135 protein-coding genes are annotated in these 163,784 nt (G+C 38.8%); 72 read left to right on the top strand and 63 right to left on the bottom strand.

What is annotated here, in order from left to right; translation table 11 throughout:
• From JHD79_RS01555 to JHD79_RS01530, 6 genes are all read right to left on the bottom strand, one after another.
• On the bottom strand, positions 1-1,969 hold a 1,969-nt coding region (locus JHD79_RS01555), incomplete at its 3' end, for a hypothetical protein (protein WP_199117324.1).
• Positions 1,970-1,987: 18 nt separating this feature from the next.
• Positions 1,988-6,928 (bottom strand): hypothetical protein, encoded by a 4,941-nt coding sequence (locus JHD79_RS01550; RefSeq protein ID WP_199117323.1) that lies wholly within the window; start codon positions 6,926-6,928, stop codon positions 1,988-1,990.
• An 11-nt stretch (positions 6,929-6,939) separates the two neighbouring features.
• Positions 6,940-13,317 carry a hypothetical protein gene (locus JHD79_RS01545; protein WP_199117322.1) on the bottom strand — a complete coding sequence of 2,126 codons (6,378 nt, stop codon included), beginning with the start codon at positions 13,315-13,317 and terminating at the stop codon, positions 6,940-6,942.
• A 30-nt stretch (positions 13,318-13,347) separates the two neighbouring features.
• A complete protein-coding gene (locus tag JHD79_RS01540; protein WP_199117321.1) occupies positions 13,348-14,079 on the bottom strand; it encodes a hypothetical protein in 732 nt (243 codons plus the stop codon).
• A complete protein-coding gene (locus JHD79_RS01535; protein WP_199117320.1) occupies positions 14,076-17,510 on the bottom strand; it encodes a hypothetical protein in 3,435 nt (1,144 codons plus the stop codon). The genes JHD79_RS01540 and JHD79_RS01535 overlap by 4 nt, the downstream gene beginning before the upstream one ends.
• A gap of 190 nt (positions 17,511-17,700) precedes the next feature.
• A complete protein-coding gene (locus tag JHD79_RS01530; protein ID WP_199117319.1) occupies positions 17,701-19,326 on the bottom strand; it encodes a hypothetical protein in 1,626 nt (541 codons plus the stop codon).
• 340 nt (positions 19,327-19,666) lie between these two features.
• Here JHD79_RS01530 and JHD79_RS01525 point away from each other — a divergent pair, with 340 nt between their 5' ends.
• Together JHD79_RS01525 and JHD79_RS01520 are read left to right on the top strand one after the other, a co-directional pair.
• On the top strand, positions 19,667-22,360 hold the full coding sequence (locus tag JHD79_RS01525; RefSeq protein ID WP_199117318.1) for a M14 family zinc carboxypeptidase: 2,694 nt from the start codon (positions 19,667-19,669) through the stop codon (positions 22,358-22,360).
• Positions 22,361-22,474: 114 nt separating this feature from the next.
• Complete coding sequence (locus JHD79_RS01520; protein WP_199117317.1) at positions 22,475-23,191, top strand: DsbA family oxidoreductase; 717 nt, start codon at positions 22,475-22,477, stop codon at positions 23,189-23,191.
• 159 nt (positions 23,192-23,350) lie between these two features.
• Here the strand turns inward: JHD79_RS01520 and JHD79_RS01515 are convergent, their stop codons facing one another.
• The 3 genes from JHD79_RS01515 to JHD79_RS01505 form a co-directional block, all read right to left on the bottom strand.
• Positions 23,351-25,549: a carboxy terminal-processing peptidase gene (locus tag JHD79_RS01515; RefSeq protein ID WP_233164517.1), complete on the bottom strand. Its 2,199-nt coding sequence runs from the start codon at positions 25,547-25,549 to the stop codon at positions 23,351-23,353.
• A gap of 129 nt (positions 25,550-25,678) precedes the next feature.
• On the bottom strand, positions 25,679-25,897 hold the full coding sequence (locus tag JHD79_RS01510; protein ID WP_199117315.1) for a response regulator transcription factor: 219 nt from the start codon (positions 25,895-25,897) through the stop codon (positions 25,679-25,681).
• 121 nt (positions 25,898-26,018) lie between these two features.
• Positions 26,019-26,717: a hypothetical protein gene (locus JHD79_RS01505; RefSeq protein WP_233164516.1), complete on the bottom strand. Its 699-nt coding sequence runs from the start codon at positions 26,715-26,717 to the stop codon at positions 26,019-26,021.
• Positions 26,718-26,914: 197 nt separating this feature from the next.
• On the opposite strand from JHD79_RS01505, the gene JHD79_RS01500 reads away from it, so the two are divergent.
• Positions 26,915-27,250 carry a heavy metal-binding domain-containing protein gene (locus tag JHD79_RS01500; protein ID WP_199117314.1) on the top strand — a complete coding sequence of 112 codons (336 nt, stop codon included), beginning with the start codon at positions 26,915-26,917 and terminating at the stop codon, positions 27,248-27,250.
• Between the two features lie 187 nt (positions 27,251-27,437).
• Here the strand turns inward: JHD79_RS01500 and ffh are convergent, their stop codons facing one another.
• The 8 genes from ffh to ruvX all read right to left on the bottom strand — a co-directional run bounded on the left by ffh (position 27,438) and on the right by ruvX (position 33,824).
• Positions 27,438-28,772 (bottom strand): signal recognition particle protein, encoded by a 1,335-nt coding sequence (gene ffh / locus JHD79_RS01495; RefSeq protein WP_199117313.1) that lies wholly within the window; start codon positions 28,770-28,772, stop codon positions 27,438-27,440.
• Positions 28,773-28,971: 199 nt separating this feature from the next.
• Positions 28,972-29,964, bottom strand: a complete 993-nt coding sequence (locus tag JHD79_RS01490) for a DUF3078 domain-containing protein (protein ID WP_199117312.1) — start codon at positions 29,962-29,964, stop codon at positions 28,972-28,974.
• Between the two features lie 70 nt (positions 29,965-30,034).
• A complete protein-coding gene (locus JHD79_RS01485; protein ID WP_233164515.1) occupies positions 30,035-30,361 on the bottom strand; it encodes a hypothetical protein in 327 nt (108 codons plus the stop codon).
• Positions 30,361-31,113: a hypothetical protein gene (locus tag JHD79_RS01480; protein ID WP_199117311.1), complete on the bottom strand. Its 753-nt coding sequence runs from the start codon at positions 31,111-31,113 to the stop codon at positions 30,361-30,363. Before JHD79_RS01480 ends, JHD79_RS01485 begins: the two co-directional genes overlap by 1 nt.
• A gap of 50 nt (positions 31,114-31,163) precedes the next feature.
• Positions 31,164-32,009, bottom strand: coding sequence for a glucosaminidase domain-containing protein (locus tag JHD79_RS01475; protein WP_199117310.1), 846 nt, complete (start codon positions 32,007-32,009; stop codon positions 31,164-31,166).
• A gap of 17 nt (positions 32,010-32,026) precedes the next feature.
• Positions 32,027-32,701, bottom strand: coding sequence for a glucosaminidase domain-containing protein (locus tag JHD79_RS01470; protein ID WP_199117309.1), 675 nt, complete (start codon positions 32,699-32,701; stop codon positions 32,027-32,029).
• 71 nt (positions 32,702-32,772) lie between these two features.
• Positions 32,773-33,402: an O-methyltransferase gene (locus tag JHD79_RS01465; protein WP_199117308.1), complete on the bottom strand. Its 630-nt coding sequence runs from the start codon at positions 33,400-33,402 to the stop codon at positions 32,773-32,775.
• 5 nt (positions 33,403-33,407) lie between these two features.
• A complete protein-coding gene (gene ruvX, locus JHD79_RS01460) occupies positions 33,408-33,824 on the bottom strand; it encodes a Holliday junction resolvase RuvX (RefSeq protein ID WP_199117307.1) in 417 nt (138 codons plus the stop codon).
• A gap of 296 nt (positions 33,825-34,120) precedes the next feature.
• Between ruvX and JHD79_RS01455 the strand changes: the two genes are divergently transcribed.
• From JHD79_RS01455 to JHD79_RS01430, 6 genes are all read left to right on the top strand, one after another.
• Positions 34,121-34,672, top strand: coding sequence for an RNA polymerase sigma factor (locus JHD79_RS01455; RefSeq protein ID WP_199117306.1), 552 nt, complete (start codon positions 34,121-34,123; stop codon positions 34,670-34,672).
• On the top strand, positions 34,669-35,196 hold the full coding sequence (locus JHD79_RS01450; protein ID WP_199117305.1) for a hypothetical protein: 528 nt from the start codon (positions 34,669-34,671) through the stop codon (positions 35,194-35,196). The genes JHD79_RS01455 and JHD79_RS01450 overlap by 4 nt, the downstream gene beginning before the upstream one ends.
• 141 nt (positions 35,197-35,337) lie before the next feature.
• Positions 35,338-36,708, top strand: coding sequence for a hypothetical protein (locus JHD79_RS01445; RefSeq protein WP_199117304.1), 1,371 nt, complete (start codon positions 35,338-35,340; stop codon positions 36,706-36,708).
• A 132-nt stretch (positions 36,709-36,840) separates the two neighbouring features.
• Positions 36,841-37,245 (top strand): hypothetical protein, encoded by a 405-nt coding sequence (locus JHD79_RS01440; protein WP_199117303.1) that lies wholly within the window; start codon positions 36,841-36,843, stop codon positions 37,243-37,245.
• 102 nt (positions 37,246-37,347) lie between these two features.
• Entirely contained in the window at positions 37,348-38,136 is a 789-nt protein-coding gene (locus JHD79_RS01435; protein WP_199117302.1) for a TerC family protein, read from the top strand.
• A 231-nt stretch (positions 38,137-38,367) separates the two neighbouring features.
• On the top strand, positions 38,368-39,423 hold the full coding sequence (locus tag JHD79_RS01430; RefSeq protein ID WP_199117301.1) for a nucleoid-associated protein: 1,056 nt from the start codon (positions 38,368-38,370) through the stop codon (positions 39,421-39,423).
• A gap of 67 nt (positions 39,424-39,490) precedes the next feature.
• Here the strand turns inward: JHD79_RS01430 and JHD79_RS01425 are convergent, their stop codons facing one another.
• Positions 39,491-40,651, bottom strand: a complete 1,161-nt coding sequence (locus tag JHD79_RS01425; protein WP_199117300.1) for a hypothetical protein — start codon at positions 40,649-40,651, stop codon at positions 39,491-39,493.
• 382 nt (positions 40,652-41,033) lie between these two features.
• Between JHD79_RS01425 and dctA the strand changes: the two genes are divergently transcribed.
• The 10 genes from dctA to JHD79_RS01375 all read left to right on the top strand — a co-directional run bounded on the left by dctA (position 41,034) and on the right by JHD79_RS01375 (position 51,716).
• Positions 41,034-42,272, top strand: a complete 1,239-nt coding sequence (gene dctA / locus JHD79_RS01420) for a C4-dicarboxylate transporter DctA (protein ID WP_199117299.1) — start codon at positions 41,034-41,036, stop codon at positions 42,270-42,272.
• 116 nt (positions 42,273-42,388) lie between these two features.
• Positions 42,389-43,273: a S9 family peptidase gene (locus tag JHD79_RS01415; protein WP_199117298.1), complete on the top strand. Its 885-nt coding sequence runs from the start codon at positions 42,389-42,391 to the stop codon at positions 43,271-43,273.
• A gap of 58 nt (positions 43,274-43,331) precedes the next feature.
• Positions 43,332-44,645, top strand: a complete 1,314-nt coding sequence (locus JHD79_RS01410) for a hypothetical protein (RefSeq protein ID WP_199117297.1) — start codon at positions 43,332-43,334, stop codon at positions 44,643-44,645.
• A 226-nt stretch (positions 44,646-44,871) separates the two neighbouring features.
• Positions 44,872-46,143: a hypothetical protein gene (locus JHD79_RS01405; RefSeq protein WP_199117296.1), complete on the top strand. Its 1,272-nt coding sequence runs from the start codon at positions 44,872-44,874 to the stop codon at positions 46,141-46,143.
• A 52-nt stretch (positions 46,144-46,195) separates the two neighbouring features.
• Positions 46,196-46,966 carry a lamin tail domain-containing protein gene (locus JHD79_RS01400; protein WP_199117295.1) on the top strand — a complete coding sequence of 257 codons (771 nt, stop codon included), beginning with the start codon at positions 46,196-46,198 and terminating at the stop codon, positions 46,964-46,966.
• 69 nt (positions 46,967-47,035) lie between these two features.
• Positions 47,036-48,463, top strand: a complete 1,428-nt coding sequence (locus JHD79_RS01395; RefSeq protein ID WP_199117294.1) for a T9SS type A sorting domain-containing protein — start codon at positions 47,036-47,038, stop codon at positions 48,461-48,463.
• A 161-nt stretch (positions 48,464-48,624) separates the two neighbouring features.
• Positions 48,625-48,999, top strand: coding sequence for an AraC family transcriptional regulator (locus JHD79_RS01390; RefSeq protein ID WP_199117293.1), 375 nt, complete (start codon positions 48,625-48,627; stop codon positions 48,997-48,999).
• 91 nt (positions 49,000-49,090) lie between these two features.
• Positions 49,091-49,852 carry an SDR family oxidoreductase gene (locus JHD79_RS01385; protein WP_199117292.1) on the top strand — a complete coding sequence of 254 codons (762 nt, stop codon included), beginning with the start codon at positions 49,091-49,093 and terminating at the stop codon, positions 49,850-49,852.
• A gap of 78 nt (positions 49,853-49,930) precedes the next feature.
• A complete protein-coding gene (locus tag JHD79_RS01380) occupies positions 49,931-51,460 on the top strand; it encodes an MFS transporter (protein ID WP_199117291.1) in 1,530 nt (509 codons plus the stop codon).
• Between the two features lie 4 nt (positions 51,461-51,464).
• A complete protein-coding gene (locus JHD79_RS01375; RefSeq protein ID WP_199117290.1) occupies positions 51,465-51,716 on the top strand; it encodes a DUF6814 family protein in 252 nt (83 codons plus the stop codon).
• A 117-nt stretch (positions 51,717-51,833) separates the two neighbouring features.
• On the opposite strand, the gene JHD79_RS01370 is transcribed toward JHD79_RS01375, so the two are convergent.
• Together JHD79_RS01370 and JHD79_RS01365 are read right to left on the bottom strand one after the other, a co-directional pair.
• Entirely contained in the window at positions 51,834-52,733 is a 900-nt protein-coding gene (locus JHD79_RS01370) for a bestrophin family protein (protein ID WP_199117289.1), read from the bottom strand.
• Positions 52,734-52,811: 78 nt separating this feature from the next.
• Positions 52,812-53,999: a class I SAM-dependent rRNA methyltransferase gene (locus tag JHD79_RS01365; RefSeq protein ID WP_199117288.1), complete on the bottom strand. Its 1,188-nt coding sequence runs from the start codon at positions 53,997-53,999 to the stop codon at positions 52,812-52,814.
• Between the two features lie 114 nt (positions 54,000-54,113).
• On the opposite strand from JHD79_RS01365, the gene JHD79_RS01360 reads away from it, so the two are divergent.
• The 5 genes from JHD79_RS01360 (at position 54,114) to JHD79_RS01340 (ending at position 56,801) form a co-directional block, all read left to right on the top strand.
• Positions 54,114-54,449, top strand: coding sequence for a tRNA-binding protein (locus JHD79_RS01360; RefSeq protein ID WP_199117287.1), 336 nt, complete (start codon positions 54,114-54,116; stop codon positions 54,447-54,449).
• A 90-nt stretch (positions 54,450-54,539) separates the two neighbouring features.
• Positions 54,540-55,013, top strand: coding sequence for a nucleoside deaminase (locus JHD79_RS01355; protein WP_199117286.1), 474 nt, complete (start codon positions 54,540-54,542; stop codon positions 55,011-55,013).
• A gap of 109 nt (positions 55,014-55,122) precedes the next feature.
• Positions 55,123-55,731, top strand: a complete 609-nt coding sequence (locus JHD79_RS01350; RefSeq protein WP_233164514.1) for a superoxide dismutase — start codon at positions 55,123-55,125, stop codon at positions 55,729-55,731.
• 258 nt (positions 55,732-55,989) lie between these two features.
• A complete protein-coding gene (locus JHD79_RS01345) occupies positions 55,990-56,430 on the top strand; it encodes a hypothetical protein (RefSeq protein WP_199117285.1) in 441 nt (146 codons plus the stop codon).
• Positions 56,427-56,801 (top strand): DUF2784 domain-containing protein, encoded by a 375-nt coding sequence (locus JHD79_RS01340; protein WP_199117284.1) that lies wholly within the window; start codon positions 56,427-56,429, stop codon positions 56,799-56,801. The genes JHD79_RS01345 and JHD79_RS01340 overlap by 4 nt, the downstream gene beginning before the upstream one ends.
• 38 nt (positions 56,802-56,839) lie before the next feature.
• On the opposite strand, the gene JHD79_RS01335 is transcribed toward JHD79_RS01340, so the two are convergent.
• From JHD79_RS01335 to JHD79_RS01325, 3 genes are all read right to left on the bottom strand, one after another.
• Complete coding sequence (locus JHD79_RS01335) at positions 56,840-57,772, bottom strand: hydrogen peroxide-inducible genes activator (RefSeq protein ID WP_199117283.1); 933 nt, start codon at positions 57,770-57,772, stop codon at positions 56,840-56,842.
• 76 nt (positions 57,773-57,848) lie between these two features.
• On the bottom strand, positions 57,849-58,655 hold the full coding sequence (locus JHD79_RS01330) for a DUF4249 domain-containing protein (protein WP_199117282.1): 807 nt from the start codon (positions 58,653-58,655) through the stop codon (positions 57,849-57,851).
• A 13-nt stretch (positions 58,656-58,668) separates the two neighbouring features.
• On the bottom strand, positions 58,669-60,990 hold the full coding sequence (locus JHD79_RS01325; protein ID WP_199117281.1) for a TonB-dependent receptor: 2,322 nt from the start codon (positions 60,988-60,990) through the stop codon (positions 58,669-58,671).
• 270 nt (positions 60,991-61,260) lie between these two features.
• Between JHD79_RS01325 and trmB the strand changes: the two genes are divergently transcribed.
• The 3 genes from trmB to JHD79_RS01310 all read left to right on the top strand — a co-directional run bounded on the left by trmB (position 61,261) and on the right by JHD79_RS01310 (position 62,767).
• Positions 61,261-61,911 (top strand): tRNA (guanosine(46)-N7)-methyltransferase TrmB, encoded by a 651-nt coding sequence (trmB, locus tag JHD79_RS01320; RefSeq protein ID WP_199117280.1) that lies wholly within the window; start codon positions 61,261-61,263, stop codon positions 61,909-61,911.
• Between the two features lie 71 nt (positions 61,912-61,982).
• Entirely contained in the window at positions 61,983-62,330 is a 348-nt protein-coding gene (locus tag JHD79_RS01315) for an MGMT family protein (RefSeq protein WP_370583298.1), read from the top strand.
• Positions 62,331-62,425: 95 nt separating this feature from the next.
• Positions 62,426-62,767, top strand: coding sequence for a carboxymuconolactone decarboxylase family protein (locus tag JHD79_RS01310; RefSeq protein WP_199117279.1), 342 nt, complete (start codon positions 62,426-62,428; stop codon positions 62,765-62,767).
• Positions 62,768-63,042: 275 nt separating this feature from the next.
• Here the strand turns inward: JHD79_RS01310 and JHD79_RS01305 are convergent, their stop codons facing one another.
• Positions 63,043-63,720 (bottom strand): hypothetical protein, encoded by a 678-nt coding sequence (locus JHD79_RS01305; protein ID WP_199117278.1) that lies wholly within the window; start codon positions 63,718-63,720, stop codon positions 63,043-63,045.
• 49 nt (positions 63,721-63,769) lie between these two features.
• Positions 63,770-64,537, bottom strand: coding sequence for a hypothetical protein (locus JHD79_RS01300; RefSeq protein ID WP_199117277.1), 768 nt, complete (start codon positions 64,535-64,537; stop codon positions 63,770-63,772).
• Positions 64,538-64,697: 160 nt separating this feature from the next.
• Between JHD79_RS01300 and polA the strand changes: the two genes are divergently transcribed.
• The 3 genes from polA (at position 64,698) to JHD79_RS01285 (ending at position 68,823) form a co-directional block, all read left to right on the top strand.
• Positions 64,698-67,502 (top strand): DNA polymerase I, encoded by a 2,805-nt coding sequence (gene polA, locus JHD79_RS01295; RefSeq protein ID WP_199117276.1) that lies wholly within the window; start codon positions 64,698-64,700, stop codon positions 67,500-67,502.
• A gap of 4 nt (positions 67,503-67,506) precedes the next feature.
• Positions 67,507-68,370 (top strand): energy transducer TonB, encoded by an 864-nt coding sequence (locus JHD79_RS01290; RefSeq protein WP_199117275.1) that lies wholly within the window; start codon positions 67,507-67,509, stop codon positions 68,368-68,370.
• A gap of 84 nt (positions 68,371-68,454) precedes the next feature.
• On the top strand, positions 68,455-68,823 hold the full coding sequence (locus JHD79_RS01285) for a hypothetical protein (RefSeq protein WP_199117274.1): 369 nt from the start codon (positions 68,455-68,457) through the stop codon (positions 68,821-68,823).
• Between the two features lie 75 nt (positions 68,824-68,898).
• On the opposite strand, the gene JHD79_RS01280 is transcribed toward JHD79_RS01285, so the two are convergent.
• The 4 genes from JHD79_RS01280 to namA form a co-directional block, all read right to left on the bottom strand.
• Positions 68,899-69,579, bottom strand: coding sequence for a metal-dependent hydrolase (locus tag JHD79_RS01280; protein ID WP_370583297.1), 681 nt, complete (start codon positions 69,577-69,579; stop codon positions 68,899-68,901).
• Between the two features lie 42 nt (positions 69,580-69,621).
• The gene (locus JHD79_RS01275) at positions 69,622-69,927 is read right to left on the bottom strand and encodes a YbaB/EbfC family nucleoid-associated protein (protein WP_199117273.1); all 306 of its coding nucleotides are present in this window, start codon (positions 69,925-69,927) and stop codon (positions 69,622-69,624) included.
• 173 nt (positions 69,928-70,100) lie between these two features.
• Entirely contained in the window at positions 70,101-70,925 is an 825-nt protein-coding gene (locus JHD79_RS01270) for an OmpA family protein (RefSeq protein WP_199117272.1), read from the bottom strand.
• Positions 70,926-71,019: 94 nt separating this feature from the next.
• Positions 71,020-72,087 carry an NADPH dehydrogenase NamA gene (namA, locus tag JHD79_RS01265; RefSeq protein WP_199117271.1) on the bottom strand — a complete coding sequence of 356 codons (1,068 nt, stop codon included), beginning with the start codon at positions 72,085-72,087 and terminating at the stop codon, positions 71,020-71,022.
• Between the two features lie 201 nt (positions 72,088-72,288).
• Between namA and JHD79_RS01260 the strand changes: the two genes are divergently transcribed.
• Entirely contained in the window at positions 72,289-73,857 is a 1,569-nt protein-coding gene (locus tag JHD79_RS01260; protein WP_199117270.1) for a carbohydrate-binding domain-containing protein, read from the top strand.
• A gap of 151 nt (positions 73,858-74,008) precedes the next feature.
• On the opposite strand, the gene JHD79_RS01255 is transcribed toward JHD79_RS01260, so the two are convergent.
• Positions 74,009-74,557: a DUF1543 domain-containing protein gene (locus JHD79_RS01255; RefSeq protein WP_199117269.1), complete on the bottom strand. Its 549-nt coding sequence runs from the start codon at positions 74,555-74,557 to the stop codon at positions 74,009-74,011.
• Between the two features lie 91 nt (positions 74,558-74,648).
• On the opposite strand from JHD79_RS01255, the gene JHD79_RS01250 reads away from it, so the two are divergent.
• Complete coding sequence (locus tag JHD79_RS01250) at positions 74,649-75,326, top strand: hypothetical protein (protein ID WP_233164513.1); 678 nt, start codon at positions 74,649-74,651, stop codon at positions 75,324-75,326.
• Positions 75,327-75,366: 40 nt separating this feature from the next.
• A complete protein-coding gene (locus JHD79_RS01245) occupies positions 75,367-76,371 on the top strand; it encodes a 2-hydroxyacid dehydrogenase (RefSeq protein ID WP_199117267.1) in 1,005 nt (334 codons plus the stop codon).
• 12 nt (positions 76,372-76,383) lie between these two features.
• Here JHD79_RS01245 and JHD79_RS01240 read toward each other — a convergent pair whose 3' ends face one another.
• The 4 genes from JHD79_RS01240 to fumC all read right to left on the bottom strand — a co-directional run bounded on the left by JHD79_RS01240 (position 76,384) and on the right by fumC (position 79,684).
• Entirely contained in the window at positions 76,384-76,824 is a 441-nt protein-coding gene (locus JHD79_RS01240; RefSeq protein ID WP_199117266.1) for a low molecular weight protein-tyrosine-phosphatase, read from the bottom strand.
• Between the two features lie 115 nt (positions 76,825-76,939).
• Positions 76,940-77,728, bottom strand: coding sequence for a S1/P1 nuclease (locus tag JHD79_RS01235; protein ID WP_199117265.1), 789 nt, complete (start codon positions 77,726-77,728; stop codon positions 76,940-76,942).
• Between the two features lie 10 nt (positions 77,729-77,738).
• Positions 77,739-78,248 carry a fumarate hydratase gene (locus JHD79_RS01230; protein WP_233164512.1) on the bottom strand — a complete coding sequence of 170 codons (510 nt, stop codon included), beginning with the start codon at positions 78,246-78,248 and terminating at the stop codon, positions 77,739-77,741.
• Positions 78,249-78,286: 38 nt separating this feature from the next.
• Positions 78,287-79,684, bottom strand: coding sequence for a class II fumarate hydratase (gene fumC, locus JHD79_RS01225; RefSeq protein ID WP_199117264.1), 1,398 nt, complete (start codon positions 79,682-79,684; stop codon positions 78,287-78,289).
• Between the two features lie 177 nt (positions 79,685-79,861).
• Here fumC and JHD79_RS01220 point away from each other — a divergent pair, with 177 nt between their 5' ends.
• Entirely contained in the window at positions 79,862-81,097 is a 1,236-nt protein-coding gene (locus JHD79_RS01220) for a serine hydrolase (protein ID WP_199117263.1), read from the top strand.
• A 60-nt stretch (positions 81,098-81,157) separates the two neighbouring features.
• Here the strand turns inward: JHD79_RS01220 and JHD79_RS01215 are convergent, their stop codons facing one another.
• Positions 81,158-83,578: a TonB-dependent receptor domain-containing protein gene (locus JHD79_RS01215; protein WP_199117262.1), complete on the bottom strand. Its 2,421-nt coding sequence runs from the start codon at positions 83,576-83,578 to the stop codon at positions 81,158-81,160.
• Positions 83,579-83,587: 9 nt separating this feature from the next.
• A complete protein-coding gene (locus JHD79_RS01210) occupies positions 83,588-85,981 on the bottom strand; it encodes a TonB-dependent receptor domain-containing protein (RefSeq protein ID WP_199117261.1) in 2,394 nt (797 codons plus the stop codon).
• Between the two features lie 106 nt (positions 85,982-86,087).
• Between JHD79_RS01210 and JHD79_RS01205 the strand changes: the two genes are divergently transcribed.
• The 6 genes from JHD79_RS01205 to JHD79_RS01180 all read left to right on the top strand — a co-directional run bounded on the left by JHD79_RS01205 (position 86,088) and on the right by JHD79_RS01180 (position 92,580).
• Positions 86,088-86,504 carry an EamA family transporter gene (locus JHD79_RS01205; RefSeq protein ID WP_199117260.1) on the top strand — a complete coding sequence of 139 codons (417 nt, stop codon included), beginning with the start codon at positions 86,088-86,090 and terminating at the stop codon, positions 86,502-86,504.
• Positions 86,505-86,562: 58 nt separating this feature from the next.
• A complete protein-coding gene (locus tag JHD79_RS01200; protein WP_199117259.1) occupies positions 86,563-87,240 on the top strand; it encodes a response regulator transcription factor in 678 nt (225 codons plus the stop codon).
• Positions 87,237-88,490 carry a HAMP domain-containing sensor histidine kinase gene (locus tag JHD79_RS01195; RefSeq protein WP_199117258.1) on the top strand — a complete coding sequence of 418 codons (1,254 nt, stop codon included), beginning with the start codon at positions 87,237-87,239 and terminating at the stop codon, positions 88,488-88,490. The genes JHD79_RS01200 and JHD79_RS01195 overlap by 4 nt, the downstream gene beginning before the upstream one ends.
• Before the next feature lie 50 nt (positions 88,491-88,540).
• Positions 88,541-89,299, top strand: coding sequence for a phosphatase PAP2 family protein (locus JHD79_RS01190; protein WP_199117257.1), 759 nt, complete (start codon positions 88,541-88,543; stop codon positions 89,297-89,299).
• Positions 89,300-89,391: 92 nt separating this feature from the next.
• Positions 89,392-91,329, top strand: a complete 1,938-nt coding sequence (locus tag JHD79_RS01185; RefSeq protein WP_199117256.1) for an LTA synthase family protein — start codon at positions 89,392-89,394, stop codon at positions 91,327-91,329.
• A gap of 48 nt (positions 91,330-91,377) precedes the next feature.
• Positions 91,378-92,580 carry a DUF763 domain-containing protein gene (locus JHD79_RS01180; RefSeq protein WP_199117255.1) on the top strand — a complete coding sequence of 401 codons (1,203 nt, stop codon included), beginning with the start codon at positions 91,378-91,380 and terminating at the stop codon, positions 92,578-92,580.
• Positions 92,581-92,776: 196 nt separating this feature from the next.
• Here JHD79_RS01180 and recG read toward each other — a convergent pair whose 3' ends face one another.
• The 5 genes from recG to meaB form a co-directional block, all read right to left on the bottom strand.
• Positions 92,777-94,885 carry an ATP-dependent DNA helicase RecG gene (recG, locus tag JHD79_RS01175; protein ID WP_199117254.1) on the bottom strand — a complete coding sequence of 703 codons (2,109 nt, stop codon included), beginning with the start codon at positions 94,883-94,885 and terminating at the stop codon, positions 92,777-92,779.
• Between the two features lie 6 nt (positions 94,886-94,891).
• A complete protein-coding gene (locus JHD79_RS01170; protein ID WP_199117253.1) occupies positions 94,892-95,797 on the bottom strand; it encodes an EamA family transporter in 906 nt (301 codons plus the stop codon).
• Between the two features lie 2 nt (positions 95,798-95,799).
• A complete protein-coding gene (locus JHD79_RS01165) occupies positions 95,800-96,180 on the bottom strand; it encodes a RidA family protein (RefSeq protein ID WP_199117252.1) in 381 nt (126 codons plus the stop codon).
• 200 nt (positions 96,181-96,380) lie between these two features.
• The gene (locus JHD79_RS01160) at positions 96,381-97,724 is read right to left on the bottom strand and encodes an OmpA family protein (protein ID WP_199117251.1); all 1,344 of its coding nucleotides are present in this window, start codon (positions 97,722-97,724) and stop codon (positions 96,381-96,383) included.
• A 283-nt stretch (positions 97,725-98,007) separates the two neighbouring features.
• The gene (gene meaB, locus JHD79_RS01155; protein WP_199117250.1) at positions 98,008-98,898 is read right to left on the bottom strand and encodes a methylmalonyl Co-A mutase-associated GTPase MeaB; all 891 of its coding nucleotides are present in this window, start codon (positions 98,896-98,898) and stop codon (positions 98,008-98,010) included.
• Positions 98,899-99,014: 116 nt separating this feature from the next.
• Here meaB and JHD79_RS01150 point away from each other — a divergent pair, with 116 nt between their 5' ends.
• Positions 99,015-100,835, top strand: coding sequence for an ABC transporter ATP-binding protein (locus JHD79_RS01150; RefSeq protein WP_199117249.1), 1,821 nt, complete (start codon positions 99,015-99,017; stop codon positions 100,833-100,835).
• Between the two features lie 5 nt (positions 100,836-100,840).
• Here JHD79_RS01150 and JHD79_RS01145 read toward each other — a convergent pair whose 3' ends face one another.
• Positions 100,841-101,977, bottom strand: coding sequence for a glycosyltransferase family 4 protein (locus tag JHD79_RS01145; RefSeq protein ID WP_199117248.1), 1,137 nt, complete (start codon positions 101,975-101,977; stop codon positions 100,841-100,843).
• 138 nt (positions 101,978-102,115) lie between these two features.
• On the opposite strand from JHD79_RS01145, the gene JHD79_RS01140 reads away from it, so the two are divergent.
• The 6 genes from JHD79_RS01140 (at position 102,116) to JHD79_RS01115 (ending at position 107,832) form a co-directional block, all read left to right on the top strand.
• On the top strand, positions 102,116-103,114 hold the full coding sequence (locus tag JHD79_RS01140) for a glycosyltransferase family A protein (protein WP_199117247.1): 999 nt from the start codon (positions 102,116-102,118) through the stop codon (positions 103,112-103,114).
• A 2-nt stretch (positions 103,115-103,116) separates the two neighbouring features.
• Positions 103,117-104,010 (top strand): glycosyltransferase, encoded by an 894-nt coding sequence (locus tag JHD79_RS01135; protein WP_199117246.1) that lies wholly within the window; start codon positions 103,117-103,119, stop codon positions 104,008-104,010.
• Positions 104,011-104,113: 103 nt separating this feature from the next.
• Complete coding sequence (gene glf, locus JHD79_RS01130) at positions 104,114-105,226, top strand: UDP-galactopyranose mutase (protein WP_199117245.1); 1,113 nt, start codon at positions 104,114-104,116, stop codon at positions 105,224-105,226.
• Entirely contained in the window at positions 105,216-106,064 is an 849-nt protein-coding gene (locus JHD79_RS01125; RefSeq protein ID WP_199117244.1) for a glycosyl transferase family 90, read from the top strand. The genes glf and JHD79_RS01125 overlap by 11 nt, the downstream gene beginning before the upstream one ends.
• 2 nt (positions 106,065-106,066) lie before the next feature.
• Positions 106,067-106,966, top strand: a complete 900-nt coding sequence (locus JHD79_RS01120; RefSeq protein WP_199117243.1) for a glycosyltransferase family 2 protein — start codon at positions 106,067-106,069, stop codon at positions 106,964-106,966.
• Entirely contained in the window at positions 106,966-107,832 is an 867-nt protein-coding gene (locus JHD79_RS01115; RefSeq protein ID WP_199117242.1) for a glycosyltransferase family 2 protein, read from the top strand. Before JHD79_RS01120 ends, JHD79_RS01115 begins: the two co-directional genes overlap by 1 nt.
• 2 nt (positions 107,833-107,834) lie before the next feature.
• Here JHD79_RS01115 and JHD79_RS01110 read toward each other — a convergent pair whose 3' ends face one another.
• From JHD79_RS01110 to JHD79_RS01075, 8 genes are all read right to left on the bottom strand, one after another.
• Complete coding sequence (locus tag JHD79_RS01110; protein ID WP_199117241.1) at positions 107,835-108,920, bottom strand: acyltransferase; 1,086 nt, start codon at positions 108,918-108,920, stop codon at positions 107,835-107,837.
• 75 nt (positions 108,921-108,995) lie between these two features.
• Positions 108,996-111,959, bottom strand: a complete 2,964-nt coding sequence (infB, locus tag JHD79_RS01105) for a translation initiation factor IF-2 (RefSeq protein ID WP_199117240.1) — start codon at positions 111,957-111,959, stop codon at positions 108,996-108,998.
• Positions 111,960-112,023: 64 nt separating this feature from the next.
• Positions 112,024-113,259, bottom strand: a complete 1,236-nt coding sequence (gene nusA, locus JHD79_RS01100; protein WP_199117239.1) for a transcription termination factor NusA — start codon at positions 113,257-113,259, stop codon at positions 112,024-112,026.
• A gap of 2 nt (positions 113,260-113,261) precedes the next feature.
• Positions 113,262-113,726, bottom strand: coding sequence for a ribosome assembly cofactor RimP (rimP, locus tag JHD79_RS01095; RefSeq protein ID WP_199117238.1), 465 nt, complete (start codon positions 113,724-113,726; stop codon positions 113,262-113,264).
• Between the two features lie 1,329 nt (positions 113,727-115,055).
• The gene (locus tag JHD79_RS01090; protein ID WP_199117237.1) at positions 115,056-115,895 is read right to left on the bottom strand and encodes an outer membrane beta-barrel protein; all 840 of its coding nucleotides are present in this window, start codon (positions 115,893-115,895) and stop codon (positions 115,056-115,058) included.
• A 43-nt stretch (positions 115,896-115,938) separates the two neighbouring features.
• Positions 115,939-116,655 (bottom strand): hypothetical protein, encoded by a 717-nt coding sequence (locus tag JHD79_RS01085; protein WP_199117236.1) that lies wholly within the window; start codon positions 116,653-116,655, stop codon positions 115,939-115,941.
• Between the two features lie 238 nt (positions 116,656-116,893).
• Positions 116,894-118,159 carry an MFS transporter gene (locus tag JHD79_RS01080; protein ID WP_199117235.1) on the bottom strand — a complete coding sequence of 422 codons (1,266 nt, stop codon included), beginning with the start codon at positions 118,157-118,159 and terminating at the stop codon, positions 116,894-116,896.
• Between the two features lie 59 nt (positions 118,160-118,218).
• Entirely contained in the window at positions 118,219-118,647 is a 429-nt protein-coding gene (locus tag JHD79_RS01075) for a hypothetical protein (protein ID WP_199117234.1), read from the bottom strand.
• Positions 118,648-118,664: 17 nt separating this feature from the next.
• On the opposite strand from JHD79_RS01075, the gene JHD79_RS01070 reads away from it, so the two are divergent.
• On the top strand, positions 118,665-119,015 hold the full coding sequence (locus JHD79_RS01070) for a phage holin family protein (RefSeq protein ID WP_199117329.1): 351 nt from the start codon (positions 118,665-118,667) through the stop codon (positions 119,013-119,015).
• Between the two features lie 129 nt (positions 119,016-119,144).
• Here the strand turns inward: JHD79_RS01070 and JHD79_RS01065 are convergent, their stop codons facing one another.
• Entirely contained in the window at positions 119,145-120,284 is a 1,140-nt protein-coding gene (locus tag JHD79_RS01065) for an acyl-CoA dehydrogenase (RefSeq protein WP_199117233.1), read from the bottom strand.
• A 194-nt stretch (positions 120,285-120,478) separates the two neighbouring features.
• On the opposite strand from JHD79_RS01065, the gene JHD79_RS01060 reads away from it, so the two are divergent.
• Both JHD79_RS01060 and JHD79_RS01055 read left to right on the top strand, forming a co-directional pair.
• Positions 120,479-121,561 carry an AraC family transcriptional regulator gene (locus JHD79_RS01060; RefSeq protein ID WP_199117232.1) on the top strand — a complete coding sequence of 361 codons (1,083 nt, stop codon included), beginning with the start codon at positions 120,479-120,481 and terminating at the stop codon, positions 121,559-121,561.
• Between the two features lie 102 nt (positions 121,562-121,663).
• A complete protein-coding gene (locus JHD79_RS01055) occupies positions 121,664-124,042 on the top strand; it encodes an outer membrane beta-barrel protein (protein WP_199117231.1) in 2,379 nt (792 codons plus the stop codon).
• Positions 124,043-124,044: 2 nt separating this feature from the next.
• On the opposite strand, the gene panD is transcribed toward JHD79_RS01055, so the two are convergent.
• Both panD and panC read right to left on the bottom strand, forming a co-directional pair.
• Entirely contained in the window at positions 124,045-124,395 is a 351-nt protein-coding gene (panD, locus tag JHD79_RS01050; RefSeq protein WP_199117230.1) for an aspartate 1-decarboxylase, read from the bottom strand.
• A gap of 90 nt (positions 124,396-124,485) precedes the next feature.
• Positions 124,486-125,370 carry a pantoate--beta-alanine ligase gene (gene panC, locus JHD79_RS01045; RefSeq protein ID WP_233164510.1) on the bottom strand — a complete coding sequence of 295 codons (885 nt, stop codon included), beginning with the start codon at positions 125,368-125,370 and terminating at the stop codon, positions 124,486-124,488.
• A gap of 113 nt (positions 125,371-125,483) precedes the next feature.
• Here panC and JHD79_RS01040 point away from each other — a divergent pair, with 113 nt between their 5' ends.
• From JHD79_RS01040 to glmS, 3 genes are all read left to right on the top strand, one after another.
• On the top strand, positions 125,484-126,308 hold the full coding sequence (locus JHD79_RS01040; protein WP_199117229.1) for a glycogen/starch synthase: 825 nt from the start codon (positions 125,484-125,486) through the stop codon (positions 126,306-126,308).
• Between the two features lie 26 nt (positions 126,309-126,334).
• Positions 126,335-127,750: a DUF4270 family protein gene (locus JHD79_RS01035; protein WP_199117228.1), complete on the top strand. Its 1,416-nt coding sequence runs from the start codon at positions 126,335-126,337 to the stop codon at positions 127,748-127,750.
• A gap of 79 nt (positions 127,751-127,829) precedes the next feature.
• The gene (gene glmS / locus JHD79_RS01030; protein WP_199117227.1) at positions 127,830-129,668 is read left to right on the top strand and encodes a glutamine--fructose-6-phosphate transaminase (isomerizing); all 1,839 of its coding nucleotides are present in this window, start codon (positions 127,830-127,832) and stop codon (positions 129,666-129,668) included.
• 63 nt (positions 129,669-129,731) lie between these two features.
• On the opposite strand, the gene JHD79_RS01025 is transcribed toward glmS, so the two are convergent.
• Both JHD79_RS01025 and mutY read right to left on the bottom strand, forming a co-directional pair.
• Positions 129,732-130,151, bottom strand: coding sequence for a single-stranded DNA-binding protein (locus JHD79_RS01025; protein ID WP_199117226.1), 420 nt, complete (start codon positions 130,149-130,151; stop codon positions 129,732-129,734).
• A 12-nt stretch (positions 130,152-130,163) separates the two neighbouring features.
• The gene (gene mutY, locus JHD79_RS01020) at positions 130,164-131,210 is read right to left on the bottom strand and encodes an A/G-specific adenine glycosylase (protein WP_199117225.1); all 1,047 of its coding nucleotides are present in this window, start codon (positions 131,208-131,210) and stop codon (positions 130,164-130,166) included.
• Between the two features lie 173 nt (positions 131,211-131,383).
• Here mutY and JHD79_RS01015 point away from each other — a divergent pair, with 173 nt between their 5' ends.
• The 8 genes from JHD79_RS01015 (at position 131,384) to JHD79_RS00980 (ending at position 140,540) form a co-directional block, all read left to right on the top strand.
• Complete coding sequence (locus JHD79_RS01015) at positions 131,384-131,686, top strand: HU family DNA-binding protein (protein WP_199117224.1); 303 nt, start codon at positions 131,384-131,386, stop codon at positions 131,684-131,686.
• Positions 131,687-131,695: 9 nt separating this feature from the next.
• Entirely contained in the window at positions 131,696-132,541 is an 846-nt protein-coding gene (locus JHD79_RS01010) for a M48 family metallopeptidase (protein WP_199117223.1), read from the top strand.
• Positions 132,542-132,794: 253 nt separating this feature from the next.
• Positions 132,795-134,342, top strand: a complete 1,548-nt coding sequence (locus JHD79_RS01005; protein WP_199117222.1) for an Rne/Rng family ribonuclease — start codon at positions 132,795-132,797, stop codon at positions 134,340-134,342.
• Positions 134,343-134,412: 70 nt separating this feature from the next.
• Entirely contained in the window at positions 134,413-135,789 is a 1,377-nt protein-coding gene (gene radA / locus JHD79_RS01000; protein ID WP_199117221.1) for a DNA repair protein RadA, read from the top strand.
• A 206-nt stretch (positions 135,790-135,995) separates the two neighbouring features.
• On the top strand, positions 135,996-136,466 hold the full coding sequence (locus tag JHD79_RS00995; protein WP_199117220.1) for a DUF4920 domain-containing protein: 471 nt from the start codon (positions 135,996-135,998) through the stop codon (positions 136,464-136,466).
• A gap of 196 nt (positions 136,467-136,662) precedes the next feature.
• Positions 136,663-137,856: a copper amine oxidase gene (locus JHD79_RS00990; protein WP_233164509.1), complete on the top strand. Its 1,194-nt coding sequence runs from the start codon at positions 136,663-136,665 to the stop codon at positions 137,854-137,856.
• 4 nt (positions 137,857-137,860) lie between these two features.
• Positions 137,861-138,670, top strand: coding sequence for an alpha/beta hydrolase family protein (locus JHD79_RS00985; RefSeq protein WP_199117219.1), 810 nt, complete (start codon positions 137,861-137,863; stop codon positions 138,668-138,670).
• Positions 138,671-138,674: 4 nt separating this feature from the next.
• Positions 138,675-140,540 (top strand): beta-N-acetylhexosaminidase, encoded by a 1,866-nt coding sequence (locus JHD79_RS00980; protein WP_199117218.1) that lies wholly within the window; start codon positions 138,675-138,677, stop codon positions 140,538-140,540.
• Here the strand turns inward: JHD79_RS00980 and JHD79_RS00975 are convergent.
• Positions 140,537-141,751, bottom strand: coding sequence for an ROK family transcriptional regulator (locus JHD79_RS00975; protein WP_199117217.1), 1,215 nt, complete (start codon positions 141,749-141,751; stop codon positions 140,537-140,539). The genes JHD79_RS00980 and JHD79_RS00975 overlap by 4 nt on opposite strands.
• A 355-nt stretch (positions 141,752-142,106) precedes the next feature.
• Here JHD79_RS00975 and JHD79_RS00970 point away from each other — a divergent pair, with 355 nt between their 5' ends.
• From JHD79_RS00970 to JHD79_RS00925, 10 genes are read left to right on the top strand one after another with little or no spacing between them, the layout of a single operon-like run.
• Positions 142,107-144,002, top strand: a complete 1,896-nt coding sequence (locus JHD79_RS00970; RefSeq protein WP_199117216.1) for an FAD-dependent oxidoreductase — start codon at positions 142,107-142,109, stop codon at positions 144,000-144,002.
• A 2-nt stretch (positions 144,003-144,004) separates the two neighbouring features.
• Complete coding sequence (locus JHD79_RS00965) at positions 144,005-147,184, top strand: TonB-dependent receptor (protein WP_199117215.1); 3,180 nt, start codon at positions 144,005-144,007, stop codon at positions 147,182-147,184.
• Between the two features lie 18 nt (positions 147,185-147,202).
• Positions 147,203-149,002, top strand: a complete 1,800-nt coding sequence (locus JHD79_RS00960; protein WP_233164508.1) for a RagB/SusD family nutrient uptake outer membrane protein — start codon at positions 147,203-147,205, stop codon at positions 149,000-149,002.
• 29 nt (positions 149,003-149,031) lie between these two features.
• Positions 149,032-149,943: a DUF5017 domain-containing protein gene (locus JHD79_RS00955; RefSeq protein ID WP_199117214.1), complete on the top strand. Its 912-nt coding sequence runs from the start codon at positions 149,032-149,034 to the stop codon at positions 149,941-149,943.
• 40 nt (positions 149,944-149,983) lie between these two features.
• On the top strand, positions 149,984-151,372 hold the full coding sequence (locus JHD79_RS00950) for a DUF5009 domain-containing protein (RefSeq protein WP_199117213.1): 1,389 nt from the start codon (positions 149,984-149,986) through the stop codon (positions 151,370-151,372).
• Positions 151,373-151,390: 18 nt separating this feature from the next.
• The gene (locus JHD79_RS00945) at positions 151,391-152,704 is read left to right on the top strand and encodes an MFS transporter (protein WP_370583295.1); all 1,314 of its coding nucleotides are present in this window, start codon (positions 151,391-151,393) and stop codon (positions 152,702-152,704) included.
• 4 nt (positions 152,705-152,708) lie between these two features.
• Positions 152,709-153,392 (top strand): GDSL-type esterase/lipase family protein, encoded by a 684-nt coding sequence (locus JHD79_RS00940; protein ID WP_199117212.1) that lies wholly within the window; start codon positions 152,709-152,711, stop codon positions 153,390-153,392.
• Between the two features lie 3 nt (positions 153,393-153,395).
• Positions 153,396-154,076: a GDSL-type esterase/lipase family protein gene (locus tag JHD79_RS00935; RefSeq protein WP_199117211.1), complete on the top strand. Its 681-nt coding sequence runs from the start codon at positions 153,396-153,398 to the stop codon at positions 154,074-154,076.
• A complete protein-coding gene (locus JHD79_RS00930; RefSeq protein ID WP_199117210.1) occupies positions 154,073-155,005 on the top strand; it encodes a DUF4434 domain-containing protein in 933 nt (310 codons plus the stop codon). Before JHD79_RS00935 ends, JHD79_RS00930 begins: the two co-directional genes overlap by 4 nt.
• A 2-nt stretch (positions 155,006-155,007) precedes the next feature.
• Positions 155,008-156,201, top strand: coding sequence for an AGE family epimerase/isomerase (locus JHD79_RS00925; protein WP_199117209.1), 1,194 nt, complete (start codon positions 155,008-155,010; stop codon positions 156,199-156,201).
• 35 nt (positions 156,202-156,236) lie between these two features.
• Here the strand turns inward: JHD79_RS00925 and JHD79_RS00920 are convergent, their stop codons facing one another.
• Entirely contained in the window at positions 156,237-157,556 is a 1,320-nt protein-coding gene (locus tag JHD79_RS00920; RefSeq protein ID WP_199117208.1) for a DUF6600 domain-containing protein, read from the bottom strand.
• A 259-nt stretch (positions 157,557-157,815) separates the two neighbouring features.
• On the opposite strand from JHD79_RS00920, the gene JHD79_RS00915 reads away from it, so the two are divergent.
• Complete coding sequence (locus tag JHD79_RS00915; protein WP_199117207.1) at positions 157,816-158,529, top strand: SAM-dependent methyltransferase; 714 nt, start codon at positions 157,816-157,818, stop codon at positions 158,527-158,529.
• Between the two features lies 1 nt (position 158,530).
• Here the strand turns inward: JHD79_RS00915 and JHD79_RS00910 are convergent, their stop codons facing one another.
• The 6 genes from JHD79_RS00910 to JHD79_RS00885 all read right to left on the bottom strand — a co-directional run bounded on the left by JHD79_RS00910 (position 158,531) and on the right by JHD79_RS00885 (position 163,490).
• Positions 158,531-158,965: a hypothetical protein gene (locus JHD79_RS00910; protein ID WP_199117206.1), complete on the bottom strand. Its 435-nt coding sequence runs from the start codon at positions 158,963-158,965 to the stop codon at positions 158,531-158,533.
• On the bottom strand, positions 158,955-159,323 hold the full coding sequence (locus tag JHD79_RS00905; protein ID WP_199117205.1) for a phage holin family protein: 369 nt from the start codon (positions 159,321-159,323) through the stop codon (positions 158,955-158,957). Before JHD79_RS00905 ends, JHD79_RS00910 begins: the two co-directional genes overlap by 11 nt.
• A 25-nt stretch (positions 159,324-159,348) precedes the next feature.
• Entirely contained in the window at positions 159,349-159,615 is a 267-nt protein-coding gene (locus tag JHD79_RS00900) for a YtxH domain-containing protein (RefSeq protein WP_199117204.1), read from the bottom strand.
• Between the two features lie 242 nt (positions 159,616-159,857).
• Positions 159,858-161,300 carry a hybrid sensor histidine kinase/response regulator gene (locus JHD79_RS00895; RefSeq protein ID WP_199117203.1) on the bottom strand — a complete coding sequence of 481 codons (1,443 nt, stop codon included), beginning with the start codon at positions 161,298-161,300 and terminating at the stop codon, positions 159,858-159,860.
• 4 nt (positions 161,301-161,304) lie between these two features.
• Entirely contained in the window at positions 161,305-161,721 is a 417-nt protein-coding gene (locus JHD79_RS00890; protein WP_199117202.1) for a response regulator, read from the bottom strand.
• Positions 161,718-163,490 carry a PAS domain-containing protein gene (locus JHD79_RS00885; protein ID WP_199117201.1) on the bottom strand — a complete coding sequence of 591 codons (1,773 nt, stop codon included), beginning with the start codon at positions 163,488-163,490 and terminating at the stop codon, positions 161,718-161,720. Before JHD79_RS00885 ends, JHD79_RS00890 begins: the two co-directional genes overlap by 4 nt.
• Positions 163,491-163,784 lie beyond the last annotated feature (294 nt).

Genomic DNA, 163,784 nt, shown 5'->3' with positions numbered 1-163,784 from the left:
CGGTAGACGGGTTTAGCCTTAATTGGGATTTGGTTGTGGTATTCGCTAATATTGTTTCCCAGGTTGTCGTATTGGGTGCAACACCAAGTCCTAAACCAGTATCTAATCTACCTGTACCAGTTAAATTGAAATTACCTGTCTGTACAGATGTTGAATTATTAACCTTACCATCCAAAGCTGTCTTTATACCATCACTTGTAACTGGTTTCAAACTACTTGCTGTAGGTACGGTATCATATGATTCGCTTACAATCATAACCTTATTATCATCGTAGGCTTCATATAAAGTACCTGTTGAGGCATTGAAATAGACCTGCCCCTTTTCGACGGTATAGCCGCTTACATTAATATCAGCCTTTTTATTTGCCCCATATGTAGCACCTGTTATACCCGATATAATTAAAGGATTATAAATCCATCTAGATTTAATTGTATTAACAGCAGATTTATCGCCGTATTGGTTGACCTCTACTAGCCTGTTGCCGCTGCCCTTGAAAAGCTCGTTATTGTAAACTTTGTCGAGCCTGTTGACAATGGTACTATCCATGAACTTGAGCTCGCCCGCATTGTTCCACACATCTCCGTTGACTGGTGCCGACACATCGGTGGCCGATGGGCTTAGGTTGACCTGCGATTTGGTGGTGGTATTGGCCGCCAATTTTAAAAGAGAAGAGGTTGCTCCGGCTATGCCAATCCCAATACCTACGGTGAACTGCCATAAAGCGCTGATGTTGTTTACGATGGTCTTTAAATAGGTCCAGTTGGCAGGCGTAAGGTATTTGTTGGTGAGCGTACCAGCCTGAGCCTCGGCATCTGTTGCAGCTAGCTGCGCGGCTTTTCTCGGTATTCTTAAGGGGGTGGTGTCATTGTAGAAATAATACCAATAATTCGCATCAGTATAATACTGCATTTGGTAGGCACCCGTTATGGCGCTGCCCGTGTATACATCTGTGGCACTCCAGTTTGCTGCGGTGGTGAGTTGTGTAATAACGGTAGTATTGGTAATTACAGGTAATGAAACTTCATAAAAACTCTCCATTTCCTTCGTCGAAGACAGAGATAGTATTCTGTTGCCTGTTAGGCTATCTAAGATGGGTGCTTGTTGAAAGTTCTTTTTGCCTGAAATATTTTCGTTAACATTTCCAGATTTATGTACATAATCATTACTTACCGCATTAACAGCTCTGGAGGAAGTAAAATAAAGATTATTGGTGCCTTCTGGAAGCTGGTCGGTATTGGTGGCGGCAGATCCTGAGCCTCCTTCAATCCAAGCATTGTCGTCGGAATCCCAATTGTAGTTCTTTGCATCTGTTCCTACTCCCGGATCTACTTGAGCGTAATCGCCTGCTTGTAGTGGCGGATTAAATGTAGCGGCTTCAAGTGCGCTCAACGAAGTATATTTTCCCCTGAAATGTTGGTTATAATCCGTTGCATTTAGCTTCAGGTTTAGAGCTTCCGCTATTTTTTGAGGAATATCCACCCAACTGGAATCGCCATCTATTGTGCTTTTCTTTTCTAGGGTCTGTCCCGCAGAGCCTCCATTAATTAGGCCGTTTACCACAAGGTTTTTAAGGTCTTTAAAAGGGGTAACACCGTCGCTGATTTTTAGCTGGGTAACCGTATGTATCTCGTTGATATATTCGGTAGCTACCAGTAGCATATTTACCGGTTGGCTGCCCGTACCAAATACTTGGTCTGGATCCCAATCTGTTAACGGCCTAATTATAAAAGGTCGCTTCTGGTTGCCCTCTTCCGGAATTCCGGCCAAAAAGGAGGCATTCACAAAGTTTGAATCGTTCGTTAGCGCTGATGTTTTTTTTGGTATTTCCTGTTCAAAGTAATCGCGTAACACTTTTATAAGCTCCCTTAGCTTTATGCCCTGCGTTTTATTAATACTTTCTACATAGGGACCAGCCGATTTGATGATCTCATCGATATAGGCATCTGAAATGGGTGGGATTTGTGGCATGGTATTGTTATTTAGAGGTTAAACAGTTAATTCATTATCTAAAATATTCATTCTTCCGGAAGAGTTTTCCACTTGTACCTTAAAGCGGTGATAGATTTTATCGCCATCCTCATCCGTAGAGTCCAAAGGCCAGGGCAATTCATACCACATGGGCTGGTTGGTATCTGGTGGCATTATGCTAAAGATGGATTCCCAGTTTGCGCTACTATTCTGTTTAAATAGGTAATAGGTACCATTATAGGTAGTGGGAAGCCACGACAAGACATTGGTAAGTTCATCATAACCAAGTTCGGGGGCATCCGGACTTTGGGTATCTATTAAATTTACCGACATCATTACACTTGGTTGAGACAGCACTTCTTCCGACTGTTCATATTCGTTGATGATGGTCCTTAGTGCAGCTATGCGATAGTATATTGTCTGCCCAAAAGGAGGGAAGGACAAATCAGAGAAGTCATCCTCAAGAGTATAAGACCCTATGGCACTATCATCAATCTCCATATCCAATATATGATCCATTTGTAAAATGGATTCAGCGAAAAACTTATTATCTGTCCTGAATAATCTTAACCTCTCAAACCTCTCTACTTCGGGAAGAGCTGCCACTTCGAAAACAACAACAGGTGCATCAATTGTTGAAAAAGAAGTTTGTAAAGAAAAATTATCAATCACAGGAACTGAAGCCGTTTCGGTATATAAAATTTCTACTGGGCCCAAAAAATTACTGATCGGGCCAATATTCAATTGATTATTGATTTCCGCACTCGTATAAAAATAAAAATCTCTTGAAAAGGCATTTAGAAAATAATCCGTTATGCGTACATAACTACCGCCAACATCGTCAGGCTTGATGTAGGTACGAACCATTGGAAATGGATTGAAGCGTGTATCGTTTGGATCGAGCAGATTACCATCTACATCTCTTATTACAGGCAAATCGTTTGTTGTTTGTTGCCCGGTCTTTAAGTATCTAAGTATTGGCGGTTGTTCTGTTAATGGTAACAGTGTACTTAAAATAGCTGTTTCCAACTTGTCCAACTTTTGCCGATTGCTATCTTCGGGCAAAAGCAAGCCTTCTTTATCGGGTACAGGAAAGCCATAGGGATCAGGCTCTGCCTCATAAACCTTAAAAACTAAATGAGCTTCATCTTCAAAATGGAGGTTTACCAAATCAAGATATCGCTGATTGAAATGTGGATCTGAGCTAAGTGCTCCCAATTGTAACATGATATGGGCAATGGTCTGCGGAGCATAAAGTGCAGCAAGTACATTGATATGAGCGGTGCGATAAAACATAAAGCCAAAAGGCCTTCTTGAATTTGGGGTGCGCACGTCGAAAGTAAAAGCAGCTTGTTTAGTTGGATCCGGACGTACTTTTAGGCCTGGGGCTATTGGAATTTCAGGTTGAACCGGTTCGTAAATATTCCTGGCCAATAATACTGCAGGCATGGAAATACCCGAAACATATGAAAGGTGTTCTGTACTAAGAGTCTGTATGGCTACTAAATTTCGTTTATCATTTTCATCTGTCTGGGGCATAATGTTGCTCGCATTGAAGCTAAACTCGGGAGCGGGTTCGGCAAAGAAATAAGCTTTATAACCAGGATGATAATTGACACTTATCCAATCTTGTTCGTCTGTTGAAAATTGTATCGGTTGCGAATCGAAGCTGCTATCGTATACATACAATTGAAGTGGATTATTTTGTTGTAAAACAACCACCTGCAGCAATTTCTTTTCATCACCATCTATAAGAGGTAACCTCACCATTCCCTTGTACCACTCTATGTGTGCCTCATGCAATTGGCCAGGCATATTTTTGGTGGGATCAGAATCATCAAAAGGAATGTTAATTTGTGGATGAGGACTAAGTGAAGCCGTTTCAAAACTGATTTCATAGTAACCATCGAAAATAAGGTCTTCATTAAGCACTTGTTTAATCAGGGCTGGGCCATTAATGCCGCCTATCCAATATTTGGTATCGGCACTTTCACCTACATCTGTTTCAATTGCCGGATTTATGGCATCAGCGAAACTGATCAGGCCAATTTTTTCTGCCAAGGGTTCCCAATTCTCTTCCTTGGACAGGTTTTCTACCATAGAAAAACGACTGCCGATGCTTGGAATGGTATAGCTTTTATAAGAACCATATAGCGCCTCGCCTTCCCTATCATCCGTTCGGTCTCTCACAAATGATTTCTCTATGGTGATAATCGGCAGGCCATTACTTCCATTAACTATATTCAACACTTTAAATTGTGCTTCTGGAGTAGATAAATTTCCTCCATTAAACCTTTCTAAATCTGCTGTGGCAATGTTTGGTTTTTTCTCCTCTCCAGTAATCAGATGATAAGCTCCTGCAAACAATACCAATTGGCTATCATTTCCTTCAACAGGCCTCATATCGGTAATCACGCCAATAACTTCTTGTTGCAGTCTTGGTTTAAAAAACACCTTTGCTACATTAGCCCGTATAAGCGAACTTAAAGTTTCTTCGTTAATTTGCTCCAGGCCAGAAATATCTAAAATATCCACCCAGTTAAAGGTAATGCGGGTCAAGGCTGTATCTTCATCAGGAAACTGTGCCATACGTTTCCTCAGCCAAGTTTGCTCTTGGCCAGTAGTAAAAATCAGTTCATCTTCCTTTTGAATATATTGAACGGTAAGATCTGTAGGTGCAAACAATAGATTTCTCGATTGAAAGATTGTCTCATCAGTCGCCACTTCATTGCTTATAGCAGAAGCCCTCGAGAACCAATTTATCCCATATAATGCATAATAATGAGCTCCTGTATATTTTTCAAAATGGACAAATAAGCTGGTAGAATCATCGGGCAGAGGATTTACTTCAGGCAGCCCTTCAATGGGAAAATCATTATCGTAGGCATAATACACCTTGCCCATTACCTCAGCTTCGGTTGAAGTAATTTCGGGTTTTAAATAACTGGTTTGTCCTTCTGCCCTATATTTTAATCCATAATAAAGCGGTTTTGGGTGTTGAAAAAAGTTTTCGTTAACCACTTCTTCCAATGTGTCAAAAAAATTGAAATCTCTTCGTTCATTATAAAACAAGGTTCTTCCAATATTGATGATCCTACTATTTTCTCGTCTATTGTAGCCTTGGTCATCAAACATAAATGATAAATCTTCTTCAGTAGACAAGCGGTAGCTTATAGGACGCATTTGCGGAATAGCTGGCAATAACTGATCTTGTTTCGAGGTAGGCAAACTTAGATAAGTGTAGTTTATCTGTTCCGGCGAATGCATGCTCTTCCTATTTTGGTAAGATAACCTGTATACGAATTTTTGTTGGGCACTTACCCCACTCGGGGTGTCAATATGGCCTAAACCGGTCATCCTGGCTATATGATAATCTAAAGCCTGCAGTTGGATCACGTCTAGCAAACTTATTTTTTGCGGTTCCTGGGTCGGGTCTTCGTCGGGATAAATATCATAAAGTGCCCTAGGGTCAGTTTCGCTCTTCTGCAGATACAGTGCTACCAATTGCTGGATAGATTGATCTACAAGGTCCTGTCCATCGGTAAACCATTTGTCTATATAGTTACTGGCCCTCACCTTGGTACCCTCATTATATTGAGGCCAAAGATTATCTATGGGATAAGCCGGGCTTTCGAGTCTTGCACTTACTTCACTTTCATTTAAACTTATGGCGAAGCCGGTGCCTACGGCAGACCAATTGGCCAATGAACGGGTAAGCTGAAAATCGTGATAAGTTTCGAAGCTAATTTTTGCTAAACTTACCGTTATCGGCTTCTTATAGCGAACAATACTTAAACTGTCTCCTACAACATTCGCAGTAGCCTCAGCGTGATCCATAACCGTAGTTTGCTTAATGCGTTGTTCTGAGCTGTCTGCAAAACTAAGGGCTTCAATTTTCACATAAGATGGAGTGGCCGAAGTTTGACGGGTAAATGCTAAATCGAAATGGAAGAAGGTTTTGTTGAGCACCGAGATCTCAATGATATCGTCATAAGCATTTAAAAATCCAAAGCTGTTATAGTTTGGGTTAATATTGCCAGCTAAACTGTAATATTTAGTTTTATTGGTAAAGTAAACACGTACCTGATTGCTAATAACTGTATTATTTACCACTTGGTTAATGCTATACGTCCAATATTGCTGTTGGGAATTGACCACTGGTCGGCTTTCTTCCAAATCCAATTCTACAATGGCCAGGTTTTGATAAGGAGTCCGATAAATATGGACAAAGTCGTTAGGTTGGTTAAATCCGTTGTGATTGTTGACACTACTAAAGTAATCGCCCTTTGGCAAATGATTTTCAGCTAATTCACCCGTAAAGCTCCACCGCAAATGAAAGCCTTCAGCAATACCATTGGAACCATCGGCACCGGCAACTTGTAAAAATACACCCGCAGTATTATTAAAGATGTTAAGGTCCGAACTTCCACAGGGATTTAGTCCCAATTGGCCGAGCAATGCTTTTAGGGCATTAAAAGCATCTAAAAAAGAAAGGAGAGAAGCATCTATTAAGGCCTTTTCGTAGTCACCTAATTCGCTGCTGCGTGAGCAGAATTCTTTAAAAATATTAAGAATGGTTTGAAATACAGTTACATAGTCTTCGTAGCCATTATCCATAAAGCCGGTCCAGAAATCTAGTTCTAAAAAGTTCTGCTCAAAAAAATCACCGGAAATATTGGCCGTTGAAAATCCTATCCAAAAATCAAGCGCTTCAAAATCAAGCTCACTATAATCTCCGGTAATTTGTACTTGGGGGAAACCTTCTTCTCCATTTAATATCCCTAAAACAGTGATCACCCTTAGGTATAACTTGCGCAGTATATCCTGATCCAAACGGTTAATACTATTGATAACTGCTGGATAATCATCATACTCTCCATTTTTGGTGGCTGTTTGAATGGCCAATAAACAACTGGTTACATAGCTATAATCTGAACAAAAGGCGTTATTATTAGGCATATCGCAAAGTTTTAGGGCGTATTAATTTCAAGGTTAAATTCGGGACTGATGTACTGTTCAAAAGCAGTCGTATAGTTTTCTCCATTAAACATTTTATACTTAAAGGTCAATTGGGCCAAGCCGGTAGGAAAATCCATACTGGCGTTGGTGACCAATACAGCAGAAGTATTTCTTGCATGTATATACTTGAAAGCAATTGCTGTATGTTCCGGCATGTGTAACGTAAGGGTGTCCGCCAACAAATCTATTGGCTCTGTAGGTAACTTTGGATCATTAAAAGGCTCTGGGTTTCTAATGATCAGGCCCAATACACGTTGTTCCTCCGTATCTGGATCAATATTTACCAATGGCTGCAATACCGTGGTTTCTATATGCTCCAGGTTTTTAAGTTTTAACCCTCCATAAATGATCCGATCATACTTTACTGCATATCGCATTACCTGCTCGGCTGCATGGGTAGGACTATCATCCAGTAAAGGGATGATGTTGTTGTTAATCTCGGTTATCGAAAAAGAGGTATATAACGGATAAATGGCATAACGTTCGTTTTCTGGTGTACTATCGAGTATAAAGCTGGAAGCCTGTTCCTGAAAACTGGCATATCGTGAACTGATGAAATTAAAACGATGTACCTCACTGCTCTTTTCTGCTTCGCCAACCGGCTGATATTTAGCACTAAATATGGCGGTATAAACTTTGTTCGGAAATAGATCATCTAACTGGTACCCCCCTTGCTTGGTCCGCTTTTTCATGACCAGTGGATTGGTATTACAGCTATCTGAACTGGCAGCCAGATTCATTAAAAAGATGACCTGTTGGTCGGGAGGTAAACTCCTATAATTGTCAATGGTAATCGTTCGGTCGGGCAATTGCTCCCATACCAAGGCGGGGCTTTCCGATCCTCCAAAAACATCTACTACCATGAGTTCTAGACTACTTTTCACTGCTGCCAAGCCTTGGTAGCTGTCAAAATCTTCGAACATGGCATAGATATAGGGTTTGGTGAACAACAGCCTGATCTTTGGATGGTGGTAAAAAACAGGCTTACTTAAATCATAACGGCTCTGTGCGTCAGGAAAAGAACGTTCATAATCGATATAGTTTTTCAAATTGCTCAACTTAAACTCATCGGCACGATCTTGTGCCAACAAGTCATCATAAACCACGCTTTGTTGATGGAAGTGTCCAATTGGGCCAGCTGTTTTAAACCCAAATGTCTGCGTATGTTGGGTAGCATTTCTAGTTTGGCCATTTTCTACCACCAGGTCCCTGGTTTTAAGAGATAGGGCATAAATGGTATTAGGACGCCACACCGGCTGTATGGTCTTATTCAAGCCATCTCCCATCAGCGTAATCTCGTCAAACAGTTTTTCCTCTGTAAGCTCATTCTCGTTTTGCCTGCGGTGTATTTCTTCAGTAAGGTAAGAAAGCTGATGGAGCGTAGTGTGTTTCGGTACAGGAGCCGTTAACTTTAGCTGTTCTGGTATGGCTACGCTCAATTTCTTAATTTTATCTATAAATATTTCCAGGGTATCATGGGTTCTATCCACAACAATAAACAAGTGCTTAAATTGTGAATCAGAAACATAGCCGGTGCTACAGTCTAAGCTCAAGTATTCGCTTATTTTAAAACCTGCCCGAGATTGTCCGCTATAGCAGGTGAAATAAAAGGCACAACTTGGTTGTTGTCCGGCTGCACTATAATCGGTATAACTGTGTACCGTATCCTCTTGTAGCAGATGCAGTGCATAGCCCTTTTTATCCCCCGTTAAAGGGTCTTCTGCCACTTTGCTGAACAAGGTGGAAATGCCTGTATTGAAAGGGTTAAAAACTACCATGGTTTCTACGGCAAAATCTGCTTCCTCTATTTTTAATACAGGCTGGTAGGGTATAAGTAGGGCGTCTTCCCTAGAATTGAAGGCATAAACCCGTCCCAACGTTTGTTGTCCTGTTATATTCTCCTTAAAAAAACCGGGCCTTAAATCTGGACTCCCCAATGGTATAGCGGTTAAATTGCCTACATTGGCAGTGGTAGCGCTCAACAACCAATTAGCCACTGCGCCCGTAGTATCTTGGTAGCCTTTAGTAACAACTTCTGTTGCTGTAAAAGCTCGATCAAATAGTGACAAGTATACTAGCGCCTTGTCTTTTTCCTGGTCATGTCCTTGTGGGAAAACTGGCGTGACCGCATATTCATCGGCAAGTTTAAAATGCCCCCCTATGGTTAGGTTACCTTCAAACGATAAATTGGTTTCAGGCTCAAAGTTGATTTCAATGCGGCCTATCGCATTATTAAGGTCATTATACGTAATATCAATGCCATCTTGATCTGGTCCTGCAAAAACAGGTGGCATAAAATAATCTTGAGGTACGGCAACTATGGCGGCACTAGTACCCGTATCTATAACTTCTGTAATGTATATGCGCTTTATAAAATCTATTCGAATACGGTTTTCGTTTTGCCCTAATGCCAATTTCAAGAAAGTGACCGGGTTGGATGGGTAGATGACCAATTTACCTCCATAGGTAGTGAGCGTTAAGCTATTTCCTCCAAATGAAGGGTTGTTTACCACTTCGCCGCTAGCTCCCAATAACCGAAAAGTATAACCACCTTGGTAAAAAGTAGAAAAATCTGGGTAGTTGGTCTGTGCGGCCACATCTTTCCAGTTGATCAGTTGTTGTTTGGAAATGGTCTCAAAACAGAAAAGGTCTTTTCGTTTAAAATTAAGCCCATCCAGATCACTTAAGGTATCTGTAGATTGATTGGCGTAACTAAACATGTTTTGCGATAGCAGTCGGATTTTATTATAACGGTTTGGCTGCGAGAACTGCCAATAACCAGTTTTAAGGCTATTGAGATTAATTATCGGAGCTCCGTGTTCGTCTGTATTTTCTTTTACAATAGCGGTTACCGCCTCATAGATCTGGTAGGGTTTCCAGGTGCCCGAAGTGCCTGCATTGGGATCCCAACAATAAATATCCAAGCTGATCAATTCATACTCGTGGCGAACTTGGGGGCTAAGGCCCTTTTGTGGGGGAATAAGCTCGGAATAGCCTTCGGCAAGTTGATTGCTGCCGCCTCCCAATTTTGAAAATGAGGGTTTTACAGCTTTTAGCAAGTCAATATCAATATAGCTATCTAACGGTATGGTAATCTCTTTTATTCCTGTTTGATCATCTAGCATGTTATATCGCCAACGCGGATCACTTGGGGGCGGCGGAATAATGACCCCATCTCCCGTAAAAACTTCGGCTACATGATTAATCTTAAATACATCTCCAGACTGTATATTGGTTGCCGCAGCAGGTAAGTAACCTTTAATGGGATCGGGCAGTTCTATGACGGGCTGTTGTGCCAACAAAGGCCCCTTATCATTATTAATGCGCCAGGTAAGTTCTAAGGTAAACTTGATCTTGAAGAATAGGACCCTGAGAGAAATATAGATAGAACCCTGGATAATAAATGGATGCGGTGCATCTACAGCTAATCCCAGGACTATAGTCATACTTAGTTTAGCTTTCCATACCCTAATGTAGGCATAGCCACCTACACGTATAAACGCCCCTATCTGTACCGGTTTAAAACTTAGCGAGCCGCCCATATCAATCCAGGCGCCAAAAGCCACAGCCGCTACACCATAACTCCGGTTAAAATCAAATTTAGCACCTGCGCCTGCTTTAAAACCTTTAGATGAAATCATAAGGTAGGCATAGCCTTGAAACAAGGTTAAAATCCTTGACCTGATGCGTTGGTTTTCAGGCTGGTCTTTGCCCAAATTAAGGTACCAGCCCGAGGCATTGTTAAAGAAAAATGCCAGTTCCATGGTTCCGCTTAATGAGAAAATAGCCCCATTTAATGATCCGCCTACGTCAGGCAGGTTATAATTCACCCCCAATCCCGCCATAAAGGCATTACTATCTATAGAGATAAAAGCACTGAACGGTGGATCTGCGGTATCATTCAAGCCTACTCTAGACCTTAATATACCTGCCTGTCCTTGCATTAAAAATACATCGGGAAGGCCCAATAGTAAGAAGAGTTTACTTGAAAATACTTTCCCTGAATCAAAGGCTGTGGCAATAGAAGCACCAGCACCTACAGAAAAGCCTGATTTGCTGGCAAACTTGTCTATCTCAATGCCTTCTTTGTGGGTGATGGTACTCTTGGCTTTATAGTATTGCCACCAAGTAGCATTTTCGCCCAAAGGAGGTGTGGTAGCGCTCTTGGACGGCAGGTAATGCTGGCCTATAATGCCCCTAAAACCGTATATGCCCAAGCCTGTAGCCCCTAAAATAATAGGTGTGGGCAATTCTAAGCCTATGTCTACCACAAATGCCGGTACGCTAGGTTTAAGGCGCATGCCCGCACTGCCTGTCATTTTTAAACGGGGAAGGCTAAACGTTACCGCACCACCGTATTCGATGTTGGCAGCAGAACTAGAAGCCTGTTCATTGGGGTTGGCCATGGTCAGGTAGCCGTTCAACAGGAAGGCGGCCTTATCTTTAGTCACATTGCCCGGTATGCTCATGTCGATATTGAGCCTATCGATACTTAAAAAGGCATGGAATGGGCCATCATCATCTATGGTAAAATAAAACTTGATGCCATTGCCCGAGGTGTTGATCCCAGCCCTGCCCGTATTCACCATCCCATCAAATGCAAAAACCAGATAATGCCTTTCTATGCCTTGGTGCAAGCCTTTATGCCCAGAAATGCTGATATTGCTGATCTCCATTTTTACAGGGCCAATCTCTAATGGGAAGGTTTTGGCAATGCTTATGTTGTCTATGCCCGGTTCAAATTCCAGTTTGCCATCGTCCCAAATGCGCAGTTTGTTGATGGGAATATCTTTAGGCAGCACGTCACCTAGGCCAGGGATATTAAAGGTGAAACTTAATGTGCCAGCTACTTCCGCATAATAGCCACGGTCTTCTTTGCCCAATTGCAGGCTTTTTACCTTAATTTCCAGTACATCCAGAAAATTAAGCGGTGGTATATCTTCTGATATGGCCGTAATGCTGAAGTTACCATCGTCTTTAATTTGGGCACTGATGTTGATCACTGCATCTTGGCCATTCTGCTTTAACTTGTTGAGCGTAAGCTGCCCCTTAATTTCTGAACTTACAATGGAGCCCATTTTAAATGCTAGCCGGAAAACATCTAGACGAGCTTTAAAACCTCCAAAATCTCTATTGAGCCAATCTCCAGCGGTTAAGGTAAACATACCCGATACACCGCCAGTGCCAATGAACAGGTTTTCGGCCTTTATTTCGGCACTGGTTTGGCCTTGGGTAGGCGTGCCAAAATTTCGGAAGCCTAAAATAGCTTCTTGAGCGTACACTCCAACAAAATCTGTTGGGTAGCCCGCCGCATCAGCTTCGGGAATATTGGAAGTTTTACTGAAATCTAGTTTTACGTTAGTAAAGCCAATGATAAGGCCTGTGTTGCCTATCTGTACCCTTGCTGGAATGAGCGAGCCTGCCAACTCGGTATTGGCATACAAGCCCCTTTCTGTATCAAAATCCAAATCAGCTTCTGCAAACTTAAGGAGAGTCTTCTTGAGTTGCCCTTCCGCATCTAATGTATCGTCTGGCACCAAGCCCTCTGGGGTTTCTTTTAGGGGCAGCAATATATTTCTGGGAAATTCTATGGCTGCACTCAAGGTAAGCGAGGCCCTTAATCTGGGGATAAACAAATCTTTGATATAGCTCTCTAAATCTGTAGGGATTAAAGCACCAAAGAAATAATCTAACCTTTGTCTGGTAACTTGTAAATTGGCATCTAACAGGTATAAAGTAAAGACAGTAGTAAAAACATTTTCATTTAATTGCTCTACTTGTGTTGTTAATTGTTCAAATTTATCTTCGTCTTCTTCGTCAATTGTAATGGTTGCACTGTACAACAGATTAATGTCGGCAACCAATTGCCCAAAACTTGATATTGTTGGTTCTTCAGGAGTTACAAAAGTACTGATGGCCAAACGTAACACCTGTTCTTTGGAAATGCCGAGTATGACAATGGCAAAATCAAAAAAGGCATCAGGCTGAAATGAAAAGGTTTCGAACTTAAAATTGGAAAAGTATTTTAAGATTTTCCATTCCCAAAAAAGCGTAACTGGAAATGAAGAAATGCTGCCATCTTCATAATCGGGATTAAGGACAAATGAAATACCACTGCCAAACAGCTCAAATGCCAGTTTCTTCCTGCTCACTACAGCCAGACTGTAAAAAGCACTACTTCCATCTATACTTGTAGAGCTGATAAAATCTTTATAGAAAACATTATCGAATACCTGCCCAATGCCCTCTTGGATAAAGCTCAATGATTCTGGCAGTTCGCCCACATTTATTAGGCGTGATAACGCTGGATAGTACAAATTATCTGGCATATTCCTGTAGTTTTAGCTCTGTTAATACATCTAATTAAATTTGAAAGTTCCAGTCTGCGTTTGCACGATATCTCCATTTTTCCCATCCAGTGTCCAATACAAAAATGAATTTACTTTGTCAGGATAACCGGTGTTTACTAACCAAAAAGGGTATTTGAGATTATTTTCACTTTTTTTCTCACCAAAAGTTTGACTTATACTTGCCTCACCGTTATTCGGATTATTTTTAAGGAATTTAATAACATCGTCTATAGGAAATTCAAATTCTTTATCATAATCAAATTCTTCTATTACCCTTCCGGTTTTGTCCCATATGATATATTTCCCTATTCTTATCTTAATGTTTTTAAAGGTATCATCCTCTATTCTCTTTTCTATATATTTCCGCTCAGGAGAACCGTCTTCAAAATATTCATAAACATATATCAAAGATGGTTGATCATAATAGTTTACTTTTCTATTTTGAACCGAGATCCCCTTCTCCAAATTTCTCACATATAATTTTTCAACATTGTCTTTCCCTTTAATCTCCAATTTGTAGGATACACTATTATTAGTGTTGTCGTGAGATACGGTTTTTCCATCCAATACAAAAGAAGTTACCGTTGGTTGTTTTTCGTCTAAAAAATCGCCTTTGGTATTTCCTAATTCTTCTATTTTTTTTAAGTCTAATTTTTCCATTCCTTTGTCTTTAAATGTTATAATCGAGCTGCTGCAACTTTGAAAGAGCACTAATGCTATAAAACATAATATCTTTTTCATTTTTCAGTTTTTAAGGTCGAATTATTCCTAAGTTTATCCAACTGATATTTGTTAAAACCAATCCTGCTATCGCTAGGGGCAATTGACGTATCAATATAATCCAATATATTGTCTGTTATGAATTCACGAAAAGTAAACTCGCTATCATTACCAAACGAATGAAATAAAGAAAGACCATGGCCAGCTTCATGAGAGATTGTGGAACGTTGCAACGGTATTCCGGATCCCGTATTAGCTATTGCCGAAGCATATAGAATCAGTGTCGGTAAAAACGAAATGATGTATGTTCCCGTGCCTTCTGCTTCACCATATAGAATATTATAAGAACTTCCTACAGCACTAGAAATACAATCGTCACCGAAAACAAATATTGACAACTTATTATCAAAAAAGCCTTGGGAGAATTTTGGTTTACCTTTTAGATATGAGATCTCGACTGGGCTTAAAAACGTTGGCGGATTTGGTGTAGGAGAAGGGTAAGGACTACTATAGTTTGTATAGAATACTGGATCGACAGACCTTCGTAAATCTAAAGTTTCTACACTAGCAGCCATTTTTATGTCGATAAGAGCTTGATTTAAACTTTTAGTGAGAATATCTTCCAATATTTTTTCATTTCCCTTTAGCCCAGTTTTAGATATTGCGGGATCTAAGTTTGTTGTGCAGTCTATAAAAGTTACATCCAATTCCTTTCTGTTTGCTTTTGAATTTGGCAAAGCCCATAATACACCTGCAAGTTTTTCTACATTATTTTCAACTGCAACTATTTCAATTTTTTTATACTCTGAAAACTCTATAAGTGTTTCAATTTTAATAGTTAAAGTTCTTAACACACCTCCTGTAACAGTTTTATTGTTTATCTCTAAATAGCCATATTTAGCATCATTCGGAAGAACGGTAGTACTATTTGGTGGAATAGATGTTACTTGAAAATGTTCTTTTTCAAATTTAATTTTCAAACTGCTTGGGCTAGAACCAATTTCTATCTTTAAATCTAAAACAGCTTCTGTAAGGCACTTTTTTATTCCGTTACTTGTAAGTTTCGGAAAACCGCTCAAACTACCTCCAATATTTTTATAAGGATATAGCGCTATCCAAGAACCTGTATATAAATGAGAATTACTTTTGGTGGGATATATTGGAAATAAATTTCTAAATTTAATGATTTCATTTTTCTCAACATCAAAGCTACCACCATCATCTTTAATCTTTACGCCTCCTACAATGCTATAATAATGCCCAATGTTATTCAAATAAGTTCTATCAATTGGAGCTAAGCTATCTCCAGTCAGCGTAGTATCTCCCTTACGTATCCAATCAAAACCATATTCTCCTTTCCAATTGTTAGAAGGATTCGAAATATCAGAATGAGGTCTAAAACTAATTAGCGAATTCGAAAATTCTTTATAATACTCTTGTGAACTAGAATAATCTTTCGAAAAGAAATAGAAGCCATCTAAAGTGTAAATATGAATATCATTTGTAGGAAATGATTCTAATAATATATTAGTAGAATTTTCAAATTTAACTCCTAATCTAAATTTTCTATAAGGCGCAGAAATACCTATATTAATTTCATCAAGCTTAAAGTATACATTGGCAGCGTCAATTGGCAATAACTGTCCTATGATGGTATTTTCGGCTTCTGTTATACCAAGTTGAAAATAACCATTCCTTTTATTTATATTGTGCTCATGTACCAGCATAAGCGAGTTGATGGTTACACTTTCTACACTATCGAAGAATTCTCCCTTATAAATTGAAAAATTATTGTCTTCATATAGTTTTAATATATAATCTGAGTAGTTGGAGGCTTTTTTTACAATCCCAAAAGTTTGATTATTAACGTGTATATTTTCTTGATAAGAAAATCTTTTATTGGTATCTGATGTAACAGTAGCTATATGCAAACTGCGTTTAATAGCAACGGAGTTTATAACTTTACCGCCATCAAGAAAAATTCTATCTTGAATTTGAGCGCCATTACGCAAGAACTCATGCGTATTTACCATTCTACCACTATCTCTATACCCCCAGCTACATTTTTCAATATCGTTATTTTCAATCGGGGGTTTTATCCCAAAATACCATAAATCTTCAAAATAACTTACCTCAGGAAAAACCTGTGTAAGATTGCAATTTATTATTGCAAATGAAGCACATGTCCTAACAGGGTCGGTATGAATTTTCAACGTAAATGGCCTAAGAAAGTTATTGGTGACATACACAACAGGAGAATAAGCGATTGGATATAAATTTGAAGCAACGCTTGGCGCAATGACGTTTATAGAAACATGTTTATCTCTATTCGGTAAAATATGTGGGTCAACATTATATTGTAATACTCCGAAAATCCAATCTTGTCCCACATTAGGTTGATATATTTTTATTAATACTGGCCAACCATAGGTTTCGTTACTATCTGATGGAATCTGATTAGTTAAATCAAATAATAATTTTCGAGAAGTATTATAGTAATTATAAGACCTTCCTCTTTCTCCTTTTACATATACATATATATTGTTTTTTGTCTGATACTTTTTTAAAATATTAGAATAGATTTCAGTATTTGTTTTTAAGATTATGCCATTTGATGTTTTTATATTTCCACACTCTATATGAGAGCCCCAAAATGCGGCAGCATCTATAAACTGATGGATATATTCTTTGTATCTTTTTTCTCTATCTACCTTTGTCATAGTGGCAGATGCACTGATGAGGCCTAAATCAAGGACATGCTCATTTTTTCGGGCGTAAGCCAAATCAAGTTTAAATAGCTCTTCTTGGTTTTCTAGCTGGTAGTCGCCGTAATCTAACACAATATCTAAACCTAAAGAGCCAGAAAAATTGCCAATATAATCACCTTTATTACACTCGGGCAACTGATAGGTATCAGCACCCTCTATAAAAGTATTGAAGATGGTATCGATAAGCATTGCGTTAGTTTGTATGATTGGGTTATATCCTATTCTTTTTGCAGGAAATATAGAAGGTACGGTACCGCTGGGAAGATAGTAGGCGGTATAGTCGTCCCATAAGTTTTGTAATAATTTTGGTTGTAAAGGGTCGGATATATTTTTAGCGATTAGACTATCACTGTTATCGATCAAATCAGACTTATTAATCCCTCTATAAATGAAATATTTGATTTTGATAGGTGCATGATCGTTGCCTTCTGGCTTAAGAATTAGATTAATTTTGGTATTATCCCCTTCCATGGGTTGTATTAGAATACGGCCTTTACAAATAGCAAAAACTTTTGCCGATTGAATAGGGCTTAGCAACCTTACAACAGCGGTAGTCCTATATTGGGTTGTTTCACTGCCCACCACTGGCCCAAATGCATCTGTGGCTAAGTTGCCCGCAACAGCATCAGCCAAAGAGCCGTATTCTGTATAGAAATAAGATTTGGGGTTATATTGTACAGCCATGTTTTTTTTAGGAATTTTAAATGTTTATCTTGCCCAATCGTTGCGGCTTTTAGACGAATATTTTTTTAAATTTTTCTTTAATTTCAATCTCCTATAAGTAACCGTTTTTAATCAACCAATGAGCAATAACTCCCAAAGCGTAGCGGTTGGGCTCCATCCCCTCGCTAGTTGCAAAGACTTTTCCGTAGCCCTATTCTAAAACAAGCACCGCCGTTTTTGCTATCTTGTTGTATCTTATTACGCCAATTTTATAGTAACTACTAAGTATTCCGGTTTCTCTAACTTTATTCGTATGCAGCGAAACTTGCTCACTGCTCACTATTGCCCCTCCCGTATTTATAAAATCAGTACCGTCCTTTGCCATAGTGCCTCCTTTGTAGGTAACCAGGCTTAAACTAAAGTTCCCATATTTTGGTGTTCTATACCAACCCGCATACAGGCCAACATCAACAATATCGACAGACGACAGAGGGGGGGGGTGAATAAAATTCTTATAACTTATTAATACCGCCTCCGTACCTGAAACCTGATTATCTCCTCCCCACCATAGATAAGAATTACTTTGCGGGTTTACACCAACTGGGACAGTGTGTTTTGATTCGGAGCTAGCAAACCCTACGTATATATCATCATAAATGGTACCTGTATGCTCAAATCCCACAAGAATATCTAGATCCTCCTCCTCCTCCTCTCCCCAAATATATCTCAGCACTGCAAAATCAAAATTGTCTATAATGATCGGTTCGGCAGTTTGGTAGGTTAGCGTACCGCTGGGCACATTGAAGTTGAAACGTAGCAGCATGGGCAGGTAGTCTTTGTTGTAGTTACCATTTGCCCCACCAACTGCATGGGTTTGGAAGTTTTCATAATAAAGATTGGCCCCACCAATTACTGTAGGGGCATAGCTGCCCGTACTGCCGTTCATGGCCATCACACCTGTATAGTCCTTTAAGCTAAAAGACCCTGTAATAGCTTTTACGGCGTTAGATCTTCCCCTAATTTCCAGTACAAAATCCTGTATGCGAGGGTACTGTCTAATGAGTTTGGCCATATTAAACTCGAATCTCCATTTCAATATGCTGGCATTATCTATCAGATCGGAAGCTAGAATAAATGCGTCGGCAGGGAGGCTGTTGTTTGGCAGAAAGTTATTACCGGTGTATACCAGTGTCTGCCCGCCATCAATGTCTGCATTGACGATAATAGCCCCTCCGTTTAGGGGTGTATCGTTAAATAGATCTACCACCAGCACAGAGGGGTAACGTACATTGGTATTTAAAATGGTAATGGGCAAGGTTCGGCTTATTCCTCCTCCCAATGTGGCCGTGATGGTGGCCTGTTTGTCATTAAAATCGGAATCGTCTCTAAGGGTAGATAACACGTTAAAATCAAAGCTACCCCCCATATTTATACTGAAAGTTGTTTTTTCCGTCACTTTCATCTGCGTTCCGCTGCCAAAGGAGAGGTAGGCTTCATAAGTGGCCACAGCGCCTTCCTGTACAGATGTTGGTCCTGCTATAGTAAGAGAGTTGACCAACATATTTGCATAAAAATCCAAATATTTTACGCCCGACCAGCCCTGTACCGTTAATATACGTACACCAATGGTATGGGGCCCATCGGCGGTCATTGAGCTTACCTGTTGTCCTTGTTCTTCAATAAGTATAACCTTGTCCAAAAACCATTGATAGGCCTGTACGCTTTCTTGGTCCGGAGCCGAATCAAATTCGACACTAAAAGAAAAAGTATTATTGGATAAATAGGTTTCCCCAACTAGGGCGAAAGGCGGACCAAATAGGCATAAAATGGCAGGCATAGAGAGGTCATTAGTGAAAAAATTATTTATCCTAAGTTAGTAGTTATGTTCAAAAAAACAAGAAACAATTAGGGTTTTAATGAAAATTTAATCTCAAGCCAATGGCTTAATAAAAGGGACATTCGGCCAAGTCCGCTGTCAGGGCTTTGTCGAAACAAAAGACATTTTCTCCTTCACTTAGGGCACTAGATGTAGAATGCACCTGTAAAGTTTTTGATCGAAAACTTAGCAGTATTAAGAAATTTCTGTAAAGAAAGCTACCCGTGTAACAAAATTATCGAGGTCCTACTATACTAATTTTTCTGTCCTATATTTGATTTAACCATCAAACATAAACAACATGATAAAAAAATATTTGAGAAAATGCTGTTGGGTGTTTTTATTGGCGGGAAGTTTTAGTGCCCTAGCCCAAGAAGTGCCCACACCCAATTCACATTTTGGTTTTACCATTGGTGATAATTACCAATTGGCTAATTACACGCAAACCGAAGCTTATTTTAAGAAATTGGCCGCCAGCTCTAAGCGGGTTAAATTAGTAGATATTGGTAAGACCGAAGAAGGCAGAAGCCAATACATGTTAATCGTTACTTCGCCCGAGAACCATAAAAACCTGGAGAAATATAAGTCCATTTCCCAAAAATTGGCAAGAGCTGAAGGACTTTCTGAAAAGGAAGCAAAAGAGCTTGCCCAACAAGGAAAGGCCATCGTTTGGATTGATGGAGGTTTACATGCCAATGAAACGGTGGGCGCACATCAATTAATACAAACTGCCTATAATTTGGCAAGTAGAACCGATGCCGAAACTACAAAAATATTAGATGACGTAATTGTGCTAATGACACATGCCAATCCTGATGGGCAAGAGTTACAGAGCAACTGGTATATGAGGGAGCAAAACCCAGAGAAAAGATCACTGGCGGGTTTACCTCGTTTGTATCAAAAGTATGCTGGACATGACAATAACCGTGATTTCTTTATGCTCAATCTTAAAGAAACCCAAAACATGGGGCGTCAACTGTTTATAGAATGGATTCCGCAGATCATGTATAACCACCATCAGTCTGGTCCTGCAGGAACCGTTGTTGCTGGTCCTCCGTTCCGCGATCCACATAATTATGTATTTGATCCTATTATCTTAACCAGCCTTGATGCGGTTGGAGCGGCCATGCATAATCGTTTAAATGTAGAAGATAAGCCTGGTTATACCCAAAGAGGAGGTTCTGTGTTCTCTACCTGGTATAATGGCGGATTGAGAACAACTACGTATTTTCATAATATGGTGGGCTTATTAACAGAAATTGTAGGTAGTCCCACACCTATGGAAATTCCTTTAGTACCATCGCGCCTACTGCCAAACAGCGATTCGCCAAACCCGGTTTTACCGCAGAAATGGTATTTTAAAAATGCGATAGATTATTCGGTTTCACTAAATTATGCAGTATTGAACTATGCTCAACGTTATCACGATGAGTTATTGTTTAATATCTATAAAATGGGTAAAAATGCTATTGATAGAGGAAGTAAAGACACTTGGTCTTTCTCTCCCCAAAAGATAGAAGCCATTAATGCTGCCGCCAAGAAAGACAGCAAATCTGCAAGTGGAAATGCAAGAAGAACAATGGACACGAAGTTTTTCGACGAAGTGATGAAAGATCCGAAAAACCGTGACGCACGTGGATATATTCTTTCTGCCAATCAGCCAGACTTTACAACGGCCATTAGATTTTTAAATGCCTTGATTAGAACAGGTGTAGTGGTACATAAAGCCACAGCAGCATTTACCGTAGAAGGGAAAACATACCCGGCAGGATCTTATATTGTGAAGACAGATCAGGCGTTTAGGCCCCATGTTCTGGATATGTTCGAACCGCAAGATCACCCCAATGATTTTAAATACGAAGGAGGCCCCCCAGTAGCGCCTTATGATGCCGCAGGTTGGACCTTGGCCTACTTGATGAATGTGAAGTTTGATAGGGTATTAAATGACTTTAATGGTCCTTTCCAGAAAATGCCTTATGGAGAATTACTGAAAGCAGCGCCACAAACCTTACCTAGTGCAAACGGCTATGCTTTAAGTGCACAAGCCAATGAAAGTTATTTGGCCGTAAACGAGTTGCTTAAAGCTGGAGTAGAAGTGTTGCGAAATCCTATTGATGGTTCTTTTTATGTAACTGCTACGGCAAAAGCAAAAGAAGCCTTAAATAAGGCAGAACATAATTTCGGAATGAAGATCTCTTCTGCCTCAAAACCAAAGGGCGCAATAAAGGTAAAACCATCACGAATAGCACTTTGGGATACCTATGGCGGCTCTATGGCTTCGGGTTGGATGAGATATATTATGGAGCAATATCATTATGAGGTTACCGTTGTATATCCACCAGATATTGATGCAGGTAAATTAAAGGATAAATATGATGTGCTGATTATGGTTGGTGGTGCGGTACCTGCTTTGAATAATAATGAAGGAGGAAGGGGTGGAAATACGCCGAATGTTGAGAATATTCCTGATGAATTTAAAGGCCGGGTGGGCAGAATGACACAGGAAAAATCTATTCCCGAACTGAAATCATTTTTGGAAAATGGAGGTCACATTGTGGCCATTGGCTCGGCTACCAACTTGGCGGCTCATTTGGGCCTACCCGTTAAAAATGCCTTGGTAACCAAGGTAAACGGAGAAGAGAAACGTTTACCATCAGATAAATTTTATGTTCCAGGTAGTGTACTCAGTGTGAAAATAGACGGTAAAATACCCGCTAACTGGGGGCTTGATGAAAATACAGATGTTTATTTTGACAATAGTCCGGTATTTAATATTACGACTACAGATGGTAAAATAAGACCTTTGGCATGGTTTGCATCAGATAAACCTTTACGTAGTGGCTGGGCTTGGGGACAAAACTACCTTAAAGATGGCGTTGCTGCTTTTGAAGCAGATTATGGTAAGGGTAAGTTATTTGCCTTTGGTCCAGAAATTGCCTTTAGGGCACAGACACATGGTACGTTTAAATGGTTGTTCAACCAGTTGTATAAATAACAAAGCTAGCTTTGGACATTGGATCGGCCCTGCAAACTTATTGTTTGCAGGGCCGATTTTCTTTTTACCCTATTCTTACCAAACTCTGCCCATAACCACCTTAACTTTGTATTCATGAAAGTAGAAATTTGGTCTGATGTAATGTGTCCATTTTGCTATATTGGTAAAAGGCACTTTGAGAAAGCAATGGAGGCATTGCCATTTCAAGATGAAATCGAAGTAGAATGGAAAAGCTTCCAACTTAATCCCGATTATGAAAATGTAGACCACGAAGATTTGTATGCCTATTTGGCGAGAAGCAAGGGAATGAGCAGACAACAGGCTCAACAAATGACCTTGCAGGTCGCAGATATGGCCAAAAATGCGGGCCTGTCGATAGATTTTAGCACCAACATCCCTGCCAATTCGTTTAATGCTCATCGATTAATCCATTTTGCCGCAGATAAAGGACTACAAGATCAGGCTGAAGAAGCTCTTTTTAAAGCACACTTTGTCGAGGCTAGAGATGTGGCTAACCCAGAAGAACTATTGTCTATCGCTAAAGAACTTGGCCTAGAGGTAGAAGCGGTTAAAAAAATGCTAGATTCAGATGAATTTGCAGAAGCAGTGAGATATGATGTTTATGAAAGTCAGCAATTGGGTATTAGGGGCGTGCCATACTTTGTATTAGATAGAAAATATGGAATTTCTGGGGCACAACCAGTAGAAACGTTTGTTGAAGCTATTACCAAGGGCTACAAAGAATGGAAAGAAAGCAAAAAAGTTGGACCATTGGAAGATTTGGGTACAGCAGGAAAGAATGCTTGTGATGATACTGGCTGCGAAATTTAATGGTTTTAAAAGAGTTCCCATACTTGGGGGCTTAAGCTGTTGGATAAGCTTATAAAAAGGTGGGCTGTTAATTTATGGATAATCGGGAGTTATATCTTTTTAAATAAGATAAAAAAAAGCGATAGGGTTCTTTCCTATCGCTTTTCTTTTGGTGGATTTTTATTGATTTAAGGCAGATTTATTAGTGCTGTTCTTGCTGAGCTTGGAGTTTTCGGCATATTTCATGAAGTCGACCATAATTCTCATGCTCTCATCTTCTACAAAATCTGAAACTTCTTGTTTTGTGGTTTTTTCACCTTTCTTTAGGGCCGGTAATCCTTTTTGTGCCCTTAATTGGTTTAATCTTTCTAAAGATTTTGCCTCAAATGAATCACGCTCTGCCTTAAGCTTGGCTTCATTTAGCGTAACAGAGGTTTCATTTTCCCTTTTTTTCCCTTCTTCAATATCTTCTTGTAATATTTTATAGTCTATTGATTTGGCCATTCTTTCTTCATGTAGCTTGATCAGGTTGGCCTTGGCTTCGGTCAAATTATAAATAGTATTGTAAGCAGAAGGTGTAACCATATCAAAAGGCAGCGCAGAGGGTTCTGTATCTTCTCCAATCTTATCTAATGGATAGATGGAAGGAAAGTTAATATCTGGAATAACCCCTTTATGTTGTGTACTATTTCCACTAATACGATAAAATTTAGCCATGGTCAAATTGATCTGGCCCAATTGCGGGATACCATTTTTGTCTACTATGGTCACAGTGGAAGAATTGTTTTTTGAAGGACCTGTGGTGGTTTCATTCTTTTTGAATAAAGCAGCCAATTTTTGTAGCATAGAAGAATTCATCAACGAATTCAGGTCAATGGAAGATTGTACAGTTCCTTTACCATAGGTTTGTGTGCCCATGATAATACCACGGCCATAATCCTGAATGGCACCAGCAAAAATTTCTGATGCAGAAGCACTCAAACGGTCAACCATTACACCAAGTGGGCCATCCCAAGCTACACCAGTGTCTTCATCTTTATACACCTTTAGGCTGTTTCTATAGTCTTTTACTTGTACGATGGGACCTTTGCCAACAAATAGGCCAGATAGGTCTATTGCTTCATTTAAAGAGCCTCCACCATTTGCTCTTAGATCTACCACAATGGCATCCACTTTATCCATGTTTTTTAAGGTGTCAATCAATAAGCGGACATCCCTTGTGGTACTTTTGTAATTGGGATCTCCGGCATTGGCGGCTTTAAAATCAGCATAAAATGCAGGGATTTTGATAATGCCAATTTTAAAAGGCTTACCATTATCCTCTATGGTTTTAACCGATTTTTTAGCCGATTGCTCCGCTAAAATTATTTTGTCTCTTACTAAACTGATAATTAACGGTTTTGAAGATAAGTCTTGCCCAACAGGGATCACTTTTAATCGAACGGTGGTGCCTTTCGGACCTTTTATTTTCGAAACGGTATTGTCTATTCTCCATCCTATTACATCTTCAAACTCACCATCCCCTTGGGCTACGGCAACAATTCGATCTCCGGCATTCAGTTTTTTGCTTTTAAATGCAGGACCTCCGGGCATGATGGATACAATCTTGGTCACTTCGTTTTCTAATTGGAGCACGGCACCAATACCTTCCAGTGAACGAGACATTTCCTGATTGAATGTTTCGGCATTTCTAGGATTAAAATAATTGGTATGTGGGTCTATCGCCTCCGTGAAAGAATCCATCAATATTTGGAAAACATCCTGGTTATTGAATTTACCAGCCTGAGATTTTAGGTTAGTGTAGCGTTTGGTAAGCGTTTCTACGTTTTTTGCTTCATCTGTACCTGCAATCTTAAGATTGACCAATTCATATTTTACTCTTTTCTTCCACAGATCGTTTAGTGCAGAGGTCGTTTTGATCCAGGGCATATTTTCCCTATCATATACATAGGTGTCATTCTGATTGAAATCGTACTTGTTTTTGATCTGGGAAAGGGAATAGTCTATACGTTCATTATACCGCTTTAGGTAAACATTGAAAATATAGAAAGGAGCGCTAAGGTCTCCAATTCTAAAATCATCATCCAAAGTTGTTCTGTAGGCCTCAAACTCTTTAATGTCACTTTCCAAAAAATAATATTTGGAAGGATCAAGCGCTTTGATATACCGATCTAGAACGATGGATGATATAGAATCGTTAATCTTTATTTTCTTATAGTTATAGTTTTCTATTAAACCCACTACTTCCTTGCAAACCAAACTCTGTTGTTCATCAAACTTGATGTTTGGCACACCTTCCACCGGTTTTTGCGCTTTTGGCGATGCTGTGCAAGCCAAAATAGCAGCGGTAAAGGTGATTGTAAATATTTTTTTCAGCATCTCTTTAACTGTTTTAAAATCCATTCTTATAAAATCATTATCCAATATGATACCAATTTCTTAAATAAACAAAAAAGATACAGAATTACTCTGTATCTTTTTTGTAAACTTTATAAAAGTAACGTTTAACTACGATAGTAAATTGTTTTGGATGGCTAAAATAACCAAACCCACAACACTTTTAATCTTGGTTTTCTTAAAAATATTTTTTCTATGGGTTTCCACCGTTCGCTTGCTGATAGATAGATGGGTGGCAATGTCCTGATTATTGTATTCTTTGGTAATGAGTTGTATAATCTCTATTTCCCTTTTACTCAAGAGCGAGGTAAGTTTTTGCGAATCCTTCATTCTAATGTTTGGGTTTAATGATAAGTAAAATTATGAAACCCTAGTTGTGAGACAATACCCATAAAAGGGTATATTTCAATTGGATAGGAGCAAAACTGAAGAAGTAAACGACAAGTGTAGGTTAAATCAGACTATTTGCCTTCTTAGTTGCTGTTTTTTCTGCAATAAGCGCTCTGTTATTTCTAATCTGTTGGTTAAATTGATTGATATTTGCGTTTTTAGAGAGCAATTCGGCTGTATTTAAGTCTTTAGTGGCCAATTTATAATCTTTCTTTCTGATCTTTGTAACAGCAATGCCCAGCACAGATTCTATATACGCAGCCTTATTATTAAGTTGCTGAGCCAAAATGCCCTGCTGGGTATAAAACCATAAGGCTTGAGTAAGTTTGTTGGCAGCCAGGTATATTTTGCCTAATTGCTGGTAAGATGCCATCTGGCCATCTTTGCTGTGTATTTTAGTATAGTTCTTTAATGCTTGGCTTAGAATGACCTGTTCGGCCTCCATGTAGTTTGACAACGAAAGGTGCGCATTGCTTAACCTTAACAGCGCAGTTCCATATCGGGAAAATTTTCTATTGTTTTGGTATTCGTTGGCTGCTCTGTTGAACATGGAAACAGCGCCCCTAAAATCACCCATGCGTTCATAACGCTCTGCTTCATCAAAAAAATCATCACCATTGGTAAGATTATTGCCCAATACGGCAAGATTCACAGAAAACTGAAGCGAATTAGGTTGTTCTAAACCGGGCGAAACGGTTATTTGCGCCTTTGCACTAAGCGAAAAAACTATAGCAATAAGCAATAGGCAGCAATTTTTCATTATGCAAAGATAGATTTTTTATAATTAAAAATGTAAAAGGTTGTTTTTCTTGTTATTATATTAATTTTTGGAGATTATTTATTTAAGGCTTAAATGCTTTGAATGCGTTTAGGAATAGACGGGGAAGTAACATTTTCATGGAATATGGTTGTAACATCTCCATTAAAAGAAAGTCGAAATATAAAAACTAAAAAAAAATGTTAATAACAACAACCAATACGGTAGAAGGCAAAAAAATCGTAAAATATATAGGCCTTGTAACTGGCGAAACAATTATTGGCGCCAATATTTTTAAAGATCTATTTGCGGGCTTGAGAGACATTGTTGGCGGTAGGGCCGGATCTTATGAGCAGGTATTACGTGAGGGCAAAAATACGGCGGTAAACGAAATGCAACAATATGCAGCTGCAATGGGTGCAAACGCCGTGATTGGTGTTGACCTGGACTATGAAACAGTAGGCAGCGGAGGCAGTATGTTAATGGTAACGGCAAGTGGTACGGCGGTAATTTTAGAAGATATCCCTAACTATTAGTATAAGATTGGCTCCCATTGAAGTCATAAAAGAGACCTATAAATTATCGTCGTTATTCCATAAGATGATGTTAAGAGGAAGCATGCTACCATACATACAATTGGGCAGGGTATAGCAAATAAATAAGCTAAAAACCCCAATGCCTTTGCAACATTGGGGTTTTATATTTTTGAATTTTAACTTCGGCTTAGCGTTGTGGCATCTTAGGCATGTTGCGCATCATTTTGGCCGCTGCCGCTGGATTAGAGAATTGTTTCATTACTTTCCTCATGTCTTCAAATTGCTTTAAAAGCTTAGTCACATCTTCTACTTTGTTACCAGAACCTTTGGCAATACGTACCCTCCGGCTCTGTTGTATAACGTCTGGATTTTCCTTTTCGTAAGGGGTCATCGATTGGATGATCGACTCTACGCCTTTAAAGGCATCATCGTCAATATCAACATTCTTCATCATCTTGCCAACACCAGGTATCATACCCATCAAATCTTTCATGTTACCCATTTTCTTGATCTGTTGGATTTGGTTATAGAAATCGTTGAAATCGAATTTATTCTTGCGGATTTTCTTTTGTAGTTCTGCGGCTTCCTTTTCATCGAACTGTTGTTGTGCTCGTTCTACCAAAGAGACCACATCACCCATGCCCAAAATACGAGAAGCCATCCTATCGGGATAGAAAACATCGAGGGCTTCCATTTTTTCACCGGTACCGATAAACTTGATCGGTTTATCTACTACTGATTTAATAGAAAGTGCAGCTCCACCACGGGTATCACCATCTAGCTTGGTCAATACTACACCTGTGAAATCCAATCTATCATTAAATATCTTTGCCGTATTTACAGCATCCTGACCAGTCATTGCGTCCACTACAAACAAAATCTCGTGCGGTTTGGTCTGTGCTTTCACTTCAGAGATTTCTGCCATTAGGGCTTCGTCAATTGATAAACGACCGGCGGTATCGATAATAATAACGTTATTATTATTCTTTTTACCTTCTGCTATGCCTTCTAGTGCAATAGCTACCGGATCTTTTGATTCCTTATTGGCGTAAACAGGAACACCAACCTGTTCTCCAAGCACCTGCAGCTGGTCTACTGCTGCTGGACGATAAACATCGCCAGCCACTAGAATAGGCTTTTTACCTTTACCCTTCAGGTGTAGTGCCAATTTACCGGTGAAGGTGGTTTTTCCAGCACCGTTCAATCCGGCAATTAATATAATGGTTGGATTGTTTTTTAAATCTAATTCGGTAGCCTGACCGCCCATGAGGCTAGCAAGCTCATCATTCATGATCTTGGTCAATAACTGGCCAGGAGAAACAGAGGTAAGTACGTTTGCACCTAATGCCTTTTCCTTAACTTCATCGGTAAATGACTTTGCGGTTTTATAGTTTACATCGGCGTCTAATAAAGCTTTACGAATCTCTTTCATGGTTTCTGCCACGTTGATTTCGGTAATGCTTCCCTGTCCTTTAAGGACCTTAAATGCCCTGTCTAGCTTATCCTGTAAATTTTCAAACATTGCTGTAATGTTTTATGAGTTAAAATTTTATAAAGTGCAAAGGTATTAATTTTGCATTACAATAAATAACGATGAGTGGGCAAAGTTACGGCGGTTTAAACCATCAATTGAGAGTTGAAAAAGGAAGTTTAGTCCTTTGGCTTACTATTTAGCTTATTTTCTAAACAGAATAAGGTTGAACAAATAAAGCTGCTTCTGTTTATCTTGGAAAGGTAAAGCTTAAACCTAGTGCAAGCGCCTGACTGCTTTGAACTTTTAAGTCCATATCCCGATCATAGAGAATGACACCTGTTAGGGATACGTTCATAAATCGATTGATCTTTGCTAGAAAAGCAACATCCAATCTATGGTCTATATGCCCGAAATTATCGTAAGGGATGAACATATTATACTTTGATCTTAATATCAAATTCTTCATGATCTCCTTTTCCAGATTGCTTACAATCTGAAAGGCAAGCTCATTTCTGATTTTTGTTCCCCTTTTTACCCCAAAGTTGTTGGCATTGGTTTTATATAAAGTGGTATCCAAAACAAAAGTTTGGCGAGCGGTACCTGTACCTATACGGGTAGAAAAAGCTTTACTTGGTTTGTATTCAAAACCCATTGATTCGGTGATATAGCCAGGAGACATGAACTTGGAAAGCAATTTCGCCTGTTCATTTCCCTGGGCATCTTTAGAATAGGAAAAACCTTTGTCGAACTGCGACTCGAAGTTTAGCGAAGCAAAGAAATACCAGTTCTTAGACATTTGGATGGCCGCTTTATTATCCCAATAGATACGGTCATTGGTTTTCTTTTGCAACTGATCCTTATTTTTTACTTTGCCATATTGCAAAATGACCTCACTGGTATAACTATAACTTTCTTTACTGTATTCTGCCTTATAATTTACGGCCGCCCCTATGGCGATAGAGTTTACTCCACCACCTTTCCAATTGTCACTAAATGAAGCCTGGTTTACGTTAATGCCTACTGTAGCCTTTGATTTCCAATAGTTTATTTTTGCTTGCACCAAAGCAGGTCTTAATTCTACGGGCTCAAATTTGATAATGCCTGTTCTGGAAGGAAGTGGGCTTCTTTTCAATCTGATTTCCATATCTTTTATGGGAATAGGAATCGTGTCAATCTCTTGGGCGGCAAGATTTAAAGAAAGGGCTAAAACAGTAAGGAAACTAAGTAATAAACGCTTCATTTTCTACAAAATAACGCAAAATTTTGTAAATTATTGATTGACTTGTCGTTTAAAAAGATAAAATAATGAACTAGCTTTTGAAAAAGGAATACCAGGCAAATGGCTTTCTTGTGCCTAAGTAGCTCAGGTCATGTTCCTTTGCATAAGCTTCTTTTTCAAATAGGATATGAGAATAAGCTTGATGGTGATTTCTGTATTTAAGCAGATTAAAGGCATAGTTGAGGAAATACATGATGTAAAAAGGGACAATGAGCAGTTCTAATTGTTGCCTATGGTGAATTAATTCATGGTTAATTAAAATGCTGTCATTTTTATACCCAGCTTCTTTGACCAGGATAAAAGGGAACAGTGCCATTGCGGCTGCAGGTAATTTTGGTAGATGTATTAATATGGCCATTACATTTTCTCAATGCTTAGCTGAGGTAGCTTGGGCAGACGGAACATAGAGGGGTTCCGTTTATAGGATGCATAGCTATTTCTGATGAACTGAATAAATGCATAATCTGATGCGGTAAGTACAAACTGGTAGGTTGGCCTGTACTGTAACATGAAATCTTTGAGATCTTCATTTTTTATGTCGACAATAGCTTTTACATATTCTGGCCGGTACCTATAATCAATCACTTCTTCTTTATAGTCTTTCTCTAATATTTTTTGCAGGTGACGAGCATTTTTTCCATCCCTGCTTAAAAGATTGTAAATGGCATCAATTCCCAATCCAACACCTCTAGAGCCTAAGTTTAATAAATCCCTACTGCTGCCTTTGTCCAATTTATATTTATATTCATCCAACTTTGATTTATAGCGTTCTTGGGGCGTCTTGTTTTTGCCATAAATATTAACTTCCTTAAGCCTTATTCCTAGCGATTTTAGCTGAAATACAATGGCACTTTGCCCCCTATAAACTACGGTATCCATTCCATATCCACCCAAGGCTGCAAAAAGCGTATCGCCCACCTTGGCATTGGTCACAAATTCTCCCTTGGTGTTGTTATAAAGACCTTCATCATTCGCAGGGTTGTAAATGTACACTTTGGCCAAGCGTAATTTACTGTCTTGGTCTATGACAAAGCCCTGAACGGCCTTGTTTTGTGAAAACAGGGCAGAGGAGCTGAACAACAAAAAAAATAAGGCAATGGCAGATTTCATTTGAACAACAAAACTACAATATAAATAAATTTGGTTGGTTTATCTTAACATTATTTAACTACCAAAAGTTTTTGTCCAATTTTGATATTATTGTCGGTAAGTTGGTTTAATGCCTTTAGTTCATCTACGGTTATTTTATATAACTGGCTAATTTTAAACAGGGTATCTCCTTGCTGAACCACATAGTATTTTCCGCCTTCCAATGCTGTTGGCGGATCTTTTGGCGCAACGGCTACTGGGGTAAATTTTTGTTGTTCCTTAGGAATGTTGGCATTGATTTCCGTAAATACCCGATCTTCCCTTAAGATTTTTTCTCGCTCGCTTTCCGGTTGATCGTATTGGTAAAGGCTATACTTTTCGATCAGGTTGATCAATAGGTCAGGGTATTTTGGATTGGTGGCATAACCTGCATTCTTAAGTCCTATTGCCCAGTTCTTGTAATCATTTTTATCTAACTCAAACAAGGCGCTATATCTTTTTCTCTTTAAAAAATTAGAGTGGTCCTTATAGGACTCTCTAGGGTCTTTGTATACCCTAAAACAATCGTTCTTTTGGTCATCATCTTTATAATAGGCTTTCCCTTTCCAGTCGGAAGTACATTTAATGCCAAAATGGTTATTGGCATATTTGGCCAAATCGCTATTTCCGCTTCCCGACTCCAGAATGCCCTGTGCCAAGGTGATGCTTGCTGGAATACCAAATTTGTTCATCTCTTCTATAGCCACAGCCTTAAAGGAATCGATATAGGATACGGTATTGTAGGAAATGGGGTTGGGATTTTCTTTGCGGGCATCTTTTTCAATCTGCTTATTGTTACGGCTGTATTGCTTGGTTTTGCATGAGCTTAGAAAAATGAGGGCAATGGCTAAAATAGAAATGGGTTTAGAAATGGTCATATTCTTTTTCTTTTGGATTAGAGTTTTAATTTCTGTCCAGGTTTTAAAGCATTAGATCTTAGTCCATTTTTATTTTTAATGGAACTGACGGTAGTACGGTTTCGTTGTGCAATAATACTTAAATTATCACCTTTTTTAACGGTATATATCTTGGCTGCTGATCTTTTCTTGGAACGAGCAACAATTTTGGGTTCTTCTGGCGCCACATAATCATCAGGTCTGTTATCATATTGGTAAAGCTCATATTTATTAATGAGTGCAATAACCTGCGAGGCCCAAGTCCTGCTTCTGGCATAACCACCCCGTTGAATACCCCGTGCCCAGTTCTTAAAATCATATTTATCATATTTTTCGAAGAGCACATTAAAGTAGGTTCTGCTTTTTAAGAAGGTTATAAAATGATTGTAAGAAGAATCTACACTTGGAAAATCTTTATAGGAAGATCGAATTTCTGTACTGGAGTTTTTGCCCTTAAAGCCAAAATGATTATTTAGGTAACGGGCAATTTTACTCTTCCCCGACCCCGACTCATGAATGGCTACAGCTAGAATGACACTTGCAGGTAAAGAATGTGCTTCCATGAGCTCCTTTGCCTTATCTACATGCTCTTCGATATATTCTTCGGTAGTTGTTTGGGCATTGGTAAGTAGTACCGATAAAAGTAGAACGCTTAAAACAAATATTTTCTTCATCGTTTTTCTGGTTAATCGGCTAATTTTTGGGGCCAATAATTAATTTTAGTTCAAACCATTAGGTTGTTCAACTACTTTTTCCTAATCACGAATAATCCATCCCTAACAGGTAGGATTAATTTTTCCACTCTTTGGTCGTTATTGATCTTGTCGTTAAAGGAACTAATATTCTGGGTATCTTTATCTTGTGCATTATTCAGTATTTTTCCACTCCATAATACATTATCTACGATAATGATGCCACCAGGCTTAACCCGGTCAAATACCAGATCGTAATAAGTGCCATTATTTTTCTTGTCCGCATCAATAAAAACCAGGTCAAAAGTTTCCGAAATGTTTTTTAAACTTTCTTGCGCATCGCCAAGGATATATTTTATTTTGGGATTAAATGGTGATTTGGAAAAATTATTCCTCACCATGTCTTCGAGTTCAACGTTAATGTCAAGGGTATAGATAAGCCCATCTTCGGTTAATCCTTCGGCAAGGCACAAAGTTGCATATCCGGTAAAAGTACCAATCTCCAATATCCTTTTAGGATGGTTCATTTTGCTCAGCATACTTAATACACGGCCTTGATAATGGCCGCTCATCATGCGGGGCATAAGTACCTTTAGGTTGGTTTCCCTATCAATAGCCTGTAATAGGTTATCCTCAGGCTCACAATATCTTAATAAGAGTTCTTGTAATTCTTCGCTGATCATTGTGCTTATAAACGATGTTGTTCCATGAAATATTGCAGAATTATGGTTGCGGATATGGTATCTACCCTTTCTTTGTCTCTTCTGTCGCTTTTCTTTAAGCCACTTTGCATGATAGTAGCATGAGCCATTTTTGAGGTAAAACGTTCATCAACCCAATGTTGTGGAATGCTTGGGAAATTTTTTTTCAAAATGGTAGAGAACCCTTTTACGTGCTGGGCACTTTCTGAGGGTGAGCCGTCCATCTGCTTTGGGTCTCCCAGTATAAATGCTTCAACCTGTTCGTTCTGAAGGTATTTCTTAAGGAAATCGACAATGTCTTTTGGATGTACGGTATCCAAACCCGTTGCTATAATTTGCAAAGGATCGGTAACGGCAATGCCAATACGCTTGGTGCCATAATCGAATGCTAAGATACGTGCCATTGTGGCAAAGATAGGGTTTTTGATTTACGATCTTAATGGCCCGTTGCAGGCTGGGCTTACGAATGGGTTTGGTGTTGCTTTAATCATAAACCCAATTGCAATGAAAAGCCCACAGTTGAGTGCTCTGCCTAGCGCAGATAGCGAAACGAGAGCTTGTAATGGAAAGTGGGGCTTGTCTTGCATAGGACAGGACATTTTACCTTGCTTTTCCTATATTTAACCTTCATTCGAAAAATTTTATATCATGATGCAACGTTTTGAAATTCACGTTGTCTTTTGATCAGAACGTTTAGAATTTGGAAACAGTTTATATAGATAAGCACGCAACATTGGTTGACGATTGCCGCAAAGGGAGTCGCAAGGCACAGTTTGAGTTATACAAATTGTATGCTACGGCGATGTATCATGTAGCTCTGAGAATCGTTAATGACGATGCCGAGGCAGAAGATGTGCTGCAGGAAGCTTTTTTGGATGCTTTTAACCGCATTGCAGATTTTAGGCAGGAAACCACGTTTGGTCTGTGGCTCAAACAGATTGTGATCAACCGGTCGATCAACTATTTACGGAAGCGTAAAATGGAACTGGTAAGTGTTGATGATGTAGATATTGCCGAAGAACCAGGGCCAGATTTTGAAGAAACGCAGCTGAAAGTGGCGGCCATAAAGCAGGCAATGACCGAACTGCCAGATGGATACAGGGTGGTATTAACATTGTATCTGTTTGAAGGTTACGATCATGAGGAGATCGCACATATTTTAAAAATAACAGAAAATACCTCCCGTACGCAATATATGCGGGCAAAAAGAAAGTTGAATAGTTTATTAGTAATGAAAGGAGTAGTAAGATGAGCGATAAATTAGAAGGGTTTATAAAAGAAAATAAGAAGCAGTTTGAAGTTGGCGGTCCATCAGATCAACTATGGAACAGAATAGCGGCAGAACTGGATAAGAAGCCGGTAAAAAAAAACATTAGGTTATACCAATGGCTAAGTGTTGCTGCCATGTTGGTTTTAAGCTTGGGTATTTATTTTGGTTATCAGCATAAAAAAATAAACGGTGAAATCATAGTGGCCGATATTAATCCAAATTTAGGAAAGAAGGAAGTGAGATTTACCAGCCTTATTGAAGAGAAAAGGGACAGTCTTCAAGTTTTTGCCAATTCGGATCCTGAACTGTACAAAAAGTTTATGGCCGACTTAGGTAAGATTGATGCAGATTATCAGGAACTGAAAAAACAATTGCAAACCAGCCCTAATAAGGCTTTGGTTGGAAAAGCAATGATGAAAAACCTCGAAATCCAGCTTCAGATGATCAGTCAGCAATTATACATTATCAATCAAGTCAATCAATATAAAAAAGAGAGTATCATATGATGCAAAAAAGCTTTTCGCTTATTTCTTGACGTCGGTTATCAAGCAATGGCAATGGCATCAGTTTTAGGAAAACAATTTAAAAAATCATCATGGTACCTGCTAGTGCAGTTAGGGCTTCATTGCAATTAAAAAAGTAAAAAAATGAAAAAAATTATCATCATATCGGGTTTATTATTACTTGCGGTGCAAGTTAATTCACAAGGGCTAGGTGGCTTGTCGCCAACGGCACCTGCTCCGCCACCAACACCCAAATCTACTTATGATACCGGGGAAACCATCAACATTACCAGAAGCTATTCCTCAACGACGAATAAAGGACGAACAGTTGTGACGAATATCGAAAGCCAAGCGGTATATAACAATATACAAGATCCATCAGATGAACCGCAACGGTCGAAAACTTTTAGCAGGTCCTTTAACATTGGACGTGACGATAAAATCAATATTTCCAATATTTATGGTAGCATTATCTTTAAAACTTGGGATAAAAATGAAGTAAAAGTTGATGCAGACATTAAGGCTTATGCGAGTACGGACGAAGAGGCTCAAAAATTGATCGATAATGTTTCTATTTCGAGCTCAAAAAATGCTGATGAAGCGATTTTTAAAACTTCGATGCAAGAACCTCAAGGTAATTGGGGCAGTGGGAGCAGAAATGGAAAGAGGTGGCGTAGAGAGGTGAAGGTTTATATGACTGTTTATTTGCCCTCAAATGTTGCGCTTACTGCTTCCCAGCAATATGGAAATATTGAAATGGGCGATTTTTCTGGACCAACCGCACTTAAAGTACAATATGGTAAATTGACCACAGGTAATCTTAACAATGTCAATAATTTTATTTCAGCGCAATATGCTAGCGTAGATATGAAAGACATTAATAAAGCCACCATTAAACAGCAATATGGCAGTGGCCTAAGCATTTCTTCTATTGGAGACTTGTCGCTTAATGCTCAATATGCTGTTGTGAGAATTGGTACCATTAAAAGAAGCGCAAATATTAAGCAGCAATATGGCAGTGGCCTAAGCATTGAATCGGTAGATAATTTAGAACTGAATGCACAGTATGCGTCGGTGAAATTAGGAACCGTGAAAGGTGATGCAAATATCAAAATACAATATGGAAGTGGCTTAAGTATAGAGCAGGTAGGAAACTTAAGCCTTACCTCGCAGTATACCGGGGTAAGAATTGGACGGATCACTGGCATTCTTACGGCAAATGCCCAATATGGCAGCAGGTTGAGCCTAGAAAAAATAGAAGCCTCCAGCAAGATGATTAACATTAATGCTGAATACATTACGGTAATGCTTGATTTTGCACCTAATTATGGAGGTAGTTTAAATGTAGACACACATTACTCTGGCTTTAAATATGGAGAGAATATAAATGCAAAAAAAATGGGCGACGATGATAGGGGAAGCAGCTCTAGCAAAGAATATAGCGGGACAATAGGAAGAGGGGGGCCTTCTAATGTTAAGATTTCCGCAAAATATGGCTCAGTGACCTTTAAATAAATCCGAAAACACCATAAAATGATAAAAGAGCAGTCCTATTTTGGGGCTGCTTTTTTTTGTAAAAAGATTTAGCAGGAATAACAAGACGATTTTGCATATTAGTATTATAAATCCATTAAGGAATTCTAATCGATGAAAAAAACAATCTTGACCATAGCCATAGCACTAGGTGCTTCAGGGGCTTTTGCACAAACTAGTCTAGCTTCTAAAATTAACCAGGCCACACAAACGGCCACAACAGCCAGTACCTATGCCTCTCAGGCTTCGGCGGTGGCCAGCAAGTTAAATAGTGTATTGGCCTTAACGGGAACCCAAAAGCCGCAGGTAGCTACAATTGTAACTGATTATTTAAAAAGTAAAGCGAACATCTCTTCTTTGGCCACCACCAACGCAAGCGATTATACCTCGAAATTGAGTGATTTAAATTCTGGCATGTTTTCAAAATTGAAAACAGCGTTAACCGCAGTGCAATATGCGAAGTTGTTAGGGTTGAAAACTTCAAAAACAACCGATGTGCTGTCGGCATTGTTTATATAGGTAAAAAATAATTAGGATAGAAAAAGGGAAGCTAGAGTTTCCCTTTTTTGATTAAAATACAGTTTATTCTTTATCTTCGTTTCCATTATAACTGATCAATTTATGGAATTTTTAAGTAGCCCGGAAGTCTGGGTATCACTCTTAACCCTAACCGTTTTGGAAATCGTACTAGGGATAGACAATATTGTGTTCATCTCTATTTTGTCGGGTAAGCTGCCAGCGCACCAGCAGAAAAAAGCAAGGCAATTGGGCTTGGCCTTGGCTATGATTACGCGGGTCTTGTTATTGCTCTCGCTAAGTTGGATCATGACCTTAACTGCACCTTTGTTTAATATTGGAGATTGGATTGGCATTACCAACCAGGAATGGCTAGATAAATTGGCCATATCTGGCAGGGACCTTATTCTAATTATAGGGGGATTGTTTCTTATTTACAAGAGCACACATGAAATACATAATAAATTAGAAGGAGAAGTAGAGGGTGAAGGAAAGGCCAAAGTGCATTCTTTTGCAGGAACCATTGTACAGATTTTGATTTTAGATATCGTTTTTTCGCTGGATTCTGTAATTACGGCAGTGGGTATGGCAGATCATATAGAGGTTATGATCGCTGCTGTGGTCATTGCGGTAATTATCATGATGCTGTCTGCAGGAGCGATAAGTAGTTTTGTGAATAAGCACCCAACCGTAAAAATGCTTGCGCTTTCATTCCTGTTGTTAATTGGGGTTTCGTTACTTGCCGAAGGCTTAGACCAGCACATACCAAAAGGCTATGTTTATTTTGCCATGGCATTTTCGGTATTGGTAGAAATGCTGAACCTTAAAATGAAGAAGAAAAATAGTAAGCCAATTAAGCTTCGCAATACGCCGATAGAGGAAGAAAGTAAATAAAATTTTGAGGAGGGCTTTGGAAACGATAGCCCTTCTTTTCAATTCAATCTGCTGTCGCGGAGTATATTTGTCATTCGGATGAATCTATACGCGCAGAAAACCTTATGGATCCATCACTGGCTTTTTGAGCAGAATAATGTCGCCACTTTCATATAGAGTATACGCTCATTCGGTAAATTTTCTTTCCGTCATTGCGCTAAACTTCGTTTCTTTGCTGCTCAATTAAATTCTATGGTATCTTTTTTCGAGTCTAATTTGGCCGAGCTTTCGGTGCATCGCGTTGGTAACAAAGCAAATGAAGAATATTATGTGCTTTCAGACAAATCTATGCACATCCAAGACGAAATGCTTAACCAATTGTTAAAGCAATATTTTCTTTCTCCTTTTCAAAAAGTAAATGAAGTATACCGCTTTACACACCCGAACAATGATTTGGCATTGAACGAGATTTATCACTTCATATCGCAAGTATTTGCAGATGGAAGCTTGTTTCATGAGCATACTAAAGAAATTGCCAAGTACCTGTTTGAGGTGGCCAACCATCCAAAAATCAAATCAGGAGAATTGTATGTAGGCTACTTCGAAAATGTACAAATTGAGGGCGATTTGCATGATGCCATTGGTATTTTCCGGTCGGAGAACAAGGAAAGCTACATTAAGGTTTACCCAGAACAAAGTGGTTTTGGCATTAGTTACGAGCAAGAAGGAATCAACATTAATAAGCTAGATAAAGGTTGCTTAATCTTCAATACAGATGCAACAGAGGGCTATAAAGTTGTGGTCATTGATCAAACCAACCGCAGTTCGGAAGCGGTATATTGGAAAGACGAGTTCTTAAAACTAAAGGTTCGGAACGATAACTATAACCAAACTCAAAATGTAATGGATGTATACAAAAACTTCGTTACCGAAAAATTAGACCAAGAGTTTGATGTTGAAAAAACAGATAAAATCGATTTGCTTAACCGCTCCATGAAGTATTTTAAGGAAAAAGAAACCTTTGACATGGACGAATTTGCCAGTGAGGTAATTGCCAATCAAGAGGGAATAGATCTTTTTAAAAGCTACAAGCAGTCTTATGAGGAAGAGTTTGACACACAAATTGCCAACAGTTTTGATATTTCCAACGCAGCCGTAAAGAAACAAGCCAAAGACTTCAAAACCATTTTAAAGCTAGATAAGAATTTTCATGTTTATATCCATGGAAACAAAGACCTTATAGAAAAAGACTACGATGCCGAAAAAGGAATGAATTGCTATAAGCTTTATTTTAAGGAAGAGCAATAGCTTAAATGCATGCGACAGGGTAATGCCATGGTGAGACTTAACATCGCATCTGCTAATTATTGTTGGTTTATTTGGATCTTAAAATGGTAACGCTATCAGGAACTCGTAGTAAAATGCTGTTTTCATCAACTAAATTTTTCAGGGAATTGTCGCTTATGGAATCAAGAAGCTCATTTCTGAGGTAAAAAGATTTCTTTTCCTTACCATTTGACCAAAGTAAGATTTTACAATTACACGCGTGGTTATCAACGGTGTTTATTACTTCTTTTATTTCGCCCCCTTTTCCCTGTTTAATATAAACCTCTCTTATCCCAATAATGTCATTGTTTGTGCCGGCATCAAAATTCCAAGAGGCAGAAATTACCATGATTTTATTTTTGTTCTCTATTAAACGCATTAAGGAAAGGCGTGGAGATTCGATTTTGTTCTCAATGTTTTTAAGATAAGAATGAATAGATATGACATCTGGGCTTTCATATTGCATGTACCCATAATGGTCAAAGCCAGCACCGTACCTATTAAACAGAAAATAACCATCTTTATATTTAATATTTATAATATTTCTTACAAATTTATGGAAACGGTTCCCATCAGATTTTCGTGCCTGGGGAGAACCTATATAAACCATCCAAACCCCTTCCAGGCTATCAATTTCGGCTTGTGTAGGTTGGTATGGCGTAATCACTAGATCATGCTTTAGTGAGGATATTTTATTGGCCATATCTATCCATTTGAAGATGGCATAACCTAATAATAGCAATAGGATAAGGATTGCATATAAGAAACTTTTTCTATTAGCGAATAATTTTTTTGAACGGCTAGGTTGCTCATCAGATTCGTCAGCAAGTAAATTGGGGTCTAATATGTTTTCTTCAAACCTGTTTCTTCCAACACCATATAGATAAATGTAACAGGCATCAACAAGAAAAGAACGTGGTTTTGCCACCAATCCATTAAAAGCATCCTTAATCTGGCCACCGGTTACATCATATTTCAAATAAGGGTATTCGGTTTTCGAAGCGCTTCGGTCTTCGGGGTAATGGCTATGGCCCAATTCTGCTGAGGTATAAGGTAGCTCATTGCTAATAGCACTTAACATCCTGGCAATGTCTTCGTAATTCCTACGATTGGTGTTTAAGTTTAACTTATTACCCGTTTCTAATTCGTATTTCTTAAAAACTTGTCGCAGTAGATATTCAATTTCATCCTTTCCAGATTTTAATGCCATAAAGTGATATTTCCCTCCTTAAATAATTCAACACGTTCTCACATTTATACGTGCCCGAGCTTTATATTTGATTATGTGACCTTAAATATATCAATAAATAAGCTAAAATTTTCATCATAAGCTAAGCGATATAGGTCAAGAAAAACTATAATAGGTATTTGATTTTCAACATTATAAATGTTTTTCCGAAATTTTTAGGCTATTTTCCGAAATAAAAAATAAATTTTCTAAAACAAACTGGCTGCTTCAATTGAGCATTTAGCACCCTAACTTTAGGTATAAGCCAGTTACAATTAAATGGTAGGCGAAAGCATTAAACGGTATAACTATTTGCCGTTTATCTGGTAAACCAAATATTAATCTTACTTAATTAAGACACCCATTGAAGTATCTTAGAATCTTGTATGTACAGGTCCTGATCGCTATTGTATTAGGAATAATTGTTGGCCACTTTTTTTCTGGTTTTTCTGCAACGGCCAAGCTAATGGCCGATATGTTCATTAATATGATCAAGATGATTATCGCTCCGGTGATTTTCGTCAGTATTGTTCTGGGTATTGCCGGCGCGGGCGATTTAAAAAAAGTTGGGCGTGTAGGGATAAAAGGCCTAATCTATTTTGAGCTGGTTACTACGGGTGCCATTGTAATAGGGTTGATAACTGGTAACCTGATTAAGCCAGGAAGTGGGGTAAAACATACAGCAGCTCATACAGACACCGCCTTAAATACTGCTGCTTCTGCAGGAATTGATTGGCGGGAATTTATCAAACATATCGTGCCCGAAAATGTCATTGGGGCTTTCGCAAAAGGTGATATTATACAAGTGCTCTTCTTTGGAATTTTATTTGCGGTGGCACTGGCCAAAATGGGCGAAAAAGGCTCGTCGGTAATTGCAGGTTTCGAAAAGATCAACAAAATCCTGTTCAATATCCTGCACATGGTCATCAAGCTGTCTCCAATTGGTGCTTTCGGCGGTATGGCCTATACCATAGGTAAGTATGGCTTTTCTACCTTATTTGTATTAGGGAAGCTGTTGGTTACCTTCTATATTACAGGATTGGCCTTTATTTTTATCGTACTTTATCTAATCTTAAAATTCAATGGTTTTAGCCTGTGGAAACTGTTAGGCTATATCAAAGCAGAACTCCTTATTGTACTTGGCTCTAGCAGTAGCGAGGCCGTTTTACCAAACATCATGGAAAAACTGGAAAAAGCAGGGTGCAGCCGCAACGTGGTAAATTTAATTATCCCCGCAGGGTATAGCTTTAATCTGGATGGTACCAGTATTTATTTAAGCCTTGCCATCATATTTCTGGCTCAGGTATTTCATGTTGATTTAACACTGGGACAAGAGCTCACCGTAATCGGTATTTTGCTATTGACCAGTAAAGGGGCCGCAGGTGTAACGGGAAGCGGGTTTTTGGTCCTAACATCTACCTTAACCATATTAAATATCATTCCTCTCGAGGGCATGGCCTTACTGGTAGGTGTAGACCGTTTTATGAGCGAAGGTAGGGCCCTGATCAATGTAATAGGTAATACAGTGGCTGCGGTAGTTGTTTCAAAAAGCGAGAAAGAAATCGATGTGGAACAGTATAAGCTAATGGTTGAAAATAAATAGAACGAGTAATAAAATGCAGTAATAAGCCAACCTGTTTTTAAAATTTATAAGAACTTTATATCTGCTCTACCATGGGTATGGGCAAATATTTATTAACCAATAAAATATATAATGTTATGAAATATATCTTTTGTCTTCTGGTATTGCTCTTCTCTGAAGCTAAATTTTCAAATGCTCAAATCAACAATAATAGTGTTGGCAAGCAGGTGTTTTATTTTGACAACAAGGGTAAGCTTAAAAGCCCGATAAAGGTTTTTTACTACAGTCCTAAGGCTAATGCGCCCGATATGCCTATTGTAGTAATGTTACATGGGGCTAATAGGGATGCGTCTGCCTATACAGATAACTTGATTAATGCCGCTACGGTATTTGGTTGTAAAATTATTGCGCCAGAATTTGATCAGGAAGATTACCGTGGTGCAGAGGCTTACAACTTGGGAAATGTCTATGACAAGAACAAAAAAAACTTTAACGCTCCAGAAAAATGGAGCTTCTCTTTGATCGAACCACTTTTTGATTACGTGGTAGCGCAAACCAAAAGTACCAACACCGCTTATTATTTATATGGACACTCGGCAGGCGCACAATTTGTACATCGTTTTATGATGTTCGTAAATAAACCCAGGGTAATTAAAGTGGCTATTGCAAATGCTGGTTGGTACACACTTCCAGATCAAAATATAGATTTTCCTTACGGGATAAAAAATACACCAGTGGATAATAGCCTTCTTTCCAATTTTTTCGCGACCAAGGTATTTGTATTGGCAGGAATGGCAGACACCAAAACAGACGATAACACTTATAATACGAGTAAAGACGCAGAAGCCCAAGGTCATACCCGTTTTGAGCGTGGGCAATACTATTTTAAAACGGCCAAAGCCAAGGCTGATGAAATGAAACTGCCATTTAACTGGACAGAAATTTATGTGCCAAATGTGGGTCACGATAATGGGAACATGGGAAAATTTGCATTCGCTAATTTCTTTATGGATATCCAATAATAAAAACTTAATAATGAACCGAGCAAAAATTATAAAGGTAATATGTACATGTTTCTGCATGTGTATGTTTCAATATGCCTTAGCACAAGAAGATGAGCGTTATCAAAGAGATACCACCTATACACCTAATGAGTCTTCAGAGAATGTGCATATTTTAAGGATAAAGAAAGGGTACCTGTTAGGCGATGGCATTACATTTATTTCTGGAAAAGGAAATTTCAACCTTAGCCCTTCGCTACAAACACTTTATCTGGTCAATTCAATCAATAAAAACTTATCGGCGCCAAACTCCACGTTTGCGATAAATAGAGCTAGGCTAAATGTGTTTTCAAACTTGTTCGAAAACAAAATAAGTTTATCTGCAAGGTTGAATTTTGCGACTAACTATGCAAGTACAACTACGGGAAATCGGTCTTTTAATACCGTGCTGCAAGAGGCTAATATAGAATATAGACCTAATCGGACACACAGTTTTAATTTCGGTTTAAGGGCCGATTATGTAGATGGGAGGGAAACCAGAATAGAGGGGGAAAGTATTGGTTTTATTGATAGAAGTTTAGTATCCGATGCATTTGATGCCATCTTTGATTTTGGCGTGAGGTATAAAGGAAATTATAGGTTGGGAGGAACCAACCTGATAAAATCATATTTATCTGTTACCACCGGAGACAGTAGAAGTGCCTTACAAAAAAACTTTGGTGGCTTTAAATATGGCATCCGCCTAGATTATCTGCCATTCGATAAATTTTCACGTGCGGGCGAATTTTATATGGATGATTTGTATAGGGAAGAGAAACCAAAGCTGGTTATTGGGTTGGTATACAGTTATAATGATGGAGCCACATCTGCTAAAGGAACCAATGGTGGCCGTTGGTTATATGGTGATGCCGACCGTAATGTATTGTTGCCAAGCTATACAAAATTTGGAACAGATTATTTGTTCAAGTATAACGGTTGGTATTCTATGGGAAGCTTTGTGGCTACAAGAGCGACCGTTCCGAACAATATTGCTGGTGAGTTTAGGTTGGATGGATCGTTTATCACCTATCCTGCCGCGCAAACAGCAGAACAAACAAAAGATAAGGTGCTATCAAGGTTAAACCTAGGTAGAGGTTTTAATGTACAAGCGGGTTACCTATTCCCTTCTAATTGGGCTATGGGCGCAAGATATTCTACTTTAAAAGAGAACAATATTACGGCGGCCTTTGCCGACTACGATAGGAGCTACACTTTCGTTACCACCAAATATCTATCGGGAAACAGCTTGAAAATACAGTTTGAACTTGGTTATAACCAATTAAGGGAAGCCCTAAAAACAAGCACTCAAAATGGCACTTATTATAGTCAGGTGCAATTTACCATTCAGTTATAATGCTAAAAAATAATTACAAATGAAACCGAGTTTACAAGGTCATTAACTAAGCGAATCGTTCTTGAGATCCATTGAGAGAATAGATACAAATTGAAAAACGCAGTTAAAACCGGTAAACACACCATAATAAATTTAAACAGATGAAACCGCTATGATTTTCAAAATCACACAGTAGAATAATTAAATCATGGCAGCTTCATCACAAACGAAAACAAATTTTATACGGATGAAAAAAATACTATTCCTCTTTTGCTTTGCATTGTTATTCATAAATAATGCTGCGATGGCCCAACTTGCACAAGCGGACTCTACGTTTGTGTACATTAATGGCGAAGGTACTTTTATAAAGTTAGGCAAGGGCGAAGGCACTGTAATCAATTTATTGACTACAGTTCAACCGGGAGTTCAGTTCGGCCGTCTCGATTCCTTGTCAAAAAAGACCAATAACAGCAGAATGAGCTTAAATTTAGTGAGGCTGTCTTTAATGGCCACTAATGCCAGAAATAAAGTTTCGGTAGGTTTGGTTACCGATTTTACAGGAACATCGCCCATACTTGAAGGTTGGATTGGTTATGACATTAGCAAAAGAGCTAAATTGATTCTCGGGCAGAAACAGAGCCATACCAATAACCGCTTGGCTATGGCCGATGAACGCTATGCCCAAACCATGGGACAGACCATTGCAGGAAAATCTAATGATGGTACTTTATATGGAGGACTAATGCAAAACTTTGTAGGCGCTACCCGCGAAGGAGGATTGTTTTTAGAAACCAACTTCAACATCAATAAGATGAGGATTTATCCTTCCGTATCTTTAACTACGGGAGAAGGACAGAACTTTTTCTCCTCACAGCCTACCAGCTCTGGTTTTAAATATGGCGGCAGGCTAGATATTATGCCTTTGGGCGATTTTATCAAAAACAATGCTTTTATTGCCCACGATATTTATAGGGAGCCCAAACCAAAACTGGCCATTGGCGTAGCGGCCAGCCTCAACCAAAAGGCAAGCAGCCCAATAGGTAGCGAAAGTGCATTGATATCGGGCATATACAATGCATCAGGCAAGGCCGATTTAGCTGATTATAGAAAAATAGTGGTTGATTTTGCTTTTAAAAACCGTGGTTTTGCTTTAATAGGCGAGTATATTAAAAATACGGTTTCCGGTAAAGATTTGTTTACCAATGCAGGGGCAACGAACAAACTAACGGCAGAAGTGGCCAGTACGTTTTATAACCTGGGAAGTGCAGTTAATATACAATCGTCTTATGTTTTTAAAACAGGGTGGGCCATTGATGGCAGATATGCCATTGTAAAGCCAGAGTTTGATATCGCTGGCTCAAAAGTAAGCGACCAAAAATGGGCAACATTTGGCATTAATAAATATATTAAAAATAATGCTTTAAGAGTAGGTATCAACACCAATTATATCGAAAGCACTTCGCCAACAGTTAGTACAAAAAAATGGATAAATAATTTCGCGGTTCAAATCCTTTTATAATTCCTTAAAAGAAAGAAACGTCATTTTACTATTTAGATAAAAAATTAAAAACATGAAAACCTATTTTCCAATCATACTTTTCATTATGGCAATTGTTTGCAGTTGCTCTTCTGAAATTGAATTTACCCCTGTTCCACCAACCCCATCTACGGCTAATAGCGATTTGTTGATTTCGGAAATTTCAACGGCCATTAATACCGATGCAGCAGCAGGTGGAACCAGGCCACATTATGTAGAACTCTATAATGGTACCGAAGCCAATATAGATTTAAGTAATTATGCCATCGGTTATTTTGCGGTTACGGATGTGGGCACGCTATCAAATTGGAGCTTCCCAACGGGTAATTTCTTGGTATTAACAAATACTTTGGCAGTTGGGAAATGCTATGTTATTGCTTCTCCCCAAGCTGATGCTACAGTTATAAAAAGTGATATTACTTGGGGAACGACTAGTGCTACAAACGCTAATGCAAGTATACCATTACAATTAAGCGGGAATAGTGCTATTGCACTGCTTAGAAAAGATGCTACGGGAACTTATACCTTAAGTGGTAACGCCTATAAAATAATTGATGTATTTGGCAGCCCTCTAATTGCTAGGGTAACTACTACTGGTGCTTCCAGTGCCCGGAACAATATCATGTGGACCATTGCAGGAGAAGTAGGCGATACCCGAAACAGAACCTTTTTTAGAAAGGCAAGCGTTCACAATCCAACTACAGATTGGGGCAAATCAAAAGGTACGACCGCTATTGATAGTGAGTGGGGAATTTCTGGCGATAGGGCTTGGGATTACAGTAACTTGGGCTTGCCGACAAAATAATTTAAGACGTCATTTCGAGGTACGAAGCCATGACGAAAAATCCTATTAACCAACCCAAAACGAATTGAGATGAAAAAATTGTTGACCACTTTATCACTACTGGTTTTTACGGTAATTTGCGTTGCCCAAACTACTTGGACATTAGATTTCGGTACAAATACGGGAACTTTTGTCATTGCGGCCAATGGAGCAATAGAATCTACCGTTTCCCAAAGTCCCAATTTGGATATACCAAGTCCCAGCCCTTCATCAATCCCGGCGCAGGTGGTGAGGTTTAGGATGAGTTCACCTAGCTCGGGCAAATTTGAATTAGCAAATACGGGAGCGACCATTGGGTCGGCTGCTCGTTTGAAAATCACTGCGCCCACATCAACCTCAAGTAATAAATTTTCCGTTTATAATATTCCTTCCACATCTAAGGTAATGAGCTTGAGCTATAAGATAAGGTTTGATGCGGGAACCAATGGCGAACAAATATTTTCGATAGGGAATAATGATGGCGGAGCCTTTTATAGCAATGGAAGCGGTATGGTTGATGGGGGATTTGCCTCCATGCAATGGAACTTAGGGGCAACGAAACATAGCTTTAGTTTCTTTTTAAATACGACCTCAAATAATTCTACAACATCAATAAGTGAGGCATTAAATCCAGTAATAGCCGGTTTTACTCCAAATAGCGAACATACCATTGAAGTGTATGGTAATAATACCACATTGGCAAAGATTTATTCAAAAAATTCGGCCAACTGTCATATCGGGGCTGGTAAATGGCAGGTCTGGGTTGATGGTACCCAACTGTTTTCTGCTACAGGTGTTACAGATTTTGGAGCTGGTGTACTGGGGGCTTCATTAAACCTAAATGCATTTGCTTTTAACTCCAAATCTTCAACCACTAATGCGGTTACTTTTTTAGATGATTTTGTCTACTCAGATTTTCTACCGGAAGCGGTTATGCCAATCTCACTTGCTTCGTTTGTTGCCCAGAAACAAGCTGCCTCGGTGCTTTTGAAATGGAATACGGCATCAGAGCTGAACAATGCCTATTTTGAAGTTCAAAGATCAACAGATGGGATCCAATTCAAAAATATAGCCAAAATAAATGGTGCAGGGAATAGCGAACACCTGTTACATTATTATTTTACGGATGATAATCCGGTGAATGGTTTAAACTATTATCGCTTAAACCAGATAGATTTTGATGGAAAAGCCACATTAACCGATCCTGTTTCCGTAAATATGGGTTTAGGCAATTTAGCGATGGAAATATACTCAGCACCTAATTCATCCAATATAAACATTGGTATTACCGCAGACCATACCTCTGAGGCACAATTGACCATTTATAACATAAGCGGAAAAAAAGTTTTAGAACAAGCGGTTTCCCTAAATAAGGGGGCCAATCATTTATCCCTAAATATGTCAGATTCAAATCAAGGTATTTTTATCGCTACATTACATATTAGAAATCAACTGTTGAAGAAGAAATTCTTGAAATAAGCAGTTAAATCCCTTTTGTTGAAGAGAAGTATCTCTAAGAGGTATACCCTTTAGGTAGTCTGCTGAAAGAGAAACTGTGATAAGACTTAATTTATTAAAGGGCTATAAATTATGACATTACCTAAATGGTATCATAACTATAGTATTGCTAAATTAGCTTAATGGCAATCCCTAAAAAACTATTATCCCGTAAGGACGAGATTACTCAAGACTTTTTCAACTTGTTGGATCAACATGTTGAAGATATTTTAACTGGAAAAATAGATAGGATGTACCATATCAAAGATTTTGCAGCATTGTTGTTTATTCACCCCACCCACTTTAGCAATACCATAAAACTAAGCACAGGTTATTCTCCTTGTCATTTTGCAGAGCAACGCATATTGCAAGAAGCCCGAAAAATGTTGGTAAATACGCAAAAACCAATTCATGAAATCAGCTATCGGCTTACTTTTAACGAACCGACCAATTTTACTAAATTTTTTAAATCTTTTGAGGGCATTACCCCAAAACAATATCGTAAACAATTGAGTTAAGTATTTTTTAGCCCTCATAGAATCTTAAACTGTCACCATTTTTATGGTGGTATAAGTGGTGATATTTGTATATAATCTTAAAGCAAAAAACATGAAAACTCAAAAAATAGCATTAGTAACTGGCGCCAGCCGTGGTTTGGGAAGAAACATGGCCTTAGCACTCGCCCAAAAGGGGAACGATGTCATTATTACCTACAATAGCAAAAAAGAAGAGGCAGAAGAAGTAGTGGCTGCCATCGAGGCTTTGGGACAAAAAGGAGCCGCATTACAATTGGACGTATCGAAGATCAAAACTTTCGATGATTTCGTTGGCCAGCTAAATACTTTGTTAAATGACAAATGGCAACGCCAGAATTTTGATTTTTTGGTAAACAATGCAGGTATTGGAATTAATACACCCTTTACAGAAACTACAGAAGAGCAGTTTGATCTTTTAACCAATATCCACTTTAAGGGAGTGTACTTTCTTATCCAAAAAACGTTAGCGATTTTAGCTAATGGAGGAAGGATAATTAATGTTTCTACAGGTTTAACCCGTTTTTCAATGCCAGGCTATAGCGCTTATGCTGCGCTGAAAGGTGCTATAGAAGTGCTCACCAAATATTTGGCAAAAGAACTGGGTGCAAGGCAGATTGCGGTGAATGCCATTGCACCGGGAGCCATAGAAACCGACTTTGGCGGTGGAGTCGTTAGGGATAATGACCAGGTAAATTCTATTATTGCCTCTAATACTGCACTTGGCAGAGCAGGCTTACCTGACGATATTGGCGGAGTGGTTGCATTTTTATGTTCGGAAGAAGGTCGCTGGATAAATGCGCAAAGGCTTGAAGTATCTGGAGGGATGTTTATATAGTATCTTAGCCTATTTTTCGTAAAATGTTGTTTTTTAGGGTTTAATCAACTAGTTTTAGTATTTGAACCAAAACCTAATATGAACCCAGAAACTAAATCAAACAACATTTTTAAAGTAATTGGAGCGTCCTCTTTGGGGACGCTTATAGAATGGTACGACTTCTACATCTTTGGTAGTTTAGCTACCATTATCGGATCTCAACTTTTCCCTGCCGATGCAGGTGCTTCTGCACTAATCAATACCTTAGCCATTTTTGCCGCAGGTTTTATTGTTAGACCTTTTGGGGCATTGGTATTTGGACGCTTAGGCGATTTAATTGGGCGTAAATATACGTTCTTGCTTACCTTAGTACTCATGGGAGGATCGACTTTCCTTATCGGACTAATCCCGTCTTATTCGAGCATTGGCTATGCCGCCCCAATATTGGTCTTAATTTTAAGATTGATACAGGGTTTGGCCCTTGGTGGTGAGTACGGTGGCGCGGCAACCTATGTAGCGGAGCATGCTCCAAAAGGTAAAAGAGGCTTTTTTACCAGTTGGATCCAAACTACTGCCACTTTAGGGTTATTTCTCTCTTTAGGGGTTATTGTATTGACCAAAAATATGATTGGCGCAGCAGAATTTGCAGATTGGGGCTGGAGAGTACCTTTCTTACTATCTATCGTACTGATTTTGGTATCGGTGTACATTCGTATGAAGATGCACGAATCGCCAATGTTTAGTAAACTAAAAAGTGAAGGCAATATTTCTAAAAATCCTTTGAAAGAAAGCTTTAGTAAAAAGGCCAATTTCAAAATGGTATTACTGGCACTTTTTGGTGCGACCATGGGGCAAGGTGTGGTTTGGTACACCGGTCAGTTCTACGCACAATCATTTATTGAAAACACTTGTCATGTAGACTTTAACGACTCTAGGTATATGTTACTTTGGGGAATTGCTTTTGCCACGCCGTTTTTTGTGGTATTTGGCGCTTGGAGCGATAAGGTTGGCCGCAAGTGGATCATGTTAACAGGCATGTTGCTGGGCATCATCTTTTATCGCCCTATTTATCAGGAATTCTTGGATAGAACGGATATGAGTAAGGTAGCGCAAAGCGATATCAAAGAAATAGCGCTTCCAGTGATGACCAAAACACAGCTTCACGAAAATGGAGACAGTTTACTGACCACTACCACAAAAATAAATTTGTTAACAGGAGCCTCCTTTAATAAGGTAAGCGTAGACACGGTATACGCCGCAGTAGGAAAGTCCATTGGACATTCAGCGGTGCTCTATAAGGATAAAAAACTGGCAAGTAACGATTTTTGGGTTTTTGTAGGATTGATTTTCTTTCAGGTACTGCTGGTTACCATGGTGTATGGACCAATAGCTGCATTTTTAGTGGAACTTTTTCCAACTAAAATACGCTACACTTCTATGTCGCTACCTTACCATATTGGCAATGGTGTGTTTGGTGGCCTGGTTCCTTTTGTGGCTACCCTTATTGCCAGCTTTAAAGGTTCTACCCCACTATCTGGATTATGGTACCCTATAGGGATCGCCGCCCTGTGTTTTGTAATAGGCACGGTTTATTTATCCAACAAAAGAGACGAAAACGTAAACGATTAATATCATGAAGGCATTAAAAAGAATTTTAGGATTAGTATGGATCATTTTAGGTCCACTTTCTACCATATTTATGTTCTGGCAAGCTTGGGATAAGATCAATGCGGCACCTGCCGGAATTAATCAAACCAATACCGCCCTACAATGGGGAATTATTTTATTGATTTTTATTCCAATTGCAGCAGGACTGGTCATTTTTGGCAAATATGCCCTAGATGGAGAGTTTGATAATTTACCTACCAAATCAGAAGAGCTTTAAAAACGCTACCTATAAGAAGCCCCAACGAAAATTTTCGTTGGGGCTTCTTAATGAGACGCTAAGCTTACGAAGTTTAGCTTTTGATGTGCTATTAATTTAAAACCTCATAAGAGCTCATTACAGCACATATTCGTCATTAATGGGGGTAATTGGTGGAGGGGTATTTTCTTCCCCTATCATTTGCAAAAGATTAATCTCTATGGTTCTTGTAATTTGATTTAATGGTATTCCAGCCACATTGTTTTCAAAGGGGTCGACAAGATTCATGCCGTTGATTTGGGTGGAGACAAAAACAAAACCGATCATCCAGCCCATAAAAATAGACCAAATTCCCATTTCCTGGCTGATGACCAAAGTAAAGGTTACGACGAAAAGCCATATAAAAACCTTGGTCAGGTAACTGTAGGTGGTTGGAAATACAGTGTTTCTGATTCGTTCGCTCATGCCCATGCCATCGCTAAATTTAGTGAGCAACTCATTAATGGCCATAAACTTAAAACCATCTATTTGCTGGGTATGGTATAGTTTTTCCAAATCGTCGGCCTGTTTATGTAAAATGGCATTATGAATATTGGCCTGTGTTTCTACCGCCCGTCTTTCCTCTTCGCTGAGGTATTTTACATAGATTAAGTCAACGGTACCTCTCAAATTTGCCTTTAGCGCATATAAAAAGGCAATATGGCGACGAATCATCCGTGTTACTATTTTGTCATTGTCTTCACTTGGTGGCACATAACTAAGTAAACTACGGGCATATGATCGCGAATCATTTACTAGGCCACCCCATACTTTTCTGGCTTCCCACCATCTGTCATAAGCCTGGTTGTTATTGAAACCAATGAAAAAAGCAATGGCCGTACCCAATACAGTAGGAATAATGGTAGGAATGGAGAAATGATAGGCGATAAGGTATTCGCGAACGAAGTAGGCGCCCATACAGGATGCGATCATAATTAAATCTACATACCAGGTATTGATAATTATCCTACTTAGTTTAATGTTCTTTACAATCAGCATGGCTCTGTTTTTATTGCTTCAAATTAGCTAAAAATATGTGATTTAACAATCCTTTAGTGAAGCTGCCAATAGCTATAATTAGACCACCCTTAATAAGAGCCCTTTCAAATACTCCCCTTCAGGAAAAGATAGCCTTACAGGATGATCTTCTGGCTGGCAAAATTGTTTGATGATCTGTACTTCTTTTCCGGCATCTAAAGCAGCCCAGGCAATAATCTGTTTGAAAGTTTCGATATCTACAGCCCCAGAGCAGGAGAATGTAGCCAACAGGCCACCGCTTTCCAATAACATCAAACCCCTACGATTTAGGTCTTTGTATGCTCTTGCTGCCCGATCTAGGGCTGAACGTGAAGGGGCGTATTTAGGAGGATCCAATATTACTATGTCAAACTTTTTTCCTTCATCGTTAAATTGGCGCAACTGTTTGTTCACATCACTTTGTATAGCGATATGTTTGGTTTCATCAAACTCATTCAGAGCGATATTCTGTTTCAGTGTTTCTATGGCCAATGGAGAACTATCTACACTGGTTACCTGTGCTGCGCCTTGAGCAAGGGCATTCAGGCTGAAGCCACCGCTATAACTAAAGCAATCTAAAACAGATTTTCCTGCTGTATAGGCGGCCAGGATACTTCGGTTATCACGCTGATCGCAATAGAAGCCAGATTTCTGACCTTCGGCAATGTTGATATGGTAGGTGATGCCATTTTCTTTTACGGCAATGAATGCCGCGGGAGTTTCTCCCCAGAGTAGCCCATTTTCTGCTGTTATACCTTCATGTGTACGTGCCGTGGCATCGCTACGATCGAATATTCCTTTTGGATTCAAAAGTTTGACCAAAATGTCGATCACTATGGCTTTGGCCTTTTCAATACCCGCACTTAAGATCTGTACAGATAAGAAATTGGCGTACTGATCTACGATTAGCCCCGGCAGGAAATCGGCTTCGCTAAAAATCAAACGATAAGCATCAGTGTCTTTGTTTTTTAACAAGCGGGCCCTGGCATTAACAGCTGCAGATATCTTGTGCTCATACCAAGCAGCGTCAATTTCTTGACCTTCTTCCCATTCTATTAACCGCACCGCCACGCGAGATTGGCCATTAAAATAGCCATAAGCTAAAAATTCATTGTTGGCACTGATCACTTTTACCACCTCACCATTCTCGGGTTTACCCATTATTTTATCTAATGCACCAGAAAATACCCAAGGATGACGTTGATGCACCGCTTTCTCTTTTCCTTTTTTTAGCTTGATTTCTAACATGCAACAAAGATAGGGAACAGGGACTAAGGAACAAAGGTGAAAGATGGCTAACGCCAATACAACTTTTTTCAATCAATTAAAAAGCTGAACAACTAAAAACCTTACTTTTGGGCTATGGAAGAAATTAGTTGGAACGACTTTGAAAAAGTAGAACTCAGGGTAGGAACGATCATTGAAGCCTTTGAATATCCTGAAGCCCGCAAACCCGCCTATAAGGTAAAGGTAGATTTTGGAGAACTTGGAACGAAGATGAGCAGTGCTCAGATTACAAAGCATTATACTTTGGATAGCCTGATCGGCAGACAGATTATAGGCGTGGTTAATTTTCCCAAAAAACAGATCGGAAAATTCATAAGCGAGTTCTTGGTTACTGGTTTTGCCGATGAAAATGGCGATATTGTTTTAAGCAGTGTAGCACAAAAAGTACCAAATGGTAGTAAGTTAATTTAGATTAAGGATGAAAGAACAAAGATAAACGACAAGAATGGCAACCAATATCTTTATTCTTTGCTCCTTGTTCTTTATTTCAAATTGAAAAAAATGAGCTTTTATAGTTTCGAAGAAAACACCAATCCAGAACAAGAAGACGAGCATTTTATGCGCTTAGCTTTGAATGAAGCAAGAAAGGCCTTTGAGGCAGATGAAATCCCTATTGGGGCTATAGTGGTTTGTAAAGGCAAGGTTGTGGGAAGGGGTTATAATCTTACCGAGCAACTGAATGACGTAACTGCACATGCAGAGATGCAGGCCTTTACGGCAGCCGCACAGACATTGGGGGGTAAATATCTTAAGGATTGTACGCTTTATGTTACCATAGAGCCTTGTGTAATGTGTGCGGGGGCCAGTTATTGGACGCAGATTAGCCGGGTGGTGTATGGTGCCAAAGAAGAAAAACGTGGATTTACGAAAATCGGAGAAAACCTTTTACATCCAAAAACGTTGTTAAAAGGGGGCGTTTTGAGTGCGGAATGCGGTAGTTTGATGACTACCTTTTTTGCCAACAAACGGAAATAAAGTTGACAAACAATTGAATAAAACTTAACCTATCTCTACTATATTTGTAGAGATAACATTTCTACTATATTTGTAGAGATAACATTTTAATAAACTTAAATATATAATTATGGCTTTTGAATTACCTGCGTTAGCATACGCAACAGACGCATTAGAACCACATATCGATAAATTGACGATGGAAATCCATCATGGTAAGCACCATCAGGCTTATGTTACCAATCTGAATAAGGCATTAGAAGGTAAGCCAGAAGCAAATGCCAATTTAGATGATCTCATCAAAAATATTTCTAAGTACCCGGCTGCAGTACGTAACAACGGTGGTGGTCACTATAACCACTCTTTGTTTTGGACGGTATTGGGACCGAATAAAGGTGGTGAGCCAACTGGCGACTTAGCTAAAGCAATTAATGAAGCATTTGGATCGTTTGCCGATTTTAAAACAAAAATCCAAGATGCCGGTGCAACCCGTTTTGGTTCTGGTTGGGCTTGGCTTTCGGTAGGTGCTGATAAGAAATTGGTGATTTCTTCAACTCCAAACCAAGATAACCCTTTAATGGATATCGCTGAAGTAAAAGGTACACCCATTTTTGGTATCGATGTTTGGGAGCATGCTTACTACTTAAAATATCAAAATAAACGCCCTGATTACTTAGCCGCAATTTGGAATGTGGTAAACTGGGATGCAGTAGCAGAACGTTACAAAAAGGCATTATAGTTTCTTCTTAAGATAACCATAAAAGCGGGGCATTTACAACAATAGCCCCGCTTTTTGTTTGGATCGGGCTGTCGTTCCGGGTTTCTGTGCAGCGATTTCTGCATGGATATTGAAACAGGCGCTAGTCTACATTGAAGAGGACGGGGAAAAACAAAAGGATATCAATCCCTTAAATCTGGGTACATTGTCAAAAGAACGCCTACATATTGTTTCCCAAAAAATTCCTAAATTGCAGCTTTAAACGATAATTGAACCCTAATGAAAAAGTTTTTATCTGCTTTGCTTCTAGCTACGGTAGTGGCTCTTTCTGCATCAGCTCAACAAAAATTGCCTACAGCTGAAGAGCTGGCAAAAAAGAATGTGGATGAGTTGGAAACGCGATTAAAGCTAAGTTCCACCCAAAAGGGAGTAGTATATAATTATGCCTATAGTTTTGCAAAGGAACAGGTGGCTTTAATGAAAAAGCAACAAGCCACAGGTTATAACGATGAAGAAGTGGCTAAAATATATCGCTTAAGCAACGAAACCAATAAAAGTATTAAAGCAGTTTTAAAGCCCGAACAGGCCATTGAATACGATAAGATAATTGAAGAACGTTTGAGTGGTATAGATCCCAAGAAGAAGAAAAAACGTAAAAAGGGAGAAGAAGAGGAAAAGGTTGTGGGTATTGAAGGGCTTAAGAGTATAAAGGAGAATTGAGACTGCAGCTGTTGGATTACGGTCTAACGATTGTCCATCTTCTTATTATAGGAATAAACTTATTTGCCTGGATTTGGCCCCGAATGCGTAGATTTCATCTTTGGGTTGTTGGCATTACCCTTTTCTGTTGGCTATTTTTAGGTATTTGGTATGGTATTGGCTATTGCCCCGTTACCGAATGGCAGTGGCAGGTTAAGGAGCAGTTGGGTGAACATCATCTGCCTAATTCATTTGTAAAGTATCATCTTGATCGTATTACCGGTCAAGATATTCCCGACAACATAGTTGATTTTATTACACTAGGCTCTTTCCTACTGGCTATTGTTTGCGCGATAAAGGTCAATTTTTTTAGCGCCCAAAAAATTAGGTAAGAATTACGGTTTTTAAAGTTGCACAAGCTTAACAATGTCTATATCCCAACCACATCTTTTTTCTTGCGCTGTTTCATCCCCTTTGGAATAAGGGCTAAAATTTCTTCTTGTAGGGCATTGAGCATTTTTTTCTTCACAAAGTTTTTATGGGTAACCAAACTGATTTCCCTTACGGGCTCTGGTGATTTAAAATAGCGTACTTTGTTCAATTGTTTGCTATTTAAATCGGATAGCGATAGTTGGGGCAGCAAGGTGGTGCCATCATTCACATCAACCATTCTAATCAGGGTTTCTACACTTCCCGTATTATAGGTCAAAGATTGTAGCCTGTTGTTCTTGGTAGAGCGACAAATGTTTAACACCTGCGAGCGCATGCAATGACCTTCATTTAACAACCAAATATTTTCCTCCTCAAAATCTTCTGCATCAATTGTCTTCTTCTTGTATAATTTGCTGTTTTTACTGACGTAGCCCACAAAGGTTTCATAATATAAGGGGGTTTCATTGATGTTGGCATCTATCAAAGGTGTAGCGAGAATGCCGCAGTCGATCACGCCTGTTTTTAAATGATGGATAATGTCCTCCGTAGTATACTCCCAGATCAATAGCTTTAGGTCGGCGTATTTTTCCAACATTGAAGAAATCACCTCGGGCAAAAGATAGGGGGCAATGGTGGGTATGATCCCAATTTTTAATTCGCCTGTGATGTCTTGCTGTTGGTTATTGATGATCTCTTTAATCTTGCTGTTCTCCTGCAATACCAAACGCGCCTGTTCAATAATTTGCGAGCCAATTTCGGTAGGTGTTACAGGTTGTTTGCTCCTATCGAAAATCTTGACGTTTAAAAACTCTTCCAGCTTTTGTACCTGCATACTTAATGTTGGCTGTGTAACAAAACATTTTTCTGCAGCACTTACAAAACTTCTATAGGTGTCAACGGCAACGATATATTCAAGTTGAACTAATGTCATATAGCTGAAATTTATATTAGGGTAATATAATTATAAACTTAAGCAATAATGTTTGAAGTTCGAAGAAAAACTTAGATTACTTAACGGTGTATTCTTTGCTTTGAATAGTATGTGCACTAAAGTAGCCTAATACTCCTCCTTTTATGTTGCTTACGGGATTTGCGGGTGCGGCACTATCGCCACCGCCTTGGGCACCATTTTCTACGCTGAACCAATATTTATATACGGGTTCATCAAGTGTAAGAAATTCTACCTTAACCTTATCTCCCTTTTTAAGCTTGCTTTCTTCGGTAAATTCATAGGGTGGAACAATTTGATTGACGAGCTTTCCATCCGTAAATTCGTCATTGGTTACCATAATAGACTTGGTGTACACGCCATTTTTATATTCGATAAATCGATAGAAATTTTTGATGCCCAGGGGGTCGGTATACCGAACATGAGTAAATAGCCTAGGCCCATCAAATAGGCTCAGTTCATAGGGAAAAACATCTTCAAGTTCAACGACTTCCGGCATGGTAGAATTAGAGGTAAAAGTTTGCCCATTCACTTCTATTTTCAGCTTATATGTAGATTTAGGCAAGCCTTTTAAGGTAGGGTGTGTGTAAATCCCCTTGGTGCTACTTTCAGTGAGTCTGGTCGTATTGCCTTGTGCATCTTCAATGTTAACAACGGCTCCGGTTATTCCAACAAAGTCATTAGTGCTATTAAAGCTCTTGGTCTTGCTAATGGTTACTTTTGCGCCATTCGCTTTATCGGTCAAGTTGGCTTCAATCACATATTTTTCGGCTGCGGTGTTCAGGTCGAGTGTAATTACCTCTTCGCAAGAAGCGAAAAATAAAAGAACTGGAAAAAGTATAATGATAGATTTTAGCTTGTTCATATCGGATCAGGAATTAAAATTTAAAATTATAAGAAATTGAAGGTAAAAATTGGAAGAGCGTTGTCCTTACCACTTCAGTTTTGGACGGATCGTTTTCCGCTTCCCGAAAGGTAATGGAATAAGCGTTCTTTCTGCCATAGGCATTATATAAGCTAAAAGCGAGTTCTGAGCTGTAGCTCTTCCTCTTCTTTAACTGTAGAGTGGCACCTAAATCTAAACGATGATAAGCAGGCATACGGTAGCCATTGCGCTCGGTATAGTAGAAAAATGTTTGACCATCCATGTTATACTTTCCACTGGGAAAAGTAATGGCATCGCCTGTATAGTATACCCAAGAGGCAGATAAGCTCCATTTTTTGTTCAATGCATATGCACCTACCAAGGCAATTTCATGCGTGCGATCTTGTCGGGCATTATACCAATCCCCGTTATTGATGCCGTCAATTTGCCTTTCGGTTTTAGAGAGGGTATAGCTCAACCAACCTGTAAAATCTCCCTTTCTTTTTTTGAATAGGATTTCTAGGCCGTAGGCTCTACCTTTTCCATACAGCAATTGGGTCTCAATATTGTCAGCATTAAAAGTTTCTGCGCCGTCCCTGTAATCGATTTGGTTTTGCATGGTCTTGTAGTAACTCTCTACATTGAGCTCAAAAACATTGTCAAAAAGATTGCGATAATAACCTATGGCAAATTGATCAGATACCTCAGGTTTTACCATTATGGAACTTGGTAGCCATTTATCGCTTGGCCTACTGGAAGTAGAATTGGAGATCATGTGCATGTTCTGGGCATTTCTTACATAAGATGCTTTTACAGAACTTTGCATATTGAGCAGGTAGCTCAACGATAAGCGGGGCTCTAGGTTGATATAGGTCTTTACCAATTCTCCACTTTTATAGCTGGTGTTGTCAATGATATTTCCATCCGGATCAACATTAAGGAAATTACCTTTTCCTAAAATGCTAAAACCAGATAACCTTAGGCCAAAACTCACGTTTAGCTTTTCGGAAGCCTGCCAATCGCTGGAAGCAAAAAGTGCATTTTCGAGCGAATATCTTTCCTGATAGTTAATAGGATTATAGTTTGACTGTCCCTGAGAGGTGATTTCGCCCGGAGTAACAGTATGGTGAATGCTGTTGAAGCCGAATTTTATCAAATTTTTCTCTGTTGCCTGCCAGAAGTAGTTTTGTTTCAGGGATAAGTCTTTGATCTGGGAATAAATTCGAACGTTATCTATGCCTGTATTGACCTCAATTTTATTTTGATAACTGGTGTAGGAAGCCGTAGTAGACGAATTTAGGTTTGGGGAAAAAATATGTTTCCATTGTGCACTCGCCAAACTGTTTCCCCAAGTTAGGCCAAAGGTTTCGGCAAGGCCTAATTTATCGCTGCCTAAATAGCCTGTAAAAATGAGCTTGTTGTTTTCATTAAGCTGAAAGTCTGCCCTAGCATTCACATCATAGAAATACATGGTATTTTGATTGATGGTGCTATCAGGAGAAAGTTTTAAAAAAAGGTCAACATAAGTTCTGCGACCAGAAATGAGGAAGGAGGACTTTCCCTTGTGGATGGGCCCTTCTAAAGTAAGATTGGAAGAAATAAGACCAATACCTCCAGATGCCGAAAACTTATCTGCATTTCCCTGTCTCATTTTGATGTCAAGAACGGAAGAAAGGCGCCCGCCAAATTGCGAGGGCATACCTGTTTTGTAAACGGTAATGTCATCAACGGCATCGGGATTGAATGTAGAAAAGAAACCCATTAAATGGGATGCGTTGTATACGGGTATGTCGTCCATTAAAATTAGGTTTTGATCTGCAGAGCCGCCCCTAACATAAATGCCGCTACCACCCTCTCCTGCCGATTTTATACCCGGTAGAAGTTGGATGGCCTTCATAATATCACGTTCACCGAAAATTAAGGGGATATTTTTAATGGCCTTCATGCTTAGCCGTTCTGCTCCCATTTGTGGGCTGGCTAAACTCCTTTCATTTCTGGCTGTAGAAATCACAATTTCGTCTAGCTTATTGGCATTGTCCTCAAGTTCAAAGTCTACCGTTTCATTGGCTTTTACTTTGATAGACTTTCTTAAAGTATTCATGCCAATGGCGCTGATGACAAAAGTGTACTGGCCTGCTTTTAGATCTATACTATAATTACCAGCGCTGTCGCTGGTAATGCGATGCTTAAGCTCTATAATATGGATCGTAGCCGCCTCTACAGCATCACCAGTTGACCTAACGGTACCAGAAACGTTGTAAGTTTGCTGTGCAAAGGTTGGAAGGCAAAAAAATGTAAATAGGATTAATAACGGTTTAAGAGAAGAAAATGTCATATAAGGAACGGAATAATGGATATGTAATAAGGTTTAAATTATATTTTAATAACATGACAACAACAAATGGTTTTACCCCTACGCTACCAACGCTTTTTTTTAGGGAAAATTTCTGGGCAAGTAGAATATCTTGCACATAAGACGTTTATTCGTGAAAGTTGTTACTAACAGAAGAGAAGTTGGGCGAGTTGTTTCTAATTAAGGGTATGAAGGCTGTGATGATATTATTGCCAATTAAATCTTACTTTTGTCTTTTTAATACATTAAAAAGTGGGGAAAGATAAATTAAGAAAATTTGCGGAGATCAATACATTTCCTAATGTTTACCAGTTAGATGAAGCAAAAGTTTTAAAGGGAAAATGGGCTACAGATCATTTTAAGAATGATCGTCCTATTGTATTGGAACTGGCTTGTGGTAAAGGTGAATATGCCGTTAATTTGGCCAAGCTTTTCCCAGAAAAAAACTTTATAGGGATAGATTTAAAGGGGAATCGAATTTGGAGAGGTGCCAGAACCGGAGTAGATGAAGGAATAAACAATCTTGCTTTTCTAAGGATTCAGATAGAGGACCTATTGGATTACTTTGGTGCAAGGGAAGTGGAGGAAATATGGATTACTTTTGCCGACCCGCAACCACAAATCAGCAGGGAAAAGAAACGCTTAACTTATCCTGGGTTTTTGGAAAAATACAGAGTATTACTTACTTCGGAAGGTAAAATAAATCTCAAAACCGACAATGACGGCCTGTATAACTATACTAAGGAAAAGGTACAAGAATTAGGGCTGCTTGTCCATAAGGATACCGATCATTTATATCAATCAGATCTGGTAGATGAAGTGCTTTCTATTAAGACGCATTATGAGCGGATTTACCTTAAAAAGGATAAAAACATTAACTATATACAGTTTTCGTTTAATTAAAGATTTTTCTTCATGCAGAACTCGTTTCGGCATAATTTAGTATACGAATAAGATCCTGAACTAAATTCGGGATGACAAATGGAGCAGAAGCAATGGATACCAATTTCTACGAACAAGTTTACGAAGTAGCAAGGCTCGTTCCAAAAGGGAGGGTTACTTCTTACGGATCAATTGCAAAAGCACTGGGCGTGGCCAATTCATCGCGGATGGTTGGGCATGCGATGGCCTATGCTGGTACAGCGAGCCCAAAAGTACCTGCCCATAGAATAGTCAACAGTTCCGGCCTGCTTACGGGAAGATTTCATTTTTCCCCTCCAGAATTGATGCAAGAGCTTTTGGAGCAAGAAGGAGTTGTAGTAGTGAATGATAAGGTGAAAAATTTTAAAAAAGTATTTTGGGATCCGCTGCAGGAGCTTTAATGACTGGTTTGTTGATTAGTTTTTGGGTTGTTTAGGCCAGCTAATTTGATAAATCTAAAAAACCAAATACCAGAAAACTAACAAACAAGATTACAATGGGAAAATTAGTAGAAGAATTTAATAGCTATCGTACAAAAATGAACGATAGGGTGATGGAAACGGCCAATACGAATATCAAACGTTTCTTTGCCTTAGATACCACATCATATGCAGATGGTGCGCTAAATGTGAAGACCAAAGAAATGCTCGGACTAGTAGCATCTATGGTTTTAAGGTGCGATGATTGCATCAAATATCATTTGGAAAAATGCTACAACGAAGGTGTGACCAACGATGAAATCAATGAAGTATTCATGATAGCCAATTTGGTTGGAGGTTCCATTGTTATTCCACACTACCGCAGGGCAGTAGAGTTTTGGGATGATTTACAGAGATAAGCAATCTAAAGTACTCGTATTGAGGGAAGCGCATTGACGGCTTGCTCCGATGAACCGGAGAAAGACCTTTATCTATTACGATTGCCAATAGAGTTACTAATGACGGGAAAGCTGCTACTAGAAGTGGGTTGGTAAATGGATATATTTTACTTTTTTTCGTAACAGAATGACGATCGGCTTATTGTTTGTATATTCTACATTTTGCAAGCCGCAGGCCGTGCGGGGGTAATTCGTCAACCACTGTCTGTTGTAGCCAAATAAAATTGTAGGTCTACTTATTTTACAGATTCATTATAGGATTTCACTAAGGCAATGAGCGTTTTATCATCAAAGCTCTCGGTGGCTTTTATACTCTCTGTCAAACCTTCGTCGCCTGTTAGCTTTTGAAGTAATAGGGCCTTCGTTGTTGTGGTTTTGCTACCGTCGGCATATATTTCCTGAATAGGTCCGGTACCTGGTTTTTCAATAAAATATAGCACTTTAGTTTTTGGGGCAGCTCCCGAAGGTTGTTCGGTATTTCTCCTGCCGCCCAAATTAATGCTTACGCCGCCACCTAAACCTCCGCCCATACCCCCTCCGGTACCCATGCCCACACCAAAAGTAGGACGAGCTTTTACACGAGGCTGTGCAGGTTCTTCTACTGCCGAAGTGCTGCCATAACTATAAAGATTAACTTTTCCCCCTTCTATCAGTTTAAAAAATTTAATGGCCGCTTTTTTTCCTATGATAATGGGCTTGCTTACATAGGTGTCGCCATTCCAAATAAAGGACTGGATATCTTTGGCTTTATACTCTTTTACTTCTTGTTCATCCGTCTGTATAAAAACGGATTCAAAATTGGTACCCTGTACCACGCCCCTTACAAAGTTGCCCTCGCTAATGAGAACAGCGTCTTGGGCATGTAATAGATGGCCCATAAATAGGCCCAGTATGATTAATCCGAAAGCTTTCATATCATAAAGTAACGGAAAATATAGAGAGGTGTTGTTGGACAAGATGTAATTATTTTAAAATGTCTTTTAAAGCGCCGGTGTTTGCGTTGGGATGGGCTAATAGATATTTTTGAAACTGTAATTTCATCTTGTCAAAAGCATAGGATTGTTCATTGGCTATTTCCTTTGCATAGGCATAAAACTTATTGAATACATAAGATTTGAATAAGTAGTCCTTAAGGGCTTCTTCGGCAATCTTGTCTGAAGCAATAGCCTTTAAGTTTCCTTCGTCTATAAGAAAAGTATAATTTAATTTTCCGCCTAAATAAGCCAATATATTTGCGGCGTGTATTTTCAGGGCAGCACCATCGTCAGCATTATTTATTTCATCTATTTGTTTTAAGATGGGTTCGAGTTCTTTTTTGAGCAATTGAGGGGTAATGGCACTAAGGCCTTCCGGAACAAAATATTTCTCTGCTTTTTGATAAGGATCTACAAAAATACTAAGGGTATCTGTAGTACCAGGTTTTATTATCGTATAGCAATCTACAATCCCTTTTCCGCTGGCGTTTGCCGTGCTGAATCTTTTCGAGAAGTCTATACTTTGACCATCAGGCCACCTGTAGCTGTTGAAAAGCCTTCTCATTTTATCAGACCTGTTTTGGGCGTCGGCAATATTGATAAAGGCACCACTAGGTATAGGGTCTTCTTTAGAACCGTAACCCTTTTTAATGGTGTTTTCAAGCCCAATGAAGGCCATTTCATTAATGATGATCTGTGATTGCGATTTGGCAAATAGGGCCAGGCAAATGGATAAAAATGTAAGGGTAATTCTCATAAGATTTTATTTGCTTTAATGAATAGATGTATTAAGGTTGTTATTTTCATAAGTCGACAAAAAATATTTTTTAGCTTTAATGGGAACGGTATACTATTGTTAACTTTACGAGTTCCCTCCAATAAACAGAATTGGTGTGGTTATTAAAGCCTATAAGCAAATGAACAACAAAAAACTTTTCCTTTTAGATGGTATGGCGCTGATTTATAGGGCGCATTTCGCACTAAGTAAGAACCCTCGTTTTACCTCTACAGGTATTAATACCTCTGCAGTAATGGGTTTTACCAACACTTTGCTTGAAGTATTAAAAAAGGAAAAACCAACACATATTGCTGTAGTGTTTGATACCGAGGCGCCTACAGAGAGACATACCGATTTTGAAGCTTATAAAGCCCATCGGGAAGCCATGCCCGAAGACTTATCGAAGGCCATTCCTTATATTTTTAAATTGATCGAAGGCTTTAATATTCCCGTAATTACCAAAGATGGCTATGAGGCAGACGACATTATAGGCACTTTGGCCAAGGAAGGAGAAAAACAGGGATTTCAGGTGTTCTGTATGACGCCAGATAAAGACTTTGCCCAATTGGTATCTGATAATATCTTTATTTATAAGCCTGCTAGAATGGGTAATGATATGGAAATTTTGGGCGTAAAAGAGGTATTAGAGAAATGGGATATTGAGCGGGTAGAGCAAGTAATCGATATTTTGGGGCTTTGGGGTGATGCCGTAGATAATATACCCGGAATACCTGGCATTGGAGAAAAAACGGCCAAACAGCTGATCAAGCAGTATGGCAGTATGGAAAATATTTTCGCCAATACCCATGAGCTGAAAGGTAAGCAGAAAGAAAATATAGAAAACCATGTAGAACAAGGGCTTATTTCTAAAAAGCTGGCAACTATTATTTTAAATGTTCCTGTAGAGTTTGATGAACAACAACTTTTGCTGGAAGAGCCTAGTAAAGCGCTTTTAGAACCTTTGTTTGCCGAATTGGAATTTAGAACGATAGGTAAGCGGGTTTTTGGAGAGAGTTTTACCGTTAACGAAGGAAAAGCGGGACAAAAGGATCTCTTTGGAAACGATGTAGAGCAGTCGAAAGGCAGGGAAGCACAAAGCCAACCCTCATTGTTTGATACGCCTATAGATGCGAAGAATATCAGTAATACCCCTCATGATTACATTCTGGTAGAAACGAAGGAAGAAAGAAAGGAACTTATTGAACAGCTCCTTCTACAGGAAAGGGTCTCTTTTGATACCGAAACAACGGGAACAGATGCTAATTTGGCCGATCTGGTCGGGTTGTCTTTTGCAATTAAGCCTAATGAAGGTTATTATGTGCCCCTTCCCCCAGATCGATCAATTACATTAGCCATACTAGAGGAATTTAAGGTGGTGCTGGAGAATGAACTGATTGTTAAGATAGGGCAGAATATCAAATACGATATGCTGGTGCTTAAATGGTATGGAGTTGAATTAAAGGGAAAACTGTTTGATACCATGTTGGCGCATTATCTCATTGACCCAGATACAAGACATAATATGGATGTTTTATCTGAAAATTATTTGGGTTATACCCCCATTTCTATTACCAGCTTGATAGGTGCCAAAGGTAAAAATCAGGGAAATATGCGAGATGTAGAGGTGGCTAAGGTAGTCGATTACGCCGCAGAAGATGCCGATGTAACGTTACAGTTGGCTAATGTTTTCGAGCCCATGTTGAACGAAAGAAATGCCGATAAACTGGCCGCCGAGATAGAGAACCCATTGATTTATGTATTGGCAGACATGGAGAAGGAAGGAGTGAAAATAGATATAGATACATTAAATGCCTATTCTATAGAATTACAAAACGAAATTGCCAAAGCCGAACAAAGCGTATATGACAAGGCTGGTTTAAAATTTAACTTGGCATCGCCAAAGCAACTTGGCGAGGTTTTGTTCGACCACTTAAAGCTTGATCCTAAGGCCAAGAAAACCAAAACTGGACAGTACCAGACAGGGGAAGATGTATTGCTCCTCTTGGCCAATAAAAGTGATATTGTAAAGGATATCTTAGATTTTCGACAGATGCAGAAGCTAAAGTCTACTTATGTAGATGCACTGCCCTTATTGGTGAACCCTAAAACTGGAAGGGTGCATACAAGTTATAATCAGGCCGTAGCGGCAACGGGAAGGTTAAGTTCCAACAATCCTAACCTGCAAAATATTCCGATTAAAACAGACAGGGGAAGGGAAGTGCGTAAGGCCTTTATTGCCAGGGATCAAGATCATATACTATTATCAGCAGATTACTCACAAATCGAACTGCGGATTATTGCCGAAATCAGTAAGGAAGAAAATATGTTAGATGCTTTTATCAACGGCATAGATATCCATACGGCCACAGCAGCAAAAGTCTATGGAATTAAGGTAGAAGATGTCGATTCTAATCAGCGTAGAAATGCTAAGGCCGTAAATTTCGGTATCATTTATGGACAGTCGGCATTTGGACTTTCACAGAATTTGAATATTCCAAGAAAAGAAGCAGCGGAAATTATTGAACAATACTTCATACAATACCCAGGAATAAAGCAGTACATGAGCGATACCATGAACTTTGCCCGTGAAAATGGTTATGTAGAAACCATAATGGGGCGAAGAAGGTATCTAAGGGATATCAATTCTGCCAACATGACGGTAAGAGGTTATGCCGAACGAAACGCCATTAATGCGCCAATTCAGGGTTCGGCTGCAGATATGATCAAAATTGCCATGATCAATATCCATAAAGATATGAAAGCTCAGCACCTGAGTTCTGCCATGACCATGCAGGTACATGATGAGTTGGTGTTCGATGTATTGAAGCATGAAAAGGAACAAATGAAAACGATCATTACCCATAGAATGAAAACAGCTATTGAAACGCAAGTTCCGATAGAAATTGAAATAGGTGAGGGAATAAATTGGTTAGAAGCACATTAAACAAATGAAAAAAATAATCTTGATGCTATTTTTGATGGTAGCAAAAGCTGCCCTTGCTCAGCAAGACACCACTTTGGTTTATGCAAGCCCCATGTATGAGAAAGACCCCATACGTTCAAAATGGAGGCCTGTAGTAAAGAAAAATGCGGAGCTATGGCAAGTTACTTTTTATGATAGAAAGGATCTTATCCAGGAAGTGATCAACTTTGAAGATAGAAATCTGGAAGTGCGCAAAGGACCCTATACTTTTTATGATAAAGGAAAAGTTAAAGAAAAGGGCCACTATGATAAAGGTCATAAAGATGGCGAATGGCTTTTATATAATGACGGAAACTTAGCGGAGAAAAAAATCTATGCGTGGGGCAAATTAAATGGCAAAACAATAACATACTGGAATAACCAGCAGATTAAGGAAGAAGGAGATTATGCCCATGATAAAAAAATAGGCAAATGGAAAATGTACTATGATGATGGAAAGATGGCAGGAAATGAGCTTTATGACGAATATGGCAAAAAGCAGCATGAAGAATATTTCGATAGGTCGGGAAAGGTGGTGAAATATGAAGATCTTTTTCAGGCACCAAATTATAAAGGAGGGTTTAAGGAATTTTATAAATTTTTAGCTAAAGAAATTAAATATCCAGAGAATGCAGCTCGTAATCGGATACAGGGAACCGTAAAGTTGAGCTTTGTGGTGAAAAAAGATGGAAATATTGAAGATATAATGATATTAGAAAGTCCATCCAATGATTTGACTAGGGAGGCGGTTAGGGTATTACAGCGGTCTACGGATTGGTTGCCAGGGAAACAATTTGGAGAATCGGTAAACGTAAGGTTTACAGTCCCTATTAAGTTTAATATAAATTAGTTAACTTCATTAATTCTTCATGCAAGAATTAGAATTTTGGTATGTTAATTAAAGTATAAAAATTAAACTATAAATTTTATCCAAATGAAAAGAGTACTAAGTTTAATCGCAATCGCTGCTTTCGGATTAAGCAGTTCATTTGCACAAACCGCTGTAACTACAGCTAAACAAGCCCCTAAAAAAGTTGCCACTGCAACTAAGACAGAAGCTAAAAAGGCCGAGGTTAAAGCTGTAGAGACAAAAAATGCGGCAGCAACAGCAACAAAAAAAGAAGTTAAAAAGGTAGAAACAAAAGCAACTGCTGCAAATTCAAAATTAAAAGCAGATGGTAGTCCTGATATGCGATACAAAGCCAATAAGGAAACTAAGGCGGTCGTAGCAGGGCCTAAGAAAAAAGATGGCACTGCCGATATGCGTTTCAAAGCCAATAAGGAAGCGGCAAAGAAAAATTAATAACCGCTGGCTAACCCATTAAAAAGGGGGAGGAAAATTATTTTTTTCCTCCCCCTTTTTAATGGGTACTAATTTCTATAAGGTTATTGTTTGCCCAATGGCGGGTAGCAAGAGTTCCTTTTGTGATCTTTTAAAAATGCCTATGGCACTTTGCGGATCAATCTCAATGACAGGAAAAGTATTGTAATGTACGCCTATCACTTTATCGCAATTCACATAATTGGCTGCAATAACCGCATCGTCTACGTCCATGGTGTAGTTGCCTCCAATAGGTAAAATGGCGTAATCAATGTTATAGAGCTCAGCCAACAGTTTCATTTCAACAGTTAGGCCAGTATCTCCCGCAAAATAAATTTGTTTTCCATCTGCATCTATCACAAAGCCAGCAGGGTTTCCTCCGTAACTTCCATCTGGAAGACCACTAGAATGTGTTGCCCATACCATACGTAGCGTGCCAAAATCAAATTTATATTTGCCATAGTTCATGCCGTGTACATTGGACACTCCCTGAGCTTGCAGCCAGCCTATAATTTCTGGAACGGCAATTACCTGCGCTTTTGTTTGCTTTGCAATAGTCACCAAATCGGCTACGTGATCTCCGTGGCCATGGCTAACTAAAATATAGTCGGCTTCGATTTTATCGATATCAATAGCGTTTGCTAGAGGATTGCCGCTAATAAAAGGATCGAATAATAATTTTTTTGAAGCAGTTTCTAATAAGAAACAAGACTGGCCATAATAGGTGTATTTCATCATTAATAGTTCATATAACTGTTTATAAAACTTCCATTTTCATGGCTATTTTCCAAAAAGTCCTCCAAGACCGCCCAACATGTCTTTTGTAGCAGCCTGCATTTCAGAAGCGCTTACCTGATCGGCACTTGCCAAGGCTTTGTTTACCGCAGTTAACAGCAGTTCCTCTACTTCTTCTTTGTCTGCTTGTTGATAAAAACTATCGGCTATTTCAATAGCGGTAATTACCTTGTTTGCGGTTGCTGTAACCTTTATGGCTCCTCCTTCTACTTCACCCAATACCGAAATGGTATCTAATCTCTTTTTTATTTCTTCGGCCTTGCCTTGTGCAGCCATTAATTTGTCGAACATGATTTCTGTTTTAAAAATCGAAATTACTAAGAAACCTTTTAAGTTATAGCTTAAACTTTCATTTTGTAACAAGACAACCTTGTTAGTTATCTCCGTTACAATTTATAGGTTATTATAAACTTTGTCTGCTTGTGAAACGCCAACATGGCTACATTGGTTTTAAAAAATGATAATTATTTGTTCGCAAAATTAATGGAGGTAATTTGTAGCTCTACTCTCCTATCATTTTTTTCGCCTTTGCCCAAGGGATAATTGGCCATCATTCCCTTATAGGTTAAACGCTTAGAATCTATACCCTTATAAACAAGATAATCATAAATTACTTTTGCCCTTGCCTGAGAAAGGTTATACTCTCCCGTTTCAAAATCTTTTACATCCCTTCCTGGAGGATTGCAACAGATATGCCCTAAAATGGCAATATTATATTGAGGCTTCTCTTTGATGATCTTGGTCAGCCTTTCAAGCACGGGAATGGATTCTTCTAGGAGTAGAGATCTACTGTTTTCAAAGAGGATGTTATCCAAAATAATTTTATCGCCTACTTTTAAAGTGTCGGACAAAAGTTCCTTTTCGTTCAGCAGCTTTTTTTTGGTATAATTGATCACAAGTTCAGCTCTTCTGTTAAAAGCCCTTTGCTCCTCAATATTTTTTGCGGTCGTTAAATCTAATTTCCCCTTGCCGATAATAACGGTAATCTTTCCTTCCTCAATTCCTTTGGCGGTCAATAAGCTTTTGATATGCAGGGCCCTTTTATTGGACAGGGTGTCGTTGTATCCCTTTCTCCCGATGTCATCACAATAGCCAAAAATGCTAATAGAAATGATCCCTACCGTATCAATTTCATTGGCAAACTGAAGGAAAGCTTCCTTTTGTCTGGAATCTAGTTCACTAACATCTGTAGCGAAAAAAAAATTATTGGTTAATTTTTTCTGCGCTACAGAAAATTCGGCAATGAAAAAGACAAAAAAGAGGATCAATAGGAATCCTTTGTTAAGCATATGTTCATTATTTGGCTAAATAAAGATAATAAAAACTTACTATTAACTAAAGCAGATCCTAGGTAATATGCGCCATGTTCAAAAGGGCTAAGCTCTAACTGAGCTTGGCCCTTTCATATTGCGAAGGCCATTTGATTTCTTCACCAAGTTTATGGGCCGCATGCAAAGGAAAATAGGGATCTCTTAAGAATTCTCTGGCCAAAAAGATGAGATCGGCCTGCTCATTTTGTAGGATACCCTCTGCCTGCTCTGCCGAGGTGATCAAGCCTACAGCTCCGGTCAGCATTCCTGTATTTTTCTTGATGGCCTCTGCAAATTTAACTTGATAGCTGGGCAGTAAAGGGATTTGTTGTTCCAGTGATAACCCTCCTGTAGAAGTGTCAACCAGGTCAATGCCTTTTTCCTTTAATATAGCTGATAACTTAATGGATTCTTGCTCATTCCATCCACCATCTACCCAATCTGTGGCGGAAATTCGGACAAACAGTGGGTTTTCTTTTGGCCAAACTTCTTGTACCGAATCAACCACTTCTAATAAAAAACGTATCCTGTTCTCAAAGCTACCTCCATAATGATCTTCCCTCTTATTGCTAATAGGCGATAAGAATTGATGGATAAGGTAGCCATGTGCAGCATGGATTTCAACCAGTTTAAAGCCTATTGCCAATGCCCTTTTTGTAGCAGCTTTAAAGTCTGCTTTCACTTTGTCTATTCCACTTTGGTCTAGTTCAATAGGTGTTCTATCTTTTGCATTAAAAACAATCGGACTGGGCGCAACGGTATGCCATCCATTATTTTCAAGATCTGCCTGCTTTGGGCTTTCCCAAGGGACTTCAAAACTGCCCTTTCTGCCTGCATGAGCAAGCTGTATACCTGATACGGCTCCATTGGCATGTATAAAATCCACAATTTCCTTCAGTTTTTCCTGATGCTCATCTTTCCACAAACCAAGGTCTGCTACGGATATTCTTCCTTCTGGAGAAACGGCGGTAGCCTCGGTTATGATGAGTCCTGCGCCGCCAACAGCCCTACTGCCGAGGTGAACCAGGTGCCAATTGTTGGCAAAGCCATCTTTTGAAGAGTATTCGCACATTGGAGAAACCACAATGCGGTTTTTTAATTCGATGTTTTTAATTTTGATAGGAGAGAATAATAGCGTCATGATGATAAGTTTTGGTGCAATTTAATAAGTTGCAAGCTAATCTTCCTATTTAGTGTTAGTTCTGAATTAAACATGACAATAAAGCTAGATAAGGTGATAATTAATATTTAACGACAGATAGCTGCTGTTTATCGATACCAGCTTAATTTATAATTTTACTTACCATAGGTTTGACACATTGTTCATTTAAAATCAAAGCGTATGAAAAAGCTTATATTGTTATATAGTGTTATGAACATAAGGGAGTTAACGATTGTATTTTTAATGATATTTGTGCTTTCGGCGTGTTCTAAAAAGGATAATATCGTTGCCGATACTACAGACGGAAGCACATTAACCTCTACAACGGGGGCAACATCCATCATTGATAACAGTGCTATCACTTCGGGTACCCCAGAAGGTTCTACGGCAACAGGTGCAGATACAGAGGACCTTATCGAAAATTCTACCTTTACCAGTACTGTGTCCATTAATTTTGGAACAATAAATACAATTACCAACCCCTTAAATGCTGCGGGCGTAACCATTGTAGAAAGTGGGGGAGACATTACCATAACTTCTACTGCCACAGGAGTGGAATATCTGCTATCTGGTACCACAAGCAATGGTTCTGTGAAAATATACAGCGATAAAAAGTTCAAGACAACATTAAATGGAGTTAATATTACGAATAATGATGGCCCGGCTATAAATATCCAATCGAAAAAAAGAAATTTCATGGTCATTAATGTCAATACGACTAATACCCTTACCGATGGTAGTATTTATGCAACTTCAGCAGAAGATCAAAAAGGAACTATTTTCAGTGAAGGACAAATTATATTTTCTGGCACAGGAAACTTAACAGTGAAAGGTAATAATAAACATGGTATTGTAAGTGATGACTATGTAAGGATAACTTCAGGAAAGATTACCATTACCGGAACTGTTTCTGATGGTATACATGCTAACGATGCCATTATTATTGACGGGGGCACTTTGAATATCACGGCAAGCAACGATGGCATACAGGCCGATGAAGGCCATGTAATTATAAATGATGGTACCATTACGGCAACCACGGTAGACAAGGGTATTTCGGCCGCTTACGAAGGTACCGATGCCTCTGTAAGCCCATATGTAACCATCAATGGAGGTACGATTAATATCAAATCTACCAAAGGAGAAGGTATAGAAAGTAAAGGGGCATTAACGATTAATAAAGGAACTATCGTAACCAATACCTACGATGATGGATTAAATGCGGCAACTGCAATTTATATTAATGGAGGTTCTGTTTATTCCAACAGTACTAATAACGATTCGATGGATTCTAACGGAACTTTTACCATTACCGGTGGAATAGTAATTGCGGCAGGGGCTGGAGCGCCTGAAGCAGGGATAGATTGTGACGCAAAAACTTTAAAAATTACCGGAGGCTTAGTGGTTGGTATTGGTGGGGCCACAAGCGGGCCAACTTCCAGTGTAACTACCGTTAGGGCATTGGTAATGGGTAGCGGATCGGCAAATAGCATCATTCATATCGAATCGGCTGATGGAACTGAGGCGCTAACTTTCCTAGCGCCAAAATCGTTCAGTACTTTGTTGTTTGCCAGTGCAAAACTGAAGGCTAATAACAGTTATAGTATTTATACCGGAGGGTCGGTAACCAACGGTACTGCTTTTAATGGATTTTACCTCACAGGAACCTATAACAAAGGAACCAAAGGAAGTTCATTCACTACGACCAGCATAGTTACTCAGATTGGTGGAAGTATTAGCAGGGGCTAAAAAAGGTTTCATATTTCTCAGTTCCTAATATAGTTTGATGGCTTAGGGTCTTGATAGCCTTAAGCCATTTTTTATTTTTGCCGTTATGCCAGCTGGTTAAAAAAACAATTTTTTTGGCTTAAAAGTCCCCTACTGCTTCCGGTGAGGAGGTTCAAAGCTTGCTAATGGGCATATACCCCAATACTATTTCATCCTCCTGTAGATCTACCGTTGGGGTAAAAACAAGCGTATATTTTTCCTTCATCCCTATTGGTAACACCTCTTCTATGTCAAAAATGTCATCAACATCTACCCCATATTTATCATCTATGTGCGGACTAAAATACTGTCTGAAAAAATCTGTTTCTTTAGCGTTCTTAATTGCCGACGCCTTATCTGTTGCTACCAACAACATTTTATAATGTGCTTCTTCAAACAGCCCACTTTGGTAACCGCCTAAATTTAAAAAGAAAAGCCGCGCTGAAGAAGCCGCTCGGCGCTCCTCTTTTTTAACCACTTCTACACGGTAAGTCTCTATCTTATTTACCAGCCTATAGGCATCCAAATGAATTTTCCCTTGGGCTTCTGGCCAAAATGAATTAATTTCTGGCACCAGTTCTTTAAGCTCATTGGCAATGCCAAAAAATATATCATGCTGTTCTGTGTGCCGTCCCTGAGGTTTGCAGCCCAATAAAACCATATATAATTTAGGAGAGGACATCTCGTATTGTTTAATTTATAGTTGGAGTAAAAATAATCCAAAACAAATAAAATAGTATCATGTTATAAAAAATAAAACCACCATGATGTTAATGGACCAGCGCCCTCCTGACGGCGGGATGTTATATACAGAAACCAATTTGGCCAATTTCTTTCCTGAGCCTTTAAATGCCATAACTTCTGCATTTTTCTTAATCATAGCCATTTATTGGACCGTTAAAATTAAAGGTGATTTTAAGGGGAATCCGTTCTTGGGCTATTGTTTGGTGTTGTTATACGTGGGAGGTATTGGAGGGGCAACGTATCATACCTTAAGGCAATGGCGTATTTTCATTATGATGGATTGGATACCCATTATGTTATTGTGCATTTCAGCTGGCATTTATTTTTTAGCCCAGAGCACGAGGTGGTATTACGCTGTCCTGATGGTTTTTGGATACTTGGGCCTCCAGTTTTTTTTGAGAGATTGGTTAACGGCAGACAACACGCAATTGTTCATAAACTTGAATTATGCCATGATGGCCCTCTTGGTTCTTGTGCCAGTCTTAAACTATTTGATTTACACCAACTGGAGATCTGGAAAGTGGGTTGGTTATGCACTTTTGGCTTTTGCTTTGGCCCTTACTTTTCGGATAGCCGACAAATGGGCATGGTTAAGTGTAGGGACACATTTCCTGTGGCACAGTTTTGGTGCAATAGCGACCTTCTGTATGTTCAATTATATTTACCTTACGCAGCAAAAAAATATCGAATTATCTATGCCACGGTAGAAAAATCTAATCGGAACTTTTTATTTCGTATTTTAAGCACATGAAGATCCTATTTTTTTCGGCCAAGCCATACGACCGACAGTTTTTTGAAAAGAGTAACGAAACTCATGATTTTGAGCTAGAGTTTTGGGAAACCCACTTGGGGCCACATATTGTTGATGCCATAAAAAAAGATAATTATCAGGCCGTATGTGTTTTTGTAAACGATCAACTTACTGCTCCAGTAATTGCAGCATTAGCGGAAAAAGGAGTCAAAATAATTGCTTTACGTTGCGCAGGCTTTAACAATGTTGATTTGGATGCCGTTGCAGCACATGGATTGAGACTTTGCAGAGTGCCTGCCTATTCACCACAAGCCGTTGCAGAACATGCAATAGCGCTACTATTAACCCTCAATCGCAAAACGCACAAAGCCTATAACAGAACAAGAGAGCAGAATTTTTCGTTAAACGGATTGATGGGGTTTAATCTTTATCAAAAAACCGTTGTCGTAATTGGTACAGGCAAAATAGGAGCTGCATTTTGTAAAATCATGTTAGGTTTCGGCTGTAAAGTAATTGCTTTCGACCTTTATGAAAGTGAAGAGTTAAAGCAATTGGGTGTAAATTATCTACCATTTGAAAATGTGATTAGCAAAGCTGATGTGATTTCTTTGCACTGTTCTTTAAGCGAAGAAAATAAATATTTGATAAATGCGAACAGTTTGGCAATAATGAAAAAAGGGGTAGTAATTATCAATACAAGTCGTGGTGCTTTAATACACACTAAAGATGCGATCGAAGCTTTAAAAACAGGTCAAATTTCGGGCTTAGCCATTGATGTTTACGAGCAGGAAGAGAAGCTATTCTTTAAAGATTTATCAGGCAGTATTATTGGCGATGATGATATTCAAAGATTAATCAGCTTTCCTAACGTTTTGGTAACAGGTCATCAAGCATTTTTTACCGAAGAAGCACTTACAGAAATTGCGGCTAGCACCTTAGCTTCGGTTGCCACATTAATTAAAGGTAACGAACCAAGTGACCTAAATGAGATATTGGTTTAATAAAAAAAGGAGCTAAACCGTTAGCTCCTTTAATAATTCTTTACATCGTTGTTCTACTTCTCTACTCACTTGTTCAAATAAATCATTGTCGTAATAAGGGTCGGTTACCTCTTGTTCATTCACCAAAAATAACTTTACTTTTTGCTTGTGCTCATCAGTTCTGGCTAATGCTAAAACATCTTTTAGGTTATTTTTATCCATTACCAAGATGTGGTCGTATTCGTCGAAGAAATTAGGACTGAAATGCCTCGCTCTTTGTGTAGAAATATCATAACCCAAGCTTCTTGCCGCTAGTATACTTCTGCGGTCTGGTGGACTACCAACGTGCCAATTGCCAGTACCAGCACTATGTACCTGCCAATCTAAATTTTCTTGATCAGCCAAATGTTGCAATATGCCATGTGCCAAGGGCGAACGGCAAATATTGCCCAAACAAACCATGAGTATTTTCATTTATTGAAGAACAAGGATGAAGGAGCAAAGATTAAAGAGAAAGGACAAAAGAGTAAATACCGACGTACTAATTGGCCGGTAATTAAACAATTTATCAATTCAAACAATTAACCTGTTACTTGTAAATTTCGTTGAGGATTTTAGCCAAACGCACACCGCCTTTAAGTAATTGCTGATTTAAGGTGGCAATCCAATCGAAGTTATAGTTGTAACTTAATTTATCATCGTTTTTGATGCCTGTAGCATAAATCTGGTTACAAACTTGATACGATTCAAAAATGCAATCTTTAATACTCGCCTTGTTCCAGGTGGCTAATTGTTCTGGTGTGGCAAAGTTGATGGCTTTGGTATATTCCGTATAGCTAAGCTGCTGAAAATCGATCAACTGCTCGTCCCAAACCCTGTGCAAGTTTGATTTTTGACCAAACCAAGTAACCGAAATTCTATTTCCGCCCAAATCTTCTTTTCTGGCCGTATGCATTGGCTGGTGCATATCGCCAATTAAATGAACTAAAATCCGCATGGCAAATACCTTTTTTTCTGCAGGCGTTTTTGGATCTTTTAACAAGGCAATCATTTCATTGGCCTTGTTGTAGATGTTTGGTTCTGTGAAATTATCTAAATAACCATCTAAACCTTTTCTGTCCAATCCAACAGGTAAATTTACATAGTGCCAAGGGCTTAAGTACTTATAAGTTGTATCTGATTTGATAAAATCGGCCCAGTTGGCGCTCATGGCTAAGGTTTCGTTGCCCAAGATCTGCTTAACCGCTTTGCGGGCATTGGGGCTCAAATAACTATCGGCTATTTCGCCTACAATGCGATGGCCTAAAACACCCCAAGCGCTAGCGGCAATAGGTGTGTAAATAAAGGCAAATGCCAGAATTAATCTTTTTAATTTCATTTTCTATTTTTTAAAGCGCTTTTGGCACGCAGGTAATTTTTTCTTTTAAATTAAGTTCTATTTCAGTTTGATCATTTAAATTTTCCAAGGCTAATTTTTCGGCACTCCAAGATTTTACCTTGAAGTTACTAATATAGCGTCCATTCCTATAACATCCCGAAACCTTCTGTTTGTAATTTGCCTTGGTAAAATCGCCCACTAATACCAAGGTGTCATTTTTTACTTGATAAGTACCTTTTGCGTATTCTTTCCATAATCCGTTATTAAAACAGTTCTCTTCATAATAGTTGACTTTGGCATGTGTGGTAAAATCAACATAAAACGAATCACAGGTAAATTTAAAACGGTGTTGGGTATAAGATTGTAACTGTGCCTGATGACCAATGCTATCTTGGTTCCAGATCCCTTGCAGGAAAACTTCGCCTCTCCCTTGTACATCGGGCAGCCGGGAACAGGAGAAGAAAAGAAGAAAAAAGTTGAAAGAAAAAAGTAAAACGTAAAGGCTTCTCTTATTCATCATTGCTTCAATATTAAACTTTTAACTTTCAACCCCAAACCTTATTTCAAACTGCCTACCATTTCTTCGGGTTTTACCCATTCCGTAAACTGTTCGCTGGTTAGCAAACCTAGTTCTACTGCGGCCTCACGCAATGTTTTATTTTCTTTATGTGCTTTTTTCGCAATTTTAGCGGCATTTTCGTAACCAATATGAGGGTTCAAAGCAGTAACCAACATCAACGAGTTTTCCATGTGTTGTTTAATGACCGGTTTGTTCGGCTCAATGCCTTCGGCACATTTATCATTAAAAGATACGCAGGCATCGCCAATTAAGCGGCCAGACTGTAAAACATTTGCTGCTATTACAGGCTTAAACACATTGAGCTCAAAATGACCATTGCTGGCACCTATGCTCACCGCAACATCGTTACCCATTACCTGTGCGCAAACCATGGTCAAAGCTTCTGGCTGTGTTGGATTAACCTTTCCAGGCATGATGGATGATCCAGGTTCGTTGTCGGGAATAATAATCTCCCCAATACCGCAACGTGGACCAGAGCTTAGCATACGAATATCGTTGGCAATCTTCATTAGGGAAACGGCTACTCTTTTATAGGCGCCAGAAAGTTCTACCATGGCATCATGGGCTGCTAAAGCTTCAAATTTATTTGGAGCAGTTACAAAAGGCAAGCCTGTTAACTCGGCAATTTTTTGAGCAACCAATACGTCATAACCTTTTGGCGTATTTAGGCCTGTACCTACCGCCGTGCCACCAAGGGCCAATTCGCCAATCATTTCTAGTGCATTTTTAATGGCTCTTAAACCATTATCAATTTGTTGTACATAGCCAGAAAATTCTTGCTTTAAAGTCAATGGCGTAGCATCCATGAAGTGCGTACGGCCAGTCTTAACAATATCACCCCAAGCTTCTGCCTTTTTGGCCAAGGTATTCCTCAGTTTCTTCAACCCTGGAATGGTCACTTCTACCGCTTGTTTGTAAGCGGCAATATGCATAGCTGTTGGGTAGGTGTCATTTGACGATTGTGATTTGTTTACATCATCATTTGGATGAAGAATCTTGTGATCATCGGCAAGGCTGCCTCCATTTAAAACGTGGCCTCGGTTGGCAATTACCTCATTTCCGTTCATATTGCTTTGTGTGCCCGAACCGGTTTGCCAGATAACTAAAGGGAACTGATCGTCTAATTGACCTGCAATCACCTCATCACAAGCTTTGGCAATTAAGGTTGCTTTTTCTTGAGATAATACACCTAATTCTGTATTGGCTAATGCAGCAGCCTTTTTCAAATACCCAAAAGCATGGATAATTTCTTTTGGCATGGAGGCTTCTGGACCAATTTTAAAATTATTACGTGAGCGTTCGGTTTGTGCGCCCCAATATTTATCTGCGGGCACTTGTACCTCGCCCATGGTATCGTGTTCTATTCTGAAACTCATGATGTTTGCTATTTTTTCGTGCCAAATTTAAAGATTTTGAAATGGATATGGCAATATAAATGGTATTTACTTTGTGATAAAAACAAAGTTCTTTTTTTGGCAATGTTTAAAACTCTTTTGCGTTTAAAACTACAATAATGCGTATTTTTCCAGCTTTTAAACCTGTGTTATACCTACATGAAGTTTCGTTTACTATTGGCTGCGGCTACATTAATCATCATAAGTGTTACCTCTTGCACCAGCAAGGAGGAGAAAGAGAAAAAACTAGCCCAAGATAAAAAAGTAAGGGTAGTAGAAGACGATAAGGCCGATAGCCTGTTGTTGGTATACGATCCTAAGAAAGAAGATAAATGGATTGCCGATTTTGTACAGAACCTGCATAAGAAATATGCTTTTAATGGTAATGTATTGGTTGCTAAAAAAGGAAAAATTATTTATCAGGGTGCAAAAGGTTGGGCCGATTATCTGCATAGGGATAGCCTAAAAATAAACTCTGAATTTGAGCTGGCCTCTATTACCAAAACGTTTACGGGAGTGGCCATTATGCAGTTGGTGGAGGCGGGCAAGCTGAACGTAAACGACGACGTTAAGAAATTCTTCCCTAATTTTCCTTATGAAGGGATCACCGTAAAACTGTTGCTTACCCATCGCAGTGGCATGATGAACTATGTTTATTTCATCGATGATATTTGGAGGAAAGAAAAGCGAAACATGAAAAAAGGGGTTTCTAACCAAGAAGTGATGCAAATTATTGCCGAAAAGAAACCGAACAGATATACTAAGCCAGACAATGTTTTTCATTATAACAACTCCAATTTTATGGTGTTGGGGGCCATCATCGAAAAAGTGACCGGTCAGCGTTATTCGCAATATATGATGGAGCATATTTTTAAACCGGCAGGTATGAAAAACACTCATGTATACTCTACTGCCGAATATGAGAAGATCCCTGTCGACGTGGTTGGTCATGATCGCAACAGCTTTAGGTATTCTGTGGTACAAAATTTTTTAGATGGCCCAGTTGGCGACAAGGGAATTTATAGTACGCTGCATGATTTGGTCTTGTATGATAAATATCTTCGAAATGGGAGGTTATTAAAGCAATCTAGCCTAGATTCTGCTTACGTAGGCCGAAATAAACCAGTGAATGGCCATTTTAACTATGGTTACGGTTGGCGTATGTTCGATGGAAAGAATATGGATAAGGTGGTGTACCATACGGGTTGGTGGCATGGCTTCCGCCATATCTATGTGCGTGACCTGGATAAAGATATTGTAGTGATCTTTTTGGGCAATCTGACCAATGCGAGCTTAATGCATTTAGACGAGCTGTATAAATACTTGAAAATGCCAATTATTCGTAAAGGAGCTTATTCTGGTTCGGGTTCTTTGCCGGGAAGCGACGAAGATTAAAGCTATTCATTTAGCCACGAATTATGCATGGCTAAATGAATAAGATAGATCATCTATAGATTAAAATTTATAGCTATAACCAATTCTGAATACTTGGGTCTCTAAATAATCGGTACTTCTTAAGGTGAAACCGTTACCTGTAATGATCTTTTTTGTTTGTAGGGTATTCAAGATATCGTTACCGTTTAAGAAGACTTCGCCCTTGCCTTTTTGTATTGCTTTTTTCACGCCCAAGTCTATCGAAAATCTTGAACCGATGGTGCCTTGGGGAATAATGTCCTTCGCTAAGTAGACCCCAGAAAGCTGAATTTGTGTTTGTCCTTTTAGCTTGAAAATATTATTCAGCTTGATGTTGCCGGAGGTAATGCTTTCTTCGGGCAACTGATAGGTGGTGGGTACGGGGTATCGATTCGTGATGCTAAAAGCATTGATTTTATTTTGATAAAGAGCCGCACTGGCATTAAATGAAAACCAAGTGGACAATCCCTGTTGTAAGGTTACTTCGGCGCCAGTATTAAAGCTCTTTCCTGCATTTTGAAAGATGTTATAAAGTATCGTACTTCCCGGAACTGCAGTAGCAATCCTCGTAATGGTCGCATCTATCATTTTATGATATACGGCAGAATAAATGTTTCCTTTTTGCCAATTTAACCGATAACCCAGTTCTATGGTATTTGTAAATTGTGGGCGCAGGGTTGGATTGCCGACCTTTAGCAATTCCGGTTCATCATATTTTGGGAAAATTCGGATATCCACCTCATTTGGCCTGTCTACCCTTCTGTTATAGAAAACCGAAAGCTTATTTTGTTCATTGATTTTATAGGCAAAACGAAGATTTGGGAATGGACGGAAATAATCATAACCATCGCTTTGATAAGTATTATGATTAGGGTTGACGTCATATTGAACTTTTACATATTTATACCTAAGCCCTGCTTCCAGTTCAATGTGATTGTTCTCAAAAATGTAATTGGCATAGGCCGAAGGAATGGTTTCCTTGTAGTCGGCCCATCCACCAGCATTTACATCCAACGGAGAATTTAATCCGGGAAAGAACTGCATATCGGTTGGAATGGTTCTTCTTCTGAGCTTTATACCCGTTTCAATTCTGCCCTGTTTCAATGGCTTAATATAATCTAAACTGACATCAACAACATGCTCATCAGATAAAAGTTTAAAGGCATCTTCTCCGGTAAAAGTGGGCATTATATTCGTGAAGAAATATTTTTCATCCTCCCTGTGCCAAGTATAATTTAAAGAGGCGTTCAGTAAATGCCCCGGTTGCTTAAATTTATGTTGATAAATGGCCGAACCTGTTACGGTATATTTAACTTCATCTTCCAAAAACTGCCATAATCTCAAACGTTGTGAAAAGTCGGTATTGAAATAGGGGATATCTCCTTTGTCAATAATTTTTTCTCGGTTAAAATAGCCGGAAATCGTTAAGGAGTTATACTCATCAGGATTCCAGTCTATCCCTGTTTTTGCAGTACTGTAAGTGGTGGTTCGGTTACGCTTTACCTGTTGGTTGATGACTGTTCCATCATCATAGGTTCTGGTGGCAAATTCATTCCTGTTCAAGGTTTGTGTGTATAACCAGTCTGCCTGTAAGAAGGTGTTGAGCTTGTTTTTTCTATAATTTAGGGATAACGAAGGGTTGATTTTTGGCGTGGCCTGATATTGTGGCCTGATGTCTGGGAGATTTTCTTTTCTAACCCAAAGGGCACCCAACCCAGAAGTTAAACCAATTTTACCGTTAAACCCTTCTTGTTTATTTTTCTTATAAATGATGTTGATGATACCAGCATTTCCATTGGCATCGTATTTAGAGGAAGGATTATTGATGATTTCTATACGCTCAATTGCCGAAGCAGGTATATTGTCCAAGCTGGTTTGGGAGCCAAAGCCCGTCATGGCATTCTGTTTCCCATCTACTAAAACGGCCACCTTATCATTACCTCTTAGCTGTATTTTGCCGTCTTGAATAGTTACACCAGGCAAGTTTTGCATGGCCTGTAAAACCGAACCGCCAGATTGAGCTACATTATTGGCCAAAGTGAAGGTCTTTTTGTCCATTTTGTCTGAAAGGCCTTCACTGGCTTGCGATACTATAGTTACTGTGTTTAGCGTTTGGGCATCTTCATTTAAATAAACCTCACCGAGATCTAAAAAAGTACTCAATGTGCCAATGTTAACCTCCTGTACTTTTTTAAGGTAGCCAACCAGAGAAAACTCAATGTTGTAACTTCCTTTGGCTAATTCTGCTAATTTGAAACGGCCTTCTTCATCTGTAATGGTGCCGGTTACAAATTTCTGATCGGGTTTATGCTTTACAATTATATTTACATAGGGCATAACCGCTTTACTCTTATTGTCCTTTATTATACCCGAAATGGTTGTTGTAGTTGATTGTGATCGAACGGTCAATGAAAAGAGGAGCAAAAATAAAATTGGGATCGATGTATTCTTGAAGTTTGACATATAAATTTATTAAAGTGTATTATCAAAAGTGAGTTCTTTCTTTTTCTTGACTAGGCCAAAATTATAGCTCATGCCTACGTAGGCAATTCTTGAATTACTGCGTATAAATATATCCTGTTCCAAGCCTTGACTACTTAGTTCAGCCCGCTGTTGTTGGGTCTTAAATACGTCTGATAAAGTGAGGAAGGCAGAAGCTTTTTTATGAAATATTTCTTGTCTGGCACCAAGGTTTAGTACGAAACTTGGTAAATATCTGCCCTGTGGAGTTAATCTTGCGGCCCTGTAGTTTGAGTTTACCTGCAGATTGGTGCCACCAATAACGGTGTAGCTTGCATTTAAGTTGGCACTCCAGGTAACGGTATTTTTTTGGGTGCCGAAACCAAGGTTTGAAGCATCAATTTGGCTGTAGAATAAATTTGGTGTAAGATGAATACGAACTTTATCCTTCAGGTTAGCTGAAAAAACTACATCTGCACCAATAGCTTTGTCATTGGCCAGATTTTGTTTTGTAGTAATTAATGTTGTATTGTTTAATGGTTCGGTGATGGAAGTAAAACCATTGTATTTATAGCGGTAATAAATACCTGGCAGAATGCTAAAATTATTATGGCTCCATTTATAACCTATTTCTATCGAATGTATAATCTCTGGTTTTAGGTAGGGGTTGCCAACGCGGATATTTGTTGGATCAGCATACTCTGCAAAAGGATTTAGATCATCACCTTCTGGTCGGTTCACTCTTCTGCTATAATTTAATTGCAGCTCTTTATTGTCCCTTAATCTATAAGAAAAATGCAGCGTTGGGTATATCTTGAAATAATGATTGGGAATTAGTGTTTCTGTAGTTATTAAGTGAGATTTTAAGTCGGCATATTCTCCCCTTAATCCAAACATTAGCCCAAATTTTTTCCAATTCTGTTCCATGGTACTGTAAATGGCATGAATGTTTTCATGGTAGATAAAATGATTGGTTCTGGTCAAATCTGTGATAAATTGCTGTTGCGAGTAACTGTAGGATTCACCAAAAAAATCCATGTCATGCTTATTGTATTGACCGTCGTAACCAATTTCTAACTTTGTTTTTTCTCCTATTGGCAGTTCATAGGTAAGGTTAAGTTGTCTATTGGTCGAAGTTTGCTTGATCAGGGTATTATCTAGTTCATCGGCAATAATTGGTTTTCTATAAGAATTGATATAGTGATTATCTTCTACTTCTGGAGCTTTTGCGATATTGAATTCAAATCTTATTTTATGGTCTTCTTTTTTGAAATTATGCTCAAAGAAGAATGTGGCGTCAGCCTCTCTTTCATATTCATAGTTGGTCCTTATTCTGTTATAGTCGAAAATCAGCTCTGCCCCGATGTTTGAATTTTTTAAAGTAACATCATGTTTATGCATATTGCGAAAGTAATAGTTACCGGCAATGCCTATGCTGTTCTTAGTGTCAATAGCATATTCCATACCTAAGGTTGCCGTATTGGAAAAAGGCTTGGAACTTCCTCTTATCTCATCAAGGTAATCACCGGTTAAATGAGTTGTTGGATCTGTTTGCTTCCTTTGGTTGGTCGTTAACCTAATTCTATTGTCTTTTCTGATGCTGTAACTGCCATAAATATTTAACTTGTTGGGTTTATAATTCAAATTAATATTAGCATTAGACCTATCTTGATTTCCGATGCTAGCGGTAACACCCCCATTAAGACCAGGTTTAACGGTTTTCTTTAATACGATATTGATGATGCCCCCGGTGCCATCTGGCTTGTATTTTGCAGATGGATTGGTAATCACTTCTATACGCTCTATGCTGTTGGCGGGCAATTGTTGTAATGCGGCAGCGGCATTTTTGCCCATAATTGGTGAAACTTTCCCATTGATGAGAATAGTGGCAGATGAATTTCTTAAGCTCACATTTCCCTCAATATCTACTTGCACTAATGGGACATTTTGTAGGACTTCACTAGCCGAGCCGGTTTTTGCTATAATATCTTGGTCAACATGATAGATCTTTCGATCTATTGAGTTGCTATATAATGGCTTTTTGGAGGTAACCGTAATTTCGTTCAATTTTTTGGCTTCACCACTTAATCTTACATCGAAGTTTAATTTTTGATGTGTTGCATCAATCACAAATGTCATAGATTGATAATGGTTAAAGCCAATGAAGCTGGCAATGATATAGTAGGTTCCATTAATAAGCCCATCAAACTTATAAATGCCTTTTGCATTGCTCGTTTCTTGTTTAATTGGGATCTTGCTTTTAGGAGACATCAGCGCAATCGTTGCAAACTCTATCGGCTTTAGAGATATGCTGTCGATGACTTTGCCGGAGATTATGCCATTGGTTTGCGCAGCAACGAAAAGTGGAAAAACCAGCAATAATATAAATATAGTCTTTTTATACATCTTATAATTTTACCACATAATTAATATGTAAATCTGTTGGAAATTGGAAGTTGGAAAGAGAAACTTGCTTTTATGAACATATAATATCAGCTTTGTAAAAAAAGCTATGTGGAAAATCTATGCATTGCTATCGGCATTTTTTGCGGCTGGAACGGCTATCCTTGCAAAAATCGGAATTAAAGGTATTAATGGGAATCTGGCTACTGCTATCCGCACTGTTGTTGTCTTGTTTATTGCGTGGGGAATAGTTTTATTTAGTGGAGAGCTTAAGGAGCTTAAGACCCTAAATAAAAACAACCTCATTTTTTTAGGGCTGTCAGGTTTGGCAACAGGGCTGTCTTGGATTTTTTATTTTAAAGCGCTCGAAACTGGCGATGTAGCCAAGGTGGCACCTATTGATAAACTAAGTTTGGCCATTACACTAGGTCTTGCATTTTTAATCTTAAAAGAGCCGATAGAAGCTAAAACTTTATTTGGAGGTCTGCTAATTGTTATAGGGTCGGTTATTATCTTAATCAAATAAAGTTGTAACTTCATCTTCCATCAATTTTACTACAGAATTATATGCTTCTTTTGTACGTATGAAAATCCTACTGATCGAAGACGAAGAACCTTTAAGGGAAAGTATCGTTTCCTACCTAAAAGGAGAAGGAAACCTTTGTGAAGTCGCTATTGATTATGGAGGTGCCTTGGAGAAGATTAATTTGTACAGCTATGATTGTATATTGCTTGATCTCAACTTACCGGGAGGTGATGGCCTGAAAATCTTGAGAGCAATCAAAAAAATGAACAAGAAGGAAGGTGTGCTGATCATCTCTGCCAGAAATTCGCTGGATGATCGGCTAAATGGCCTAGATCTGGGAGCGGATGATTATTTAGTGAAGCCCTTTCATTTATCGGAGCTCAAGGCCAGGATCATGGCGGTAATACGTAGAAAAAACTTCAGTGGAAACAATGTAATATCGTTCAACGAAATTTATATTGACGTAATGGGAATGGAAGTCAAAGTAAGAGATAAGCTCCTTGCGCTGACCAAAAAAGAATACGACCTGTTGATTTACTTTATATCGAACCAAGGTAAGGTTATTGCTAAAAATGCTATTGCCGAACATCTTTGGGGAGATGAGATTGATTTATCTGATGATTTCGATTTTATCTATACCCATATTAAAAACCTCAGAAAAAAACTGGTAGAAGCGGGGGCTAAAGATTACATTAAATCAATGTATGGTGTAGGGTATAAATTTGAAGCCATATGAGGTTAGCACAGCGATACAATAGGGCAAATATGTTAACCTCTTTGGTCATATTGGTAATTACTGGGGTAGTTTATTATGTGGCAATCCACTTTATACTTACTGATAAAATGGATCGAGACCTGGTCATTGAGGAAAAGGAGATCGAGGCCTATGTGCGCAACTATAATAAATTGCCATCTCCGGGAGACTTCCTACATCAGAAGGTTACTTATCTAAAATTAAATGCTGACCATAAAATAGAAAGAGATTTCTTCTACAGTGATTTCTATAACGAAGAAGAGCAGAAAACAGAACCGGGTAGGAGTTTGGTAACCAGTGTCCGCTTAAATAACCATAACTATCAGGTCACGATTAGTAAATCTAGGGTAGAATCCGAAGATTTGGTGCAATTCATATTTTTGATTACCATAGCGGTGACTATTTTACTCTTGGTCTCTCTATTCCTCATTAACCGTTTTGTGCTACAGCGCATTTGGCAGCCATTTTATGATACCTTAAATAGAATGAAAGCTTTTAACATAGCCCAGAATGAAGGGGTAAAAATGCAAGAGACCAAGATTGACGAGTTCAACGAGCTTCAGACCGCGGTTTCTGGTATGGCAGATCGGGTAAAGAAAGATTACAGGGAGCTCAAGACCTTTACAGATAATGCTTCGCATGAGATGAGAACCCCCTTGGCCGTTATTAATTCTAAACTTGATTTATTGCTCCAAGATAAACCTCTTGAACCAAGCCAGGCAGTACTAATTGATGAGATTTATCATGCTGTAGGTAGATTAGGCAGATTGAATACTTCATTGCTGTTATTGGCTAAAATCGAAAACAATCTCATTCCCGAACAGGAGAAAATTAGCTTGGGGAAATTGGTGCAGCAAAAACTCAAGCAGTTCCAAGAGTTGATACACAATAAACAGATTGCGCTGGAGCAGCAGTTAGAAGATAAGGAAGTGATAATGAGTAGGTATTTGGCTGATATCCTTTTGAACAACTTATTAAGTAACGCCATTAGGCATAACGAGATGGGAGGGCGCATCCATGTTACACTGAATGACAAAGAGCTGGTCGTTTCAAATACCAGTAAAGAACCAGCGCTTGACGGACAATTGGCTTTTGAGCGTTTTTACAAAGCATCTTCCTCAGAAGGAATGGGCTTGGGCTTAGCTATTGCTAAACAAATTGTAGGCTTATACCATTTCCATATCGAGTATAACTATCATCAGGGACTGCATATTTTCCGAGTTATATTCTAACTACAGAATTTCTTCAGGCTTGCTTTTTAGTTTAGCGCCAAATCATACTTATGAAAAAGCTGCTAATCTTTCTCATTGGCCTCTCTTTACAGCTAAAAGCACAAGAAGTAGACACCTTAATCAGCAAAACAGCGGTTGAGCATCATTTCTTTAATCCCAAAAAATACCAATCTTATATTGTTCCCGTTGCTTTTGTGACCTATGGTTTAATTTCTTTGGGGGATAATCCGATACGGGACCTGGACTTGAGCACCAAGGCGGAATTGACGGAAGATCATCCAAGGTTTGCTGCGCATGTAGATGATTATTTAGAGTTTGCCCCACTTATAGCGGTATATGGCTTGGACATCGCTGGGATAAAGGGAAAAAACTCGGTGATAGATCAAACGGCTATGGTTTTGATTACCTCTGGAATTACTACAGCGATGGTCTCTACGCTGAAAAGCCATACCAATCGTTTGCGACCGGACGGTTCAGCTTATAGCTCCTTTCCTTCTGGACATACCGCTACGGCTTTTGCTGCGGCAGAGCTATTACATCAAGAATTTAAGGGACAGTCTCCGTGGTATGGTTACACAGGATATGCTGTTGCCATGACAACGGGTATTTTGAGAATGTATAATAATAAACATTGGTTAAGCGATGTGGTTGCTGGTGCGGGCTTCGGTATGTTATCAACTAAGCTTACCTATTTGATCTATCCTTATTTAAAACATTTTCTTACTTCTAGCCAACAACAGTTTACACTTGTTCCCATGTATCAAAACGGTACCTTGGGCGTTAACTTTAGCTATAAACCTAGAAAATAATCAGCTATAGCTGACAAAATACAGTAAAATTCAGATTTTCTTCAGAATTGAAAGATATTTTTGATGTTTATTTATTAATCAATAAATATCTTATGTCTTATTTTAACAAGATCAAAAAGGTATTCCAATCTAGATTTGGACCTGTGGTTTTGGGAATATTGTTACTTTGTGGAATCTCATTACTTACCAGAATTGTACTGCTCTTAAGCTCTTATGCTTCATTTGATTGGTCAATTCTAAATATCATCAGGGTTTTTTTAATCGGATTTCTTTATGACCTGGCAGCGGCCTCCTATGCTAGTATTCCCTTGATACTTTATTTATGGGTTTTTCCTTCCAAATGGTATGGGAAAAAAAATAGCCGTATACTATTAAGCCTCTGCTTCTTTGTAGTTGTTTTTACCTTGCTTTTTAATGCCATATCCGAATGGTTCTTTTGGCAAGAATTTGCGGTGCGTTATAACTTTATTGCTGTAGATTATTTGGTTTATACCACCGAAGTTATTGGCAATATCCGTCAATCTTATCCTATAAATACCATTATTGGAGTGATGTTTATTGTTGCCGGTATGGTGACCTATTTGGTGAGAAAGGCTTTCTGTTTGTCTACTTTTCATCAAATGAGGTGGGCAAAAAGAACAAAGTATGCGGTTTTATGGCTGCTCTTTCCATTGGCTACTTATTTTTTGGTAGATCATAAATGGAAAAACCTGAGTGCCAATCCATATGTAAATGAACTTTCTGGTAATGGGATGTATGACTTTGGTTTTGCGTTTTGGCATAATGAACTTGATTACGATTCTTTTTACAAAAGCCTTCCTATTAAACAGGCCATCACCTTGATCAAGCAGGAGTTGAATATAGACCCAAACAGTGCGGGCAACGGTCTTCTGTCTAGGCAGGTTAGTTATGCCGGTGCAGAAAGAAGAATGAATGTAGTACTGATCAGTGTGGAAAGCTTAAGCGCTAATTTCATGGAGAGTTTTGGTAATACACAGCACATTACGCCAAACCTAGATACACTGGCCAAAACAGGAATATTGTTTACAAAGCTCTATGCATCAGGAACAAGAACGGTAAGAGGCTTGGAAGCGCTTTCTCTTTGTATACCCCCAACGCCTGGCCAATCTATTGTCAAGCGCCCCAATAACAGGAATCTGTTTACTTTGGGGAATGTTTTTAGGTCGAAAGGCTATGATAGTAAATTTATATATGGAGGCTATGGTTATTTCGATAATATGAATGAGTTTTTTTCACAGAATGGCTATCAAGTTATAGATAGAAGTGCCCTGAAAAAAAATGAAATCCATTATTCAAATATATGGGGGGTAGCAGATGAAGATCTTTTTACGTTATCTCTTCGCGAACTGGATGCAGAATATAGAAAAAATAAACCGTTTTTTGCCCATATCATGACCGTATCTAATCATCGCCCTTATACCTATCCAGAAGGGAGGATCGATATACCCTCGCATACAGGAAGAGAAGGGGCAGTTAAATATACAGATTATGCCATAGGTAAATTTATTAAAGAAGCTGAAGAAAAGCCTTGGTTTTCTAATACACTTTTTGTGATTGTAGCCGACCATTGTGCCTCTAGTGCAGGAAAAGTAGAACTTCCCGTAAATAAATACCATATTCCAATGATCTTCTATTCCCCTTCTAATATTCGCCCAGCGAAATTCAAAGGGTTAACGGCCCAAATTGATATTGGTCCAACCATTTTGGGTTATTTAAACTTTAGCTATGAAAGTAAGTTTTTTGGACAGGATGTTTTTAATAAAAAAAATAGCAATCATCGTGCGTTCATTAGTACTTATCAGAGTTTGGGGTATATTAAGAACAATAAGCTGATCATTTTAGATCCAAATAAAAAAGTAGGTACTTTTAGACCGGATTTTACGAATGGAAATTCAAAACTAGTTCCCACAGATAATGAACTTACCAACCAGGCCATTGCTAATTATCAATTGGCATCCTATTTATATAAAAACAAGTTATATGGGTTTTATACCACAAAAGATAAATAAATTTTAAATTATTAAAACCAGCTTCTTTTTGCTAAATTTGTTAGCAAAATGAAAAGAGCAGGGATTGCAGATTTACCCTTACACTACGGCTCTGTGCCGCCTTGGCTAGCGGAACGGATGGGCAAATTGGGTTTAGCCATTACTGAAGAAATTTTGGCCAGTAAAGGAAAGGATGATTTCCTTAGTCGAATGAGCAGTCCGTTTTGGTTTCAGAGTTTGGGAGCGGTAATGGGTATGGATTGGCACTCTTCTGGCATAACCACCTCCGTTATGGGGGCACTAAAAAAGGCCATCAATCCACATGCTAAAGAATTTGGGATTCAGATTTGTGGGGGCAAGGGAAAACTGTCAAGGAATACGCCTTCTGAGCTCCTCAAATTTTCCGAACTGAACAGCCTGGACGCTACACATTTGGTGAAGTGTAGTAAATTGACAGCTAAGGTAGATAATACGGCCATACAAGACGGTTTTCAGTTGTACCAACATCACTTTATCATCAGTAATGAAGGTAATTGGACAGTTGTTCAACAAGGGATGAGCGATGAAAGTTCAACAGCCAGACGCTACCATTGGCATTCTTCCAACGTCCAATCTTTTACCGAAGAACCGCATACCTTTATCTATGGTGAAAACCAAGGCAAAATCTTAAACCTTACCGACAAAAGAGCGCAGCCCCTAAAAAAATCAATGTTGGAAATGATGGCAGAACCGCCCCAAAAAATGCTGGCTGAAATTTGCAAGTTAGTGATGCCAAAACACCATGATGTGCAGGCTAAAGATGTAGATTTAAAACGATTGGGTTCCATACTTTGGTTGGCACAAAATAACAATATCGCTAATTTCGACGAATTACTATTATTGGAAGGCCTAGGACCAAGAGCATTACAGTCTTTGGCCCTGGTAAGCGAAGTGATCTATGGTTCCCCATCACGATTTAAAGACCCAGCCCGATTTTCATTTGCCCATGGCGGTAAAGATGGCCATCCTTTTCCTGTACCTGTGAATATTTACGACGAAACCATCAAAACGTTAAATGATGCCATTAAGAAAGCAAAGATTGGAAATACGGATAAAATTCAAGCCATTAAATCACTCTCGCAAATTGCTTCCCGAGTAGAAAAAGACTTTATTCCAAATGGGAATTTTGATGAATTGATTGCTAAAGAACGAGCCGAATCATGGAAGTATGGTGGTAGAACAGTGTTTGGCAAAGCTAAAAAACCGACCAATCAACTGAATTTGTTTGATTAGAAATACTTACGAAGTTTTTAAACGGCGTAGCCCTCAACTTTACGATACCATAACAAACAAAAGTTAAACTTCGTAAGTCTTATGCAGCATCTTTTCAGCTAGGGACGAGGATAAATCTCTTTCGGGAGCACTTTCAAACGAGCTTTCTCAAGTCACTTTGTTCCGTTTCGAAACGATGAGAAATGGTTTTTTTTCTCTATGAAATCTTATCAAAACTAATTCCCGTATTTCGTTTAGCTAGGAAGCTTTTCAACAAACTGTTGTTTGGGTCGACAAGTTGGGGATCTTGATCGAAAATCTCGATTACGGTATTTCTGGCTTCTTGTAAGATAACTTGATCCTTGGCCAAATCTGCAACTTTCAGCTCTATAGTTCCGCTCTGCTGCGTACCCGTAATGTCGCCAGGTCCCCTTAATTCTAAATCGATCTCTGAAATCTCGAAGCCATTATTGGTTCTTACCATGGTTTCCAATCTCTTTTTAGAGGTAGGATTTAGCTTATTGCCCGACATTAAGATACAGAAAGATTGTTCTGCACCACGCCCCACCCTTCCTCGTAGCTGGTGCAGTTGTGAGAGGCCAAAACGTTCTGCATTTTCTATTACCATTACCGAGGCATTGGGTACATTTACCCCTACTTCTATCACGGTAGTGGCAACCATGATCTGTGTTTTTCCATCAATAAATCGTTGCATTTCGTATTGCTTATCTGCATTGCTCAACTTGCCATGTACAATGCTCACTTGATATTGAGGTAGAGGAAATTGATAGCTCAATTGCTCTATTCCTGCTTCCAAGTGTAAGAGATCTAACTTCTCGCTTTCTTTAATCAGGGGATAAACTATATATACTTGTCGCCCTTTGGCAATCTCCTGCTTCATAAAGCCGAACATGCGCATCCTCTGATTTTCGTAAAGGTGTTTAGTGTCTATGGGCTTTCTTCCTGCAGGTAATTCATCAATGACCGAAACATCCAAATCGCCATATAAAGTCATGGCTAGGGTTCTTGGAATGGGCGTTGCGGTCATGACCAAAATGTGCGGAGGAATACTGTTTTTTCTCCATAGTTTTGCTCGTTGCTCTACGCCAAAACGATGTTGTTCGTCAATAACCACTAATCCAAGATTATGAAACAGAACCTTATCTTCAATTAAGGCATGGGTCCCTACCAGAATATCTATTTCTCCATTCTCTAGCTGTTGATGTAAAATTGTCCGTTGCTTTTTAGTGGTACTGCCAGTTAATAGGCCAACTTTTACCAGTTCCCCTTTTAACATGCCCACCAATGATTCGTAATGTTGGCGGGCAAGAATTTCGGTGGGAGCCATCATACAGGCCTGATAACCGTTATCATTGGCCAAGAGCATGCTCATTAACGCCACTACCGTTTTACCACTTCCAACGTCGCCCTGTACCAAGCGGTTCATCTGGGAACCCCTTTGTGTGTCTAATCTTATCTCTTTAATTACTCGTTTCTGCGCATTTGTTAGGTCGAAGGGAATAATTTCATTATAAAAAGTATTTACTTTCTCCCCTACATTTTGAAAAAGAGATCCCTTAAATTTTAAGCTTCTGAGGTGTTTATTATATAACAACTGTAGCTGTATGAAAAAGAGCTCTTCAAATTTTAATCTCCTCTCCGCTTGTTGCAGCATGTTGGTGTTGGCGGGAAAGTGAATATTGATAATGGCTTCTTTCCTCCCAATCAATTTATATTTATCTAGGATATACTTGGGCAAGGTTTCCCTTATCTCATTAATATGAAGCTCAATGATATGGTAAATGAGCTTTTGTATGCCCTTACTATCTAAAAAAGCCTTTTTAAGTTTTTCGGTAGAATTATAGATCGGTTGTAGCGTAAGGTTTCCGGTAACGCTCCCATTTTGCCTTGGGTAGGTTTCCAGATCTGGATGGGAAATACTGAAACTTCCGTTAAAGAAATTAGGCTTGCCAAAGGCAATATAGTTATTGCCGCGATAGATGTGTTCTTCTACCCATTTTAGACTCTGGAACCATACCAATTCCATTGTTCCGGTATCATCGGCAAATTTAGCAACGATTCGTTTCTTGTGCTTTTCCCCAATTGTTTCTTTAGTCATGATCTTGCCTACCACCTGTATCAAGGGCATATCGGGTAGAAGTTCATTGATCTTATAAAAACGTGTTCTGTCTATATACCTGAATGGATAATGGCTTAAAAGATGTTCATACGTAGAAAAACCTAACTCTTTCTGTAAAAGTTCGGCACGTTTAGGCCCTACGCCCTTAAGGTATACCAAAGAAGTATCTAAGTTCGAAGCAAACAAAACGTATTATTTTCTTTTAAAAGTAAGCATATCTTTTATCAAGTGCCAATTAAATAGAAAAACGGCAAATAGTAAAAGGAGGTAGGCCAATAATTGGTGTGGATCAATTTTCTCATTGAAATGGGAAATAGCAATACTGAAAGCAATGATGGGATTAATATAAATAATAATACCTAGTGTTGAAGAAGGAATGCCAATTAAGGCAAACAGGCTTAAGAATAGAGGAACAATGGTAAATACAACAGCAATAAGTACAATATTGAGCCAGAAATCAAGATTGCTTTGTATTACGGTATAGTCTTTGATAAAAAATGGCAGCATGAGCAGTACGGCAATGCTAATTTGAAAAGCCAATACATTTAGCTTATCTAAATGCTGCATTTTTCTTTGGATTATCAAATAGAAAGCATAAAGTGCCGCAATGATGATGGACCAGGTAACTTCGATCAAAGAGCCTGTAGCCAACATCAGAATACTGAGGGTAGCTGTGCCTAGGGCAAGTATTTGAAGCTTGGACAAATGTTCCTTTAAAATAAGGTATCCACCAAATGCCGTAATTAATGGACATACCATATAGGCAAAAGCGCCAGATTTTATGCTAATATGATTAATGGCATAAATAAAAGTATACCAATTTAAGGTGAGCAAGATGGTAGAGCCAATGATCTGTAGCACTATGGTCCATTTGGTTTTGGTATGACTAGATAGGATATATCGAATATCCTTTATGAGCTCTTTTTTTCTGAATAACAGGATAGCGAGCCATATTACTACTAATGAAGTAAATATTCTATAATATAAGATTTGCTCAGAAGGATAAGTTTTGAGGTTCCTTAACGGAATGGAAAAGAAACCCCAAATAGAGGCCGACAAAAATGCCGAGAGTAGGTACTTTGATTTATTTTCGGTCAATTTTAACCTTTGTAAGCAGTGATCGATATTTCTACATTGACCCCTTTTGGCAAACCTTTTACAGCTACGGTTTCCCTGGCTGGAAAATCACTTTGAAAGTAGGAGCCATATACTTCGTTTACTTCAGTAAATAAAGCCATATCAGACAAGAAAATGGTGGTTTTTACAATGTGTTTGAATTCATATTCTGCTTCTACCAATAAAGCCTTAATATTGCGCATAACTTGATGGGTCTCTTCGCTAATAGAACTTACGTTCAATTCTCCATTTTCTGGATTAATGGCGATTTGTCCAGAAGCAAATAAAAAACCATTTGCAATGATGGCCTGATTGTATGGGCCTATTGGAGCTGGGGCATTGGTAGTATTGATAATCTGTTTCATGGTTTGTTCAAAATAAAGGTTTCTAAAAGTTTATAGGCAATGCCCAATATAAATATTCCAATAGCAAGGTTATTGATGATATGCATAATCTTAATATTTATATTGTTCTTTGGTGGATTTGACATGATACAAATTTAGGCATAAAAAAAGAGTCCCAACCTTAAGTTGGGACTCTTTTTTTATGTTTCTTTTAAGAAATATTAATTTCTAGTGCTCTCAACACGACGGTTTTGGATACGACCTTCTTCTGTATCGTTAGAAGCAATTGGTCTAGTCTCGCCGTAAGCTTTAACAGCTACACTGCTAGCGTTAACGCCAGAGTTTACTAAGTAAGTTTTTACAGAGTTAGCTCTATCTTTAGATAATTTCATATTGTATGCAGCAGTACCTTCGCTAGAAGCATGACCAGCTAACGTTACTTTACCACCGTTTTCACGCAATAATGAAGATAATTTATCTAAGGTTGGATAAGATTCAGTTTTTAATACTGAGCTGTTAAACTCAAATTGGATATTCTCAAAACCAGTTACACCACTTGGAGCTACTACAGAAGTAGTTTGCTCAGGGAATTTGATTGTACGACCTGAACCATCAACAACAGCACCAGCTGCAGAATTTGGCTCTTTATCGAACATATCAGCAACACCATCTCCATCGCTATCTCTTTTCAAATCTTCTACAGATTTCTCTACGTTAGAAACACGGTTTTTCAATGCTTCAACTTCTTGACGTAATGAAGGATCTTTTAATTCATCATACATTAAAGCAAGTGGGTTAACCCAATCCAAGTTTGGTTTAGATTTAGAACCTAAAGAGAATTCTAAACCAGCAGAACCGTAAGAGAATTTATCTTTAGAAGGAAGTTTAGCATAAACTCCATCCAAGTTATCTCCATCAACAAAGTTCATGGTATAAGCCAAGTTGAAAGACACGCGGTCAGACACTTTGAATTTAATACCAGCACCTACAGGAATGTAAGCTTGTTTGATAAAATCTTTGTCTTTATCGTCACCGAATTTACCTTTATTGTTAACTTCACCAGCAGTAGTAGTTACAATCGGATTGAAAGCAACAACACCATAACCTGCAGTTACAAAGAAGTTCACAGAGTTCTCACGACGTAAGAAGTCAACAGTAGCTACGTTAACAACACCTCTGATGTCAGCTGAATATTGGATGTCAGTTTTGAATTCTCTAATTCCACCAACGGCACTACCAACAGCATCTTTGTTAGAGCCAGATAGTTTACCACGGAAAATGTTACCTTCTAAACCAAAAGCATGACCTAATTGCTTACGTAATGAAATACCGTAGCCTAAATTTACATCCCAATTAGTAAAATCGTCAGAACCACCAGTTAATACTACAGGAGCTAAAACACCACCGTTAATACCTAATGACCACGTTCTGTACTGGGCTCTTCCTCCAAAGACTTTGGCAGAAGAGGTAGTTGCAGGAGCATCCTGAGCACTTGCAATAGAAGTAACTCCTATTAATGCTACCAAAGAAGCTGCAACGCCCTTTTTTAAAGTAGAATAATTCATAATTTTCTTTTTAAGGTTAAACAAAATATTTTATTGTATAATTTTTTGCAATACAAAATTAAACAAATTTTTATAATCTCAAAACCTTTATACAAACTCCGTTCCAAAGTGTTTAAATTGAGCTTATTTAGCTGGTTTTTTGTTTATTTAGTTGATTTATAGGTGGTTTATGGGGTGTTTGGCAATACCCACATAAATTGAATCATAAATCTATATTGTACTGTATTGTTTCTTATGCAGTCCTTTTTTATATACAATGCTTATTTCTTTGTTTAAAAAAGACCTAAATCCACTCTTCAATAAAACTATATATATTGAATTTTTCACTTAATTGAGCCGTATCAATGGCTTTTACGAGCGCTTTTCTATCGATCATCGACATTTTTCTAGCCTGTATCAATCTATAAGCTTTTTCGGCAAGTAATAATGACTTTCGATGGTTTGGAATGCGTTCTTTTGATAATATCCAATTTAATAAACTATCGATGCCTATTTCCTTTTCTGCTATGGTTTTGAATATGGGGGTGTCCCGATGTTGTTCCTGGGTCATCTTTTTTAAATTTCCGGCAAAAAGATCTGCCCCCTCCCTATCTGCCTTGTTCACTACAAAGGCCTGTGCTATTTCCATTAACCCAGATTTGATGTGCTGAATTTCATCTCCTGACTCAGGTACCAATACTAAAATCGTTTGATCTGCTAGGCCGGCAATTTCTATCTCCGATTGGCCAACACCTACGGTTTCTACGATAATAAGATCAAAATGACTGGCTTTCATCACGTCTACCATCTCTAGCGTTTTGGCCGAAATGCCACCCAACGATCCACGTGTGGCAACAGATCTGATGTATACATTTGGGTCGTTAAAGAGCTTTGACATTCTGATCCTGTCGCCCAATAGAGAGCCATAATTAAATGGTGAGGTAGGGTCAACGGCAAGAATAGCCACTTTTTTGTGTTGTAGGGAGAGTTGGGTGGTAATGGCATTTACCAAAGTGCTTTTTCCCGCTCCAGGAGGCCCTGTTATACCAATTACGGGGACCTTGCTTTTTATATTTAATGATTTTAAAAATTGATAAGATGGGCCAATATCATTTTCAACTAGCGTTAAAGCCCTTGCTAAAGCAATAAAGCTACCAGATTCTACATTCTCTTTTAAATCAGCAAGGTTGATCATGGTTAAAAAACTTTAGACAAATAAACAGAAATCAATCGGATGCATCAAACACAAGCTTAATGAAATGAGCAAACATTTCTTAAAATCCGTAACTTTGTCTTCTTTTATATTTTTAAATGAAAACATATTTCAGGTTATTATCGTTCGCAAAACCAATTGAAAAATTTGCGATACCCTATATGATAGCAACTCTATTTGCTGTACTATTTAACACGGCGCTGTTTACTTCTATAGGCCCGCTCTTAGAGACGCTTTTTATAGGGAAATCGTCAGCTTTAAATCAGGCACAGCAAGCGGGATCTCTAGATTTTATCGGTTCTATCAACGATTATATTGCACAACTTATAAGCAGTAATGGCAAAATTTATACTTTACGGATCGTTTGTTTTGGCATTATTGTGATTGCCATACTTGCCAACTTGTTCAAATATCTCTCGCAGCGTTTCATGGAAGATCTAAGGGTACATACGCTTCTAAATCTGAGAAGAACCGTTTTTAACAATGTAATTGGACTTACCATAGGTTATTTTAACAATGAGCGCAAAGGCGATATTGTATCCAAAATATCTTCTGACGTACAAGTGGTACAAGCTACAGTGACCAATACCTTACAAGTAGTTTTTAAAGAACCGCTACAACTTATTGCATTTTTATCGGTGTTACTTTCCATTTCTGTTAAGCTCACTTTATTCTCTTTATTGGTTATCCCTGTTTCTGGATTTGTCATTAGCAAGATTGTTAAAAGACTTAAACAACAAACCACACAATCTCACGAGTCTTTTGCAAGGATGATTGGCTTTTTAGACGAAGTGTTAAGTGGAATAAAGATCGTGAAAGCATTTAACGCTTCAGAAAGAGTTAAGGACAAGTTTGATAAGGAAAACAGGTATTATTCTTATATAAACAGAAAAATTGTTCGTCGGCAACAGTTAGCCTCTCCGGTATCCCAAACCTTGGGAATATTGGTAGTGGCCTGCATAGTTTTATATGGAGGTACGCTTATCCTAGAAGGAGAAAACTTCCTTTCTCCAACAAAGTTCTTAGTATATATCACTACTTTTTCGCAGGTAATGCAGCCAATTAAAGCCATTAGCGATTCCTTTAGTGGCATACACGCTGGCATTACCGCAGGCGACAGGGTGTTGGATTTAATTGATACCGCTCCCGCTTTTGCCAATAAAGAGGATGCAAAAGTGGCAACCAGTTTCAGTAATAGCATTGTTTTTGAAAATGTAGATTTTGGCTACGGAGATAAGCAGGTGCTTAACAACGTTAGCCTTCAATTCAAAAAGGGGAATACCATTGCGCTAGTTGGCCCATCTGGAGGCGGTAAAAGTACCTTGATGGATCTTATTCCTAGGTTTCATGATCCTAAAAATGGTACGATCAAGTTCGACGGCATACCCTATGAAGAGCTGAACATAGAAAGTATACGTTCGCAAATGGGCATCGTTAATCAGGAATCCTTTCTTTTTAACGATACGATATTCAACAACATTTCCTTTGGTAAACCAGATGCTACCGAAGAAGAGGTGATTAATGCCGCCAAAATTGCCAATGCCCACGAATTTATCATAAACACAGAAAACGGATATCAAACTAATGTGGGAGATAGGGGAAATAGGCTATCTGGCGGGCAGCGGCAAAGGGTTTGCATAGCCAGAGCAGTACTGGCAAATCCGCCAATTATGTTGTTAGACGAGGCTACTTCTGCCCTTGATACCGAATCGGAAAAATTAGTGCAAGAGGCGCTTAACAATTTAATGCAGAATAGAACCTCTATTGTTATTGCCCATCGCTTGAGCACCATTAAACATGCTGATGAAATTGTGGTGATAGATAATGGTAAAATTGTTGAGCAAGGTACCCACGCAGCGCTAACAGAAAAGAAGGGACTTTATAATAGGTTAATCGAAATGCAAACGTTTAGTGAGTAAAGACTTTATAACTTATCAAGGATAGCCTCCAAACTTCTGGTCTGATCTACAGCATTGAACCTTTGGGCATATTGCTTAATTTGCTCAGGATCGTATAGGTTACGGTTGTGTGCAATATATTCCATGGCCATAGCCAAGGCTTGAAAGTTCAATTGGTCAATAACAATTCCTACTTTATCAATAACATATTCCTTAATGCCGCCCGAATTAAAGCCGGCAATAGGCATACCCAAATGAGCCGCTTCTTGCATGACCAAGGGAAAGGAATCTTCTCTAGACAAAGATAATAAGGCATCGCCGGCATTAAAATAATCGTAATATTTCTCTGACTGCTTATCGACGAAAAATACATTGCCAGAAAAATTCTCCTTTATGGAGGACTCGGCATAATAAAATGTTCCATTTTTGGCAATTGGACCAATCCAAATTATTTTATGATGATCATTAAGGTTTTTCAAAAGTGGAATTAAATAATCTATGCCTTTTATGGTATTGGTGGCTCCAGAAACAATCCAGACAAAATCGTCTTCTTTGATTCCAAATTTTGAACGTATTTGAGCCCTTGGTTCGTTAATTTTTATTCGCCCCTGATCAATAAATCCATATAGCAATTTCACATTTTTATGGCCCATATCTTGGAGTTTTTCACAAACTATTTGCGAACATCCAATGCAGAGTGCTGTATTTTCTACTACCCTTTGTAGGGTGTTATATGTAGATAAACCATAAACAAAAGGGAGTTCATGGATATGGGAAACTACTTTTACATTTAACTTTTGTGCAATGGCAAAAGCATCTCGGTTGGCAATCGTGTTGATATACCAGAAATCAGCCTTAATTCTCTTTTGAAGTCTTCGCAATTGATATTCGACAGGATTAATATTTACGGCATAAAGGAGTAGCCTAAATAACCTTAAGAGATAATTACGGTTTTTTTTGTAGCCTACAACAGTATAAATCCCTTCATTTAATTCATTTAACAAAATACCATGATCTCTAGTGAAGAGAACGGGTGAGTATTTTTGGCGATCGAGGTTTTTCAGGATATAAAAAAGCTGCATCTCTGATCCACTAAGGCCAAAATATGGGGTAATAAATAAGACCTTTTTAGGAGTTGATTGCTTTATTTCTTCTGTTTCCATTATAAACTTTGATACTCAAAGATGCGAAATAAATTAAGATGTAGCGATCCTAAACATCAGTAATAAAACATAGCAACATGGTAAAGCCAAAGGTTATTTATATTATTTTTACCCTGCCTTTTAACTTTTAAGGACTGCATGACAAAAGATACGCCTATTGATGTTACTGTTTTGATGCCCGTATTCAATGGCGAGCTATATTTGAAAGAAGCTATGGAGAGCATCTTAAATCAAACCTTTAGCAATTTTGAATTGCTCATTATCAATGATGGTAGTTCTGATTCTAGCCATGAAATTATTTGTTCTTTTGATGATGATAGAATTGTTTATATTAACAATGAGACGAACCAAGGGATTGTTGCAGCGCTTAATGAGGGGCTAAGGTTAAGTAGGGGAAAATATATTGCCAGGATGGATGCGGATGATATGGCAAGTCTTGATCGATTAGAGGTGCAGTATCGATTTTTAGCTAAGAATACTGGATATAAGCTTTGCGGAACAAATGCGATAGCAATAAACAGCGAAGGGAAAGAAACCGCCAAAATTAGGCGGCCTCATATTCCCGCTAGGGTTAAGGCGCTACAGCTGTTTAGAAATGCTTTCATACATCCTACCATAATGGCTGATGCCGAAGTAATGAAAAGCTTTGGATATGCAAAGGCTTATGAATATGCTGAAGATTACCTGCTGTTTTCCCAAATTGCAATGCACCACAAGGTCATTAATCTAAATTATAATGGCATTAAATATCGGATCCATAACGAGAGCATCTCAGCAAAGAAGCGCAATGAAATGGTGCAGAGCGAAATAAAAACGGAGAGATATCTTTTGTCTTTTTTGTTCAACGAAGTTTCAGACCAAACATTGAATGATCACCATTTATTATTACGACCAAAACAAAATATAGATGCAGCGCAAACCCACAGCATAGAAGCACACCTTTTAAGCATCAAAAACGCTAATCGGGAAAAACAAATATTTGAGGTTAATGCACTAGAAAAACAATTGCTAAAGGAATGGTACGAAATCTTAAAAAAAAGCATGCAAGCCAAAAAGCTAAATAGCTTTATCTCTTCTGATCTTTTCTCTTTCCGCATGTTTAACCTTAAGCAGTTCATAAAACTCCTATTTGCATAGAAATGGAAAATAAGCCTTTAATTTCAATCGCCTTATGCACCTACAATGCTGGTCCATACCTAGAAAAACAGCTTTTTAGTATCCTAGAGCAAAGCTATGAAAACATAGAAATTGTGGTAGTGGACGACTGTTCTACCGATGGCACTTACGAAAGGTTAGAAAAGTTAAAGGAAAATCATCCTAAAATAAGAACGTATAAAAACGATGTGAATTTAGGATTCAACAAGAATTTCGAAAAGGCCATAGGGCTTTGTCAAGGAGAATATATTGCAATAAGTGATCAAGATGATATATGGCTTCCTCATAAACTTGAGGTGTTGGCCAACAATATCGGGGATAATTGGCTCATCTTCTCCAACTCGGAACTAATAGATATAGATGAAATTCCGCTGAATATTCAGATCTTGAAACCAGATTTCTCACTGAGTAACCGAAGCTTCAAAGGGATTCTGATGTACAATTCCGTTACTGGACATACTACCTTGTTTTCAAGGCCATTTATAGAGCAATTTCTACCCATTCCTAAAAAAGGTTACTATGATTGGTGGATGGGTTTTGTAGCGATCTATCATCATAAGGCAACATGTATAAATCAATGCCTTACCTTGCACCGCATGCATAATGCTTCTGTGATAGGCAAAGCCTATGGTGAAGATAAAAAAGCAACAAAAAGTACCTTAAATACCGAATTGGAAACTCAACTACAAGAATTTGTTTTTTATAAAAATCTTAAGGAGGAAGATAAAAAGCTGATTAAAAAAATAAAGTGCTCCTACCAAAAGAGATTTAGCCTGTTTTTCATTGGGCTTATGGTTTTCCATTATCCTGAGTACTTCCCAGATTTAAAACCGAGAAATTGGTTCAGTAGACTTTTTTTTGCCTTAAGATTTAAATAACAACGTTGTTTTATTAACCCCCTTAGTAGTAAATCTTTTTGTAAGTTTGCATGTTAATGTGAGCTTTTGGCTCTCTATTTTGATCTAAAATCATCTTTAATAAATGAAGAAATACCTTGTCATAGGAAGCGGATTTGCGGGGAGTGTACTTGCTGAACAGCTGAGCAAAAACAGTTTGATAGAAATTTGGGAAGAAAGAGATCATATAGGAGGCAACTGTTACACTGAAAGAGATAAAGAAACCGGGGTAACCATCCATAAATATGGCCCTCATATCTTTAATACGGACAATTTAGAGGTATGGAATTACATTCAGCAATTCTGCGAAATGATGCCTTATACCAATCGTGTGAAATCGATATACAAAGGCAATGTCTATTCTCTGCCGATCAATCTTCATACGATCAATCAATTTTTTGGAAAGACACTTTCTCCTGTAGAGGCCAGGGCATTTATAGAAAGCGTAAGTGACAAGACGATAGAAACGCCCCAAAATTTCGAAGAACAAGCATTAAAATTTATAGGAAAAGATTTATACAGCGCCTTTTTCTACGGCTACACCAAAAAACAATGGGGCTGCGAGCCTCGTGAACTTCCTGCCAGTATTTTAAAAAGACTGCCAGTAAGATTTAATTATAACGATAATTATTATGCAATGCCACTTCAGGGAATCCCAAAAAATGGGTTTACTGAAATTTTTGAGAAAATGCTCGATCATCCGAATATAACAGTTAAGCTTAATCAAAAATTTGTCCCATCTGAAGTAGATTTTTCTGCTTATGATCAAGTTTTCTACACTGGTCCTGTTGATGCATTTTTTGATTACAAATTTGGCCGTTTGGGATACAGGACCGTATATTTTGAAAAACATACTGCAGCGGGAGATTATCAGGGAAATGCTGTAATAAATTATGCTGATGAGGAAGTGCCTTTCACCAGGGTTCATGAACATAAACATTTTACCCCATGGGAAACGCATGAAAAAACGGTATACTTTAAGGAATTTAGCAAAGAGACAGCTGTAGAGGATATTCCGTACTATCCAAAACGCTTAAGCAACGATATGGAGATACTCCGTCAATATGAAGAGGAAATAGAACGGCTTGCAAATGTTACTTTTTTGGGCAGATTGGCCAGTTACAAATACATGGATATGCATCATGTGATTGCGAGTGCTTTAGAGGTAGCTAAAAACTTTAAGAACGATGTGGTTTAAAAGCAAAAAGACCAAGGAAGAACCAAGGGAACTGTTAAAAATAGCGATCAAAGATGGTCAGGTTTCTTCTATTGAAAATTTCAATTCATTTCAAACCAGGGCAGAGTCTTCTATAAAAATGACGATGGATGCCATAAAGTGTGGCATTTCTGCTAAGGCGTTGTCCTTTAATCTACATACCGGAGATTTCCCTGTGGGAGAAATACAAGCAAATAATTTTTATTATTGTTGTGATAGCAAAGAGAAGTTGAACTCGGTTTTTCCAGACTTTATTTTCGATCACTGGCAACAAGCTGGAATTGAAGACTATACAGCAACGATTGAAAAAATCTCGGCTGCTTCAGAAGTTCCTTTTGTTTACGACAAAATGCTTTGGATTGGCAACGTAAAAACCAATCCCATCAGAGAAAAGATCATTTCTCTTTCTGAACAATTTCCTGAAAAAATTGAGGCCCACAACACCTATGTTGATCAATACATGGAAGGAAATAAAAAAAACACTTACATCTCATTAGCTGATCATACAAAGTATAGGTACCTCATAGATCTTGAAGGACGAGGATACAGTGGTAGATTAAAGTTGCTGCTGTATACCAAAAGACTTTTATTCATTCAAGAGCGGCAATGGAAATCCTATTATCATTTCGAGTTGGAACCTTATAAACACTTCATTCCAGTAAAAAACGATTTATCTGATTTGACATCTCAGATAGATTTTGTTGAGCAAAAAGGTCAAGAGTACTACCTCGATGTTGTCAACAATGCCTATCAATATGCTAAGCAAAACCTCAGCTACCAGAAGGCCGTAAAAAGAATTCAAGCACTTCTCAATAATTAAAGATGGATCAAACATCAATTTGCGCCGTTATTGTTACTTACAACCGTTTAGAGTTTCTAAAGGAGTGCGTAGATTCTGTTCTAAAACAAAGCCAAAGGCTAGACAAAATCATTATTGTGAATAACGGTTCTACCGATGGTACCGATGAATATTTGAAAAGTCTGAAGGAGGAAAGAATAGAATTGGTATTTCAAGAAAATACTGGTGGTGCAGGAGGTTTTCATACAGGGATAGCAAAAGCTTATCAGCAGCACTATGAATGGATTTGGGTAATGGATGATGATGTAGAACCTTTCGTCGATTGCTTGGAACAGCTGTTTAAATATACTTCTATATCAAAATGTATCCATCCTTTAAGGATATTTAAAGATAATAACCAAGTCTTTCAATGGGAGCATTATTTCGATTATAGAACTTGCATGCCTATACTGCACAATAATATTTCTCTACAGCATAAAGATTATTGCTTTGTTAATACGGCCTGCTTTGAGGGAATGCTGATTCATCGTTCTGTGGTAGAAAAAATAGGTTATCCCAGAAAAGAATATTTTATTGCTGGCGACGACACGGAGTACGGTATTTTGGCAAACTTATATACGAATATCATCTATACCAAAACGGCACAGATGTATCGTAAAAGGAAAGAGATTTCGACTAAAATTAGGCCTTTGCAAGCTTATTATGAATATCGGAACTTGTTCTTGTTAAAAAAGGCATTAAAAAGATATTTTCCAGGAAACTACAGCCCCATTTTCTATCGAAACTTATGCAAAGACTTTAGGAAAAAAGCAAAAACCATTATAAAAGCAAAAGAATATACATTTAAGGAAAAAAGAGAGCTGATTTTCAAGATGTTAAAAGGCATTAAAGCGGGGTTTAAAATTTACAAAAATAAAAGTTGATGGAGAGCCAATTAAAGATTTCGGTAGTTGTGCCCTGCTATAATCAAGGTCGCTTTTTAGAGGAATGCATCCGATCTTTACGCCAACAAGATTATACCGATTGGGAATGTATATTAGTAAATGATGGTAGTATTGATGAAACAGAAGAAAAGGCGTTAGCCTGGCAGAAAACAGATGAGCGGATAAAGTACTTCAAAAAAGAGAATGGTGGCCTCAGCTCTGCGAGAAATTATGGTCTAAGGCAAGCAACGGGAGATTATATTCAGTTCTTAGACTGCGATGATTATCTTGCCCCTCAAAAATTTTCGAAGTCGATAGCGAGTGTCAATAAGGAAAGACCAACCGTGGTGATTACAAACTTTCAGGAGTTTGATGAAAAAAAGCAGACACTACTTCCTCCTTATTGCTTATTAAAGGAAATGTATTTTAATCAGGAGGCCATTCTAAAAGAATGGGATAAAAGCTTTACCATACCGATCCACTGTGCCTTATTTCCTGCAAAACTTGTGGAAAAATATCAATTTGACGAAGAATTAAAAGCTAAGGAAGATTGGTTTTTCTGGTTGCAGATCTACGAAAATAAGCTAACCACTATATTTATTGATGAACCTTTGGTGTATTATAGAGTGAGTTCTGCTGGAATGACCCGTAACCATTTGTTTATGCACGAAAATCAATTAACGGCATTTCGAAAACTTGATGAAGTGATCAGCAACAAAAATCTATACCTATCCTTTCTGAAAAGCAATAATGAGTTCTACATGAATGAAGTATTTAGATTGAAAAACGAGGTCAATTTACTTAGACAAAAAAGAAAGCTCAATTATAAAATAAACAAAGTGCTGAGTTTTTTTAAATTAAAATAACCTCATTGTCCTACCATCCATTTAAGTTTTGTACGATTTAGCAATAGGGTAATGTAGAACGACGAAACATAAGCCACTAAAAATCTTGCAAAAGTAATCCCCGTATTCTCCCAAATATTAAATTGGCTAAAATCAAGCGCAAGAGGCTGGAAAACCATATATAATATTCTTTCCAGAATGATAAAGTGAATTAGGTAAATACCAAAAGTGGTTTGCCTTGGATGAAGATGCTGTATTGCTTTAATTGGTCCCATCTTAAACAAGGCTACGAACACGATTAGAGAATAAAAGATATTGGTTATTCTCAAGGTATTGTAGGCATCTTTTAGTCCTGTATTTATCAAATAGAAGGATTCTGCCATGGAAAGGGCAAGAGTAATGATAATGCCGGCCCAAATAGCACCCCAAGAGAGTCTGGCTACCCATTGTTTAAAGGTTTCGAAGTACCTGTTGAGATAAACACCTAGCCAAAGGTAAAAAACGAAACCAAAAAGGGCGGCAGAATGCGTAGTTTCAAACCACCTAAAATGAAGATTTAGACTATAGGTTAAAGATAGCAGTGCAAGAATAATTCCAAACCACGTTTTATATAGATACCGTTTAAATACAAGCAATATGGCAATGCAAATTAGAAAATTAAGGATAAACCAATATGGACTGAAGAATAGGGTCATATTCATCAGTTTATAAAAGTACAGCGGAAAATTAGTAGAAAGCAGTCCAACGTCACTTCCCTTATGCCAAGCAACTAATCTATCAATGATAGTTAGGGCCACAAAAAGCAACATCCAGAATAGCCAAGGTTTTATCGTGTTCTTAAATCTATTCTTTAAATATTGTTTGGCTGAATATTCTTGAAATTTATGGTTGATCAAAAATCCGCCAATAAGAAAAAAGGCAATGGTTACAAATTTAAAGGCCTGGAGAGAAAAGGACTGCACTAGGAGCGAAGTTTTGTCGGTATAAAGATCTATGCTGATGGCCGAACTATGCTCCCAAACAATACCCATCATAGAGATACATCTAATGGTATCTACAAAATCAAAGTTTTTTTTTGAGGAATTTGCATCAGCATTATGTTCAGCCATTCTTAGTTCTTTTCTGTTCGCCCATAAAAAAGGAGCGATTACCATCGCTCCCTATATTTTAAATACCCGAAAGTATTATAACTTACGTTTTACTTCTACTTGTTCGTATGCTTCAACAATGTCACCTACTTCAATGTTGTTGAAGTTCAGGATGTTTAATCCACATTCATAACCCTTAGCTACTTCTTTTACATCATCTTTATAGCGTTTAAGAGAAGCTAGTTCACCAGTATAGATCACTACGCCATCTCTAACGATACGGATTTTACTGTTTCTGCTGATCTTGCCATCCAATACCATACATCCGGCAATGGTACCCACTTTAGAGATTTTAAAGGTCTCTCTGATTTCCACATTGGCCACAATCTTCTCTTCAAACTCAGGGGCCAACATACCTTCCATGGCCGTTTTGATTTCGTTGATGGCATCGTAGATGATAGAGTACAAACGAATATCAATTTGTTCTTGCTCTGCCAATTTACGTGCACCAGTTGAAGGACGTACTTGGAAACCAATAATGATGGCATCAGATGCAGACGCTAACAATACATCTGATTCGGAAATCTGACCTACGGCTTTGCTAATGATGTTGATTTGTATTTCTTCTGTTGAAAGTTTAAGCAATGAATCGGCCAAGGCTTCGATAGAACCATCCACATCACCTTTAATGATCAAGTTCAGTTCTTTAAAGTTACCAATAGCCAAACGACGACCAATTTCGGCCAAAGTAATGTGCTTTTGTGTACGTAGACCTTGTTCGCGCATCAATTGTAGTCGCTTGTTGGCAATCTCTCTTGCCTCAACTTCGCTTTCTAAGGCATTGAACCGATCACCAGCTGTTGGTGCACCTTGCATACCCAATACCTGTACAGGTACAGATGGGCCAGCTTCATTTACTTTAGCTCCACGTTCATTGAATAAGGCTTTCACTTTACCGCTATAGCTTCCTGCCAATATTGGATCTCCAACTCTTAAAGTACCGCCCTGAACCAGAATAGTGGTAACAATACCACGTCCTTTGTCAAGTGTAGCCTCTATTACCGTACCTGTAGCACGTTTGGATGGATTGGCCTTTAATTCTAATAATTCGGCTTCTAGTAATACCTTATCTAATAATAGGTCAACATTTAGACCGCTTTTACTTGATATTTCCTGCGATTGGAATTTACCACCCCAATCTTCCACCAAGATATTCATGACAGAAAGTTGTTCTTTTATACGATCGGTGTTTGCTCCTGGCTTATCAATTTTAGTGAAGGCAAAAACCAAAGGTACACCAGCCGCCTGCGCGTGATTGATGGCCTCTTTGGTCTGAGGCATCACCGCATCGTCTGCAGCGATAACAATAATGGCAATATCTGCTACTTTCGCACCACGGGCACGCATGGCCGTAAAGGCTTCGTGACCAGGTGTATCTAAGAATGTAATTTCTTTACCTGTGTTGGTGGTTACCTTATAGGCGCCGATGTGCTGCGTAATACCACCAGCTTCACCAGCTACTACATTTGCTTTACGAATATAATCTAGCAGGGAAGTTTTACCGTGATCTACGTGTCCCATAATGGTTACCACTGGTACCCTAGGCAATAGATCTTCTTCTAAATCTTCTTCTTCTATGATATTATCTTCCTCTTCATCAGGTTTTACAAACTGGATTTCATAACCGAATTCGTCAGCTACAATGGTTAATGTTTCGGCATCTAAACGTTGGTTGATCGATACGAACATACCAAGGCTCATACAGGTACCAATAATTTTGGTCACTGGTACATCCATCATGTTTGCCAATTCGTTTGCCGTAACAAACTCGGTTACCTTTAGTACTTTAGATTGCATTTCCTGCTCTAAAGCTGCTTCTTCAGCACTTAAAGCCACATCATCACGCTTCTGACGGCGTAATTTGGCTCTTTGTGCAAATTTGCCAGATTTACCAGCACCGCTTAAACGAGCAAGTGTTGCTTTGATCTGGTCTTGTATTTCTTTTTCAGAAGGTTCTTCTTTAGGGCCACTAGGCGTGCTTCCAGGCCTGTTGTTTCTAAAGTTAGGTCTTGCCCCCTGTGGGTTATTATTTCTAAAATCGGGACGATTACTTGGTACGCCTGTTGGACGAGGTTGGTTACCTTGTGTCTGTTGGCCAGTTTGGCTAGGCGTTTGAGGAGCATTTCCCGGTGTTTTTTTGCGTTTACGCTTACGTCTAGCGGCCTCGCTATCACTAGAAGAGGCAATAGGCTGGCTTCTTCTGTCTGGAGTAACCGGCAATTCGATTTTGCCGATAATATTCGGACCAGACAATTTTACGGAACGGGCCTTAATGACTTCATCGTGTCCCTCTGTTTCTGGAGCTTTGACAGGTGCAGGTGGTTCAACCGCCTTGGGCTTTTCTTCTTGTTTCGGAGCTTCTGGCACAGGTTGTTTTTCCTCTGCCTTTACTGGCTCTGGAGTAGCAACAATAGGTTTTTCCTCTGTTTTTTCTTCCACAACAGGCTTTTCTTCTTTTGCAACTGGTGCAGCAGGAGCGGGAGTAGGAGTTTCTTCTTTTTTTGCAGGTCTATTTTTCGGATTTAAATCATTGAGATCTATTTTTCCTACGATCTTAACACCTGGTAGAGAAACCTCTTCTGCAACGGGCTCGGCCGGTTTGGTTTCAACAATCACCTTGGGCTCCTCTTTTACAGGCTCAGCTGGTTTTTCTTCCTTTTGCTTTTCTACAGCAGGAGCGAAATTGTTGAGGTTTTTAATTAAAACACCTTCATTTTCAAAGTCTTGATTTTTCTTTGTTGGCTCAGGTGCTTTTTCTGTGGTAACTTCAGGTTCATCACGACGAATTTTGCCAATAACAATTTGGTTAGCCTCCTCCTTAACAATTTTATCTCCCTGAAACTCTCTTAGAAGGGTATTGTACATCTCGCTAGAGAGTTTGGTATTAGGCTTATTATCCACAGCATAGCCCTTCTTACCAAGGAATTCTACCGCGGTAGCGAGTCCTATGTTAAGCTCCTTTGCTGCTTTTAATAACATTATGGTTTTGTCGTCTGACATTGATTATCCTGTTTTTCTATTTATACAAAAGTAACGTTTATTCTTATTAATTCAAGTACCACCACTATTCAAATTCTGATTGCAGAATTCCGACTACTTCTTTTATAGTCTCTTCTTCCAAATCGGTACGTTTTACCAATTCGTCTATAGAGAGTGCCAATACACTTTTAGCGGTATCTAAACCAATGGCTTTTAGCTCATCGATAATCCAGCTATCTATTTCGTCTGAGAATTCTTCCAGATCTACATCTTCATCTTCTTCACCAGCCTCGCGATAAACATCTATTTCGTAGCCGGTTAGTTTACCTGCCAATTTAATGTTGTGTCCGCCACGGCCAATGGCTAATGATACCTGATCTGGCTTTAAATAAACTGATGCATGTTTGGTCTCATCATCCAATTTAATGGAAGTGATTTTAGCCGGACTAAGTGCACGTTGAATATATAGTGAAATGTTGTTGGTGAAGTTGATCACATCAATGTTTTCATTCTTCAGTTCCCTTACAATACCATGGATACGAGAGCCTTTCATCCCTACGCAGGCGCCTACCGGATCAATTCTGTCATCGTAAGATTCTACGGCAACTTTGGCGCGCTCGCCAGGTTCGCGTACAATTTTCTTGATGGTGATCAAACCATCGAAAATTTCAGGAACCTCAATCTCGAATAAACGTTGTAGGAATTCTGGGGCCACCCTGGAAATGATAATTTTAGGGGTGGCATTTACCATGTCTACCTTTGAGATCACCGCACGTACGGCATCGCCTTTTTTGAAATAATCGGCAGGGATCTGTTCTGTTTTAGGCATGATCAGCTCGTTGCCCTCATCGTCCAATACCAAGGTTTCTTTTTTCCAAACTTGGTAAACTTCACCTGTTACAATTTCGCCAACCCTATCTTTATATTTTTTAAAGATCTCGTCTTTTTCCAGTTCTAATACCTTTGAAACCAAAGTTTGACGTGCGGCTAAAATAGCCCTGCGACCAAAACTTTCGAGGGTGATCTGCTCGATATAATCGTCGCCAACTTCTAGATCCGCATCATATTTATGTACTTCGGCAAGTTCGATTTCCAGGTCATCATCCTCCGAGAAGCCATCTTCCATTACCTTTCTGGTTCGCCAAATCTCCAAATCCCCATTGTCGGGATTTACAATGACATCGCAGTTCTCATCTGTGCCGTATTTTTTGCGCAGCATGCTACGAAATACTTCCTCTAATACACTAATCACCGTAGGGCGGTCGATATTCTTAAAGTCTTTAAACTCTTGAAATGAATCGATTAAATTAATATTGTTCATTTTTATTTAAATGAAATTAAAACCTTTGTTTCTGTTATATCATTCAGTTCAATTTGGCTATTCACCAATTGCACTTTTTTTCCTTTTTCTTTTACTTCTTCTTCGATCGTGATCGAATTATCGTTAACTTCCAGTAACTTTCCTTCCTTTTGGCTCCCGTTGCCCAGCTTAATGCTTAGTGTTCTGCCAATGTTTTTAAGGTATTGTCTGTTAAGCTTTAGCGGTTCGCCAACGCCGGGGGAAGAAACTTCTAAGTTATAGGCCGTTTCAATGGTGTTCTCTTCTTCCAAATGAAAGCCTACGTGCCTACTAATTGCCACACAGTCCTTTATGCTAATTCCATTGTCGCCGTCAACATGAATAATCAGCTTGTTGTTTGGCAACATCTTAACGTCTACCAAAAACAAGTCTGGCCTGTCTGCAATCTTCTCTTCTACTAGGGCGCTTACTCTATTTTCTATTTGCATATGGTATTTTCGCTAAAAGAAAAGAGGGGACACCTGTCCCCTCTTTTCTTGTTTTGCGATACAAAGATATAAAATTATTTTAAAAAATAAAAGTCAAATTCTCGATAATGATCTTCTAACCCACATGACATCAGGATAAAGCGGCCTTTGGTGCCCTGCTTTTTCTGGGAGCCATGTTTTAGTTGGGCACCTTAGGTACCTAAGAACATTTAGGTGGGCTACATAATTGAAGAAGGGATATGGTAAGGAGATCTTATAGGGCACAATTTGTATAAAATAGGCCTGTTGAGGTATTTGAAATGGTTTTTAGTTGACCAGCTGATACCTTAAACTGTTTAATGGATTCGGTATGATAGGTGCAGGTATATGTTAGTGTGAGTTCGGGTAAGAAATGATCTAATTTTATGAGCGTTAGCCAACTAAGCCCCTTGTTCAGCTTTAAAGCCGGCCTTGGCGGATGTGGCAAGTAAGTAATAACTTTTTTGGCAATCAGACACTTTGGCGGTTCATTTATGAGTTCATATATTTATTTTAAAGGTTTAGGCAAAGCCTCAGGTTTGGTCCTTTTTCTCATGAAGTTGCGCAGCAATCTTGAGTACAATAAAAGATAGGCAAACTAAAAAAAACTAGGCCGTGGGCCATTGAGGTGAAAAGAGTTGTAAGTGTTCAACCATTTAAATACCCGATTTGCATAAAGCTAATTCGGTATAAGACATAAGCCAAACTCACGTTATTTTAGAATAAGACAAGGATAGAAAAAAGAGGACTTTCTTCGGGTGTTGTTCGGGTGTTGTTCGGGAAACCTTCGGTAAAAGCGCCTTTTTACCGAACAAGCTCCGAAGAAGGCCCGAACAACATACCCAAAAACTGAACAGAAAGCCCACTATGGCAAAGCGAGGTTTTGAGAAAATTAGATACTGAGGAATGGCATGGTATCTGGAAGAGATGACTTCACCTCCACACCAAGCCTACGCTTCAGTTCGCAATGACGTAAGGAGCAGATAGGACAATTCATTTATGCAAATTCGGTCTCTAGCTTCTCAAAATCTTTGATAATAGGGTTCTTTTCAGCCAAGGTATAACCGAGGATTTGCCAAGTTCATGAACACCTTAAAACATAACATAACGATGAATGATAGTCATTCCGATGCAGCATCCGTACAGTTCCACCGTAAATATCGAAACTTGCACGCACATTTCCGATCCTCTTCCCGAGGTTTCGGGAAGCTAAGGAAAGGGTTAAGAGGTCGGTAAGATTGTGTGCTCGAAGGTATAGTTGCCGCCGTTGTTCCTGGCAATGTCCTCTTCGGTCTGGATGAAGTCTAACATTTATAGCCTAAATCTTAATCCTAAAGAAAGATCTATCCTGTTTAAGCTTTCATATTCCTCTTTTTCGAGCTTGTGTGTAATAGAAGTAGTTCCGTTACTTGCGGTTAAACTGGTTAGGGAACCGGCTATATAGGAGAATTGTGCACCAAGTGCAAGGCTTTTTGATAACCTTAGGTCATACATAAAGGCCAAGGTAGAACCGAATGTACTGCCTGTTAGTTTGTAGGAACTGGTTTCGACCACGTTGTTATGATATCCCAAATAGCCTAAAGCTAAGCCCAGAAGAAAGGTATGTTTTTCATTTGGGCTACTATATCTGGTAGATACATTTGGGCCAATAAAGGTAACTGATAAATCATCACTTCTCATTAAGCTGTTAGATACATTTGAAGTATTAAATAAGCTAAAGTTCAGGCCTGCGCCCCATGATTCGGAAAAGAAATAAGAGGCTTCTGCGCCAAAGTGGGATCCCGATTTTAATTCATCGATATAGGATTTCAGGTTGTTGGGCACGCTGGAAGCCGTTTTGGCCACCATTTGGCTATAACCACCATGAACAGCGATTCTGAATTTAGTATACTTATGGATGGCTTTGGCATCCAAGGGGATGACAGAGGTAGCATAATAATCATTTTGTCGGTGCCTTACTTGGCTCAAGGGCATTAAAGTATGGCGTACTTCCCCCTTGTGCACATAGGTAAAGTAGATATGGTCAGCTTTTATTTTTGTAACCTTACAGTTAATCGAATCATTTTTAGTAGTGACGATAAGGTCTTGAGCTTGAGTGGTAAGGGATAGAATAAGCGCAGCTATTGTAGTAAGGGTAATCTTCATCATCATAAAATGGAGTGCTTAAATATATTTTAAATAAGGGCCAAAGTTATTATTGATTTTTAGCCTTAAAGGCGTCAAACTCGGCTTTCCCCGTACGGCTATCAACCAGTTCCAATAATGGTCGGCCGACTAAAGCCCCCATATTAATACCGCAACGAAGGTAATACTGTTTGCCAGGTTTTAGGTCTATAGGTACCTCGGCTTTTGATTCGGTCTTTGCCCATAGGGTATTTAGTCCATCTTTTTTGATTTGAAGTGTAGTTTTGAAGTTGTTCTTTACTCGACAGATGATCGAATCGCCGAGGTAAAGATTATATCCTACCAATGAGCCCATTCCCCCATATCTATAAATGTGCAGCAATGCATAGTCTACATTCAGGACAAGCTCTTCTTGGTTGTCACGAAGCGCTTCGATACTTTTTGCTTTAAGGATTCTTGCAGCGATTCGATGACAGGAGCTGCCCATTACCGATGGTGTTTTGTGCTGGGTAAGCTTCACTACATTTCCACCTATTTTCCGAGCCTCCAATTTGGCATTTTCTATAACGGTTTCGTAACTACATTTGGTGCTGAAACCCGAATCGCCAATCTTGATTTCTCCAAGCAATTCTGCATCCTTGGGTTCCTCTTGTTGTACGCCCAATATAATTACTTCTTGGTTATAATCTAGTGCAGGGTAAGATTTGGTCACCTTGGTAGATATTTTTGGGCTACAGGCGACCATAATCAGAATGGTTAGGAAAATCAATCCCTTAATCTTCTTCATGTTATCTAAAAATAGTTTAGTTTGTGGATGTAAGATACATGTTTAATTTAAATTTTCACCTCAAAAAATATTCGATGACAATATAATGCTATCGATGGTTTAATTGAGCCTGACTCCTTGTCTTTGTGCTGTTATTTAGAAATAGGCCAATATTGATTGCAAAGCGTTAAAATTGAAGAAAATTCATTGGATATCCATTCGTTCTTGGCTGCGCTTATGGCTTTCTTGGCAAACCATTTTAGTTTTGAGGAGAAGGTTGGGCTTCTTTTACCATGGTATCTTCTTTGGTTACAACCAGTCGGCTTACCCTGTACATCAGTAAAATACTAATAATGGATATCACCACAATAACGTATGCGACTACGTTATAGTTTTCCAATGGCAAGCCCTTGCCTGGTTGGGTAACGATCAGGCCTGCTACGGCAGCGGCCACGCCACCGGCAATTTGCTGTAATGAGGAGTTGATACTCATAAAAGCGCCCCTGTCCTTGGGTTCGGGTATGGCACTGGTCAATGCAGAAGAGGGTATCATTCTGCTCATGATGCCCATCATCATTAAGATGTTTAAGATGACAACCAGCCAGAATGGTGTGGCAGAAAGATGGGTGTAAACTAAACACATGATCATCATCCAGATAGAAGCAAACATGAATATTTTGAATTTACTTACGCTGTCGCTCAATCTTCCAATTAATGGAAGGATCAGCAGTGAGCTGAGGCCAGAGATCATAAACATTAGGGGCAATTGGTTATTGGTGATATGCAGATTATTGATGGCAAAGGCACTGCCAAATGGCATCATCATGAAGCCTCCAATAGACAGCAAAGCCGTTGAGGTAAAACCAATACGATGCCTTTTCTGTATTACGGTATGCCATAAATGGCTTAGTGCAGTTTTTTCACTCTTAATTAAAAGATGTTGGCTTACCGGTCGAAGCTTAAATCCAATAAGTACAGCGATGATCATGGCTAGCCCCACAACCAGCCAAAAAGGAGCTTCCCATCCCCAAATATTGGCCAAGTATAAGCCAATGGGTACGCCAAGTACCTGGCTTGCGCCAAAACCCATTTGCACAAAGCCCATTACCCTACCCCTTTGTTGTAGGCTGAACAGGTCTGTAATGATGGCCATAGAAATGGATCCGATGACGCCCCCAAAAAGGCCGGTTACCACTCTGGCTGCTACCAGTTGTGTATAGGTATGGGCCAGACCACAAAATACGGTGCCCATGATAAAGCCAATGTAAAAGAACAACAATAGTTTTTTACGGTCAAATTTATCGGCAAAACCTGCAGTCAGAAGACCTGAAATACCAGCACTAAAAGCATAGGCAGATACCGCAATACCAAAATCAGAAGGCTTTAAGCTTAATGATTTCATCAACACGTCGCCAAGGGGCGACATGACCATAAAATCTAGGATTACAGTAAATTGGGTAACAGCCAAAAGAAAAACTACTATTTTTTGATAGGAAGTAAAGTGGTTGGTGGTGTCTTGTTCCATTGTTCTGATTGGGCTGTGAATTGCAGCCTCAAATATAGTGGCAGATTTATAAAGATATCTTATCGTGTCAATTTTTTTTGCTGAAGTTTGATGCGATTTCCTACCCTTCCCTTTAAAATGTCTGCTGTTTCACCAAAACTGCTGTTTAACAATGATTCAACAAGATAGGTACTACCTTTTACCAAGGGAATTTTGGGGTTGAATATCACTTGTCCCTTATGAAGGCTTAATTGTCCCTCAATTATTTTTTCCGTAGCAGATGCCGTATCACCGTTAGATGGGAGAAGGCTTACACTGACCAACTGGCGGGATAAACTATCATTGTTTAAGTAGTTTTGCAGTTGATATAAATTCCTTTCCTCTATATTACCTAAGATGATTTTTGTGCTGTCATTTGAAAACCGAATATCCAATTCCTGGTTGGAATTTGAACAATGGGCAAACAATAGGGTAGCGCAAATAGTTATTAAGGATAATTTGTTAAACATTTAACTAAAATAGTATGATAAAAGTAATTTTGGAAATCCTTTTAATGGGCTTAGCGGTACTCATGGGTGCTTATCTGGTGCCAGGGGTTTCTGTAGACGGCTATGGAAGCGCCATTATAGCGGCCGTATTAATTGCGTTGGCGAATGCCACGCTGGGATTTATCCTTCGTATATTCACTTTCCCCCTCAACTTACTCACTTTAGGCCTGATGTCCTTTGTCATTTCAGTACTCATGATCCTACTCGTGGATAGTATGATGAAGGGATTTAATACCTCTGGATTTTTATCTGCTGCTTTGTTGGCCATTGTAGTGACCATTATCAAGATGATTTTGGATGCTGTTTTTGGGATGTCAAATGATCAATAGAAAAAAGCCTAGCAGAAGATATAAAAAGCAAAGGCGTACTTTTATATGCTTTAAAGTACGCCTTACCTTCATAGGTAGATAATTTTTTGTATTTGTGCCATTTTTTAATCCATCAACGGAAGTTAAGGATCAGCTTAATATATTCCTGCTGATGACCAGTTGTTGTATCTCTGAAGTACCTTCGTAGATCTGGGTGATCTTGGCATCTCGCATCAGTCTCTCTACATGGTACTCTTTTACAAAGCCATACCCGCCGTGTATCTGTACGGCTTCAATGGTAACGTCCATAGCTACCTTGCTTGCAAAAAGTTTGGCCATTGACCCGGCAAGCGTATAAGATAAACCTTGATCTTTAAGCCATGCGGCTTTATAGACCAGTAATCTTGCTGCTTCAATCTGTGTGGCCATATCGGCCAATTTAAAAGCAATAGCTTGATGTTCTGCAATGGGTTTGCCGAATGACTTTCTCTCTTTGGCATAGGCAAGGGCCAATTCATAGGCACCTGCCGCAATACCCAAGGCTTGTGCTGCAATACCTATTCTTCCCCCTTCAAGGGTGCTCATGGCAAACTTGAAACCAAAACCGTCCTCCCCAATCCGATTTTCTTTGGGAACCTTTACATCGTTGAACATCAGGGAGTGCGTATCAGACCCTCTAATTCCGAGTTTATTTTCTTTAGGTCCAATGGTAAAGCCTGGCATTCCTTTTTCTACTATAAATGCATTAATGCCTTTGTGTTTTAATTCTTTGTGGGTTTGGGCAATAACGAGATACGTGCTCGCATTACTGCCATTGGTAATCCAGTTTTTGGTGCCGTTCAGTAAATAATAGTCGCCCTTGTCTTCTGCCATTGTATGTTGTGAAGTAGCATCAGACCCTGCTTCTGGTTCGGAAAGGCAAAAAGCACCAATCTGTTCTCCTGCGGCCAAAGGCTTAAGATATTTTTCTTTTTGGGCTTCCGTTCCATATTTTTCCAGGCCATAGCACACCAATGAGTTATTTACGGAAACCACAACAGAGGCAGAAGCGTCTATCTTCGAAAGTTCTTCCATAACCAAAACATAGGAAATGCTATCCATTCCTGCTCCGTTGTATTTGGGATCGACCATCATTCCCAAAAAACCAAGTTCGCCCAGTTTTTTTATCTGTTCGGTTGGAAATTTTTGATGTTCATCTCTTTCAATTACTCCAGGCTTTAGCTCGTTTTGGGCAAAATCCCTAGCGGCCTGTTTGATCATTTGCTGTTCTTCGCTTAATTCAAAGTGCATAATGGTAATATATTGGTTAGCTATTGCCAAAGCTAACACTTTAAATCTAAATTACTATGCAGCCATAGTAATTTTTTAGGTGATACCTCCGTTAAAAGTAAATTTAAAGGTCATATGACCATTTTTATACCTCAAAATAAAAATCATTATTGCTTGTAAGCTTGACGTTACCACAAGATTATTATTTTTGTTAAATGAACCTTGGTCAACAAATCTTATTTTTCTTCAGTGCCTTGGGAGCCTTTAATGGTTTTATCATCAGTATCTATCTGTTGTTCTTCAAGAAATCAAGGTCAGCGGCCTCTGTACTCTTGGGCTTATTATTGTTGACGCTTTGTCTAAAGATCAGTAAATCTTTTATTTTTTATTTCTATCCGGCATTGCCTGGCTTCTATATCGAGATAGGTATTTTAGGAAGTTCATTGGTAGGCCCGTCCCTTTTTTATTTTATCAGATCGACATTTGGACAAGAGGTAAAAAAAACGACGATCATAAGGAATTGGACCTATCTGTTCTGGGTGTTGGCTATTGTAATTGCTGGCCTTATTGCCCCATATGATAACCATCCCGATCTATGGAATAATTATATCGGTACCATAATTTCTGCACAACTGGTTATTTATATTTTACTTTCAGGCTGGATGCTGAGAACGATTGCTTTCAAGCTTTTTACTTCAAGGGAAAAAGTTTCTTCTAATGAGATGTTATTACTATCTGTATTTATAGGCAACATAGTGATTCCTGCAGCATTTAAATTGTCTGTTTTCGATTTTTTTAATGGGCCCTGTATTAGTGGTGCCTTATTTTTCTCGCTTATCCTTTACCTGAATATTTTCTTATTCGTGAGCAACAGAAAAACCATCCATCTTTTTTCGGGGAACCAAGATCCAGTACGTCGTTATGCCAACAAAAAAATTGTAGAACAACAGGCTCAGGCCTTAACAGAAAAACTGCAGCAGATTATCCTTGAGCAACAACTTTATAGGAACCCGGACCTTAAATTGAACGATTTGGCCAAAAAAATCAACATTTCAGGACATCAACTTTCGCAGTTGCTCAATGATAATTTGGGTAAAAGCTTTGCAGCCTATATCAATGAGTATCGGATAAATGAGGCCTGTGAACTGATTACGAACAACAAAATGATTAAACTCGAAGCCATTGGTTATGAAGTTGGCTTTAACTCAAAATCTACTTTTTACACCGCCTTTAAAAAACATAAGCATACTACCCCAACGCTTTATAAAGAACGGTTGTCGGCTGTTTCACCTATCTAGGCTGGTCTAGATTTATAATTCCGAACTCCCGGATCTGAGAATCGAGACTTCTTTGCCTTCCCTCTCCCTTAGTTTTGGCTATTCAAAAATCCAATTCCCAAGATGAGACCTACATTATTCGTGTGCCTTTTTTTATGTCTAGGCAAATTCTTAAGCGCTCAAACCATTAAAGGAAAATTGGTTGATGCGAACACCAACCAGGCGCTACCTTTGGCAAACTTGTCCTTGGCCAGTCAAGATCAATCAATGCTAATTAAATATGCCAACAGCGACACCTTGGGGGTATTTGAATTTAGGGAAATACGAAATGGAAAATATCTACTCTCAATTACTTTAATGGGCTATTTAAACGTGCAGAAAGAAGTATTGATCCATGTGAATAGTCCAAATGTTTTAGAGATGGGCAACATTCTGATGGCCGAAGACCCTAACCTGCTCAAGGAAGTAACCATTATAAGTGGGCAGCCTAATTTCAGTACGCAAAATGGACAATTGAAAATTGGTGTAGCCAATAATACTTTTTTCAAGTCTGCTTCTAATTTGTTGGATGTATTCAAAAAGCTTCCCGGTCTCCGGGTTAACCAAGATGGAACGATGCAGTTGGCTAACAGTGTTGCACCCACCTTGTTTGTAGATGGTAGGCCAGTGAACATGAATAATGAAGAAATCCAGGCCTATTTGAGTAGCTTATCGCCAGATATGGTCGAATCCATAGAAATGATTAATCAGCCCCCCTCAAAATACGATGGTGAATATCGAGGTATTATAGATGTTAAGCTAAAAAGGAACCAATCTATGGGTTTGAGGGGAACTTATAATGCCCGGTTTCAGCGAAATATTTATAGTTTATTGGATAACAACTTATCAATGGTTTTAAAGACCAATCGGTTTATCTATGATCTGAAGCTAGGGCAAACTATCGGGAGCACTTTTTATAAATACTATTCTTTGCAGTACTTGGCTAATACGAATGCGATGACTACAGATACCCGTACCGCTACCTTCAATCAGAATTTTAATGTACAGGCAAGGGCCACTTACCAATTGGAAGAGAGGCAGCGCCTAGAAGCATTTTTGAGGACTTACCAAATAGATCGAAATGCGGTATCGCACAACCTACTGCTTACACAGACAAGTAACCTCAATAATGTAGTAGCACTTATTAAGAGCGATAATGATGCAATGCCTAAACAATATAATTATGCAGGGGGAATTAATTATGACGCTCAATTTAGGAACAGCGAACTTCATGTAGTTACTTCATTGGCTCAGGTCGATAATCGGCAAAACGAGGATATTCAGAATCGAAATCTACTTAATGATGATTTGTTAAATTACTGGAAAACCACTTCAAGGAACAATATACTCATCCATACAGCCCAAGCAGATTACCTCCAAAACTTGAGCATGGGAAAATTAGAATTTGGAGGAAAATTTGCCTATACGACCACTCAGAACAATTTGCGTTACGATACGCTGGCCAATGCTATTTTTAGCTTAGACCCCAAGCGTAGCAATGAGTTTCGTTACCAAGAATATATTGCTGCGAGTTACCTATCTTATAATGGCCAATGGCGAAAATTCAATTACAGTTTGGGCCTGAGGGCGGAACATACCGGCACGGTGGCCAGTTCCATTACCAATGCTACGGTTACCGAAAGGAAATACCTGAAGTGGCTGCCAAGCCTAAATCTTACTTATGAAATTGGTAAGGGTGAACAACTCAGTTTTAATTATAGCCGCCGATTAACAAGGCCCACTTTCGCCGCATTGAATCCCTTTCGTTTTTATTATAGCCCAAGGCATTATTGGATTGGAAATCCATACCTTCAGCCTTCTACAACCAACCTTTTTGCCTTAACTTATAGCAGAAAAACATTTAATATTTCGTTGAATGCTGGTCGTGAAATAGATCCAATGGCCAGGTATCCTGAATATAGTCCAACGACGAATGAACTTGTCTTTTTGGGACGAAATCTTCCCTATAGAGATTTTGCAAATATGCAGTTAAGCATGCCCCTAATGGTAAATAATTGGTGGCGAATGAACCATAACGTGGGCTTTTACTATAATAAGGAATTGACGCCTTATTTTGGACAGACCTACCATATTGGCGTGTTCAATTATACCGTTAACGGAAGTCATGTTTTCAGTTTAAAAGAATGGCTTTTGGATATAAGCTATAGTTATGAATCAAAAAGTGGTAATGGCCTGTATGTTTTCTCTCCGGTTTATGGAATTGACTTTGGCCTGCAAAAAGCCTGGTTACAGAACAAAGTCAATACCAAACTCACCCTTTATGACGCATTCGACAATATTAAAAGAAGGCTCATCTTTAGGGAAAAAAGCATTTTAAATAATGATTTATACCACTACTTTGGTACACAGCGTTTGGCATTTTCCATAACCTATAACTTTGGAAGCTCTACCTACAAAGTAAAGGAGCGCAAAAGAAGCGAAGAAGAAGACAGAGCTAACTAAATCTATTTAAGCAGGCGGTTATTGTCGTCGGGAAATACCAAGATTGGTTGATACTTTTTGGCTTCTTCTATTGGCAATGAGCCATAAGACATGATAATTAAGATATCACCAACCTGTACTTTCCTGGCAGTTGCACCGTTTAGGCAAATCATTCCTGTACCACGCTCGCCCCTAATGGCATAAGTTTCAAAACGTTCGCCATTATTATTGTTTACAATCTGCACCTTTTCATTCGGAATGATATTGGCTGCATCGAGTAGGTCTTCATCTATGGTGATGCTGCCTACGTAGTTCAGCTCAGCCTGGGTTACCTTTACTCGGTGTATTTTCGATTTTAAGATCTCGATAATCATGGTACAAAGTTAGTAATTAAGGTTGAAGGTAAAAAGGTAAAAGGTTTAAGGCTACAATTCACAGACAATAGCACCTCATACCATTGCTCCCTAATTGATAATTACATTGTCTATTAATCGGGTTTCCCCAACCTTTGCGGCCACTAATGCTACCGGATGTTTGGCACTTTTATCTTTTATCGGTAATAAGGTCTCTCCATCTGCGAGGGTAAAATAATCGAGTACTATACCTTCAGTTCCGTTGATCATTATTTTGGCGTTATCCAAAAGGACATTCAGTTCCTCTTTATGATAGTTGTTGCTCACATAGGCCAGTGCTTTACTGAGTACCAAGGCATGCTTTCTATCGGTTTCAGATAGATGGATATTTCTAGAGCTCATGGCCAGTCCGTCTTCCTCCCTAATGATGGGGCAGGTCACGATTTGTACCTGAAGTTCGAGTGCTTTTACCATGTTTTTAATCATCAGCACCTGTTGGAAATCTTTTTGTCCAAAGAAGGCGATGTCTGGTTTTACGGCATCAAATAGTTTCTTTACAATTTGGGTAACCCCTTGATAATGTCCTTTCCTGGACTCGCCCTCTAATACGAATTCGGCGCTGCCCAAATCTATATGCCAGTTTTCTGGAGTAGGATAAGTGGGATACATCTCCTTTACAGAGGGCATGAAGACAAAATTACAGCCTGCATCGGTCAACATCTTGATGTCATGCGCTAGTGGACGTGGATATTTTTCTAAATCTTTGGGGTCAGTGAATTGTGTGGGATTTACAAATATGCTACATACCACTACATCTGCATATTGTTGAGCGGTTTCTATTAAAGATAAATGGCCATTATGCAGCGCACCCATAGTTGGCACCAAAGCAATTTTAGAGCCGCCTGTTGGTAAGGCTTTTAGCGAACGTTCGAGCTCGGCTATAGTTTGTACAATTTTCAATTTATGGGTCTGTTTTGTGCCTGCTAAGTTGAGCATTTCTGTAAAACTTACAAAGCCTATTGACCAAGTTATTGATAAATATTAATATTATCCGTACCTTTGCCCCTTGATAATCTTTAAATTAACAATAATTTAATAATAATATGGAGATGGCAAAAACGAAGCTACTGATTGTTACCCACGAGATGTCGCCTTTCCTCGAACTCACCAAAATTTCTGAAATCACTCGTCAATTACCGCAGGCCATGCAGGAAAAAGGATTCGAAATCCGTATCCTAATGCCTAGGTTTGGGAACATTAACGAGAGAAGAAATAGATTGCACGAGGTGATCCGTTTATCGGGGATGAATATAATAATTGATGACAATGATAACCCTTTAATTATCAAAGTGGCGTCAATACCAGCAGCTCGTATGCAAGTATATTTCTTAGATAATGAAGATTATTTTCAAAGAAAATACGTGTTTAGGGACAAGGAGAATAAATTTTACGGAGATAATGATGAGAGAACGATATTCTTCTGTAAAGGCGCTTTGGAAACAGTGAAAAAATTGGGATGGTCTCCTGATATCGTACACTGCCATGGTTGGATGACTGCACTGGTACCAGCATATATTAAAACGACTTATAAAAATGATCCTACCTTTAAAAATGCTAAGGTGGTTTATTCGGTTTATGAGAATTGCTTTTCTGAAAAATTAGATGCTAATATGCACAAAAAGGCGATCATGAACCATATGACCGAAGAAGATACCAAAGCCTTTATTGGAGCGGATGCAAATAGCATGCATATTGGAGCGATAACACACTCAGATGCAGTAGTTTTGGCTGATGAAAAGATAGAGGAAGGTGTGTTAAAATTTGTTAAAGATTCTAATAAGCCAACTTTAGCCTTTAATTTAACCGAAAATTACGAGAATTTCTATAGTTTTTATGAGGAGATTTCTAGTGATGAATTGGTTTCAATAGCGTAATAAAAGGCTTTATTTTAATAGTAAATATGAAATTTTCAAAATTAGACTTATTGACCCTGTTGATAAGTCTTTTTCTTTTCGCCTCGTGCGAAAATACAGCAACTATAGGTTTGGAAGTCGATCCAACAAGTGCCGTTCAAGGTGATTTGATCGATTCGGCTACTATTGTCTCGAGAACGGTTAAGGATGACGCTGTAGCCACAAATTTACTGACTAGATACCCCTTTGGATATTTGAAGGATCCTGTGCTTGGAGAAACGGAATCAGCTTTGGCAATGGCCGTAAATCTACCTGTCGACGCTTATGATTTTGGAACCAGCCCTGTGCTTGACTCGGCGGTGTTGGTCTTGAATTACAGCGGGGAATTTTATGGAGATAGTACAGCTGTCTATAGCGTAGATGTGCATCAGCTATCAAACGACTTAACGCAGGAAACTTCATATTTGAGTTCGAAAACCTATCCTTATGGAAGTACATTGTTGGCGAATTATACTGGGAAAGTATTTCCTAATACAAAATATAAAGTGACTGACATTGTTGTTGGCGCAGCCGACACTTTAAAGACCGTTACCCCACAGTTAAGGCTTAAATTGGATCCTACTTTTGTAACCAATCAGGTTGTAGGCCTTAATGCAGCGACCTTAAAGTACAATTCTTATTTCCAAAGTTCATTTAAGGGGCTTCATGTGCAGATTAAAAAGGCCAGCTCTACAGGTATAGGCGGAATCATGTTCTTTGATTTTGCGAGTACTAATTCTGGTCTGTTTTTATATTACAAAAAACAAAATGCCACTACAACAACCGCTATTGATACGGTTTCTGTCAATTTTCCTATTGCTACCTCTACTGCGGCCGTAGCAGCAAGCGTAAAGCACATTTATAGCACGGCGGTTCAGCAGCAGTTGGACAATCCAAGCTTATCTTATCCCGTTACCTATCTGCAGCCCATGGGCGGATTACGTAATAAGTTCTCTTTTCCTTATCTGAAAAAACTAAGGGCAGAAGTGGGTAAAATGATAGTGAACAAGGCGGAATTGGTCATAGACCTAAGCTCTGGTACCGATGTGGCACCTTTTAGGGCAGCCCAAAGGCTAGCTTTATATAGAAATGATATTGCTGGACAAAGGAAAAACTTGCCAGATAATGATGGGGGAAGTTATTATGTGGCGGGCGATCCACGCGCCAATGTATCGGCATTTGGAGGTTATTTTGATTCCACAAAGAAACGCTATGTGTTTTTGGTTACCGCTTATATACAAGATTTGATTGATGGTAAAACAGAAGATTATGGTACTTTTTTAGCACCTAGCCCTTTGTCTACTTTTGAATATACTTCTTCTTTTAATACAGCAGGGAGAGCAATTATAGGCAGCTTTAAAAAGTCCCCTTCGGCAGGCGATAATATAATTAAACTCAACATTTATTACACCAAAATAAATTAACGAAAATATTACGCAAACGTTTGATTAAATCGCCCTAAAAATATACTTTTAGGGCGATTTATATTTTATAACTTAATTTATGTGTGGAATTGTAGGTTATATAGGCTTTCGTGAAGCCTGGCCGATTGTATTAAAGGGGCTGAAACGATTAGAATACAGGGGATATGATAGTGCAGGTATAGCGCTATTGAATAATGGCGACTTGAATATTTATAAGAAAGCGGGCAAGGTAAAAGAGCTCGAAGAATTTGCCGTAGGTAAAAACCTTGAAGGAACTATAGGCATGGGCCATACCCGTTGGGCAACACATGGAGCGCCATCAGATCGGAACTCCCATCCGCATACCTCCAACAATGGAAAGCTGAGCATTATCCATAATGGGATCATAGAAAACTATGCTACGCTTAAAGAAGAATTGGTTTCTCGCGGACATTCATTTAACAGTGATACGGATACCGAGGTGTTAATTCATCTTGTAGAGGAGATCTATAATAATAATGCAGTAGATTTGGTAGAAGCCGTAAGGTTGGCGCTAAGAGAGGTAAATGGAGCCTATGCTATTGTAATTATGGATAAGGACCATCCCGATCAGCTCATTGCGGCCCGTAAGGGAAGTCCAATGGTGATTGGCGTAGGCCATGGAGAATATTTTATTGCTTCCGACGCTACACCTATAGTGGAGTATACCAAGAATGTCATCTATCTTAATGATAATGAAATTGCTTTTTTGAAACGCGATGCATTGGAAATTAAGCGATTGGATAATGTGGTACAAATCCCTTATGTGCAGGAACTGGAGCTAAAGCTTGAAATGCTGGAAAAAGGTGGGTATGAGCATTTCATGTTAAAGGAAATTTATGAGCAGCCTAGGTCTATTCGTGACTGCATGAGGGGCAGAATCTACCCTGAAGAGGGTAAAGTGCAGCTTGGAGGAATTAAGGAGTTTGCAGATAAGCTTAAAAACATAGATAGGATCATTATTGTAGCCTGTGGAACCTCGTGGCATGCAGGTTTGGTTGGAGAGTATCTGATCGAAGAATACGCCAGAATTCCGGTAGAAGTAGAGTATGCCTCTGAATTCCGTTACCGAAATCCCATCATTAGCGAAAAGGATGTGGTAATTGCGATATCCCAATCTGGAGAAACGGCCGATACCATGGCGGCAATTGAAATGGCCAAAGAAAAAGGAGCAACCATATTCGGAATATGTAATGTGGTAGGGGCTTCCATTCCACGGATAACCCATGCGGGTGTTTATACCCATGCTGGCCCCGAGATTGGCGTAGCTTCTACCAAGGCCTTTACTGCACAGGTTACGGTATTGACTTTGATGGCGTTTTATATGGCCCAGCAAAAAGGAACCTTAAGTAATTCTAAGTTGGTTGAACTATTGACCGAGCTAGATTGCATTCCTGAGAAAATACAGTTGGCCCTACAGTCTAATGAATTGATCAAAGAGGTTGCTACAAAAATTAAGGACGCCAGGAACTGTCTTTTTTTGGGCCGTGGAAGTGGCTTTCCCGTAGCTTTAGAAGGGGCATTGAAATTGAAAGAAATTTCCTATATACATGCTGAAGGCTACCCAGCTGCGGAAATGAAGCATGGACCGATAGCATTGATAGATGAAGAAATGCCGGTGGTGTTTATTGCCACGAAAAATTCTTCATATGAAAAGGTTATTAGTAATATACAAGAAGTTAAAGCTAGAAAAGGTAAAGTGATCGCTATTGTAACCGAGGGTGATGTAGAGGTGAGAAAAATGGCTGATTATAGTATAGAAATACCAGACTCTAGTGAAGCCTTTCTGCCGCTTTTGGCCACCATTCCACTACAACTGTTGTCTTATCATATAGCCGTAATGAGAGGTTGTAATGTAGATCAGCCAAGAAATTTGGCCAAATCGGTTACTGTAGAATAAAAAAGCAAGAGCATAAAAAAATCCGCGATGACCTCGCGGATTTTTTTATGTGTTTTCTGTTTCTTAAAAAGGAAGATCTCCAGAATTATCGATGGTTGTTGAAAAATCATCTTCTGTTTTGTGGACAACCTCGCTTGTTGTTGGCTCAAAATCACTTTTTCGGCCAAGCATGGTGAAGTTTTCCGCTACTACTTCAGTTACATATTTTTTAACTTTTTCTTTATCCTCAAAAGAGCGTGTCCTAAGCTTGCCTTCTATGTAAACAAGCTTTCCTTTTTGCAGATATTTGGAAGCAACTTCCGCTAAGCCTCTCCATAATACAATATTGTGCCATTCAGTTTGTTCTACTCTTTTTCCGTCTTTATTAAAGGTCTCTGAGGTAGCTAAAGGAAAACTGGCAACGGTAACACCTCCATCTAAATGCCTAACTTCTGGGTCCTTGCCCAAGTGGCCAACTAAAATTACTTTGTTAATACCTGACATAAATATATTTGATTAATTTATATGCTCTTCCAAAAAATCGGCAATTATTTTGGGATGTGGTAATTGCTTGAAATCCTCGATTAAGGCCGATTTAATTTCGCTATGTTGATTAAAGTTAACAATATAATTATCTAATGCAAAAAAATTGGCATATATTATTTGGTGTGTCAAAACGTGTTTTTTGTGGCTCAAATGCGTGATTTTAACATGTTTTCCGAATAATTCTACTATTTTTTCTAGTAGTTCTGGTCCATCAAGATCTTGCTCGTCAGGTGTCTCTATTAAAGGCAAATCATAAAGATGTTGCCATACATCACCTTGTTTTCTTTGCTTGGTGAGAATCCGATCATTCTTGATGCACAGGAAATAATTAAACCATCTTTCCCTGCTCTTTGTTTTTTTTATTTTCTGCGGGAGGCTGTTTACCAATTGATTTTTATAGGCATAACAACCCGTGTATATAGGACATTCGCCACAGTTTGGTGATTTTGGTTTACATTGCAGTGCACCAAACTCCATGATTGCCTGGTTGTATATGGATGGAGTTTGGTCAGATATGAGCTCTTGGGCCAATGTGTAAAACTGCTTTTTTCCCTGAGGGGAATTGATAGGTTCGTGAATGCCAAAATACCTGGCTAACACCCTGAATACATTTCCATCTACTACGGCCTTGACCTCATTGCTAGAGAAAGAAGAGATGGCTGCCGCTGTGTACTCCCCTATTCCTTTAAGTTGGATAAGGTCATCGTATTTGTTTGGGAAAACGCCTTGGTGTTGCTCCATAATAAGATTGGCGGTATGGTGCATATTACGCCCCCTGGAGTAGTAACCTAAGCCTTGCCATAGTTTTAGTACTTTCTCTTCACTGGCCTGGGCAAAATGGCTAATACTTGGAAAATTATCGAGGAATTTATGGAAATAAGGCAGTCCTTGTTCTACCCTGGTCTGCTGTAAAATAATTTCCGATAGCCATATCACATAAGGATCTGTGGTTTGCCTCCAGGGTAAATCCCTTTTGTTTTTAAAGTACCATTTGATGATTTCTGATTGAAAAGACATTGTAACAAAAATACAACAAAACATGCGGAAACAATAAAACTTGCAATAATATGATTTTTAGGCATGTAAATAAATCATCTTTTATTTTCCTATCTCACTAAAAAGCAATACTTTTGCAACCCCAAAACACGTATAGAATATTAAACACACACAATAATTAATAATTAGAAAATATGACTAAGGCAGATATTATTACTGAAATATCAACAAAAACAGGGATTGAGAAAGTTGACGTTCAAGAAACGGTAGAGGCGTTTTTCAAAGTGATCAAAAACAGCATGATTGGCGGCGAGAATGTTTATGTAAGGGGTTTTGGTAGCTTTGTGGTTAAAAAAAGAGCGCAAAAAACTGCAAGAAATATCTCTAAAAATACAGCTATTATTATTCCAGAACATTTTGTTCCTAGCTTCAAGCCAGCAAAAGTATTTGTTGATAAGGTAAAAAATAGCTCAAAAAAAGTTAAAGCAGAAGCTTAATATTTTCTAATGAACAATTCCCGCAAAAAACAGATTGTAATTGTTACAGGTATCGTATTGCTTGTGGGTCTTTTGTTTACAAGAGATATTAAGGGATTGGTAAAGCCGAAGGAAGAAGTTTCTGCTGAGGCAAAAGAAACCCAACCTTCGGCTTTAAGCTTAACAGAGGTATCTGCTACAGCAAAAAATTTGGTGAGCAATGCCATGGCCAAAGAGATCACGGCTTTGGAGCATACCTATCAGTCTGCTAAAGGGGCAACAAAAGTTGAGCAGGCTAAGGTTTTGGCCCAAAAATGGGATGACTTAGAGCAGGCAGTTCCAAGTGCAATGTATTTGGAGGATGCGGCGAACCAGGAACCTTCTATGGGCAATTGGCTGAATGCGGGATCAAGGTTCCTTAAAGCTTTTGATAATACCCAGGATAGCTTAGTGAAACCTATCATGCTTCAAAAGGCACACCAGTCCTATCAAAAGGCCATTGCTATCGATTCTACAGATGCTGATGCAAAGACAGGCCTAGGAATCACCATTGTGAATGGAATGGGCGCACCGATGGAGGGAATTGCCATGTTGTTAGATGTGGTGAAAAAAGATCCTAAAAACTTTAAGGCAAATATGAATTTGGGCATGTTCGCTGTAAAGTCTGGTCAATTTGACAAAGCAATTATTCGGTTTAACGATATTGTAAAAAATATTAAGGCAACTCCCGATGCCTATTTCTATTTGGCTACGGCTTATGAAAATTTAGGGAAGAACCAAGAGGCTGTCGAGGCCTACTTGCAAAGTAAAAAACTAGCAGCTAACCCAACCTTATCAAGTTTTATTGATAAGAAGGTGGCGGAGTTAAAAAAATAATATTTAATTAACAGATTAATAAAAACATTTAAAACTTAAAATTATGCCAAGCGGTAAGAAAAGAAAAAGACATAAAATGGCTACGCACAAACGCAAAAAACGTTTAAGAAAAAATAGGCACAAGAAAAAATAGGACTTCCCTATTTGTGTAAATAACCGAAAGTGAATACTTTATACTAAAGTATTCGCTTTTGGATTCTATGTTTTTTGTCCATGTGTTAATAAGGTAGGAATACCTTAAAATCTGTAGCTTTTGGTAAAGGAATTAATAATAGATTCAACTCCTACGGGAGTGACCATAGCTTTAATAGAAGATAAACAACTTGTTGAACTTCATAAGGAACACGTTAACAATAATTACGCCGTAGGCGATATTTATTTAGGCCGCATCAAGAAAATAATGCCTGGCCTGAACGCTGCTTTTGTTGATGTAGGCTATGAGAAAGATGCATTTTTGCATTATTTTGATTTGGGCCCGCAAGTACAGTCTTTGATAAAGCTAACAAAGATTAAACGTAACGGCACAGCAGGAACTTTACTAGACAATTTCAAATTAGAAGCTGACATCAATAAAGCAGGTAAAATATCTGAGGTGGTCAGCAAAAATTTATTGGTACCAGTTCAAATTGCAAAGGAACCGATCTCAACTAAAGGCCCAAGGCTAAGTTCCGATCTATCCATTGCAGGAAGATATATTGTATTGGTGCCCTTTTCTAATGTTATATCCATATCGAAGAAGATAAAAAGCAATACCGAACGTAATCGACTAAAAAAGATTATAGAAAGTATCAAGCCCAAAAACTTCGGGGTAATTATTAGAACAGTGTCTGAAGGAAAAGGTGTTGCCGAACTCCAAAAAGATTTGCTGGATTCTGTTTCAAAATGGGAAAGCTTTATGAAAAAGCTGCCAGATACAGAGCCATCAAAAAGGGTATGGGGAGAGATGGATAGAACATCCACCCTGATCAGGGACATCCTGAATACCGATTTTGCCAACGTATATGTGAATGACCAAGCGTTGTTCGAAGATATACGTTCCTATGTGCATGAAATTTCTCCGGAAATGGAGCGGATAGTTAAACACTATAGGCATAAAGAACCTATTTTTGACCATTTTGGTGTTGAGAAGCAAATTAAGAATGGCTTTGGCAAAACCGTAAATCTGGCAGGCGGTGCTTATTTGGTGGTAGAACATACCGAGGCGCTGCACGTTATTGACGTAAATAGCGGAAATAGGACGGCAAGTAAAGAAAATCAGGAAGAAAATGCGCTTCAGGTTAACAAAGAAGCGGCAAAAGAAATTGCCAGACAACTAAGGTTGAGGGATATGGGCGGAATTGTCGTGATCGATTTTATCGATATGCACAAACCGGCTAACCGTAAGGTCTTATTTGACCATTTACGAGAACTGATGCTTTTGGATAGGGCAAAGCACACTATTCTTCCGCCAAGTAAGTTTGGATTGGTGCAGATTACCCGTCAAAGGGTGAGACCAGAAATGAACATTGTCACGGTAGAGAAATGTCCTACTTGTGATGGTACGGGAGAAATTAAGGCAAGTATTGTCTTAATGGATGATATAGAGAGTAACCTGACCTATATCCTCCGTGAACAAAATGAGAAAAATATTACCTTATGCGTGCATCCATATATAGCAGCATATATCAAAAAGGGATTAGTTTCCCTACAATGGAAGTGGTTCTTTAAATTTGGCCAGCGCGTTAAAATAAAGGCCGTTTCTTCTTATCATTTAACAGAGTTCCATTTCCTATCCTCAAAAGATGAGGAAATAAAACTGTAATTACGATTTTAGATTGGCGAATTGCGATATTAGTAGTTCGTCAATCATAAATCATAAATCGTAAATTAAATTGGCTAAAACAAAATCAGCATATTTTTGTCAGAGTTGCGGTTATGAATCTGCAAAATGGCTAGGCAAATGTCCCTCTTGTCAACAATGGAATACTTTTGTAGAAGAAGTTGTAGAGAAGTCTGCGGCTCATGTTCCCACTTGGAAATCTGCAAGTGGGCAGCAAAGATTGAATAAGCCCAATAAGGTAGAGGAAATTGAAAGTGCAAATGAAGATAGGCTCTCCACCGGCGATGTAGAGTTGGATAGGGTTTTGGGTGGAGGATTGGTGGCGGGATCTGTTACCCTTATTGGGGGAGAGCCAGGTATTGGAAAGTCTACTTTGATGTTGCAGTTGGCTTTGAATATATCGAGGCGCAAAATACTCTATGTTTCTGGAGAGGAGAGTGAACAACAGATCAAGATGCGTGCAGAAAGAATAACAGCTCAGCCAAAGGCAGCCTGTTATATCCTTACCGAAACCTCTACGCAAAATATATTTAAGCAGATTGAGCAGTTGGAACCGGAGATCCTGATTATTGATTCCATACAAACCTTACATTCCTCGCACATTGATTCGACCCCGGGAAGTGTTTCACAGGTTAGGGAGTGTACGGCAGAACTCCTGCGATTTGCAAAGGAAACGGCTACTCCGGTCTTTTTAATTGGACATATTACAAAGGATGGCGCCATTGCTGGACCCAAAATATTAGAACACATGGTGGATACTGTTTTGCAGTTTGAAGGAGACAGGCATCATATTTATCGTATTTTGCGATCTATTAAGAATAGGTTTGGGGCAGCGGCAGAACTGGGTATCTATGCCATGGAGGGTAATGGCTTAAGAGAGGTGTCAAACCCTTCTGAAATTTTGCTTTCACAGCGGGATGAAGAGCTAAGTGGCATAACAATAGGTGCTACTTTAGAAGGGGCAAGACCAATGCTTATTGAAACCCAGGCGCTAGTAAGTGTTTCGGCCTATGGTACCCCCCAGCGGTCGGCTACTGGTTTTGATACCAAACGGATGAATATGTTGTTGGCAGTTTTAGAAAAGAGATGCGGTTTTAGGTTGAGCGCCAAAGATGTCTTTCTGAATATTGCAGGAGGAATAAAGGTAGAAGACCCGGCCATAGATCTTTCCATAGTAGCAGCCATAATCTCCTCACATGAAGATATATCAATATCTTCTAAAATCTGTTTTGCTGCAGAAGTAGGATTGTCAGGGGAGATCAGGGCGGTGAATAGGATTGAACAAAGAATATTGGAAGCTGAAAAACTTGGATTTGAGAAAATGTTTATTTCTACATACAATATGAAGGGCTTTGATAAGAATAAGTTCAGTATAGATATCATTACCGTATCTAAAATAGAAGAAGTCTTCTCTGTATTGTTTGGCTAAAAACAAACTTAATCTTTTAGTATTCTGTTTTTTGCGATTTGATTTAGAAAGATTTTAAATATCTTTGTGGCCTAACTTAACTAAATATAAAATAGATCCGATCTGGTTGAACCAATGCGCTATATCCCATTCTATAGGATGGAAAATAGCTAAGCACTTCAATTAGCAAGGTACTATTCACCATTTAAAACCCAAATAATATTTCAATGAAAAAGATAATCTTAAGTTTAACATTTTGTGTTTTGGCAATTGTAGCTTTTGCTCAAGACCATACGGCTATTGAAGGACAGGCATTTGGCGAGGGGGTTAAGAAAGGAAGCGTGATCACTACCGCCGAGGTAGATACCAAATTAGGGAAAGCGACCAAGGCCGACATGAAAGTAACCGGAGAGGTTGTGGCCGTATGCAAGAAAAAAGGATGTTTCATGACTTTAAAAATGCCTAATAATGAAACCATGTTTGTGAACTTTAAAGACTATGGCTTTTTTATGCCTAAAGACCTGCCTGCAGGTACAAAAGTTGTAATAGATGGTTTTGCAGAAAGAAAAACCACATCTGTAGAAGATTTAAAGCACTATGCAGAAGATGCAAAAAAATCTCCTGAAGAAATAGCAAAAATTACCGAGCCGAAGAAAGAAATTGTTTTTGAGGCAAAAGGAGTGGTTATTTTAAAATAATCATCATAGATTTTTCTAAATATTTATTGAAGCTTGTTCCTAAGAACAGGCTTTTTTCATAATATGACTTCATGAAGGGGTTTACCAGAGGGTATGTTTGTGATTTTTTTAATAAATTAAACTTTAGTTATTAAATTTTTTTAATTATTGAAAAATTCATTTATCTTCACTTGATTAACAAATGAAACCTTAAATCATGATGAAACTAAAAAAGACAGCTGCCCTTTTGGCTACCATAGTTGTTATGGGCGCGAAAAGCATTTATGCACAGCAACTTACCAAAGCACAGAATCAAGAACTGCTAAAGGCCGGCCAGGGAGCTATTGTAAAGTTGGAAGGCTTTCTTACCGAGAAAACCGCTCAAATTCCTTATCAAAAATATCCTACTCCAGGTCCCCAATATATTATTTCTGATGATCCAGAATATATTCGTGTGCCAGAGGCTATTGCATTGAGAGAAAATGTGGTGCCCGGATCTGTCCGTTTTTATTTATATAATGTGAACGGCGTAGTTGAGCCTCAAAAGATGGACAGGAAAATAATTGCAATGATCAAGAATACGGGCAAAGGCCCAATGCGTATTAAGATGTTGAAATATGTATCCCAAAAACCCAGTACCAATTATTTTAAATTGGGTAAAGAGGGCTTGGCTAGTTTCTTAAGTGCCGAGCCTAATGAAGTGGTTAGGACTTTAAAACCTGGTGAAGCGGTTCCCATTGATGAAAAATTAGACCAATATGTGGTTAAATATGATGAGTTGGTCCACGGATTTTATGAATTTCTCATCGATCAGCCGGCAGAGATTACGGTGCTCCAAACAGATTTAAAAACTAGCGGTAAAGATGCTTTAAAGCGGATCGGCAATGTTTTACCCCCTAAGAGTAAAAGTGGTGCGGGCAGAGGACTTTATGGCGTGAGCAATTATCATGTTCAAAATACAGATGTTATCGATACAAAAAATGGTACTACAACTTTAACTGTAGCTGATGGAATTACAGATCCTTGGGTTATTGGTAGAGAAGGAACTACTGGGCAGCAATCCAAATTGGCCGGCAATTATGGCGTAATGTATGAAGTAGAACTAAAGTGGAAGAGTTCTGATGGGAGAGGTCTTGCTTTGGTAACCTGGAATTCTCGCTCGGGCAATAGTAAATGGTGTAGCGGTATGGCTGCTAGTATGAAAGTGAGCGAAGGAAAGTTTAAGGATGGTGTTATTCAGCTACCTAAAGATGTATTGGTGACCAAAGGTGCGCCTGAAGCGATACTTGTTCAGGTATTTACACCGTCGAAACCAGGTGAAGAACAGACCATCAGGTTAACCTATTCTCCTCCTGGAGCATCCTGTTTGCCAACACCATTGATTTTTGTGCCGGTTGATTTAAAGCCATAAGCATATGCGTTTAGCCATCAGCTTATGCTTATTTTTTTTCTATCTGGGTGTAGGCAATGCCTATGCCCAAGATACCCTTACTATCTTTTCTAAGACTAACCTTAGGCAAACTGATTCAATATTGGTTTTTAGCCCTAAGACTATTCAAAAAGATAGAAAATATCCTGCTGTTTACCTTTTGCATGGACATTCTGCCAATTATAAAAGTTGGAGCAAATTGACCGATCTACAGGCATTGGCCAATCAATATGGATTTATTATCATTTGTCCAGATGGATTGAAGAAAAGTTGGTATCTCAACTCGCCAAAAGCAGATAGTTTACAATATGAAAGTTTCTTTTTAAAAGAGCTTATGCCCCATATAAGTAATAGATATGCGATAGATCCCAAAAATGTTTTTATAACAGGAGCAAGTATGGGTGGTTTCGGGGCCATGTGGCTGATGGTTAACCATCCCGACTTATTTGCCGGCGCGGGTAGTACTTCTGGCGTACTTAATCTTCGTTATTCGGCATTTCGAAAAACAACAATTGCTTATTTATTGGGAGAATATGATGATAAAAATCAACTGTATGATGACTATTCGCCCGTTAATAAGCTACAAAGCTTGCAAAAACTTAACAAGGCTTTAATTTTTGATACAGGAACCGAAGATTATCTCTATATCACAAGTAAACAGTTCAGGCAGAAATGTGACGAACTAAAAATTAAAGCAACCTATATTGCACAGCCGGGAGGGCATACCGGAGGCTATTGGAGCCAGTCTATTTTAAAACATTTTGAGTTTTTCTCAAACCATCTCGTAAAAAATTAGGGTGATGAAGAAATTATTAGGTTGTCTACTGCTAATAGTGGGACTAATCTTTGATCTAGAAGCGCAGGAGAACCATGCGCTTAACCTAATTCCGCAGCCCGCTTTTTTGAAAATGGGCAAGTCGGAGTTTAAGCTAAATAAAGGCACTACGTTGGTATTGCCAAAAAACAAAGCACATGCCGAAATAATAAGCAATTTTGCCGCGCAATTGTCTGGGGCTTTAAACTTGAAAATAGGTACGGTAAACATTGCGAAAAAGAACACGATCAGTTTTATGTCCAGTCCGGATTTATCCGTTGATTTGGGCAAGGAAGGCTATCGGCTGGACATCACTAAGGATAAGGTAGTAATTAGTGCGGCAGAACCCGCAGGGTGGTTCTATGCTTGGCAAACTTTATTGCAACTGGTGAGGATGGATATACAAGGACATCAAATGCCAGCATTACAGACATTAAATATTGTAGATCGTCCAAAATTTGCGTGGAGAGGATTAATGGTAGATGTGAGCAGACATTTCTTTGGTAAGGAGGTGTTGATGCGATACATTGACCAAATGGCCAAATATAAGCTGAATGTGCTACACCTGCATTTAACAGACAATCAGGGTTGGCGCATTGAAATTAAACAATTGCCGCAACTGACCAATATAGGGGCTTGGAGAGTACCCAGAACTGGGTATTGGAGAGATATGCCTGCTCCAGAGGAAGGTGAGGTAAGTACTTATGGTGGGTATTATTCGCAAGACGATATTAGGCAGATTATTGCTTTTGCCAACTCTAGATTTGTAGAGGTGATTCCCGAAGTTGATTTGCCGGGGCATAGTTTGGCTTTTGTGGCTGCTTATCCAGAAGTTTCCTGCACCAAGACACCACAAAAAGTATTAGCGGGCGATCCATGGAACCCGGGAAGAACAAATGTGCTTTGTGTAGGAAATGATTCGGTCTACGTTAAACTTGACCAGATCATCTCGGAAATAGCCACAATTTTTCCTTCAAAATACATTCATATTGGTGGGGATGAAGTGACGAGAAATTATTGGACTAACTGTAAGGTTTGCCAGGAAAGGATGCAAAAGGAGGGGCTAAAAAATGTAAGCGAATTACAGCGTTATTTTATTAATCGCGTGGCCAATATGGTTAAGGCGAAGGGAAAAACACCCATTAGTTGGTATGAAAACTTAGAGGGTGAGATAGATAAGGATATAGTACAGATGAGCTGGAAGGATAATAAAGGTGCTATAAAATCTTCTCTTGAAGGGAAAAAGGTTGTTTTAACGCCTGCCTTTTTTACTTATTTGGACTTTTATCAAGGAGATCCATATTTAGAAAATGCGCCATTTACCGTGAACCGGTTCAGTACAACCTATAAGTTTGAGGCCCTTCCACAAGGTATAGGACAAGAAAATGTATTGGGAGGACAAGGTAGTCTATGGACAGAACAGGTGCCTAATGAAAGAAAGTTACAGTTTATGACTTGGCCTCGGGGATTGGCTTTGGCAGAAAACTTATGGGCAGCAGCCCCTAAGGCTGCTTGGCCTGTTTTTGTGAAAAAGGTGGAGAGACAGCTGCCCTTGCTTGAGCAAGACAATGTTAATTATAGCACCTATTTCTACGATCCTATAGTGAGTGTGGTAAAAGGGGGTAGCGAAGAGGTGCTCATACAGGTAGAGACAGAGGTGCCGGGTCTTCAGGTCTATTATGCTTTTGACGACACAGACCCTGATCGTTTCTATCCCGAGTATCTTTCAAAGCCCATTGTTGTTCCAAAGGGAGCTAAGAACATTAGGCTCGTTACCTATAGAGGTAAGACACAGAAAAGCAGAATCGTTAGGCTGCCGATAACAGAACTCAAGAAAAGGGCTAAGTTTTAGGCAAGACCCAGTAGGCGGTTCCGTACCAATAAACAGGCGCCTATTACGCCAGCTTGTTCTCCTAGCTTTGACATTTTCAGGTGCGTGTCATTGTTTACTAAGCTAAGGGAGAACTTGTTTAATGCACTTTTAATCGGCAGTCGAATATATTCGCCTGTTTCTGCAAGACTTCCGCCTAGAATCACTAGCTCGGGGTTAAAGATATTGATGAGTACTGCAATGCCTTTGCCCAGTTTTTCGCCTACCTCGGCTACAAGCTCGATAGCTAACACATCGTCTTTGATTGCTGCTTCTATAATATCTGCTAATTTGATCTGATCGCTTGGCATTTGGGATAGGATGGATGATGATCCTTCGGCAAGTTTCTCTTTAAATTTGCGGACAAGCGCCCAACCAGAAACTTCGGTTTCCAGACAGCCCTTTTTACCACAGCTACAAATGATTTCATTATTAAAGAAAGGAATGTGCCCGAACTCTCCGGCAAAACCTGATTTTCCGTAATAAAGCTGGCTGTTGATCATAATACCAACCCCCATTCCATAATCCATATTGAGAAAAAGTACATTTTTTTCTTCGTGTACAACTCCTGCCGAGAACTCGCCAAAGGCCATGGCCCTAGAGTCGTTTTCCAGAAAAATACGGAGGCCCAGGTTATTCTCTAGGACACGGCTTAGCGGCTCTTCGTTAAAATGAAAGAAAGAATAACTATATCCCGTAGAGTAATTAATCCTCCCAGAAAGATTTAGGCCGGCACCAAGTATTTTTTCTTTCTTAATAGGAGATTCTTTTATAAAATTATTGATAAGATCACAAAGCTGATCTAAGGAATCCTTACTGTTACTAAGGGTATAGGGAATATTTGATTTGACATGCACCAAGTTTTTCTGAAGATCTGTTAGTCCTACATTGATGTGGGCATTTTTAACATCTATGCCTAAAAAATAACCAGATTCCATAACCAACCCATAGATATTAGGCTTTCTCCCTCCCCTAGACTGTAATTTTCCATAATCTTTTACCAGGCCTTCGGCTATTAAGTCGTTAAGTACATTATTGATTTTTGGGGTGCTAAGGCCTAGTTCTGCACAAAGATCTGCAATGGTACAATTCCCATTTTTACTAAAATAGGCAATAATGGCTTTTTTTAGCGTGATGTTCTTGTAGGCAACGCCAGATATATTCTCCTCACTTAGTTCATTGAAAAACGTCATCTTATTAAGAATTTTTAAAAATCTAGAATCAAAATTAAAATAATATATCGGTTGACCTACTAAATCATTAAAGTATTCTGTTTTTTCTGTTTTTTCCTGAAGGCTTAATGTTAAAAAAATTAAAAAAATCTTCATACTTATTAATAATTTTAAAAAAGTATTTATATTTACCCTGCAAACAACCTCCAAACTAATGAGAAAAAGATTCCTTTACTGTTTGTTCCTAACGGAATATGCTTCATTATCTACTTATAAATCGCTATCGTTCAACAAATCATCAAGCCTTCTATGGTTACCATAGAAAGTATTGTAATCGCCGTACTTACTACTCATTGTATAAAGCAAATAACCAGATATGAATAGAATATTTACTAAATCCTTTCTTTTTAGCCTTGTGTTGGTATGTTTCGCTACCATTTCAATGGCGCAAACAAACTACAAGACAGATGTAATCATTATTGGGGGCGGGGCCAGTGGAACAACTGCTGCTATCCAGTCTGCCAGAATGGGTGTTAAAACTTTAGTTATTGAAGAAACCGAATGGCTAGGGGGAATGCTGACTTCGGCGGGGGTTTCGGCCATAGATGGGAACCACAATATGCCTTCGGGTTTATGGGGCGAATTTAGACAGCATCTGTATGATTATTATGGGGGTCCAAAAGCAGTGGAAACAGGTTGGGTGAGCAATACCCTTTTTGAGCCTTCTTATGGTAATAAAACTTTAAAAGCCATGGCTCAGCAGCCAAATCTAAGTGTTTGGTACAGAAGTAGCCTGTTGGGGCTGAGCAAGCATGGAAAAGTGTGGCAGGTTGAAGTTAACGCTAAGGGTAAAAAGCAGATCGTAGAAGCTAAGATTGTAATTGATGCTACGGAATTGGGCGATGTAATGGCCCGCTTAAAAATACCTTATCGCGTAGGGATGGACAGTCGCTATGATACAGGAGAAAGTTTTGCTCCAGAAAAGGCCAATAACATTATCCAGGATCTAACCTATGTGGTTGTTTTGAAAGATTTTGGACCAAACGCCAATAAGACTATTAAAAAGCCAGAGGGCTATGACCCGAAAGAATTCGATTGCTGTTGCGATGTTGCAGATCCTGCTTCGCATGACCAGACTCCCAAAATAGATTGTAGCCAGATGATTACTTATGGCAAGTTGCCCAATAATAAGTATATGATCAACTGGCCAAAATGTGGGAATGATATTTATCTGAACATTATTGAAATGTCGGAAAGTGAACGTCAGCAAGCTTTGAAAAAAGCAAAATTACATAGCTTAAGGTTCATTTATCATTTACAGACCAAATTAGGGTTTAAAAATTTGGGTATTGCAGATGACGAGTTTCCAACGGCAGATCGTTTGCCAATGATCCCATACCACCGCGAATCCCGTCGTTTAGATGGTCAAGTAACACTTACATTAAATGATGTAACTTCTCCATATACCCAAAAAACGGCATTATACAGAACGGGTATCGCAGTAGGAGATTATACTATAGATCACCATCATCTTAAAAACCCTGATGCTCCTCAGATAGACTTTGTAAAGATAAAAGTGCCTTCCTATAATATTCCTTTAGGTGCACTGGTGCCCAAAAATGTGGATGGAATTATCGTAGCAGAGAAGAGTATTAGTGTAACCAACATTGTAGCTGGTGCAAGCCGCTTACAGCCCGTAGTTTTAGGTATTGGACAAGCTGCAGGAGCTTTGGCTGCAACGGCCGTACTCAGCAATACTGAGCCAAGAGAAATTGAGATCAGGGCCGTGCAAAATGCATTATTGGAAAGTAATGCCTACCTCATGCCATTTATCGATGTTAAACCAACAGATCCTTCTTTCAAGACTATACAAAAAATAGGAGCTACAGGTATTTTAAAAGGTACAGGTATTTCCTATAAATGGGCTAACCAAACGTGGTTTTATCCAGAGCTGCCTATCAATGAGTGGGAATTGATTAATGGCCTCAAGTCATTTTATGAATCGTTTGCAGAGATGCATCCTTCGGGCAACATGGTCAATACCCATTTTGCAGCAAGGACAATTTCGGCCATTGCCAAGAAAGAAATCAGTACAGGGCAATTGCTATCCTATTTGAAACAACATGAGTTTAATGGGGTAAATGAGCAAACAAGCTTAAGCAGAAGAATGCTGGCTCATCTTATTGAACATTACCTGAATCCATTTGAGCAACGCATAGATTTTACAGGAAAAATTAAAAAACAATCTAACAACCTAACAAATAATAATTAACCATGAAGAAACGATTTTCAAAAAGAAAAGGAAGATTTCTCGCCTTGCTGGCTTTATTGCTGCTCACTTTTTCTACGGCCATTATGGCGCAAACAAAAGTGAGTGGAACGGTAAGCGACGATCAGGGCGAAATGCTTACAGGCGTTAGTGTTTTGATCAAAAACACTAAAATTAGCACTTCCACCAATCAGGAAGGCAGGTTCCAGATTACCTTGCCTGCGGGTTCAAATACCTTAGTGTTTAGCTATCTGGGCTATGAAACAAAAGAGGTACTGGTGACTGGTGGGGAGATAAAGGTAAGTTTAAGATCAAGTATATCTACCTTAAATGATGTTGTAGTAATTGGCTACGGTACTTCAACTAAAAAAGACCTAACGGGATCAGTGGGTACGGTTAGCATATCTGATCTGCAGAAAGCACCCGTGAAGTCGTTTGATGAAGCCCTAGCTGGTCGTGTTGCGGGAGTACAAGTAACTTCAAGTGAAGGGCAGCCTGGTTCTAGTATCAATATTGTAGTTCGGGGAAATAATTCGGTGACTCAAAGTAATTATCCTCTTGTAGTAATCGATGGAATTATTTTTGAAGATCCAAATAACATGTCGGTTAACCCGCTGAATACTATAGATCCAAATGATATTGAATCCATTAGTATCTTAAAAGATGCTTCTTCTACGGCTATTTATGGAGCCAGAGGATCGAATGGCGTGGTTATGGTAACCACTAAAAGGGGTAAGGAAGGCGCTCCTACCATTACTTACAATGGCTATTATGGACTACAGGAAAATAAAAAAAGGGTAGAAACATTAAGTCCTTATGAGTTTGTAAAACTGCAAAATGAAATAGATCCCGTAAGAACAAAGAACCTTTATTTCGTCAATAATATGACTTTAGACAATTATGTAGGTTTAAAGGGAATTAATTGGGAAGATGAAGTAACTCGTGTAGCGCCTATGCAAAATCATTACCTTAACTTGATGGGCGGTAATAAGAAAACAAAGTATAGTGCTTCCCTATCTTATAATGGACAGGATGGTATTTTGTTAAATTCTGGTTTTAATCGCTTACAAGGTAAATTTTCTTTGGATCAGGAAGTTTCTGACCGACTAAAAGTGGGATTAACGGCTACCTATTCTGGGGTTAAAAACTATGGTAGCCCAACTTCTACTGGTAATTTTAGTAATGAGATCAACTTACTTTTCAGTGTTTGGGCATTTAGGCCATTGATAGTAAATCCAAACCTTAATTTGTTAGACCTTGCTAATGACCCTGAAGTTGAACAAGGGAGCAATTTTACTTTTAATCCGGTGTTAACAGTTAAGAATGAACTAAGGGAAAACTCTGGAGATAATTTGACCACAAATGGATTTTTGGAATATCGTATATTGAAAGATCTTAAGTTTAAAACCTCAATTAGCTTAAACAAAGGCACTAGGAGATACGATGTATTTAACGGGTCGATGTCTAGAAGTGGTATTGCAGGCAACTACCTGGTAAATGGTAGTCAAACCTACTTTAACTCTAGTACATGGCAAAGCTTTAATACGCTTAGTTATGCCAAAAGATTAAATAAAAATAACTATTTTGATGTAATGGGTGGTTTTACCTTGGAAGAAAGTACAAGCTCTTCTTTTGGGGCAACCGCAGTGCTATTGCCAAATGAAAGTTTAGGATTGAGTGGTTTGGATGAAGGAAATCCACTTAGCATAACCTCATTAACATCTAAGTCGGCAATGGCCAGTTTTATTGGAAGAGCCAATTATAAGCTATTTGATCGTTATTTATTCACTGCGACATTCAGGGCCGACGGTTCTTCTCGTTTCTTGGGCAAGAATGTGTGGGGATATTTCCCATCTGGAGCATTTGCTTGGCAAATCAATAACGAAAGTTTCATGAAAAACATCAAGTCTATTTCCAATGCTAAACTGCGTGTTTCTTATGGTAGTACAGGTAATAATGGTGTAAGTAATTTTGCTGCCCATCCGGCACTTAGCTTTGCTAATCCAGATGGTTCGTATACACCAAATAACTACCCGAGCTATACCTTTGGTGGTGCAGATAGCAAAGGCTTAGTATATTCTTCTTTGGGAAATGCCGATCTAAGATGGGAAGTGACCAAACAAATCGATATGGGTTTGGATCTGGGTTTTCTTAAGCAACGTCTTACTTTAGAAGTAGATTTATATAGAAAGAGAACGGAAAAATTATTATTAAATGCACCTATGTCTCCAAGCACAGGCTACAATAGGGTGTTTAAAAATATAGGTAAAGTACAAAACCAAGGTTTGGAGATCACTTTGGGCGCTACACCCATTGCTACCAAGAATTTTACATGGACAAGTTCTTTTAACATTGCCTTTAATCGTAATAAGGTGCTAGGATTGACTGATAATCAGTTGTATATGACTACTGCACAGGGATGGGGCGATGATTGGAAGAATATTCCAGGCTACATAGCTAAAATAGGACAGCCCATTGCCCAATTTTATGGTTTAGTTTATGCGGGTACTTACAAATATGAAGATTTTGACTTATTGGGAGGTGTGTACACCTTGAAAGATAATGTGCCTTCCAATGGCGGTTCAAGGGCGAATGTTAAGCCTGGAGATGTGAAATATATTGATCTGGATGGCGATTTGCAGATTACAGAGGCTGATAAAACGGTTATTGGAGACCCAAATCCGGTACATATAGGAGGTTTCTCTAACAATTTTAGCTACAAAGGGTTTGATTTGGGAATTTTCTTTCAATGGTCATATGGTAACGATATCATCAATGCCAACCGTATCATGTTCGAATCTTCTTATAAATATGGCTATAACCAATATGCCACTTATGCTGATAGGTGGTCGGCAGAAAATCCTACTTCTGATATACCAGGTGTAGCGGCAGGAAAGGGATCATCCCTAAAGGCCTATTCTACACGGATTATTGAAGATGGCTCTTTCTTGAGATTAAAGACCGTTTCTCTAGGCTATACTCTTCCTTCTTCTTGGCTGCAAAAGTCAAAAGTCTTTAGAACAGGAAGGGTATATGTTGCAGCGCAAAACCTGTATACCTGGACTAAGTACTCAGGTTATGATCCTGAAGTTTCGGTAAGGAACAGTGCCTTGACTCCAGGTTTTGACTATTCTGCCTACCCTAGAGCGCGTACGATCACCTTTGGTATTAACACAACTTTTTAATCATATTAATTTGATAAAATGATGAAACGTATTTTAATTCTATTATTTATTTCGGTAATCACACTGAGTTCTTGTAAAAAGTTCTTAGAAATAGCCCCTACCGATTCATTGGCACCGGCCAATTATTACAATACAGAAGCAGACATTAATGCAGCACTAACGGGTGTATACGATGTTCTAGGTAAAAGCGCCACGTATGGTAGGAACTTTTATTTTGAAATGGATGTGGCAGATGATGCATTTATTGCACTATCCTCATGGACACAAGATATAGGTTTGTACAATTACAATCCTTCCGATACAAAGCTTACCGATGCTTGGACTACCTTGTATAACGGTATCAATAGGGCTAATATGCTTCTGGAAAATATCGACAAAGCGACGATGGATGCTACAAAGAAAAATGCGGCCAAAGGAGAAGCTTTATTTTTAAGAGCCTATTATTATTTCATTTTGACTAGTAACTGGGGTAATGTTCCGCTGCGTTTAAATGCAACAAAATCTCCATCTGATGTGAACTTTGCCAACACGCCATATAAAACCATTTACGCACAAATTGTAAGTGATATGGAAAAAGCCGCAGATATGGTAAATCCAATTGCCAACTATACCTACGGTAGTCGTGTTACTAAATCTGTAGTTTGGGGAATTTTGGCACGTGTTAACCTTAAAATGGCCGGAGCTCCACTGAATGATGCTTCTCGCTATGCAGAAGTGGTCAAGTGGGCAGAAAAAGTGAAAACTGCAGGCCATAGCCTAAATCCAAGTTATTCACAAGTATTTATTAATATGTGCCAAGATAAATACGATACCAAAGAAGTGATTTGGGAAGTGGAATTTAACAAAAAGAATGGGACACAAGAAGAAGAAGGTTCCTTAGGTTCTATCAATGGTATTGGCGCAAATGCAACTATAGGTTATAGCTATGGTGCAAAACACGCTACAGAAAGATACTACAATAGTTTTGAAGACGGCGATTTAAGAAGAGACTGGAATATTAGTCCTTATTACTACGGTACAGATAATTCTCGAATAGGGTATGGGCCAACTCAAATCTATAATCGTTATGATGCTAAATGGCGCCGTGAATATGAAACAGCTACACCCAAATTCAATGGTACCACGAGCATTAACTTTCCCTTGTTAAGATATGCCGATGTATTGTTAATGCTGGCCGAAGCCGAAAACGAAATAAATAATGTCCCGACAACTAAGGCTTTCGATGCCGTCAACGAAGTTCGTCGTCGTGCTTTTGGAAAGACTTTAGTTAATTTCGAATTGGTAAAATCTATCAGTGTTACGGCCGGCGGAAGTGGGTACACAGCTGCTCCAACAGTCACAATCAGTGGTGGTGGCGGAACAGGAGCTAAAGCTACGGCTGTAATTGCTTCAAATAGGGTTTCGGCGGTGTATATTACCGATATGGGCACTGGCTATACCTCTGCACCGACTGTCACTTTCTCTGGAGGTGCAGGAACAGGGGCCACAGCAACTGCCGTACTTACCAATACACAAACGGCCAACCATGATTTGACTTTAGCAAATACGGCTACAAAAGATGATTTCCGTGCAGCAGTGAGAAAAGAAAGATCTTTAGAGCTGGGCTATGAAGGCTTAAGAAGATTTGACCTGATCCGTTGGGGACAGTTTTATTCGACGATGAAGAGCATCGCGAATGAAATTTCAACAACAGCTCCTTCTGCTTATACTTATGCTGCAAAATCAGGGCAAAATGTTTCCGAAAAAGATACCTTGTTTGCCATTCCTGCAGCAGAACTAAGTTTAAACAAATTGATTATTCCGAATAAAGGTTGGTAATATATTATTAACCGTAAAAAAATATTGTCATGAATAAATTAAAATATATACTTGGCCTGCTATTAATTCCGGCGATATATGCCTGTAAAAAAAATGCACCTGATGAGCCAACATTTAATGTGAGCATAGCAAAAACAGAATATAATGTAGCAGATTCTGTTGAATTTCAAATAGAAGGTTATGCAGATGTAATAGGTTTTTACTCTGGAGAAGTTGGTAAAGAGTATAGATATAGAAATAGGTTAGAATCAAATGATGGGAAATTACATTTAAATATTTCTACCCAAGTTTTATATGGTACACAGACCAATAATCTAAGTCTTTTATACTCTACCGATTTTGATAATCTATATACTGTAGATGGCATCAATAAGGCTACCTGGACGGATATTACCAATCGCTTTACTTTATCTTCAGCTGCCGCAGGGGCAGTAGGTGTGGTTACGGCCTCTAGTGATGTAGATCTTTCTGATCTGCCTGTTTCTGGAAAGCCGATTTTCTTCGCATGGAGATGGATAGGACAAGCAAGTACCACTGCAGCGTTGGGTGGTAGAACATGGAGAGTGCCTGCTTTTAACCTTACCAATAAAACGATAAATGGGGCTTCGGTAATTGCTAATGTAACGTCGGCCGGTTGGCTTGCTATTGATGTTAAAAATACGGCCAACAAATGGACTATACAGACAACCACTCCCTTTCTATATTTTGCACCAAACAGTACGCTAAACGAATCTGAAGATTGGGCGGTAAGTAGGGCCTTATTTCCCAGTAAAGTTAGTCCTGACTTGGGTATGGGCATAAAAGCTTATACCGATAGAATGAAAAACTATAAATATAAGTTTAATCAGTCTGGTACTTATACGGTAACATTTGTGGGAAAAAATGGCTTAAATGGAAACATCAAAGAAACGGTAAAAGAGTTAACCATTACAATAAAATAAGTGTTTGCAGGGAGAAATACCCTGCAAATCTTTAAAAAATATGAACAAACGTTTAAATAGTCTGGATGCTTTTAGGGGATTAGCTATCCTTTGCATGGTACTCTCAAGCAGCATTGCCTTTGGCGATATTCTGCCGGCTTGGATGTTCCATGCGCAAACACCACCACCAACCCATGCTTTCAACCCAGCTATTCCGGGAATTACCTGGGTAGATCTTGTATTCCCATTTTTCCTTTTTTCAATGGGTGCTGCCATCCCTTTGGCTTTGCATAAAAAAGTGGATGAGCTGCCTTTTTATCGAATTTTTATACAATTATTTAGCAGAATGGTCCTTTTGGCACTTTTTGCTATTTTTACCTTTCATGCCCGAGCTTGGGTGATGGAAAAAGAACCTTCTTTAATAACCTATATTACTTCTATTACCGGCTTTGCCTGTTTATTCTTAATGTATGGTAATTGGACTGCATTTGTCAAAAAACAAAAAGCAATAGCCATCAAGCTTTTTGGTCTTTTAGTTGCTATTGGTTTCCTATGTTTTTACTCCTTTTCTTATGGTAAATTTAGTTTAAATAAGAGCGATATCATCATTATTGTATTGGCTAATATGGCCTTTTTTGGAGGCCTCATTTGGTATTTTACACGTCATCAACCATTGTGGAGAATAGCCATTCTTCCTTTTGTAATGGCTGTTTTCCTTGCTTCTAAAGAAGAAGGAAGTATTAATCATTTGCTTTTTAACTGGACGCCTGTTGACTGGTTGTACAAATTTTATTATCTGAAATACCTATTTATCATTATTCCAGGAACGTTTGCTGGCGAATGGTTTATTAAAGAGAGTAAAATTAAGAATGGAAAGGTAGTGCCCAAAAAAGTAATGCTTTCTATAGCGGTTATTGCAAGCGCTTTGGTAGCCATCAATCTATGGGGGCTATTTTCTAGGGCCTTAGAGATAAACCTGCTGCTTAACCTTATTGGTTGTGCTAGCCTGCTACTGCTTTCGAGGCAGGTGAAAGAAAACAGTGTACTTATTAACAAAATGGTTACCGTTGGTGCTTATCTATTGTTATTGGGTTTATTTTTTGAGGCCTATGAAGGTGGTATTAAAAAAGATTATTCAACCTACAGTTACTACTTTGTGTGTAGTGGCCTTTCGTTCTTAACGCTACTGTCATTTAGTTTGGTTGAAAAACTAGGTTATTTAAAACCGATCATAGGATTTTTGGCTAGCAATGGCAAGAACCCAATGATCGCCTATACTGCTGGCAATCTATTGCTTATTCCTTTACTCAAAATAACTACACTTTCTGGTCAGCTAGATGCCATGAACACAAGTGCCTTCATTGGTTTTGCAAGAGGTATTATTTTCACAGGTATAGTTGCAATGGTTACTGTATTTTTTACACGCATTAAATTTTTCTGGAAAACCTAAAACAAAAAAATACACACAGTGGATCAAACAAAAACTAAAAACATCAATCCAATTTTTTGGATACCCAGTACATGGTTTGCCATGGGCTTACCCAATTTAGTGTTGGGAGGAACTTTGCTTTCGCTATTGTATAAAAACATGGGTTTCTCCGATACCCAAATAACCGTATACACTGGTATAATTATTTTGCCTTGGAGCTTTAAACCGCTGTGGGGGCCTTTTATGGAGTTATATAAAACCAAAAAGTTTTATATCTACATCTCTCAAATACTTTGTGGTTTGCTGTTTGCCATTGCTGCCGGCCTGTTGTTCTTAGATAATTTCTTCGCATCATCGGTTATTGTCTTTTTATTAATTGCTTTTTTAGGGGCTACTCAAGACATCGCTGCCGACGGCTTATACCTGCAATCGCTAAGCAATAAGCAGCAAGCTCAATACGTAGGCTGGCAAGGTACATTTTACAATTTTGCCAAGTTGTTTTCAAATGGTGGTATGGTGTTTTTAGTAGGAGTACTTATTCCCCTGTACGGAAATACAAAAGCTTGGGCTGTTATTTTATTAGTTTATGCTGCGGTAATGTTTTTACTGGGCTTATATAACAAGAAATTTTTACCACAAACACAAGCGCAAGTTTCGGTGCAAACCACGGCCCAGGTTTGGCAAACTTTAAGTGATGTGATCACTAGCTTTTTTAGGAAGAAACACATTTGGTTTGGTATTTTATTTATCATTTTATATCGATTTGCGGAGGGGCAGGCGATCAAGATCATGCCGCTATTTTTCAAAGCGACAAAATCAGTAGGTGGTTTAGAACTTAGCGAAGCCGTTTTAGGGATGCTTACGGGTATTTACGGCACCATTGCATTTGTTCTAGGTTCTTTAGCTGCGGGGTATTTTGTATCAAACAAAGGCTTAACTCGAAAAACATTATTAATGCTATGTGCCTTTTTCAATCTGCCATTTATTACTTATGCTTATTTGGCATTTACGCAAACCGATAACTTATTCATTATTGGTAGCGCTGTGGCTATTGAGCATTTTGGCTATGGCTTTGGTTTTATAGGCATAATCCTTTTTATTATGCAACAAATTGCTCCTGGAAAGTATCAAATGGCACATTATGCTTTTGGTAGCGCCATCACCTATTTCGGGTATACCTTGGCCAGCATGATCAGTGGCTACATCAGCGATTATTTGGGGTACAAACATTTTTTTATCTGGGTATTGATTGCCACCATACCAGCTTTTATAGCCACATGGATAGTGCCCTTAAAAAAAACTGAAGAAGAAACTCCCGGAGATGATAATAAAGGAGAATTGATTAAAAAATAATGAGATGAAAGTGTTAAAGTTGATATGTACAGCTTGTTTAATAGCCTTGGCAAGCTTAACAAATGCCCAAGAAGCTGCCCCAATAGATAGCAGCTATATCAATGGGCATTATACGCAAAGGCTTGATTTTTTCAGGAAAATGCCTAACCGTAAAGGGGAGATTGTTTTTGTGGGCAATAGCATCACAGAGGGGGGGAAATGGCAGGAACTGTTTCCCAAAAAGAAGGTTATTAACCGAGGTATCAGCGGTGATGTTACTTATGGCATACTGGCCCGCCTAGATGAAGTGTTGGAATCAAAGCCGGCAAGAATATTCTTGCTAAGTGGCGTAAATGATATGAAGCGTGGCATTTCGAATGATGTCATCCTTCAAAACTTCAAGAGGATGATGGTTATGGTAAAAACGCAATCACCAAAAACAAAGTTATACATGCAAAGCGTACTTCCGGTTAACGAGGCAATGCTCCCGTCTATTTATGCCCAAGTGAAAAATAGCAAAATAAACGATTTGAACCAGAAATTAGAGGCACTATGTAAAGAAATGAATGTATCCTACATCAACCTGCATCCGGCTTTGGCAGATGAAAAGGGAAGCTTGAGGAAAGAGTGGAGCATCGACGGCCTGCACCTGCGTCAAGCATCCTATGTGTATTGGGCCAATGAACTTAAACGACTGAAAGTGATATAAACCATGAAAAAATTAAGTCTAATCATCATCACATCTGCACTTTTCGGCGTTAGCCAAGCACAAAGCGTTAAAATAGACAGCAGTTATGCCAACTGGTACTACCAGCAGCGGATGGAATATTTTGATAAAACCCCTGTTCCAAAAAATGCCATTGTTTTTTTAGGCAACAGCATTACCGAAAGGGCCGAGTGGCAAGAATTATTGGCCGACAGTAAATACCCAGTGGTAAACAGGGGCATTGGAGGAGATAACTCATTTGGCATTTTAGCACGAATGGATGAAATTTTGAAAGCGAAGCCAAAAGCCATTTATTTAATGGACGGTATCAACGATCAGTTCAGAAAGCTTCCTCACGAAGTCAGTATCTATAACTATCGTCGCATTATCAGAAAAATAAAACAGCAATCGCCTAAAACAAAAATCTACCTGGAAAGCGCACTACCTATTAATGAAGAGATGACAAAAGAGGCTTATACCAAAGATAGAAATGTATTAGTGCCCGCCCTTAATCGAAAACTCGAAGCCTTAGCTGCCGAAGAAGGGGTGGTCTATATTAACATCTGTCCATTGTTTCAAGATGAAAATGGAGTGTTAAAGAAAGAATTTACAATGGATGGTATACATCTTAAGGCAAGCGCCTATATAAATTGGGTAAAATTTTTAAAGGATAAACAATATTTATGAGAATAACGGGAACTTTTATTGATGAGATTTCTCATGATATTCCTCACCAAAATTGGGGAAAAGAGGAATGGGCTAAGGATTTTGCACATATGAAAGCAATGGGGATTGATACGGTGATCCTTATTAGAAGTGGTTATAGGAGGTTTATCACCTATCCTTCTGTGTACCTTCAGGATAAGTTTGGCTGTTATGCGCCACCCATTGATTTGGTAGCGCTGTTTTTGGAGTTGGCCGATCAATATGGAATGAAATTCTATTTTGGTTTGTATGATAGCGGACATTATTGGGATACGGGGAATTTACAGCATGAAATTGATGCCAACAGATATGTGATAGATGAAGTGTGGTCCAAATATGGACATTATCAAAGTTTTGGTGGGTGGTATTTGAGTATGGAGATCAGCCGTCGTACCAAGGGAGCTACCGAGGCTTTTAATACACTGGGCTTACAGTGCAAAGGGGTAAGCAATAACTTGCCAACTTTTATCTCTCCATGGATTGATGGTAAAAAAGCAGTAATGGCTGCTTCGGCAGAATTGGCAAAAGAAAATGCCGTTTCATTAAAAGAACATGAAGCAGAATGGTCGGAAATCTTCTCCGGACTAAAAGGATCCATAGATGCGGTGGCTTTTCAGGATGGTCATGTAGATTATCATGAACTTCAAGATTTTTTCGAAATAAATAAAAAGATGGCCGACCAATTTGGCCTTCAATGCTGGACTAATGCAGAAAGTTTCGACCGAGATATGCCCATCAAATTTTTACCGATCAAGTTCGAAAAACTAAGATTGAAGCTTGAAGCAGCAAGGAAGGCCGGCTATGATAAGGCCATAACTTTTGAATTCTCTCATTTTATGAGCCCTCAGTCAGCTTACATTCAGGCACATCATCTTTACAACAGATACCAGGAATACGCAAAGCAATTTTAAATATGAAGACCTATATAGATATATACAGAAATGAACTTCTAAACGAGATCATTCCTTTTTGGAGCAAGAATTCGTTGGATAAAGATGCAGGAGGATATTTTACCTGTTTAGATGCAACAGGTAAAGTGTTTGATACGGATAAGTTTGCCTGGCTTCAAGGTAGGCAAATATGGACTTACTCCATGTTGTTCGATAAGGTGGAAAACCTTCAGGAATGGTTAGATATAGCCGAACTAGGGGCTTCATTTATGAGAACCAACGGAAGGGACGAACATGGAGATTGGTATTTTTCTTTTACCAAGAGGGGAAAACCTTTGGTACAACCTTATAATATTTTTTCTGATTGTTTTGCCGCAATGGGCTTTGGGGCCTTGTGCAAGATTAACCAACGTGATGAAGATGCAGCTATTGCACTACAAACATTTAACAGAATATTGCAGCGTAGAGATTCTCCGAAGGGAAAATACGCTAAAGCTTTTCCTGGCACCAGAGAATTAAAGAACTTCTCCTTGCCAATGATACTTTGCAACCTGTCTTTGGAATTGGAACATTTGTTGGATAAATCGACAATAGATGGACTAATAGAGGAAGTCTTACATGAAGTAATGTCTGTCTTTTATCAACCCAGTTCAGGACTGATCCTCGAGAATGTCCATCATGATGGCAGTTTTTCTGATTCCTTTGAGGGTAGAGTAGTTAATCCGGGCCATATTATAGAGGCCATGTGGTTTATTATGGATTTAGCGGTAAGAAGAAATGATGGAGAATTGATTAATAAAGCGTTAGAGATTGCTTTTACCGCATTGGAATTTGGTTGGGATAAACGATACGAAGGCATTCTATATTTTAAAGATATTAAGGGGCACCCGGTACAGCAGTTGGAATGGGATCAAAAATTATGGTGGGTACACGTGGAAGCCTTGGTGACCATGGCTAAAGGTTATGCCCTTACCCAAAATGAAAAATGTGCAGAATGGTTTGAAAAATTGCACCAATATACTTGGAAGCATTTTAGGGATGGAGAGAATGGTGGGGAATGGTTTGGTTATTTGAATAGGCGTGGTGAAGTTTATCTACCTTTAAAAGGTGGTAAATGGAAAGGATGTTTCCATATACCGAGAGCTTTATACCAGGTTTATCATACCCTTGAACATGTAGAAGAACAGGCAAAACTCTTCAATGTAGATTCAAAATAAAATAGAAAAGGTAGCCATAAGCTACCTTTTCTATTTTAACCCCTGCCGGGTCTACCAGTACTTTCTCCTCTACTGCTTCTACTCTCGCCGCTACCGCTTGATGAAGATCGGCCGCTGCCTGAAGATTGTTCAACACGCTCTGGTCGTTGTTGAGGTTGGCTACGTTCTGTCCTTTCCATTCGTTGTGGAGGAGCAGAAGGCTGACTTCTACCTTCAGTAGAACGTTGTTGAGGTTGCTGTTGCGGTCTGTTTGCTCTTTCTTGTTGAACAGGAGCATTTGTTGTATGCTCTCTACCATTCGAACTGCGGTCATTCATTGGGTTTTGAGTTGAATTGTCTCTGGTTCTTCCAAAAACACCTCTATCTCTCTCCGTTGTTTGAGGGTTGTCCACCCTGCTTTCTCGGTTAGGTACGGAGCCTGTAGTGGTCTCACGTCCCCTAGATGGAGCAGTAACGGTACCATTGCTATTTCTTTCTTCTCTGCCCATATTGCCTGGATAACTGCCGTTTGTATTGCCTCTTTCACTACGGCTGTTTGTAGCAGGATTTCTTTCAATTCTATCTCTAGTTACACTTCCTTGTACCACTTGTCTAGGCCCTACATTGGCATTGTCATTTCCTCTAGTTGGACGAGGCGTATATATATTCACGCTATTGTTTTCAATTCTGCTTGCGCCAGCCCTATTGCTTCTGGACATATTATACACTGTTACGTTTTGGTTTGTTGCCCTTCTAATATCTTCTGCCCTTGGTCCAGTATAATACGTTCTGTTATTGCGTACATAAGTATTATTAATAATGATTGTATTTTGAATATATACTCTGTTTCTACCGCTGTAATAACGAGGATAGCTATTATAATAGATGTCTCTTTGGGGAATAAAATTCCAGCAAAAATCGGGAACGGCATAGCCTCTACCTATATTGATATTGATGCTGATGCTTGGTCCAAGTGGAGCCCATCCATAATAACCGCCACCACTTCTCCAACTTACCCAGGCAGGTCCCCAAACTGTATCTGGAAGCCATATCCATCTGTTATATCTGTTGTAGATCCAACGGCCATAGTGGAATGGCGCCCAGCCCCAATCGTAATTGGAGACCCAAGTATTCCCATATTCTGTCATGGCCCAACGGCCATTTGTGTAATAGGGCCTAAATTCATCCTGGTCAACATCTGGCCTCCATACATATCCGTATTCGGGATCTTTAATCCAAGTGCCATACGGCGACAATTCATCATAGAATGTTTGTAAAGAAACATCATCATATTGCGCCACCGCTTTTTGAGTAGCACCGGTGAGTAGGAGAAAAAGTCCTAATGCTACTGCCGGAAATTTGATTAAGCTTTTCATGTTCTGTGTGTTTTAAAATTTATAATTAACCTAACACTTATATGCTATCAATTTGAGCACCAATTTGTGTTAAATAGCGTTAAAGCCACAAGAATTTGCGTGTTTGTGATATTTAACGTATGTTTCGAACATAAAGTGTAGCGTTTTTGTCCTAGAATGTGTTATATATTAGTCAATAATGGAACTAAATTTGCTACATGACCAAACAAACAAAACACTTTGCTGTTTTATGGTGTTTTTACAAATTTTAATTTGAGTAATGCAAAAAGGTATACTTTTCCTCATTCCGGTTCCATTGGCAGATCATGCCGCCCATAAATCTTTTACCCCTTTTCTGGTAGAAACAATTAATACCCTTAATACCTATATTGTTGAGAATGAAAAAACAGCACGAAGGTTTTTAAAAGAAGCGGGACTTAAAACTCCACAGAGCGAATTACTTATCCACGATTATGGCAAGCATAAAAGAGGAAATAGCCTCATGCCGTTTTTTAAGGAACTAAATTCAGGGCTAAACGTAGGATTGATGAGCGAAGCCGGATGTCCAGGTGTAGCTGATCCAGGAGCCGATATTGTTGCTGAAGCTCACAGAAAGGGGATCAGGGTAGTTCCATTGGTTGGTCCCAATGCAATGTTGCAAGCGCTGATGTCATCTGGCTTTAGTGGTCAAAGTTATGCCTTTACAGGTTATTTGCCTATAGATAAGGCAGAAAGAGCAAAGAGGATAAAAGACCTGGAGCAATTATCACAACGATACAAGCAGACGCAGCTGTTCATGGAAACGCCTTTCAGGAATAATCACTTACTTGAAGATATTCTGAAAAATTGCCAGCCCTCTACCTTGTTGTGTATAGCCAGTAATATTAACGGCGAAGAAGAGTTTATCAAGACCTTGCCAATTGGTTTATGGCAAAAGGAAAAGGTAGATCTACATAAAAAACCTACCGTATTCTTGTTATTTAAAGATCGCTAGCTTAATAGGTCTCACTATCTGGTGGGATGCCATAATCTACAAACTTATCCTTGTTTTTTTTGGATGGAGCAAAGAATGATTTGATATGGTGAAAAATTCCCGTTAAATTTTCGGCATCTAACGATTTGCCCATTTTGCTAGAGACTAATGCAGCTATACCTTTTGTTAAAAATCCAGAACCCCTAAAAAGAGTTTTGTTTAAGATAAAAGGAAGTACAAAAGACATGATCTTACCACTGATATTTGTCTTTTCATCAATCTTAAACAGGCTATTTGGAGTAAGGTAATTTTTAATCAGGCCGAAGGGAGATAGATGCTTGATATAAGTTTTAACATCAGCCTTCAACTGAACCTCTTTCAACTGATAATCAGCTTTTAGGCGGCTTGTTTCTAAATGTAGATCTGCTAAGGATGTGATATTTCTTCTATTCTTCATCGCTATCGGCTGTTTTATCGAAATATTTTTTGATGAACATGTTGATCAATATTTTTTCGATGTATTTATCCTTTGTTAAATAAACGATAATAGACAAAAATAAATAGATGCCAGCTACACAGCCAAAACCAGCCACATAACTTCCGAATGTTTGTGAAAGGAAAATGGCAAGTGTTATGGTACCCAATAAAAATGCCAATACAAAGCAAACTATTACAACGGTGTTGGTAATTAAGTCTGCAAATAATTTAGAAGCCTTTTCTACCGACGACAAATGAATATACTCCAGTCGGGTATCGACATAACTCTTTGCGTCTAAGATAATGTCTTCAATGCTTTTTTCTTTTTTTTCTTCCATTATCGTTTATTAAATTACGGTAAAACTATACGTGTTCTACTTCATCAGAATACTCATCTTCAACATCACGCAGTTTACCTTTTATTGTACTTACTACTTTATCTTTTAGACCATTAAGATTATTGATTTCGTCTGCTGCTCTTTCCTTAATGGAGTCTCCTAGATCTTTTAATGATTGACTGAGTTTATCTCTTGTGTCGCTACCTTTTTCAGGTGCAAATAATAGACCTAAGGCTGCACCTGCGGCTAAACCAGCTAATAAAGCAACTACGACTTTTGAATTATCGCTCATGATATAAAGTTTTATGTTTAAAAATTAAATTCGTCCAAATATATTTTAATTATAACCTTTGGCCTATTACAATTGTTTTAAGTATTTGTTATTTTTTAACAAGTGTTCAATGCCTATTGGAGTACCCCAATATATAGAAAAAAGCCCTAAAACAAACAACAATGCGAACATTGTTGAACGTTTATAGGGATAAGCATCTGATGGCCAGAAGTTAGTAACGACTGATTTTAAATTTCAGAAGCTTAGTCTATTGGAAGTTGAACGACGAAAAGGCTGCCAGAAGATTGTGGTTTAAATTGGATGGTGCCGTTATGCGCCAACACTGTTCTTTCGGCTTCTGTAAGACCAAGACCTTCGGCATCTTTTTTGGTCGTAAAAAAGGGCTGGAAAATCTTGCTTTCAAATTCTTTTTCAATTCCTTTACCATTATCTTCTATCAGGATAGAATAATAACCACTGTCGTTAATTGTACTAATATTTAACACTTTCGGATAATGTTCCATTGCTTCAACAGCGTTGTTCAATATATTAACCAGTGCTTTTTTAATTTGTTTCCTGTCAATAGAGATAGAAAGATCGGTAGGTAGAATATCTTTTTGGAGATTGATATGATGGCCTAATAACAAATCATTTATTTCTGCAATAGCTTCATTAATTACCTGATTAATATTTGTCTTTTGTAGGCTTATAGGTTTATTTTCTGTGCTGGCAATAAAATTCTTGGTCAGTTGGTTAATGCTATCACAATTACTTTTAATGATTTCCAGATTGGCCTGAATGGTTTCATTATAAACAAGGGTTTCGTCTGTAGCCAGCTCGTGCAAGACCAGGTTTATGGTAGAAAGTGGATTTCTTATTTCTTCTGCAAAGCCTTTGGCAATATGTTCGGAAATGGAAATTTTACTTTCGTGTATTGATTTTGTTTCCTGATTTCTACGATGGGTAAGGTCATGGATAATGGTGTGGTAAACCTCTACCATGTTTTGTGGATCGATCTGTAGAAAAGATGAAAGACTACAAAAATAAACCTGGCCACTATGAGAAACCATTTCACACTCAAAATCGCTAACGGCGCCTTTGGTTTCTAGCTGTTGTATAAAATTATCACGGTCTTCCTGGGTGAAAAATAGGCTTCTGTCATTAATATCCAACACGTCTTTGATGTGGTATCCAAAAAAGTTTAAGCCGGCTTTATTGATATCATGTATCTTGCCGGTATAGTCAGAAATTAATATGGGATCTTTGGCCTTGTCAAAAATGATCTTAAATTTGTTTTCACTCTCTTTTAAGGCTTTCAGGGTTTCGCTTTGCTTTAATGCATAACGTAGCGTTCGATCGAGCGAATCGGAATCTATTTTATCCTTGACCAGATAGTCGGCAGCACCAATATTCATGGCCTGCTCATCAATCAAATAATCGCCTTTTCCGGTTAGAATGATAATTGGTTCTTTTATGCCTGATAAGATGGCTTCGTTCAACAGGTCTACACCCGTATGCTTACCTAGCCTATAGTCGACCAAGTAGATATCATATTGCCTTTTTAAAACGGCATTAATCCCTTTCTCGAAATTGTCGATCCAAAACAATTCATACCTTTCCCCTTTGGGAATTCGATTAAAAATATCTTTGGTGATGATATAATCATCTTCATCATCATCAATTAATAAGACCCTTATTTTATCCATATGTTCAATGAATATGTAGCCAGTTGTTAGTTATCGAGTTAGTAATGTCTACTAAGTCTTTAAATGACGATGGCTTGGTAAAAAACTCATTTGCCCCTAATTTCATCACAGAATCGATGTCATCCTTATTCTTTGTGGTAGATAGCACAATTAAGGGAATATCTTTTGTCCTTGGATTATCTCTAAGCTCTATAATAACGCTTCTGCCATCAAAAACGGGCATGTTTAAGTCAATTAAAATGAGATTAGGCATTTGATCTGCTAATAATAGCTGCTTGATATGGTCCATCAGGAGCTTCCCATTCTCTAAAAATTTAATAGCAGTTTGGTTAATCTCTGAAAAGGCATCCTTAAGCATCAATGCATCATCAGGATCATCTTCTGCGATGAGAATAATGGGTGTATTCATTATTTCTGTCATGAGATAGCGTTATGTTTTATGGGTAAAATGATAAAAAATGAGGAGCCTTCTCCTTCAATGCTTTTTGCAAATATAAAACCTGAATGGTTATCTACAATTTTTTTACAGATGGCTAGACCTATACCTGTACCCTTATATTCTGCCCTTGAGTGTAGACGTTGAAACAAATCAAATATTTTTCCAGCGTAACTTTCATCAAAGCCAATACCGTTATCGGTAATCTGAATGACGCAATACCACTGATTTTGCACTGCAGCAGAGATTTGCAACGTACTGCCGAGTACCGTTTTTGAACTAATATTTATGATAGGGGGCACATTAGGTCTCATAAACTTAAGCGAGTTGCTCAATATATTCTGAAAAACTTGTGCAAGCTGCGGCGCAATACCTTCTACCTGTCCTTGTATAGCTAAGTCAACAGTGGCATGGTTGTTTTCAATGGTATAATCAAGATCTGCCAATACCTTTGTAATAAGGTCATTCAGGTTAACGGGGGTGAAATGTTTGGCTTCCCTAGCTGCCCTAGAAAAGGCCAGTAGGTCATCGATCAAAGTTTGCATTCTTTCTGCGGCATTCTGCATCCGTTCAATATAATCTTGACCCTCTACATCTATACTGTCTCCAAATCTTGTTTTTAACCTTTCTCCAAATGCCCTGATCTTTCTCAAAGGTTCCTGTAAATCGTGAGAGGCTACATAGGCGAACTGCTCCAGGTCTTTGTTGGACACATTTAGCTCATTTATCTTTTCCTCAAGTTTTCTTTCTGTTTCTTTGAGCAAGGTTACATCTTGGGTATTGCCTAAATAAGAATATCCATTACCTACTTCATTCTCTTTAAATTTTGCGGTAGTAGAAACATACCTTATTTCTCCACTTGGACGGACTATTCTATAACCTACCGTGAAAGAAGCCCTGTTTTTTCTGGCTGTGGAAAACTGTAACCTTACCTCGTTTATGTCATCTTCATAAATGAAAGACAAGTAGGTATGGAGGTTAACGATAACAGAGTGAGGTAGGTAGCCATGTATATTGTACATTTCATCCGACCAAAAAACCAGCTCATCGCCAGAATTCCATTCCCAACTTCCATTATGTGAAACGGCTTCAGCTTCCCTGAGCAGGGTTTCATTTTTACGTAATTTTAAGGTGGCCTCCTTTAGTTGGGTGATATCCTGCACAGTGCCTATCAGCTTATGTTCCTTTCCATAATAATAGCCCTGTCCAAGCACATATTTCCTTACGCCGTTGGGTTGTAAAATTTGGTATTCTGCAGCAAAGTGTGTTTTGTTGATTACTGCATTTGAAAGCTCCTTGTTTACTTTTTTCTTGTATTCTGGGGCAATAACCTGTTCGTTTATGGCATGTGTAGGCTGAAAAGAAAAATCGTTAAAACCATAAATTTTGTAAAGTTCATCAGACCATTTGTAGGAATTGGTCTTAATGTTTAGCTCCCAACTTCCTAAATGAGATATTCTTTCTGCATTTGCCAATAGGTCTTCTCTTTCAGATAGGTTGGCAGCAATAGCCTGTTTTTCTCTAATTTCTACATCTAGCTTGGCAATCATCCGCTGTTCGTTTCGTACGGTTTCTACATAATTGAGCACAATACCAACCAAAGGCACAATATAACTGATAAAACGTAGGTAATGCGCTGCATTGAAGTAGGAATCGAAGGCTTGACTGCTTAAGGCCATAAATAACTGGGCCAAGAATAAGGGAGCAATGCTCAACACCAAAAGCTTCGAAAAAACGCCATGAAATCTCTGCATGAATTTTGGCAGATAAAAAGCAGCCCATACAAACAAAAATACCAAGGGCAAAAAAGATAAAATGTCTATTTGAACCATTTGATCAAATACAATTTTGTCTCTTAGAATTAAATCGGTATTTGAGATGAGCAGAATACAGGCTATGCACGAAAGAACACTTACTATAGCAGTTCTTAGAATAATTTTGGTTTTTTGTTCATTTGTTCTCAGGTTTTTATCTTTTTTGCCCTTGGTATTTTTGTTTGTATGGGCTGCTGTCTCTTATACACATCTGACGCTGCCGACGATCGAGCC

Source organism: Pedobacter sp. ASV28, assembly GCF_016428855.1.
In the GTDB taxonomy this organism is placed as follows: domain Bacteria; phylum Bacteroidota; class Bacteroidia; order Sphingobacteriales; family Sphingobacteriaceae; genus Pedobacter.
This window is presented reverse-complemented; position numbering and strand designations above follow the sequence as displayed.

Bases quoted from the DNA above. Each gene is read 5' to 3' on its own strand.
- JHD79_RS01120 (WP_199117243.1), top strand. From the start codon at position 106,067: ATGGATCAAACATCAATTTGCGCCGTTATTGTTACTTACAACCGTTTA.
- glmS (WP_199117227.1), top strand. From the start codon at position 127,830: ATGTGTGGAATTGTAGGTTATATAGGCTTTCGTGAAGCCTGGCCGATT.
- JHD79_RS01260 (WP_199117270.1), top strand. From the start codon at position 72,289: ATGAAAAAGCTTATATTGTTATATAGTGTTATGAACATAAGGGAGTTA.
- JHD79_RS01280 (WP_370583297.1), bottom strand. From the start codon at position 69,579: ATGATGAAATACACCTATTATGGCCAGTCTTGTTTCTTATTAGAAACT.
- JHD79_RS01215 (WP_199117262.1), bottom strand. From the start codon at position 83,578: ATGTCAAACTTCAAGAATACATCGATCCCAATTTTATTTTTGCTCCTC.
- ffh (WP_199117313.1), bottom strand. From the start codon at position 28,772: ATGTTTGAAAATTTACAGGATAAGCTAGACAGGGCATTTAAGGTCCTT.
- glf (WP_199117245.1), top strand. From the start codon at position 104,114: ATGAAGAAATACCTTGTCATAGGAAGCGGATTTGCGGGGAGTGTACTT.
- JHD79_RS01220 (WP_199117263.1), top strand. From the start codon at position 79,862: ATGAAGTTTCGTTTACTATTGGCTGCGGCTACATTAATCATCATAAGT.
- JHD79_RS01115 (WP_199117242.1), top strand. From the start codon at position 106,966: ATGGAGAGCCAATTAAAGATTTCGGTAGTTGTGCCCTGCTATAATCAA.
- JHD79_RS01330 (WP_199117282.1), bottom strand. From the start codon at position 58,655: ATGAACAAGCTAAAATCTATCATTATACTTTTTCCAGTTCTTTTATTT.
- JHD79_RS01145 (WP_199117248.1), bottom strand. From the start codon at position 101,977: ATGGAAACAGAAGAAATAAAGCAATCAACTCCTAAAAAGGTCTTATTT.
- JHD79_RS01300 (WP_199117277.1), bottom strand. From the start codon at position 64,537: ATGAGAATTACCCTTACATTTTTATCCATTTGCCTGGCCCTATTTGCC.
- JHD79_RS00930 (WP_199117210.1), top strand. From the start codon at position 154,073: ATGAGAATAACGGGAACTTTTATTGATGAGATTTCTCATGATATTCCT.
- JHD79_RS01345 (WP_199117285.1), top strand. From the start codon at position 55,990: ATGAAAAAGTTTTTATCTGCTTTGCTTCTAGCTACGGTAGTGGCTCTT.
- JHD79_RS01470 (WP_199117309.1), bottom strand. From the start codon at position 32,701: ATGAAGAAAATATTTGTTTTAAGCGTTCTACTTTTATCGGTACTACTT.
- mutY (WP_199117225.1), bottom strand. From the start codon at position 131,210: ATGTCTTTTCAATCAGAAATCATCAAATGGTACTTTAAAAACAAAAGG.
- JHD79_RS01375 (WP_199117290.1), top strand. From the start codon at position 51,465: ATGAAGGCATTAAAAAGAATTTTAGGATTAGTATGGATCATTTTAGGT.
- JHD79_RS00995 (WP_199117220.1), top strand. From the start codon at position 135,996: ATGAAAAAGATAATCTTAAGTTTAACATTTTGTGTTTTGGCAATTGTA.
- JHD79_RS01135 (WP_199117246.1), top strand. From the start codon at position 103,117: ATGGAAAATAAGCCTTTAATTTCAATCGCCTTATGCACCTACAATGCT.
- JHD79_RS01515 (WP_233164517.1), bottom strand. From the start codon at position 25,549: ATGCTGAAAAAAATATTTACAATCACCTTTACCGCTGCTATTTTGGCT.
- JHD79_RS01090 (WP_199117237.1), bottom strand. From the start codon at position 115,895: ATGATGATGAAGATTACCCTTACTACAATAGCTGCGCTTATTCTATCC.
- JHD79_RS00920 (WP_199117208.1), bottom strand. From the start codon at position 157,556: ATGAAAAGCTTAATCAAATTTCCGGCAGTAGCATTAGGACTTTTTCTC.
- JHD79_RS00965 (WP_199117215.1), top strand. From the start codon at position 144,005: ATGAAGAAACGATTTTCAAAAAGAAAAGGAAGATTTCTCGCCTTGCTG.
- JHD79_RS00915 (WP_199117207.1), top strand. From the start codon at position 157,816: ATGCAAAAAGGTATACTTTTCCTCATTCCGGTTCCATTGGCAGATCAT.
- JHD79_RS01035 (WP_199117228.1), top strand. From the start codon at position 126,335: ATGAAATTTTCAAAATTAGACTTATTGACCCTGTTGATAAGTCTTTTT.
- JHD79_RS01275 (WP_199117273.1), bottom strand. From the start codon at position 69,927: ATGTTCGACAAATTAATGGCTGCACAAGGCAAGGCCGAAGAAATAAAA.
- JHD79_RS00960 (WP_233164508.1), top strand. From the start codon at position 147,203: ATGATGAAACGTATTTTAATTCTATTATTTATTTCGGTAATCACACTG.
- JHD79_RS01545 (WP_199117322.1), bottom strand. From the start codon at position 13,317: ATGCCAGATAATTTGTACTATCCAGCGTTATCACGCCTAATAAATGTG.
- JHD79_RS01485 (WP_233164515.1), bottom strand. From the start codon at position 30,361: ATGGCCATATTAATACATCTACCAAAATTACCTGCAGCCGCAATGGCA.
- JHD79_RS01200 (WP_199117259.1), top strand. From the start codon at position 86,563: ATGAAAATCCTACTGATCGAAGACGAAGAACCTTTAAGGGAAAGTATC.
- infB (WP_199117240.1), bottom strand. From the start codon at position 111,959: ATGTCAGACGACAAAACCATAATGTTATTAAAAGCAGCAAAGGAGCTT.
- JHD79_RS01250 (WP_233164513.1), top strand. From the start codon at position 74,649: ATGGACCAGCGCCCTCCTGACGGCGGGATGTTATATACAGAAACCAAT.
- JHD79_RS01445 (WP_199117304.1), top strand. From the start codon at position 35,338: ATGAAAAAAATTATCATCATATCGGGTTTATTATTACTTGCGGTGCAA.
- JHD79_RS00890 (WP_199117202.1), bottom strand. From the start codon at position 161,721: ATGACAGAAATAATGAATACACCCATTATTCTCATCGCAGAAGATGAT.
- JHD79_RS01465 (WP_199117308.1), bottom strand. From the start codon at position 33,402: ATGATCAGCGAAGAATTACAAGAACTCTTATTAAGATATTGTGAGCCT.
- JHD79_RS01380 (WP_199117291.1), top strand. From the start codon at position 49,931: ATGAACCCAGAAACTAAATCAAACAACATTTTTAAAGTAATTGGAGCG.
- JHD79_RS00955 (WP_199117214.1), top strand. From the start codon at position 149,032: ATGAATAAATTAAAATATATACTTGGCCTGCTATTAATTCCGGCGATA.
- JHD79_RS01085 (WP_199117236.1), bottom strand. From the start codon at position 116,655: ATGAAGAAGATTAAGGGATTGATTTTCCTAACCATTCTGATTATGGTC.
- JHD79_RS01080 (WP_199117235.1), bottom strand. From the start codon at position 118,159: ATGGAACAAGACACCACCAACCACTTTACTTCCTATCAAAAAATAGTA.
- polA (WP_199117276.1), top strand. From the start codon at position 64,698: ATGAACAACAAAAAACTTTTCCTTTTAGATGGTATGGCGCTGATTTAT.
- JHD79_RS01325 (WP_199117281.1), bottom strand. From the start codon at position 60,990: ATGACATTTTCTTCTCTTAAACCGTTATTAATCCTATTTACATTTTTT.
- JHD79_RS00990 (WP_233164509.1), top strand. From the start codon at position 136,663: ATGATGAAACTAAAAAAGACAGCTGCCCTTTTGGCTACCATAGTTGTT.
- JHD79_RS01190 (WP_199117257.1), top strand. From the start codon at position 88,541: ATGAAAAAGCTGCTAATCTTTCTCATTGGCCTCTCTTTACAGCTAAAA.
- JHD79_RS01450 (WP_199117305.1), top strand. From the start codon at position 34,669: ATGAGCGATAAATTAGAAGGGTTTATAAAAGAAAATAAGAAGCAGTTT.
- JHD79_RS00885 (WP_199117201.1), bottom strand. From the start codon at position 163,490: ATGCAGAGATTTCATGGCGTTTTTTCGAAGCTTTTGGTGTTGAGCATT.
- JHD79_RS01245 (WP_199117267.1), top strand. From the start codon at position 75,367: ATGAAGATCCTATTTTTTTCGGCCAAGCCATACGACCGACAGTTTTTT.
- JHD79_RS01025 (WP_199117226.1), bottom strand. From the start codon at position 130,151: ATGTCAGGTATTAACAAAGTAATTTTAGTTGGCCACTTGGGCAAGGAC.
- JHD79_RS01405 (WP_199117296.1), top strand. From the start codon at position 44,872: ATGAAAAAAATACTATTCCTCTTTTGCTTTGCATTGTTATTCATAAAT.
- JHD79_RS01305 (WP_199117278.1), bottom strand. From the start codon at position 63,720: ATGAAAGCTTTCGGATTAATCATACTGGGCCTATTTATGGGCCATCTA.
- JHD79_RS01425 (WP_199117300.1), bottom strand. From the start codon at position 40,651: ATGGCATTAAAATCTGGAAAGGATGAAATTGAATATCTACTGCGACAA.
- JHD79_RS01480 (WP_199117311.1), bottom strand. From the start codon at position 31,113: ATGAAATCTGCCATTGCCTTATTTTTTTTGTTGTTCAGCTCCTCTGCC.
- JHD79_RS01370 (WP_199117289.1), bottom strand. From the start codon at position 52,733: ATGCTGATTGTAAAGAACATTAAACTAAGTAGGATAATTATCAATACC.
- JHD79_RS01385 (WP_199117292.1), top strand. From the start codon at position 49,091: ATGAAAACTCAAAAAATAGCATTAGTAACTGGCGCCAGCCGTGGTTTG.
- JHD79_RS01140 (WP_199117247.1), top strand. From the start codon at position 102,116: ATGACAAAAGATACGCCTATTGATGTTACTGTTTTGATGCCCGTATTC.
- JHD79_RS01535 (WP_199117320.1), bottom strand. From the start codon at position 17,510: ATGGCTGTACAATATAACCCCAAATCTTATTTCTATACAGAATACGGC.
- JHD79_RS01125 (WP_199117244.1), top strand. From the start codon at position 105,216: ATGTGGTTTAAAAGCAAAAAGACCAAGGAAGAACCAAGGGAACTGTTA.
- JHD79_RS00910 (WP_199117206.1), bottom strand. From the start codon at position 158,965: ATGAAGAATAGAAGAAATATCACATCCTTAGCAGATCTACATTTAGAA.
- rimP (WP_199117238.1), bottom strand. From the start codon at position 113,726: ATGCAAATAGAAAATAGAGTAAGCGCCCTAGTAGAAGAGAAGATTGCA.
- JHD79_RS01350 (WP_233164514.1), top strand. From the start codon at position 55,123: ATGGCTTTTGAATTACCTGCGTTAGCATACGCAACAGACGCATTAGAA.
- JHD79_RS00980 (WP_199117218.1), top strand. From the start codon at position 138,675: ATGAAGAAATTATTAGGTTGTCTACTGCTAATAGTGGGACTAATCTTT.
- JHD79_RS01230 (WP_233164512.1), bottom strand. From the start codon at position 78,248: ATGATGAATAAGAGAAGCCTTTACGTTTTACTTTTTTCTTTCAACTTT.
- JHD79_RS01410 (WP_199117297.1), top strand. From the start codon at position 43,332: ATGTGTATGTTTCAATATGCCTTAGCACAAGAAGATGAGCGTTATCAA.
- JHD79_RS01290 (WP_199117275.1), top strand. From the start codon at position 67,507: ATGAAAAAAATAATCTTGATGCTATTTTTGATGGTAGCAAAAGCTGCC.
- JHD79_RS00900 (WP_199117204.1), bottom strand. From the start codon at position 159,615: ATGAGCGATAATTCAAAAGTCGTAGTTGCTTTATTAGCTGGTTTAGCC.
- JHD79_RS01075 (WP_199117234.1), bottom strand. From the start codon at position 118,647: ATGTTTAACAAATTATCCTTAATAACTATTTGCGCTACCCTATTGTTT.
- JHD79_RS00940 (WP_199117212.1), top strand. From the start codon at position 152,709: ATGAAAGTGTTAAAGTTGATATGTACAGCTTGTTTAATAGCCTTGGCA.
- JHD79_RS01315 (WP_370583298.1), top strand. From the start codon at position 61,983: ATGACAAATGGAGCAGAAGCAATGGATACCAATTTCTACGAACAAGTT.
- JHD79_RS01060 (WP_199117232.1), top strand. From the start codon at position 120,479: ATGAACCTTGGTCAACAAATCTTATTTTTCTTCAGTGCCTTGGGAGCC.
- JHD79_RS01395 (WP_199117294.1), top strand. From the start codon at position 47,036: ATGAAAAAATTGTTGACCACTTTATCACTACTGGTTTTTACGGTAATT.
- JHD79_RS01510 (WP_199117315.1), bottom strand. From the start codon at position 25,897: ATGAAGGATTCGCAAAAACTTACCTCGCTCTTGAGTAAAAGGGAAATA.
- JHD79_RS01065 (WP_199117233.1), bottom strand. From the start codon at position 120,284: ATGCACTTTGAATTAAGCGAAGAACAGCAAATGATCAAACAGGCCGCT.
- JHD79_RS01210 (WP_199117261.1), bottom strand. From the start codon at position 85,981: ATGTATAAAAAGACTATATTTATATTATTGCTGGTTTTTCCACTTTTC.
- JHD79_RS01165 (WP_199117252.1), bottom strand. From the start codon at position 96,180: ATGAAACAGATTATCAATACTACCAATGCCCCAGCTCCAATAGGCCCA.
- JHD79_RS01055 (WP_199117231.1), top strand. From the start codon at position 121,664: ATGAGACCTACATTATTCGTGTGCCTTTTTTTATGTCTAGGCAAATTC.
- JHD79_RS01195 (WP_199117258.1), top strand. From the start codon at position 87,237: ATGAGGTTAGCACAGCGATACAATAGGGCAAATATGTTAACCTCTTTG.
- JHD79_RS01365 (WP_199117288.1), bottom strand. From the start codon at position 53,999: ATGTTAGAAATCAAGCTAAAAAAAGGAAAAGAGAAAGCGGTGCATCAA.
- JHD79_RS01270 (WP_199117272.1), bottom strand. From the start codon at position 70,925: ATGCTTAACAAAGGATTCCTATTGATCCTCTTTTTTGTCTTTTTCATT.
- JHD79_RS00975 (WP_199117217.1), bottom strand. From the start codon at position 141,751: ATGACGTTTTTCAATGAACTAAGTGAGGAGAATATATCTGGCGTTGCC.
- JHD79_RS01310 (WP_199117279.1), top strand. From the start codon at position 62,426: ATGGGAAAATTAGTAGAAGAATTTAATAGCTATCGTACAAAAATGAAC.
- JHD79_RS01160 (WP_199117251.1), bottom strand. From the start codon at position 97,724: ATGAATTATTCTACTTTAAAAAAGGGCGTTGCAGCTTCTTTGGTAGCA.
- JHD79_RS01390 (WP_199117293.1), top strand. From the start codon at position 48,625: ATGGCAATCCCTAAAAAACTATTATCCCGTAAGGACGAGATTACTCAA.
- fumC (WP_199117264.1), bottom strand. From the start codon at position 79,684: ATGAGTTTCAGAATAGAACACGATACCATGGGCGAGGTACAAGTGCCC.
- JHD79_RS01010 (WP_199117223.1), top strand. From the start codon at position 131,696: ATGAACAATTCCCGCAAAAAACAGATTGTAATTGTTACAGGTATCGTA.
- JHD79_RS01285 (WP_199117274.1), top strand. From the start codon at position 68,455: ATGAAAAGAGTACTAAGTTTAATCGCAATCGCTGCTTTCGGATTAAGC.
- JHD79_RS01500 (WP_199117314.1), top strand. From the start codon at position 26,915: ATGTTAATAACAACAACCAATACGGTAGAAGGCAAAAAAATCGTAAAA.
- JHD79_RS01180 (WP_199117255.1), top strand. From the start codon at position 91,378: ATGAAAAGAGCAGGGATTGCAGATTTACCCTTACACTACGGCTCTGTG.
- JHD79_RS01040 (WP_199117229.1), top strand. From the start codon at position 125,484: ATGGCAAAAACGAAGCTACTGATTGTTACCCACGAGATGTCGCCTTTC.
- JHD79_RS01540 (WP_199117321.1), bottom strand. From the start codon at position 14,079: ATGAAAAAGATATTATGTTTTATAGCATTAGTGCTCTTTCAAAGTTGC.
- JHD79_RS01435 (WP_199117302.1), top strand. From the start codon at position 37,348: ATGGAATTTTTAAGTAGCCCGGAAGTCTGGGTATCACTCTTAACCCTA.
- JHD79_RS01490 (WP_199117312.1), bottom strand. From the start codon at position 29,964: ATGAAGCGTTTATTACTTAGTTTCCTTACTGTTTTAGCCCTTTCTTTA.
- JHD79_RS00985 (WP_199117219.1), top strand. From the start codon at position 137,861: ATGCGTTTAGCCATCAGCTTATGCTTATTTTTTTTCTATCTGGGTGTA.
- namA (WP_199117271.1), bottom strand. From the start codon at position 72,087: ATGACGCTATTATTCTCTCCTATCAAAATTAAAAACATCGAATTAAAA.
- JHD79_RS01440 (WP_199117303.1), top strand. From the start codon at position 36,841: ATGAAAAAAACAATCTTGACCATAGCCATAGCACTAGGTGCTTCAGGG.
- JHD79_RS01520 (WP_199117317.1), top strand. From the start codon at position 22,475: ATGAAAGTAGAAATTTGGTCTGATGTAATGTGTCCATTTTGCTATATT.
- JHD79_RS01335 (WP_199117283.1), bottom strand. From the start codon at position 57,772: ATGACATTAGTTCAACTTGAATATATCGTTGCCGTTGACACCTATAGA.
- JHD79_RS01550 (WP_199117323.1), bottom strand. From the start codon at position 6,928: ATGCCTAATAATAACGCCTTTTGTTCAGATTATAGCTATGTAACCAGT.
- JHD79_RS01530 (WP_199117319.1), bottom strand. From the start codon at position 19,326: ATGCCTGCCATTTTATGCCTATTTGGTCCGCCTTTCGCCCTAGTTGGG.
- JHD79_RS01015 (WP_199117224.1), top strand. From the start codon at position 131,384: ATGACTAAGGCAGATATTATTACTGAAATATCAACAAAAACAGGGATT.
- ruvX (WP_199117307.1), bottom strand. From the start codon at position 33,824: ATGGCACGTATCTTAGCATTCGATTATGGCACCAAGCGTATTGGCATT.
- panC (WP_233164510.1), bottom strand. From the start codon at position 125,370: ATGCTCAACTTAGCAGGCACAAAACAGACCCATAAATTGAAAATTGTA.
- JHD79_RS01400 (WP_199117295.1), top strand. From the start codon at position 46,196: ATGAAAACCTATTTTCCAATCATACTTTTCATTATGGCAATTGTTTGC.
- JHD79_RS01255 (WP_199117269.1), bottom strand. From the start codon at position 74,557: ATGTCCTCTCCTAAATTATATATGGTTTTATTGGGCTGCAAACCTCAG.
- JHD79_RS01185 (WP_199117256.1), top strand. From the start codon at position 89,392: ATGTCTTATTTTAACAAGATCAAAAAGGTATTCCAATCTAGATTTGGA.
- JHD79_RS00950 (WP_199117213.1), top strand. From the start codon at position 149,984: ATGAACAAACGTTTAAATAGTCTGGATGCTTTTAGGGGATTAGCTATC.
- JHD79_RS01110 (WP_199117241.1), bottom strand. From the start codon at position 108,920: ATGGCTGAACATAATGCTGATGCAAATTCCTCAAAAAAAAACTTTGAT.
- JHD79_RS00935 (WP_199117211.1), top strand. From the start codon at position 153,396: ATGAAAAAATTAAGTCTAATCATCATCACATCTGCACTTTTCGGCGTT.
- JHD79_RS01235 (WP_199117265.1), bottom strand. From the start codon at position 77,728: ATGAAATTAAAAAGATTAATTCTGGCATTTGCCTTTATTTACACACCT.
- JHD79_RS01205 (WP_199117260.1), top strand. From the start codon at position 86,088: ATGTGGAAAATCTATGCATTGCTATCGGCATTTTTTGCGGCTGGAACG.
- JHD79_RS01430 (WP_199117301.1), top strand. From the start codon at position 38,368: ATGGTATCTTTTTTCGAGTCTAATTTGGCCGAGCTTTCGGTGCATCGC.
- JHD79_RS01355 (WP_199117286.1), top strand. From the start codon at position 54,540: ATGAGCTTTTATAGTTTCGAAGAAAACACCAATCCAGAACAAGAAGAC.
- JHD79_RS00895 (WP_199117203.1), bottom strand. From the start codon at position 161,300: ATGGATAAAATAAGGGTCTTATTAATTGATGATGATGAAGATGATTAT.
- JHD79_RS01525 (WP_199117318.1), top strand. From the start codon at position 19,667: ATGATAAAAAAATATTTGAGAAAATGCTGTTGGGTGTTTTTATTGGCG.
- JHD79_RS01505 (WP_233164516.1), bottom strand. From the start codon at position 26,717: ATGAAAAATTGCTGCCTATTGCTTATTGCTATAGTTTTTTCGCTTAGT.
- JHD79_RS01475 (WP_199117310.1), bottom strand. From the start codon at position 32,009: ATGACCATTTCTAAACCCATTTCTATTTTAGCCATTGCCCTCATTTTT.
- panD (WP_199117230.1), bottom strand. From the start codon at position 124,395: ATGATTATCGAGATCTTAAAATCGAAAATACACCGAGTAAAGGTAACC.
- meaB (WP_199117250.1), bottom strand. From the start codon at position 98,898: ATGATCAACCTTGCTGATTTAAAAGAGAATGTAGAATCTGGTAGCTTT.
- nusA (WP_199117239.1), bottom strand. From the start codon at position 113,259: ATGAACAATATTAATTTAATCGATTCATTTCAAGAGTTTAAAGACTTT.
- JHD79_RS01150 (WP_199117249.1), top strand. From the start codon at position 99,015: ATGAAAACATATTTCAGGTTATTATCGTTCGCAAAACCAATTGAAAAA.
- JHD79_RS00905 (WP_199117205.1), bottom strand. From the start codon at position 159,323: ATGGAAGAAAAAAAAGAAAAAAGCATTGAAGACATTATCTTAGACGCA.
- JHD79_RS01360 (WP_199117287.1), top strand. From the start codon at position 54,114: ATGGAAGAAATTAGTTGGAACGACTTTGAAAAAGTAGAACTCAGGGTA.
- JHD79_RS00970 (WP_199117216.1), top strand. From the start codon at position 142,107: ATGAATAGAATATTTACTAAATCCTTTCTTTTTAGCCTTGTGTTGGTA.
- JHD79_RS01415 (WP_199117298.1), top strand. From the start codon at position 42,389: ATGAAATATATCTTTTGTCTTCTGGTATTGCTCTTCTCTGAAGCTAAA.
- JHD79_RS01240 (WP_199117266.1), bottom strand. From the start codon at position 76,824: ATGAAAATACTCATGGTTTGTTTGGGCAATATTTGCCGTTCGCCCTTG.
- JHD79_RS00925 (WP_199117209.1), top strand. From the start codon at position 155,008: ATGAAGACCTATATAGATATATACAGAAATGAACTTCTAAACGAGATC.